The following is a 230,686-nucleotide window of genomic DNA, read 5'->3' as shown; positions in this document are numbered from 1 at the left end:
CTTTACTGGCCGCGTAATTTACATGGCCCGCCCAGGGAATCACCTCATGCACACTGCTCATACAGATGATCTTACCTGCTGCGCGGCTCCGGTCCTCAACCACTCCTCTGCGTATAAACTCCTTTGCCGCTTCGCGCGAGCACAAAAACTGACCGGTAAGGTTAATGCTGATCACCGTATTCCAATCCTCCAGTGTCATATCAACAAAGCTGGAATCCTTTTGCAAACCAGCGTTATTTACCAAAATATCAATGGTGCCATAACGCTCAAACATTTGCGCAAACATGGCTTTTACCTGCTCTTCCTGACTTACATCTGCCTGAACTGCAAATGCTTCGCCACCCGAAGATTTTATTTCGTTCACAGTAGCTTCGGCAGCATCGTGGTTATGGGCATAATTGATAACAAGCCTGGCTCCGGCACCAGCCAGTGCCATGGCTACACCTTTGCCAATACCGCTATCGGCACCTGTAACCAAAGCCGCTTGTCCTTTTAATGATGGGGATGAGTTCATTTTTAACAGATTTAAATGTTTTAATATAACCAATGTATTTTATACAATATGGTTTTAAAATATTAAAATATGTCTGAACCTAAATGTAATTGTCTGAACCAGGATTAAGCAGATTTATAAGATTTTGGGATTTTATATGCATTTTTAAAAATCTGAGTAATCCTTTAATCTGTTTAATCCCGATTCAGACAAAATAAACATCAAAAAAAAGACGCATGTAATGCGTCTCTATTAAATCATGATAATCCCTTAATCCGCTTAATCCCGGTTCAGACAAAATTTACAGCGCTCTTATATAATCCAAAAACATATAAAGCGCTTTTTTCTTATCATCAGTCAACTCAAAATCGATCTTGTGCATCAGGTAATCTTTAATATCAAAATCATTGCGCATCGGTAGTTCTTCAAAAAGTTGGGCACGATGGTTTAAGCCATATTTCAATGCAGCGTTAAACTCATCCATAAAATCCTGCGGAATAGGCTTGTTGGCTATCCAACCGGCGAACATAAATGGAAGACCGGTAAATTTTTGCCATTCTTCGGCCAGATCATACGCAAACTCGTATTTATTTTTTTTACCGAAGGTACGGTCACCAATTTGTACAAAAGCGGTGTTGGCATCGGTTGATTGAGCATAGTCTGCTGCATCCTTCATCAGCTCGGGCTTTACCTCCCAGTAGTTTTTCAGTAAAACGCGGGCCAGGTTATTTGATGAACGCGATTGCGGGTCAAGCTGCAGGTATTTTACATCTTTGATATCGCAATTACTGAATACAAAAACTGAATTTACCGCGCCAACTGCACCAATACAGTATTCAGAAACAATTTCCCATTGCGGCAGGCTCAGAGTAGCGGCTACGGGGATCAGCCCGATATCAACCACATTGTCAATTAGTTTTTGAGCACAGTCTGACGGCATATCAAGGCTCAATTCAATTTTATCTAATATTCCACTATGCTGGATGCCGTATATAAAGGGTTTGGTGTTGGTATAGCTTACAGCTGATATTCTTATCTTATTCACAGAAATACTCTCTTTCAGGATTGTTTTAAATGTTCGGCATTATTAAAATCGGCGATCTCGAATTTTTCGCCGTCATATAGTACTTTGTACAGAACCAGGTTTTGGTGCGGAAAGGCTTCCATTTCAGTAAGGGACCTATTGGTTAATATACAAAGCAATAAGCGCATGGCGCGGCCATGCATACATATTAATACAGTTTTTTCGTCGGGATGGCTCATGATCACATCAAGCGCTTCGCGCTCACGGACCTCTACCTCGTTAGGACTCTCACCTCCTTCAAATTTACTGTCTAAACGGCCATCAAGCCAATCGCGCATAATTTGTAAAAAGGCTGCTTTATTTTGTGTAGTACTTGGTTGCCCTTCATGTATACCCCATGCCAGCTCATCAAGACCGGGCAATTTTTGGTATGGGATCCCCAGGTCAATAAATGATTGAACACTTTGCTGTGTGCGTTTTAGGGCTGATATGTATATTTTATCAAAAGATACAGTTTTGTAGAATTCAAAAAACTGGCGGGCCTGTTTACGACCTTCATCATTTAAATCAGTATCCATTCCACGCCCCTGCACAATGCCTTGTCTGTTAAGCTCAGTTTGGCCGTGACGTACTATATATAAGGTTTTTTGTATCATTCTTTTTTTAAGCCTAAAGCTAAAAGCCGAGGGCTTAAAGTTTTATTTGCTTTATTTATTACTTGCCACTCCCACTCTTAAGCTTTCAGCTAATTGATTACAGGCAATTTATAATATTGCGGTTTACTTTCTTCTGGAAATTCAAAATCAGTAAAATCGGTAACCACGTTATATAAAGTATCGCGCTCAATAGGTTGCCTGCCTACATGTTTTATCAGCTCAACTAACTGTTTGGTGCTCATACCGGGGTGCTGCTCTTCTGCGCCGGCCATAGAATATATTTTGGTAGTATCATCAAGTGTACCATCAATATCATCCACACCAAAGTTTAAAGATAGTTGTGCTGTGGTACGACTGATCATGGCCCAATAGGCTTTAATATGATCAAAATTATCAAGGTAGATACGCGCAATGGCATAATTCCGAAGATCCTCAACCACCGTAGATTCGGGCACATGCGACATTTGGTTATCCTGATTACGGAATTTTAGCGGGATAAAGGTTTGGAAACCACCTGTTTTATCCTGCAACTGGCGTAAACGCTCCATATGATCAACCCGGTGCCAGTATTTTTCAATATGGCCGTATAGCATGGTAGCATTTGAACGACCGCCCAGTTTGTGCCACTCTTCATGTATGGCCAGCCATTGATCGCCGGTACATTTATCTTTTGAAATAAGATCGCGTACTTCGGGGTGAAATATCTCGGCGCCACCACCTGGGATTGATTGCAAGCCCGCTTCCATCATGAGTCGCATGCCGGTAGCGTAATCAATTTTAGCCTTTTTAAATATGTAATGATATTCAACAGGTGTTAGAGCCTTGATATGTAATTCGGGACGATGGGCACGGATGCGACTAAAAAGTTCCTGGTAAAAAGGCACGTCGTATTGTGGTAAAACACCACCTACAATATGTACTTCGGTAACAGGTTCGCCATCGTATTTAGTAACCATGTTGAACATTTCGTCCATGGTATATTCCCAACCTTCTGATTTTTGTTTAAGCAAACGTGAATACGAACAAAATTTGCAATCGTAAACACAAAGATTGGTAGGCTCTATATGGAAATTACGATTGAAATATGTTTTATGACCATGCCGTTTTTCGCGGATGTAATTTGCTAAAACTCCCAGATAGCCCAGGTCGCCCTGCTCGTACAGCACCACGCCCTCATCAAAGGTAATGCGCTGGTTGTTCAGTACTTTTTCGGCAATGTGCTTTAAATCAGCGGATAGATCCGGATTTTGTAATAATAACTGTAAATTACCTTCAGCTTCCATGAAAAAAACTTTGGGCAAATGTACTAAAAAGCATAAAACTATGCTTAGTAAGATGATTCATTGCTTAAATGAAGGGAAGTAATGACATTGAGTTTACAGTGCGGTAATGGCGGTTATACTTATGCCGTTAAAACAATCATCCTGGCATCCTTTAGGTACAAAACCGCAATTTGATATCATGCCATTGTTTCTTGCCTCAAAATATATATCGTTGGCTTTTTTATCAGCTTTGAGCCAAACGGTTTTGGCTTTTTGGTAAACGTCATCTAAGGTCAGCAGTTCAGCTCCCTGATTAGTATGTGTATTTAAGCTAGCTAAGTCCTCATGCCAGCGTGCTGTAGTATCTTTATTATTGGTACCGTCTCTGCGTATTTGGATTGCAATAAAATCGCGGGAAATAATTTTTCCATTGCTTACCCCAATTTTAGTTTCAGAAGCATAACCGAAAACAGAGCCCTGATTTTGTGTATAGCTATATGAATTATGTACACTGGCCTTGTAATCAGTCCACGCTTTATAGCTTTTGTTATAATCGCTTTTGTTGGCGATATCTTCTTTTTTGCAGCTTGTTGCCGAAAACAAAATGATAATAGTAAACAGATACAGTTTTTTCATAAGGTTGGTTTTTATATCTATTCGTAAAAAATTGCATAAACGCTACAGCAAAAACTAAATAATCTTATTTAATTTGGCCGGATATCTAATACAGAATGAAAACTGAAACTATAGCTATACACGCCGGAAATAAAAAAGATGAATCATCAAGAGCTGTAATACAGCCCATTATACTATCAACTACTTTTGAACGAGGTATTGAAGGTGATTTTCCGGGTGGGCATATCTATAGCCGGTCATCGAACCCAAATCGCGAATCGCTCGAAAATGTGCTGGCTAAATTAGAGGGTGGTGCTGATGCGGCCTCTTTTTCATCGGGCAATGCGGCAGGTATGTCAGTATTTCAGTCGCTGCCGCCGGGTACGCATATTATTGCCCCCGATGATATGTACCATGGTTTGCGTAACCAGCTCAAAAACCTGTTTGCAGGTATTTTAACTTTTGATTTTATTGATGTTAATGATACCGAAGTATTAGAACAGCATATTAAACCCGAAACCGGGTTAATATGGATAGAAACCCCATCAAACCCCCTGCTTAAAGTAACCGATATTAAAAAGATAGTAGCCATTGCCAAAGCTAAAGGCATTAAAGTAGCTTGTGATAATACCTTTGCCACACCAATTTGCCAGCAACCACTTGCTTTGGGTGCCGACCTGGTGATGCATTCAGCAACCAAATACTTTGGCGGGCATAGTGACCTGATGGGCGGCGCATTAATTACTTCCGAAAAAAGCGATTGGTGGGCAAAAATTCGCCAGGTGCAGGAAATGGGCGGTGCTATCCCCTCTCCAATGGATTGCTACATGTTGGTACGCAGCATCAAAACCCTGCCTTATCGTGTTAAGGGCCATGTACATAATGCACAGCTATTAGCTGAGTTTTTAGAGCAACACGCTGGTGTTGAGCGGGTGATGTATCCCGGTCTACCCTCGCATCCGCAACATGAAGTTGCCAAGGCACAAATGTTGGCTTTTGGTGGCATGTTATCATTTATTGTTAAAGGCGATGAAGAATATACCCGTATGGTAATAAATAAACTGCGGCTCTTTACCAGGGCTACCAGCCTTGGCGGTGTAGAGAGCCTGATAGAGCATCGTGCTACTGTTGAAGGCCCGGATACTAAAACGCCACGCAACTTGTTACGGGTATCTGTTGGGTTGGAGCATATTGATGATCTGATAGCTGATTTGGATCAGGCACTTCTATAAGCCGAAAGCAAAAAGCTGAGGGCTTAAAGCGAGTTCATCCACTTCAAAAAAAAGCTTTGTGCTTTTGGCTTTAAGCTTTCAGCCCTATCCTTTTATCTAAAAGAAAAATTTAATTTGGTATTTAAATAAATATCCTCTTATCTTTGAAACAATATTTGGTAGCAATACCATTGATCAATTCTCCGCATTAGTTCGGGTTTTGGTTTATAAAGAAGCGGCGAGAGATCAGGCTCAATGACCCGCTGGCAACCCTCCAAAATTGGAGAAGGTGCCAATTCCTGTCCCGGAAAATAACCCCGGGGAATATAAATTTATAACCATGAAAAGTTTAATTAAGATTACTACGAGCAACATTTTTAACACCTCAAACGGTGCTGTACAATATATTAGCTTAAATATTGGCTGTATTTGTATGTGTTGCTGCTGCTGACTGACCTAACACGATCCTTTTTCAATTCCTGAAAAACGCTCGTGTTTAACAACTGGTAAAGATCATTTACCGGCTTGCCAAAAATCTATAGGATCATTAAAAATTTAATTAAACACATTTAAAAACCGTACTACCATGTCTGCCAACAACTTAAAATTCGAAACCCTACAATTACATGCTGGTCAGGAAGTTGACCCTACTACGGGTGCAAGGGCTGTTCCTATTTATCAAACCACATCGTATGTATTTAATAATGCCGAGCATGGTGCAAACCTTTTCGCGCTGAAAGAATTTGGGAATATATACACCCGTATCATGAACCCTACTACGGATGTGTTTGAAAAACGCATAGCGGCTTTAGAGGGTGGTGTTGCAGCGTTAGCCACAGCATCGGGCCAGGCTTCGCAATTTCTTGCATTAAATAACATATTACAAGTTGGCGATAACTTTGTGACCTCTCCTTTTTTATATGGGGGTACTTATAACCAGTTTAAGGTTTCCTTTAAACGCCTGGGTATTGAAGCCCGCTTTGCTAAAGATGATACCGCCGAAAGTTTAGAGGTATTAATTGATGATAAAACCAAAGCTATTTTCCTGGAAACTGTTGGTAACCCAGGCTTTACCATTGCCGATTTTGACAAAGTTGGCGCTCTGGCCAAAAAATATGATCTGCCTTTAATAGTTGATAATACATTTGGCGCAGCCGGATATTTATTCCGCCCGTTAGATCATGGAGCACATATCGTAGTGCAATCATCTACCAAATGGATAGGCGGTCATGGTACTACCATAGGCGGTGTAATAGTTGATGGTGGTAATTATAACTGGGCCAACGGGAAATTTCCGCAATTTACCGCACCATCAGAAGGTTATCACGGTTTGGTATTTGCAGATGTATTTGGTATTGGCGGACCGTTTGGCAATATTCAGTTTATTATACGTGCACGTGTAGAGGGTTTGCGCGATTTTGGCCCTTCACAGGCACCGTTTAATTCATGGCTGAATATACAGGGTTTAGAAACCCTTTCCCTGCGTGTGCAGCGTCATGTTGATAATGCATTGGAGCTGGCCAAATGGCTTGAGAAGCATCCGCAGGTGGCTTCGGTTAATTATCCGGGTCTGCCATCATCCAAATACCATACATTGGCTAAAAAGTATTTAAAAAATGGTTTTGGTGGGGTATTATCATTCGAGATCAAAGGAGATAAACAACAGGCCAGTAACTTTATTGACAGCCTGCAACTGGTAAGTCACCTGGCCAATTTGGGAGATGCTAAAACGTTGATCATTCAGCCATCAGCCACTACACATCAACAGCTTTCAGATGAGGAACAATTGGCGGCTGGGGTTACACCAACATCATTACGTGTGTCTGTTGGTATTGAGCATATTGATGATATTAAGGCCGATTTTGTACAGGCATTTGCCAAAATAAAGCAGCTTGCTGCCCAATTAGTATAGTTTTTTTAAGTGATATAGTAAAGTTGTAACGGATGGTTTTAAGTACTAAGCCTAAAGTCTCAAGTCTAATAACTTCAGACTCAAGACTTAAACCACCCGGAATAACAAAACAAAAGAATGAACACAGAAATATTTAAGTACACACAAACATTTGAGTTCGAGTCAGGTCAGCAGATACAGGAACTGGAAATTGGTTTTCATACCTATGGCAGGTTAAATAAACAGAAAGATAATGTAGTGTGGATTTGCCATGCCCTTACAGCTAATGCCGATGTATTTGACTGGTGGAAAGGATTGGTAGGCACCGGCGGTCTGTTTAACCCTGAGGAACATTTTATAGTATGTGCCAACATATTGGGGTCGCCTTATGGTACAACCAATCCGTTAAGTATTAACCCGGTAACCGGGCAGCCATATTTTCAGGCGTTTCCAAAATTTACCATTCGGGATATTATTAAAGCACATCAATTGCTGGCAGATCATCTGCAGATAGATCATATTCACATCCTGATAGGTGGTTCACTTGGCGGGCAGCAGGCCATTGAATGGGGTATCATAGAACCGGAGCGTATTAAAAACCTGATTCTGATAGCTACCAACGCGCGTCACTCTCCCTGGGGAATTGCCTTTAACGAGTCGCAGCGCCTGGCTATCAGTACCGACCGTACTTTTTATGCCAATACACCTGATGGCGGTCAAAAAGGTCTTAAAGCGGCAAGGAGCATAGCCCTGCTCTCCTATCGTGGCTATAAAACTTATTCAATAACCCAACAGGAAGAAACTGATGGTAAAACAGATGATTACCGTGCTGCTACCTACCAAAATTACCAGGGCGAAAAATTAGTGAACAGGTTTAATGCACATAGTTATTGGTATTTAACCAAAACAATGGATTCGCACAACGTAGGTCGCAATCGTAATGGGGTTGAAAAAGCATTAAGTCTCATCAAGGCCCGTACATTGGTGATCGGTATTAAATCAGACGTATTATTTCCAATTGAGGAGCAGGAATACTTGTTCAGGCACATTCCTAAATCAGCTTTTGCCGAACTGGATTCGTTTTATGGGCATGATGGTTTTTTAATTGAGACAGAAGCATTAACAAATATCATCACATCGTTTTTTAAAACTGATGTAAAAGGAAAAATTATAGAATTGCAACGTACAGCGTAATGAGTAAAAAGTTAAATATCGGATTATTTGGATTTGGCGTAGTTGGACAGGGACTATATGATATCATCAAAACAAAACACTTAAATCTTGAAATAGTTAAAATCGCGATCAAGGACGATCATAAACAACGCTCCTTACCCGCGCATTTATTTACAACTGACAGGGACGAACTACTTAACAATCCGGAGATCAACACCATTGTTGAGCTGATAAATGATACCGAAGCTGCCTTTGAAATTGTATCAAGAGCACTTAGCACGGGTAAAAACGTGGTTTCAGCCAGTAAAAAAATGATAGCCCTGCATTTGGACGAGTTGATCGATCTGCAGCATAAATATGGCACCTCCTTATTGTATGAAGGTGCTGTTTGCGGGAGTATCCCCATTATCCGTAACCTGGAAGAATATTATGATAACGAGCTGCTGCACTCTATAAGCGGCATTTTTAACGGATCATCAAATTATATACTGTCAAAAGGATTTATTGATGGGCTTGATTACGAAAGCGCCCTGAAACAAGCCCAGGACCTGGGTTTTGCCGAAACTGACCCAACCAGTGATGTAGGTGGTTTTGATGCCAAGTACAAGCTGGTAATAGCTGCCGCGCACGCTTATGGTGTAATTGTACAGCCCGATGAGGTATTTAATTTAGGCATACAAAACCTGGGCGCCCAGGACCTGCAATACGCCCGCGAAAAGAATCTCAAAATTAAACTGGTACCCGTAGCCAAGGAGCTTGACGAACGTAATGTTGCTTTATTTGTACTACCTAAATTTGTAAACGAAACAGAGTTTTTATACAACGTAGAGTATGAATATAATGGCGTAACCGTGCAGGCCGCTTTTGCCGATCAGCAATTCTTTTTTGGTAAAGGAGCGGGTGGCCACCCAACAGGCTCGGCTGTATTATCCGATATTGCTGCTCTGCGGTATAACTATCAATACGAATATAAAAAAGCTAAGGAAAAAACAGATCTTAACTTTACCAATAATATTGAATTAAACATTTACCTGAGGTATGATGATGAAAGTTTAGTAGAGGCCTTGAATTTTGAACACATACAAGAGCGCTACTATTCAGGTAGTTATAAATTTGTTATAGGAAAAATCAATTTGCAAAATCTAATCGATAACCAAACCCGTATATCTGAAAGCAAAGCATTTATCGCTTTTGCCGATCAACTTACGGGGGTCAGTTTAGCATCGGCATCAAAACAAACAGCGGAAGTTTTGTAATAGGTTGTTTGTAATTAAAAAAGGCTCTCAAAAGGAGCCTTTTTTAATTTTAACTCACCAATGTTATTTAGCAAAATAAGCAGCTATCCGTTTACCATAAGCCACCGTGATAATACCAATAAATATTCTTGCGCATGATGACACAACATCACGCTGATCACCCACGGTTGATAAATTATACATACGATACAGAAGGTCGGGCAAAGTATTAACAATAAGTAAACCTCCAATGATGACTAATGCAATCTCGTATATTACCTTTCTATCGGCAAACAATTTTACATTCTCCTGCTGATCAGAAGCATTGGTTACCAGGCGGGTAATAAATTTTGTTTTAGCGATTAAAAATATTGCCAGGATTAGCAACAAGCCAAAGCTCAATCCATTTATCCATAATAAATTAACCTGTTCAATTCCCTGATCGGCGTTCATTCCAGAACCATGCCCTCTTATAAACGTTAGCAAACCCGGTAATTTTGAAATATCGGCCACTAAAAGGTAAATACCCAGAATTTTTATGGTTATTTCATAAATATCAAACTTCTTCATTTTTGCTTGGGGATAAGGTTTACAGCGCGACGAATATAAACAAATGTGGCACATATTGAATAGATGGAAAGCTGATTGTAGAAAAAGGGAGCCACCAATTAAGATAAACCTTAATCCAAATAGTAATGCCGTATTTGATTTAACCCATGATCAAGTTCGTAAACCCATGGTGTAGCTGTTGGTATCTCCAGTTGGGTTACCTCTTCGTCGCTAAGGCAATCAATATATTTTATTAATGAGCGCAAGCTGTTTCCGTGTGCCACCACAATTACCTTTTGGTTACGGCGCATGGCATTCACGATGGTCTCGTTCCAAAAAGGTAGCACCCTATCCATAGTTTCGCTCAGGTTTTCAGTTAAAGGTAGTTCACGCTCCGTAAGATCTTTATACCGCAGGTCATGGCCCGGGTAGCGTGGATCATCCTTAGTTACAGCCGGTGGATGCTCATTAGGGTCGCGCCGCCATTTTTGTACCTGCTCTATACCATACTTTGCTACGGCATCATCCTTGTTCATTCCCTGCAGGGCACCATAAAAACGCTCATTCAGGCGCCATGACTTTTCTACAGGGATCCATAAATGATCAAGCTCTTCCAATATAAAATGCATGGTTTTGATTGATCTTTTTAAATATGATGTAAAACCGGCATCAAAATTATATCCGTTCTTTTTAAGTATCTGGCCCGCTTTTTTTGCTTGCATATAACCATTTTCAGACAGATCAACGTCTTCCCAGCCGGTAAAGCGATTCTCCTGATTCCAGGTACTCTCGCCGTGGCGTATCAATACTATTTTTTGCATAGGTATTTATTTAACGTAAATGTAGTTGTTGAGTTATAAAAAAAATTGTTTAATATATATAAATCACTTAGATTGCCCCTAACAAACCAATTAAAACCTCAATCTGTCTATTATGATTCCTACAACACCTGTACCTGTAAAGGATGGTATTGCCAACCCCGCCCCTCTTGGTCTTTGTGCCTTTGGTATGACCACCGTATTATTAAACATCCACAATGCCGGCTTTTTTGAAATGAACAGCATGATATTGGCCATGGGTATATTTTATGGCGGACTTGCACAAGTTATTGCAGGTGTTATTGAAGCAAAAAAGAACAACATTTTCGGTTTAACAGCTTTTACATCGTATGGATTTTTCTGGCTGTCATTAGTAGGTTTATTAGTAATGCCTAAGCTGGGTTGGGGAGCTGCCCCATCAGAAGGTGCCATGTGTGCATATTTAGGCATTTGGGGGATATTTACCTTTCTAATGTTTTTTGGCACATTAAAACTTAACCGTGCGCTTCAGTTTGTTTTTGGATCATTAACCGTATTATTCTTTTTGCTGGTAGCCGGCGACGCTACCGGGAATGCCTCCATAAAACATTTGGCCGGGTACGAAGGAATAATCTGCGGTGCATCAGCTATATATACAGGTATGGCCAACGTATTGAACGAGGTTTACGGCAGGGTTGTATTACCTATTGGGCCAGTTAATGTTTAATTTAAAAGCTAAAATTAATTCTGCTAAATTGCGCAGGTGAAAGATTTTAAAAAATATTACAGCATACCTGCTACGCCTGACGAGATTTATATGGCCCTGACCAACCCCATTACCATGGAATTATGGACAGGTGAAGTTGCCGAAATGTCGACCGAGCCTGGGTCAGAATTTTCTATGTGGGAAGGCAGTATCGCTGGAAAAAACCTGGAATTTGAACAGGGTAAAAAAATAGTGCAGCAATGGTATTTTGATGGCCAGTCTGATAATTCTATAGTAACCATTAAGCTTCATGCTGATAAAAATGGAACATCTGCCGAATTACGCCATACCAATATTCCCGATGCTGATTTTGATGATATGGTTGATGGATGGAACAACAGTTATTTTGGAGCACTGATTGAATTTTTTGAGGGAGAATAATCTCCCCCCTTGTCATCCTGAGGAACGAAGAATCTATTAATGAGCTATGCATATTGTAGAATGGATGCTTCACTGCGTTCAGCATGAGAGAAAGAAAAAAGTATCATGGCAAGCATATAGTAAAACAACAAAGCCACTCAATTGAGTGGCTTTGTTGTTTTATATAGATTTTCTTTTGGGGAAAAATACTATTAATATAAAGTGAACTCAACCCTGCGGTTTGCCTGACGGCCTGCTGCAGTTTTGTTTGTTGCAATTGGCTGATTTTGACCGTAACCGGTAGCTTCAATACGTGATGCATTAGCACCTTTACTTACCAAGTAAGCTTTTATTGATTCTGCGCGGTCTTTTGATAACCTCATGTTCAGATCTTTAGAGCCTGTATTATCAGTATGTCCTGCTAATTTAAGGCTAAAGTTTTTGTCAACAAGTAGTTGAGCTACCCTATCTAAACTTGGTAAAGAGTGTGCACGGATGGTTGATTTACCTAAATCAAATTCAAGGTTCTTGATGGCATCCTTAACAACTTTCTTATCCTCTTCAGTTACATAAACAACTGGTTTAGCAAGCGGGCAACCTGATCCATCCACCTTTGTTCCTGCCGGTGTGTTCGGACATTTATCATTAACGTCAACCACGCCATCGCCGTCGCTATCTGTTGTTAATTTGGCAAGGTTTGCATTAGTAGTGTTCAAATCATTTCTTAACTGGTCGTTTTTAGCTTTTTCTGCATCAATTTGTTGTTGTAGTAAAGTTTTGGTTTGTTGATTTTCCCATAAGTATTCTTTACGCATGGATGATACCGGGTTATGCGTTGCCATTTGAGGCTTTTTACGGCCGCCCAAAGCAAACTCTAATCCTACGTGTGCATAAGAGAACCTGTCGTTGGTTGATCCATGGTTAAAACCATCAAAGTTATCAGATTGTACAAAATTAACCGCATAACCTAAATCAAGGTTTACACCCGGAGCAATGTCAAATTTCAAACCAAGCCCCAGAGGAATAAATATTTCGTTTATTGAAGCTTTACCATCAGTTTTAAAATTGGTTTCCTGGCCGCCCGGTGTGGTAATTTTAGGCGTATAGTTCATGGTACCTGCACCTACTGTTAAATAAGGCTGAATAAATGGTTTGTCATGACGCCAGTTGATGTTGGCCAATGTAATGTTGGCACTTAGCGCCGCCGACCAGTTAATATTAGTAGTATACTGGCTATAAACCATATTACCGGCTGCATCAGGCTGACTATTATTGCCTTTTACTTTACCTCTCAGGAAATCGGCCTGGATACCTAATGATGGCAATATTTGGTTTTTAATATAAACACCATAGCCTACTTGTTCGGTTGGGTTTTTAAAATCCTGCCTGCCATTGGTACCAAAAATGGTGTAAGGCGTTAACATACCGCCATGAACACCTATTGACCAGGTGCGAAAGTTACTGCCACCAGAAAATGGTTTTACATAATCATTAGCTGTAGTGTCGGGAGTTTGAGCAAATAATTTACCACCTACCATAAGTCCTGTTAGGAGCAGGGTGGTTTTTTTTAAATTTGATTTCATATTGTTGTGTTTAATTATAGGTTTATTGTTCAGTAAACCGTAACCACAACAGGCAACATTAATGCCATCCAAATTTAATTTTAACAACCACGCATGTTAAAATTTCATCAATTTTATAGATATTAAGGTTAAAAAATTAACATAAATGATTGATAGAGCATCGTTTAAGCGCTGAGGTATGATGTGGTAAAAACCCGTGTTTTAACGGGTAGCATGTACTACTTATTAACTTTTTGCACCAAATAGTAAATGAGTTGAAAATAGTACAGTTGTGTATTAAAAAGTTATTTTGGACTTATATTACTCAATACAATAATTAACTATAAGTACATTATTTTCAAAGCCTAAGAAACAATAAAGATGAAATTTAGATGAAATTTGAACTTTTTGTTGATTTTTTCATTGATTAACTTTACGCTAATCAATAAATATTTAATATCATTTTGTGTAATATTAAAACACATATACATTAAATAATATATCTAACTATCAGGCCATAACAGCCACTGCCTCGAATATTTTCTCGCCCAATTTAATATTGCCTTTCAGCGTTGAATTTTGTAAAGCAAGGTTGGGGGTTATACCTTTTGTGAAAAGTTTCCAGGCGGTATCTGTGCTTATACTTACCACACAATCTGCAGGTTTATCATTATTTGTTGTTAGCACCCAATTCTCCATGCTTTTTTGCAGATACCAGTTGCCAGTAGTTTCACCCAAAACAATTATTTCAATCAGGGTACCCACATCGGCATTTACATTACGGTAAGTATGGGGTAAGGCATACATGAAGGTAGCTATACAGGGATAAAATAGTTCCTGATGCATGATACCCGGTTTGTTTACGGCCTCGCGTATTTGCTGTTGGTGATGCCACCTTTCAGTGTACTCCCTGGCAATGTGAAACCAGTTGACTGATTGCTCCTCTCCTGCCCATGCCACTGAAAATATTGCCCTGGCAAATGGATCTAACGATGCCATGTGCTCAGCATATTGCTTTCCGGTTATCTCCAATAACTGTACAAGCAAGGCAGGGCTTACCCTTTTCATGGCCTTTACCCAGGTTGCATTTAGCTCATTAAGATAATTAACAAGATCCTGATAGTTACTGATGCTTGATGGGGTTTCGCCGGTAAACTGCTGTTTTGATGATATGGTACGCATATTCCCATCCAAAAGATGGGCTGCAATATCTTTAACAGTCCATAATTTGGCTAATGTCGGTTTGTCCCAATCTTCGGGTGATAAGGATTTAAGCAGCTCAATAAGCAATTGATCCAAAACCGGGAAAAGGTGTATCGTTTTTATAGGTACATCCCTGCTTGTCATAAAAATAGGCTAATACTGCTATTGGGTTACAGCAGCATGTACAAAAACCTTCGATTTAATATCTGCACCAGCTTTACCTAATGTGGCGGCTACTGAGCAATATTTATTTAATGAAAGTTCAACAGCACGGGCGGCTTTATCTTCATCAATATCACCGTATAAATGAAATTCAATTTCAATATTTTGCCACAAAGAAGGCTCCTTACCAGCTTCGCGTTCGCCGTTAACTACCATTTTATAATCTTTTACTTCCTGACGTTGTTTTTTCAGGATGCTGATCACATCAATGGCAGAGCATCCGGCAAGGCCCATTAAAAGCATTTGCATAGGGCGTACACCAAAATCCTGGCCACCGCTTTCGGGGCTGCTATCCATTTTTACGGTATGGCCTTGGGCATCAACTGCTTCAAACCCAAAATCACCATGTACACGTTTAAGTTCTATCTTATTAGGCATATTAAATATATTATTAATGCTAAGTTATGTATTTGTATGCGGTTAGTAAAATAAGCAAGCCTGGTTTGTGCAGTTTTTAATAAAAATGATCTTAAACTGATGCTTTTCTGTCCTTTACAGGTATTACCAATTTTAGGCCCGACCATGTTTCATCAATAGCGCAAACCTTAATATCAACCAAACCTATTCTTAGGGCATGGTTTCTTATTATATCCTCTGTTATATCAGTAATTACTTTAGATGCTTTCTTGGGCCACGATACCCATATCATCCCATCGGGTTTAATCTGGGCTTTAAGTATAGTGAGCCTGGTTAATAATTCATCTTTTTGCCTGGTAAAAAAGTGTATAAGATCTTTTTTTGATACCTCATCGTCTTCAAAGTACAATTCAGCAGGTATATCTGTAAACAGTTCCATATAGTTATCGGGTGCGTTAATCAGCTTAACCCTGAAAGCAGATTTAATGCCCAACTTTTTTGCAAGAGGTGTGCCCGAATACCCAGCCATTATTTTATCTGTTTTAAGTGATGTTTTAAATGTTCTACATAATCATTTGCCAACCATTCAACCGTTTGCAGATTTGGCTCCTGCTTGCTGATATTGCAACGGGTGTTAAGCCTATCCGCCGGATAATTTTCAAGTACCCTGATGATCTGCCTGTTAAGCAAAGTCCACAGATCAAGCAGGTCATTAATATCGGTATCCTGGTAACGTTGTACCACTACCCATGCATCCTGTTCGTAAGTTAGTTTAAAACCCTCTTCATAAGTACAGCGTATAAACCGTTGCAGGTTTATCTGGGCGCTATCTATCAAATGGCCAATGATTTCTTTATTTGACCATTTGCCGGGCAATGGCCTGGTATCCCAGTTAACTGGTTGCGATCTTATCGCCAGGAAATCATTAACAGTATTAGTAAGGAGTATTATAGTATCATTCATTTTATAGCCACTTAAATAGTATTTAAAGATTGTTATTTCATATTAAATAACAAAACCATTAACTTCAACGCCTTAAACATACCTAATGGCCCTTAATTATATCTGGATAGCATTTTTTCTGATCGCCTTTGTAGTTGCATTGATAAAACTAATTTTTTTCGGCGATACAGAGGCTTTTAAGCTATTGGTTGATGGCATTTTCAGCTCTTCCAAATCGTCTGTAATGGATATAGCTCTGCCGCTGGTTGGAGCTATGGCTTTTTGGCTGGGTATACTTAATATTGGTGAAAAGGCCGGCGCTATTCGTTTTCTGTCGCGTATTGTAGGGCCTTTTTTTAGCAGGTTATTTCCTGAAGTGCCCAGAGACCACCCGGCTACAGGACAAATGCTGATGAATTTTTCGGCCAATTTACTGGGACTTGATAATGCAGCCACGCCATTAGGGTTAAAAGCTATGGGGAGCTTACAGGAATTAAACCCTGATAAAGAGTCGGCTTCAAATGCTCAGATCATGTTTTTGGTACTGCATACATCGGGCTTGCAATTATTACCAGTAACTATAATAGCACAACGAGCCATATTAAACGCAGCCAACCCTACCGATGTATTTATACCCTGCATTATAGCAACTTATGTAGCCACCGTAGTTGGTTTGCTTGTTGTAGCTATCAAACAAAAAATAAACCTGTTTGATAGGGTGATCATTACCTGGCTGGGCAGCTTAACTGCCTTTATAACTTTGTTGGTTTGGTGCTTTACCCATTACCTTACCAAAGGGCAAATCAGCACGGTTTCAACAATAGCCAGTAACCTTTTGCTATTTACCATACCTGTTCTGTTTATTTTAGGCGGACTGATTAAAAAGATAAATGTATTTGACGTTTTTATTGAAGGTGCCAAAAGCGGATTCGAAACCTCAATAAAGATCATTCCCTACTTAGTGGCCATGCTGGTAGGCATCAGTGTTTTTCGCAGTTGTGGCGCTTTGGATTATATGAACGATGGACTGCGATGGGTATGCGTTCAGTTTAATATGGATACACGTTTTGTTGATGCCATGCCTGTAGCTTATATGAAACCTCTGAGCGGATCAGGATCAAAGGGCATGATGATAAGCACGATGCAAACCTTTGGTGTTGATAGTTTTGCCGGTCGTTTGGGCTGTATATTTAATGGTTCGGCAGATACAACCTTTTATATAGTAGCGCTTTACTTTGGGTCTGTAGGCATTAAAAGATCACGTTATGCCATACCTGCTGGCTTAATAGCCGATCTGGCGGGTGTAATAGCCGCCATATTTGTGGCTTATTTATTTTTCGGTTAACAATTTCCATATCCACTTACTTCCTTTGAATTTCCATTGGGTTAATTAATGGCTCTATTTCCTCTTTTTTTGTAACCACGCGATAAATGTTGCGTATAAGTGTGTGCGGGAAAGGCAATCAAGCCCTCTGGTTGCTGATTGTGATTAACACTTGTTTTACCCCCAAGTTTATAACAAATGAATTAAGAAACAAGTGATGATAGCGAAATTGATGCTTAATGGACATAAACCTTTCTAAAAAATTATTTTTTTTAATAATTTTTAACTTATTGACTTTGGTTGTTACGGCACAAACCATTACCATTGGAAGTGTTGATGCCGGCCCTTATGGTCAGGGTTCAACTATTGGTATACCTATAAAAGTTGATGTTACTTCAGGTTGTTTGTCTACAACTAATGCATATAGGCTTTATCTGTCTGACGCCAACGGCAATTTTGGTGCACAAAAAGAGATAGGCAGTATAAGCGGTTTTTATGCTACGTTTATAAACGGCACCATTCCCGCAGGAACACCTGCCGGCAGCGGTTATAAAGTAAGGGTTATTTCAACAGCTCCTGTAGTTACGAGCACAACCTCAACGGCCTTTGCCATCAATAGCGCAACAGGTGTTGTAGCCGGTTTAAGCTCACAGATCATTAATCCGCAATATCCGGAAGTGTTTGGTACGTGTAATGGTAAAGCAAACGGAACAACCGCATATACTTTTTTGAATGAGTCCTCGTCAGGGGCGTCAGCAACAGTTACATTTTTTAATGATCTGGCGCAAACGGCAGAAGGCGGTACAGCCACGCTTTCGCCCAGTACCCTATTTAATGCAAAAGCTGCAAACTACACAGTTACTGTTAAGGCAGTCAGTAATGGTATTATAGGCACAAAATCATTCCTGCTTTTGAATAATGTTGTAAATACCAGTTTTGGTGTTACTGGTAGTACTACAATTTGTTTAGCTAATGGGGGTGCTTTAACTTTTAATGTTGATATAACATCGGCAACCGGTATACAAAATAATTATCCTGGTATTATTTATAATATAAAATGGGGCGACGGTGCTTCCAGTAAGCTGGCGCTTTGTGATATTATAGCACAAGGTGGTAAAGTAACTCATACCTATGCCGAGTCATCCTGCGGAAATAATATCAACGGAAAAAAGAATGTTTTTGAGGTGGATCTGCAGCCAGCGAGTACTTATTGCGGCAGTGTAGGTACACCGGTAACTACTTATGCAAAGGTTATAGCCCCTCCTGTAAATAAATTTGTAAGTGTAGATGCCGCCTGCGTTAATACTCCGGTCACGTTTAATAATGCATCTTACCCCGGTGAAGACCCCAGCACAAACTCAAGCAGTTGTATTAACCCTAATGCTTTATACGCCTGGTATGTAGACGGTGACCCAAACCCCAAAGCGCAAAACTACGGCGCAACTCAACCATTTGTTTATACATTCAGTACAGCTGGGAAACATACTGTTAGGCTTGTAATGCAAAACCCGGCCGGATCATGCGTGCCGACCAGTGTTTCAACAGATATATGTATTCAAAACCCGCCTAAGCCTATATTTAATTTCCCTGTAAAAACTGGTTGTGGCCCCTTGACCTTAATACCTGCCAATACTTCAGTAATTGATGCCAATTGCGATGTGTCGAATACTTTTTCATGGTTGGTTTCTGGTCCGGCTCCGGTTAATTTTGCTGATAATACAGATGCTACCAGTGCCGAACCACATTTTGTTTTTACCAAAGCAGGCGTTTACAAGCTTAAGCTGGTAATAAATACAAAAAGCTGCGGCCCGGTTACGGGTGCGGAACAAATTATAACTGTAGATGATGTTCCGGTAGCTCAATTATCTGGTGATGCTTCAATATGCGGCATTAATCAAACATTTAAATTTAATAACTCCCCAGGCATTACCCGCACTACTTTAACGGGCATTGGCGAGCTGAAACCAGATTCCTATGTATGGACGGTAACAGGTGGAGCTTTTGAGTTTACCGGCGGGACAACAGCTAACTCGCAATACCCTCAAATATTATTTAAAGACGCGGCTAACTATGCAATTACGGTTGTAGCAAAGAATGGCTGTGGTGCCCCGGCTACGGCAACCCAGCATTTAAATTTCCAGGTGTCGCCAACGCTTACCGCTACTGCCGATCAAGCTAATATATGCGCAGGAGCAGACGTGATAGTTAGAGGAGAGGTTAAAAACGGTACTATAATCTCACAACATTGGTCTGGGGCAGGTACGTTTGGCGCTCCCGATGCACTATCTACAAGCTACTCCCCTTCGGCGGCCGAAATTGCTGCCGGAACAGCAACTATTGTTTTAACGGGCACCACATCGTTGCCCGCACCTTGTGATAAAGTAATAAGTACTGTTACTGTAACTATTGAACCACAAAATTCAATCACAAGCCCTTCGGTTGCTGCTACAGTATGCTCTGGCACCGCCGTTAATTACCATATAGATGCGTTAAAACCTAACAGTAACTTTTCATGGACGGTTGACCCCGCCAAAACATCAGCATTTATAACGGGCTACGCATCAAGCGGCAGCGGCACTGTCATAAATGACATTCTTACCAATACCGACGCTAAAAATGCAGGTGTAGTTACTTATGTAATTCAAGCTATTGGGGGCAATTGTAATGGTAATAGTTTCGTACTAACGGTTCCTGTTGCGCCAAATCAAATAACAGCAAGCTTTACCGCTAATATAACAGAGGGTTGCGGACCTGTAACCGTACAATTCAACAATACATCGTCGCCAATAGCAAACAGTAGCTTTACCTGGGATTTTGGCGATAATACCACATCAGCCGAAATTAACCCGCTACATACTTTTGAACCCGATCCTGATGGTAAGGATAAAATTTATACGGTAAACCTCCTGTTAACAAATGCATGCGGCGTAGTTTCGGCATCACCTGTAACCATAACTGTAAGACCTCAATTACCAGTAGCACTCATTAAACCAGGGCAGCTAACCGCTTGTGCCCCATATGTACTAACGGTTGATAATAAATCGCCGGGGACTAATAAAAGTTATACTTATTATTTATATGACGGGACCGATCTGGTTCAATCTATTATTTTAACGGATAAAAGTGCGGCTGTTTTTAATGCTTTAAACCCAACCACTACCAAACAGTACAAGTTATATATGGTAGCCGAGGGATTTTGTAATAACACTCAGAAAAGTATTGAATGGCCCATAACAGTATCACCACCAACTTTTGAGGCCATTACGTTTATAAAAGATAATCAGAATAAGGGCTGCTATCCTTTTTCCACCAGTTTTGTAAATGCTTCTACCGGCGGCGAAAAGTTTATCTATAACATATATGATAAAGATGGGAATGCAATTGACCACAAGGATGCCGGTCCGTTGGGTACCATCCTACCTTATACATTTACCCAACCGGGTACTTTTTATGTATCCATAAGCGCGGCCAACAATTGCTCGCAAGTAGAATCAGATAAAACACTGAATGTAGTTGAAGTATATCCACTACCCATACCTAACTTTTCGGCCGATGCCACTACGGGATGTAAAAACTTATTAGTCACCTTTAATAATGAAACCCAGGCACCTGACGGAAATACACAGGCCAGTTCCTACAGTTATGACTGGGATTTTGGAGATGGAAGCCTGCACGCATTAGTACAAAACCCTCCGGCTCACTTATATACGTATAGTAATTCATCTTATACGGTTACACTTGTAGTTACCAATTTGGCTACATCATGTACAGCTACATTGCGTAAAAATGCGCTGATCACGGTTAATCCGCCGCCTTTTACTGCATTTTCGGCCAAACCAGATTCAGTGATCAACATACCTAATTACCGTTTCTCATTTGTAGATCAAACCACGGGCGGGGCCAACGGATGGAAATGGGACTTTGGAGACGGACAAACATCAAACAATCAAAACCCGGAACATACTTACAGGGATACAGGTATTTATAAAGTTACACTTACAACCACCAAAGGAGGTTGCGACAGTACCATTATACACAAAGTACGGATTACTGGCATACCAGGTCAGCTTTATCTACCTAATGCTTTTATGCCAACCAGTGGCACTACTGAGCTTCAAAAATTTACAGCTAAAGGCTCGGGGATTAAAAGCTGGCATTTGCAGATATATAATAACTACGGACAACTGATGTGGGAAACCTCAAAATTAGCAGACCCAAAAGGAACCCCGGTTGATGGCGACGGATGGGATGGCACATTTAAAGGCACACCTGTACAACAGGGGGTTTACATTTGGCAGGCTTCTGCAACATTTATAAATGGTACCGAGTGGAAAGGCATGACCTATAATAACTCATTGCCTAAAAGAACGGGAACAATAAATTTAATAAGGTAGCAAATGCATAATTTGACAAAGAGGTATATTTTATTTTTTGTATTGCTGCTCATGGGCCCGCAAATATTTGCCCAGGACCACATGTATTCACAGTTTTTTAATTCGCCGGTATATCTTAATCCGGCTTTGAACGGGCAGTTTCAGGGCGATCTGCGTATGAACCTGATCTACCGTAATCAGTTTACATCGGTACCTGGTGGATTTAATTACGTTACCGCATCTATTGATTATAATATACCGCAATTTGGCGGAGGTATTGGGTTGATATTTACCCGTGGAAGCGAAGGTGCTGCAGGGCTTGTAAAAAACAATATTGCAGGAGTGTATTCTTACAGTGTTGGTTCTGATGATTTTGTATTATCGTTTGGTTTACAAGCGGGTATCACCAACCGCTCGGTTAATTATAGCAGGCTGGTGTTTAGCGATCAGATAGATCCGCAGTTTGGTTATATACCGGGTACACCAACATCTGCAGAACCACCGCTTTTTGATAACAGGTTTTATTTTGATGCCGGATTAGGAATTAACCTTGCCGTGAGCAGTTTTAATATTGGCGGTGCATTACAGCACGTTAACCGGCCAAATGAATCATTTACAGGTACACCAGCCAAATTACCGATGCGTGGCACAGCCCATATGAGCTATCGCCTGGACCTTAACCCTGACGCGAATCTTGATGAGGATGAAAAATCATTCCTGATCCCCTCAGTTATTTTATATAAACAGGCAAGCGCACAATCAGTAAATGCAGGACTGCAATTTAAACGTAAAAGCATCAACGCAGGTTTGTGGTATCGTACAAGTGGGTCAGGCGGGCCGGGTGCGGTTGTGGTTTCACTTATATTTGATCTGTTTATTAATAGAGATGGAGGCGAAAAATTACGTTTAGGCGTAAGTCATGATGCACCTGCCGGGGGCTTAAATTACAGTAACACAAGCGGCTCATCCGAAGGAAGCATCGGGTACGAAACCACCCTTCCATCCCGCTCAGATACCTATCGTAAATTTGCCGGATCACGCCGCTGCTATGATTTTTATTAATAACATCACCGTAATAAATTCATGGTTAACACTTATATTTGCCGTTTTTAATCCATCTACTAATAGTTATCTTTCTTGATTGATTTTTAGCTTTTATTAAAAAAAAATAAAAAATCCGGGCAACCTTTTAATATTAGCTAACGTGATGACTATAAATAAAATAAATAGCGATAAACTTTAACCCATTAGCCCCTTTATATGGGAGAAGCGGAACTTCAACAATTAATTGCCGGCTGTTTGCAGCATAGCAGAAAAGATCAAAAAATGCTTTATAAAGCGTTTTATGGGTTTGCTATGAGTATTTGTCTGCGTTATGCGGGTAACCGTTATGAGGCTTCGGAAATTATGAACCAGGGTTTTTTAAAAGTGTTCACTAATTTGCATAAATATGATACCGACCGGCCTTTTATTGCATGGGTTGGCCGTATAATGATGAATACCTCGGTAGACTATTACAGAAGTAACTTGAAGCTATCGCTTACTGATGACCTGGAAGTTGCAGAAGAAATTGGTCATAATGATCTGCCCGATCAAAAACTTAACTATGACGATCTGTTAGGTATGATACAGCAACTGCCCAATGCTTACCGCACGGTATTTAATTTATTTGCTATTGAGGGGTTCTCGCACGATGAGATTGCATCCAAACTGAATATCAGTACCGGAACATCAAAATCAAACCTGTTTAAAGCGAGGGAAAAATTAAAAATTATGGTAATAAATTCCGGACGACTCCCGGATAACAATTCTGAAAACTCTATGCATAAAATTGTTGCCATAAGTGCTATCAGTATTGGAATGTCATATTTGATTGAATTAATAATGAGATGAAGGCGAAAAACGAAAATAAATTAGATCAGCTATTCAAAGACGGGTTATCCGGCTCTGAAGATCATATTGCTTTTCGTGAGGAGGATTGGACTTCTATGGAACGGCTGCTGGATAATAAACCCAGCAAAAGAGTAGTCATGATGAGGCGTATCTATTATGCATCAGCTATAGCGGCTATCTTACTGCTTGCTATTGGACTATTTTTCTTTAATAAAGACGACAAAACAGATTCGGCACAAAAAAAATTATATTCTAAAAGCAAAGCTAAACCTCAAGATAATAACGACCAAACCAATAAGCCATTTAAAGATTCAATTTCGCATCTTCCGGCTGGGAATGAAAGTTTGGGTAGTAATAGTGTGCACAGTCAGGAAAACAGATCGGGATCATCCTTACCTGCTAACCGGAATGGCCGTTATTTTCCTGGTAATGTAAAACAACAGGCAACAGAAACACCATCGGCAATAGCTAAAACGTCAAAGGATAATTTAACTAATAATGATAGCGCTATTAATAAAAGTAATAATATAGTTGATCCTTCAAAAATAGCATCAACCGAGAACCAAACACAAAATAACCTGGCAGTAACCACGCAACCAGATACAGCTGCTACTAACGTAACAGCACCTGTTCAGCAAGTAAAAAAAGAGAAAGCAGAAAAAGCTTCAATTAAGCCGATATTAAGGACCGGGCCGCGTTTTACGCTAAGTATATTGGCAGCACCTGATATTAATGCTGTTAATTCGTTTAACAGAAACCAGGTAGGTACAAATTTTGGCTTACAGGTTGCAGTACACCTGTCAAAAAAATTCAGTGTATCTACGGGTGCAGCCTATGCAATTAAGCCTTATGAGGCAAGTGGCGGTCAATACAATTCAGCACTTTGGCAAGGTAAGGCAGTAGCCGACTTGCCAACAAACGTAGCGGCTAATTGCAAGGTTTTGGATATACCGATAAATGTTAATTACCGGTTTTACTCAAAAGGTAAAAATGCCTTTGCACTTGGTACGGGATTGTCATCGTACATTATGCTAAGGGAGAATTATCGTTTTGATTATGCGTATGAAAGTGGGTTACCTTCATATGATATCCAGATAGATAACCGTAACAAACATTGGCTTGGTGTGCTTAATATTAATGCCACTTATGAGCGTAAAATCAACTCTAAATTTAGTACAGTAATACAACCTTATGTTAAGCTTCCGCTTACAGGAATTGGGAACGGTCGTGTAGATCTTAAATCCACAGGTGTTGCGCTTGGTATTAGCTGGAACATTAACTCATCTTCTTTGAAGCCAAAATAATCATGTTATCACAGTAATAACAAAGCCCCTTGCACTCAGTACAAGGGGCTTTCTTTATTATTACTAAAGAGATAATTACTTAACAGATGAAAAACTTTACTGGGCTTTAGCGAGTAAAATAATATCCTTTCCATCCACAACCTTTTTACTATAACCCCGATTAGTCACATTGATCATAGCCAGCGCTAATTCTTGCAGCGTACAAAATCCGGTGGGATATAAAGCACGGCCAATAGGGAACATCCAGTTAATGTATTTATAATAACTGTGTGTATGTGATAATCCCTTTATGGGTTTAATAAAACCAGGGCGAAATGCAAACACTTGTTTGAAGGAAAGCTTCATCAGATCGTTCTCTGTTTTCCCTTTTACACTGGCCCAGCCATTGCCTTTTTCATTGCTATCGGTCCCCGCTCCCGAAATGTAACAAAATGTCATTTCGGGATTTAATTTACTCAGGGTTTCGGCTACATGCATGGTTAGCGTGTAGGTTAGCCTAAAATACTCATCTGCCTTCATGCCAACAGACGAAACCCCTAAGCAGAAATAGCAAGCGTTATAACCCGATAGCTCGCTTTCGATATCAGAAAGGTTAAAAAAGTCACGATGAACAACTTCTTTGAGTTTTGGATGAACAACACCGCAGGGTTTTCGATTGATCACCAAAACAGCTTCCACATCGGGGTGCTGTAAACATTCGTACATTACCCTCTCACCTACCATTCCGGTAGCTCCTGTTATGATGGCTCTTATTTTCGTTTTCATTTTTATTTCGGGAATTAACCAGATCAGTTCAAATGATTTCTGGCCTCACCGGCAATTCTGCCGATTGATGTACCTATTGCACAAACCATGTAAGTGACTGATAATATAGATGTTGACCTTTCCATATATAAATTGACTGATCCTTCTATAAAAATAGATAAAATAACAATCCTCTAAACCGCTTTCGTAATTATTCAGATTATAGTTCAAAATATTAAAATAAAAAGACAAATAGTTTTTAGTTACGGGCAACCCTTTGCTATAAATCAACGATATAATAATAGATGTTCAATTTTTTGTGCCGTTGTGATCGGCCTTAACCTTGCGAATAACTGATAAATTAATTTAATTATACATGGTTCCAGTTTCTGTTGTTATCATTACTAAAAACGAGGCCGAAATGATTAGCCGAAGTATTTTTATGCTCAAGCAGATCACTGATGATATCATTATAGTTGATAATGACAGTACCGACCAAACATTAAACATAGCTATTGAAAATGGCTGCCGCGTGTACCAGAAAAACTGGGATGGTTATGGTGCCAATAAAAATAAGGGTATTGCACTTGCACGGTATAATTGGATATTAAGTATTGATGCCGACGAAATACCAGATACCGCCCTGCTAACATCAATAACTGAATTGAAGCTTGATGACAGCAATACGGTATATGATATACCATTTAAAGCATATTACGGTGATAAACCAATAAACTTTGGCAATTGGGGCCGCGATCACCATATTCGTTTATTTAACCGTACCTGTGTTAAATGGTCTGAGCCCCCTGTACATGAAATATTAATACTTCCGCAAAATGTACGTGTAAAAAAACTGAATGGCCACCTGCACCATTATTCAGTTAAAAACGCGCAGGAACATGAGGCTAAAATCATTCATTATGCGCAGCTAAGCGCCTTAAAATATTTACAAAGCGGTAAAAAGGCAGGCTTTGTAAAACTATACATAGCCCCTGTATTCCATTTTGTAAAAACCTATGTGTTTTTATTGGGTTTTTTAGATGGTAAAGAGGGATGGAACATTGCTAAAATGGCGCTAAAAAACACCTGGTTAAAATATTATTACCTTAGTAAGGCACAACAAGCATCCAATCAAAAAAGCTATTCAAACGAAGTACCGGCTATGACTTACAAACTTAAAGCCGATGCTCAGACCGAATAAAGTTGGCCCCTGTTCATGAAAAAAAAGCTGGTACAAAATCTTTCGGCTAATACGCTTCAGTTGGTGATTAACCAATTATTTGGTGTCCTGATGTTTTATGTACTGTCGGTAAGTCTTGATAAAAACAATTTCGGGCTCGTTAACCTGGCTTTAACCGTAGTATTCACTGCATTCAATATCCTCTCTTTTGGCATTGACCAGGTAGTGGTTAAAAAGATAGCCCATGGCGATGATACCCGCTCGGTATTGTCTCTTTATGTATTTCACGTAATTTTTGCAGGCCTTTTATTTTATGGTGTTTTGTTGCTGGGTAAAGTATTTTTTGCAAATCATACACTGCTTTACAGGCTTATACTATTTATAGGTGCAGGTAAGCTGATGATCTTTTTTTCGACCCCGCTAAAACAAATATCAAGCGGGATGGAAAAATTCAGGCTGTTGGCATACATGCTCATTGTATCCAATGTGATTAGGGGTACTGCTTTAGTAATATTGGCAGCTTTACATTTAATAAGCCTTGATAGTATCATGTGGGTTTTTATAGCTGGTGATACCTTAGAGCTTGCCTTTTCCATGTATCTATTCAACAGGCATATACGCATCCCTATAGTACCCCGTTGGAATAAAGCAGAATATATACAACTGCTGCACCAGTCATTACCGCAGGTGGGTGTTGTGCTCGTCACATCGGCATTGGCCCGGTTCGATTGGTTGTTTATCGGTTTTATGGTTTCGGCGGTAAAACTTGCCGAATACAGTTTTGCCTATAAGGTGTTTGAGATATCTACTTTGCCGCTATTGGCCGTTGCTCCATTATTGATACCCCGGTTTACTAAGCTATTTAAAATGGAAAATTACAGCGAAGGCAACCTGAAACTGATCATAAGGATAGAAATGATCATAGCCACTTTTACAGGCCTGCTATTAAACATGTGTTGGAACCCGGTTATTGATCTGCTTACTGCTGGTAAATACGGGGCGGTAAATACCAAAACTATATTTATACTATCGTTATGCCTGCCACTTTTGTATTTCATGAATTTTTTGTGGACAATTTATTTTGTGCAAAATCGCATGAAAATGATCCTCCATATATTCCTGGTTACTTTTGGTGTAAACATAATTGGCGATCTGCTGCTTATCCCTTTCTTTAAAAATGAAGGGGCTGCCATTGCGTTTTTAGTATCATGCCTGGTACAGGCTGTTTTATTTGCAGTAAAAAACAAGATCGGGGAGCTTAACGGGGCACTTTTTACTTTAGCAGCATGTGTTTCTTGCGCCTTAATAAGTGGATTTTTAGCAAAAACATTATTTCAAAACTCGTGGTTGGCCTTATTTATTTCGATTGTGTTTTACCTTTCAACTTTATTGCTTACCAGGCAAATAAAATCAGATGACCGTAAAAATCTCTCCAAAATATTGAATTGGTGAAATAATAAACATTCCCCGTTTATACAGGCAACCAATCCCTTTTTCAGGTCGTAATGACTGTAAAGAACCCCCGGATAATGTTGACCAGAGCAGTGGCTTTTTATATAGATAAAGTGAAAGATAAGGTGGATTGGAAATTGCTCACTTTTCTGCTGCTATTTTTAAATGTAAAACTGGTTGTAAAAATTCCGGTTATCATTTTTTTTACTTTATGGCAGTTCAATTTCAAATTTGGGTTCAGTTTTAAAAACTCACGCCTGCCACTTTTTTATTTATTAATTATAGCCATTGCCTTAATTAATTGGTTTATAAGTAAAAGCTATACCAATGTTAGTTATACTATACTGTTATTAACCGGTATTGCTTTTTGGCTCATGTGCATATTAGCCATACACCAGGTTAAACTGGCTGTTGACAACAATGATATAGCTATCATCCATCAAACAATACTCACTTTTTTTATTATCAACGCGCTGTTGTCTGTGTGTACCCTTGCCATTATTGTTTTAAAAACACATACAATTAACCCATACACCTATCAGGGTGAGTATCAGAAATATTTTATTAGCACTGGCGATTATATAAAAGGTGTCACATTTGATACTTCCATAACCAATGCCGTACTTAATGCTTTTGGCGTAATTTATTTCCTGACCCGTAAAAACGTGGTCATGCTTTTTGTATGCATGTGCACTTTGCTACTCACCGGCAGCAACTTTATTAACCTTATTTTACTGCCTATACTTTTATTCTTGTTTGCTTTTAAAACTAACCGCTACCAAAAAAGCCTTATTGTAATATGCCTGGTTTTTCTTGGGGTTTTCATGGCAAAAATATCACCGCAAAACAACAAATATGCAACCCTAACAATAGCGCATATACTTGAAAAGTATAAAGATGTGGACGCTGATTCAATTTCATTCCCACTGGTTGTAAACGCAAACATACCGATCACCTTAAGGCCGGATAGTACTTTAAACCCGGAAGAGCGCAAGCAAAAAATAGCCAGGTTATACCTTGACAGTGTGAGTAAGGTATTAAGCATAAGATTTAAAAAAAGGGGCCTGAAACTGGGTAAGGACGTGTATGTAATTGATGGTGGCCGAATTACTATTAAAGAGCCTGATATCAATGGCGATTATTATCAAAGCAGTAAAGAAACACCTCCTGAGCAAATGCAGCTGGTCAATTTTATACGCACTCATAATGACTCCCTACCTATATCAGGCAATAGTAATTATACAACCACTGTACCCGGAAAAGTTACAGGCTTTTTGCAAACTGTAAACTTTTTTCACAGTCACCCGGATAAAACAGCCGCAGGCATTGGGATGGGTAATTTCTCGTCAAAACTTGCTTACCGGGCAGCAGGGCTTGGTTTTGCAGGCGGTTATTTGAGCAAATATATTTATATCAATCATGATTTCCTGGTTAATCACCTCGACCTTTATCTTAATTTCTATAGTAAAAGGTCGGGTTTTCATTCTTTAACCAATAGTCCTTTTTCGGTATATGATCAGTTAATTGCCGAGTATGGCCTGATCGGCCTTGTTGCTTTTCTGATATGGTACCTCGGCTTTTTTGTAAAACATTATAAAAATTTAACCTATGGCATACCCATTTTAATTTTAATGATGGCTGTTTTATTTACTGATTACTGGTTTGAGCAATTATCAGTAATGGTGTTTTTTGAACTGCTTTTATTGCTCAATATTAAAGAAACCCAAACTCTTAAACCCCTCAATAATGAATTTTGATGTCCCTAAGATAACGGTTTTAATGCCTGCTTATAACGCCGGTAAATATATTGGAGAAGCCATTGAATCGGTTCTGCAGCAAACTTTTACTGATTTTGAACTGCTGATTGTAAATGATGGTTCAACTGATGATACTGCTGATGTGATCCGGTCATTTACCGATCCCAGGATAGTAATGATACATCAGGACAACAAAGGTGTAGCTCAGGCACTCAATAATGGGTTAAAATACGCACGTGCCCCATACATAGCCCGGTTTGATGCAGACGATGTGTGCCACATAGAAAGGCTGCAATTACAGTATGATTTTATGATAAGCAATCCCGATTACAGCATTATAGGTTCAGCGGCCGATTATATGGATATGGAAGGTACTTATCTTTTTACCTCCACTCCTCCCGCGCTTAATAATGAGCATATACAACAATTAGAACATTCCGTTTGCCCGTTCATACACTCCACCGTATTTTATAAAAAAGAGGTGATATTAAAAGCCGGTGGTTATAATGAGCATGCTTATACCTATGAGGATCATTTTTTATGGGTAAATATCCTGAAAGATCAAAAAGCCTGTAACTTTTCGCAGCCGCTTATCAAATTAAGATTAAATCCTGAATCAATCACCATTGACGAAAAATGGCGTCCGCGCAGGTTTCTGGAAATCAAATACTCCACACTTAAAAGCCGCAATATCACCTCGCACGAAGGTAACCTGCTCGCAGAGATCGGCGAAAAACAATATTCCCCTAAAATTAAACAGGGTTCCTATTATGCGTTGTGTGCAAAAAAGTTATTGATTAATAACTATCATCCGCAAAAGGCTCGTTTGCATATGGCACGGGCAATATGCGTATCTCCGCTCAGGCTGGATAACTATCTGTTGTACACAATAAGTTATCTGCCCGAAAAATTGATTGCCTGGTTACATAAAATTAGTTCGGGAGGGCATTACAATGATTAAAGTAGCATTTATTACCCGGTCAACCATTTATACCGTACCTGGCGGCGATACCATTCAGGTTGTACAAACCGCACGTCATCTAACCGAAATGGGCATAACCGCCGATATAAAATTGGCTAACGAAAATATCGATTATCATAATTATGACCTGTTGCACTTTTTTAACCTTACCCGCCCTGCTGATATCCTGTACCATAGTCAAAAAGCAGGGATACCTTACGTGGTATCAACCATTTTATGCAATTACAGTGAGTATGATAAATACCACCGAAAAGGCGCCGGACGGCTTTTACGCTATTTATCGACCGATACCATTGAATACCTTAAATCAATAGCCAGATATTTGATGGGGCGCGATAGCCTGGCAAGCCCCTCCTATACCTGGCTGGGCCAGCGTAAAAGTATAAAGAACATATTGAGCCGGGCAGCCATGATACTGCCTAATTCCGAATCAGAATACCTGCGCGTAATCCAGTCCTACCAGCCTGATGTAAACCACCTGATAGTTCCCAATGGCGCCGATCAAAATATGTTTCAATACGATGCCTCGATCAAGAAAGATGAAAAGCTGGTAATATGTGCCGCCCGGATAGAAGGAATAAAAAACCAGTTAAACTTAATACGCGCCCTAAATAATACGCCTTACCGTTTGCTGCTTATAGGAACACATGCACCCAATCAGTTAGGCTACTATCAGGAGTGCCGCAGTATAGCTGCCGATAATATCACTTTCATTGATTATATACCACAGCATGAACTGGTAAAATATTACCGGCAGGCTAAAGTACACATACTGCCCAGCTGGTTCGAAACTACCGGTCTAAGCTCCATTGAAGCGGCGTTGATGGGTTGCAACATTGTGACCAGCGATAAGGGAGATGTACGTGAATACTTTGCTAACGACGCCTTTTACTGTGACCCATCATCGCCCGAAAGTATTTTGGCAGCAGTTGAAAGAGCAAGTTCGGCAGCCTACAGCGAAAATTTAAGGCATCGCATATTAAAAAAATACACCTGGAAACAGGCCGCTTCACAAACTTTAAAAGCATATCAATTAGTATTATAGACATGAAATTACGTATAGCCATATTAGGAACCAGGGGCATACCGAACTATTACGGTGGCTTTGAACATATATCAGAATATGTTTCGGCTGGTTTGGTAAAACGGGGCCACTCGGTAACCGTTTATAACTCGCACAATCATCCTTATAAGGAAGATCACTGGAACGGTGTGGAGATAAGACATTGTTATGATCCCGAATACCTGGTAGGTACTGCCGGACAATTTATTTATGATATGAATTGTCTGCTTGATGCCCGGAAAAGCAAATTTGATGTGGTATTACTAATGGGCTATACCAGCAGTTCGGTTTGGGGCAAATTGTACCCTAAAAACAGTACCATTATTACCAATATGGATGGCATGGAGTGGAAAAGGTCAAAGTACTCCAGGCCGGTACAGCAATTTTTAAAATATGCCGAAAAACTGGCTGTGCAATACAGCCAATACTATATTGCTGATTCACTGGTAATAAAATCATACCTGAACGATAAATATAATATCAACAGCGCATATATTCCTTACGGGGCCGATGTGTACACAGATATAGAGCGCGAACAGTATGATTTTAAAGCAGCTTTAAAAGAAGACTATTTTTTACTGATGGCACGGATGGAACCCGAAAACAATATTGAAACAATTTTAGAAGGGTTTAACAAAAGTAACTCGAGCAGAAAATTCAAGGTTTTAGGCGATACAGGCAACCGTTTTGGCAGATATATCACCGATAAATTTAATAACGATGAACGTATAGAATTTAAAGGGGCCATTTTTGATAACCCCAGGATACGGGCCTTACAAAATAACTCTTACCTGTATTTTCACGGGCATAGTGTTGGCGGTACAAATCCGTCGTTGCTGGAGGCTATGGCCAGCGAGGCCTTAATAGCCGCACATAATAACCCTTTTAATAAATCGGTGCTGAATACGGATGCCTTTTACTTTTCAAACGCAGCCGAAGTTAGGGATCTGGTTGAAAATGTACAAAGAAAAGACCAGGAGAAAAACATGGTGAAGAACAATCTGCATAAAATACAATACCAGTTTAACTGGGAGGGGGTGATTGATCAGTACGAGGAATTTATTGTAGAAAGCTATAAGCATTCAAATTATGAAAGAATTATTGCTCATTAACGATAGTAAGGTTAATAAGATCAGTTATTACCATTTAGTATTGCTAATGGCAAGCTTGCCGTTTGATTTTTTTTATAGTCATATTATACTTATCAGCTTTGCTCTTCACACGTTCATCCATCTAAAAAAAGAAAGGTTAAGGTCACTGTTATCCTTAAAAATGCTGGTATTGCCATCAGTTTTATTTATTACGATAATAGCGACCATTTATACCATAAACACTCCCGCGGCATTTACAGAATGGACGCTTCGGATACCGGTTTTGCTTTTTCCAATACTTTTTTCCCTAAATGGGCTCGATTTTAATAAATATAAGTCAAAGCTTTTGTTATCGTTTTCGCTGGTTTGTACCGCTACAGTCTTTTACCTGTATGCCGATGCTCTTTTTACCATCAGATATTATCACCTGCCGTTAAGCTCAATTTTTGCGGAGGGCTTTACCAATCACAACTTTGCTCAACCCATTAAAATACACGCTACCTTTTTTTCTTTCCAGCTGTTAATAGCGCTGGTTAACCTTTTCTATATTTTAGTGAAAGGAGTACCGGTCAGGTCATTAAAAATATTTTATGCCATTTGTTGCCTTATCCTGATAGGTGGCCTTATACAATTAAGCTCAAAATCAATATTGCTTATTTTGTTTGTGATCGTCAACATGGTGCTCCCCTATTACCTGCTTAATGGTAAAAGAAGGCAGCGGTTTATATTAACAGGAGGTGCTATTACGGCAATAGTTGTTGTTGGGATTTTAAGTATATCCACCTTCCGCGAGCGTTACGTAACACTTTTAAAATCAGACCTGTCAGCAGATAAAACGGTGCTTAGAAACTCTGATTCGCGGATAGAGCGGTGGCGTGTAGCTGCCGAACGGATAAAAGTGAGACCGCTTACAGGTTATGGATCAGGTTCAGAAATTGGTTTATTAAAGGATGATTTTTATAATGCAAAACTGTATAGCTCTTACCTGTATGGTTTAAACTCGCACAACCAGTATATCAGTTTAGTTTTAAAATCGGGGGTATGGGGACTGCTCATTTATTTGCTAACGCTTATTTATGGCTTTAAGGCTTCCCTCAAAAATAAGGATGTCGTATTTATCAGCTTTATGCTGGTGATAACCATTGTTTCCTTTTCAGAAAATATACTCGATGTTGATAAAGGAGTAATGTTCTATAGCTTTTTCTTCTCCTTTTTTATCTTCTCGGATATTGAAAATGAGGAAGTTATTCCCATAAAGCAAAAGCCTGACGATTATTTAGGCACATTGGCAACCAACATCTTACCCGTTACGTCATATTAGTATAATCCCTTAAATCATCATACATTGGCAGAACTTAAAAAAAATATATTAGCAACCCTGGCCTATTTTGATGTGTTCAACTATCCGCTTACAAGGGAAGAAATTTGTTTGTTTCTTCCTGCTAAGTATGAACCCATGTTGTTTGATGTGGCTATGGCTTGCCTGGTGAGCTGCAGGCTTATTTATCGCTTTGATAAGTTTTACACCCTAAAAAATGATCCCTATCTGATACAGCGCCGGAACGATGGAAATCAAAAAGCTTTTGAAATGATAAAAGTTGCCCGAAAGGTTGGTGATATTTTGATCAGGTTCCCTTATGTACGTGGCATTGCCATTTCAGGCTCACTGTCGAAGAATTATGCTGATGAGGGATCGGATATTGACCTGTTTATTATTACTGCCGCCAACCGTCTCTGGATAGCCCGTACATTGATGCATTGCTTTAAAAAGCTTACCTTTTTGGTTAACCGCGAGCATTATTTTTGTATGAATTATTACATAGATGAACAACAGCTTGAAATTGCCGAAAAGAATATTTATACGGCTACAGAAGTTGTTACACTAATACCCATACAGGGCGATACTACATTTGCAGATTTTTTTACCGCCAACGCCTGGACCCGTAATTATTTGCCTAACCATATTATGCGGGTTTCAACAGCAAAATCACTAAATAAAATAGTTTTAAAGGGTATGACGGAGTGGTTATTTAACAATCGTTTTGGGGATGTGCTGGATGATCGTTTAATGAAAATTACTGCCGGCAGGTGGAATCAGAAAACACAGCAAAAAAGGCTTAACAACCATGGCATTCTATTGGCTATGGCTGTCGATAAGCATTACGCCAAACCCGACCCTGAAAATTTTCAATATAAACTTATAAGCCGCTACGAAACAAAGGTAGCGCAGCTACTTGTTGAGAACCATCATAGCGTAGCCAATTAAGTTAAAAGCCGGATCGATATACTCATCTCTGTCTGTCTTATTTTTATCTCATGGCCAGGGCGTCAGCTTTTCCTTCAACATGAATATTTATAAGACTTGTATGAGGCATATTTAACGTTTTTCCTGGAATTACCTGCAAATAATATTTAAGATAACTATTCATAACGGCCTGTGACTCATGAATATAATTTTCCCTGAATGATTCACCCGTAAAAGCAATTAAGGGTTCTCCATAATGCATTTGTCCTTTATCATCAACATATACACTAAATGAGTAGTAAAAATTTGTGTGTGCTTTATTAATAGTGATATTATATGTTGGATCGAAATAATCATCAGAAGTGTCGAAATTATTCAAGAGACCTCCCTCTGCTTTCCATTTTTCTACTTTTATTGATGGGCTCTTACTTATAAACGCAACGGGTTGTCTTGCCGCAAAAGCCTTTTTAATGTCGGTGTTAGCTTTGATTACTAATGATTTTATAAACAAACTGTCTTTTCGACTGACACGTCTAAGTATAGTTGTATCACTTCGAAGTACATTTTTCACATAATTATCAGCGTAAAAAGTCATATAAACCCCAGCGCCTGTGATGTCGACAGTATCATTTTGGGCTTTAAGCATTTCCAATACGAGGCTGTCTTTACTCATCTTTTTTACTTTAAGCCAGGTTCGGATTGTGTTAAAAACAGAGTCGTAACCCCGTGAGAGCGGAAAATTAAAAAAGCGTTTTTTATTGAGGCTATATATGCTTACTGAATCATCTGAAACGAAATTCAATTTCCATTGAGGTTCTAACTGGTAACCATACTCGTTAAATGAAAGGCCATTTTTTTGACGACGATTTACCTCAGTGTAGCTAATTCCTTCTATTGATTTAAAAGAGATCAGGTCTTTTTCGCCGTTATGCTTAACAATATGGGGATTATTATTACAGCCAACAATGATAGTGGCATTGATCAATAATAGCGTTAACCCAAAGGTTATTATATTTAGCTTCATGGCCAGTGTTTTTACTAAGATAATAATATTATCTTTTGCTATACACTTATTTTTTTTATGAAATACTTATTTCTTTTATAGGAAAGTATTTTATAAGGGGTGCCACAAGTTATTTATTAATTTGGTTTGTCTGTTTATTTCTTCTCCAATGAAATAATAAAATAATCGCCCATGTATTTCCATGGCCATTTATCCTTCCATTTGTCCTCTTTATTTTTCAGGAAATTATAGGCCCTGGGGTGCTTCTCGGCAAAGTCTTCTATGTATGATGGTGGTACCAGCGTACATAGCCCTTCTAAGCCCAATACCCTATATGATTGCTGTAAGGTATTGGTAATGAATGACGGGTTGTAATAATAACATTTAAAATAAGTCCCTTCAATATGGGCTGTTCTTCCCTTGCTGCTAAAAAACCTGCGGAATGCGGTCTTGAATTTACCCTTGAAAACAAGCAGTGTTTCCCACAAACAAAAGCCGGGAATAATAACCAAAGTTACTTTACCGCCCGGTTTAAGCAATGCATCAAATGATAGCAAAACTTTCTCCAGTTCGCCGGTACAATTGAGGCCGCCAAAGTTTGAAAATATATGATCAAACGGCCCCTGGTTTTGTAATTGATCAAGCTGAGTAAAAGAGCAGGTCTCAAAGCTGATCCTGTCGCGGTAAGGGGCAGACTTTTGCTGTAGCACTTGTTGCATTCCTGTTGATATATCGGTAGCATGAACCCTATGCCCTGCTTTGGCGAAAAATATGGCGTCTTCGCCGGTGCCGCTGTTTAGTTCCAGTATGCTGCTATCTGGTGCCAGGTGTTGTAAAACATGCTGCCTTACCCTCGTCCGTTTATAATTGATAATGGTATTACCTGAGTAGATCTCATCAAACACCACCGACTGCCGGGTAAAAGCCGTGGACGCGTCGGTTTCATTGTTATGTATTATACTGATGTTTGTCATGACACTTTTTCCAGTTGACTTAACTTATACCTTTCTATCATCATTGCCGGTGCATGGTATAAAACCGATACCGCTTTCCTGATGCGCTTTGTGTTTAATTTAAAGGGGTTGTTAAGCAGTTTTACAAGATTGTATGTAGCCAAATGGGCATGATAGTTTTGATGCACGTACTTATGCAACTGTTTATAATAAGCGGGACTAAAAGTATTGCTAAACATCAGTGCCATTTCGTCGGAGTCTGTCCAGTTGGTCTTTTTTTGAAGATCGGCTTTTACCTTTTCATAAAACAAGGTACCCGGCAGCGGATAAGAAACCGAAATACCTATTTCATGCGGTAAAAGATTGTTGATCATCCGGATAGTTTGCACTATGTCTTCCTTAGTTTCGCCAGGATAACCAAACTGGATAAAAAACGATGGTTTTATGCCATGCTTTTTCATGAGTTGCGTAGCTGTAAATATCTGCTGTGTGGTAATGCCTTTATCCATGGCATCCAGTATTTTTTGCGAACCGCTTTCGGCACCTATCCAAACGTTATCACAACCCGAAGCCGCCAGCGCCTGTACGGTTTCTTCTTCTAAAAGCAGGTCGGCCCGGGATTGGATCTTATAGCTGAACTTAAGATTTTCCTGTTCAACAAGTTGTGCAAACTTTACTACCCAACCTGGTTTTAAACCAAAAATATCATCACAAAACCAAATATGATCCATATGAAAATTATCCTTTAGCAATTTGATCTCGGTGATCACGTCCTCGGGACTGCGTGAATTGTAGCGGTTGCCGTATATAGGCTTGGCACACCAGTTACATTTAAAGGGGCAGCCGCGTGTAGTACCTACATTTAATGAAAAATATCCCCGGTGTTTTAACCAACATTCGCGATATGGGGTCATATCAACCAGGTCCCAGGCAGGTAAAGGTAAACTATCAAGGTCTTTGAGTACAGGGCGGGCAAAAGTTTTAAACGGTACACCTTGTTTAGTATAGGCCAGCCCTTGAATATCAGAGAAATCATCTATTCCGCTTTTAATAGCGTTAGCCAGTTCAAGCAGCGTGTGTTCCGCTTCGCCTATGATCACAAAATCAGCACCTTCCTGTAAGTATTCTTTAAAACGGTCGGTTGAATCAGAGCTGGATACAATAACCGTACAACCCCTGGCTTTTGCCAGTTTACACATTTTAAATGCAGCCTCGCGCATGTTGGTAAGGCACATTTTGGTGAGGTAGTTAAACCCATCATCGTATATCACAAAAAAACCGGGCTGGGTTTTATCAATAGCAGCAATAACTTCATCAGGGGTATGCGTAAACATGGTATCAAAAAGTGATACCTTATATGCGTTCTGCCGCATTAAGGAAGCAGCGTACAGCGTGCCCAGTGGCGGATACGGTTGTCCCTGTGCCCATTGTTTAGGGTCAAAACGCAAAAAATAAGAATGCGTAAAAAGTATATTATTTAACTGTTCCATTGATTAAGCAATATTGGTTAATGGTGACAGGTTAAGTGAGCAAACGCATTTTACGCAGGTTGGGTGTGTTAAAGTATCCAACGATCTGCGAAACGCAATGGCCTCGGCGCTGTTTAAAATATTGTGAAGCGATGTATCCCTGATGTTACCCATTGATTCCATGAAAAAGCAGGGTCTAACGGCCCCATCAGCTTCAACAACGGTTGATACCCAGGGTGCATTGCACTTTTTAAAAGGAAAAGCATTATGCCCGTAAAACGCGGCGTAATAATGATATATATTCTTGATCTTTTCGCGGCTTTCAGCAATAAAGCCATTATCAAATTCCTCCTCGTACTCCGTAAATAAATAACTGATCACCTCGCTTAGTTCAGGTAGTTCATGTTCTGGTATCAGTATCTCATCTTGTTTAGGCTCGGTCCAGGCTTGTTGCCTGTTAAAAGCATGGCTGCTTACATCAGCTGGTAAAAAACTTACCTGATCAAGCCCCATCTTTTTTGACTCTGCTATAATTGCCGGCCAATTGCGGTAATTAAGCCGGTGTATCACCGTGCGCCCGGTGATACGGTAAGCAGGATTTAATTTTTTAATATGCTCCACCCCTTCTCTGAGCTTGCGGAACGCATTGGGTATGTTTCTGATAGCATCATGCAGTGCTTCATCCCCATCCAGCGAAACAATAAGGTCATCAACCCAGGTAAGCAGTTGTTCTGCATGGTTTTTTATGGATAAACCGGTTGTAAGCAGCGTTACTTTTATACCTGCATTTTTAAGTATGTGGCATAGTACAAAAAAATTGGTATTTAGCAAAGCCTCCCCGCCAGACATGAGCACCTGTTTGGTATCAAGCTGTTTGAGGGACGTTAGCAGCCCACTGATGTCCGCCTCGGTTAATTGCTTCAGGTTTTTGTTATCCTTCCAGATGTCACACATCACACAACGGCAATTACAGGCGCTATGCGGCATCAGTATCACAATAGGCAATGCTGATATCATGTGCGTTTGCAGTGTGCGGTAACGCTTAAAAGTATGGTATAATGACTGGCCTGCCATAGTTAAGGTTTTAACATTATCCAATAAAAAACATCCTTTTTAACCAACCTGTTCCAAAAGCCACCGGGATTAAACAATATCTTATGCTTAAAAGCATTAAATTTTTGTAGTGCATGGTGAAAATAATGATCGGCCATAACTTCAAAGCCCATATCCTTATAATATTGACGGCATCGCGTCACCGATTTTCTAACATCCTCTTTATGATAAAACGGTGTATCCAGAACATGTACCTTACCATCCTGATTTAGTAATGAAAACGCGTCGCCCATTATTACCCTTACCGACGGAAAGTACTGCAGTGAAGCGGCAAAAATGATCACATCAAATTTTGCCCCGTTGTTAAAAGTACCAGGGTTAAGCCCCTTCTGAATAAATTGCAAATTAGATTTTTTAAACACCCGACGCGCTTGCTCAATTTCAATACGGTTGGTATCAAGCCCGGTTACCTTTGCATAAGGTATGTTAGCAAGTTTGGCCGAAAGCCATCCATTGCCGCAACCAATTTCCAGGATACTGAGCGGCTTTTGCATTTGTTTCAGGTGGGTTATCAGTCGCTGGGATGAGCGTTGCCGCACCCTCCATTCTTTATAGTACCGGTGTCCGGCATCAATATGAGGTAACTGGGCAACCTGCTTATCAGTATAAGTCCTTCCCTCCTTTTCGCGTATAGCAATATACATTTCCTCCAATGCTTCATCAGTTATTGGGGCAGCGTTTGGGGTCATATCAATTTTGGTTTCTTTCAAAGTTTTAAGGCTAATTTAAAAACCCTGTATCTCCGGCTGACGGTATTGCCAAAACCTTTGCAGCAACTTTATTTCATATGGATACTTGTATATGTTTGTTTTGTAGCGTAGTGTTGACAGCAGCTTTATCGATCTTCTTTTCAGATCATTAAGCTTTATATCGGTAACCGTAGGATAAACGCCATTCAGCACTGTTTCAAAATTCCTGATCTTATCAATCATTTCAGGTTTGATCCACGGAGTTAAAGGATTCTTGCGCAAGTCAAAATTTTCCCAGGCGGGGCTTATCCAATCCTCTAAAGTTTGTGGATATGCAAAACCCTGTTCCAAAACCTGTTTGTATAACTCAGATCCTTCTGTAGGTACAGGTGTATACGTGTATATAACAATCTCCGTTTTAGGGTTAACCTCTTTTACGCGCTTGATAAAATTGATCTCAAAATCAATTTGCTTTTGCACTTTTTCGGGAGTTGCAGCCGGTGTGCCTAATACAAAAGAGTATTCGGGAATAATATCAAACTGTTTTAACCGCTCGGCAAAACGGATAATCTGTTCGCCGGTTTGGGTACCGCCTTTATCCATTTGCTCCAGAATTTCGTTGTTGCCGCTTTCGGCACCAAAAAAGATACATTTACAGCCGGCTTCACGCATTTGCTCCAAAGATGAGTCTTTAAACTTATCCATCGTATCAATACGTGCCATTCCCCACCAGGTCATGCCTTCGGGTTTAATAAGTTTTGAAAAGTCTACCGAACGCTTTTCAGACACAAAGAAGTTATTGTCATGAAATTCAATGGCATCTGCTCCCCAGTTATCTTTAATATATTTAATATCCTTATAAACGGTTTGGGCCGACTTAGCCTTCCATCTTGCCTCGTAAATAGGTACTACCGCGCAAAAAGAACAGGTAAAAGGGCAGCCAATACTGGAATGGTAAGCCATAGTATGTTCGCCCAGGTAAGTTTTGCCTAAAAATTTACCTAAAGGATAAAAGTTATTCAGTTTATCATAAGGCAATGGCGGTAATGAATCCTGATCAAGCAGATCTTCTTTTATGGTTTTGGTTATCTTACCATCTGCTTTATAGATCAGGTTTTTGATAAACTCGTAAGGTTTATGATTTTCAAGAGAATCAATCAACAGCGGAAAGGCATTATCGCCGGGGCCGTTGATGATAAAATCAACATAACCTGAATTTAAAACTACATTAGGCTGGGTTGAGGGAAAATATCCGCCCCATATCATGGTAGTATAGGGATAGCGGTCTTTAATAACTCTCGATAATTCGATAGCTTGCTTTAGCTGCGGGCCAGGCATTACGGTAAAGCCTATATATCCGTATTCGCCTGTTTTTAAATAGCTTTCCATCTTTTGCAATGGATCTGCCTCACAGTTTCCATCAACAATTGCCCAATCATATTTGCCTTCAATAGAAGCTGCAATATTTAAAATGGAATTGGGGATCCGGTATTTGGCTATAGCACTTTTAGGATTAAAAAGTATTACTTTATTGATCTTCTTTGTTACCATATTGATAATTAATAATCACTGATTATTTACACTAAACCCGACATTTTTTAAGGCTTTCAAATAATAAGCGATGGCATTTTACATCCATCGCTCACACAACCCCAAATTGTAAAAAATGTAAATCGTTTACTATATAATACGCTCTACAATTAGCAGTGGTTGCCTGTGATAATAATAAAAAAGCTACGGGCAACCTTAAGCCACGAAAACCCGTAATTGTTATAAAGACTGATACTATGTTAGCCACCATAAAAAATTACATAAAAAGCAAAGTATCTGCCCCGGCAGTAACCGAAAAAAGTGTTGTAGAAGCCTATGACCTGTGGTCGGCTGAATATGACATGCAACCTGATAACCTGATGTTACACCTTGATGGCCAGTTATTTTCATACCTCATTAGCCAGGTGGATATTAAAGGAAAACAGGTAGCTGATATTGGTTGCGGTACAGGCAGGCACTGGCCAGCCATGTTTAACAAACAGCCTGCGGGTTTAACCGGCTTTGATGTATCTGGCGGAATGCTCGGGAAATTAAAGGAAAAGTACCCGGCAGCACATACCAGTCTCATTATCGATAACCTGTTCATGAATACTCCTGATGCTGCTTTCGATGTAATAGTATCTACCCTTACTGTAGCCCACATTGAAGATATTGAGGAGGCTATGCTGGCATGGTGCCGCTTACTAAAAAATGGCGGCGAAATGATCATCACCGATTTTCATCCACATACACTGGCATTTGGCGGCAAAAGAACTTTTAAGCATAACAATGCGGTATTGGCAGTGCAAAATCATGTTCATCCTATTTATACCATTAAGGAAGTACTGCTAAAAAACGGTTTTCATTTATTGAGCCAGGAGGAGATTAAAATAGACGAAAGCATGAAACCTTTTTACGCCAGGCAAGATGCTTTGCATGTGTATGAAAAGTATAAAGGCTTTCCGGTAATATATGGCATCCACTTAAAGAAAGAATAAATGATACTCCGTGGTGCGAAGTTGGCTAATAGTGGGCAAGCAGTGAATATTAGGATAAGTCACGGCAAAATTGATAAAATAACTCCTGAAACAATAACTGATGCTACTGCTGTACAGTTTCATTTTGATGATGCTATAGTTTTCCCTGGGCTTATTAACTCTCATGATCATCTTGATTTTAACTTGTTCCCGCAGTTAGGTAATCGTATTTATAAAAATTATACCGAATGGGGAACCTATATCCATCAGCAATTTAAGCAGGAAATAAGGGATGTATTGAAGGTTCCCCCTCATCTGCGTATACTTTGGGGCGTATATAAAAACCTGCTCTGTGGGGTAACAACTGTTGTTAACCATGGCAAACGTTTAACCATTAACAATGCGCCCCTTACTGTTTACGAAGATACTCACGACTTGCATTCGGCGGCATTTGAAAAAGCCTGGAAACTTAAATTGAACAATCCGCTAAAAAAAAACTTACCTGTAGTGATCCATACCGGCGAAGGAACAGATGAGGCTGCCTCTGATGAAATTGACCGCCTGATATACTGGAATAAGCTGCATAGAAATTTAGTAGGCATCCATGCTGTTGCCATGACAGCGCAACAAGCTGTTAATTTTAAAGGCATCGTATGGTGCCCGCAATCAAACTATTTTCTGCTGAATAAAACCGCGGCTATACAGCTATTAAAACAGCATACCAGCATTATATTCGGTACCGACTCTACCCTTACCAGTAACTGGAACATTTGGGATCATATAGCCATGGCCCGCAAAACTGGGTTGCTAACCGACGAAGAATTATATGATTCACTAAATATTAATCCTGCAAAAATATGGGAGGTAAACACCGGTGAATTGCAGAGTGGCAAAGATGCCGATATAGTTATAGCCCGGAGAAAAGAAGGCGCCGTTGATCTCGATGCTTTTTATAAAGTTGTACCGGCAGATCTGCTGCTGGTTATGCACCGGGGTAATATCAGGTTGTTTGATCAGGAATTATTAGCACAATTGACGCATCACCTTAAGGGCAGGCATTTTAGTTTAATTAAAATGAATGACGCTTATAAATATATAGATGAAAATATGGATGACCTGGTTAAACAGATCAAATTATATTTACCGGGGTTTGTTTTTCCCATTGAAGTTATTGGCCATCAAATACTATAAAAATTGATAAAGCTGGTTGATCTTACTTACTACGCGCATCGTAATTATAACCGGTCTGGGCAGGTTGTTGAAAACCATGCCCCTGCTTTAGCTTTTGCACTCCATCTTAAAAATAAGCTTGATTTTACTTTTGTAAAACATGCCGCCTTTGAGGAGCATACTGTTATTGATGGCATCCCCTATCATTTTTTTAAAGGGCATAACAGATTTTGGTCAATATCTTTTAAAGCTCATCGGTTCATCCGTGAGCTAAAGCCGGATATAGTTTTGGTACAGGGGCTTGTTTTCCCATTGCAGGTAATGTTTTTGCGATTGTTTTGCGGCAAAAACTTTAAAATGGTTATTCAGCATCATGGTGAATTACCTTTCGGCGGAATAAAGGGATGGCTGCAAAAGCTGTCATGCAATATGGTGAACGCGTTTATTTTCACAGCTGCGGGCAACGCCGAGATATGGAAAAAAAATGGCATCATTAAGTCAGACGCTAATATATTTGAATTGTTAGAGGCATCAACCAACTTTACCCAAAAAGACAAGCAAGAAAGTAAAGATCGCACCGAAATAATGGGCGAAACCAATTTTCTGTGGGTTGGCCGGTTAAATGCCAATAAGGATCCGCTTACTGTTTTAACCGGGTTTGGGCAATATCTGCAAATAAACCCGGATGCGAAACTTTACATGATCTATCAAACAGAAGATATGGTGAATGACGTGATGCAATTGTTTGCATCGAACAGGGTATTATCAAATGCGGTGGTATTGGTAGGTAAAGTTCCTAACACTGAATTACCTTATTGGTACAGCGCTGCTGATTTTTATATATCAGGCAGCCATAAAGAAGGCAGCGGGTATGCTTTGCTTGAGGCTATGGCTTGCGGTTGTATTCCTGTTGTTACAACTATCCCATCCTATCAAAAAATAGTGGGCAGTAGTAAATGTGGTTTTTTATACCCGCCTGGTAATGCTACCGCCCTTGGCAGATTATTAGGTATCATCGATAATTTAGACAGGGGGAAATTTTCTGCCCAAAATTTAAATTATTTTAACCAAAATCTCACCTTCAAAAGCATTGCTGATGATCTGGTAGATATTTGCAAATATTTAATGGCCGAATAATGCTGCTACTTTGGCCACAATGGTTTGGATCGGGTAAACCAATACCTGTTCATGAACCAGGTTTTTATTTTTAAGCAGTTCTTTAATTATATCCGGTAAATGTTCCGCGTTATCGGGTACATGGTGTTGCACAGGTCGGGCATTCATAGCATTAACCAGGCTCACCACATGGCACCCAGCATATAAGGCCTCACTTAAAACAGTGCTATAGCCCTCATATGACGATGTATGTAAAAATACTTTTGAACGCTGCATCAGCGCAAGTACTTCAGGATGTGATAGTTCTCCTTTTAATTGAATATTGTTTTCAAGTTTTAGCCTGCTTATCTGTTTTTTAAGATTCTCCATTTCGGGACCTTTACCGCAGATAACTGTTTTTATTTTCGGAAATTCGGCGGTTAAATTTTTAACTACATTAACAAACAAATGGTATTGCTTAAGCGGAATAAGTGAACCTGCCCCCATAATATCAATATCCCTGCCTGCCGGTACTGTTTTAAAAAGCGTAGTGTCTATACCTGTTGGAATGGTATGTTCAGGCAATAAGCCATAATTTATCCTGAACTCTTTTGCTAAAGAATCAGATATGGCTATTAGTGATCCCCGATCAGGTTTTATCCGGTTTACATATTCATTGCCGGCTTTTGCATCCTGACCCAGTAACCATGTGTAATGTAGCAAACTGTACTTTTTTGCAAATTTGTTGCCAACAAAGGCACATTCACCTATCCAAAAACTCAACAGCCCTGTCAACTCATACTCGTAATGAAGTTTTTTTAGGGTTTTCCATACACGTCTCCAGGTAAGTAGTCTGTATAACTGGCCCCTGCCTTTACCTGCCAAAGCAATCACATCAACCCCATACCACCAATATCGCGAAGCGGTAAAAGGATATTGAAAGCTTATCACAATAACATGCAGCGGCGGGTTATGCTGTTTTAAAGCTTTTACAAAAATTTGCATGGGTGGTATGCAAGTAGTATCGCCTTCATCAGCCGGAAACCCGGGACTAAGAATTACCAATGCTTTTTGTTTGTTCATTCAATGGTTATCAGTTTGTTGCAGTAAGTAAGACTTGCAGAATTATGAGTAATAAACATAATGATCTTACCTGATGCGGCCAATTGCTTTAGTTGTAAAAGAATAGCTTCTTCAGCTTCCTGATCTACTTCGCCAAATGGCTCATCAAGTATCAGCACATCAAAATCATGATAAAGCGCCCGGGCCAGCATGATCCTTTGCCGTTGCCCGCCGCTTAGGTTTTTACCGTTTTCCCTTATCACTTTATTTAATCCTTCGGTGTTACCTGTAAGTAAGGTGTTAAGTCCGCAAAACGTAATTACTTCGGCCAATTTTTCATCATTACTTTCATCATCGCTAAGCGTAATGTTTTTCAGGATGCTATCGTGAATAAAATAGTTTTGCTGTTTTACATAAGCTATCCTTTTCCAGTATTGTTTTCGTACACCTGTATCTGCCACCTTTTCGTTGAACAAAATATTTCCGCTTTCGGTTGTTAAAAAACCTAACAGTAAATTGATCAGCGTTGTTTTACCACGTCCGGATACGGCCGATATACCCACAAGGTCCCCCTCATTAATATGGAAGCTGGTACCTTTTAGTATCTCCTGATTTTTATAGTTAAAGCTGATATTATCAAACCGGATAGATATGATAGGTAAAACAATATCGGGTGTATTACTGGTTGGTACTACTGGCTCTTTTACCGTTAGCAGATCATTCAAAGTAAACTCATAAGTTTTTATCTGCCCGGTGCTGTTCAATATTTTAATAATGCCGGGAATGATCTTATATGCGGCAGCCATAAAAACGCCTATGGTTAGCAAATCAACTACCGGCCCGTGTGCCGACCATTTGTTAATAACCACCAGTATAAAAAAACCAAATATGGCAAAAACCTCCACAAGGCGCGAGGGTAGCCCCTGCAAAGTTTGCTGTGTGGCCAGGTTATTATTTAGTTGCTGCTGGTAGTTATGATAGCGGTTGGTTAAAAAATCACTTTTATCATAAATATTGCTTTCTACAAAACCAGATAAGGATTCCTGCAAATGCTGAATAGTTTTTTCGCTGGCCAGTTTGGTATGTACCCTAACTTGTTTTGATCGCCGCCTTATGAAATAAGCCAGTACGATGATGGGCGGTAATAGCAATAGCAGCAATAATAAAAATAACACAGGCTGATAGATCAATATAGCGCATACTGTAAATAAAATAAGGATACTCTGGGAAATTACCTGCTGAACATTGGTCAGGATATAATGACTGAACTCAATGGGTTGCTGACTGATTTGCCGGATATGAATGGATGAGTCAACATGTACAAAGCGCATATAATCATCCTTCAGGTAATGGATGATATTTTTTTTTGATAGCCTTGAGGCTACTCCATAAAAAAAATGATGCTGAAAACGCAATATCAAATACCCAAACCAGTTTTTAATGCTGAAAAGAATTAAAAAAAGACTTATCAGCAGTATGGAATTTTTATTAAACCAACCTACAGGCAGCACAATGGAACCTGAGTTTAGTACTTTATTTGAAGTATAAAAGCTTATTACCAATAACAACAAGCCCAAAAAAGCAATATCAAGCACGCTAATAACAAGGTCGAACAGGATAAGCCTGCACAGCCTTGCTTTCTCTTTGGTGTTCAACAGGGTTAAGATCCCCTTAATTATATGCTTCAAGGTACCCGATAAGTATTATTGCCATTAATTATCATTACGGGACAGCAGGCATAATGGTTGCCAATTATAAAAGTAAAGCCCTGATAAATGATTTACCAGGGCTTTACTTTTAGCAGGAGTTTTATAGATTATTTATTAACCTTAATCTCAACCCTGCGATTTTGTATTCTTCCTTCTTCAGTGGTATTGTCTGCAATAGGGTTACTTTCACCATAACCTTTCACAGTTAAGTTATCTCCATTGATACCACTATTCACCAGGTATAATTTTACGGAATTAGCTCTTTCAACAGATAGTTCCATATTATGATCTGGTGTACCTTCGGCCGAAGCATTACCATTCAATACAAATTTTACAGTGTTATCTTTCTTCATTTCGGCAGCAGCCTGGTCCAAACTTTGATAAGAAGTTGTTCTTAAAACAGCAGAGTTAAACTCAAACTGGATATTGCTGAAATTATAGTTAGGCTTAGGGGCTGGCGGCGGTGGCGTAGGAGCTGGTGTAGGTGCCGGCGCAGGAGCTGGTTGCGGGGCCGGAGCATACTGTTGTTCAGTTTCAACCGGTACAGGTTTTTGAGCCAGTTTTTTTGATTTACATGATAATACCGTGATGGCTAATAACGCGAAGATTAGGGTAAATAAAGGTGTTTTTAAAGCTTTCATAGCTAAGTTTTGTTTTTTTGTAAACATAAAAAATATTAGTCATTTCAACCTAAGTTGAATATAACACATTGATAAATAAAGCATTTACCAGCCATTTTGTTTGAAATAGCCTGGTAACAGCATTATCTTGTGCCGGTAACTAAACGGCAAATTTACGCTGCAAGTATTCAGCAAAAGTTTAAATGGCTATTAAACCAGTCGATTAATTTAAATAAAAAATCGAGATAATTAATTGATCATCAATTGATTGATTTAATGAACTTAAATAAACAATGTTAAAACAATTAACTTGTATTAACATTTCTTTATCAGGTACTTATATTAGCAAAGCATGAAACACTTATTGATCCTATTATTTCTTATCAACATTTCCCATTTAGGTTTTTCGCAGGATATTAAAGGTAATTATGCCATTAAGAATGTGCAAACAGGAATGCTTTTACGAGTAAAAGATGCCGACTCAAAAAACGGGACTCCTTTGGTAGCTTATTATCCTGAAAATTGGAAGTGCATGACCTGGAATTTTAAGAGTACCGGAGAAAATACCTATCAGTTACAAAATCTTTTAACCAATAAAACATTTCAACCATCGGCTGCAGCAAGTACAGATGTTCCTTTTGAGGAACAACCACTGATAGCGGGTGCGCCTAATCAACAATATGAATTTATACCGGTAAAAAAAGATACCTACCTGATTAAACTAAAGGGAACAGATTGGTACATTACCCCTGCCGATCCTAAAGGCAGTGTAAATTCGGCAATAGTTCTGGCTAAAAAACGAAACTCGGCTGATCAGTATTGGAATATTTATCAGCAGGCGCCAGCTATGTAAACATGGTTTTACCATTTTGATCTGGCTTACATAAACAAAAACCCTGAAACTATACGATTTCGGGTTTTGTTTATGTAGGTATTTATTAATAATAACTTTAATTAACAAACATAAATATTTGAAAATTAGCTTATTAAATGAATTAATTTACAACCTTTACTGTTCCTCCAACTAAATTATCACTGCCTGGTTGAGTACTTTCTTTAAGTTTTTTGTGATAATAAATGTAGGAGCCGGCTGCCACAAACAGTATTATAAACATAGGCGCCCAGTTACCAATAGATTTACCGGAGTTGATAATGGAATAGGTAGCACCAATCAGATCAAATGTTAACCCGGCATAAGCCCACTCTTTAATACGGGGATAACCAGGGATTAAAATGGCTATCACTCCCAATATTTTAGCGACACCTAAAAATGGAATGAGGTAAACAGGATACCCCATTTCCTTGAAACCGCCCACGGCTACAGGCATAACAAGTGCATCTGGTATTGCTGAACCCAGCATAAAGAATGCAAATAGTCCCGTAAAAATCCAGTAAATAATTTTTGTCTTTTTCATGATGATTGATTTATTTTAGGTTAATAATTATTACTCCTGTAAAATTAAGGTTACATTGGCATATTGAATACGGTGTTAATGCGGCTATTTTAGGGGCTGATTACGACTAAGTTACAAAACCTATTTATCTATATGAGACATATATCAATATTGGTTCCTAAGAGAGCCATCCTTGGAAGTTTGGAAGGTTCGCGCCAATTGTTTACCCAGGTAAACCAGTTTTTTATGGCTGCCGGCAAAGAACCCATTTTTAAGGTTGAGCTGGTAGGGCTTACCAAAGAAACACCCGTTAGCGGTGGTTTATTCACTGTTAATGCTAATAAAACAATTGGTGAGGTCCAAAAAACCGACCTGATCATTATTCCTGCAATTGATGGTGATATCAGTGTAGAAGTTGAAAATAATAAAGAATTTTTACCCTGGATAACCGAACAATATAATAACGGCGCCGAAGTGGCCAGTTTATGTATGGGTGCATTTTTACTGGCATCAACCGGTTTATTAAATGGCAAAAAATGCGCTACGCACTGGATGGCAGCTAATGAATTCAGAAGAATGTTTCCCGAAGTTAATCTGGTTACAGAAAAAATCATTACCGATGAGCAGGGCCTTTATTCAAGCGGCGGAGCCTTCTCCTACTTGAACCTTATTTTATACCTGATAGAAAAATTTGCCGGTCGTGATATAGCCATTTTAAGCGCAAAGGTATTTGCTATTGAAATGGAACGTAATAACCAATCGTCATTTATAATTTTCCAGGGTCAAAAAGACCATGCCGATGATCCTATAAAAAAGGCACAGGAGTTTATTGAGAAGAATTATCAGGACAGGATCACTGTAGAGCAGTTAGCATCTATGTTTGCACTGGGCCGAAGAAACCTGGAACGCAGGTTTAAAAAAGCGACAGCCAATACCGTAGCAGAATATATACAGCGTGTAAAGATTGAGGCTGCCAAAGTAAGCCTGGAAACCTCGCGCGAAAACGTGAACGAGGTAATGTATAACGTGGGCTATACCGATACCAAGGCATTCCGTACTACATTTAAGCGCATAACCGGCTTATCACCTATTGATTACCGGAATAAGTATCAGCGGGAATATGCTACTTAACCGATAATATTATTACCAGTTAAGTAGCCAGCTTAAAAATGGGGTTGCTTTAAAAAATTCCACCATGATTTCTGTGTTTTTAAGTTAAAACTGTTCTATGATAAATAAGAGCTAAACACCCAATTTTCAGTTGAATCACTTATTTTACTCCATTCATCAGTAATGGCAAAAACTGTTACCTGTGTACCCTTAGTAAGTGTATGAACAACCGGGAATGATTTGTCCGGCCCCGAACGCACATTCAATACATCTGCATTTACTTTTAAAGATACTGTTTCAGGTGTGCCATTCATCTGTTTGATCTTACTATCAATTAAAGGGAAAAAGTTAGCTTCGGCCGAAGTGATAGTATTAGTTCCGAAAAAGGCAGTACCCGGACAGGTTTTCTGCTCGCCGCCAACCTGATTATTGTTTACTTTACTCTCAGGAAACCTTTTACCTGTTCTGTCAAACCAGTGGTGGTAAACCACCTGTTCTTTTATCGGTTCAAGGTTGAACTTTATACAAAGCGCCGCATTTAGAAACACAATGGCATCTTTATGCTCCTGGGTCATTTTGTCGTGGCCTGCGTCAAAATTTCCCAAATTTTCTATACATATGGCGCCCGTGTTAGCCCCAAAGATGCCGGCAGGTGTAATATCTATAGGTCGGCATAAACCAATATTCCCTGATGGGAACGTAGTAATGTTTTGACCAAGATCGCTCCATCCGTTATCTTTGATATGATAATTTCGCATCGACTCCAGCCAGTACATTTCTCCATGACTTGGGCTTAATGATTTGTAATTAGGTTCCCAGGTATGATGGTTCTGTATAACCTTGATCTCCCTTGAAAAATCAGTGTTCATCAGGTATTTTTGAAAGTCCTGTGGTGTATAAATACGAAATTGAGCTAAAGCCATGATTTGTCCTCCTGATTAATGGTTTAAGTATTTAATGATATGTAATGATTATTGATTAGGCCATTGTACGTTCTTCTTTACGGTATTCTTTCCTTATTGCTTCCACTAAATCATCATTACGTATGTATTTGTCGTTTCTTGAGATGGATTGCAGAGCAGCATAATGAATAATATTCAATATGGCCGCGCCGTTCAGTTCATATTTGTCGGCCAGTTCACGTAAATTAATATCAGGTTCGGGCTTGTATGAAGCAGGGAATGCCTTTTCCCATAATTTTAGCCGTTCAAAGGCATTAGGTATGGCAAAGTGGATGATAGTGTGAAAACGTCTCAAAAACGCGTCGTCCATATTGCTTTTTAAATTTGATGCCAGGATCAGTAAACCTGGAAAATCCTCAATGCGCTGGAGCAAATAACTCACTTCCTGGTTGGCATATCTGTCATGCGAGTTTTGCACATTGGTGCGCTTGCCAAACAGGGCATCGGCTTCATCAAAAAACAATATCCAATTCTTATTTTCGGCTTTAACAAATACCTTTTCAAGGTTCTTTTCTGTTTCGCCGATATACTTGCTCACCACCTGCGACAGATCAATACGGTATACTTCTTTATTTAAATGCCTGCCAAGCAAGGTTGCTGTTAATGTTTTACCAGTTCCTGAGGGGCCATGAAAAAGCGCGCGATAACCTGGTTTTATCTTTCGCTTTAATATCTCGTCCTGCATCAGGGTATCATTGTGCTGCACCCATACCATGATCTCATTAAGTTGATTTTGGGTATAATTATTCAACACAAGATCATCCCAGGTCATGGCGGTAGTTATATTTTTTGCAGGGAAATCCGGGCTGAATTTTGGTGTAGCCTCCGTACCCGTTATTAAACGGGTTACCAATTCCTGATCAAGTATAATACGACCGCTCATTAATGGTTCGCCATCTTTTACCGGTTCCAGGGATAGCATCCCATGTTTAGCCAGTATTCCGCTGGTAAGCAAATACTGAACAGAAATGCGTTTTTCTATATCATTGCCGGCTATTATAAATTGCGCGGTTTCGCCGGTTGGCAATAATCCACGGTGGTTGTTACCCTTTACGCCTCCAAACTCAGAAAAATCGCCCCCTTGCGGTAAAAACTCCTGTATAATATTTTCAAAAAAGGTGGCTTTTAAATGTGGCACCAAAGCGGTTAACAGTATAATGTACTCTTCGAGCGGTAACTGATGCTTAATGATAAACCCGTTCAGGGGGCTGCCATCATCCTCTACTTTAACTGCAGGAAAAATGGCATCTGCATTATTAAAATGAGATTGCAGTCGGTTGTGAATCACCTGATTCAGGACTTCAAAAGAATCAGTTATAGATTGAGTTTGCATTATACGTTATTAGTTATTTATTTTTTTATATCACAATCCTTTATGATCTCTGCGGATGGATGTTGTCCTATATCGGGTAAATTACCCGCGCTTAAAGGCGTAATCGCTTTTTGACAATGTTCATCAACCCTGGTTCTTACTGATTTTGGAGAATGCCATTTTTGGCTATCTCTTTCTTTTGTTTTACTGGCCAAGCACCAGAAATAATTGTTCCACTGATCGGGATGAACACCGGTTTGTTTTTCCAGGGAGGCTTTGGCCAGTGCATCTGATGCAAATTTTTGACCGGCGGCAGCATTTACAGCATCTCTGAATTTGGCTAAGCTTAAATTAAACGCCAGCGTAAAATCATTGCAGTGCTCTTGTTCTCCTTCTTTAATTTTATCTGAACCTGATTGGGTGATCTGCCAATATTTATCATAAGTGCCTTTAGGGCAAAAATGATGCTCTTCTCCCGCGCCGCCATCCTGAATAATCACACTACCTTTGTCTTTAAACGTCTGTGGCAATAAATAAAATGAACTCACCGGCATACCTGCGGTTGTTTTTTGTAAGACTCCGTTTGTTAAAACAACTTCAGGGTTGGTTACATCGCCCCTGTTCAAGGTGGTTTTTCCAAATGAGTCATCTGTATTACCTGCTTGTTTTAAAAACTCATCAATTGTTACTCCCTGCGGATTGCAGCTTGGGCCTGTACTGGCCTTGATTACAGTTGGGTTAACTTCATCGGTACCACCATCTTTCTTTACACCGCCATTGTCAAGCGTTTCGGCATTAGTAACTTCAATGGGATTACTTTCTTCCCCCTCTTTTGAAACATAGGCATTGATCGTATTTTGGTCATTATCAGTAGCTTTTCGCTGTATATCTGACTTCTTTGGTTCATCGTGTTTAAAAAGTTCGGGTAAACGCAAAACATCCACAGTTAAAAAAACGCCACTTCCTTTGGGTAATTGATCATCAAACTGCCCGGGAAGTGTTCTCATTATCCACATCGGCGATTCTCCGGGATTGCTAACCAGCATAGGTGTGGCAGGCAATGTCTGGTTAACAAATCCTTGCAAATCAATAATGCCACCGCCAAATTTTAGTTTGATAGACCCGCCGGTAAGTCCAAAACCGCTTTGGGCAGAATAACCACTGCTTAAACCCAATGTAAGATCTGTTTTAGGTATAAAGCTCCATTTTTCATGCATCATGTCCAGGTATGGTTTAAACTCAAACTCTGTGTCAAAAGTAACAGGTGCTCCCGTAGCCTGAGGTAATTTGTACTTGAACGATGATAACGGGAAATACTCATGATGCGGGATAAGGGAAAGAGGTAAGGTAATATTTTTATCGTCCAGTAACTTTATAGTATCCGCCCTGAATCCTGGATCAGATGCAATTACGGAGCCTAATATGCCCAGTGAGCTTAAACCAAAGCCAATTATACCAGCTTTAAACCCTGTAGGTTGTGTATCCCATACTGCTTTTTTCAGGGCATCTGTTTGCTGATCCTTCCATTCGTCAAAACCTGGTTTATTACTTAATTCATCCTTAACAACTGAGGCACCTTCGGTAAGGGTTTTAGTTGGATCATCCTCCCTTTGAACCAAATTGGGATCAGCCTTAAAAAAAGTATTTTTCTCCGAATCGCCGATGGGTGTGCGCATTACTTTATCAGCCCCTTGCCCATCGTATGCCTGATTTACAGATGGCTTGGGTTGAAAGAAAGGAATGGCTTGTTTATCCTGCCGGATAGTACTAAGGAGGCCCTGATCAACTTTTCCTTTAACTAAATTCATTTCAAAATATCATCCATTGTTTCATATACATATTCCTTATTCCGTCAATTACGGTTGTTTTTTGTCTTTAATCTTGTCGGCATTCATCCGAATTAGCCCTCCTGGTTGGCGACCACCCTCAATACGGGCAAATGCCTCGTCATCTGGCCCGATCCAACTTATAAATTTCCCTCCATCTGCTTCAACTTTTACATGACACAACCTGAGTTTGCCCCACGCATCTATCTCCACAATCCTATCTCCTTCTGAAATAGGGTTATCGATATGTCCCTGTATAGGCAGCCCAAAAGAACTGTCATAAGGATCATCGGCTTTAACTTCCTGAAGGCCAATCTGTTTTTTGAAATTACTTCCCTCCTCCTGGGTTTTACCTGCAGCTATAGCAGTGCCTTCAACTTCAGGTGAAACCCATTTTATAAATTTCCAGTAATCCTTTTTTGACGCGGCGATACTTATCGGGGAATATTCAATCAGGGCCGGTTTTTTTACATTATAAGCTTCAAGCATTATAATTCGGTGATAATCAAATGCATTACTAAATGCTCCAGCCGTTTCATTTGCCGCATATTTAACTATTTCTTCATGCTTGCTTACAAGGTCGCGTATTTGAGCAACATATACCCCCTCAGTTGCAACTGCCGGATCAAATGCAGCATACACACCCATTAGTGCAGCACGCTCTTCAGATTGACCTATTTTGGCATTTATCTGATCCAGTTCCTGTGAATATGCTTCAGAAAATTGTATTAGTAACTGTTTTGCCGGCAATGATTTTCCGGTACCTGGCGCCAGTGTTGTGGCATGCTTCCTGGCATTATCAAGAAGAGCAAGATATCCATCTTTTGCTGTTTTACCATCCAGATCAATATATTTATCTGCCAATGCTTCAGCTTTTATATATGCATTTATTGCTGCTTCATCTTTCCCTTTAAGTACTGCACCTATTACCGTACTGGCTACGCCTTTTAACCCGTCTCTTATCCGGGGTAAAAAAGCACCTGCAATTCCAGGGGCTAAAGATCCAATTGCGAGGGATATAAGCTGTTCAAGTAAAGTTGGTTGGGCTTGCTTTTTATCCATTTCCTCTTGTATCGTTGATATAGCCGCCCGATACTTTGTATATGACAACGACATACGGAAAGCCGATTGACGGCGAATTTCTAATATCCATGCCGTATCAGCAGCTGCATCAACACCGTCTGGAACTGATCTCATTAATAATGATGTTGAACTCTTGCTTAAAGAAGGATTATCAGCCTTATTAAGTAAGTCATTTGATCCCTTTTGCTGTACTACATGTGTCAGCTCATGGGCCATTAATTTCTTTCCGCTTTCGCTCTCAGGCGAATACTGGCCGCTGTTAAAAACAATATTATTCCCTGTTGTGTAAGCCAGTGCATTAATGGATTGCGCAGATTTTGCAGCCACCGAGTCGGTATGGATACGTACCTTTGAAAAATCCTGACCAAAACGAGGTTCATAAAACTGGCGGCTACTTTCAGGCAAAGCCTGCCCTGATGAGCCTAAAGATCCTACATAGCTATCCAGTTCGTTACTTCCCTGTACTTCAGCGCCAGAGCTTTCTTTGCGGTGCAGTTTTTCTTCTTCCCCACAATGCTGGCATTTACGCTGAACAGTTGTTAATGATGGCTTAAAAAAAGCATTACCATTCATTGTAGGATCAGTCATGCGCATAACCCGGTCGGCCATAGTATCAGCCTCCTGCTCGTAAATATCATTGGGCTGGTTAATGGTGAGTTTTGTCTGAAAAAATGGCTTATGCCCGCTGCTCTGCACTGCAGTATACTTATTAATTTTTGAATTGAAAAAACTCATTATATACTTAATTTGGCCTGGGGATAATCCCCCATATGTTATTTAGTTTAATTTAATGCTGCCTTGCACAGGCTGTTGGAGGGTTTGTTGGCGCATTACCTCTTGTACCATTAACAGTTTGTCGCTTTGTTAATAGTTCCTGTTGCTTTGTTTGGTGTGTTTGTTGTAATGTTTGATCAAGGCAATAATAATAACCTAATGCCTGATCAATAATAGTTTTACGCATACTGTCGGCCATGCGCCTGGTTCCTGCAAATTCATCTGCTATGGCATTGTGGTAAAAAGCAAGGAACTCCCTTTCATCTTGATGTGGCCTGCCTGCAAGCCCTGTTCTATATTGACCTATATGATCAAGCTCATGCCCTGTTTGGAGCACTCTCCTCGCAATTGATGTTTGACTGATATTATTTACAAAATAATCACCCACATCAATATCACCCTGAGTTGCGGCTCCTGAACCTACAGATTGGGTATGAAGCCCCGCTTCAGCACTAACATAGGTTATATTTCTAACCTTGCCTGAATCCTGCGGATAGTAAGCACAAACGATATCACTTACTGCACGGGTAGCTCTGGTTGCTATGGGCACGGTGGCATCAGCGGCCCTGTCTATTATGTTTTGAGCTCTTGTATCAATATCATTTCTTACTCCCGGTGCAACCGTAGCAGGTGCTGTCGCGCCTTCGGGACAAGTTATTCTTTGAACATTAGATAAATTTGTTGCAGATTGCTGTACCACATGAGTTAGCTCATGTGCCATCAATTTTTTACCGCTTTCACTATCGGGCGAATACTGGCCGCTGTTAAATACTATATTACTACCGGTAGTATAAGCCAGGGCATTGATGGATTGTGCAGATTTCGCAGCTACAGAATCAGTATGAATACGTACACTTGAAAAATCCTGACCAAAACGCGGCTCAAAAAAGCTTCGGCTACTTTGGGGCAGGGCCTGCCCTGATGAGCTTAATGATCCAACGTAACTATCGAGCTCTTTACCTCCCTGTACTTCTCCAGCCGAACTTTCCTTACGATGCAATTTTTCTTCTTCCTCACAATGCTGACATTTGCGCTGAACAGTTGTTAAGGATGGCTTAAAAAAAGTGTTGTCATTCAGCGTAGGTTCACTCAGGCGCATAACCCGGTCGGCCATGTGATCAGCCTCCTGTTCATAAATATCGTTGGGTTGATTTATGGACAGTTTGGGTTGGAAAAAAAAATCATTCGCCTTATTTATTAAAGGGTTTGTTTCAGGAGGATGATATGCAGGGAGTGAATTTTTCATCTAAAAAAAGTAAATTGATGATTAAGGGTTTACAATATCTGTCATTGCTTTACTAACACGTCTGCTGGGCCTTGGTGTTAAACAAGGGGACATGATAAACCCACTGCCATGCCCAAGTCCCAGAAAATGCCCTGCTTCATGTGGAAGTCCCAGCCCATCCGCGCAAGGAGCATCAGCAATCAATGTATTACCTCCATTGGTTATTCCTCCGCTGCAACGATGATCCCCACCGCAAACCGGGGATGTCAGATCTCCAACACGAAATACGTTATAATTTACACCCGAGCCTAAAGCAGTAACAGTAGCCATTTCACCACCACCACTGCCATTGCTATCTACCTGGGCACCAAGATCGCCGGGAGCTACAACATCATTACTTGCACCACCGGTAAACATTACGTTTGATTGAAGTTGCCAAACATTGTTGAGCAAAGCCTGCATAACATTGGCAGCAGGGGTATGGTCAGAACAATGAGGGCCGCCGGCTGCCGCAGCGGCAGAATCACAAACATAATGGAATGCAACACTTCTATTAAGCTGGCTTTTAACTGATATACGCAATGTAGCAAGTACAGTAGCTCCTGCCATTGCTGTAATATTGGCTACACCTGCACTAATTCCATTAACCGATATTCCTGTGGCAGTGGCAGTTACCGTTGCCACACCAGGTGTATCACTTACAAAAGTTGGAACAGAACCGGCAGGAGTTACGGTAACTCTTGCTATGCGGCGTTCGGTAACAGGAACAACTAACCAATTGGGCGCGACAGAATCATCATATCCGGCAAATTGTTGAGCAGGATCTTCAGAAAACACAGCAGCTGTGGCAGGCGCTGGAGCTGGTGCAGGCGCTGGAGCCGGAGCAGGTGCTGGAACCGGAGCAGGTGCTGGTGCTGGAACCGGAGCAGGTGCTGGAACCGGAGCAGGTGCTGGTGCTGGAACCGGAGCAGGTGCTGGTGCAGGAACTGGTGTTCCCGACATACTGATATTAGCTACCTGGTTATTTAATTGCGAACCAAATTCATTGGTTTCGCCATGTGCAAATATGGTAATTAAGCTATCAGGAACACCGTTATTACGAAGCTCGTTTGCTACTGATAACGCCCTTGAACATGATAGTTGCCAATTCAATTCGTCGGTACCAGGCGTACTTGAATAACCATCTACACGTAAGACATCAGTACCTCCGCTGGCACTCCAGCTTGCAATAAAATTAGCTATATCAGTTCTCTGCGCTGGTGTTAATGTTGATGAAGATGTTTGAAATGAAGAACTTAACACACTTGGCGATGGGCTTGTATTGGCAACATCACATGCCATTGGGGGTATTGCAGCGGGGTTTCCGGCACGCTGGATCCTTTTGGTAGCCACACCACTCCCCTGTTGTACCACATGGGTAAGCTCATGAGCCATTAACCTTTTGCCGCTGTCACTTTCGGGCGAGTATTGCCCGCTGTTAAAAACAATACTATTGCCTGTGGTATAAGCCAGGGCATTTATGGATTGTGCCGATTTAGCGGCCACAGAATCGGTATGGACGCGTACATTTGAAAAATCCTGATTAAAACGTGGTTCAAAAAACTGACGGCTGCTTTCGGGCAGGGCCTGCCCCGATGAACCGAATGATCCAACATAGCTATCGAGTTCATTACTTCCCTGAACTTCATTAGCTGAGTTTTCCTTGCGATGCAATTTTTCTTCTTCTTCACAATGCTGGCATTTACGCTGAACAGTTAAAGGGTTTGGTTGAAAAAATGCCGCCCCGGCCATTGATGGCATAATCATACGCATAACGCGGTCGGCCATGGAATCGGCCTCCTGCTCATAACGGTCACCAGGTTCATTAACCGTAAGTTTAGGCTGTATAAGGGGTTTAAAAAAAGATGTCCTGTTGTTAGGTTGACAAAGCGCTCCTCTTTTTTCGTTCTGATGATTACCGGGTATAAGCGAAGTCATTTCCATAAGCTTTACTTTTAAGAACATAAAATAACAAACCGGGCCGAATCACGATATATTACATCCACCCCGGAGTCTGCATCATGCAAGGTTGCTGTAACATTTAATTGTCCATCAGTATCAATATTAACAGGAAAAACTTTACCAAATGATGGTTCAAGTATCAGATTAGGCCCATTATATACAGGCTTAGTATCGGTTGAATGGTATAATACATTTGCGGGCTTACCAGTTGGTGTAAACGTAATATCAATACTTACAGGCCCTGGCTGAAAAGGTTGTGCATGAGGCGAGCTAATCCTGTCAACAAAAAACTCAACCCTTAAGGGGATATTAAAGCTCCGGCACGATGGCCATTTCATACAAGTACTTAACCCTGAACTTTCACCGGGTGTAGCGCTGCCAAAGCAATTACCTTTATAATCATCATCATAAACAATAATAGTAAGCAATTCTTTTGACCAGGGTTTATTTAACTGTTGCGGCGTTGCCTCCTCCTGCCGCTGAATAGCAGGTTTAAAAAAAGGGGCCTGTTTGCCGTCATCAACGACATGTACGGCACTTGTGCCGTTTTTTATGAATTCATTTGTAAACATTCCCATCTTTTTTAATACCAGTCTACGTTTAATATTTGTTCCATCCACGGCAGGCGAATGGTTGAAAAGCCCCATGGAAGTTTGCCTAACAGCACATCAACCGTTCTTTGTTCAACCATTAGTAACCAGCCATTTTCCTTTGTTGTTAATTTGCCATCACGTTCAAAAAATGTATTGCGCAAACCATCAACTGAGGTGTTTTTCAAGGGTGTCCAATGATCTATGATAGCCTCCAATAACTTCTTCGATTCCATTTTTTCTTTCTTGCTTAATACTATGGAGGCCGGTAAGGTTTCATCTAGTGGGTAGCCGCATAAAATTTTCTGAAGTATCAGGTCAAATTCAGCAACTTCAACATTGCCTGTTGCTAAATAATGAAGTAGTAATACAGCCCGTTGGTGTGCTGTGTCATCAATAAATTTGCCATCAGCCAATAATTTTAGGCCTGTAAAAAAGGGAGCCAGGAAATAATGCAGTATTACTATTCCACAGCTTTTTATATATAATTCATGGTCGGTACTGGTATGCTTATTATTTTTTAATGAGGAATGAGGGGCTTTATCACCTTTTTCATTAATATAGTTTTGGTTAGCCTGGTTCGGTTTATTTCCATTTTGATTAAACTTATGAGCCTGATCGGCTTCTTCTTGCTTTGACAATCCATTCCCGTCTCTATCGAGCTTGTTTATCTCCGTGTTTTTCTGATCCTCTACAGTGTAATTACCCTTAACCTTATCTTTAACCTTACCTTCAACCCTATCCTGCCCTGGCCTTTCCTGTGCTGTCATGAAAAGTTTAAGCTCCTTAAAAGCACTTTTAACTATGTTTGTTTTAAGCTGCTTATTTATCTCAGTTTCTTTGGATGCTGTAATATCATTCTCGGATATATTGAAATGATCAGCCAGTAATTTTAGTGCCCTAAAAACCAATTCCATATCTTCGGAGCCTGATAAAGCAGTATTGTTCCATAAAATAGGATCGTTTAATAAAGCATAGAAAATGTACTTCCATACTTCATCACGAACGGAGGGATGTTTCTTTAGGCAATTGCTAATTACAACACTAAGATCATCGTAAATAAGCCCCCATCCTTCATCTGTTTCGGGAGCAATGGCTAATAATAACTTTTCTACAAAATCATCTGTAAACTGCAAAATAAGTCTTTGTAACACAACTGGTTTAGCTTTATAATTATCGCGTAACCAGTTAAAGAGATATTGATTTTTATTTCCGGCAAAACCTTCCAAAATTTCATTTTCCCAATCGGTTATTCTTTTTACAGAACTATACCAGGGCAGATGACCATGTTCGAGAAAGTAAATAAAGGATTTTACCAACGACTGTACACCGCTCAATACCTCTTCACTATTGGCATCATTTAACTTATCCTTTTTTGATGATAGATTTTTGCGCAACTCTTCAATAAAATGGTCTTTAAATTCCTGTTCAAAATTTTGCGGATTTATGTACCCCAAATCGAGCTTCAAAGTATCAATACGTATAACATCGTCAGACGGGAACAGCTCATCAAAAACAGCCTCCATATTGCCGGGTAATTCATTTTGCATCAACGCACTCACGCGATTTTGAAAAGCAAACGCCTCCTCCTTTTTGGGAAGGTTCAACGTGACCTTTTGCTTATGAATAATATGCCTCGACATCTGAAATTATTTATAGACTATTAAACAGTTTATTTTTTCTTCTTTCTACTAACAAGCTTTTCGACTCTTCCTGCGCTTTTAACCGGATCTATATTGGGTTCAAATAAACCATTAGCAGAAATATGCAGAATTTTAACATTCTCCTCTGATTGGTGGCAATTTCCATTTGATACCATTAGTGTTACCTTAACTTCCTTTTCACCGGCTCTTGGGTCAAATTTTATGGTTACGGCAGCAATGCCCACTGGTGATATATCCTGTACTATCCAGTCCGGATCAAAATTCCATTTATAAGTAAAGCTGGCATCCTGATCTTTTGGAATAAATTTTGCCATTATAACATTATCAGTAATGCCCGAATCAAATGTAAACTCGTTACCAGGAGTAGGAAGTACGGTAACTTCAAACGGATCAGAACTAACGCCATTTACAGTATAAATTATGGAGTATTTGCCCTTCCCCGCGGTTGCCGGAGTAAAGGTTAGGTTTTTACCATCAAGCCCTGGTACCGTATTAAAAGTGCCGTTGGGTTCAGATACTTTAATTGGTCCGGGATTAGCATCATTATCACAAAAAGTTGATTCCATGGTAATGGTAGGCTTTTTCTGCACTGGCGGAGGTGGCTCTTTCTCAGACATAATATAGGCTACCGGCGGACAATCCGAACAGCACAGATATGGAATATAAAAATCTGCAATAACAGCGCCATTGGCTACCTGATATTTGGAGGTTGTCGCGGCCCGTCCTACTAAAGCGTTTATAAGGCTCTGTTTTTCTGATTCAGACACATCCTTACTATCAGTGAGGATCTTTTTAAATCTGTTAATGGTATTTTCATCCAGATCTGCTGCTGTAGCAACGCGGGCCTTTTCTGCAGGGGCGGCAGCCATCATTCTTCTTTTTTCACTCGCTACATCTGCAGCCCTGGCAATTGGTGTATCTGTTATAACTGCACCAGCATCATTAAATGTACGCCCCGGGACGGTTGCAGGTATATTTTTATAAACCAGTACCAGTGTACCTCCCTTGGGTACGCCTGCTTTATGTTCAAGACCAGGATGGTTTTTGTAATAATTTAAAAAGGTAAGTTGCTGCAGATATTGAGTAAGCCTGTTGGTGTATTCATTCTTTAATACCTGTAAACGTTCATCAATACAGATGTTGGTTAATACTCCAAACTCTTCAACTAAAAGATCCAGTTGATAATCTTCAATGAATGTTATCGCTGTACTATTTGCATTACCTGTGTTTTTTACCGTGAGGGCTATTAATGAATTAATGGCCAAAGTGGTGTACCGTATATAATTTTGATATAGCACTTCAAACTTATCCATATCAATACCAGAAATAGTATTAGTATTTAAAGTATACATCAATTCCTCAACTGTATCAATAAACTGGAAAAAGTAATAATAAATAGCAGTAAGCGGATCATTTGAATTTATAGTTACCGGGTTGGTAAATACACCTGTATTACTTAATGAACTTAAATATCCGCTACCGATAGTATTGGGCTGGGCCGGGCAATATTTGCGTAAAAAATCACCTTTTTTATAAGCTTTGCTCAGTAACATTAACGGTTCTACGCCAAAGGCGGCCTGTAATTTAAAATCCGAGAATTTTATAGCATCTGCCGCAGGCGCCGTTGATATAACTCCGGGTGGCGGTGGGGTTGTAGGTGTTCTGGCTGGCGTATAAGGCATTTTTGAAATAAAGCAAAAGGTAACATGTATCTTACACATTGCTTCGCTAACTATAAGGTCATAATCTGTTTCCAGATCCCGAATGTTACAGTTAGGCAGCGTTGCCGTGCCGCTTAACTGTTCAGCAGAAATAGCTACCACATCAAAAGGCAGGTTATAATTTAAACGCTGGTTAAGAATGTTGGATAAAACGGTTTGATAGTTTTGCCCGATATGCCCTTCAACCCTGAAGAAATTATAGGGTTCAATATCATACAAAAGCGGCTTTACCATAGCGGTATTAGTGTTATACAGATTGGCATTATAACTTAAATTAAAATCGGCATAGCCATGGCTGGTTTTATAATGGCTCCATGATTTATATAATTCATTGCCTGCTTTGTTTACAGTATAATAATATGGGATAGCCCTTTCAGAAAGTGGTGGAAACTCGTACTGGCTCGGGGTAATCCTTATGGCTGTTTGGCTTAATATCCCTTTACTTTGAGCTATAAAATTACTCACCAATAGCATCATACGTTTAAACAACAAGATCACCTCGGCCGATTCGGTACCCATTTTTGAAAACAAAGGAGAGTAAATAAAATAGTTGCGATAGCTATCCCTTACATAAGCATTGGTAGCCAGCGAAGCATCGCCCAGAATTAAATGGAGGGGGAACAGGTTTTCATCGGGGCAACAAGTTGAAATGATGTTTGATACTTTTATTAAAAACTCATAATAGGCTTTTATCAGGTCATCAATAAAATCATAAAAATACTCAATGAGTACCGGGCTCTGTTTCAGGATCAGCGCGCGGTATTTCTTCAGATCGTCTGTCAGTGTGATGAACGGGTTTGAGCTTACTTTTAAAACTGAACTGTACTTAGTATAGCAATTATTGTAAGCAGCTGACACCTGGGTTAAGGTAGCATCATCAACAAGTTTTACAAATGCATCCAATACATCATCTGTAGTTTTCAGATCAGTATAAGGTACATTAAAGCGTTTTAACTGTATCTGATATGGCAAATTCACATTTGCTTCTTTGAGTGCAATTCCGCTTAGTTTAACTTCCTTAAGCGCGGTTTTGGCTCTTGACACTGCTTTGATGGCGGGAGTAGTACTTGTATCCGGCAAATCTTTTTTGGCGACAAGTAAAGGCTTAACCTGAAAGGCCATCTTCTCCCCTTTGTTATTACAATCCTGTGTATCGCAGTTCTTAAGATCAGTTTCCCTGGCTTCCAGAAATAGCACAACCACATAATCACTTAAATTAATAGCCGCAGACGACAGGGTTTTTGCGTTTAACTTTTGCGCGCTTTCCAGATTGTTAAACTGATCATCTGATAACAATAACCAGATATCTTTACCAGTGCAAAATGGTTTATAAAAGGGCAGATCACCTTTGTCATAAACAAATGGCAGGTCATTGGGCATCTCAATGGCCGGATAAGGCACATAATAGGTATATTGGGTGGTATCCTGTGTAATTAAATACCCTTGTGAGGTAACTCCGCAGCCTTTGGTAATTTCAATAACTCCGGGATTAAGCACAATATCCAGTCCGCAAACAATGCCAATACCTATCAGCTTGTTGCGTGTCCAGCGGTTTTGCTGATCAAGGTAGTTAAAAGTTTCATTGAGGTGATCGTTGGTAAGCACCTGATCTGGTTCGAATACGATGTATTCCATTGGATTTGCCATATATCAATTTTTTAAAGATCCTAAAATGGTTTTGCCCAGCATTACCGGGTTGGTATCCTTACTTTCATCACAATCGTGCAAAGTAGCTACCGGGTATTCACTATGTAAATTAAACAGCAGTTGTACCAATGTGTCATTTGCCGTTTGCAGGTTATTTATGGTTGTATTATCAAATGAATAATTTGCCAGGGCTGTTATCCATGTTTTATAAGCATTCTCAAAATCAAAAAGCGACTGATCATTTATCCAGCAAACTTTTACCATGGTGTGAGCCGGTACTTCCTGCCTAACAATATCTTCAAAGTAATTTCTGAAAGCCATACTGCGGAAATGCACCGGCCAGTAAGGCAACACGACCGACATTTTGAATGAATAAGGATCCTGTTCGCCACAGAAATCGCAATTGGGATCCAAACATACGGGCGCAAACTTAAACTGGTTGTTGCGAGGCCTTAATAAAAGATGCTCAATCAGGTGAAGCCCATCTGCATCGCACTCCGTATTGAACTCTGTTATAAACAGAGTCAATGCAGTATTAGCATCCTGTTGCGATGAAAAATCATTACTTACAGCCAGGTTATTGCCGCCATCATCAGCAACATAAATATTCCAGTTGCTACCGGTTTGTTTAATAGTGTAATTTTGGCCGGCCAATACCAGATCCATAAATGCCGGCAATGCATTGTTCAAATCATTCTTTGTGGCATAAGCCGTTACGGAGGTAAGCGTTGCCCCATGTTGATTGCTGAATACAAACTGGAATTTAGCAGGTGTATCATTTGTGGTGGTGATGGTGGCGTTACCAATGCAATACAAAAATCGGCGATAATAATTATCGATACCTCCTAAATGGCATAGCTTTTTTTCTAAGCCTGATACATTGTCCGTATCCCATAATTTGGTGGTATCAACTGTAAAATCGGGCTTTGATGGAAAATAATTGAATGCCCTGCCTCTTTGATAGCTGATAACGGGATAGTCTTTTAAAAAGGATATCTTACTATCTATCAGATTGGCCGGGGTTATATGAGTTTCTTTTTGGGTAGCATAATCAAGCGAATAATTGAGCAAAACATATTCGTTAAATGACTCACCAAACCTGCTCATCAAGTGATCAAGGAAACGGTTGCGCCTGTCAGCAAAAACTTCCTTCGATTCATATAATTTTTGCCAGTTGTTCACCGTAGCTGCAGTTGAATCCTGGTTTTGCATAACCAGTTGCTCAATGGTTTTCGCTGATCCATCTATTTTATAGATAGGCTGGATATTCTTGATATCCCCTAAAAACTGTGCATAATAAGTTTGTACTATCTTATCGGTTGAGAAAAGCTCCTTTGCACCATTCAGTTGCGAAAAGAAATCGGCCAATAACTGGTCAAACAGTAATAAATACGCCTGGAGTTGTTTGGCCTGCGCTTTTCTTTCTTCACTTACAGTGAAGGGCAGCCCGGCATTCCCAATGCCATAAGTTTGGGGGAAAAGATATTCAATAGAGGTATAATTATCTAAAGAGGCATAACTACCTGTAGGAATGGCCAGGTCATCAGTATGCCCCGATAGCTTATTACGGGCCTTTACCGCGCGCAGCCATTTTAAGGTGTCGCGAACTTCGGCCAGTGATGGTAAATAAGGGAACTGATTTTTATAGAACAGGAGTTTTGACTTGGTTTCTGAAAACACTGGCTTGCAACCGGAGGTAACCGGCATGCACCAGTTTTTACCGCTTTGACCGGGAACCGGTTTATCGTCGGCTCCGTATTTGGTCATCATGAAGTTACGCGCGGCCTGTACACCATCAATATCCATGATCAGGCTGATGATATCAGATGCATATATTTCCTGGCGCAGCTGGGTTTGTTCCAGTTCGGCGGTATCAATAAAGCCATGTTGCAAAACAGGCCCTTCAAATATCGTGTCGGTAGTGTAACCTTTATCCTGCAGTTCGCTTAGCAGATAAAAGTTTACCGATGGGTTCATATATTCTTCAATAGCGTAAAATACCTTGGCCTGTATCTCTTCCATATCGGCTAATGGCGATACTTCTATGTCGCAGCAAATAGCTATCTCTTCATCTTTTATGGTAGTAACACTTACAAAATCCTCGCACAGGTTCCGGTTTTCATTCAGTGTATGTATAGCGGTTTGAACAATGCGTTTTGACTGCTGGATCTTTAACACGTACAGGTTAAGTACCTGTGTGGTAAAATCGGTGCTAAAAAAGCCCTGTACATCTGCTACCAGCACCTGCTGGCCCGATGGCTGCAGATCAATAGCAATGATACCGGTAAGCGTAGCTGAATGATTTGAGCCGCCCGATGTATACTTAAAATTAATGATTATAGTAATGTTGTTTCCTGCAGGGAAGCTGGTGTTCACACCGGTAATTGAGGCCGGATCAGCGGATAATAAGGCGGCTACGCCCGGGTCATCCCAAACCGGAAAAATAACGGATAGACTTACATCGCCCCCTTTAAACTTAGCGGATGTGGGATTTAAAACCTGCAATTCGCCATTATTCAGGTCGCCAAACTGCTGGTCGTAATCCAAATCCAATATTACTTTAAACAAACCCGATAAGTAAACCGGATGGGGTGTTAGGTCATATGATAAGGCATCCTGTTTACAATCGGCATAAAGCGCTATCTCACCTGCCGGAATATCTTTTTTGTTAACGGTATAAAAATCATCATATAAAAACCATGCATTGTGTACCCCTACTATATCTACCAGTAATTTGCGGTAATCATTTACATTGAGCGGTGATTGTGTCAGGATGTTTTTCGCGGTGAATAATGTTTGTGAAGAGGCTATTTTCCCATCTGCGTCAGTAAGCAGGTCCTCCATTGGCATACCTGTTCTGTAGCCTAATTCGGTAATGGCATAGCAAAGAGCCTCTAAAATGGTTATACCCGGGTCGTGCTCGTTATAATCGGTCCATATTTTACCGCTTAGTTTTTCAATATAGCCCAAACCAGCCTCTCTGAGAAAAGCATAATCCTGGTCGGCAATAAGGCCCGGATCTTTTTGAATTACTTTTGGCTTATCCATTACAATCACAGTTTGCTGGTGAATTAATCAGGTGTTTTATCTTTTTTTCTTCGTCGTAGTATGATACGAGGATAGATCGGGCTGTACTTGCCACGGCCTCTTCAATGTTATACAGCACATGTACTGTTTGATCTTCGAGCGGTATAAAGTGGTTCATTTTAAAGCAGGTAACAAAATCTACATAAGGTCTTTCCTCAATAAAATTGAGCACTACTGATTTTTCAATACTGTTGCCAAATTGAATTGCCTGGGGGTTACCAAAAGCCCACGGCGTTAAAAATTGCTCAATTTCATTATTCAGCTGATTGGTGAAATAAACCACGTCGATATTTTCATGGAACGTAACACTAAAATCAAATTGTACCTGCTCAAACAAAGGGTTACATAAGTGAAGTTTTACAAATGGCGATGTTAGCGTTTTGATATACTTTTCTATTTCGGTTAACAGGCCAATACTGGTATATGGCCTAAGCGGATTGGCATTGTTTAAATTGGTCAAATCAGGAATGGTGATCACCATAACATGCCCTGCCAGCGTCTCACTGTACTTTTGTTGATTGGTATTTTCGTCTATTACAAAGCCGGTATGATTAATGCATTTTACCTTGAAAATTTGCGGATAATATTGCAAAATCAAATGTTCATAATCCCAGGCGGTAATAGCACGGTGCTTATGGCGCAGGCGCTCGCTAACGCGCTGATAAAACTGGTCATCAGTTTCCTGCACGCGGCCATCAAATGAAGTATATGGTTGTTGTGTTTTCTTTAATGCCGCATCAGCAACTGCAGGTTTGCTGATGGTATTTGGCGGCAACGCTTTAGTAAATATTATACCCTGATCAATATCCTGTGCAAATTGTGCTTTGGCTGCATTGGTATCTATTGCAACTAAATTACAAATGGCATCGGTATCATGCTGCACTACTGCTTTAATCCATATCAGGCCACTATCGGCACGAGTATTACTAAGCGTAGCATCAGCGGGAACATTAACTATTACCAGACCTGAGCGGGTCAGGTTATTAGTTTGATCTGTTATGGATTGTTTTTTAAACTGGAGCCAGTTATTATTGTTCAGATAATACCAATCAACCTGGGTCATGTTTTTTAATGGGTTGGCGCTTCCGTCAGATACCTGAAACAGGATCGAGAAAGTTTCATCGGGCTTAGCGTTGGCTAAACCTATCCATAGCTCGCCACCATCATCTTTAGGTATCCCGTCTTCCAGGTTAAATACCGGGAGTAATGTTTGCGCATCAGCAGTGATAGCAGGATGCATTTCGCGGAAACCAAAAGGCTCCAGGTGATAAAAGAAATTGCTTCGATCATTAAAAGCGTCCTTATTAAAAGTAATATTATCCTGAGCCGAATAGGTTACGTTTATTGACTTAATAACCGGGTGGTTAGGCACCGGAGTAGTACCGGTATCCACTGTATAACTGGTAACTACACCGCCTGTACTATTTACTTTAACCGAGGGTTTGGGTATCTTAGTTAGAAATGTACTCAGACTATAATCATTGCCTATCATTTCCAGTTTGATATAACCATCAATCGATGTAATAGCATAATCTTCATTGGCCGTAAAATCCTCCGGCGATTGTACAATGTTTTCTAATCCGGTGATATCAATTTCTCCCGGGGGGGTGACCGTAACCGTATATATGGGATCCATCATCACCATTTCCATATCACCAATGTTTATTGATAAACTATCATCCAATATGCTTTCACTCTCCAATGACTGGCTTATCCCGGTCATATCATCCATAGCCATTAACAGACTGTTATCAGCCATAGCTATGTCGTCTGCTTCAAATATTAAACTATTATCAAATGTGACATCATTAAATGTAAATTCGCCAAACAACTGCGGTTCAGCTATTTTAAACTGGGTGTCGGTAATCACAATGCTTGATGCATAAATACTTACACCATTTAAAACAGGCGCCCAGTTACCTTTTACCAATGACGATATTTTTACCGTTGAATTATATAAAGGTGCCTGTTGCCAATCAAAATCAATGGTTAATTGAGTAAGCTGTTTTTGGAAGATCTCTTTATTGCCAATAATGAACGATGCGCCATTTTCAGGGAAATCACCAAAGGGTTTAAACGGTTTGGCAGGATTTATTTTACCGTCATCATTTTGCAGGATCAGATTTTTAATAGCATCAACCGTTACGGATACAACCACTCCATTTATCCTGAGTGTTTTTATTTTTTGATACGATGCATAACTGTTAAGCAATACCTGTACCATTGGTAGTATAACTTCAAAATTACCGCCATGCAACTTTGAAGAATACGGAACTATGGCTGGTGCATCACCCTCCAGGATCACTGTTAATGAAAATGAGGTATTGCTTATTACCGAAGCTGTATAATTAGGCGCCGTGTACCAATCCTTTTTACCGGTTAGTTGTATGCTGAAGATATCTGAAAGATCAGTAGCTGTAACGTTGGTTAAACTATCGCAGGTAAAGGTTAGTGTAACCGTCCGGTTGCCTTCATTTAAAAACAGCACATTTGATGCTATAGCAAGGCCTATGGCAGCCGGTTCAATATTTTTAGGGTTGCCAAATGGAAACCAGGAACTATCGGTGCTTAACAGTTTACCACCCTGTCCATCTTCTGAATTGGCCGTTGGTGAAGCAAATAAGGTTACAGGAGTAATGTTTTTATTAAGATAGATGGATTTTAGTGTTTGTACGCTGCCTGTTTGCACTACAAGGTCATCTGTAAGCGAATAAAACAGATCCTTTTTATTGGCATCTTTCCCGGCCTTAAATGAGCTACCTTTTGACAGCAGATGTTGGTCAATATTTTTTTGAAGTTCAAAAACCAGGTGCACAAAATCAGGCTCAGCTACATTATTGCTTAATTGTAAAACTTGTTTGTAATAAAAATCAAGGTGCTTTTTGGTGTATTGATTTAAGTGTTGCTGTGCAAAACCAAACAGCTTTAAAAAAGCAAGATATAGAGCGTAATGCGGTGCATGTGTTGGATAATTATCCAGGGTTTCGGCCAGGTAGGCCGGGGTGCGGCTCACGATATTCACTATGGCGGCAACAAATGATTGTAAAGCGCCGGTAAATAAATTGTGCGCAAGGATGTGGTTAATATCATCATGTACCGCACCGCTTAACGTTATTGGAAACGCCGTAACCGGCGGGTTAACGATGAACACGTCGCTCAAAGAATCGATCAGAAAGTTTTGTGATAGCGTAATGTTATCAACAGGGGTTAAAGTATCTGTAAGGGTTGAGGTTGCATCAATAAGTGACGCTGTTACAAAACTTTCATAATACTGATTTAAAACACTTAAAGGCGCGGCCAGTTTTGAGGTTATGGAAACTGATAAAAAGGTTTTATAAGTTAAATTATCAGTTAAATGTTTATAAGCATCGTTAAGTTCTGTAGTAACAGAAAAAACAAAATCAAACAAGACCTTAAAATTGTTCTTCGCGTCTGTATCGTTAGCTGCATTGATTATTTTATCATTCAAATATTTAATGAATGATGCATAGTCATTTGTTTTCCACTCGGCCACTGAAGAAATTACTACAGCCAGGTCTTTACCCATGAGCTGTTGCCAATCGCCGGCAATAGTATTGGTGTTGTCGTAATAATTTAACCAGGCACTATATTTCTTAGTGAGCAGGACAAGATCAGCAGCTGTTCGCTCATCTACCAGGGCGCATTTTGCCAATAAGGCATCCAATGCACGCTGCGCCTGGCTGGTGCCGTTATAAGATAAAAGCTTGGTATCGAAACAATTATTTGCCATCAGTGTATTTCTGTTCCTTCGTTTTTATAGTAAGGATATACAAAATTGAACCTTGAATTTGTTGTGCGAACAGTGTAATTAAGGATAATGAGGATCACACCTTCAGTTTCGCGGCTGTCATCAACCTGTATCGAACTCAGATCAATACGGGGCTCATAATAGAGTATGGCCGTTTTGATCATTTCGCGGATATAGGTTTTAAAGGTAGTGGTCATGGGCTCAAAAAGCATTTCGTCAAGGTTGCACCCATAGTCAGGTACCATAACCCGTTCACCTTTGCGCGTTGCCAGCAATATTTGAAGGCTGAGTTGTATATCAGCCTCATCGCTTGTCATGATCACCGTGTTTAAAACCGTATCAAATGATGGTGGAAAACCCCACCCCGTTCCTAAAAATGAATCTGACATATTAACCTCCTATAATTACTGTTGGACATCCTATTATTATTGAACCGCCATGCGCCGTTGGATCGCCCATACGCGCCGCTGGTTTACCGCCTATTAATACGGTTGATGAACCATTTGCAATAACATCCGGCGGACCTGCACAGGTGCACATATCGCCCACACAAGCTGCAGGCAATCCCCCAATCAACACGGTTGGGCTGCCCGGCGGTAATATGGGTCCGCCTACATGCGGAACCGGCCCTGTAAACATTGGGCAAACGTGCATATCCGAAATTCGTGCTGCAAATGGCATATTTTTAGTTTATTGGTTGATTGATCTCACCCAACTCTCCCCAAAGGAGAGGGCTTTAAATTCTTTCTTAAGTCTCCCTTCTCGGGGGAGATTTAAAGGGGGTATTTCAATCCTTTATTAATTAATCATCACTACACCGCCCTTTATCGTTGCAGTGCCTGAGCCCTCCACCTTTACAGATGGTGCTGATAACGAGGCGCTGCCGCTGTCTGCTTTTATAGATGCCCCGCCTGCACTTACCGAAAAACTGGATGATGGACTAAGCGAAATATTCACCGCTTCAATGGTAAGATCACCGGTTGCTTTTAATTTGATATCAGCACCGCTTTCCAAACTTATTGCCGATGAATCCATCGTTACTTTGTTATTATTTTCGTCTTCTATCTTTATATGCCCGTCTTTTTCGCTAATGGTTACTTTTTTACCTGCGGGCGTCTCAATTTTTAATGATTTTTCATCATCATTAAAGATCATTTTCATACCGCTGCGTGAGGTATAGCCTTTTTCGTCGTTTTTATTGGCAGCTTTAAGCGGTGCGGGTTTTGAGCTGCTGTTTAGCATTCCAAGCACAACCGGGTGCCTCGGGTCGTTATTTAAAAACCCTACAATTACCTCATCACCAATTTCGGGACGGAAAAAAGTCCCCCGGTTATTCCCTGCATCCAGGCAGGCAATACGTGTCCATATACCGTCTTCACCGGCATCAATGATGGGCAACCTTACCCTGATCCTGTCCTGGCTGTCGGGGTCATTTTCCAGATCAGTAACCACGCCTATTTGCAGGCCTTGTATAGCAGGCAACATATCAACCGCAGGCGCCGAAACAACATCAGGCTGGCGCATAAATAGTTCATTCGATAAACCAAACTGTACATCGGTTGTCCAGTTTCCGTTCACTATTTCATGGCGCACGCCTGAAACAAATACTTTACCATTAAAGCGGTCGCCTACGCCACCAATGTTAATCAGGTCGCCAGGGTTTAAAGCGCCTCCATATCCGCGGAAGCGAACCCGCCCGCGACAACGCGACATACGTGCTTTTTGCAAACGGCCATCAGCCAAACTCTGTAATTCATCTGCTGTAATATCCTCACCTGAGTACAAGTCATATTCCGCTATACCCAGTACATTCCCAAGGTCACTGCTCGAAATATTCCCGTTCTCTTCAAAACCTGGTTCCGCGGCACTTGCAGTAGCTACTGCCTGGGTAGTATAATCCCAGGTTTTGGCGGTAAGGCTCTGGTATTGGTTACGTGCATCAAGATCTGCATCAAACTCCAGTATGGTTGCGCCAAATAATGCATCAAGCACGGTTTCCGAACTAAAATCGGGCTTTTTAGCAGTGATTTTACCATTGTCAACCGTGCAGAGTTTTCCATTTGCTTCCATCCGCGATATGATAAAATCCCAATCGGTACTGTCATACTGCACTATAGATTCGAGCTTAACACGGGTATCCTCAATATCACTATCAAGCCCGTAAGTACCAATAATAGTACTGGCCGCATCACTATCTTTTGAATCATAGAAATATTTGTTCTTACGCGCAACGGTCATTTTTACAGCTTTGTCGCGGCAATCCAATATTAAAACCGGCGAGCCATTACCCCTTATTTTTAAACTATGCCTTAAAATGATGCCGTTAAACAGTGTGGTCTCATCTGAGTGGTAACCTACTGCTATTTCAATTTCGGCTCCGGGTACAAGGGTCGATTCGTTACTTATCGGAAAATCCTGTTTTGAAACATCTCCGTCATATATCATCAACTTAGCCATAGGGATGCGGTTTATTTCCTTATGAAAATTTACCGACACCATTTGGTAAGCTGCACCCAATACATTGCCGTTTACCTTAACTGTGAAGGTAACCAGATCTGTATTTTGTGTTCCGGGTAAGGTTTGACTTAGTGCCATGGTTTATTTTGCAATAGGAGGAAATATGAGTTTCATTCCCGGTGTTAATCGTTTAAAATCTGTTAGCCCGTTATACTGAGCAATCTGGTAATAGTATTTGCTGTTACCATATTCGCGGTAACACAGCAAAGGGAGCGTATCGCCCAGCTTTACGGTACGGATGTGTGTAAGATCAGGCGACTGTCGATTTTCAATGGTAGCCAGCTTTACTTCGTCAATCACACCATTAAAAGTGCAATCAGCCTCCGCACGTAAAGGCGAACCATCGGGGTTAAATAGTTTAAAGGTCAGCGTCATGCGGGTCATCTGGCAATTGTAGAGCAGCGGCCCCCATTGTAGTTGTACATAACGCGGCATGTGCGTTATACCATCGTAGTCATAAACCACGCTCTTAAACTTTTCAAAATCTTCAACCACATTGGGTTTATCCGCCGGCAAACCCGGTACAGCTAAACCTGACAATAATCCTCCTCCGCCCCTTTTTATTACACCAGTACCATCAAACAAAAACTTGAAAGTGAGCGATTGCGGTGATCTTTTACTAAACGAAGTAATACTCTCGCTTGAACCCTGGGTACTTTTTTGACTAACCTCGGTTCCGTAAGTAAGCGCGTACGATTCGGGATTGATCAATACATCGTATTCCAATCCGTTGACTTTGGTACCGAAGCTGACATCCGTATAGGCAACCAGCTTCATCTTTTTTAATTCGCCCAGGCTCATCGTTCAGTTTTTTCTTTTAAAATTTCCAATACCTGCTCAACACATTTGGCAATAATATCTTCATTGCCGGCAGCCGGGGCTGGTGACGACGATGATGTACCACCGCCTTCCTGCACCGTAGTTGTAATTTGCAATTCGCGTATCTCTACTGGCATTGATTTTATTTTTAAACTTGCTTATCAAAATATACAGGTTATCCTACCGAAATGCTCGCACTCGCACTGGCTCCGCCAAACAGATCGGCCGCGGCCCCAATAGCTCCCGCTACAGCGGCCGACAGATTTAGGGTTTTGTAATACTCATACCGCAAGGTTATTGACTCAATAACTATCTGGTTTTGTTCCGCATTAAATTCTGAAATAGCATATTTAATGGGGATTGCGTTGGCTATGTACCATGATGATACCGGTAAATGATCTTCGTTTAAAAGCGATATCAACATGTTGGTAGGCTGATAATTGAAGTTCTCGATAGAATCAAGGCACCATGCGGTTACACCTGATACCAATGTCATCCCGCGTTTTAAAACCAGGTCGGCATATTTGTTACGCCCGGGTAAACGGTGAACAAAACGGTTCTCACCACCCTCTTTGTAGGTATCCAGATCAACATCAACGCTTAAACCTGTAACATTCTGAAAACGAAAATCATTAGGTACCTGCGGAAATATTTCAAACACCACCAAAAAGTGGAACCCGGTAAAAGGATAATCAAACATAATTAGTCGTTTTGTATGGTAAAGCCTTCGTGGGCCAGTTCAAGTGTTTCAATAGCCACATCATTACCATCAGCTTTCAAATCGGTTGATGTAACTTTGGTTGGCCATGCGTTTTTAACTTTCCATACAACAACCGGGGCCAATAATTCATCGAGCAGGCTGATGGTAATATCACGTCGGTCAACCGTGTTCATATTGATAGTGTTGAACCAGCTGTAAAACTCGTTGTCTGATTTAAAAACGCCACGTTTTAAGGTAATGTTGCTGAATTTACGTTGTCCGGGCATCTTAATTTTATGATACTCAGGGCTTGCGCCATCACGATATTCAATTACATCGTTCGTTATATCAAGTCCGCTTACGTCAGTGAAACCGATGCGTGTGCCGCCCCAGTCAACACTAAAATGGAATTTCGGAAGTGGGTAATTAGCCATAATATTTAAGTTTTAGATTGATTGATAATTAATTTTTAATAAACAATAATGTTAAGCTTGTTGCTGGATCTGTGAAAAGCGCAGGATGATAAATTCAGCCGGGCGTACTGGTGCCATACCTATCTCAATGATCATTTTACCGTTAAGTATATCATCAAAGGTCATGGTTTGTCCCAGGCCTACTTTTACATAAAATGCCTGCTCTGGTTTGGGGCCTGCAAGAGCTCCTAATCTCCAAAGATTGGTCAGGTAGTTTTCGATCATGGCACGTATGCGTACCCAGGTATTGCCATCATTAGGCTCAAACACAAATTGCATGGCAGCCTTTTTTACCGACTCCTCAACCATGATATAGAAACGGCGAACAGATATGTACCGCCAATCGTTGCTGTTACCGTCAAGTGTACGTGCACCCCAAACCAAAATACCCTTACCGGTAAAGGCGCGAATGGCATTTATTGATTTTCCTGCATCAGTATCAATATTCAGGTCCTGCTGGATATTATCATCAATATTCACCAAAGGCTCAATTATGCCATTAACACTTACGTTTGCAGGCGCTTTCCAAACACCCCGTGTACCATCAACAGCTGCATAAATTCCCGCGATAGCACCACTTGGCGGTACTACAATACCCTGGTTTTTAATAGCAACAGTAATGTTGTTATAAGTAGCGTTTGAATCATTTAACTGAATTTCCAGGCTTTTTACGCGTAAGTTCACTTCGTTTACAAAGCCGGTTACGGTATTAATTACATCTGAATACAGGTTATTAACACGAGCCCTTATAAATCTTACCGCGCTGGATATATCAGCAGGTACAGGCGAACCATAAGCATTAGGATCAACAGGAATGTTAGCGTTCAGGAAAGGCGGATTAAATTCGGCTTGAAGCGCCGCGCCAACGGCACCGCCAGGGAAACTTTCATCCAGCAGAACCAATTCACGTATTAATTGATCCATTGATGAAATATCAGCCGCTGTAGCACCTGCCCGGATATAATCCGAGTGAATATCTTTAGTAGTACGCCCGCCAAAAACATGCGTTGGATCAACATCAACCAGGGTACTATTAAGGGCTACAAAACCCAATATTATATGTTTGATATATGAAAATCTGAGTGTCAATTCGGCTTTGTTATTGGTAAGAGGTATTAAACCATAAGCCGATTTTATACCCACCGTGTTGTATGGGGCTACATTAAAGGGAGCAATAAAGGCTGGTACATCAATAAATTTGTTAATACGGGTTTTTAAATCCAGAATTGCCCTGTCTAATTGTGTTATAAATGGATTATTGGGGATAATGGTTTTAAAAGCCACAGGAGCGCCACTTTTTTGTATCTGGATGTTCTGGTATGAAAAACCATAAGACAAACTTGAACGCAGCCATGGATAATAAGCGGCACCATAGTTAAGGTTGGCAGAGCCTATTCCGTTTCTGAAAACGGTTACTACATCTGTATTGTCAAAGCTTCTTTCTTTATCACCATTAAGTATGTCTAATATTGTAAACCTGTCTTGTAGCTCTGCACATAATTTAAGCGATGTTGTTGCCAGGTTATTAAAATCAGCAGAGCCGAAAGAAATAGCATCAGGAATAACGATGAGCGTTGGCTCATCCTCTTTACGCAGAACTTCAAAGCATTTTACCTTACCGGCCTCAATAAAGTCAGTAATAACTACCGAGCCATTGCTGTAATATTTCCCTACAGAAATAATATAACAGTTAACGCCTCCATTGTCATAAAACATCCTTACGGCATTGTACAACTGGTATTTGGGCGATATATTCACTGTATCAACGCTGTTATCTGCCTTGAGCGATACATTAGCGGTAAGATCAGGAAAATCGGCACCAAAATACTGTGCGTACTGTACCAGCGACGAAATGCGTACGGCCTGGTTCACTACGGTTTTACCATTTTTTGTTGCATCCTGCGTGTATCCGATGAATACCGGAACGGCTGTGGCCACCTGTGCAATAGATGGCGGAAAGGATGGAATTTCATTCACATAAACCCCTGGAGTTTTAATTGTGCTTTCGTTTATTTGTGACATATTTATCGGTTTTTGTTAAAAGTTTAAAAAGATCTCTGAACAAGGATATGTATCTGTCCCCTTCTTAATAGTGACCAGCCGTTGCGGGTCTGCACAAGCTATGGGAGAAAATTCCTGGTTGTTTAACGGAAATGTTAATTTTAAATTCAATGCCTTATTACTCAATGGTATAGGTGTAAGCGAGGTAATGACACTAGCCGGATTGGCAAATTGATATAAGTTTGCCGTATCACTTATATTCCCTGATTTATTGCTTGCCAGGATATACTTCCAGATAGTTGCACGACTTAAAAAATTAATAGAATATTTTGGCGATGGGATAACCAGATGTCCGCTTACATCCAATAGCTTGCATGAGGCGGGCGCAGCTTCATGAAATATATCAATCACCGCAAAAGCATTGTTACCATTCAACTCATCGTTTATATAAATCCATTGCTGCTTTCCATTAACTGTTAATGAATATTTGCCGGGTTGTAAAATGTTCAAATCAAGTTTAAAGGACTCAACTAGGTTGGCAAAGGTTATGGTATTTGATATTACAGATTTGTTGTAGGTAGCCGTAGCAGTATTATAGCCCATAACTGCAATAACGGCTGACGGCTGCAAAGACCCCAGCTGATATGTTGATAAGGATGGCAGCCATTGCAAAGCATCTTTTTCAGACAGGTATTGATTATTATCAACTTTCATCCAATGATTGGTATCGGTAAGACCGAACTTGTGTAAAGGATCGCTGCTTCCTATTGCCCGGTACACCATACCCGGTGTATTTGTTGCCAGATCGCCGGGAATGTAGGTATTGGTGTTTTTATAAGTATCTATTTTTGACGACAAGAAGCTTTTCCCGTTAGCTACATTATTATTCCTGTTAGTGAAATAGTAAATTTTACCTGGAACAGTTGATGGTAAATTGGTGAAATTAAAGAACAAAGGATTATTCAGTTTCATGAAAAAAGTAAACTGCGTACCTTCATCTATCGTTGTAAATGGTTTTAACGGGTTTACATTACCATCACAATGTACTCCTGCAAATAGTTGATTATCCTGTTGCTTAACGATCATATTGTGACCATTTATAGCTTTTACAGTTTCAGCTGATGCTGAAATATTAAAATCGGGACAAAGCTGATCTTTGTAGTAACTATGCAGCAGTTCGATAGCAAACAAGTTTCCGAAATTGATATCTATCATAACGTTTGCACAGTTTTATCGTTAACAATAATTTCATGCAGCAATGGTGCGTTGCCTTGTGAAAACTCTTCGCTGATACTGATCATCCTTATTTTATACATTACTGATGGTAAATATTTGGAACCGAGTATTCCCCATAAGTTATTCATATCCTGAAACGATAATGTATTCAGATCAAGGACCAGTTTTTCGACTCCGGCGGGTAAACCGGGTGAGCCCAATGGCGTAAATACATTTTGGTATTGAAAAAACTGGATTATAAATGAAAGCCGTTTCAACGATTCTGGATAGGACGACAGGTTTACCGCGAACAGGGCATACAGGTTAAGGTATATCTTCGGGTTCTTATATATAAGATTATTATCCTGACGTACATAATTTTCTGGTGATTTGCTGATCCGGTCCTCTTCTATATTTACCAATGTTATAAAAGCATTTGATGGGGTGTTACCATTACCCCCACCCGAGGTTTCGGTATCGTTCCAGGCAATGTTAGCTAACTGTATAAATGAACTGCCGTTGGATGGATCCAGTTTCTGCCGCAAATACGTATCCAGTTGCGAATTCAAGAATGTTAAAACCTGATCTATCATTTATATAAGTTTATTGGTTAAGGTTCTGGTTTATGTAAGGGACACATAAAACAGAGGTGTATAATAATTGCAAGGGATAATTATTATGAGGGTAAAAGTAGGGGCTTAATTATTAATTAATGTGCGTACTTCTACTAAAAAACTAAAGAATACTCACGTATTTTTACGTAATTTTAACTGACTGTATAACAGTTGTTTAAACACCAATTAATGTTTAAGGGAGTTAATTAACAAAGGTGTAAAACAATATGCTAACAGCCTGTTCTTTTGTATCTAAATGGGTTGTTTTAATCATCTTTTTAACTTATGATTAGATGATAAAAGATGTACTAATCATCAACTCCATTCATGTCCGTAAGTACCTTACCTTAATTGTCAGCTTTAGGTTATAATTCTATTTTATCTCCCCTGTATCCATTTTAAAAAAGATGAATTCATACATTTGCGTAATTAATTACGTAATTGTATTTTAAATATGGATTTTTTTAATCAGGTTGGAAAATTGGCAATAGGCAGCCGGCTAAGAATGCTTACCGAAAAGATTACAGAGGATGCTGCCCGCATATACAAACTGTATGATATTGATATGAACCCTAAATGGTTCCCGGTTTTTTATGTACTGTCACAGGGTGAGGCTAAAACCATAACAAACATAGCTAAAGAAATAGGCCACTCCCACCCTTCGGTTAGTAAGATAATCAGTGAAATGTCTGAACATGGCCTGGTGGCCGAAAAGAAGGATAAAGACGATGGACGCAGAAACATGGTCAGCCTGGCTGCCAAAGGGAAAGTCATAACCAAAAAAATAGCCGACCAGTATACCGATGTTAACCAGGCCATAGAGCAGCTATCGGCCCAAACCAGGAACGACCTTTGGAAGGCTATTGAAGAATGGGAGTTTTTACTGGAGCAAAAAACACTGTTGCAACGGGTAAGCGAACAACGAAAAGAAAGAGAGAGCCACAAAGTAAAGATCATTGATTATGAACCCAAACACCAGCAGGCCTTTAAGCAGCTGAATGAACAATGGATAACCACTTGGTTTAAAATGGAAGAAGCCGACCACAAATCGCTGGATGACCCGCAGGGTTATATCCTGAAAAAAGGCGGGCATATATTGGTTGCTTTATATAATGATGAACCCGTTGGCGTTTGTGCCTTAATTAAAATGGACGACCCTGAATATGATTTTGAACTGGCCAAGATGGCTGTATCGCCCACTATGCAGGGTAAAAATATAGGTTGGTTATTAGGAACCGCTATTTTAGAAAAAGCAAGGCTGCTTGGTGCAGATAAAATTTACCTGGAAAGCAATACTATTTTAAAACCAGCCATTAATTTATACCATAAGTTAGGCTTCCGCAAGGTGGCGGGGCATACCACGCCTTATGAACGTTGTAATATTCAAATGGAACTATCCTTAAACAATAATTAAATTTATGTACGATAATAAGATTGCTATCGTCATTAAAGACGATTTGCAAAGCTGGCAAAAGTTAAATGTCACTGCTTTTTTGGCAAGCTCCGTAGCCATCAAGTTCCCGGAAACGCATGGAAAATCATTGGTTAGTGCGTCAGGCTCAACCTACCTGCCGTTTTTTAAGCATCCTATACTGGTTTACAAAGCAGATACTGACGACCAAATTAAGCGCGCTTTTGCACGGGCCAAAGACAGGGAACTAAATATTGGTATTTATACCCATGCACAGTTTGGCACCAGGAATGAAGAGCAAAATGTCACAGAAATAGGTAGCCGCACGGATGATGAGCTTGACCTGGTTGGGTTAATTGTTTATGGGCCAAACAAAAAAGTAGATAAAGCCCTGGACGGCCTCAGGTTTCATTCATAAAGAATTAAACAAAAAAGGAGGACCTGTTGCGGGCCCTCCTTTTGTATTACATAGCTATTAATTAATAGCCTGGGTTCTGATACATTTTGGTAGGGTTTAACTTAGTTTCATTGAAAGGAATAGGGAAAAACCTGTCCTTGGTAGTGAAATTAGTTAATAATGCTGAACCAAAGTCTGCCTGGTTTTTAGCGTGGAAATATGCCACCAGTTCATCAGTGGTAAAAGTTCTCAGCAAATCAAACAACCTGTGGTGTTCAAAAGCCAATTCTACACGGCGCTCGTGCAATATCGCCAGTTTAAGCGTTGGATATTTAGAACTGTAAGCAGGATCCTGTGATGATACTGCGTAGGTTGGCATACCGGCCCTGTCGCGCACCATATCCAGATATTGAATAGCAGCAGCATTATTGCCTAAATACATATTTACTTCAGCAAGCATCAGGATCACATCGGCATAACGCATCAGTATCCAGTCGTTACCTCCGTAACCGTTTGTACCTGCTCCGGAACTTGCATCTCTGAACTTGGTTACAAACCAATCTTTAACAGTAGCATCATTAGCAAATTTGATGGAAAATGCACCACGGGGATCATTAGCTTCATAATCATTCACGAGGTCATGGGTTACATTATAACCTGCCCCACCTGATGTTTTTAGAGAGTTAATGGTTTCGCCTTTGGCCTGGCTGCTGGCAGCTATACCTGAAGAGTAAACAGGATCGCCCTGGATATTCACTATCTGCCAGATAAGTTCAGGACAGGCAGATTTTTTAGTTACATCAAATACATCGGTATAAGGAATATCCTTTAACTTGCCGAATGTTTTAGCATTGTAAGCAGCAGTAAGACTTGTTAACGCGCTATTCAGGTTTGTTGTTTTATTAGCTGCATCAAGCGTGGTAGCCATGGTTAAATACACTTGTCCTAATAAAGTATTTACAGCTGCCAATGATATACGACCAATAGTGCCTGTGGCTTGTGTAGCCGGTAACGGACTACTGGCTGCATCCTTCAGATCGGTAACTATCTGTGCGTACACTGCTGCCTGCGGGTCACGTTTTGTACTCGCTGCAACCTCGTCTGGATTTGAAAATTGCTGGGTAACTAATGGCACATCTCCCCATTCCCTAACCATGTGAAAATATATCAAGGCACGTATAAATTCAGCCTCGGCTTTGTATTTCTGTTTAGTTTCAGGTTTTGCAAAAGTTACCTTATCAATATTTGATAATACTATATTACAGTTGGCTATAACTGCATACATAGCGCTCCAATGTGTGTACAAATAGCTATTGGTAGGTATCAATGAAAAGTTATTGAACCCAAAAGGTTCGCCGGCGTTTGATTGATTATCGTTTGTACCGGTATCATCAGCACGTTGGTCTGTCCACAGGTCACTGCCCTCGCCTATGGTATTACCGCTCCTTAATAGCGAATAACAACCATTAACCGCTAACAATACATCATTTTCGGTTTTAAAAGATTTGCTTATAGCTACAGCATCAGGGTTGCTTTGTTCTAAAAAGTCCTTTTTGCATGAACCCAGCGCTAATAACGCTACCAGGCAAAATAACTTTATATTTATATTCTTCATTTGCTTCAGAATTAGTTTTTAATTAAAAAGTAGCTTTAACACCCAAATTATATGAACGTACCAGCGGGTAAACACCATAATCAATACCTGGGGTAAGGTTTGTATTTTGCGAACCGCTAAAGGTATAGTTATAATTAACCTCCGGGTTATAGCCTTTATATTTAGTAATGGTAAAACCATTGTTAACCGCACCGTATATTCTCAGTGACTCTAAACCCAGGTTGCGGCTTATAAAATCTGATTTAAGTGTATAGCCCAATGTCATATTGGTATTCCTTAAAAAAGACCCACTCTGTAAATAAAAGGTTGATAACCTGGTGCTGTTACTTTGGGTACTACCGCGTGATGCACGATAAACACTTCCCTGACCCGGATCGGCGGCATTGCGGTAACGACCGGCAACATCTGCATACTGGTTACCCGAGCCTTCCATGTTGTATAGGTAATAATCCTGTCCGTCAACTATCTGGTTGCCATAAGAACCTGCAAATGCTGAACTGAAATAGAAGCCTTTGTAAGTTGCGTTTATAGCAAAACCATAAGTAAACTTGGCATACGGCGTACCGATAATACCTGCATCCTTGGCATTAATTATACCATCGCCATTAACATCTTTAAAATAAAGATCACCGGCTTGTATCGGAGTGGTTGAAGCTGTAGAGATAGGCGGGCCTTTAATTTTATAACCTGCCGGGTAAGATTGTGTAGCCGCATTATAGTTGGCTTTGTCTGTAGCTATATTAGCAAGATCGGCCTGGGTAACCATACCGGCAGCTTTATAACCATAAAACATACCCACAGGTTGCCCTGCCTGAGTAATGCTGGTTAAGTATGACCGTTCAGCTCCCGCACTAATAATGGTATTGTTACTACCCAGGTTCAATACTTTATTGCGGTTTATAGATATGTTACCGCTTAAATTTAAAGTAAAGTCTTTATGGGCTATTATCTTACTGTCAACCTGAAAATCAAACCCTTTATTGCTTATTTTGGAGTCAGGTCCCAAATTGGTAGTGATAGTTTGACTCCCTGAAATAGCAGATATTGGCGCGTTAATTAACAGATTATAAGAATGACTAAGGTAATAATTGACAATAAGGAAAAGGCGACCTTTAAGTAAACCTAAGTCAGCACCAAAGTTATATTGCGAGGTTGATTCCCAGGTTAACCCTTCATCGGCGATATTACCAGCGGTAAGCGCAGGCGCTGTAGCCCCGGGGCCACCAAATACCACGTTTGATGGCGGGTTAAATACCCGCTGTGAAGTATAATTACCAATATTATTATTACCGCTTAAGCCCCAGCTGGCACGTAACTTAACGGTTGATTGATCGCCAAACCAGCCATGGTAAAAAGATTCGTCAGACAAGTTCCAGCCTGCGGATACTGATGGAAAATTCGCATACCTGGAATTAGCCCCGAAACGTGAGGATCCGTCTGTACGGAATGAAGCAGATAAAAAGTATTTACTGTCATAATTATAATTTACCCTGGCCAGGTATGACAATAATGTATAGGTATCATCTCCGGTTGGCTGTACACCTTCAATTTGGGCGCTCTTTGGTGTAATCTGCGTTATTTGAGCTGGATTGGCGCCGGTTAGATTAGGTATATTATCGTTCTGAAAACCTATACCCTGTAAAGTAAGTACGTTATTGGTGGTTTTTTGAGCGGTATAACCCACCAGGCCGTCAAAATGGTTTTTACCTAACTGTTTGGTATAGTTCAGGGTAAACTCACCTAACTGGTCGCGATAATCAATGGTTTGGCGTATGGCTTTTGCCGCCTGTATTGATTGAGGCGAACCCGGTGGGTTTACACCATTACTGATATTGGTAGGCAAATAATAGTTATAGTTTTCGGCATAGGTTTGCATACCCAGGTTGGCGTTGAATGAAAGGCCATCCCAAATAGAATAGTTGGCATGCACATTATAAGTACCCCTGTCGCCTACACGGTTTATCTTAATTAGTGTTGCAGTAGCTATCGGGTTTTCAATTGACTGATAAGCATAAGCATTTGATTGTGAAGCGGCTACGTTTGTAGCAATACTGCCATCAGGGTTATAAGCCGGAAAGAACGGCATATATATCAATGCGCCAAATGCAGGGCTGTGATCCCAACGGCCATCCTGCGATTCCTGATTAGTGGTTTGAGTAAATGCTATATTTGCACCTACTTTAAGCCTTTTACCAATCTGGCCATCAACATTGGCACGCAGGTTAATTTTTTTCTGTCCTGTACCCAGCATAATACCCGGCTGATCCTGGTAACCGGTACTGAAGTAATATCTTGTACCATTTGAATTACCTGAGAAAGAAAGATTATGGCTTTGCATTAAAGCATTCCGGTATAATTCATTCTGCCAGTCGGTATTAACAGTCTGGTGAATAAGCGACTGTGTTTGAAAGTTATATAAGTACGGTGGAACACTTACCGAACCAGCGTTACCTACGTTTTTAATACGTACATCATTAGGGTCAGAATACATCGCATCGTTCCAGGTATGGCCTGTAGTTATCCAAAGGTCATGGTATGAATTGTTACGGCCGTCTATCACCAGTTGTGCAAACTGATCAGAATTTAAAAGATCAACTTTTTTTGCTAATTGGTTAATGCCAACCTGGGCATCATATTCAAACTTGCCTTTGCTATTCTCTTTTGAACCATGCTTGGTTGTAATGAGCACAACACCACCTGCTGCCCTTGAACCATAAATAGCTGCCGATGCCGCATCTTTCAATACATCAATTGATTCAATATCATCGGGGTTGATAAACAAATCGTTACCAGCTGCGTAACCATCAATTACATAAAGCGGATCTGAGCTGGCAAGGAATGAGCCAACACCGCGTACGTTAATTTTAGTGGTAGAGTAAGGCGAACCGCTAATTTGCGCTACCTGAACGCCGGCTACTTTACCAACAAGCGCCTGGCCTACGGTTGGCGCAGTTAAATTCAGTTCTTCCGCCTTAACGCTGGCAATGGCGCCTGTAAAGTCGCTTTTGCGTACTGTTTGATAACCAATTGCAACTACTTCATTCAGGATGTTAGTTGAAGGCATCAATTTAATTGTTATTGTGGTTTGGCTACCAACAACAACTTCCTGATTGGTGTAACCAACAAATGCGAAAACAAGGGTTGATCCAGGTTCGGCAGTAATGGTAAATTTACCATTGATACCTGTTGCTGTTCCTTTATGTGATTTTTTTTCATAAACACTTACACCAGGCAAGGGTAAGCCTTTTTCGTCAACTACGGTACCTGAAATTTTTACAGGTGTTTCGGCAAGCTTGTTAAGTTCTGGTTTTATTTTGATGTGGCTTGCATGTACGGGTTGTAAAAATGCAAACAGTATAATCAAAACAGCGTTTATCTTTATAAGATTTTCTTTTAAAAGATTGGGTGTAATCTTTTTATACATATATTTAAATATTGATTGTTAATGGTAACTTCCTTAAAGCATTGCAACCGCTTTTCCAGTTATTTGACAATTAATTCCGGACCGGAAGAATATGAGCGTATTCTCCGGTTCATTTTCGCCGGTTTCGATTTTAGAATAGAACGATTTCTACATAGGCAAAAAGTTTATGATTAATAAATATCGTTTTAGCAATATATAATATTTGATATTTATAATAAATTAGTGCAGGTATTATAAATATCATAATGAAAAGCCAAACTTAGTTCAATAGTCTTAAGCTAATGATGCCTGTGTGTTAAGTTTATATTAACCACATAAAGGTTACAAATATTAACTATTAGTTATTGATCGCTAATTGCAGCGTACAGAAAGAGAATTTTACCAGGATGTATTGGTAAACGTTACGTTGTTTTTGCGTGAAGAAGATACAGCAATGCCTTTATTAAGATCTACCAAAAATGAAAAGCCTTCCAATTCGTCCTGCTTCCTGTCTATGTTTACTTCTTTAATCACCTGTTGAGTACCGGTTTCAATTGATTTTTTAAGATCGATATAAGTAAATCGCCACATCCTACCCTCTTTTTGGTTTTGAATAAGTACCAATACGCCCTTAGATGCTACCCAATGCAGGTTTTGCACCCAGGCTGTGCAGGTAAATTTTTTATATAGCACACCTTTTTCACTTGTTTTAGTTGCTTTTTTTAATGCGGCAGGATCATATAGTCTAACCTCGTTACCGTTATTTCCATAATCGGCAGTGGCCACATACCACTTATTATTATATTTTACATATTCGGGTCGTGTACCTTGTATACAGGCATCGTCATCAATGGTGTTGATCAGGTTACCGTCAAGCGTACCTGTTTTTTGCAGGCCCTTCCAGTCAATACAATAAATTACAGCCTTCCATTTTGTGCCTTCGTTATTTAAGCGGATAGAATTGCCCATAAAAGTTGGTCCGGTTCCATTATAGGCTAATCCTGTTGGATGATTGATCACGTCTTGCCCGTCTTTGGTAAGCTTATATTCTTTGTTAATATAGGTCAGGCTATCCCCAATCAACTTAAATTCGCGTATCATGCCTACTTCCCTGTCGCCATATAAAAATACCCGGCCGTTTTGATAGGATATACCCTGGCATGCTCCCAATGAATCGATAGTTACAGAACGCACTGTATTCATTTGAACTGTGTAATCTAAAAACGACATCAACCCCAACGATAAAACGGCAGTTAAAGCAAAAAATATTTTCTTCATTGTTTATATACTATGTAAAATAATATAATCCTGATAATTGATCAAATGATCTAACCCCTATGGATCAAGCGGCTCATCTGCATCAATCTGCAAAGATGTTATAACCGGGTAAAACTCCTGTTCGGTATCTGAAAGGCGTTTGCCTAAGGTATACGGTACATAGCCCAGCTCCTTCTCGCACCTGCCGGCCATGTGTTCTATAAAATAACTCTGCGATTTATCAGTTGAGGTGATACATGGTTTATTAAACGGCATACCGTAACGGAATATGATACGTACACAATTACGCATATTGGTAGTAGTATGCCTTGCATGGGGATCAACCAATATGGCACTCTCCGGAACATGCAGTTTTTCGACCATGAATTTTTTCATTTCATCTGCCTCACTGTATTTTGTTTTATAAGGATGTACTTTACCGCCCGATGTCATAATGAATGGCGCCAAACCTTCAAAATACCTTAACGCGGCTACCCTGCAACGCAACATACCTTCGGCACTTAATGCAACACCCGCTATATCAGGGCCAGCTCCGGGTATCAGGATCATGGTGTATTTATAATTAGCCCATTTAATGGTTTTTACCCTGTTGTAGGCATTTTTGTTGTCTTTCAGAATCATCGGCTCATCATTGGCTGCATCATCCCTTTCATTTATTTCCAGGCTATGCAAAGCGTAATTCATTGATGGGATAAAGAATAGCTTGGTCTGTTTGCTCTCATCCAGTATGGTTGCAGATTCATCGTAAACCAGGTTAAGGTATGATCGGCTCTTTACATTAAAACTTATAGAATCAATAGCCGGGTAATTGGGTTTCCTGCCTTCGGCATAAACTTCAATGGCATAGTTTACCGCTTTGGCATCCTGCTCCCATGCTTTAACCAGTAGCTGAACAGGCGACAGATCTTTATATTGTATATAAGTACCAGATGGAATTAAATGCTGCTTTACCAGGTTACCTAAAGCATTATTGGCTTTATACAAACTGGTAAGCCTGTCACTCACCGTTTTAATCTCGTCATCACTAAACTTAAGGTATTGTGTAAAACACAATGGGTCCTTACAGGTAGTAAGTGATGATTTAATGTTATCAAGTCTGGTTTGTGTTAGCTTTACAAGTTCGGCATCATTACTGACCAGTTGTTTTGCTGCCGCGTTGTTTTCTAATAATGTTAACAGGTAGTAATTTTTGGTTTGTACATAATTAGTACCGATCAGTTTGTAATTTGGATCTGCTGATTGACCATGGGTGTAAAAAGCAGTAAAACTTAATATGATGAATAAATATTTTTTAAAGTTCATTGAGCAAAGGAATTCTTTTGTTATTAAGTAATGATTAATAGCAGTTAATGAAATTGAGTAAGAATTAATTAAAACTGTTTAATCAGTCATCATCATCTTTCTTTTTCTTTTCCAATAATACAAAAGCGCTTCTTTTAGGGGCAGGCATTACCGAATGTTCACCTTTTACAGATTTCCATACCACTTCATTCAAATCCAAATCGGGTACAGCATCTTCTTTTGCAAAATTAAACAGCTCAGACCGGCGGCTGCTTTCATTATTTGCCACATTTACCCGTTCCAGATCAACCTGGGCTGGTTTTAATTTATAAGGGGTAACATCAGCTTTGCTGGTGAAGCACTCATACAACGGCATAGCACCGGCATCATACTGGCTCATAGGTGGCAAGCCAAGTATCAGTTCCATGGTTCGTAAAAAGCCCGATGTTGAATACATGGTATGTATAACAGCGTTACGCTTTACATAAGGACCTACTACAAATGCAGGCGAACGGTGTGCATCTACGTGGTCGGGGCCGTTTTGAGCATCATCTTCCAGGATAAATACAACCGATTCCTTCCAGATAGGACTTTCAGACAGGTGTTCAATAAACCGTCCAATAGCCAGGTCATTATCGGCAACTGCAGCTACAGGCGATATTTTTCCTTTTTTTTGACCGCTGGTATGATCATTTGATATCCGGATGGTATTAAACTGTGGTACAGCATTTATGGTAAGCAGCGAGTCAAAATCATGCTGCCAGGCATCTACACGCACCTGATCTTTAATATCGAGGTCAAAACCCGGTGAGTGCAGGCAAATGTGCCCCTGTAATGTTTTAATGTTGGCTTTACCATCATCACTAAATTCGCCATAACTGCGGTAGCTGATGCCTGCACGTTTACAGTAATCCCATATAAAGCCATCTCGTGGATAAGTAGCCGGCCGGCCGCCCTCAAAGCTTGTACTTCCACCGCGGTTACCATAACTTGTTGGCCATGTTTTTTCAATTACATCTGTTGCATAGGCTGCCATGCTCCAGTTATGCCCATCAGCGCTAACTTCTGCATCAACGTAAAAGTTATCAAGCAAAACAAAGTTTTTTGCCAGCGCGTGATGATTAGGTGTAACACGCTGACCAAACAAGCACAGTGTACTATCACCGTTCCCTTCGGGCATATCGCCTAAGACCTGGTCGTAAGTGCGGTTTTCTTTAATAATATAAAAGATATGTTTTATTGGAGATTTTTCACCAAGCTTGCGCGGCACCGGATTCCCGGCTTCGCCATCGGCAGTGATAGTCCGTTTGTCAGTAAATGGTGTATTGGCGTAAACCTGGCGGGTATATTGCTTTAACTGATCAGGTTTTGGGGCGTCAATAAATGATAGAGAACCCTTAAATAAACCGCCAATATATTGCAGCCTGTTGTTGACTGTGCTACCGGTTTGATAACCGCTGTTATCGGCCTTTGCAATAGGTTGTGGCCCCTGCGGATTAGCCATTGAGCTTAGGCCCTTTCCATTGGTTACCAGTATTTTACTGCCTAATGTTTTTACGTTGGTTGGATACCAGCCCACCGGGATAAAACCAAGGCTTTTACTATTCCCCGATATGGACACATCAAAAACAGCCAGGCAATTATTATCGGCATTGGCAATGTACAATGTTTTTTGGTTGGTGCTTAACGCTAAACCGTTGGTTGTTGAGCCGGTAAGCCTGGTAGGATATAATGTGGTAGCAACCGTTTCAATTACTTTATTAGTTTTCGTGTTGATAATGGAAACAGTATTATCGTTAGCATTAGCTACAAACAAATTAGTGCCCTGTTTATTTAAAAGCAGCTCGTTAGGGTGATCGCCGGTAGAGATGCGGTTATCAATAGTTTGTGATGCGGTATTAACCACCACAACCGACCTACCGCCCCAAAGAGAAACATATAATTTTGTTTCATCGGGCGATAACAGACAACTATAGGCAATTGCAGGTAACTGAACTTTATTAAGTATCCGTTTTGCCTGCGGATCAATGATATATAGCGTACTGTCTTCTTTTGTTACGGTATATAGTTTCGTATTGCTTTTATTAACGGCAATACCTGTTGGGCATATTTTATTTTGCGGCCACGGTGTTCCCAGTTTTATGGTGTCTGCTTTGTTTAATTTATTATCCTGCAGATGAAAATCCAATATCCAGTTATCATTACCACCAGATGCATACAAGTGCTTTTCATCATTGCTAAATGCCAATCCGTACCATGATTTACGCAACACCTGTTCATCCAGTAGTTTTTCGCTTTTAGGATCTATCAGCTGCAATGACTGGGTGCTTTGGCCATTGTTGGTTACTGCCAATAACTTGCCAGATGTACTTAACTGCATATTCAAAGGCAGATCGCCAAGCGGCAAAGAGCGTCCCGCGGGACTTAGCTTCCAACCATTTGGCAGTATTACCTGCCCTGTACTTTTTACTTTACCCGGTAATTGGGCTATAGCGTATGCACTGGCCAAAATGCACAGGGCAATGGTAAATACTAATTTTTTTACTGAATTATTCATAAGATCAAAGCAAGGTATTAATGTATATTAAAAGAGATCTGGGCCCTTACGGTATAACCGTTTTGACCTACTTCAGACAGGTCACGCACGGCCTCTGAAGGTATAACATTGCTATGGGTAGCATAAAATATAGGGCCGCCACAAACCGAAAATGCAAATCTTGAGCCGCGTGGAGCATAATTTACTGAAGGTCCTACCAATAATTTAGCCCCGCCTTCTGCTTCGTCAGCCTCCCAAAAACCTTCCAGATCTTCGCCCAGGGCTTCAACACCAGCAAAAAACTGACCGGCTACGCGATGATGAAAGCCAAAACTGGTAACCAGATCAATGCCATCCCGTGATTTATCAAATGCTTTTTCAAAACGCAGGTTTCCCGCAAACTTCCATGAAGCGGCATCGAACGATGCGGTTATACGGCTGAATACAGCTTTCACGTTTGTCCAGTCGCGGCTTCCACCTAAGCTTAAACCAATGCGTGGCCCAAATAGCTGCTTACCACCTATAAAATCATGCATCACCTCAGCCTGTTGAGCACTGGTAGTACCACCGTCACGCGCAAAACCAACTGCTGCATTGGCATATAGTGTAAGCTGGTTACCCAGATAGCCTTTAACTGCCAGTTGCTGATCAACACCATTATAACCAAATGGAGTTGCTGCCCGCTCGCCATAACTACCTGAATAATTTAAGCTCCAGTATGGTGTGCTACCGGTAAGTGTGTTAACTGAAAATAAAAATGGCTGCGGAGCAGTTGCAAATTCATTAAATGGTTTTACATCTGTAGGGGTTTGTGCCTTTCCTGCTAAACTCAATAACAGCAATGACAATACAAGGTAAAGCTCTCTTTTCATAATGTGAAATAACCCTCTTAATATTAAACTATAGTTAAGTAAAAGTAAACAGTAGGTTTATTAGCTAATGGTTATAATTTTGTTACAAACACTCATTAGCTTTTCTGGCCATAATTGATATGCTTAATTGCTTACTAATGGCAATACCAGCAACCAATCCACATGCAAAATATCCTGGTTTTATTTTATTAATTGGTTGTATAAAATTAAGCATCTCAAAATAATATAAGATACTTTTTTGCTGCTGACAAACACCTGTCATTTCCCGACTTTAATTTTAACTTTATAATTTACCAATTGACGTCATTATGAAAGATCATCACCTGGCCAGTTTAAGGATCTATAATCAACAAATTTATAAATCAGAATTTAAGCAACCCGAGGATGTTGTAAAGTACATGGTTGCCATGCAGGCACAGGATTATGCCGGCGCCAAATGGGCTATAGGTTTACGAATGCAAAATGCCAGCGAAAATGTAATAGAACAAGCTATTGCTGATGGTAAAATATTACGTACGCACCTGTTAAGGCCAACCTGGCATTTTGTTTCGCCCCAGGATATACGCTGGGTGCTATCCCTTACCGCCCCACGTATTCATGCCGCCAGTGCTGCCATGAATAAAAAATTTGAATTGAATAACGCGCTGTTTAATAAAAGTAATGATGTGCTGGCAAAGGCTTTGCAGGGAAACAAACAGCTTACCCGGCCAGAGCTTGTAGATGTATTTCAACGGGCACAAATTGCAACTGACGATATGAGATTTACCCTATTATTAATACGGGCGGAGCTTGACCAGGTGATTTGTAGCGGAGCCAGAGCCGGAAAACAGTTTACCTATGCCCTGCTTGATGACCGTGCACCGGCCACAGTGCCCTTGAAACATGAGGAGGCTTTAACCAAACTGGCACATGGTTATTTCGGGAGTCGTGGCCCTGCTACCGTACATGATTTTGCAACCTGGGCTGGACTTACTGTGGCCGATGCCACCACCGGACTTGAAAATGTTAAAGCAGAACTCATTAACGAGGTAATTGATGGCAAAACCTATTGGATGCCCAACAATGCCGATACCTTGCTCCCCAAAAATCCCAAAGCTTATTTATTGCCGATGTACGATGAGTTTGCCATTGCATATAAGCACCGGGACGCGCTGGTTAATCCTCTATATTTAAAACAGGCACGCCATGTAATTTTTGAACAGCCTATTGTAGTTGATGACCAGGTGGTTGGTACGTGGAAACGAACCATTAAGAAAGCCACCGCCGATATTACCATGAACCTGTTTGGCAAACTTAATAAAACGCAGATGAAAGCGGTTGAAATGGCTATGGAACGGTATAAGAAATTCCTGTTTTAAGTTTATAAATACATTACAGGGAAAATTGTCCATGTACTAACGAAATTCATCCATGTTACAGCGTGCCTGCAGTATGCAACTTTGTATTGTCAATAACGACAAACTAAAATTACTACAATGGCACGTTTAAAAGCTATAAATCCTGACGAAGCAACAGGCAAAACCAAAGAATTATTTAATGCAATAAAAGGCAAATTAGGTTCAGTACCCAATATGATGCGCACAATGGGTAACTCACCAGCGCTATTAGAAGGTTATCTTAATTTCAGCGGCGTATTATCGCATGGTACACTGGGCGCTAAAACAGGAGAATTACTGGCACTGGCCGTATCAGAAAATAACAATTGTGATTATTGTGTAGCTGCACACTCTTATATAGGCGAAAAATTGGTTCATATTGATGCCGATACTATACAAAATGCCCGTAATGCAAAAGCTGCTGATGCAAAAACAGATGCCGCTTTAAAATTTGCTACTATGCTGGTTGCCAAAAAAGGCTTGGTAAATGATAGTGATGTTGATGCTGTTAAGGCTGCTGGTTTTACAGAAGGTGAAGTAGGCGAAATTGTTGGCCATGTTGCTTTAAACATATTAACCAACTATTTTAATAATACAGCCGATACCGAACTTGATTTTCCTGCTGCTAAAGTGTTGCAACAGGTTGAAGCATAATACATGAACGATAAACAAATAAGGTAACAGTAAGAGCCAAAGCGTTTGCAATGGCTTTTGCTGTATTATTAAATTATTAAAAACTTTAATTATCATGAACTACTCAAAAATTGCTTTTACTGATGCTGTAAAGGGTTTTCAGGAACGTTATGGCAGCCGGGCAAGCTATGGCCGTATGGAAGAGCACAAGTACACCGAAGGGCTAACTGAAAGCGAAGTGGAATTTATAGCCCATCAGGATAATTTTTACATGGCCACTAACAGCGAAAGCGGCTTTCCTTATATCCAGTTTCGCGGAGGGCCAAAAGGCTTTTTGAAAGTACTGGATCATGAAACGCTGGGTTTTATTGACTTTGGTGGTAACAAACAATACATTTCTGTAGGTAATTTGGCCACCAACAATAAAGTATCGCTGTTTTTGCTTGATCAGGCGGCTAAAGCACGGTTAAAGATATTTGCCGAAGCCAGTGTTGTATCTATGGAGGATAATCCTGAATTATTTGACAAACTTGATCTGGATGATTATAAATTTAAGCCCGAAAGGATAATTTTGTTAAAAGTTAAAGCTTATGACTGGAATTGCCCGCAGCATATCACACCCAGATATACACTGGAAGAGATACAGGATGAGTTTATGGCTCAACATGAGTATATTGACAAACTAAGAAAAGAAAACGCTGCTTTAAAAGCACAGTTAGCACAATAAATGACAGACTCACAAAATACATTTACACTGGTTGACCCTATAAATGGTAACCTGGCCTTTAAACTGTTTTGGTTTGAGGATAACAGCTATTTTGATCATTTACAACGTAACAATTACTTTTCGGTGATTTGGATAAATGAAGGATCAGGCAAATTAAAGTCTGATTTTTCGGAGTATGATTTTGATGAGGATACTTTGCTGGCCTTTACGCCCTATCAACCCTTTATGCTGGCTTCAGAGAATAAGCTAAAGGGTGTGGCTTTACAATTCCATCCCGACTTTTTCTGCATCCACAAACATCATAAAGAAGTATCATGCAGTGGTATTTTGTTTGATAATATTTATCATCCTCCTTATATTAAAGTTGATGCCGCCAGTGCTGCCACATTTAATATGATGCTTAGCCAGATAAAAACAGAAATGCAAAACAAGGCAATGGCACAATACGATATATTGGTATCATACCTTAAAATATTCCTGATCACGGCCTCGCGGTTAAAATCAGAACAACAAGCCATTGAACGGCTACCCGATAATGAAAACAAAGAACCTTATATATTAAATGATTTAAAGGAAGCCATAGAAACTCACTATAAAACAAAACACAGTGCAAGTAACTACGCCGATATGCTCAATATATCGGCCAAGGCATTGGCCCGTATCACCAAAGCGCATTTTAATAAAACCATTAGTAACCTTATTGCTGAACGCATTATTATTGAAGCGAAACGCGAATTATATTTAACCAATAAGCCGATCAAGGAAATTGCTTATGAACTGGGTTATGATGATGAATATTATTTCAGCAGATTTTTTAAAACCAATGCCGATGTTTCGCCACAATTATACCGTGATACAGTTGGTTTTGGCCGGGCAAGCGCTTAAATTAAAACTTATCGTATTATATTTGGTTTTCCTTTTAAATACCTATAAACATGCCCGAATTACCCGATCTGCAAGCATTCAGCCAAAATCTTGATAAAAAATTAGCCGGTAAAACGGTTAAACAAATAGCTGTTATCAACGCTAAAAAACTAAACGTAGCACACAAACAACTCCAGGATACTCTTGAGGGTCAAAAGCTTGATAAAGTATATCGCGAAGGCAAAGAGCTTTATTTAAAATTTTCAAAGGGCGATATCCTTGCCTTACATTTAATGCTGCATGGCAAGCTCGTTTTGTTTACAGATAAAAACGAAAATAAGTACAGCATTATTGAGTTGCATTTTAGCGATGGTGCAGGTTTGGTATTGACAGATTTTCAGGGAATTGCCACCCCCACCCTAAATCCCGAAGAAAAAGATGCCCCCGATGCTTTATCAAAGGATGCAGGTGTCGACTACTTAACCACCCGGCTGCAAAAAACAAAAACCAATATTAAAACCGTACTACTCGATCAAAAAATCATTCGCGGCATTGGGAATGCCTATGCCGATGAGATATTATGGCACGCGGGTATTTCACCGTTTTCGGCCAGCAATAAAATACCGCAGGATAAGCTAAAGGAGCTGGTTAAATCAATCCACACCGTGTTAAAGGATGCTGAAAAAGAGATCATTAAAGCAAGCCCCGATATTATTAGTGGTGAGATACGGGATTTTATGAACATCCATAATTCGAAAAAGACCCACAGCCCAACTGGTGCAGAGATCCTCATTAAAGAAGGATCACGCAAAACATATTATACGGAAGAGCAGGAGTTGTATAGTTAAGTCCATCCCTAAAGTCATGCCGAACTCGTTTCGGCATCTCACAGGCAAGACTTTACCATATGCAAGTATTTATCCTGAGAGATCCTGAAACAAGTTCAGGATGACTACATGTTTATCCTATTTTAGTTTCTTCACCAATACATTAAAATCAGCACCTACTACGGGTATCTTTTTCCATTCTGTATCCGGACCCTTTTTATAATAAGTGCCCCCATTTAGCAAACCACACGAAAAACCAAGGTTTTTTCCGGGGATTGTACTTAAAAACTCAACAGAAACCAGTATCTCTCCTTTTACCCCAATTTTATAAGGTGAAAGGTCAACACTGATCAACTGATTACTGGTCAACGGAGAATCGGGATCTTTTTCCCTTGCTATTGATCCTTTTATTTCTTCCTTAACCAGGTTATCACCCTGCGGCAATTTATCACCCATGGTATACACATTAACTTTAAAGGGGATGGTATCCTTACCCAAATTGTCAACATGAAAAGTAAGCTTTAGTAATTCAACCGGTTTACGGCCCGCATTCATTTTTATACCCACCTGGCCACCCTGTACAATATTAAAACTATTATTGGTTGTTCCTGAGCGGGATTTATTACCAATTGTTTTGGTCTTGTCCTGTGCTAAGCTATTTAAGGAAATAAAACAAAACACACAGGAAAGCAGTAGCTTCAAACTTTTAACTAATTTTTCAGATAAAGAGTAATATTGGTTTATCATAAGGCTATTAATGAAATATGTTTAATTAATAGCAAGACGACGCTATACCCCAATTGGTTGCATGAAAAAAACAATTCCCGCTTTATTTCCTGATCATTTTATAATGCCTGATGCCGGCCTCTTCAAATTCGGCCCCCACTTTTTCGAAATTGAATTTTTCGTACAGCGATACGGCCTGTACTTGTGCGTGTAGGTAAACATAAGCAGCATCAGCAGGCAGATCATTTAAAACAGCCTGAACCAGGGCCTGCCCTATTCCAAATCCCCTGAATTTTTGCAGCACGGCAAAGCGCTCCAGCTTATAGCCTTTATCTGTTTTTCGCCAGCGGCAGGCCCCTGCGGTTTCGTCATTAACAGTTGCCAGGAAATGATTGGCTTCTTCTTCAAATTCCCACTCCAGTTCTGGCGGGCAATTTTGTTCCACTACAAAAACTTCGCGCCTCACGGCAAATACTTTATCCAGGTCGGCCTGTGCCGTTACTTTTTCTACTCTTAAGTTTAAGTTTATGGGCATTGTAGTGTGGTTTCGTTTTAAGTATATTTAATTTACTGGTATGATTCTCTTCGGCAGCATCAATGGAGTGCGTACAGGTAATATCATCTTCTTGTTGGGCCAAAATAGCCAATTGCTGATAAAACTTATGCAATTGATCAAGTTCTTTTTCGGTAATATCCTCAATATCAACCATGCGGTTACTTGCACCCTGGTGGGAGGCCAGCAATTCATTGAGCTTTAAATGTATGGCTTTTGAATCTTTATTCTGTGATTTCTGGATCAAAAAAACCATCAAAAAAGTAACGATAGTTGTACCTGTATTGATGATAAGCTGCCAGGTATCGGAGTAATGAAATATAGGTCCGGTTACTCCCCATATAATAATAACGCTTATAGCAGTTAAAAAAGCTGTAGAACTGCCGGTAGCAATGGTTGCCCAGTTGGCAAACCGTTCAAACAAATTCTTCTTTTTTGGAGTCATTATTTTGGCTTTATTACAAAGTGTATAAACAGCAAAGCGCCATTACAACAAATGTAATGACGCTTTGTTAATTTTTAATGAATATTATAATTTGCTGTTTACATCAACACAGTTAAGGTCTTCAAAAGCAGCCGCTAACCTTTTAACAAAGGTTTCTTCGCCTTTACGCAACCATACACGTGGGTCATAATATTTCTTGTTTGGAGAATCTTCGCCTTCAGGGTTACCAATCTGGTGCTGAAGATAAGCTTCTTTTGATTTGTAGTAATCTTTTATACCTTCCCAGTAAGCCCATTGCATATCGGTGTCGATATTCATTTTAATAGCACCATATGAAATAGCTTCGCGGATCTCTTCCTGGCTTGAACCAGAACCACCGTGGAATACAAAATTGATTGGCTTTTCGACAGTTAAACCAAATTGTTTTTTCACATACTCCTGTGAGTTATGCAATATAACAGGTTGTAATTTAACATTACCTGGTTTGTAAACACCATGTACGTTACCAAAAGCAGCTGCCACGGTAAAACGCGGGCTTACTTTTAAAAGATGCTCATATGAATAAGCCACATCCTCAGGTTGAGTATATAAACGTGAGCTATCAACATCAGAGTTGTCAACGCCATCTTCTTCACCACCAGTTACACCTAATTCAATTTCCAGTGTCATACCTATTTTAGCCATCCGGGCCAGGTATTTTGCAGAAATTTCGATATTTTCTTCGATAGGCTCTTCTGAAAGATCAAGCATGTGCGATGAAAAAAGTGGTTTACCTGTTTCGGCAAAGAATTTTTCGCCATGATCCAGCAAACCATCTATCCATGGTAAAAACTTCATTGCAGCATGGTCAGTATGTAAAATTACCGCTATACCATAATGCTCCGCCAGTAAATGAACGTGCCTGGCTGCAGATACCGCACCTAAAATGCAGGCCTGAAGTTTTGAATTATCCAATGATTTACCGGCATAAAACTGTGCGCCGCCATTTGATAGCTGGATAATTACCGGAGAGTTTACCTGCTTAGCGGTTTCCATAACTGCATTAATGGTATTTGTACCAATAACGTTTACTGCCGGTAAAGCAAACTGGTGCTTTTTAGCTACTTCAAATAGTTCCTGCACCTGATCGCCGTGCAGAACACCTTTATAATTTTTTAAATCCATGAGCTTTTATTTGGGCCTCGAAGTTATAAAATTTCTTGGTTTCGGGCATAAGTATCTGATTATTTGTTACGATTTAACTTCTGCATAACGTTAATTATACACATTACTGAAAAAAAATAGTTTTATATATAAAACTCATAACTTATAACAGCTTACATGTTTAATATTTTTTGTTTCTTTGTAGTCAATTGAAAGAGCTAGACATAGATATGGCGTGGTTTAAACGAGAGTTGAAAGGGATAATTACGACTACTGAGGAAAAGAAAGAAACCCCTGATGGTATCTGGAATAAATGCCCGAATTGTAAGAAACCCCTGCATTATTCTGAGCAGGTTGAGAATCAATATGTTTGCCATTACTGTGGCTATCACCTGCGTATCGGTTCAAAAGAATATTTTGCGGTACTATTTGATAATAACGAATTTACGGAGTTGTTTGCCAATCTTACATCTGGCGACCCACTGCATTTTGAGGATACAAAAAAATATACTGACAGGCTAATTGAAACCCAATTTAAAACCGGGTTAAAAGATGCTATACGTGCTGGTGCTGGTAAAATAGATGGACAGGACCTGGTAATTGCCTGTATGGATTTTAATTTCATAGGTGGTTCGATGGGATCAGTAGTAGGCGAAAAAATTGCACGGTCAATTGATTACTGTATTGCCCATAAAGTTCCGTTCCTGATGATATCAAAATCTGGCGGAGCAAGGATGATGGAAGCCGCGTTCTCTTTAATGCAGATGGCTAAAACATCTGCAAAGCTGGCTTTGCTATCACAAGCTAAAATACCGTACATATCTTTATTAACCGACCCTACCACCGGTGGTGTTACTGCATCATATGCTATGCTGGGCGATATTAATATTGCCGAACCTGGTGCATTGATAGGTTTTGCCGGCCCAAGGGTAATTAAGGAGACTATTAAAAAAGATTTGCCTAAGGGGTTCCAAACTGCTGAGTTTGTTCAGGAACACGGCTTTCTTGATTTTATAGTTGACCGTAGAGAAATGAAAGAAAAACTGGCTTCGTTTATAAAGATGATGGCCAGTTAATCCATATACTATAAATAAAAAAAGCGCAGGATTTATCCCTGCGCTTTTTTTATTTATAACGAACGTTAAGTTCCAAGTCCTACTGTTCCTTCCAGTGCGCCACCACCCTCCACATTCTGATCTGGAAGATCGGCAAGGCTACCATCCGAATGCAGGACTTTCAGATTTTCTCTATTAGGTCCGTTCCTTTCAAGACAATGTGTACTTTGATTCATACTTGTACCAACATTTCTGTTACTTTCCCATATTCGCTTGCTACCACCCTGTTTTCGGGTAGGTTGCCAATAATCGTTCATCACGCTATCCTCCTATATTTTGGTTTAATAGATATCTAATTTACTCAAATTTTAACAGACATCCAATTAAATAAAATTATCATATGCCCTCTGTACCCGGTTCATGACCAATCATGCGGCCGGTGGTACGCCCATGCGGACGGCTTTCAAAATCGGCTTTAGAAGGTCCCTCTGATGGAAATTCCTTTTTATTGGGTGGTGTTACATCATTTTGCTCACTGTACGAGGTATTGGCCCCTTCTTCAGGCTGATTCACTTCTGTCTGTCTGGGATAACCTGAGCCTTCAGATTCGCCCTCTTCAGGTATTTCATTATCATCTCCTTCATCGGGTAGCTCAATTGGCCCGTTATCTTCGTCTTCATCATCCAGGTCGTCCTGGCTATAAGTTGGTTTCAGGTCATTATCATAATCCCCATCGTCATCTTTTAATTCATCATCATCAAGATCACTGTTTGCAAAGGCGTCTTCATTTTGCCCCGCGAATGAGTTGGCTGTATTGTCGAAATCGTTACGATTATTATCCCGGGGATCCCAGGCTTCTTCATTATTAGTCATCATAGGTTTTAGTTTTATCTGTTAACCAATAAACCTATGGGATTGCTGTATTGTTTTTATTTTATCGAAATAAGAAAATTAATTTCTAACTTAATAAATAATAAGCATAAAAGCAAGAGTTTGTCATTTAAAATCCTGGGAACCCTGAAGAAATGAAATGACGTCGCTAAAGTTCAAAAAAAAGACTTACGAAATTTTAAAAATTCCGTAAGTCTTTAACAAGTTGTAAGGGAGAGATTAAAATATCAGCAATGCTTATGCGTTCACCGGGCAAAGTTCACGTACTTTGGCTACGGTATAATCAACCTCTTCTTTAGTGTTGTATTTTGAAAAGGAGAACCTGACTGATGGTCTTGAAGCACTTGCACCAATTGCGGTAAGCACGTGAGATCCAATATCGGTACCTGAGCTGCATGCACTGCCGCCAGAGGCCGAAATACCGGCAATATCCAGGTTAAATAGTAACATATCACCCATTTCCATTTCGGGGAAGGCAACGTTCAGTACGGTATAAAGGCTTTTATCGGCATCTGTTTCACCGTTAAAGTTAATACCGGGTATCTGATCGGTTAACTTGCCCATCATATATGATTTTAACCCCTGAATGTGCTTTTGGTGCTGCTCCATTTCAGCATAGGCCATTTCAAGCGCTTTTGCAAGGCCCACAATACCATAAATATTTTCGGTACCACCACGCATGTTACGTTCCTGGGCACCACCGTAAATAAACGGTTTTATTTTAATGCGATGATTAACATGCAAAAAGCCAACCCCTTTTGGTCCGTGGAGCTTATGCCCGGCACAAACCAAAAAATGAGTTTTAAGTTTACTCAAATCGTGTTGATAGTGCCCCATGGTTTGCACTGTATCACAATGATAAATGGCATTATATGCTTCGCAAATATCACCAATGCGCTGCATGTCTGAAAGGGTGCCAATTTCGTTATTGGCATGCATGATAGATACAAAACTGCGCTCATTATCTTTTAACAATGTTTCCAGGTGGTCATAATCAATATTACCCTTGCCGTCAACGTTAACAAAGCTCAGTTTAATGATACCCGACTTTTCCATTGCTTCCAGCGTGTGGATCACCGCATGGTGTTCTATCCGGCTGGTTATGGCGTGTGTAATTTGATGATCAACAATGCCACAACGGATGGCTGTATTATCAGCTTCGGTACCGCTTGAAGTAAAAAATATCTCGGCCGGTGATGTATGTAGTAAATTCGCTACCGTTTTGCGTGCCCTTTCAATCAGTGTTCTTGCCTCGCGGCCATGCGAATGGATAGATGAAGGGTTACCAAAATGGTTTTCCATAACCTTATACATTTCTTTTAAAACCTCCGGATCAATCGGTGTAGTGGCAGCATTATCAAAGTAAACACGCATCTTTTTTATCATTATTGAATTAGTGAATGATTGAATTATTGTTTTTTTTAAGGATTAAAGAACTATTAAATCGATAATTCGATAACCCAATAATTCAATAATTAATTCACTTTTAAAATTTCTTTTATATCGGCAATTATTTTATTTGCCAGGCCATTTGCAACCGTTTCTGAATTACCCTCAGAGTATATCCTGATGATAGGCTCGGTATTTGACTTGCGCAAATGTACCCATTCTTTGTCAAATTCTATTTTAAGCCCGTCAATAGTACTATGCGGTTGTTTACTGTATTTATCCTCTACCTTGCTTAAAAGCGCATCTATATCCATTTCTGGCGTTAACGTTATTTTATTTTTCGATATAAAATAACCTGGATATGACATACGCAAACTTGAAACGGATTTGCCATACTTAGCCAGCTGGGTTAAAAACAAAGCGATACCCACCAATGCATCGCGCCCGTAATGCAATTCGGGATATATCACCCCGCCATTACCTTCGCCGCCTATCACAGCGTTAACTTCTCTCATCTTATTCACCACATTCACCTCTCCTACTGCGGCTGCATGATATTCGCCACCGGCTTTCTCCGTAACATCGCGCAAAGCCCGGGTTGATGAAAGGTTTGATACGGTATTACCTTTATTGTTTTGCAAAACATAATCGGCCACGGTCACTAAGGTATACTCTTCGCCAAACATATTTCCGTCTTCGCAAACAAAGCAAAGCCGGTCAACATCAGGATCAACCGCTATACCTAAATGAGCTCTTTTAGCAAGCACTTCTTTTGATAGTGCAGTAAGGTTTTCTGGTAAAGGCTCGGGATTATGCGGAAAGTTACCATCAGGCTCACAGTACAGTTCATGAACTGTTTCAACGCCCAATGCTTTGAGCAAAGCGGGTACAAAAATACCACCTGTTGAGTTAACACAATCAATTACAACACTAAAATCAGCCTTTTTTATAGCTACCACATCAACCAATGGCAATGCCAGTATCAGGTCAATATGTTTTTGCAACCAGCTGTTATCAAGCGTAACCTTACCCAAGTCGTTTACATCGGCGTACTTAAAATCACTGTTTTCGGCCATTTCAAGCACTTCTTTACCATCCGCGTCACTTATAAATTCACCGGCGGCGTTTAATAGTTTAAGCGCGTTCCATTGCTTGGGGTTATGGCTTGCAGTAAGTATAATACCTCCCGCGGCTTTTTCGCCGGTAACGGCAACTTCAACAGTTGGTGTTGTCGATAAACCAAGATCTATCACATCAATACCCAGCCCCTGTAATGTACCCACAACCAGGTTGTTCACCATAACACCCGAAATACGTGCGTCGCGACCTACAACAATTTTTTTAATACCTGATTTTTGTACGGCCCAGGCTCCGTAAGCCGATGTGAATTTTACAATATCCAATGGTGTTAAGCCATCGCCAACAGCACCGCCTATGGTACCGCGTATCCCCGAGATAGATTTTATGAGTGTCAAAGTTATTTTGTTTGGTGAGGCAAAAGTAAAAATATTTAACTGATAAGCTATGTATAAATGTGTACAATTTGTAGCTTACAGCCACTTTTATATGGAATTTTATTACGCAAACGTTTGTTTATGAATGCTTTCATTATCATATTTACAGACACAAACCTAAATGCAACAAAGCTACAATATGTATTCTAATTGTAAATTATTGAAGTATTTATAACCATTAACCTTGCTATATAAATGTTGTTTTAAAGTAATTGATACCTTTGACAATTAAAGTTGAATATCAAATTGCCAATCCTCAATATTTACTTAAAAAACACCAATGCCTGACCAACTTTTACAACTCGACCGGCATTTATTCTATTTCATTAACCATGATCTGTCAAACTCGTTTTTTGATTGGATCATGCCACTTTTACGTAACCCCAAGTTTTGGATCCCTTTATATATCTTCATTATTGGTTTTTGCATATACCGTTACAAAAAACAGGGCGCCATTATTATTGTATTACTGGCTTTAACAGCAGGCTTTGCCGATTTTACCAGCGCCAGCATTATTAAATACAATGTAAAAAGGTTAAGGCCCTGTCGTGACCTCGTTGTTTCTCAAACCGATATCAGCCGTGTGCCCTGTGGCCTGGGCTATAGTTTTCCTTCAACCCATGCTACTGATCATTTTGCTATGGCTATATTTTTAAGCCTTGTTTTCTTTAAAAAATGGCGCTGGATATGGTTTTGGGCTATACTGTGGGCCGGTGCTATTAGTTTTGCCCAGGTATATGTTGGTGTGCACTTCCCTGTTGATGTGGTTTGCGGCGCGCTTTATGGTGCACTTACAGGCACACTGTTTGCCTATATATTTAAAAAATTACAACCTACTTTTTAATGGCTTCCTGGAAAATTATTTTATTGTTTTTTAGTGCCTTTTGCGGCGGCACATCTGTGTTTTTCTTCAGGGGTGATAATCATAAAACCCTGAAATTGGTACTTTCATTCAGTGGGGCATACCTGTTTGCTATAACCGTATTGCATTTAATACCTGATGCTTATCATGGTAATGACAATTGGGTGGGTGTTTTTATACTCGGCGGTTTTTTGTTCCAGATAGTACTTGAACAGTTTTCAGATGGCATTGAGCACGGGCACATGCATAAACCTAAACATGATCTGGTGGTGTTTCCGCTGGGTATTATGGTTAGCTTATGCCTGCACGCTTTTTTAGAAGGGATGCCGCTTGCACAAGGCAACCAGGATCAACTGGTTTATGGTATAGCCCTTCACCACATACCGGCAGCCTTTGCACTGGCTACGGTACTTTTAACCAACAGACAAAGTAAAAGGAACACAATCATCTTTGTTACCCTGTTTGCGGTGATGGCCCCTGCCGGATATTTTTTCAGCACTGCGCTTAGTAATGGTGACATAGGTAATTTACAGCATTACTTTAACCGTATTATGGGCGTGGTTATCGGTATATTTTTACATATCTCTACCACCATCCTGTTTGAATCAAGTGCCGATCACCGGTTTAACCTGCGTAAAATGATCGCTGTGTTGTTGGGTGTGGCTATAGCGCTGGCTGGGTTTGTTGGAGAACTGTAGAAGGTTTTAAGAAATTGTCATCACCTCTGTCATTTCGAACGAGGTACGAGGAGAAATCTTGTACGCTGGTATGCCCAATGTATAAGATTTCTCCCGATGGTCGAAATGACATTTATCTTTTATATCAATTTATACTTTCCAGCATTTTAATATACAGATCAATCCCTTCCCGTATCTCATCAACATAAACAAACTCATCAGCAGTATGTGACCGTGCGGAATCACCGGGGCCAACTTTAATAGATGGAATATCCAGCAACGATTGGTCGGAGGTGGTTGGCGAACCATAGGTTGTCCTTCCTAAAGCAATACCGGCCTGTACTATAGGGTGTTCTTTGGGTATGGATGATGGTTTTAACCGGATAGAACGCGGATTAACATCGCAGCTTACATGTTCGCGGATGATTTCCAGCACTTCTTCATTACGATAGGCATCAGTAACCCTTACATCAACAGTAAAGGTGCAGCTTGCTGGTACCACGTTATGCTGCGAACCGGCATTGATAATGGTAACCGACATTTTTATCGGCCCAAAAACTTCGGATTCCTTTGGGAATTTAAAATTACGGAACCAGTCAATATCAGTTAATGCTTTATAAATGGCATTATCACCTTCTTCGCGGGCGGCATGACCAGCGCGACCGTGAGCCACACAATCCAGTACCATTAAGCCACGCTCGGCGATGGCCAGTTGCATCAAGGTGGGCTCTCCTACTATGCCAAATTCCAGTTTCCCTAATTCAGGAATGATCAGCTCCAGGCCGTTCACACCTGATATTTCTTCTTCGGCGGTGGTGGCCAGGCAAAAGTTGTACTTTAAATTTTCCTTGTCATGAAAATAAAGAAATACAGCGATCAGCGATACCAGGCAACCGCCTGCGTCATTACTGCCTAAGCCATAAAGCTTACCGCCTTCAATTTTGGCATCATACGGATCACGTGTATAGCCTGAGTTAGGTTTTACGGTATCGTGATGAGAGTTAAGCAAAATAGTTGGTTTGCTGGCATCATAATGCTTGTTCCAGGCCCATATATTGTTCATCTTGCGATGAGTTTCGACGCCATGCTGTTGCAAAAGCTCATTGATCAGGTCGGCGGTACGGTCTTCCTCTTTACTAAAAGATGGTATGGATATTAATTGTTGCAGTAAAGTAACTGCCAGTTGAAATAAATTATTGCTATCGGCCATATATGTAGGCATATCCCATGATGGTGAGGGGGCAAAATTAATACTTTTTTCTTCAAACCTGTATCAGGTTTTGGTATCAAGTAGTTAGTATCAAGTATCAAGACCGCTGCATTTGTTTTTACGGGGATTTAAAAATCTTTATACTTGATACTAACTACTTGATACTAAATAAAATACCTGATACTTTGTATTATTCATCCTCCATTTTAGAGTGTTTTCGGGTATCGTTCATCGTAATATACAACACAAGCGATAACGCAATACAAATGGTAATATACCAGTAAAACCATTGTTGGTGATGCTCATTCTTAAACAACAAGGCAATATATTCGGCTGTACCGCCAAATATTGATACCGCAATAGCATAAGGAAAGCCCACACCTAAGGCACGCACATTGGCCGGAAAGAGTTCGGCTTTTACTACAGCGTTAATAGATGTATATCCACTTACGATGATTAGCGCACATAGTATCAATCCAAAAGCCACCCAAACATCCTTAGTTTCGCTTAAAAGGGTCATAATGGGTATGGTAGTGAGGGTGCCCAACACGCCAAAGCTTATGAGTAAGGGCTTGCGACCAATTTTATCAGACAGTAAACCAAATGCCGGTTGTATCAGCATAAATACCACCAACGTAAGGGTTGATATCAGGGTAGCACTGCTTTTGCTAAATCCTGAAGTGTTCACCAAAAACTTTTGCATATAAGTGGTGAACGTGTAAAAAGCAAGCGTTCCCCCTACCGTTAGTCCTATTACCGTAAATACAGCTTTAGGATGTTTGGCCAACGCGCTTAATGTACCTTGCATGGAACGGGCTTTTTGATCTTCATTTTTGAAGGATGCCGATTCCTGCAAGCTGCGCCGTAAATACATGGTTACAATAGCCAAAAAGGCACCTATGCCAAACGGAATGCGCCAACCCCAGTCGTGCAGTTGTTGTTCGGTTAAAAAAACACGCTGCAATAATACCAGAACACCAAGGGCCATCAGTTGCCCCATAATAAGCGTTACGTATTGAAAGCTGGAATAAAAACCACGGTGTTTCCTGCCTGCCATTTCGCTCAGATAAGTAGCGCTGGTGCCATATTCGCCACCAACACTTAAACCTTGTATAATTCGTGCAAACACCAACAATGCGGGGGCAGCCACACCAATTGATTTGTAGCCAGGTGTTACAGCAATAATAAGCGAACCAACACTCATTAATAATACTGATGTGGTAAGCGCGGTTTTACGACCTCGCTTATCGGCAAAGGTACCCATGAGCCAGCCGCCCAAGGGGCGCATTAAAAAACCGATGGCAAAAATACCAGCAGAATTTAAAAGCTGCACAGTTTGATTGTCAGAAGGAAAAAACGCGCTCGAAAAATACAGGGAAAAAGCCGTATAAACATACCAATCATACCACTCTACCAAATTACCTAATGAGCCGCCGATTATGGATTTGATCCGTCCGCCGGTTGTTTTTGGTATTGCTGTGATCTGTTCTATCATATATGATTTTGATATTGAATATTTGATGATAAAAGTAAGAGATAATTTTAATTTATTAAGACCGAGGTTGATTGTATAGGTCAAATCAACCAAACGGCAAAGCCTTCTTAAGCACCATTGAAAATTAACGATAGCTAAAAATCAAAAAATCATTTAAATCAACAGTCAAAATACCTACCTTGTTTCATGCTTTTCACCGAAGACTTTTTGCATTACGTTTGGAAATTCAGGTTGTTTGACCGTATTGGCTTGCAAACCGATGATGGGGAAGAGTTGGAGATATTATCGGTAGGAATGCACAATACCGATTCCGGGCCCGACTTTCATAATGCCCGCATCAGGATAGGCGAAACCGTTTGGGCGGGTAATGTGGAAGTTCATCTTTCTGCTTCTGACTGGCAAAAGCACGGACATACTACCGACAATGCTTATGAAAATATAATACTGCATGTGGTTTATCGTAATGATGCCCCGCTTGTATTGCCCAATGGCCGCAAAGTGCCTACTTTACAACTAAAAGATCGTGTACCTGCCGAGCTGTATAACCGTTATCACCAAATGGTTTTTGGCAACCAGAGTATAATTCCCTGCGAAAGCAGCATAGCTGGTATTGATGGCCTGATCATGCAGAACTGGCTTACCCGTGTTTTAGTGGAGCGCCTGGAAAAGCGTTCGGCAGCAGTTATTGATACGCTTACCATTAACCGGGGCGATTGGGAAGAAACATTTTACCAATTCCTGGCAGCAAATTTTGGTTTTAAAACCAACGCTCTACCTTTTGAACTGATGGCCAAATCATTGCCACAGCTTACCCTGGCCAAACACAAGAATAACTCTATGCAAATTGAGGCCATGATATTTGGACAGGCGGGTTTTCTGGAAGCTGAGCTTAAGGACGAGTATCCGCTTAAATTAAAAAAGGAATACAATTTTTTGCGGAAAAAGTACAGCCTTAAACCCATTGAAAACCATTTGTGGAAGTTTATGCGACTGCGGCCCCAAAACTTCCCTACTATAAGACTGGCCCAATTCGCGGCGCTTATTGTACAATCAAACCATTTGTTCTCCAAAATATTAGAGATAAAGGACATCAATGCCTTGCGTGCCTTATTTACCTCCATAAAAGTAAATGATTATTGGGATGATCATTATCGTTTTGATGTACCTTCAAAGCCTTCATCCAAAACTTTGGGAGCTTCGTCTATCGATATATTATTGATAAACACACTGGCATTATTCCTGTTTAGCTATGGCAAACAGCACCAACAGCAGTATTATATAAGCCGCAGTTTAAAATTATTGGAAAATTTACCACCCGAACAGAACAATATTACCGAAGATTTTGTTACCTTAGGGCTGAAAATTAACAATGCATTTGAGTCGCAGGCGCTGCTGGAGTTGAAAAATAATTATTGTAATTATAAGAAATGCCTTCAGTGCGGCGTTGGTAATAAGATACTAAAACTGGCCTGACATGCTACAAAGAATAATTACTTTTTTTGAACGGTACTCCTTCGGTGTATGCACCTATCTTGGCGAAAGATTCAATATTTCTATCGCGAAGATCAGGTTATTCTTTATCTACTCTTCGTTTCTTGCAGTGGGTTTCCCACTTATATTCTATTTCTTTGCCGGCATCGTATTAGATATTCGCAATTATGTTAAGCGTAACCATACCAGGGTTACAGATCTTTGACCGCTGATTTTTTTTGATGAAATGATTGCGTTGATTTGCTTGAATCTTGATTTTAGGGTTAAGGGGATTATCGTAATTTTTGACTGAATTAACTGTCATTTCCCTGAGACTTTCAAACCCGAACCTCGCTCCCCGAAACCGACAACAGAACTTACAACAATCTTCCCGTCATTACAGCATCCTGCAGGTTACGTACTTTGAATTTTGGTTTATAACAATATTGGGCCAGTTGTTTTACCCAGGTACTGTTATAGCCGAACATTATTTTTATCATGCGTACCCGGGTTGATCCTTTAGGGTAACCATACTTATACCAGGTAAATTTAGATTGATCAATCTTAAACTGGTCGGCAAAATCAGCCAGAAAAAGATCTATCTCAATATCAAATATATCCAGATCAAGATCAATGCTGGTATCCAGACTTAAACTACCAGGATCAACATGATGCAGTTTATAGCGGTTGCAATAATCAACTATAAATTCCTTTAAGGGTGGCAGTATCTCTTCCATTTTAAACGAATGAAGTTTTGATCATTTAATGTATATGACGCAGTTTTAAAAATTAGGTTGCATCTGTAGATACATTATTTTAAAAAAAAGGTTACACCAATAATCAATAAATAAACAACTAAAGTTCAACCAGGCTGTTAACCTTTATTCCGCATAATTAAAGCCGTATGATTATTATTGTACTCTGTTAATAAAAGCATATGGAATTAAAAGTTATAGCGTTTGATGCCGATGATACCTTATGGGTGAACGAACCGTATTTTTTAAATACCGAAAAAAAGTTTTGCAGCTTGCTCGAAGATTTTTTACCCCAGCATACGATATCCAACGAACTCTTTAAGATCGAGATAGAGAATTTATCACTCTATGGATATGGCATAAAGGGATATATCCTGAGCATGATTGAAGCCGCATTAAAAATATCTGATAAAAAGATAGGCATGGCAGCTATTGAACTAATCCTGGAATATGGCAAGGAGATGCTTAATGAACCCATTGAGCTATTGGATGGCGTGGATAATGTGCTCGAAACCTTAAAACAACATTACAGGCTGGTGGTAGCTACCAAAGGCGACTTGCTTGATCAGGAACGCAAACTAAAAAAATCAGGGTTGTCGCACTATTTTCACCATATCGAGATCATGTCTGATAAACGGGAAGATGATTATATAAAGTTGATAAAACATCTGGATATTAACCCCGGGGAGTTTTTGATGGTAGGCAACTCCTTAAAATCAGATGTGATGCCGGTTTTAAATATAGGTGGTCATGCTATTCATATCCCGTTTCATACCACCTGGGCTCATGAACATATAGAAACCAATTTAACCCACGATAATTTTAAACAGGCAGAGTCCCTTAATGAAATTTTGCCTTATATACTTGCATGAAACAAAAATTAAACATTGATACCTGGATCCGTAAAGAGCATTTTAATTTTTTCAAAAACTTTGAGGAGCCTTTTTATGGTGTTGTTGTAAATATTGATTGTACTGCGGCTTATAGTTTGGCCAAACAGAACGGCGTATCATTTTTCCTGTATTACCTGCACAAATCATTAACCGTCGTTAATGATCTTGAACCATTCAAATACCGTATTGATGGTGATGATGTAATTATTTACGATCAGATAAACGCCGGACCCACCATCGGCCGCAGCAATGGCACGTTTGGATTCTCTTATATTGACTATCATCCATTGTTCCATGAATTTATGATTGGTGCGAAAAAAGAAATTGAACGTGTACAAAATACCACGACCCTCTTCGCACCAAAGCTTGATAATGATATCGTTCATTTTTCATCTTTGCCATGGATCAATTTCACGAGTATATCGCATGCGCGGGGTTTTTCTTTTCCGGATAGCTGTCCTAAGATATCATTTGGTAAAATGACCGAAAACAGTGGCAAAAGAACCATGCCGGTTTCTATTCACGTACACCACGCATTGGTTGATGGCTTGCACATAGGGCAATATATTGATCGTTTTCAGGAACTAATGAATGATGGTAGCTAAACCGCCTTTTCCAACACCATCAGTTCTATTACTTGTTTAGGTTCTCCAAAACGGCCATGATGATGAAACGGCTGGATCTCGCCGGTAAAAGCATAACCCCGGCGCTCGTACCAACTGATTAGCTCTGTACGGCTGCTGATCACAGTCATGGTAATGGTATGACAATTCAACTGCTTTGCAATTGCTTCAGCTTCCTCAAGCAGGGCCCGTCCCACTCCTTTCCCCTGTAATACCGGCGATACACTGAACATACCCAGGTACAACTTAGGCCCTTTAATTTCCAGGTAAACAGATCCTGTTATTAGCCCATGATCGTCAACATATTTCAGGATGGTGATCGCTTCATTACTAAAGTATTCGATCAGCGCGGCTTCGTCTATTCTGGTCCCGTCAATCAGATCGGCCTCTGTTGTCCAGCCTTTTTTTGACTCTTCGCCACGATAAGCGTTGTTAATTAAAACGTTCAGTTCGGGCACATCCGCAAGGGTAGCTTTGGTGATTGGCATATATTTTATCATTGGGCCGGCAAACTTACTATTTTGGCTGTATCAAAAAAAGTTACAGCAGCTTAAAGTCTTCACGTACCGGATCAAATATGTCAATCAGTTTGCAATCAGTAATAGCTCTGCCACCGTGAATAACATTGGGTGGTATAACCGCGTATGTGCCTGTATCCAATATCTTCAATACACCATCAACAGTGAGCTCAAATTTACCTTCGATAACAAACGCACATTGATGATTTATATGCTGGTGCAAGGCTGATACACAGCCTGCTTTTACCTCGATAAAATTAATGGTATTATTTTCGGTATGTATTATTTTAGAGAAAAAGCCGGGGGCTATCTCTTTGGTTTCGATATCTGCAAATTGATTAAAAACCTGGTTATCCATAGTAATATTATAAAGCTTTTAAAGCTGGCTTCAGCGTAAAAGTAAAAAAATTACGTCTAACCGTGTGGTTACTATTTTTAGTTTGTAATATTTATTTGGTTTGCCTTAGTTAAATAACGAAAACCTACAACAATAAACGGAATGGCCAGCAACAAATCGGCAGTATGGGCTATTGATTCAATTCTTGATATCCTGCTTAATGGAAAAGCTATAGCCCCTAAACAAAGTAAAATACCCAGCCAATTTTCCACTGCCTTTTTTACGATCAAATTTATACCCAATACAAGTAAGCTTAATGGAAACAACGGCCCTGCCCAAAAAAGCAGCACACCAGAACTAATAGGGTATTGAGCTAAAATTTTAAGATATGTTTGATGCGATATGTTAAATACGGTAGAGAAATAGCCAAGCAAACCAAAACCAATGCCTCCCATGCAACAACCATAAATAGCTATAAATAAACCTATTAAATAATAATAAGGCATTTCATTTTTTAATAAGCCAAAAAGTGTGGTTAACGCGGGCACCCAAAACACCATTGATAAAGCCAATATGGTGGCAGCTGTAACGCCATACTCTCCGTCTTGCCAAAAAAATGTAGATGCACCAAATAATATCGGGGCTATAATTGAGGATAATCCAAGTAGCTTTGCTTGTAGTAAGTCTGCAGTTGCTTTCATAATCAGGGTTTTGCAAATTATGACTATCCTGTTTTGGTTAAGGTTACACTGATGTACAACTATTAAAAATCTCTACTACACAAAACTAAGCTGTATATTTAAGGGTTAACAATATACACTATTATATAGTTATGGCTTTTATCGATTATTATAAAACACTGGGCTTAACTAAAACCGCTTCGGATAAAGATATAAAAAATGCCTACCGTAAGCTGGCCCGTAAATACCATCCCGACCTTAACCCTAATAATGCAGAGGCTCATAAAAAGTTTCAGGAACTGAACGAAGCTAATGAAGTATTGAGCGATCCGGAAAAGCGCAAAAAGTACGATAAGTATGGCGAAAACTGGCAGCATGGCGAAGCTTACGAACAGCAAGCCCGGCAGCAACAGCAAAACAATTATGGCGATGCCGGAAGTTTCGGTGGCTTTAGTGACGCTGAACGTTTTGGGGGTGGCGATTTCTCTGATTTCTTTAAATCGATGTTTGGCGGAGGTGGCAGCAGGCAAACTAAATACCGTGGTCAGGATTATAATGCGGAGTTACATTTAAACCTGCAGGATATCGCCGAAACCCAAAAGCAAACAATAACGGTTAATGGTAAAAATCTTCGTATTACCGTTCCGGCTGGGATTGAGAACGGGCAAACTATAAAAATATCTGGCCATGGCGGGCCGGGTGTAAATAACGGCCCGGCGGGTGATCTTTATATTAAATTCCACATCTCTGATGATGCACGTTTTAAACGGGATGGCCGCAATTTGTATGCTCATGTAAAACTTGACCTTTATACTGCCGTACTTGGCGGAGAAATAACAGCCGAAACCCTAACAGGAAAAGTTAAAGTTAAGGTAAACCCCGAAACACAGAATGGCGCCAAAGTAAAGCTAAAGGGCAAAGGCTTACCCGCTTACAAAAAAGATAATGAGTTTGGTGACCTATATCTTACCTATGATATACAAATGCCGGTAAATCTTACAGAAAAACAAAAACAGCTATTTGAAGAACTAAAAAAACTACCACAGTCCTGATATAAATTTAAAGAACATGAAAACAGTAAATTTAATAACAGCCAGTGAATTTTGTTCGTACCATAATATAGAGTATACCTTTATAAAGTCGTTGCAAGAAGCTGGGTTAGTTGAGATTACGGTGATTAATGAAACTACATTTATTCCCCAAACGGAACTGCAAAAGCTCGAAAAACTCATCAACCTGTACCAGTTGGATATTAACGTAGCTGGCATTGAAGCTATAACTTATTTGTTAGACAGGGTTGAGAGTATGCAGGAAGATATGCGCAATTTAAAAAACAAACTGCGATTATATGAAGATGAAGAATAGTAACAGTCTATTCCATAATTCAAGGCATCCCATTTCTGCTTTTTGCAGACCTTCCTTTAGCTTATAATCAAACACCAGGCTCTTGCCTAATTAGCAAAATCCTTACCCAATAATTCGGCCAACTCAAGATCATGGGTTGATATGAAAACAAAATTCTGATTAGTATTGATGTATGATATATTAAACCCAAAACGGGATTTACAGTCATACAAGTATAAATGAACTACAGTACTAACTTAAATTTCGATTTATGAAACTGATCAAATTTTCAATTATAGCTTGTGCACTGTTATTTTCAGTTCAATTTGCGAAAGCCCAAAGCATATCTATCGGTGCCTCATTTGGTTATGGTTACCACTATCCGCATCACAGGGTAATTGTGGTAAATGATTATCCAGCTTATACTTACTACAGTCGTCCGGTTTATTATGGTCGGCCGTATTATCCAGCCCGTTATTACTACCGTCCTGCTTACTATCGTGTTCACCGCCATTACAGGCATTGGTAATAATTAAAATATAAAAAGCTCGCCCAATGTATACCGGACGAGCTTTTTATATTTTAACTGCATCTAAGCTATCAGTTCCTGATATAAACTTATCTGTTGCCGCTCAAGAAGCCCTGCAAAGCCTGCTGGGTAAAAGCCGATAGTACAAGTTCGCCGCTAATTGCGGCCCGCTGGGTTAATAACTCGTCCCAATCTTCGGTGCCTTCCCATAATATTTGCTTTAAGCCAGTAAGCGCATCGGGGTGATAAGAAGCCAGTTTTTGAGTAAGCTCATCAAGCGCTGCGTCAAGCTCAGTAATATCCTCATATACTTCGTTGTATAAACCTTTATCGCAGGCCCATTCTGCTGTTTGAAAATCTGAAGCCCTGATGGTAAGCTGTGAAAAGGCTGGCAGACCGATTTTGCGTGTTACTGCCGGCGATATAACAAACGGCCCTATACCTATAGCCAGTTCGCTTAATTTGATAGAGGCAAATTGAGTTGCCAGGCAATAATCTGCCGCGGCTGCAAGACCAACCCCACCACCTACCGCTTTACCCTGAACACGGACTATCACTATTTTAGGCGATTTACGACAAGCATTGATCACTTTGGCAAAGCCTGAGAAGAATAATGCCCCCGCCTCTTTATCTTTGATCTGAACAAGCTCATCAAAGCTGGCACCAGCACAAAAAGTACGCTCGCCTCCGCTTTTAAGCACAATTACCCTCACTTCCTTATCTTCACCGGTCTGTATAATATTTTGAGTAAGCTCATTTAAAAGACTGGCAGGCAGTGAGTTTTGGGCGGGGTGATAGAAACTAATAGTTGCTACACCATTTGTGCTTTTTTCAAAAGATATATTTCCGTTATCGATAGCAGGCATAATTAAGGGTTTATTTGAATGGGTTTGATCACTAAAAAACCAACATCGATCAATATCAGAAGTATTTAGCTTACCTGCAATTTTCGTTTAAAATGGCTTAAAAACCAAAGCTTTTTTAAGGTATTAATGGCAAATCAAAATAAAAGGTGGCACCCTTACCCAATTCACTTTGAACCATTATTTTACTTTGATGGTTATTGATGATCTCTGTGCTGATATAAAGTCCCATTCCAAGACCGCTGGTCATAAATTTTTTATCCTCAACCCTGTAAAACCGTTCAAATATCCTGTCTATTTGTTCTTCGGATAAACCTATCCCAAAATCGGTCACTGATACACGCACTATATTATCCTGCACAGCTGTTTTAAGGATGATCTGTTTATTATCCTGCGAGTATTTTACAGCATTATTAATAAAATTCATTAATACCTGTTCCAGCCGTTCGGCATTCCCCTGAACACGAAGCTCGGGTTGCGATTGGTTATCAAACTCATAAAGGGGGTAAATATGCCGGGCATTTTCTATAACAAGCCCCATCAAATCAGATATATTCACTTCGTCTAAAGCATATTCTAATCGTCCGGCTTGTATTTTACTTACATCGAGCAAGTCATTCACAAGACGTTGCAATTTATTAATAGCCACAATGGCTTTTTCAATATATTGTTTAACAACAGGTGGAACCTCTTCTTTTTTATAGGATGTTATAAGTTGCAAATACCCTTTTAAACTGGTTAATGGCGTTTTAAGCTCGTGGCTTGCTATCCCGATAAATTCATCCTTGCGATCCATTTCCCTTTTCTGATCCTCAATATCAGTAGCAGTACCAACCCAAAAAATTATATTTCCTTTATCGTCCCTTAACGGTATAGCTCTGTTTAAATGCCAGCGATAAGCACCATCCCACCTTTTGTAACGGTTTTCAACCTCAAAAACATTGCCCGTTTTTAATGATGTAACATACCTGTCTATTGTATTTTGTATATCATCAGGATGTATCACTTGTTGCCAACCCCAACCAATTGTTTCGCCATAATGACTGCCAGTATAATTGTACCATTGCTGGTTATAAAAGTTAACTTCACCACCCGGCAAGTTTGTCCAGGTCATTTGCGGGATGTTATTAGCTAATAGTTTAAAGTGCTCCCTGCTTATCAGCAAATCGCTGGTGCGCTCTCTAACGGTATATTCCAATTCATTATTCAGTATTTCAGCAGCATTTTGGGCTGCTAATAACTGTTCATTTTTTACTTTTAACTCCCATTCAGCCTCCTTTTGACTTGTCAGATCGGTTAGAATAAGACTTAAGGCCGTGCCTTCGTCCAGATCAAGAGTGGTGCATGATAGCAAACAAGGAGTTAATTGAAGTTTTTTATCGACAAGCAGTATTTCTCCATTGCAATCTTCGCTCCAGCCTTTATGTATCAATTCGTTAAACGTTACCAATGATATTTCAGGGATAAATGTTTCAAAATTTAAACCAATCACTTTTTCGAGTGATAAATTCATCATGGCAGCAAAACGCGAATTACTGTAAAGAATAATACCATTGCGGTTTAGGGTCACTGCACCCTGATTCATTTTTTCAATAAAAACACGGTAAGTTTGGTCGGCGGTTTTAAGGGTATACAACTGGTGGCCATCATTACCCTTAACAATAATCGCGTCAACCTGGCCATTGCGTATGGCTTCAATAGTATCATTAGCCTCCTCCAACTGCACCTGGAGTTCGTTATTTTGATTCAATAACTCTTCATATGTATATTTAGCCAGTTCCATTTAGTTTTCTATTGTAACCCAAGTCCTCTTAATACCTTGTTAACGTCTGACATATCACCTATCAATCTTCGTTCCATTCCTGGCGCCCTTTTGATCAGCATGGGTAATGCAATGATCTGTTCGCGCTCGGCAATTAAAGGCTGCTGATAAACATCAATAATTTCCAAATTATAATTACCCTTTAAATGTATCTCACAAATAGCCTTTAAGTTAGATATGGCGCGTGACGAGTTTGGTGAGGCCCCGGTAACAAATAAGCGTAACTGATAAACATGTTGTTCATGTTCATTCATAACATTATTTTCGGATAAAGGCAACTGATCTTGTTCAGACATTGTTTATAATTTAACGCGGGAGAATATTTAAACCCACCAATACTTTTTCTTCGTTAGACAGATCTCCAATTATTTTCCGGATAGGTTCAGGCACTTTTCGTACCAATGTTGGTATAGCAAATATCTGATCACCTTCGGCCAATTGTGGTTTAACTAATAAGTCAATCACTTCAATGGTATATTGTCCTTTTAAATGTTCCTCGCAATACTTCTTAAGATTAGTCAGCGCGCTAACTGATTTTGCAGTTTTGCCGGCAATGTATAATCTTAGTTCATAGCTTATTATTTCTTCTTCCATTACTTTTTATTCTTGATATTATTTTCAGTAAACATGAGTCCCTTCCTCATATTCGTGATATCCTCCCGATTTTTTTCGAGTATCCCCTGTTTCAGTTCCTCTTCAATATAAATTTTATTCAATTCCTCTTCTGCCGACTCAAACTCAGCCTGCAGATTTGATATTTTTGATTCCAACATTTTACGTTTGCGTATAATTTCCTTGTCTTTGCGTGATACTGCAAAATCACGCAGGGCAACTCCGGCTTTCTCTTTTAATTTTTGAGCTTCCCTTGCCGATCCGGTAAGTACACCTTCCGGGCCCAAATAAACGTCAACCAGATCAAGCCCTTTATCCGTTATAATAAATTCACGCACCTGGTTGGAGTGTTTCATTCCCCGCGACTTCATGATATACATTCCCCGGTTTCGTTCCCCGTTATACTCAATATCTCTTACCAAAAGCCATGCATCTACCAATGATGATACTCCCTCATCAGTTTGTTCACTCACTATAGTGTTCAAAGAAAGCGCTGTAAACATCACCGTAATTTGTTCTTCCTGTAAAAAATCAATCAATCGTACCAGCATTGATTTTACTTCACTCACCGAGCCCACGGTTATGAGGTTGGTTATAGGATCAAGAATTATAGCTTCGGGTTTAAATTTTTTTATGATTTTATACATGGACACCAGATGCATCTCCAATCCGTACAATGTTGGGCGCGAGGCATAAAATTGCAGCAAACCATTATCAATATATTGCTTCAGGTCTACATTAATAGACTTCATGTTGCGGATGATTTGTTTCGGTGACTCTTCAAAGGCAAAATACAGGCATCTTTTATTCTGCTTGCAGGTTTCATTTGCAAAATAAGCCGCTAAGCTTGTTTTACCTGTGCCGGCCGTACCCGAAACTAAAACACTGCTCCCTTTAAAAAAGCCTTTGCCTCCCAGCATATTATCTAACGCCGGAATACCTGATGATACCCGTTTTGATGATACCTCTTTTTCTAATTTCAAGGAGGTAACCGGTAATACTGAAATGCCATCCTCATCAATTAAAAATGGGTATTCATTGGTGCCATGTTGCGACCCCCGGTATTTAACTACGCGTAACCTGCGTGTTGATATTTGATTAATAACACGATGGTCAAGTAATATCACGCAATCAGATACATATTCTTCTAATCCCTGGCGGGTTAATGAATTACCATCTCCTTTTTCGCCAGTTATTATGGCGGTAACACCTTTGGTTTTTAAAAAACTAAATAGCCTGCGCAGCTCCGCACGTAATATGATTTGGTTCGATAAACCCGAAAAGAGATTTTCAAGCGTATCCAATACCACTCTTTTTGCGCCGATACTATCAATCGCATAACCCAGTCTTATAAACAAACCTTCCAGATCATACTCGCCGGTTTCTTCAATTTCACTGCGGTCAATACGCACATGATCCAGTTTTACTTTATTTTCGGCCTGTAATTTATGCAGGTCGAAACCAAGTGAAGCAACATTCATGGCTAATTCTTCGGCCTTTTCTTCAAAAGCCATAAAAACCCCAGGTTCATTAAACATAATGGCCCCTCGTATTATAAATTCAAGCGACATTAACGTTTTACCACAGCCTGCTTCACCACAAATAAGTGTAGGCCTGCCTTTGGGTAAACCACCACTGGTTATTTCATCCAACCCGGTGATTCCAGTGGGTGTTTTTGGTAGCATTATGCTATTATCGTGTTGTTGTTTTTTATGAGATTTGGTCATTGTAAACAAATGTTTTATCAATATTGAATAACCGGGTAATCAAATAGCAGGTTATTTTTCATACTAAATGGTTAATAAATACTCATCTGGCCCAAATTGTTTTACATATATAAATTTATCATAGCAGTATTAACGCAACAGTTAATATTGATTTTGTGTTCAATAATAAATTCATATTCAAAATTTAGATACCATAATTTTGGGCATACCACAATAATAAATTCTTATTCCAACTGCTCATTTATCATTGGTTAAATAAAAGAGCATACAATCAAAACAAATTATACCTCTCTATAATTTAACAATCATCAATTCCCTTAATCAATGTTGTATTTTCTATCCCGTTACTATAACTATAAAGGTTTATATTTATACATTTACCAGTAGGAGTAGGATGAGCAACCAGGCAGACCTGAATTTCCAGCAAAATGAGAATATTTTCCGCACCCTGATCGAAGAAACTTCGACCCCGGTTGGTCTTTATGTTGGCGCTGAAATGAAAATTAAAGTAGCTAACAAGGCTATTATAAAAGCATTTGGAAAAGGCGACGATGTTATAGATAAATTATATTTTGATTTGCTGCCAGAGTTAAAAAACCAGGCTATTTTCGGCATTTTAAATAACGTTTACCAAACTGGTGAGGCTTATGAACAAAATGAAGCACTGATAAATATTGTTGTAAATAATGAGCTACAATTATTTTATTACAATTACAGCTTTAAACCCTTAAAAGATAGCAACGGCCATGTTTGGGGTATTTTGAACACAGCAGCTGATGTTACCGAATTGGTGCTTACCCGCCTAAAATTAAAGGAAAGTGAAGAAAGGAAACAATTTACCCTGCAAGCGGCCGAACTGGGCACCTGGGATCTTTACCCTCCAAAACAAATTGTAATATGGGACGAGCGTTGTAAAGAACTTTGCGGTTATGCAAAAGATGAAGAAGTACATTATGATGGACTTTTGAAATATTTGCACCCCGATGATGAAGACCGGCTGAAACAGGCGGTGCAAAACGCCTTCAATTGGGAAACTGGTGGTAACTACGATATTACTTTCAGGGTTATTGATCATACTGGTAATATAAAATACTGGACAAGGTGCAAAGGAAAGGCCTACTTTGATCATAATAATGAATTATGGCGCTTTGCAGGCACTGTTCAGGATGTTACCCGTGAGCTGCAGGACAAGCTGGAGCAGCAAAAACTCATAGCCCTTATTGAAAATACCGGTGATGTAATTGCCGTAGGCGGTATGGATGCAGCTGTAACTTATATTAATAAAGCTGGCTATACCATGCTCGGCATTGATAGCGAAAAAGAAGCTTTGAGGCCCGGCATTGAATATTTTTACGCCAATGATATACAGCAGGTAATGGATGAGCTTATCCCGGCAGTACAGCAAAAAGGTGCATGGAACGGCGAATTGCATTATCGCCATTTTAAAACCGGGGAACCCATACCGGTTTATCTAAATGCCTTTCGTATTGATGACCCATTAACCGGTGAGCCTATTGGAATGGCCTCCATAGCCCGGGATCTGCGGCCCGAAAAAGCGGCCCATAATGAACAATATAAATTATTAACGCTTATCGATCATAGTTCGGATTTTGTTAGCCTTTCAGATCTTGAGGGTAATGTAAGTTATGTTAATGCTGCCGGACGCATTATGCTTGGCATAAAAAGCCATGAAGAATTGCAAACGCATAACAGTCAATATATTATACCCTCCGAAATCTCAAAATTAACCGGTAAAATAAGCAAAGCTTTACAAAAAGATGGAAAGTGGTCGGGCGAAATTAATTACCGGCACTTTGAAACAGGCGAACCAATACCGGTTTTTGACACTACTATGCTGGTTTATGATACAACGACAGGTAAGCCCCAGGGGCGTGCTACCATAGCCCGCGACCTGAGGCGTGAGGTCGCGGATAAAAAAGCACTTACAGATAGTGAACACTTGTTAAAGAGCATCACTAACGCATCGCCAACGGCCCTGTGGATGTCTGACGCGACAGGTGAAATGATTTACGTTAACCAAACCTGGATTGAATGGACTGGCATGAGTTACGAAGAACACATGGGCAACGGATGGACAAAGGCTATTTTACCTGAAGACAGGCCAAAGGCTGGCGAGAAACTCATTAGTGATATTGCCAGCAGGAGTCCTTACGAAGTTGATTTCAGGTTGATGCGTAAGGATGGCGAAATACGCTGGTGCGTTGCCACAGGCAATCCACAGTTTAATCAGGATGGGGTTTTTACAGGTTATGTTGGCTCCTGTATCGATATTACTGATAAAACCAATGCAGAAATGCAATTGATACTAAAAAACCGCGAATTAAATGATCAGATAAAGCAGTTTGAATTTGTTACGAATTTTGTGCCGGTACAATTATGGACCGCCCAAACTGATGGACAGCTTGATTATGTAAATAAAACAGCAGTCGATTTTTTTGGTATGCCCCCAAGAGAGGTTGTAGGTCCCGAATGGTTTACCAGAGTCCATCCTGATGACCAGGCGGGTTGTATAGCCGCATGGACAAACTCATTAAAAACAGGTGAAGTTTATCAGTATGAATTTAGACTGATGGATAAAAATGGGGTTTATAAATGGCATCTTGCCAGGGCATTACCTTTTATACTTGACGATAAAATAATAAAATGGTTTGGTACCAATACTGATATTGATGAACAAAAGCAATTGCAACGCCAAAAAGACGACTTTTTAGGTATAGCCAGCCATGAATTAAAAACACCGGTTACCAGCATTAAGGCTTATGCCCAGGTACTTGGCGCTATGCTTACCAAAGAAGGTGAGCATAAAAAAGCCGAAATGGTAATAAGGATGGATGCGCAGGTTAACAGGCTTACTAATTTGATAGGCGATCTGCTGGATGTTACCAAAATCAATTCGGGCAGGCTCCAGTTTAACAAAACCTGGTTTAATTTTAATCTTGCAATTAAAGAAACCATTGATGATCTGCAACATACCACACAAAAGCATACCCTGATAGAAAATTTTACCGAAACAGGTAACATATACTCTGATAAAGATCGTATAAGTCAGGTAATAACCAACCTGATCACGAATGCTATAAAATATTCGCCGCATACCGATAAAATCATTATAAGCACCCGATTGGAGGAAAATGAGGCAATTGTTTGCGTACAGGATTTTGGCATTGGCATACCTGATGATAAAAAGGATAGAGTGTTTGAACAATTTTATCGCGTAAGCGGCAACAAACAACATACCTTCCCGGGTTTGGGGTTAGGATTATACATATCATCAGAGATCATAAAACGTGAGGGCGGCAGAATGTGGGTAAACAGCGTTGAAGGTAAAGGGTCAACTTTTTGCTTTGCATTGCCTGTTGATATCAGTAAAATTTAACACTGTGATCAACAAAAAGGGTTATTATACTTGCTGCTATACCTATTTATGAACCAGAAATATAAAAAAATCATGATAGCCGATGATGATCCGGGTATTATTGATGCTGTTGAAATGATACTTGAATTTGAAGGATATGAAGTAACGTCAACAATTGACGGAACTACGCTGCTTGACTTGAAGAAGGATCTTCCTGATCTTCTTTTACTTGACATTTGGATGAGTGGTGAGGATGGCAGGGATATCTGTAAAAAATTAAAACAAGGAACTATAACCAAAAACATCCCGGTGATCATGATATCAGCCAGCCGTGATATCAGGGATTCGGCAATGGCAGCCGGGGCGGATGATTTTTTGGCCAAGCCATTTGAAATGGACGAACTCCTGAGAAAAATAGCTCATTTTACCAGTTAGTTTATTCTAAATAAAAAACATTAACTTATGTGCTATGTTTATCATTTATAAAAACAACAGTCATGGGAGTTTTACAGCATATACAGCATCAGATATCGGCACTTAACGATCTGATCAAGATAAATAACGACCGTATAGCCGGTTATCAAAAAGCCATTGAAAGTATTGATGAAACAGGATTAAACCTGCTTTTCAATGAATATACTGATCAAAGTAAAAACTATGTTTCGGAATTAAGGGAGTATATTCATGTATTGGGCGGTCACCCTGCCGATGGTACTACCCTATCTGGTAAGTTTTACCACGCCTGGATGGATGTTAAAGCTACTTTTATAAATAAAGACAAGCATATCATTTTAGCTGATTGTGAGCGCGGCGAGGATATAGCAAAGAAAGCATATCGCAAAGCTTTAGATGATAAAGAACTGATTTGGGAAGATGAGCGGGTTGTATCCATACTTAATACGCACCTGGATGGTTTAAGAATAGCTCACGATACCATTAAAGCCCTGCGTGATGCGGAAGTTAATGTATAACATATCATATATTTAATTTACAATTATGAATACACCGGATCAGGATTTTTTAAATGAGTATAAGCCGTTACATGTACCTCATGAATACGACCAAAGCGCCTGTACACAAGATAATGTTATATACGCTTTAGCACAATTAAAAGAAGGTACAGCAGACGAGGTCGCTGCGAAACTAAGTTCGTTTGATCCTGATACTGATATGCTCATCCATCAAAAAAATGCAGAGGATGTGCTTAACTACTTATTTAATAAAGGCCTGATAAAAGCCATTAATAAAAAGGGTGAATTAAGTTATAACCTGAGCAAGATAGAGATACCAAACTCAGGCAAAGCCGACGAACTTTTTTAATGAGGATGATTATTGGTTAACGGGCTTTGCCGATATAACACTATCCACAACAAATACGCTTACCCCTCTCCACGGTAAAGTATGCAAATATTCTTTATAATGCAGTTCAAGATATGAGCCTGCACTACTGCTAAGCTGCTTTGCCACTTTTTCATCAGTAACTGAAAACATGAACTCGTTTGATGCTATACTACCACCCTGTGCCGGCGTACGAATACCAGTTTGTATTAAACGGCCCTCATAGGTTTTAAACATATAGCCTTTTTTTACAAAATAATTCATGGTACCAGCCTTTGCCCCTTCGCCAAATACAAAATAATAACGTTGATAAACAAAGCCTGTGATCAACAGTAGTATAACCAGTATAATAATTGTCTTGGTTCGGGTTTTCATAAGAGATATATTTTTATCTAAACTACAAAAACTTAATAAGTAAACAATAGATAAGTAAAACTTGTAAAACGGAGTGCTTACATCAATCTATTTAGCAACCGGGGTCAACTTTACTTTTTTATAGGATGATATCATGAAGTTCACCAAGTCAATAATATTTAATGAGGGTTCATTAGTGGTGATGCTCAGCTTCTTTTTAGTATTTTCAAAATCAATAGCAAAGTAGTAGTTAGGCGCATCTGTTACCTGATTACCCTGCTCCCAGCTGTTCATTTTTTTGAGTTCGCTGTGTTTTAATAAGTAGTTTAGGCTATCCAGTTGAACCGGTGATAATTTACCGGTATAATCACCCTTATACGGATCGGCATGTTCTCCCGCCTTTAAGTGATAATCGCCATTGGGCCAAATTTCAATACCCAGCTGTGGGCAATCGCCAAAACAGGTTGATGATAAAAAATAGAGTTTGGAAAATTTAATGTTTTTATCGTAGCTGTTCTTAAAATTGGTGAATTCATAAGTACTGGGTCCGGCCAGCTTTATAGCGTTTGGTTCAATGGCTTTTAAATACAACCGGTTTTGATCTATGTACCTTATCTGAAATTTAAAGTCCTCTCTGCGTTCCTTTTTGAAGTTATCAGTACTGCTATGGTAAATATCGGTCATAATCAGGGTATCATTTACTACGGTATAATTAGCTTTAATACCGGCATAGCCAACAAAATTATAATACACCTTTTTATCAGAAAAATATAGGTGCCCCAATGATTTTGTAATCCACCGCTCCGCGTCAATTTTTACTTTCTGAGCAAATGATGTACTGATCATCAGCATAAATAACAATAAAAAAAGACCGTGCTTTACCATTTGCAATATGATTTTTAAGGCAGATGAAACCCTGATAACGCTTTACAAACTCACAAATTCATATAATATTTTGTTAACGACTCAAAATCATCAAACTTCAATTCATAATCATCTGTTTTACCAAAGCCATAGGTTACAAATATAAAAGGTATACCGGCCATGCGTGTCTGCTCAGCGTCACCATTGGTATCACCAATATAAACCGGCTCTTTAAGCTGGTGTTTATCAATCAGCAGTTGCATATTGTGATGTTTGGGCATGTTATTTTGGCCATAAGCCATGGAATCAGTTATGTCATCCTCAATACCGGCCCAGCTTATAAACAGCGGAATAATACCTATGGCGCAGTTACTTAGTATAAACAGTTTATATTTAGTTGCCAGTTGTTTAATACCTTCGGTAACTCCGCCGTACATTACGCCACCGCTTGTTGGTAATATTTGCCTGCGTGTTTCATTAACATCCATATAAATACCCTGTGCCTTATCATCATCAAAATCAGGCATTAAAACTTTGGTGAGTTTTTTACCCTCCATACCCATTAACTGCATGAGGTCATTACGGCCAATGATCCTTTTTATATCCAATTTTTCAAATACAAGGTTCCAGGAGTTGGCATAGGTGTCAACGGCGTCCCAAAGGGTTCCGTCCATGTCAAAAATCAGGCTATCGGGTTTCTGCATAAAAACAATTCAACTTTTTTGCTAAAGATGTAAAATTTACCTTATTCGTAAAACATAAGTTCATCTTTTCTTCATTATTAATTTTCACCTTAGCAGTGTGATAAGGTTAATGTGGGCCAGCTTAGCAGGAGGTTGGTTCCATAGGGCCTCCACCGTAAAAGGTGGGGGCTTTTTTTATTTTATAGCTGTGCGATCAAATAGCTTTACGATAATAAAAACTGGTCTTGGCATCTTGCCTTACAAAGCCAACAGCTTCATATAGACTTTGGGCAGTATAATTATCAGAGGCAGTTTCTAATTGTACAAATGTAGCACCGTGGCTTTTTGCAAAATCTGCTGCGGCTTTTAGCAACGCTTCGCCTATCCCCTGTTTACGATGATCGGTATCAACAAACAGATCGTTTATCAACCAGTTTTTTGTTGCCCTTACCGATGATAGTAACGGATACAGTTGAGTAAACCCCACAGGTTTATCACCCACAAGCGCCACAAATATTACTGATTCATTATTTTCGAGCCTGTTTTTGATATAGGTTTCGGCCAAAGCAATGTCTGATGTTTGCTTGTAAAACACCCGGTATTGGTCAAATAATTTGGTTACCAGCAGGTAATCGGCCGTGTTAATCTGTTTTATTTCCATGAATTATTGCTAAATAAGGGTTATATGATCAGATGGTTACACTATCGCCAACTTTATATACTTCATGAAATTTTATACCCACCCTGTCAAAATGTTTTACGTAAGCCGCATAGCGTTTCTCCATAAAAAATTGCTTGGCATAACCATCATGAACGGGCAGTATTTGCCGGGGCTGTAATTTATCGGCAAATGCAGCTATCATTACTTCGCTGGCAAATGGAGCCATGGTTACCATGATCAATAGTTCGATGTTTTTAAATTCTAATAATTTGTCCTCCATGGAATCAACCGGATGCAGCACTTTATCATTGATCAAAAAACCGGTCATTTGCGGCAAGGGATTATCCATAATAAGTGCATGTTTTACCGGGAATGCCTGCAGTTTAAAGGGGCCCAAATTTACGGTCGCATCCTCCAAAATAGTATATTTAATACCAGCCTTATCTAATTGTTGCCCTACCTGACTATTGGTTATTACCTGTGCCCCGCTTGCATCAATAATGCTTTTTAAAATATCTATAACAAAATGGTCGGGATGGATATGGGTGATCACAATAACATTTACATCGGTAAACATTTGTGGTGTTACCAACCCCTCTATAAAAGAATAATCTCCCGGATCAAACAATATTTTATAGCTATCAAGCTCAAACACAAGGCAGGAGTGCAGGTACTTTGATATTTTCATATTCGATTAGCAATTTATTGAATTAACCTGTAAAATGCAGGGTTGTTTTTTGTCTGAACCGGGATTTATATGATTAAAGGATTACCACGATTAATTATAATTGAAATTAATAAAACATGTCATTTCAAGGGTCAATTATAACAACTCATTCGCCAAATTGGCCAACTCGCTCCGCTCGCCTTTTTGCAGGGTTATGTGCGCATATAGCGGGTGCCCTTTAGCCTTATCTATCAGGTATGACAATCCATTACTTTCGGCATCAAGGTATGGCGTATCAATCTGGTAAATATCACCGGTAAAAACAAATTTACTGTTTTCGCCGGCGCGTGATATAATGGTTTTTACCTCGTGCGGTGTAAGATTTTGGGCCTCGTCAACAATGAAGAATATTTTGGCAAGGGTGCGACCGCGGATAAAAGCCAGCGGCGCAATGGATATTTTATCATTGGCTACCAGTTCATCAATTTTAGCCTGCATTTTTTCGTCATCGGCAAACTGATCCTTTATAAATTTAAGGTTATCCCATATAGGCGCCATATACGGATCAATTTTTGATTTGATATCGCCAGGCAAAAAACCAATATCCTTATTGCTTAATGGTACTATAGGGCGGGTAACAAAAATTTGGCGGTAATATTTGCGTTGCTCCAGCGCACTGGCCAGTGCCAGCAGTGTTTTACCAGTACCTGCGTTCCCTTGTATGGTTACCAGTTTAATATCAGGATGTAATAAAGCGTGAATAGCAAAAGCTTGCTCTGTATTTTTGGGTGAAATGTTAAACACCGGCTGTTCAGTAACCTTTTCAAGCTGGCGGGTTTGTGCATTATAAAATCCCGGAACATCGTTCTTTTTACCTTTTAGAGTATAAAAATGATTGTTTGTGTACGATTGGATATGTAAACTTTCGGCCGGCAGATTTTCCTGCTTGTTGAACAATGTTATCAGCTTTTCGCTTATCTTATTTACATCAGTTACACCGGTATACAGCTGATCAAGGTTTTTAATCTTACCTGTTTCGTAATCCTCAGCGTGCAGGTTCAGGGCTTTGGCTTTCAAACGCAGGCAAATATCTTTGGATACCAATACTACTTTCTTATCGGGGTACTCTTCCTGCAGCCCCAAAGCCGCATTTAATATCCGATGATCTGTTTTATCTGACCCAAAAACCTGCTCGGCATCAATAGCTGTGGTTTTAACGTCCATAGCTACCTTAAAGCTGCCTTTGCCCTTGCCGTTAAGCGGTATCCATTCGTTTACTAAATTATTGCGGGAAAGATCATCCATGAGGCGGATAAAGCTGCGGGCCTCAAAGTTACGGGTATCATTACCGTTCTTTTTATTGTCAAGCTCTTCCAGTACCTGTATAGGTATGGCTACATCGTGTTCTTCAAAATTTTGGAATGCATTATGATCGTAGAGGATCACTGAGGTATCTAAAACAAATATTTTGTTGCTCCCGTACTGGTTACGCTGGCCATCCTTATTCATATCCTACTAAATTAGCTATTTTAAGGATTGAACAAAATGAAAACGATGTTACAAACCAAAAAACCTTATAAAAGCGAAAACGGGAGTCTCTTCTTTCGAATCGAACTCCCGTTTCCTAACTATTGTTCCACCGTAGTTTTCCAATAGTATCAAGTTTTGTGTATCCATGACCGACAAGATCCCGTCTGTCGTTCTTGCGAACTGTCGACTGTTTCTACGTCATTGGTTCTGTTGCGGTTCTCCGTAAAGTTCCAGCATCTTCCCAATACCTCCTTTAATCACAATCCTTTTTCAAAGACTTTCGTAATTTCATTTTTCATGTGACTCAGGGACTTCTTTTGCTCTTTAGTTCCCCCGAAGGTTCCCCCGATTCAATTTCTGTAATCCTGAAAGGTTGTCAAAGTACGTCGTTCTTGATGATTTCAATATCGGGACATATTGGCGATTTGACAAGTATTTTTTTTATTTTTTATTAACAAGTTATTAACATTCTGTTTTCACTTATACACATTGATTAATTGCTGATTTATAGACAATTATTTCTTCTTAGTTAATAAATTACTTTAGTTATAAACAATAAGCTTATTCACAAAAAGTTGTAAAATCGGAAAATTTAAAAGGTTCAAAAATGCGTGAAATTGAATTTTCATTAAATTTTTTCAAATTAAATACCCCTGGTAATGCCTTGTAATATAAGACCCAGCATCCCTTTTCGACTGGGGTTGCAGGGTAAAACAGTTTAAAACATAAGCCGGTATTCCCGATTGATTTTAGAAAGGGAATTATCATGGAAAAAATATATACGGCTGTGGTTATAGAAGTCGCTTACCGCTTATTGACAACAACACTCCATTCGCTGCCACTGCTTATTTTGTATACATCAGCAAAACTTCCCTGGTTAAGCGCGAAGGATAGCTGCATTAAACTGTTTAGATAAGCCAGTGGTTTGCCCAAAGGCACTTCACCAAAGGTTTCGGTGTATGGGGTGTCGCCTTCGTAAACTTTTTTATCGTTTTTAAATATAATGAAGTGGAGATAATCGCCAAATTTGAGGTTAAGCTTTTTTAGCAGATTGTTACTTATGTTTGTCCATAAATTACCATACTGCACATCGAGCACATCAATAGTACCCTTGAGCTTGCCCGCTTCAAATACAGCTTTTTGATAAGGGATCTTTACCACTTGCTTGGGCAACACCGGGCCTACTTGTTCAAATGTAATAACACCTGCAGCTAAACGTGCAGCAGTATACGAATATACATCGCGGCCATGAAAAGTATATGATCCCTCAGAGCCTTGCCTTCGGTTAACAGCTTCATCAATTTCTCTTATCTCCGCTATCCCTAAAGCTTCGGCTACCAAAGTTAATGTGCCATTGTCGGGCGTTACAATAAATTGCCCGGTATTGGTTTTCAACACTACCGATTTTCGTGCAGTGCCTACTCCGGGGTCAACAACCGAAACAAACACTGTGCCTGCGGGCCAATAAGCAACGGTTTGGTATAAACGATAGGAAGCTTCCCATATATTATAGGCCGGTATTTCATGGGTCAGGTCGAACAATTTCAAATCAGGCGAAACACCCATGGCCACGCCCTTCATAGCCGAAACAGCGCCATCTTTTAATCCAAAATCTGATTGAAAAACCACGATCTTGTTTTGAGCATGGGTGTAAAGTGCGGTTACTAATAGTAATAATATGATAAGTAATTTTTTATTCATGGGTACATTATGATTATGTCATTGCTGTAAGCCTCACCCAACCCTCTCCTTTGGAGAGGGCTTTAAAATACTTTTTAAAATCTCCCCCCCCCTTTGGGGGAGATTTAGAAGGGGCTTCTTGCTTCGTTCCTCGCAATGACATGGTTTTTAGTTCTCTTTCTACTTCACTGCCTTTACCATTAGCACCTTATCATCCAATCCTGCAGGTACGGCTATCTCATTGCTTGTAACCATTAAGGTTTGTATCACTTTGCCTGTAACAACATCCGTCCACGTGACTTTAAATTTTCCTTTTGGCAAATTAAGCAATAATGTATATGGTTTCATAGCAATATGCTCCATGTAGATAATCCATTGCTTACCATTATCACTCAGCGCTTCTGTAGTCGCGCCAGGCGAGGCTTTCACTATATGTTGATCGGGATGTAGCTTTACAAGGTCCAGCGCGTCAAAATAACGTTTCAGTGCACCAAACTGCTTCCGTAACTCCGGACTACCGCCACCAGGTGCTTTATAGGAAGTGTCCTGCCCGGTTTCCATACCAGCCGAAAAGGAATAATCCAACATATTAAATAAAGCCCCACCTGCCATCAAAAATCGCCAGGCCTGCCTTCGGTATGTCGTGTTTAAATTACCCGCGAAACCGGTTTCATTAAAGCCTATCACCTTATTCAGGTAATAATTTTCGTCGACAGCCTTTGGCAGCGCATAGTGAAAATTAAAAATGGAAATATCAGGATCAGGGTTGGTAATTGGATATTGAAAATTGGATATGTTTTGTGAAATAAGATGCTGCTTCGGTAATTTATTTTCTTCGTCTTTGATCCATCCCGCTACCTTACGTTGCCAGTCGTTTGAACGTTGCGATACAATCTCCAGGAAATTCCTAAAATCCTTTACATCGCCATATTCGTTGCGTAAAATCACCGTATCCTTCTGAATGGCATAGGGCTCATTCTGTACCTCAAAATAAATATTATCAAAGCCATTAAGCTCCCTTACAATTTTGCGCACATACTTTTCCTGATAAGTCAAAATATTGCCGTTTAATAAAGTATTGGCCAAAGCAGCGCTAATATCATCGGTTTTATTGATGTTGTTTTTAGTGTTGAGCGGGCTATATTCCCAACCGTGCTGGTAGTATGACGAAAACAGGTTCACTTCCACAATTACCCCATTATGGTTGGCCTCGGTCATAAACTGTTTTAAGCGGATGAAAAAATTTTCGTCCCATTTATCAAGGTCGAATTTATTGCCGCCAAGTTCAAATCCGTTTTGATCACTACGTTTCCAGGGCAATAGTAAATTTTGCTCAGATGGTGCAAGGGTATTGTTTTTAATGCCAAAATCGCCCGGCTTTTCTACATAAGCACCGGTGAATAAGCGGGTGGTGTTCAAGCCATCTTTGGCCATAGTTTGCAGATAGGTTTTATAATTAAACCCCAAATTGAGCACCGCTCCATAATGCTCACCCGAACCTACCAGCAAAGTAGGCTTACCCTTATATAAAAAGTAGTGTGGGTTTTGCGGATGAAGTTTTATTGGTTGATTGGTTTGTGCTAATAGCGCAGCAGATAATAACAGCAGGGTTGCTGAAAAAAGGATGTTTCTTTTCATGAAAAAGGTATATAAAGATTGTTAAATATACAATAATTATACACCCCAAATGCCAGTTAGGAGTATGCTTATTTCAAGCAGATTTTATTATGAAAGCTTCCGGTCAATATCAATAGTAGTTTATAAACATACAGGCACAAAAAAAAGACCGCCCCAAATGGAGCGGCCTCTCTCTTAAAAACCAAACTAACTACTCTATGAAAACAGTCTTTAATTATTTTACAGCTATTTCTCTTGACTGAAATTTAGCTTCTTCTTTTTTGGCTACAGTAAGCTTCAATATACCATCGGTATAATCAGCTTCAATTTTTGAATGATCGGCACTTTCTGGCAAAGTAAAGGATCTGGTAAAAGAGTTGTAGCTGTATTCGCGTTTGCTGAATTTTTTGCCTTCTTCTACGTTCTCACTTTTCCTTTCGGCCGATACAGTTAATACGTTCTTATCTAAGTTGATCTTAAAATCTTCTTTCTTTAACCCAGGTGAAGCCAGTTCAATATGAAACTCGTTTTCGTTTTCTGCAATGTTCACTGCAGGTACGCGGGCTACTAATTTATCGCCAATAAATGAATCGTTCAATATTGAATCGAATACATCGTTAAAGAATGGGCCTACCGCGTTATTTTTTAATCCGTTGTTGAATTTTACTAATGTCATTTTAATATCTCCTTAAAAGTTTTTGTTTTTGTTAACTTCGTAACCTATTAATCAACTGTTATACCAAGAGATAAAACCGATAACACACCAGACAATTTGTCGCAACAAACGGTTTTATACAGACAAATTGACACCAATGGCTGAAAAACTTACTGATTACAAGTACAAAACGGGCATCCCCATCCGTTTTTCTGATATAGATGCCTTCGGGCACGTTAACAATGCGGTGTACTTAACCTATTTTGAAATAGCAAGAACCAACTATTGGAAAGAAATAATTAACTGGGACTGGAACCATGCGGGTATTATACTGGGCCGGTCAGAGATCAATTATCTGAAACCCATCACCATTAATGATCAAATTGCCTGTTATGTGCGCACTATACGCATAGGCAACAGCAGTTTTGATGTCATGCATGTATTGGTAAAAGTAACCCCACAGGGCGAAGAAATTGTAACTACAGGTAAAACTGTTTGCATTAGCTACGATTATGCAGCCAACAAATCAGTGTCCATCCCTGCCAACGAGCGCCGCAGTATGATTGAGTATGATGAACCGAGATTGATCTTGAATACAAATTAATTTTAGATGTGCACATTTGCACATCTGTTAAAATATCTTCCCGGGGTTCAATACACCCTTAGGATCAAATACTTTTTTGATTCCCCGCCAAAGGGCAAAATGCACATCTGAATATTTTATCGGCATAAAATCCTTTTGTACCAGGCCTATCCCATGCTCGCCAGAAAGAGTACCGCCAAGTGATACGGTTAATTCAAATATTTCCTGAATGCCAAACTTTAATTTGTTGTTCCAGTCAGCATCGCTCATGTTGGCTTTAATGATATTTACATGCAGGTTCCCATCACCCGCGTGGCCGTAACATACTGATTCAAAACCATATTTACCACCTATCTCTTTGATCCCTTTTATTAATTGGGGCAATGCTGCGCGGGGCACAACAGTATCCTCTTCCTTATAAACCGAGTTTGATTTTACTGATACCGCCATGGTGCGGCGCAAACGCCAGAGTTCTTCTTTTTGTGCCGATGAATCAGCAAATAATACGTCGTGGCAATCATAAGCTTCTAAAACCGCATTGATCTTTTCGCAATCGGTAAATATAACATCCTGGTTATTGCCGTCTACCTCTATCAGTAAAAAGGCCTCTATGCCATCCTGCAGATCAAAGGCAATATCATCATGTTCTTTTACCCATTCCACTCCCCTCCGTTCCATAAATTCCAGTGCCGAAGGCACAATGCCTGCCCTGAATATGGCCGATACCGCCGCGCAAGCCGCTTCATTGGTTGGGAACGAGGCAAGCAGCAATGCATCAAGTGTAGGTAAAGGTATTAGCTTAACCACTATTTTAGTAATGATACCCAATGTACCTTCTGAGCCTATCATGAGCTGGGTTAAATTATAGCCAGAGGCATATTTAAGCGTATTGGCACCCGTCCATATAATTTCGCCAGATGGTAAAACCACTTGTAAGTTCAGGATATACTCGCGTATTGTACCATACTTCACTACCCTCGGTCCGCCCGAACCATGTGACACATTGCCTCCTATAAAACAACTGCCTTTACTGGCCGGATCAACCGGATAAAGTAAACCTTTGGCCGCTGCCTGGTTCATAAACTCCTCGGTAATTACTCCTGGTTCAACCGTAGCCTGCAAGTTCTGCTCATCTATTTCAAGCACTTTATCAAAGCGCTCCATGGCTATGAGTAAACCTCCTTTAACAGGCAAAGCGCCGCCGCTTAAACCAGTACCAGCCCCACGTGGTGTAACCGGGATAAGGTGCTTATTGCACAACTTCATCAATGCAGCTACCTCCTCCGGGTTTTTAGGCTTTGCAACTACTTCGGGGTAGTAAACCAGATCCTCGGTTTCGTCGTGGCTGTATTTTTCAAGCTCAGCATGGTGTACCACAATCGCATCGGCACCAACAATGGCCGTAATGGCATCTAATACAGGAGTTGTTATTATATTGTAGTTCATTTTGCTAATGGATAATTAATAATAACGCTGGAATACGCTACTTTACCTGCTAAAGGTGGATTTATTTTTTTAATGGTCACCTGTATGGTTTTTACAAACGGATATTTGTCCCTGATCTCGTCGGTAATGGACTGTCCCACGGTTTCAATCAGTTTACGGGGATGTTTCATCTCTTCGCAGGCTATTATATATATCTTTTCGTAATCAACCGTATTATCCAGGTTGTCATCATTCAAATCGGTCTGCGGTATAAAACCAACCTCAATATCCACTACAAAACGGCATCCTAATTTTTGTTCTTCGGGATAAAATCCGTGGTATGCAAAAAACTCAGCACCCTGCAAAGCAATATTAATCATGCTCCAAAAGTAATTATTTAGTTGATTTAGTTTCCTGGTTTGCAATTAAGATTAGAAAAAATTAACACAGACGATGAGGAGATGCAACTTTTTTTTAAAAAATAAAAAAGCTAAAAAGCAGGTTTAAATTGTTTAAACCTGCTTTTTGTAAATAAGTGGTCTGTAGTATTAAAAAACAGCGATTTGGTCTTGTTTAACTCCCCGCTAAATCATCTATATTTGCCCACCAACTATAACATTATGGCTAAAACAGATCTTTACGAATCGCCTGATTATTATCAATTAGATGAGCTGCTTACCGAAGAGCATAAATTAATACGCTCAACAGTACGTAGCTGGGTAAAAAAAGAATTGAGCCCCATAATTGAAGATTATGCCCAAAAAGCCGAATTCCCAATGCAGTTGATAAAAGGCCTGGCCGGGATAGGCGCGTTTGGCCCCACCATACCTGTTGAGTACGGCGGTGCCGGGCTGGATTATATGGCTTACGGCATTATTATGCAGGAAATTGAACGCGGCGACTCTGGCATCCGTTCGGCTTCATCTGTTCAGGGTTCATTGGTGATGTACCCTATTTATGCTTACGGATCTGAAGAACAACGCAAAAAATATCTCCCCAAATTAGCATCCGGCGAAATCATGGGTTGCTTTGGTCTTACCGAGCCTGATCATGGTTCAAATCCAGGCGGGATGACAACTAATATTAAGGATGCAGGCGATCACTATATTTTAAATGGTGCAAAAATGTGGATCTCCAACGCACCGTTTGCCGACATTGCCGTTGTTTGGGCTAAAGACGAAACCGGTAAAATTCGCGGACTTATTGTTGAGCGTGGCATGAAAGGTTTTACAACACCCACAACACATAATAAATGGTCATTAAGAGCATCAGCTACCGGCGAACTTGTTTTTGATCATGTTAAAGTACCAAAGGAAAACCTGCTACCAAATGTTGCTGGTTTAAAAGGACCTTTAGGCTGCCTTAACCAGGCGCGCTACGGCATAGCATGGGGTGCATTGGGTGCAGCTATGGATTGTTATGATACGGCTTTGCGCTACTCCAAAGAACGGGTACAGTTTGGTAAGCCCATTGCTGGTTTCCAGCTGCAGCAAAAAAAACTGGCCGAAATGATAACAGAGATCACCAAGGCACAGCTATTGGTTTGGCGTTTAGCAGTACTTAAAAACGAAAACCGAGCAACCGCGGCACAAATATCAATGGCCAAGCGCAACAGCGTGGAAACCGCCATTAACATAGCCCGCGAAGCTCGCCAAATACTGGGGGGCATGGGCATAACCGGCGAATACCCTATTATGCGACACATGATGAACCTGGAATCGGTAATTACTTATGAGGGCACGCATGATATTCATTTGCTTATAACCGGCATGGACATAACAGGCGAGGACGCATTTAAATAAACAGTTTAATCACATAACAATTAACTCATTATTACGTAAAAGTTAAACATATAAGTATTGTTCATTTTGGTTATGAATATTATATTTGTTATTACGTAACTTAAATGTCATACCCTTACTTTTCTTCCATTTTAAAACGTATTGTTCACAAACATGCGCTATGGTTGTTTTTGGCATTTTCTACCCTTTTACATTCCTGCTCATCCAACAATAATGATAATGGCGACTATTCGCCTAAGTTTAAAGCTATTTATGATACTGTAACGCAATATCAGGAAATTAAAAAGGAGCCTTTAATAGGTACCAGATATCTCGACTCCAGCTTTAAACAGCTTAGGCACCCTTTTGTAAACGACTGGTTTCGATTCTATAGCTTTCATTTTGTATATGAAAGAAAAGCCAGCCACAATGCCAGAAAAACATTATTATATGCTGATAGCATGATGTTGATGGCAAAAAAAAGCATCACCAAAAAGCAATACCTCGTCAATTTTGCCGAAGCCAATTTTGCTACAGGCGACGCTTACTTTGATCTGCTGCAATATAGCGACGCGTATAATTACTATTATAAGGGTTACTTTATTGGCAAAAACCTGATCAATAACGAGATATTAGCCGAATATACCTATCGCATGGGAATGATATTGTTTAAGCAGATGCATTACCTTAAGGCGGCCAATTACTTTAAAACAAGTTATGGGCAAAGCATGGCTTATAAAAACGATTTCAGGGCATTTTACCAGCGGCAGGAACTACTTGGCAATATTGGCGAAAGTTATAAGAACGCTAACATGATTGATAGTGCATCATTCTACTATACAATGACACTTAATTATATCAATTCTCACGCCTCCCGGTTTAGTAATGTACCCAATATGCTTGAGGTAGCCCGTGGTGTTATTTATGGCAACCAGGGTGAAATTGCTTTTATAACCCATAATTACGACGCCGCTGAACAATTATTTAAAAAAGGTATTGCTATTAACCTGCAGAAAGGCCATGATAACCACGACGCCCAGCTGGCCGAAATAAAACTTGCGCAATTATATCTGGAGCAAAATAAAACTGATCAACTTTTTGATTTGCTCAAAAATTTAAGGGTACAGCTGGATAGTTTAAGTAACGGGGATGCTGAACCTAACTGGAATGATTTAATGAGTAAATATTACACTCAGAAAAAAGATTATGCCAGGGCTTTATATTATTTACGAACCTACTCGTCTCTTAAAGATTCAGTAATTAAAAGGACAAACACACTTAAAAATGTTGACATCAACCAGCAACAAGCCAATTTTGATAAACAAAATCAAATAGATAGCCTTAAAGATCACAATAAACTACAGCTTATTTATATTTATTTGACCATACTATTTTCGGCTATGGCAGTAATCATCATTTTACTTGTTTTCAGGAATTTGAAAAGATCAAAACAGGATATCATAGCCATTAAGGCTTTAAATGATCAGATAAAAGAACAGAATAGTCATCTTGAATATGCACTAACTAAACTTGAACTAAACAATCAGGAAAAAGACAGAATATTACGAACTGTAGCGCATGACCTTAGAAACCCTATTGGTGGCATAGCCTCATTAACCAGCGTAATGACCGAGGATGATTATACAGATGAGCAAAAAGAAATGCTCTCCCTGATAAAAGAAACATCATTTAATTCGCTCGAACTGATCAATGAAATACTGGAAGCTACCAACATAGCTACTGCAAAACTTAATAAAGAACTGATTGATATAAATACTTTATTATATAATAGTGTTGAATTACTACGCTTTAAAGCAGCCGAAAAAAATCAGGTCATAAATTTTGAACCGTTAGATAACCCGCAGGAATTATTGATCAGCCGGGAAAAAATATGGCGGGTTATTAGTAATCTGATCAGTAACGCCATAAAATTCAGCCCGGTAAATGCCAGCATCCTGGTTAAAGCAGTAAACTTTGAAAACAAGGTACATTTATCAGTAAAAGATCATGGCATAGGGATACCTGATAAATTAAAGAGCCAGGTGTTTAATATGTTTACCGAAGCCAAACGCCCCGGCACTGAAGGCGAAAAATCGTTTGGCCTGGGCCTTTCCATTTGCCAGCAGATTATTGAAAAGCACAACGGTCAAATATGGTTTGAAAGCGATACGGAAAATGGCACCACTTTTTATTTTTCATTGCCTAAATAAATCAATTACCTACTTCAAAAAGCCAGCATACCAGCTTCCCGAAGCTTTAACAATGCGCTCTTGCGTATCATGGTTAACATAAATTAATCCAAAGCGGGGATGATAACCTTCGGCCCATTCAAAATTATCGGTGAGCGTCCAAACAAAATAACCGTTGACTTTGCAGCCTTCGTTTTTAGCCTTTAAAACCTGTGCTATGTAATTTTGTAAGTATTGCCGGCGTTTGGAATCATCCACAATACCATCTTTTACTATATCAGGAAAAGCGGCACCATTTTCGGTAATGATTATATTTTTTACCTGCGGATAGGCATCAAACTTTTTGATCATGTGATAAATGGATGGTGGATATACCTCCCAGCGCATAGCCGTTAGTTCAACATTCCTATTTTCGGCTTTTACCATTCGGGCACCTATATATGGCGTAAAAAACGAATATTTTACAATTTCGCGGGTGTAATTCTGTATCCCTATAAAATCAAAGTCGAAATGCATGTTATCCTCATCACCAGGCTGAAAATACTTTTGCAAGCCTTTTAATACCGGCAAATCTTTTACTGGGTAACCTAACCCTAAAATAGGTTCAATAAATAAGCGGTTTATCAATGCATCGGCTCTTTTGGCGGCGGCAATATCACGGGGCTTATCAGTAAGCGGTTCAATTTGTGAGCACGAAAATGTGGTACCTATTTGAGCCTGAGGTAACAGGCTACGCAGTATTCTGCCGCCTGCGGTTATACTTAAAACAACATGATGAATAGCGGGTATAAAATTTTTCATCCCGCTGCGGCCGGGGGCATGGATACCGAAAAAATAACCTGCGCCTGTAAATACAACAGGCTCATTCATTACCATCCAGTGTTTAACACGGTCGCCAAAGTTTTTGGCACACAGGGTTACAAATTCACTAAACCAATCAATAATTTCGCGGTTAGTCCATCCGCCTTTTTGTTCAAGCACCTGTGGCAGGTCCCAATGGTAAACGGTAACCCAGGGTTCAATTCCCTTTTGTATGCAGTAATTTATAATGCGGTTATAATAATCAATACCAGCCTGATTAATTTGACCGGTTCCTGTAGGCAGTAAGCGCGCCCATGATATGGAAAACCTAAAATTCGGAATATTAAGCTGTTTGATCAGGTCAATATCTTCTTCATACCTGTTATAAAAATCGCATGAAGTGCGTGCATGGTCGGCGTTTAATATTTTACCTTTTTTAGCAGTGAACGCATCCCACACTGATTCACCTTTACCATCGGCATCATGGGCACCCTCTATCTGAAATGCAGCGGTAGAAACCCCCCAAATAAAATCGGCGCCAAAAAGTTGTTTGTTGAGTTGTTTATCCTGATCAGTTAATTCCATTAAATTGAGCTACGCAAAGCCCAAAAGTGCGATTATATTTACGAAAGAAAAACTTTAACGGCGAACTTAATGTATGAAAGATGATTTCATACTTTTCAAGATCATCCATTCGCGGAAACCATTGATAAGCCTTGAAAAAACTGAGATGAGTTTCATAACTATGTCTTTTTTATATAGTTAAAGGTAAGACGCTGGTGTAACTTAATTGTAACAGTTATATTATCATATTATTAAACCCAATATTTTGAATATAACGATTTAAGCCTGATACTTGTTTCATTAATACTTTTACCGGATGAAAACACATTTCATTAAATTATTTAATTATAACCGCTTTGCTAATGATCTGATATTACAAGCTATTATAGAGGCCAATGAACCTCAAAAACCATTGCAGCTCCTGTCGCATTCATTAACAACCGAGCGGGTATGGCTGGGACGCTGTAAAAATCTGCCGCACCATCCGTATAATGCATGGCCCGATTTTACAGCTGCGCATTGCGCAGAACTTATCAGCGAATGTCATGAAACATGGATATCTTATTTAAAGGAGCTGCCCGATGCCGATTTTAGCAAGATAATTAACTATCAAAACTCAAAAGGCGACCATTTACAGGATCAGCTAAGTGATATTTTTACCCAGGTAATTAACCACGGTACCCATACCAGGGCACAGGCCGGGCAGCAGCTTAAATTCGCTGGTGTACAAAGTTTACCGCTTACTGACTATATTTATTATTTAAGGATATTAAAAAGCAACATTTAACCTGTTTATTTGTAATATTTGCCATTGTTTATTCCATCCTTAAAAATCATGAAAAAATACATTTTTGCCATTTTATCAGCCGTTGCATTATTAGGATGCGCTGATGCAAAAAAGCAGGAAAAACTGCTTTTAGATAGCGTTATTGCCGTTCATGATAAAGTAATGGGCAGTACCGAGCATTTAATGAAAAACAAAATGATCCTGGACAGCCTGATTAAACATGATTCAACTATAGTAAATAAGGATTCGGCAAAGGTTTATTTAAAACTGGTTGATGATGCTGACAATGCCATGAGCGATTGGATGCATAAATTTGACGCTGAAAATAAAGGCAAATCACACCAGGAGGTAATGGATTATTTAGCCGATCAGAAAAAGAAGATCATTGTTATTGATTCACAAATAAATATTGCTGTTAACAGCTCAAATAAATATCTGACCACAACTACAAAAAAATGAAGAATTTAATAGGTTTACTTGTTATTGTACTGCTTTATAGTGCCTGTAAATCAAACAACCAGACTACGCTCCCCATTTTAGGCAATCGCCAGCCAGTTACTAAAACAGTAGATGGCAAAACGGTGACCGATACAGTATACTCAACCATACCCGAATTTAAATTTGTTAACCAGTATGCTGATACTATAACCGGTAAAAGCCTTGACGGTAAAATATACGTTGCCGACTTTTTCTTTACCACCTGCCCTTCCATTTGCCCGGTAATGCACCGCAATATGCTTAATGTATACCAGGAATTTAAGGCCGATGATAATTTCAGGATCATATCGCACACCATCGATCCCAAATATGATACCGTTCCCGTATTAAAAAAATATGCCGATAAATTGGGAATCAGCGGCAATACCTGGTGGCTTTTACAAGGCACTAAAGACGAAACCTATCAAATAGCTAAAAACTACCTGGTATCGGTACAGGAAAAAAATCCGCAGGGCGAGTTTATACATGACGGTTATTTTATTTTGGTAGATAAGCAAAAACGCCTGCGCGGTACTTATGATGGTACCGACCCTGCCCAGGTGACCAAATTGATTGCTGACATAAAAATATTAAGAGCCGAACCCGATGAGGCAGCAGCTAAATGAGATCAAGGTTCATTATAAGTATAGGTTTATTGCTGGTTGTACTGGCTGTTGCGTGTCAGAGCGATGAGCAGGTAGAATTTAACCGTTATTATTCGGGTGGTAGTTTAATATACCAGGCACATTGCGAAAACTGCCATGGCGAAAAAGGCGAAGGTTTACAGGCATTGATCCCACCACTTACCGATTCTGTTTACCTTAAAAATAACAAAACTTCATTAGCTTGTTTCCTAAAAAATGGTATTAAGGGAAAAATCACCATAAATGGGCACCCCTTTGAAGGCGAAATGCCGGCCGCTGACCTAACACCTCTTGAGATTGCCAAAGTGCTTACTTATGTAACCAACTCTTTCGGCAATAAAGCTGGTGTAGTTAACGTGCAGTTGGTTGAGGCTGATCTGGGAAAATGCCGTTGATTTAGATACGTATTATGGGATTCGAGGAGGGGTATTAGTATTTCTTTTACACCCCATTTCATTTTTGCTTTGATGCTTCATCACCTCCCAAAACACGAACCCCGAACCTAAAACCACGCAACTGAACTAAAAATTCCCTACCTTTACACTTGCAAAGCGTTCTATCGCTGCTATCTTGTATAGCGGAGGAAAGTCCGGGCAACACAGAGCATCCTGCTTCCTAACGGGAAGGCGCCGGCAGCCGGCGACAGCAAAGTGCCACAGAAAATATACCGCCCCGATTTATCGGGGTAAGGGTGAAAACGTGAGGTAAGAGCTCACGGCATTTCCGGGCGACCGGAGATGACGGTAAACCTCAGGAGTTGAAAAACCAAATAGGTCCCGGAAGCGGAGTTGCTCGCTCCCGCAATCTGCCATCCGGCAGATCACTCCGGGATGGGTAGGTTGTTTAAACCTGTCAGCAATGGCAGGGCCAGATTAATGATAGAAATTGCCTTTCCGGCAATACAGAACCCGGCTTACAGATTTGCTGCTGACAATATACCCCTTCCCTTAAACAGGAAGGGGTTATTTTTTACAATTAAAAAGTGTTTATTTTTCTATACAAATCTTATATATTAGCACGTTCAACTTTACTACCTAATTTGAAGGAAATAAAACATGGCTAAAATTTTAATAATTGATGATGAGCGTTCAATCCGTAATACCTTACGCGAAATACTTGAATATGAGGACTATGAGGTTGAGGATGTAGATAACGGTGTTGACGGCTTACAACTGATAGAAAAAAAGGATTACGACCTGGTATTGTGCGATATAAAAATGAACCGCATGGATGGCATGGAAGTACTGACCGAGGGGCTTGCTATAAAACCCGATCTGCCTTTTATCATGATATCGGGCCATGGAACTGTTGAAACAGCTATAGAGGCCAGTAAAAAAGGTGCATTTGATTTTATATCAAAACCGCCCGACCTAAACCGCCTGCTCATTACTGTTCGTAATGCCCTTGACAGGGGAAGCCTGGTTGTAGAAGCCAAAGTATTAAAACGCAAAGTTTCAAAAGTGCGCCCTATTTTGGGTAATTCACAGGCCATTATTAAAATAAAGGAAACTATTGACCGCGTGGCCCCTACTGATGCCCGGGTATTGGTAACCGGTGCAAACGGCAGCGGTAAAGAGCTGGTAGCACGCTGGCTGCATGAAAAATCAAACCGTTCCAGCGCTCCTCTTATCGAGGTTAACTGTGCAGCTATCCCTTCAGAGTTGATTGAGAGCGAATTATTCGGGCATGAAAAGGGATCTTTCACCTCGGCCATTAAACAGCGTATAGGCAAGTTTGAATCGGCCAGTGGTGGTACACTTTTCCTTGACGAAATTGGTGACATGAGCCAATCGGCACAGGCCAAAGTTTTACGCGCATTACAAGAAAATAAAATCACCCGTGTAGGTGGCGAAAAAGAGATTGATGTTGATGTACGTGTGGTTGCGGCCACCAATAAGGATCTGCTTAAAGAGATTGAAGCCGGAAACTTCCGGATGGACCTTTACCACCGCCTTAGCGTTATTTTAATACACGTACCACCCCTGGTTGAACGCAAGGATGATATATCACTGCTTACCCAAAATTTTTTAGATGAGATATGCAATGAGTATGGCATGCCCGTTAAAAAAATATCTGATGCGGCCCTGGAAGCTCTTAAGGCATTACCATGGACGGGTAACATCCGTGAACTAAGAAACATGGTGGAGCGTTTAATCATACTAAGTGATAAAACCATAACCGATAATGATGTCAGGGCATTTGCCAATCCATCGGCACCTGTAGCAGCCGGCGGGGATACTAATGGAGCCGCTCAAACAGATTTTGATCAGTTTAATAACTTCCAGGAATATAAGGATTTTGCAGAGCGCGAATATATTAAGTTCAAGCTCGAAAAAAACAACTGGAACGTATCGAAAACCGCCGATGATATTGATATACAACGTAGTCACCTATACAGCAAGATCGAAAAATTTGGCCTTAAAAGAGGCGAATAGCACCAATTAAGGTATTTATTAAAAGCGATTTGCAGCAATGCAGATCGCTTTTTTTATTTGGTTAAATTACTTACCATTGTACAAACCCAAACACATTATGAAACTAATATTTTCCTTGCTGATCTGCATTGCAGCAATCACATCCTGCCAACAAAAAGAAATCAAAACTGAACAAAAACCAGATCAGCCGCTGATAGGCACCTGGCATTTGATATCAAGTAAAAGCATTGAAAAAGGCGATACAACGGTAACAACCCCGCCTAAAGACCAGGAAATGGTAAAAATATTCAACGGTACAGATTTCGCCTTTTTTACACACGATAAAAAAATGGGCAAGGTTACCAAACCCGTATTTGACTCGGGCAGCGGAACTTATACATTAGTTGGCAATAACTATGCAGAACACCTGGCCTACTGCAATTATCGTGATTGGGAAAACCGTGACTTTAAATTCACTGTTCAGTTTAAAAATGACACCCTGATCCAGAGCGGGATTGAAAAGATAGACAGCCTGAACATCAATCATGAGATCATTGAAACTTATGTAAAGCTGCGCTAACAATATCTTGATTAATCGTTGTCATAACACAAAGGGGAACTATCCTTATAACCAAATCAATAATGGCAGCTGAGATTATGACCTGATATCGTTTATACACTTAAACCGGGTACCGATGTTATGGACAAAAAAACAGTAAATTGGATATTGCAGTGAGCGAAACACCGACATTTGTTGAGGCAAGCTCAAATTAATTTACCCGCAACTTATCTGGTTACATCATAGCTTATAAAAATGATTTTAAAGGTCTGTAACCTAATTATAAACTACATATCAAATTCTCGTCCTAAAAAGCTATTTTTGCGGTTCAATGGAGCATATTCGTAATTTTTGTATCATAGCACATATTGACCACGGTAAAAGCACACTTGCCGATAGGTTATTAGAATACACCAACACTATAACTCAACGTGAATCGCAAGCGCAATTGCTTGATGATATGGACCTGGAACGTGAGCGGGGAATCACCATAAAAAGCCATGCCATACAAATGGACTATGAGCTTGACGGGCAGAAATATATCCTGAACCTGATAGACACGCCCGGACACGTAGATTTTTCATACGAGGTTTCACGTTCTATAGCTGCTTGCGAAGGTGCGTTACTTATTGTTGATGCGGCGCAGGGCATACAGGCACAAACCATCTCAAACCTTTATCTGGCTTTGGAGAATGATCTGGAGATCATCCCGGTATTGAATAAAATGGACCTTCCCGGCGCTATGCCCGAGGAGGTTAAAGATCAGATAGTGGAGCTTATTGGTTGTAAGCGCGAGGAGATCCTGGCGGCATCGGGCAAAACTGGCATGGGTGTACATGATATTTTGCGCGCTATTGTTGAACGCGTTCCCCACCCTGTTGGCGATCCTGAAGCACCTTTACAGGCTTTAATATTCGACTCGGTTTATAATTCATTTCGTGGTATTGTAGCCTATTTTAAAGTAGTTAACGGCGAGATCCGTAAAAACGATAAAGTGAAATTTTTTGCTACCGAAAAGCAATATATTGCTGATGAAGTGGGTACCTTAAAATTAAAACAATCGCCTCGTGACGTAATAAAAACGGGCGATGTGGGATATATCATTTCAGGTATAAAAGAAGCGCGTGAGGTTAAAGTAGGTGATACTATTACCCGTGTTGACCGACCTTGCGAAGCCGGTATACAAGGTTTTGAGGAAGTTAAACCTATGGTATTTGCCGGTATTTACCCGGTTGATACTGATGAATACGAAGAACTGCGCGAATCAATGGCCAAACTGCAGCTTAACGATGCATCACTGGTTTTTGAACCGGAATCATCAGCAGCGTTAGGTTTTGGTTTCCGTTGCGGATTTTTGGGCATGCTGCACATGGAGATCATCCAGGAGCGGTTGGAGCGCGAGTTTGATATGACAGTGATCACCACTGTGCCCAACGTATCATACATTGCTTACACCACCAAAGGCGAGCCAATAGTAGTGAATAATCCATCAGATCTGCCTGATCCAAGCAAGATAGATTTTGTAGAGGAGCCATACATTAAAGCTACCATCATCACCAAATCTGATTATGTAGGGCCGGTAATGTCACTTTGTATTCAAAAACGCGGTAGTATTGTTAACCAGTCGTACTTAACATCTGACAGGGTTGAGCTGATATTCGAGCTGCCTATGGGCGAGATAGTTTTTGATTTTTATGATAAACTAAAAACCATATCCAAAGGCTACGCTTCTTTTGATTATCATCAGATAGGTTACCGCCAATCGGATCTTGTACGTTTGGACATCCGTTTAAATGCTGAGCCGGTTGATGCTTTATCATCATTGATATTCAGGGGTAACTCTTATGATTTCGGTAAAAAGATCTGCGAAAAGCTGAAAGAACTTATTCCGCGCCAGCAATTTGAGATCATCATCCAGGCTTCTATCGGTGCCAAGATCATCGCGCGAGAAACGGTGAAGGCCCTACGTAAGGATGTTACAGCCAAATGTTATGGTGGTGATATATCCCGTAAGCGTAAACTATTAGAAAAACAGAAAAAAGGTAAAAAACGCATGCGCCAGGTAGGTAACGTAGAGATACCGCAATCGGCATTTATGGCGGTTTTGAAACTTGATTAAGCCCCCCAGCCCCCTAAAGGGGGAGTTTTTATTAGCATGGTTGGGCAAAAAAATTAAATTATTATACACTATCGTTCCCCCTTTAGGGGGTTAGGAGGCAATATGCAATTACTCGACGGAAAATACGTATCAGAAAAACTTAAGATTGAAATAGCCGAAGCAGCGGCTAAAATATTAGCAGAAACTGGTCGCCAGCCGCATTTGGTAGCGGTTTTGGTAGGCCATGATGGTGGCAGCGAAACTTATGTAGCCAGTAAGATCAAAAACTGCGAAAAGGTTGGTTTTAAATCAACCCTGGTACGTTTTGAGGATAATGTAACGGAAGATGAACTGCTGAAAAAAGTAGAGGAACTGAATGCTGATGCTGATATTGATGGCATCATTGTTCAGCTCCCCCTGCCTAAACACATCGACCCCGAAAAAGTAACCGAACGCATTGATCACCGCAAAGATGTGGATGGCTTTCACCCGGTTAATTTGGGCCGTATGCAACGCAACCTGCCTTCCTTTATCCCTGCAACCCCTTACGGTATCACCCTGATGCTTAAAGAATACGGCATTGATACTGTAGGCAAGCATTGTGTGGTTGTTGGTCGCAGTAATATTGTGGGCTCACCAATGAGTATTTTAATGGCACGCAATACCACTCCGGGTAACTGTACGGTTACCATATGCCACAGCCGCACACCGGATATTAAAAGCATTACTTTACAGGCTGATATTTTGATCGTGGCCATTGGCAAAAAGAATTTTATCACAGCAGATATGGTGAAGGATGGTGTTGTTGTAATTGACGTTGGCATGAACCGTGAAACCTCAGCCCTAACCAAATCGGGTTTTAAACTATATGGCGATGTGGACTTTGAAAATGTGGCCCCAAAAGCTTCGTGGATAACCCCTGTACCCGGCGGAGTTGGTTTAATGACCATTATAGGACTGTTGAAGAATACTTTGGCTTCGGCTAATAAAGAGGTTTATAAGTAACTTACGATTGAAGCGGGATATTTGAGTTGACTTTCGAAATTCTCACCATTTCATGCATCAAATAAGTGTAAACCAACAACTGGCAGAAATATTAATTAATCATGAGGTGTCAATAACCCAGGATGAAGAGTTTATTTACGCCAACTTATCAGAAAAGTTAAAATTTAAGGCAAGATCGACTTACACTGTAATTGAGAATCATATAAGCTCTCAGTTAGACGTTATGATTGTTATCAATAATGGCGAGCAAATAATTGAAAGTTTTGGCGACTTTGGTTTAGATATTGAAAGTACAGTAAATAAAAATTTTAAAAATTTTTGCTCGAGTAGTTTACACCCCTTATTGGCGGCATTTGGACATACTAATCAAAGGTTTCATGACCAGGTAACCATTGAAGGGTGGGAAATAGGTCGTAAAAGCGTTACAGCATATATAGGCAACTTAACACCGAAAACAAACAGTGAAAAATTATTAGCCCCAGATTATGCTTTAAACTTTTTTAAGATAGTAGAGAAAGCAATGCATTCGCAAATCCTAAATAAAGATTTACATTGGTTTAGGGGATATTACTCACAGCATAAAGGTGAAATAACAAACACTGAATTTTTAATAAATAATCAGCCAACGCGCGAAGCTAAACAACTATTTTCTTCAATTCAGATTATTCCTGATATAGAATTTTATAGCTGTAGAATTTTCATTGTTTTAAAGATAAATGATAAGTGAAGCGGATTTAAAAAAAAACTTTCTCTAAACTACTTTTAAAAGTACTCCGCGGATAAACTTTAAAAAGAACCGTAACACTCTTTTACCTAAACGGTTCCCTCAATTTATCCCAGATGGAGTTCACCCCAATAAAAACGTCCCCTTCCCTTATATCCACCGGATAGGTTGCTACAAAGTCATTCTGGCCTTCCCCTCCTTTTCCGGTAGCCAAATTATAGGTGTACCGGTGGTATGGGCAAACAATTTTTCCTTTAACACATAAACCTTCGCTCAAATCGGCCCCGGCATGTGGGCAAACGGACGAAATTGCATAGATCTGCCCCTCAAAACCAACCACACAAATATTTTTACCACCAGCTTTAACTTTTGTAATAAATGGTTTATCGGTATTTTGAATGCCTGATATTTTATACCACTTCATTAGGAATGTAAGAAATTGTAGAGCTCAAAAGATAAAGATTAATTTCAAAAATCGATCTTTAAATTCATTACAGATGGATTTTTGATCACCTCATCCATGCTGGTAACCAGTGTTACACTTCTCCTGTCGGCAGATAATACTGCTTTTGAATTATTCAATTTTTTAACAGGCTTTGCAAATTTGAGGATTACCTTGTAAGGCATATCGATCAGCATAGCCTTGGCCATCATAAAGGTTGATTGGGTTTTCTTTAAAAAGGCATTGAATTTGGCTTTATCAATTATCCTGTAAAATTTATGAGGGGTAATTTGATATGAGTAATAATCCTGTCCGGCTACCATTTGCCGGGCATCAAAGGTTTTGCTTGCTTTATCACTGCTCGAAAAAGCATTGATCTGGCTGTTAAGGGCAATTTTTGAAAGGTTTTGAAGATAGTATTGCAAATCGGCCGCATTTTTGGCCACATGCTTGATATTTACCTTCATGATACTTTTTTTAAGGTTCATGTTGATAGAGAGGTCGCTGCTTTTAGCCATATTACTTTCCTCTATGCTCATTTTTTGCTGTGTGCTATCGGGCATGGCACTATAAAAATTGAGGATTGTGTCCTTAACCAGGCTAAACTGAGGGGTTTCTTTCACCGAGTCAGACATGAGGTTTACCAAAACTGATACCGCCTTACTCATATCAAAACCATAAACTACATTACAGCTGCCATCGCTTTTAAAATCGTACTGCTCCTCAATATCTACGCAGGAGCTACAACAAAGTATTGCCAAAAAAATTAAAGGGAAGTAAAGTTTTTTCATGGCTTAAGGGTTTTAAGTATTGATCAGACTTTCATGATGACAAATTTACACAGGCAATTATAATTGATGAAATAAGGTTATAGTTTGATAATTGGAGTAATAATAGCCATTATTAATTAAAATAAAAAGTACAAATGGAAAAGGTTTTACCTTACGTTTACCATTCGCCTTTATGCTTTCGGCTTAAATAGGTAGCTTTGCAAAATATTATGGCACACCAGATTCCAGACGACGGCTCGCTGCTTCCATTAATGGAAGAATTTTATACGATACAGGGCGAAGGATACAATACCGGCAAAGCGGCATATTTTATACGGCTTGGAGGATGCGATGTGGGTTGCCATTGGTGCGATGTTAAAGAAAGCTGGGATGCCGAGCTGCACCCGCTTACCGCGGCCGATCAGATAGTGGCTAATGCCTCTGTACATCCATCAAAAGCCGTTGTGGTTACAGGCGGCGAACCTTTGATATATAATCTTGATTATTTAACAACCCAGCTGCATGAAAAAGGTATTAAAACCTTTATTGAAACATCAGGGGCCTATCCCCTTTCGGGCGATTGGGACTGGATTTGTTTGTCGCCAAAAAAATTTAAAGCGCCTATACCCCACGTGGCCGAACATGCTCACGAATTAAAAGTGATCGTGTTTAATAAATCAGATTTTGAATGGGCCGAATATCATGCTAAAATGGTTTCGCCTGATTGTAAGTTATATTTACAGCCCGAATGGTCAAAATCAAAGGAAATGACCCCGCTTATAGTTGATTATGTGATGAATAACCCGCAATGGGAAATATCGTTACAAACGCATAAATATTTGAATATCCCTTAATATTTGTAACTTACGATAATTATAATCGTATCAAAACAGATGAAAATTGTAATCATCTCGGTTTTATCAATTTTTATTTCTATTTCTGCATGGTCACAGCAAACTACCACTAACAAGGCAGCTTTAAAATATTTTGCCGCAGCCCACCAAAATCTGGACGACCACACCTATGATGAGGCTATCGACAATCTTCAGAAAGCCATCAATGCGGATTCGAAATTTATTGAAGCACGCGCCCAGTTAGCTGATGTATTTCGTTTAAGGCATTTATATAAACAGGCAATAGACCAATATTTAAAGGTAATTGCGCTTAATCCTGATTTTAACCGTTCGGTTTACCTTAAAATTGGTGAATGTGAAATAACCGAAGCCAAATACCCCCAGGCGCAGCAGCACCTCGAAAAGTATTTAACCTTTTCTGATATTACCCCACAAAATAATCTATACGCCCAAAAACTGATCAATGACAGCAAATTCAGCATTCAGGCGGTACAACACCCCGTTACATTTAAGCCTGTTAACATGGGCCCCGAGATTAATACTGCCGCTGATGAATACCTGCCTGTTGCTACAGCAGATGAAAGTACGCTCATATTTACCCGTAAAATTGGCAATAATGAGGACTTTTATAAAAGCATGAATAATAAGGGTAAATGGCAAACAGCCAGCTACCTTAGCGACCAGATCAATACGGCACAATATAATGAGGGTGCACAATCTGTATCACAGGATGGTAAGTACCTATTTTTTACCGGCTGTAACCGTCCCGACGGAATGGGCCGTTGCGATATTTACATTGCTCAAAAGAAAGGTGACGACTGGGGTAAGCCTTTTGACCTAAGCGCCCCTGTAAACACATCAGGATGGGAATCACAGCCATCTATCAGCGCAGACGGGCGTACACTTTATTTTGTAAGTAACCGGAGCGGAGGCTATGGCGGTTATGATATATGGAAATCAACCTTAACTGATAAAGGCTGGGGACAGCCTGAAAATCTGGGGCCAAATATCAACACCTCTTATAATGAGCAATCGCCGTTTATTCATCCCGATGATAGTACACTTTATTTTAGCTCGAACGGATGGCCGGGCTTAGGTAACAAAGACCTTTTTGTAAGCCGTTTGGGTAAGGACGGCAAATGGCAAAAACCAGAAAATTTAGGGTACCCTATAAATTCAAATGGCGATGAAAATGGACTCACTTTAACAGCCAGCGGTAATTATGCTTTTTTTGCATCGGATAATTTGAACGGTTTTGGCGGATATGATATATACACTTTTGAATTACCCGTAAATGTACGCCCACACGTGGTAACCTATGTTAAAGGCAACGTAAGCGATGCCCAAAGCAAGGCGCCATTGGAGGCCGCTGTAGAGATCATTGACCTGCAAAGCAACCTGCCGGTTTACCAGGATTATAGCAGCGAAGACCAGGGTAGCTTTCTGGCAACTATTACCTCAGGGAAAAACTACGGCTTAAACATATCAAAAAGCGGGTACCTGTTTTATTCAGAAAATTTCTCGCTGATAGGTTATAAGGCTAAAAATCCATTTAACATTTCGGTTTCACTATCGCCTATTGAGGTAGGTAATAAAGTGATCCTTAAAAACATATTTTTTGACACCAATAAATTCGACCTCGAATCAGAATCAAAGTCGGAGTTGCTGAAACTGATAGAGTTTTTAACGGCAAACCCAACCGTACATATAGAAATATCCGGACATACTGACAATGTAGGCCCCGATCAGATCAATCAAACCCTATCCGAAAATCGGGCCAAATCAGTTTATCAATATCTGATAACTAATGGCATTGTAGCCAGTCGCCTGGTTTATAAAGGTTATGGCAAAACCCAGCCTATTGCCTCCAATGATACGGATGAAGACCGCGCCAAAAACCGGAGAACCGAATTTAAGATCATTTCAAAATGAAAAAAATATTATTCGGCTTAATCCCTATCGCGTTGTTTTCTTGTGCCGTTACCCACACCACTACAAATTCGGGCAAACCCTGGCAAAATAAAGTACAGCAGATACCTGGCAAAGTGGAATGCGAATATTACAATACAGGTGGTGAGGGAGTTGCTTATCATGATTCGGACAGTTTAAATAATGGCAGCGGTAAGCTTAATCCAGCAAACGGGGCATATTTAAACGAGTTCAGGATGCATGAAGGCGTTGATATTTCTTACACAAAAGCCCATGACAGCATTGATAACAACCCACACAATGTTGTACAACCAAAAATGGATCAGCTATATGTTGGCTGGACAGTACCGGGCGAGTGGATCAAATACACAGTAAATGTTAAAGAATCAAGAAACTACCGGGTTGATGTGATGTATACCTCCAATGGCGATGGTTCTATATCACTTGATCTTGACGGTAACGAGATAGCGAAAAACCTGAAAATTAATTCAACCCACGATGACCGTGATACGGTTAAATGGCGCCAATGGCATCATTGGAACAGATCTGATTCATTAACCACTATAAGCCTTAAAAAAGGTATTCATGTGCTTACTTTACACATCCTCACTAACGGGAACATGAATTTGGATTATCTGGAATTTAAATAGCTTGAACATATTAATATAATGAGATTATTATAACCTTATATGCTGAAACTTTATAAACAAGTTGATAACGAAATTAGTTATTGGGAAACATGGAACAAAGACGAAAAAACAGGAATTGTTCATTGGGGTATAGTTGGGCAACGTGGACAAGACAAAGAAGTAAAGTCGACCCTTTTTTCGAGCTTTAAAAAGGAGATCCAAAAAGAAATTGATAAGTTAATTGACGATGGTTACGAACAAGTTGATCTTGAAGAACATTGCACTTTATTAATTGAATTTGCTGTTGAGGGAATGGGAACACCCGAGGATGTAGAAAAAAGAACACGATTACAGAACAGAATGGATGAAACTTTGGGTTGGACAGGAGTTGGGCATTGCGACGGAGGAAGTATTGGAAGCGGAACAATGGAAGTTTGCTGTTTTGTAATTGACTTTGATAAAGCCAAAAATGTAATTATGCAGGATTTAAAAAATACTGAGTTTGCTAACTATACGCGGATATATGACGAAAATGCAGAATAAGCATAGATTTTTCATGGAACAACAAAAAAGCCTTCAGAACTCAATCCAAAGGCTTCTTTAATTTTATTCAGGATATTTTAGTTACCCATTTCTGATATGAATTTGATACGCATCAGCTGTACTTCTTCGCGGGTGTAATCATCATTACCCAACTCGGCCAGTGCGTCATCAATAGAGTCAGCTTCAGCAGTACGGAAATAATCAAACACTTCTTCCTGTTTATCTTCGTCAATCACCTCGTCAATATAATAGTTCAGGTTAAGTTTAGTACCTGAATTGACTATGGTTTCCACCTCCTTCAATATCTCCTCGTAAGTAAGCCCTTTTGAGGCCGCAATATCATCCAGGTTTAAATGACGGTCAATGTTCTGAATGATAAAAACCTTAAGAGCCGACTTATTGGCAGCGCTTTTGATCACCATATCAACCGGGCGGTCAATATCATTATCCTCTACGTATTTTTGTATCAGATCGGTAAATGGTTTACCAAACTTTAGTGCCTTGCCGGCACCCACACCCGAAATTTGTTTCAATTCTTCGGTAGTAACCGGGTAATGGGTACACATCTCTTCCAGCGATGGATCCTGGAATATAACAAATGGCGGTAATCCCTTTTGTTTAGCCAGCTTTTTACGCAGGTCCTTGAGCATTTGCAGCAATTGAGTATCTAATGCCCCACCGCCTTGTTTAGGGCCATCAGCGTCATCATCGTCATCGGTATTTTCAATTACCTGGTTCAATACAAAACGTATGCTGTGCGGGTTGTCAATAAAGGTATTGCCTGCTTTTGTTAACCTTAACAAACCATACTGATCAATATCCTTTGAAAGATAATTATTGAGCAGGGCCTGCCTTAATAATGAATTCCAAAGATTTTTACCCAGTTCCTTGCCTGAGCCATAATAATCAAGCAGATCATGCTCATAATTCTTTATCTGGGCATTTTCCTCTCCCATTAGTATGCTGATGATATGATGATCATCAAATTTTTCGCCAATGTGCCTGATGAGGCTTAATGCTCTGTGCAAGTGTTCTTCGCCATCAAAGTGCTCTTTTGAACCACAGCAGTTATCGCACATATTATTGCAGCCTGCCTCATTAAAGTTTTCGCCAAAGTAATGCAGCAATTGCTTGCGCCTGCATACCGACGATTCGCAGTAATCAATAACCTCTTTTAATATTTGTGTACCAATTTCACGTTCAGAAACTGGCTTATCCTTCATGAATTTTTGAAGCTTGTCAATATCTTTTTCCGAATAGAACGCTACGCAAACACCTTCGCCCCCATCACGGCCGGCGCGCCCGGTTTCCTGATAGTAACCTTCCATGCTTTTAGGTACATCATGGTGTATCACATACCTCACATCGGGTTTGTCAATACCCATACCAAAAGCAATGGTAGCCACAATTACATCAACATCTTCCATCAGGAATTTATCTTGCGTATCCGCGCGTACCTTAGGGTCTAACCCGGCGTGATATGGCAGTGCCTTAACGCCGTTTAAATTAAGCGCTTCGGCAACCTCTTCAACCTTTTTACGGCTAAGGCAATATATGATACCTGATTTTCCCTGGTTTTGCTTTACAAACTTCACGATCTCCTTGATCACATTACGTTTGGCACGTACTTCGTAAAAAAGGTTTGAGCGGTTAAATGATGATTTGTATATGGTAGCATTGTTCATCTGCAGGTTTTTCTGTATATCCTGCTGAACCTTTGGCGTAGCTGTAGCTGTTAAGGCTATAATTGGAATATTGTCGCCGATATTACTGATCACCTGGCGTATTTTACGGTACTCCGGTCTAAAGTCATGCCCCCATTCAGAGATACAGTGCGCTTCGTCAACCGCTACAAATGATACCTGGTTAAGACGTAAAAAATCAATATTCTCCTGTTTGGTCAATGATTCCGGCGCAACATACAATAACTTGGTTTTCCCGGCTAAAACGTCTTCCTTAACCCGGCCTATATCTGATTTGGTAAGTGATGAATTTAAGAAATGGGCTATACTATCTGACCCTCCAAAGGCCCTTAACTGATCTACCTGATTTTTCATCAAAGCTATCAGTGGTGAAATTACTATTGCGGTGCCTTCGCTCATTAATGCCGGCAACTGGTAGCACATGGATTTACCACCACCGGTAGGCATGATCACAAAAGTATCATTACCGGCCAGGATGTTAGTTATAATCGCTTCCTGCTCTCCTTTAAAGTTGTCGAATCCGAAAAAATTCTGGAGATTATCAAATAGCGACTTCTTAGTTTCTATCATTGTTTAACGTGATCTTGAGATGTATTTAAAAGTTTAAAGTAACAAATTTTTATGAATAAACGGTGGATTTACTTTTTAATTTTATACTAATATGATTATTGAATGAAAAACAATTTGTTTCTTTAATGTATTTAAGTTGTGAACAAAATGGCTATCCAACTATTTAGTTTTATTTAATACATAATTAACAGATTATTGTACACTTTTGCGCTGTCTAAACCAAATAAAAACTCTTTTACATACACATGAACAAAAATAACTATGCGATCATCATGGCAGGTGGTATTGGCAGCCGATTCTGGCCTATAAGCCGCTCATCGCATCCCAAACAGTTTATAGATATACTTGGAACCGGCAAAACCCTGATTCAAAACACCTATGAACGCTTCCTGAAGGTTTGCCCAAAAGAAAATATTTACGTAGTAACCAATGATAATTATACCAAACTGGTAAAAAATCAACTGCCCGACATGGCCGAAGGTCAGATATTAACCGAGCCGGTGATGCGTAATACCGCGCCCTGTGTGGCTTATGGCTGTTTTAAAATAGAAAGCCTGAACCCTGATGCTGTCATCGTGGTGGCTCCCTCAGACCAGCAGATCCTGGATGAGGATGCTTTTGTAAGCGCAATTGAAAAATCCCTGCAAACCGCTGCAGTCTGCAATTGCCTGATCACCCTGGGTATTAAACCCTCCAGGCCCGATACCGGTTATGGTTATATCCAGTATACCGATCATGTGATCAATCATGATTTTCATAAGGTTAAAACCTTTACCGAGAAACCCACGCTGGAGATCGCCAAAACCTTTATCCAGAGTGGCGACTTTTTATGGAACGCGGGGATCTTTGTATGGTCGGCCGGGGCCATAGTGAAGGCATTTGGCCAGCATTTACCCGAGATGCATGAGATTTTTGCCGATGCCCGTCCGGTTTACAATACGGGTGATGAGAAAACCTATATCCATAAAGCCTACCAGCAATGTACCAATATCTCGATAGATTACGGGATCATGGAAAAGGCGGATAATGTGTATGTGCTGCCCTCGGAGTTTGGCTGGAGCGACCTGGGCACCTGGGCCTCTATTTATGAACTGGCCGACAAGGATTATGTGGGCAACGCGGTGATCCCGTCAGAAAAAGTGATCATGTATGATTCCTCGAACTGTATGGTTAATGTGCCGGGCGAAAAGCTGGTGATATTACAGGGTTTGCATGATTTTATCGTGGTGGAATCAAACAATACCCTGCTTATTTGCCCGCGCGACCAGGAACAGAATGTAAAACAGGTAGTGGCCGACGTGAAAAGTAAGTTCGGACCTAAGTATATTTAGCCCCCCGGCCCCCTAAAAGGGGAGCTTTTGAAAACTTTATTCATTAAAAAGCCCGGCTTCAAAAGAGCCGGGCTTTTTAATTCTTTTATGAGTGACGGAAAAGCTCAAGCAAATCAAAAAACTCCCCCTTTAGGGGGTTGGGGGGCTCGTCCGCTGCCTTATCGCTTCATACAATATAACTCCCGTAGATACCGATACATTGAGTGATTCAATCTCGCCAAACATGGGTATTTTGGCTAAATGATCAGCAATGCGGATCACCTCGTTACGGATACCATCCTCTTCCGATCCCATAATGATGGCGGTTGGAGCGGTATAGTCGGGCGAATAAATATCATCCTTCGTTTTTTCGGTACAGCAAACCAGTTGCAAACCTGATTCCTGTAAAAACCTAATGGTTTGCATAAAATTATCATGCCTGCAAACCGGTATCTTATACAAAGCCCCGGCCGATGTTTTAATAGCATCAGGATTTATTTGTGCCGAACCTTTAGCCGGGATAACAATAGCGTGCACACCGGCACACTCTGCCGTACGGGCAATAGCGCCCATATTACGCACATCGGTAATAGCATCCAAAACCAAAATTAAAGGCACCTCCCCTTTTTCAAAAACTTCGGGAATGATGTTCTCTATCTTCTGATAAATTATAGGCGAAATAAAAGCTACAGCGCCCTGATGATTTTTAGTCGTCAACCGGTTAAGCTTTTCAACCGGCACTTGCTGTGCGGTAATGTTATATTCAGTTAACAGGGCTTTTAGCTCATGCGATAAACCACCGCTCACTCCTCTTTGAATATATAATGCCTCAATTTCTTTTCCCGAAGTAATGGCCTCCATAATAGCCCGGATACCGAAAACCATCTGATTACTTTCACGCTGAGGTCTTGAATTAAATGCCATTTTTACTGATCTAATATTTTGGCAAAAGTAGCTATATTAATTGATTAAGCACTTATTGAACTAATGTGGCATTTTGGTTTTTTGTAAATAGTTAACAATTTGAATGTTTATTAACATTGTTCTATTTATTTGATTACCAATACCTAACTTAGGAAACTAACACATTATTAACATAGGGTGTTGGTAACCAGTTTATAGTTAACACAAACTGTTAATTATAAATACTCAAATTTATGTAGCTGTTAATGTTTAACTTAAAGGGCAAAATGGCATGTTAGCGCTTTAGTGAGCAAATCGAAATTAATTTTGTATATTTTTGTTGCCTTATGAATTTTGAGAACGATAACCTGCAGAATAAACCCAATACAAACGATCGCCGAAGCCGAATAACTACTCCGACTCCATACAGTGGGCTGGGCAAACTTCCGCCCCAGGCTACCGATTTGGAAGAGGCTGTTTTGGGCGCTCTCATGCTTGAAAAAGATGCCTTATCGTCTGTTATTGATGTTTTAAAACCTGAAGTTTTTTATCGCGATAACCACCAGAAAATATTTACAGCCATAAAACAGCTGTTTGAAAAGTCATCGCCCGTTGATATCCTTACCGTTACGGCCGAACTGCGCAAGCAGGGCGAACTGGAAATGATTGGCGGCGCATATTATATCACAGAACTTACCAGTCGCGTTGCATCAGCAGCCAATATTGAATTTCACTCCCGTATCATTATACAAAAGTTCATCCAACGCGAACTGATCCGGATATCAACTGATGTAATTCAAAGTGCTTATGAAGATACTTCTGACGTTTTAGACCTGCTGGACAGGGCTGAAAAAAATCTTTTTGAAATTGCACAAAGCAACCTGCGCCGTGATGCCCGAAAAATGGACGACCTGGTGCATGAAGCGTTAAAGGATATTGAGGCTCTTAAAGATAAAAAAGATGGATTAACAGGTGTACCTTCAGGATTCACCAGTCTCGACAGGATGACCTCAGGCTGGCAAAAATCCGATCTGGTGATTATAGCCGCCCGCCCCGCGATGGGTAAAACAGCCTTTGTATTGAGCTGCGCCCGTAACGCGGCAGTTGATTTTGATAAACCAGTGGTGGTTTTCTCGCTCGAAATGTCCTCTGTTCAGTTGGTTAACCGTTTAATATCCGGCGAAACAGAAATTGAACAGGAAAAGATCCGTAAAGGAACACTGGAAGAGTGGGAATGGCAGCAGATCCACTCTAAAATTGGTCGCCTTGAACAAGCTACTTTAATTATTGATGATACACCGGCCCTTAATATTTTTGAATTCAGGGCTAAATGCCGCCGCTTAAAATCACAGCACGATATTCAGCTCATCATTATTGACTACTTGCAACTGATGCATGGCAAAGGCGAAGGAAAGAATGGTGGCGGTAACCGTGAGCAGGAAATTGGTAGTATATCAAGGGCATTAAAATCTGTAGCTAAAGAACTTAATGTACCGGTGATAGCACTATCTCAATTAAGCCGGGCGGTTGAAACGAGGCCCGGTAACTCCAAAAGGCCAATGCTTTCGGATTTACGTGAATCTGGCTCAATTGAGCAGGATGCGGATATGGTACTGTTCCTTTACCGTCCGGAATATTATGGTTTAACAGAAGATGAAGATGGTAACCCTACAAATAACGTGGGCGAGGTAATTATAGCCAAACACCGTAACGGTGAAACCGGTACAGTGCGATTGAAATTTGTGGGCAAATACGTAAAGTTTGCTAACCTTGAAGAGGGTGTGGAGGGTTTCCCGCCGGCATCAGGCAGCGCGTTCTCTGGCCTTGCACCATCACAGGATTTCGAGAAACAGAGCAATTTCATCATCCGTCCGTCACGTATGGATGATATTGATGATGAGCCACCGTTTTAGCCCCCCTGGCCCCCTAAAGGGTGAGCTTTTGAATATGCAGATGTTCGCAAATCATAAAATAACAAAGCCCTGATTCTTTTGGAATCAGGGCTTTGTTATAAGGTATTTATTCAATTACTTTAAGGCGTTTTTAAACGAAGCCGCTAATCAAAAAACTCCCCCTTTAGGGGCCGGGGGGCTCAAAAAAATATACCCAGCAAAACCCCGATGATGATAACTACCGGGGTTTTTATTTTGGTAAAATGCAGCAGGGCAAAGGTGCCGGTCATTAAGCCATAAGCTACCCAATCACCACCAAATGGCTTTACCAGTAAAATAAAGGCAGTGGCCATAAACCCTACTGCAACCGCATTAATACCGCTTAATGAGTTTTTGATACGGCTTATTCTTTTCAAATCCTCCCAAAAAGGTACGATGAACAATATCAGTATCAGGCCCGGTGTATTTACACCTATCACCGCCACCAGGCTGCCTACAATCTGGCCGCCAATGCCAAAACCCTTGTTCCCTAATGTAATGCCACCTAAAAATGAAGTAAAAGAAAATGTTGGACCTGGTAAAGCCTGTTGCAAAGCATAGCCAGAAAGAAACTCCGAATTGCTCAGGTAATGTTTAACCTCCACAAATTCGGTATACATTAACGGTACCATAACCTGTCCGCCGCCAAATATCAATATACCGTTACGGTAAAAGTTTTCAAACAAACGTATGGGTAAACTAAATGGCGATGTTTGGTTAATAATGGCGCCCAAAGCAGCAAAAAACAACAGTATTCCTATAAAATAAGCCACTTTATTAGGGTTTACATTTGAATATAGCCTAACCCGCAGCTCATTTTCCTGCGGCTGTGTTTCCATGGCCGATGATATGATGCCCCCCAATAAAACCAATATTGGGAAAGCGTAGGCATTCTGTAAAATAAGCGTTGCTATAAGCGATCCGATGGCCAGCATAGTGCTCACCCGTGTTTTTAAAAACCTGTTAGCAAAGGTGTAAGTAGCGTAAGCCACAATCCCCACAGCCATAGGTTGTATATAGGTAATTACATGGGCAAACTTTGCATGATTGGCAAACATTTTATAGCTGATGGCTGCTACCCCCATTATTGCTGCCGAAGGCAGGATCCATATCAGGAAAGTGATCAGCGCTAACCGCAGCCCCCCTACCTTCCAGGCTATGCCAACCAGTGTTTGGGTTGATGATGGACCGGGCAATACCTGCGACAGCGCATTTAGTTCCATCAGTTCATCCTCGGTTATATAATGTCTTTTTTCAACAAATTCGCGTAGCAAAACAGCTATGTGCGCCTGCGGCCCCCCAAAAGCGGTAAATGTGTAAATAAGAACGTCGCGGAGAAATAGAAGATGCCGTTTAGTAATGTTCATCGATTCATTAGTTCATTTAGTTTATTGGTGCCGGGTTTAAATTTAGCCATTGTTTACTAATGAACTAATAAACCAGTGAACCAATGAACTAATAATCATCATCGTCTTCTTCAATACCCATGGCCAGTCTGTAAACAGCCTGTAATTCTGAAAACGCATGGTTGTCACGTTTCAGTTTGGCGGTTTTCATGCCGGTTTCGTAGGTGTTAATGGCATCCTGTTTACGGTTAAGGGCTTCGTATAGCTTGCCTAAATGATAATAAGTGCCTACATAGTTAGGATGGTTTGTAATTAAATCCTCATAATAAGTCAAGGCCTTATCTGCCTGATTAAGACGCAGATATTCTGTAGCGAGGGCATATTTTAAGAACTCGTCCTCTGGTTCATTCTTTATAAATTCTAATAGCTTATCCAATCTGCTCAACTCCATTTTAAACTCTATCTTTTTTAACTAAATTTGCAAAAACCTATTAATATGAAGATCTTGGTATGTGTAAGTAATGTTCCTGATACCACCACAAAAATAACCTTTACTGATAACAACACCCAATTTAATACAAATGGTGTTCAATTTATATTAAATCCTTATGACGAGATAGCTCTTTCGCGCGCTATTGAGCTAACCGATGGCGGTAAGGGTTCAGTAACGGTTATTAATGTTGGTGAAGTAAATACAGAGGCCACCATCCGCAAGGCACTCGCTATTGGTGCAACTGATGCGGTGCGTATAAACGCTAAACCGCATGATGCCTGGTATGTGGCTTATCAAATAGCCCAATATGTAAAAGCCAATCCATTCGACCTTATTTTAACCGGCCGAGAGTCCATTGACTATAACGGTTCAAAAGTGGCCGGTATGCTGGGCGAACTGCTGGATATGCCATCGGTATCCATCATTAAAAAGTTAGATGCTACTGACAGCAATGCAACTGTTGAGCGCGAAATTGAAGGCGGCAAAGAAGTTTTGACTATTCCATTCCCTTTTGTAGCAGGTACCGCCGAAGGTGTTGCAGAACCTAAAATACCTAACATGCGTGGTATCATGTCGGCCCGCACCAAACCCTTAACTGTTGTTGAACCAGTTGATGTAAAAACATTTTCAGAGATTCTCAGTTATGAAACACCTGCCCCACGCGGACAGGTTAAACTGGTACCTGCTGATGATACGGCTAAACTGGTTGAGCTTTTACACACCGAAGCACGTGTTATATAATTAAAATTTAAACCGATTTTTACGAAAACATTTAATATGTCAGTTTTAATATATGCGGAAAATGCCGGCGGTAAATTCAAGAAGTCGATTTTTGAAGCCGTAACTTATGCCCGGGCTATTGCCGATCAAAATAACACCAGCCTTGTGGCTATTTCTATTGGCGATGTAAGCGCCGGCGAACTGGCTGCCTTAGGCAAATACGGAGCCGAAAAGGTGCTTCACGTATCTGGAGAAAAATTGAAGAATTTTGTAAACCAGGCCTATGCCTCAGTAATTGCCGAAGCTGCTAAAAAACAAGGCGCAGATATTGTAGTATTATCCAATACCTTCTCGGGCCGTGGCCTGGCTCCCAGACTGGGTGTAAAACTGGAGGCTGGCGTTGCAGATGGCGCAGTAGCATTACCTGAACAAAATGGAGGTAAATTCACCGTTAAAAAAACCGCGTTTTCGGGCAAAGCTTTTGCTGTTGTTGAATTAACATCGGCCAATAAGGTTATTGCCCTGGTACCTAACTCTTATAAAGTTGTGGAAACCGGAGGAACAGCCCAGGTAGAAGATTTTACAGTAGAAACTAAAGAGTCGGATTTTAAAGCCATGATCAAAGAGATCGTACGCTCAACCGATAAAGTATCATTACCCGATGCCGAAATTGTAGTTTCGGCAGGGCGCGGCCTTAAAGGCCCTGAAAACTGGGGAATGGTAGAAGAGCTGGCCGAACTGCTTGGAGCAGCTACAGCATGCTCAAAACCGGTATCAGATGCCGGATGGCGCCCCCATAGTGAACACGTTGGACAAACTGGTATAGCTGTCAGTCCAAATTTGTATATTGCAATAGGAATTTCAGGTGCCATACAACACCTGGCAGGCATCAGTTCTTCAAAGGTTATTGTGGTTATTAACAAAGATCCCGAGGCTCCGTTTTTTAAGGTAGCCGACTATGGTATTGTTGGCGACGCATTTGAAGTGGTGCCTAAATTAATAGCGGCCGTTAAAGAATATAAAGCTTCAGCATAAATTATTAGGTGCGATGGGTAATAACATGAAAAAAATTAAGCTGGATATTGTAGGCTTGTCATACAGTCAAACACAATCAGGTGCCTACGCTTTGGTTTTAGGCGAAGTGAGCGGACGCCGCAGGCTCCCCATAATTATTGGCAGCTTTGAAGCGCAGGCCATAGCTATCGAAATAGAGAAAATGACCCCAAGCCGACCGCTTACGCATGATCTGTTCAAGAGCTTTGCGCAGGCCTACCAGATAGAGGTGCAGGAGATCATCATTTATAATTTGGTTGATGGTATATTTTACTCCAAACTAATTTGCAGTGATGGTAAAAAGTCTGTTGAAATTGATGCCCGTACATCTGATGCCATTGCCGTGGCTGTTAGATTTGACTGCCCTATTTTCACATACGAATTTATACTTTCAACCGCAGGCATTGTAATTGAAGGCAATGATTTTGTTTATCTTGAAAATATTAACGAAACCCAGGAAGAAAAATCTGTTGGTACCGCGGTAGGCAGCGGATTTGCATCCTTAAGTATCGATGAGCTAAAAACAAAACTGCAGGAAGCGCTTGCCGAAGAATCATACGAAAAAGCAGCCAAAATACGTGATGAGTTAAACAAGCGCAAAGCGTCATAATTTAAAGTAGTGATTTCGGAAGCTTAATTGGTAAAACAATCACCCATGTCATTTCGAACGAGGAACGAGGAGAAATCTTATATGGCTTTTCATAGGAACTTTGAATAGTGTATAAGATTTTTCGCTATAGCTCGAAATGACAGACACTTTAGCGAGTATTAAAAATTCCAATAGTCAAATACATCCCATTTTACTAAATTCCCTGCTTGGCGGTTTCTTGATTTACATTTATTTCATTACTTTCCATTTTTAATTTAACACTGATCATATTTATTAAACCAGGTACTGTATGAATATTAAGTTTCGCTTAATTCTGATGAATTTTATGCAATATTTTATATGGGGGGCCTGGCTTTTAACTATAGGTGCTTATTGGTTTCAAAATAAACATTGGTCGGGAGCCCAATTTGGGGCCATTTTCTCCACCATGGGTATCTCAGCGATCTTTATGCCGGCCCTTACCGGCATTATTTCAGACAGGCTTGTAAATGCCGAAAAGCTATACGGCATTATGCATATTTTAGGGGCATTGGTATTATTTACGTTACCCCTTGTAAAAGATCCTTCCACGTTTTTCTGGGTAATGTTATTAAATATGATCTTCTATATGCCAACCTTATCCCTGTCAATAACAGTTGCATTTTCAGCTTTAAAAAACAGCAATATAGATGTAGTGAAGGATTATCCCCCAATACGGATCTGGGGAACTATTGGTTTTATTGTGGCACTATGGGTAGTAAGCCTCACTCATAATGAAACCTCGCCAAACCAGTTTTATATCGCCTCTGCAATAGCTTTAACATTGGGTATTTATTCATTCAGCCTTCCAAAATGCCCGCCTCTTTTAACTAAAACCAATAATAAGTCGTTTATAGACTTATTAGGATTAAATGCCTTTGCTTTATTTAAGACCCCGAAATTTGCTATTTTTTTCGCTTTCTCCCTACTTTTAGGAGCAGCGTTACAGCTCACCAATGCCTATGGTGATACCTACATCCATGATTTTAAAAATGTAGCTGCGTATAAGGACTCAATTGCAGTAAAATATCCTGCTATCATTATGTCCATATCCCAGATATCCGAAACGCTCTTCATTTTAGCTATCCCATTCTTCCTGCGTAAATTTGGAATTAAGTATGTGATGCTGTTCAGCATGTTAGCCTGGGTGTTACGATTTGGGCTTTTTGCTTTTGGAAACCCTGCCGAAGGGTTGTGGATGATAATCTTATCCTGTATTGTATACGGTATGGCGTTTGATTTCTTTAATATTTCAGGCTCATTATTTGTTGAAACACAAACAACTCCCGAAATAAGAGGCAGTGCACAGGGCTTATTTATGATGATGGTAAATGGATTTGGAGCATTGTTTGGCAGTTTTGCAAGCGGTGAAATTATTGATAAATTTTTCACCATGCCCGATCAAAGCAAAAACTGGCACGGCATCTGGCTTACTTTTGCGGTGTATGCCTTGGTGATTGCTATTGTTTTCCCGTTTGTGTTTAGGTATAAACATAACGCGGCACTCAAACATGCTATTGCACACGCGTAAAACAATATCATCTGAATCAGAATTTACAGGATTTGAAAATTAACAGAATGTAACTTGATTATTCTGAAAATCCTTAAATCCTGTAAATTCTGATTCAGACAATTACTTCTTCCCTATCGCATATTGTATCCCACCCAAAAGGTGCTTCAAATACAAAGGATCAGCGTATGATTCATCGGTATGGCCCAGTTCGGTATAAAATGCCCTGCCGCCATCAAACTCATGGTACCAGCTCATAGGGTGATTATCACCGTTCTCGCCACCTGTATAGCTTTTCTCATCAATCTTGATCAGCACATGCAGATCATCGCCAATCCATTTGTAATTATACCATTCATCCCATCTTTTCCATTCTTCGGGCAAGTGTTTGGTAGCTATAAAATTACGGTCAACCACATGCAGGGTAGCGTTCTGCTGTTTCGGGTGACTTTTAAAATAAGCCCCAACCAGTTTACCATACCAAGGCCAGTCATATTCCGTATCGGTTGCCGCGTGTACACCTACAAACCCGCCACCTGCTTTTATATATTGTTCAAAAGCGGTTTGCTGGGTATCATTCAAAACATCCCCGGTAGTACTTAAAAATATTACCGCCGCGTATTGCTTAAGATTAGCAGCTGTAAATTTTTCGGCATTGGTAGTGGTATCCACATCAAAATTATTTTCCTGGCCAAGTTTTATAATGGCAGGAACGCCTACAGCTATGGAGTTATGATGAAAACCAGCTGTTTTACTAAAAACCAATACTTTGGTTTTGGCAAAAGCCTGTGTAAATACCGAGCTGATCAATAGGGCAACGATGATTAGTTTCTTCATGTTATATTGGGTTAAATTATTTTATGTCAAGCTGAACTTTTTCCAACATCTCATGAGCAGGTCAATTCCAATGATTGGCCCTGCTCATGAGATCCCGAAATAAATTCGGGATGACTTATAATGTTTGATTTATCTTTTGTTCTTTCCTTCTATCTTTAATCCTTTGTTTATTATCTCCTTAAATATTCCCTTTCTTTAATTCATCCGCGGCGAAATTGGCTGCGCGTGCGGTTAGGGCCATATAGGTTAATGACGGATTTTGACATGCTGATGAGGTCATGGCTGCGCCATCGGTAACAAAAACGTTCTTGGCATCCCATACCTGGTTGTGTTGGTTTAATACAGATGTTTTAGGATCGCGGCCCATTCTTGCTGTACCCATTTCATGAATGCCATCGCCTACATGGTGCCCCCTGTCGTGTGTTTTTACATTTTTAACACCGGCACTTTCCAGCATGGCTTTTGCCTCCTTAATAATATCAATGCGCATCTTTTTCTCGTTATCTTTAATTTCGGCATCCATAGCTAAAATTGGCAGTCCCCATTTATCTTTCCGGGTTTTGTCAAGGGTGATCTTGTTTTCATGATAAGGGAGCAGTTCACCAAAACCTCCAATCCCAATTTGCCATTCTCCGGGTTCGGTTATGGCATCTTTATATTGCGCACCAATGTTCAATTCAGCTATTTCCCGGCTCCAGCCTGTACGGCTTGCGGCGCCCTGGTAACCAAAACCCCGCAAATAATCCCGCTTATCACCAAATAAATTGGCAAACCGCACCACATAAATACCGTTTGCACGGCGGCCATAATAATATTTGTCCTCAAAACCCTCTACTTTACCAGATGCACCCAGGTTATAGTGGTGATCCATAATATTATGCCCAAGTTCACCACTGCTGCTGCCCAGCCCATCGGGCCAAACGTCAGTAGCCGAATTCATCAATACCCATGCACTGTTTAATGCCGAAGCGTTAACAAACACAATTTTTGCATAGTACTCATAGGTCTGGTTGGTTTCGGCATCCAGTACCTCTACCCCTGTTGCCTTTTGGGTATCCTTATCATATAATATTTTAGTAACTATAGAGAATGGTCTTACAGTCAGGTTCCCGGTTGCAAGGGCCGCAGGCAAAGTTGACGACTGTGTACTGAAATATCCGCCGAAAGGACAACCTTCCCAGCACCTGTTCCTGAACTGGCATTTTGTACGGCCTGGTATAGCAGCTGTAAGATTAGCCGTACGGCCAATGATCATGTGCCTTGTACCGTTATAGTTCTTTTTAATACGTTCAGCCACATCCTTTTCAACCCAATTCATATCCATAGGCGGCAGGAAATGCCCATCAGGCAATTGCGATAAACCTTCCAATGAACCACTTACTCCGGCAAATTTTTCTACATGATCATACCAGGGTGCAAGATCTTTATAGCGTATTGGCCAGTCAATTGCCCAGCCATCTTTTGCATTAGCTTCAAAATCATGGTCGCTCCAGCGGTAGCTTTGTCTTCCCCATAAAATAGAGCGCCCGCCTAACTGGTAAGAACGCCACCAGTTAAAGGGCTTAACTTCGGTGTACGGAGCTTCCTGTTCATTTACCCAATAATCCATAATGGGCTCAGTAGCGCCCCATCCACGTGAAATAACCGGGCGCACCTTGCGCTGTGCCTGTGTTACATTGCCACGGTGCTCAAAATCCCAGGGATCTTTACTGGCTGTTTTGTAATCTTTGATATGCTCAAAATTTCGCCCGCGTTCAAGCATAATGGTTTTCAAGCCTCTTCCGGTTAATTCTTTAGCCGCCCAGCCTCCGCTTATACCCGAGCCGATAACTATCGCATCATAGGTATTATCGGCCTTAGCTTTGCCGCTTACATTGTTTAATGGCATAATTTAACTAATTATTAAAGGTTAATTAAGAATTGGTTCTGGTAATTGGATAAACAATATTATTAATTAAAATCAACTAAAGCAATCAAGTAGCGCATAAAAATACAATCGATTGTAATTATGCGGTTACAAAAGACTTATTGGGGAATTGACTCACCCGGTCTGCTCTTTGATGACCCCTAACCCTAACATTCTTAATTTCAATCATGTAAAACAGCATCAAATTTTATATTTTTACCCCTCACCTGCACAATGCCATGCTTACTATAAGTGAACTATATATTTACCCTATAAAATCATTGGGCGGCATAGCCGTAACCCATTCGGAGGTTACTGATCGTGGCTTAAAATATGACAGGCGCTGGATGCTGGTGGATGAGCAGAACCGCTTCCTTACACAAAGGGAGTTTCCACAAATGGCATTATTGAAAGTGCAGATTGAAAGTGGTGGTTTATTGGTTACCCACCATTTAAATGGATCTGTTAGTATACCTTTTAAGCAACACAACCCAACCAAACAGCAGGTGGTTATTTGGGATGATACATGCCCTGGTGTATTTGTGAGTGATGAACATGACACCTGGTTCAGTGATGCGCTTGGTATAAAATGCCGGCTGGTTTATATGCCCGATGATACCCGGCGTGAAGTTGATCAAAGATATGCTCCCGAAGGCTCAGTTACCTCTTTTTCTGATGCCTATCCCTTTTTAATTATCGGTCAGGCATCGCTTGATGATTTGAATAGCCGCCTTACCGAACCGTTGCCCATGAACAGGTTTAGGCCGAATATTGTTTTTATCGGCGGCGGGCCTTTTGAGGAAGACCTGATGAAGCATATAAACATTGCAGACATTAGTTTTTATGGCGCAAAACTTTGTGCCCGCTGTATAATGACCACTATAAACCAGCAAACCGCGGTAAAGGCTAAAGAACCTTTAAAAACTTTAGCGTCCTATCGTTTTAAGAATAATAAAATACTGTTTGGCCAAAACCTGATCCATGAGGGTACTGGTATTATTACTGTAGGCGATACAATCGAGGTATTGAGTATTCATAATGAAGAAAGGTTCATTGTACCTCAAAAATGAAAAGGTATATCGCACATATAGCGCTATTGGTTAAAGATTATGATGAGGCCATTGAGTTTTACACTCAAAAACTTGACTTCATCCTTATTGAAGACAGGGCTTTAAGTGACACCAAAAGATGGGTATTAATTGCACCTGATAAACAGGCACAATGTTATATTTTACTGGCAAAAGCGGCTAATGACGAACAAAATCAAGCCATTGGTAATCAATCAGGTAAACGGGTGTTCCTGTTTTTATATACTGATGACTTTTGGCGCGATTACCATAAAATGCTTAAACTGGATATTAATTTTGTAAGACCGCCAATAGCAGAAGAATATGGTACGGTAGCCGTGTTTGAGGACTTGTATGGTAATTTATGGGATTTGATACAGCCGAATTAAGATATCTCTGCTTTATATTAATAGATTAGAAAAATGAAACCAACCATCACCATTGAATATTGCCCCAAATGTAACTGGATGATGCGGGCCGCCTACATGGCCCAGGAATTGCTTACCACTTTTGCTGATGATGTTTATGGTGTAACGCTGCATCCGAGTGAAATAAGCGGCAAATATACCATCAGCGTTGACAGCATTGTGCTGTTTGACCGCAAAGAACAGGGCCGTTTCCCCGAAATTAAAGAATTAAAGCAATTGGTACGCGATCGTGTTAACCCCGATAAAAGCCTGGGGCACTCCGATAACAGATAAATATTATAGAGTATTTTAATTCTATAGTATTACTCGATATTTTTATTTATAATTAACAAAATTCTTATTTACCTTTGTTAGTTTTATTTTAGAAAATGCTATCCAAAAAAACTAAGTACGCTATTAAGGCATTGGTGATCCTGGGCAAAAACATGGATCAACCGCCAATGCAAATTTCAAGAATCGCCGAGGCCGAACGTATCCCCAAAAAGTTCCTGGAGCAAATATTGTTAGACCTGCGCAATGCGGGCTTTTTGTATAGCAAAAAAGGAGCCGGCGGCGGTTACAGTCTTAACCGCGACCCAAAGGAAATATTTTTGGTGAGTATTATGCGCATAACCGATGGCCCTATTGCCATGGTGCCCTGTGCCAGCTTAAACTTTTACCATAAATGTGATGAATGTCATCAGGAAACTACCTGCGGTATAAGGGATGTATTTGTTGATGTAAGGGATGCCACATTAAAAATACTAAGCGAAACCAGCATAGCTGATATCATCGCCAGAGAACAATCACTCATCCACCCGTAATCTCATAAAACTGTAAAAAGCTAACTTTTTTTAATTTAATTCTACCATTTCCCTATACTATGTATATATTTGGTAAATGATTACCACTCATAGCAAAAACATTTTATACAAAAACCCCATGTATTACTGTTTAAAACACAATAAGGCAAGGCTATAATTTTTGTATTAACCATATACGCCTCTTTAGCCTAAAGCAAAAGAGGCTTTTTTTATAATTGATTAAACTATAACATATGCAAAGCTTCAGAACGGAACTGGAGAACCCGATAGTTGAGAAAGATATCATTGATCTTGAAAAAAAGATCGTGGCTTTTCGCGAAGGCAAGATACATGACGAAAAATTCAGGAGCCTGCGTTTAGCAAGGGGAATTTACGGACAAAGACAGCCTGGCGTACAAATGGTGCGTATTAAATTGCCTTTTGGTAAGGTTACATTTAAACAATTGTTGCGCATAGCCGATATTTCTGACGAATATGGAAGCCGTAACCTGCACCTTACTACCCGCCAGGATATCCAGATACATTATGTAAGTCTTGACCGCACGCCCGAACTTTGGGCCAAATTGGAGCAGGATGATATTACCCTGCGCGAGGCCTGCGGAAACACGGTAAGGAACGTTACCGCCTCCCCTGCCGCGGGTATTGATCCGCAGGAACCATTTGATGTATCGCCTTATGCGCATGCCACTTTTGAATACTTTTTGCGTAACCCGGTATGTCAGGAAATGGGGCGTAAATTCAAGATCTCTTTTTCATCAAGCGATGCTGATACCGCCTTTTCTTATGTGCACGATATTGGTGCTATCCCTAAAATAAACCCTAATGGCGAACGTGGCTTTAAGGTGCTATTGGGTGGTGGTTTAGGTGCCCAGCCGATACTGGCCAGTATAGTTGAAGAATTTTTACCTGAGGATAAGCTGATCCCCTATATTGAAGCTATCATCAGGGTGTTTGACCGTTATGGCGAACGCAACAACCGTAACAAGGCCCGCTTAAAATACCTGATCCAAAAAATTGGATTGGAAGAAGTTTTGCGCCTGGCCGAAATTGAAAGAACAGCCCTTAAGGTAAAAAGCTATCCAATTAACCGCGATACCATTGCCCTGCCCGCTATTCCTGAACAAACTTCTTTTGCCGAAGTAAGCATCAGCAACCCATTCAGGTATGAACAATGGCTGGCTACCAACATATTTGAGCAAAAGCAAAAAGGATATTTTGGCGTATATATTAAAGTTCCGGTTGGTGATATTTCATCAGATACCGCTCGCGAGCTGGTAAAAGTTTTACAGCCTTTAGTGGCCGATGAGATCCGCATTACCCAAAACCAGGGCTTATTGTTAAAGTTTGTCCGTAAAGAAGCGTTACCTGCTTTATATGAGGGTTTGGCTAAGTTGGAACTGGCCGCTCCGGGTTTTGACAGCGTTGCCGATGTTACCACCTGCCCCGGTACTGATACCTGTAATCTGGGTATATCAAACAGTATGACCATGGCGCGTGTACTTGAGGACTTGATTTACAACGAATACGAGGATTTTATTTATAACCGCGATATTAAGATAAAAATAAGCGGCTGTATGAACTCATGCGGACAACATGGTTTGGCGCATATTGGTTTTCATGGCAGCTCGCTTAAGGCTGGCACAAGAGTGTTGCCTTCTGTACAGGTAATGTTAGGTGGTGGTACTGTTGGCGATGGCGTTGGCCGTGCTGCTGATAGAGTAATAAAAGTACCGTCAAAAAGGGCTACAGATGTTTTAAGGGCATTACTTGATGATTATAAAGAGCTTTCTACAGAAAATGAAACTTACCACGCCTATTATGACAGACAGGGTAAAGATTATTTTTACAGGCTATTAAAACCCCTTGCCGATTTAACAACACTTACCGATGAAGAATTTGTTGACTGGGGTCACCAGGAAACCTATGTAAGTGCTATCGGGGTTGGCGAGTGTGCCGGTGTGATCATTGACCTGGTGGCTACTTTATTATATGAGTCTGAAGAAAAACTGGGTTGGGCAAATCAATCGTTCCAGGCAGGTGCCTGGTCTGACGCCATTTACCATTCCTATAATGTACTTTTAAGCTCGGCCAAGGCATTACTGTTAGATAAAAGTGTTAGCACCAGCACCCAGGCAGCGGTTATCCGTGAGTTTGATGCCAATTATGTAGATAAGGGCGAATTTGATATCCAGGGCAGCTTCAACGATCTGGTATTGCAGATCAATCAGCATGAACCATCGGCAGAATTTGCTGCAGCATATTTAGCACAGGCTACTGAATTTTTAGATAAGAGTAAAGCAAAGAGAGAGGCGCTGGTATAATAATGAGCCATTTAACTAACGATAAAGCAGTTAAGGAATTGCTCCGATTTCAGCTTAGTAAAGAATTTTATGACATTATTGCCAAAGGATAGTAGCTTAACAAAAGCGCAGAATAATGAAACCGGCGGCAATCAATTGTTTCCTGTTTTTTTAAAGCTGAATGATTTGCATACCGTGCTGGTAGGTGGCGGCAATGTTGGTTTAGAAAAACTGACAGCCATCCTCAATAACAGCAATCTTGCAAAGGTAACTGTTATATCCCGCGATTTTTTACCGGAGATTCATACGCTGGCATCTCAGCATGAAGGGGTAACTATAGTTCAAAAATCATTTACTGATGATGACCTGAACAATGCCGAAGTGGTAATAGCTGCTACTAATGACAGCGATCTGAATAATTATATCCGCCAGTCGGCACATGATCGCAAGCTGCTCATCAATGTGGCGGATAAGCCTGAGCTTTGCGATTTTTACCTGGCTTCGATAGTAAAAAAAGGCGACCTGAAGCTGGCTATTTCAACAAACGGAAAATCGCCAACGATAGCCAAACGTTTAAAAGAAGTTTTAAACGAAAGCCTGCCCGATGAACTGGATGATACCCTGCAGCAAATGAGCGAGCTCAGGAATACGCTAACCGGTGATTTTGCCTACAAGGTTAAAAAATTGAATGGCATAACTTCGGTATTGGTTGAACCCAAACCACGTATAAACAAGAATTTTATATGGTTGATATGGTCTACGATCATTATTGCCATTGCTGTAGTAGTAACCGCCTTATATATCAGAGAACCTGGTTTTAAAACCTTCTTAGAAGGTGTAAGCCCGCAGTTCTATTATTTTTTAGGGGCAGGTTTTTTATTCGCTATGATAGATGGTGCCATAGGCATGTCATACGGGGTTACCTCTACTACCTTTTCCCTGTCCATGGGGATCCCGCCGGCATCGGCCAGTATGGGTGTTCACCTTTCTGAGATATTGAGTTGCGGCATTGCCGGATGGATGCATTACCGCATGGGCAATATTAACTGGAAGCTGTTTAAATTATTAGTAATACCTGGTATTATTGGTGCGGTTACAGGTGCTTACCTGTTATCGTCATTGGAGCATTATAGTCAGTATACCAAGCCTGTTGTATCACTATATACTTTAATATTGGGCTGTGTAATATTATCAAAAGCATTCAATGCTAAGCGCAAAAAATCGGTTGATAAGGTAAAACGCATTTCGCTGCTTGGCTTAGGTGGTGGTTTTATTGATGCTGTTGGCGGCGGCGGCTGGGGATCTATCGTGTTATCTACCCTGATAGCAGGTGGCCGTAGTCCGCGTTTTTCTTTAGGCACTGTAAAGCTGTCAAGGTTTTTCATTGCCATGATGGGTTCTTTAACCTTTATCTCCATGGTAAGCAGCGACCACTGGCAGGCAGTTTCAGGTCTTATTTTAGGCAGCGCGTTGGCAGCGCCAATAGCGGCCCGTATCTCAAATAAAATATCAACAAAAACAATAATGGTTTCGGTAGCGGTGATCGTAATATTGGTAAGCCTGAAATCAATAGTCACCTTTGTAACAAAGGTTTTATAACATGAGCGAAGTAGTTAAACATATAAAAGATATAACTGCCGGCTTAGAACCTGTTGAGGCACTGAGCAAGCTGGCAGAGCTGTTTCCTGGCGAAATTGTATTTTCGACCAGCTTTGGCTGGGAAGACCAGGTAATTAGCCACATGATATTTGCTAATAAAATACCTATAAAAGTTTTCACCCTTGAAACGGGCAGGCTTTTCCGTGAAACCTATTCGGTATGGGCCAGTACTATGGACAGGTATAAACAACCTATACATGCATATTTCCCCAACCAGGACCTGGTAGCCGAAATGGTAAACAAAAAAGGTCCTAATAGTTTTTACGAATCGGTTGAGAACCGTAAGGAATGTTGTGGTATCCGTAAAATTGAGCCGCTAAAAAGGGCGCTCAAAGGCAATAAGCTATGGATCACCGGTATCCGGGCTGATCAATCGGCAAATCGCCAGGATATGGAAAATGTAGAATGGGACGAACAAAACCAACTGGTTAAGTTCCATCCTATTTATAACTGGACGTTAGACGAGGTTAAAGCCTACATCAAGCAATATAATATCCCTTACAACTCACTGCATGATAAGGGCTTTCCGAGCATTGGCTGTGCGCCTTGTACCCGGGCTGTGGCCGAAGGTGAAGATTTCCGTGCCGGCCGCTGGTGGTGGGAAGATCAATCAAAAAAAGAATGCGGATTGCACGAGGTAAAACAGCATTAGAAGAGTTTATCATTTAATTTTAAAAGCTAATGGATTGATCCGTTAGCTTTTTTGTTTTTGTGGCTTACTGACGCCCATCGCCTTACTTGCGCTCGCTTGCATCCCTTCTCCGCGCGTCATTGCGAGGCACGAAGCAATCTCTACACAAGCAGATCAATTATGCAGGTTATACTTTTCTGTTTCCTCTGTACAGCATAGAGATTGCTTCGTTCCTCGCAATGACGTGTTCGGTTTTTTGATTGGGTATGTGGTATGTGGGTTATTTATCTCAAGGGATTACCTCTTTCCAATCACGCAATCATGAAAATCCAGAAATCCTATAAACCAAGATTCAAACACAACAAAAAAGCGGATGATAATCAGTCATCCGCCTTAAAAAACTATATAAAACGTATTAAAAAAAGCGCTTTTATTGTTGCTTGCTTAACAAGCCATCTAATGTAACCGATACATAGTATAAGCCGCCAATAGTTGGGCCACCGGCATATTGAATATATCTTTTGTTGAATATATTGCTTGCACCCAGTTTAAATGTGGCATAATATTGCGGTACCCGGTAAGTAACCTGAGCATCCAATGTACCTATGGCAGGCACAGTACCGGTTACCAGCGGGCTTTCCCACAAGAAAGATTCCTGCCATTTGTATACTACGTTGAAGCCGAAATTTTTAACCACCTCACGGTTTCCGAATGATACGTTGCCTGACCACTCTGGTGTATTAAAGCCAGTCACAAAAATATCAGAGGTTGATTGTGCTTTTAGTTTGTTAAAGCTTACGTTACCAGATACGGTATATCTTTTATAAAAATTATAGGTAACACCTGCTGATGAGCCATAGTTGTTATAAATATTCTTGGCGTTGGTATATACACGGTATCTGCTTTGACCCTGACTCGCAGCGTTAGTGGTGCTTCCGGTAGTTGGATCACGGTTAATGTCGAGCATAGACAGTACAGCAGCATCAGATCCAACTGTGGCGCCGTTAGGTACAAACACCTGCACCTGGCCCAAAAAGCCGTCGTAGCGGTTGGTATAGGCATCTATATCAACAAATACCTTGTTATCAAGTATGATACCCTTATAACCCACCTCGTATGAGGTGATCTGCTCTGGTCTTGCAGGTGGCAGGTCGGCCACTTTTAGCAGGTTCCTGTTGGCAAGGGCGGTAGCATCGGTACCACTTGCACTGCCCGGAGCAGCGTTTACAGCCGCGTTAAAGGCAACTACTGATGATTGTGTATAGCTGTTACCTAAATAACCCAGACCATCGTTAATAAAAGGTAAACTACCCACACGTTTTACACGACCATTGTTCACATATGATAAAGCTTCAAACAATGATGGGAAACGGTAACCGTTTTGGAAAGTGAACCTGAAATTATGATTCTCATTAATAGAGTAAACAGCGGCTAAACGCGGCGTGAACTTAGGATCGAAATACGGGTTATAATCCCATCTTATGGAACCAAACAATTTCAGCTTGTTATCAAAAAATGTTTTGGTAACCTGGGTAAAGGCACCATATTTTTTATAAGTAACATTACTGCCAAAACTGCCATCGGCTAATGGGGTGTTCCTATCGGCAATTGGGCGACTAAAATCAACAAAGTTATTACCATCGGGGGTGATCGAGTACACGCGTACATCACCACCTACTAACAGGTCAACAACTTTTACCTTATTTGTAAGATCCCATTGAGCCTCTGCATTATACATATGGCTTTTTTGCACCAGGGCAGCCCCACCTGTAACCGGCGCGTTAGGGATCAGACTCGACTTGATATCCCAGTTATTAATACCTATTATGGTTTTTCTCAGAGAGTTAAACTCAGGAGTACCTGGCTCTACCCTTCCCTTATCCGCCGCCGCTCTTGCAAACTGCTCTGCAGCTGCTAAATTCGAGCTTTTTAAACCGCCGTTTGCCGCGGCAAAATTATCAAGTCCGTTTTTAAACAACGTTCCCCATGCAGAGTTACTGGCGTGATTAAGGTCAAGGTTATCGGCTAAGGGCTTCACATTAAATGAATTTCCGGTATTCTCAATCGACTCATACGCACGAACCAAAAAGTCCTTTCCTTTTAACTCCACTTTGTGATTTTGTACAGTAGCACCGTCGAGTGATATTTTGTTACCACGTTGAAAAACTCCATCCATCCTGCCATAGCGGTAAGTATATGACAATATGGTATTAGGGGTAATCTTATAGGATAAAGTACCATCTAACTTTAAGTTGGTTACTTTAGGGTTAACCAGGTCAATCTCATTATAACCTGTCCGGGCCACGGTAAGGTTTGGCCTGGCCACACCATCAACGGTAATACCTTTTACAACTACGGTATTACTTCCGGCAAGGGCATCATCACCATATTTGTTCCAGCCATCATAAGCGGCATTACTTATTCCGGTTAGCTCCGGATAAGCCGGGTTCGCAGTTTTAAGGTTACCTGGATTTTGATCTTTTTGAGTGTTTGACTGCCAATCGGTACCCTGCAAATAGCTAAAGTTAACTTTAAAGGCAAATTTGTCATTAAAAGCTTTGGCAAACCTCAAGGCATCTTCAGTAAGAGAACTTGCACCTAAGGCATCGTTCCCTACATGGTTTACCGCCTGACGATGGTAAAAGCTTAACCCCTGGTATTTAAAGGGATCTTTGGTGAATAAATTTGATAAACCATTTATAGCATTTGTACCATATAGAGCGGCAGCGGCACCAGGGGTAATTTCAATGCTGGCAATATCAAGCTCAGTTGGCCCAATGGCATTACCAAGTGGTACGCCTAACGTAGCCGACTGCATATCCACACCATCAACCAATTGCATGAACCTGAAGTTGTTGGGGCTATTAAAGCCGCGGGTGTTAGGTACTTTAAGCGTAATGCTGGTAGTGGTCATCTGTACGCCTTTTACGTTTTCGAGGGCGTCATAAAAACTTGGGCCAGGCGATTGCTTAAGTGCATTAATGCTCAGTTTTTCGATAGCGACAGGCGACCGTAAAAGCTTTTCTTCCTTACGGGATGCGGTAACAACCACCTCATTGATTAATAATGACTGGGTGGTAAGCTGTATATTTAAAGCACTGTTGGCGTTTCTGATAAAAAACTCCTGTGGCTGGAAACCTACAGCGGTAAAAACCAACGTATAAGGTAATTTGGCACTGGTTGTTAAAGAGAATTTACCGGTACTATCAGTCGCGGCTCTATTGGTGGTGCCTTTTATGGTAACAGTGGTGCCAACTAATGGCTGTCCATGCTCATCATTCACTTTTCCGCTTAAAATGTACGAACCATTAAGCTGCGCATAGCTTAGGGTTGGCATAAGGGCAAGAAAAAGTACAAGGACCTTTAATGAATTTGTAAAAATTTTCATGAAGTAAGTAAGGTGGTGGTGGTTCTTAAATTATGTTGATTAAAATGTTTTTGATAGATGTAGGGACAAAAAACATCAACAACAACATGCAGCAGATAGCTGCATTAGTATATAAGGGGTAACAATTGAGTATTTATGATACATAGTCTATGGAATTAGTCGACAAAAATATAAAAAAAATCATTTATATCAATTTTTTTATTCTTTTTTAAATTATGTGGATTGTTTTATGTGCACCGGATATGGAAAAACACCCCTCTTTATATGCTATTTCTCCCATTCGTCCATCAAAATACATCTGATAAAATAACATTAATTTATCCTAATTTCATGTTAAAATAATTAATTTAATGCATTTTATAATCAAAATTGATCAACAATCTCAATATTTACACCAAATAACACATAAAAACATTATAAATGTCATGAAAATTAAATTTTATAATTAAAAAATCTAAATTATACCTGTTTTATTCAAAATACCCGTCATTTTTATATGAAAAATGTTTAATATTGCTACTTTTAAGCTTAACTACAATGTCCTTTAATTATCAGCGCATCATCATTAAAATCGGGTCAAACGTTTTTACCCAGGAAAACGGCCTCCCCGATCTGCAACGGATTGAGCATTTAGTTGAGCAAATAGCCGCGATAAAAAAACAGGGTAAGGAGGTGATCCTTGTATCATCAGGAGCAGTAGCTTCGGGCAGAAGCCTGATAACCATTTCAGAAAAATATGATGCCATTGCCGCAAGACAATTGCTGGCCTCCATTGGTCAGGTTAAGCTGATCAATACCTACTCTAATCTTTTTGAACGTTTTAATATCCTTTGTTCGCAGGTGCTGGTTACCAAAGAGGATTTCAGGGACAGGATGCATTACCTGAACATGAAAAACTGTTTAGAGCTATTGCTGCAACACCAGGTGATTCCAGTTGTTAATGAAAATGACGTGGTATCGGTAACAGAACTGATGTTTACGGATAATGATGAACTGGCGGGTCTTATAGCCTCTATGCTGAACGCACAGGCACTTATTGTTTTAACCAATGTTGATGGCATTTATAATGGCGACCCCAAAGCCCCTGGTTCAGCAGTAATTGAAGAAGTTAGCGGATCAGTTGTCGATTTTGCAACATTCGTTTCGTCGGGCCGCTCGCAGTTTGGCCGTGGCGGCATGATCACTAAATCAACCATGTCGCAAAAAACCGCCCAGTTAGGCATTGCCGTACATATTGCCAATGGAACAAGGGATAATATTTTAACTGATGTACTGGAGAATAAAGTTATCCATACCCGTTTTGTTCCAAATAAAACAGCCTCGGGCAAAAAGAAATGGATAGCTCACTCTGAAAAATCGGCCACAGGCACCGTAAAAGTTAATGATGGCGCTAAAGCCGCCCTTATATCAAGCAAAGCCACCAGTTTATTGCCTGTAGGTATTATTAAGGTAATAACCGACTTTAAGAAAGGTGACATTATTAAATTGGTTGATGAAAAAGATAAACTGGTGGGTTTAGGTATTGCCGAGTATGGGGCTGATAAGGCAAAGGAAAGAATAGGGCAAAAAAATCAAAAGCCCTTAGTGCATTATGATTATCTTTATTTACAGGGTTAACATTATATGAATTACGATATCTATTTCCAAAACGCGCTCGTAGCCGGCAGAAAACCACCCCTCGCTCCTGCTTTAATAAATCAGGTATTACAGGATGTGGCTGCCGAAGCTATAACCCAAACTGATCACCTATTGGCCGAGAACCAAAAGGACCTTGACCGTATGGACCCGGCCGATCCCAAATATGACAGGCTAAAACTCACCGCGGCAAGAATCGAAGCTATTGCCGGCGATATGGTAAATGTTGCACATTTGGATAGCCCTTTGGGCAAACAACTTTCAGAAACCAATATGCCAAATGGCCTGTCTATTACAAAAGTCCGGGTACCGTTGGGTGTTGTGGGCGTTATTTATGAAGCACGGCCCAATGTTACTTTTGATGTGTTTGCCCTTTGTTTTAAAACCGGTAATATCAGCATTTTAAAGGGCGGTAGCGATGCCGACTTCTCAAACAGGGCCATCATATCGGTTATCCATAAAGTATTGCTTAAACACGGGCTGGATGTCAATATTGCAACCCTCCTGCCCGCCGATCGTGAAGCCACCGCCGCATTATTAAACGCCATTGGATATGTAGATGTATTAATTCCCCGCGGAAGCCAATCGTTGATAAACTTTGTACGGGATAATAGCAAAGTGCCGGTTATTGAAACCGGTGCAGGCATTGTACATACTTACTTTGATGAATCGGGCGACCTGGAAAAGGGTGCAGAAATTATTGCTAATGCCAAAACACGCCGGGTTAGCGTATGTAATGCGCTTGATTGTTTAATTATTCATTCCAGCCGTATTAATGACCTGCCCCGGCTTACCCATATTTTAAAGAAAAAACAGGTAGAATTATTTGCTGACGAAGCAGCTTATACAGCCCTGAAAAGCAACTACCCTGCAGATCTGCTGCATAAAGCCCAGCCAGAACATTTTGGTACAGAATTTCTGTCGATGAAAATGGCGGTTAAAACGGTTGATAATTTTAAACAGGCGCTTGAGCATATAGCTGTAAATGGCTCAAAGCATAGTGAGGCTATTATTTCTGAAGATGCCGGTAACATAGCTACGTTTTTGAATGATGTGGATGCAGCCGCGGTTTATGCCAATGTATCAACTGCATTTACCGATGGCGCTCAATTTGGCTTAGGTGCCGAGATCGGAATCAGTACCCAAAAACTACATGCCCGCGGCCCTATGGGCCTTGATGAACTAACCAGTTATAAATGGATAGTTAAAGGCGACGGGCAAACACGCAATCCTTAACATTAAATTTACACTTTATTGCAAAAAAAAGGTGCTTAAAAAAGCACCTTAAATTTTTCTTCACTGTTCGGCCCGGCTCTTACTTAATCAAGTAGTTGGCTACGGCAACAAAGCAAATAATCACTAAAATTACTCCTTGCAGTTTTTGCTCTAATGTTAACTGGCTTATCATTTTAAATTAATTAGGGTATAACAAATTTAAATTGTAAACCTGATGTTGCAATAGTGTTAAGCACTTTTGCATTTTTTTTAACAAAAAACTTACATGTTTTTTACAATGGTCAATTGCACATTTATTATTTAAAATAATCGCAAAAAAAAGCTTTTAATATTGAAATCCGTGTGGGAGTTACACCTAATAAAAAGCTCAAATTTCAATGCTTTTATAGTATTTAAATGCATTTTCTTGTACTTTTTTCCAAATTCGATTTTTTTTACCTCAAAACCTGAAGGAATGTTTTTTTGTTTATTTGAAGTACCTTGTTCTTATATCGCATGAAAAAATTCACGTTCAAGCAATAACGGTTTAAACCAATAAACCTTAGCGGTTTGATTCTGAATTATATTTGATTGATTCTGAATTATATTTGAAATAAAGAACTAAAACTTTATATAACAATCATAAAATATTGATTATTAATACTAATTAATCTATAGTTAACGCAACAATTTATCAAAACACATTCATTTTACGCTCGCCTGACCCAATAAGACACCAACATAAAAATCAAAAAGGTATCTTTGCAGCATTATGAGTAAGCATGGCAGGATCTTAGTGGCAATGAGCGGTGGCGTTGATAGTTCGGTAGCAGCAGTAATGTTGCATGAGCAGGGCTATGAGGTTATTGGTCTTACCATGAAAACCTGGGACTATGCCTCAGCAGGTGGTAGCTCAAAAGAAACAGGATGCTGCAGCCTGGATAGTATTAACGATGCCCGTGCGTTGGCCGTTGGTTATGGCTTCCCCCACTATATATTGGATATCAGGAGCGAATTTGGCGATTTTGTGATCGACAATTTTGTGGATGAGTACCTGGCCGGTCGTACCCCTAACCCATGCGTTTTATGTAATACTCATATTAAATGGGATGCACTTTTAAAACGTGCAGATAAACTGGACTGCGAATTTATAGCTACCGGTCACTATGCCAACATCCGCTTGCAGGATAATGGCCGTTATGTAATATCAAAAGGTAAGGACGAAAATAAAGACCAGTCTTATGTGCTTTGGGGCGTATCGCAACAAAACCTGGCACGTACCAAATTCCCTTTAGGCAGTTTCTCTAAACCCGAGATCAGGCAAATGGCCATGGACATGGGCCAGGTTGAACTTGCCGGCAAAAGCGAAAGCTACGAAATATGCTTTGTACCCGACAACGACTACAGAGCCTTTTTAAGACATAAAGTAGGCGATTTGGAAGAACGTGTTGCCGGCGGTAACTTCGTGCTCACAAACGGCACTATAGTGGGCAAGCATCAGGGATATCCCTTTTATACCATAGGCCAGCGTAAAGGTTTGGGTATAGCGTTGGGCCAGCCTATGTTTGTTACCAGTATTGACCCGCAAACCAATACCGTAGTTTTGGGTACTGCCGATGAATTGGAACGCAAGCAGGCCTGGGTTAAAAATCTTAACCTGGTTAAATATGCCAATATCAATGAGCCCATTGAGGCCATTACCAAGATACGTTATAAGGATGCAGGCACGCAAAGCACCATTGTACAAATGGGCGAACACATGAAGGTTGATTTTCATCATACCGTATCAGGCATTGCACCGGGGCAATCGGCTGTTTTTTATGAAGGCAACGACCTGTTAGGCGGTGGTTTCCTGATGTAAAAACAAGCGGATTTAGTCCTGCAATAATTTCCCTTTACTTCAAAAATTAAAAAATTAAACGCCAAGTGAATTTGCGTTTCACTTTCTTTATGTTTTATTTGCAAAAAATAACTGCTAAATGGCCAAAAATTTACTCATTGTAGAATCTCCGGCGAAAGCCAAAACTATTGAAGGATACCTTGGTAAAGACTTTACTGTTAAATCGAGCTATGGCCACATCCGTGATTTGATAAAATCTGAAGATGCGATTGACACAGCCAATAACTTCACACAAAAATACGAAGTACCTGCCGATAAAAAGCAAGTAGTGAGCGAGTTGAAGAAATTAGCTAAAGAAGCAGAGATGGTTTGGCTGGCATCGGACGAGGACCGTGAGGGTGAGGCTATATCCTGGCATTTATTTGAAACACTGGGTTTAAAAGATGCTACTACCAAGCGCATTGTTTTTCATGAGATAACCAAACCTGCTATTTTACGTGCCATTGATACACCGCGTAAAATTGATTACAACCTGGTAAACGCACAGCAAGCGCGCCGTGTGCTTGATAGGCTGGTTGGTTTTGAGCTCTCCCCTGTTCTATGGAAAAAAGTTAAGCCATCACTTTCGGCTGGTCGTGTGCAATCAGTGGCCGTACGATTAATTGTTGATCGCGAAAGGGATATCAATAAATTTAAATCAGAAGCCGCTTTTAAAATAGTGGCCATATTTGGCAAGGGTAAAGAAGCTTTTAAGGCCGAACTACCCGAGCGTTTTAGTCAGCAGGAAGATGCAGAAAAGTTTTTAAACGACTGCATAGGCGCCGATTTTGAAATACGTTCATTAGAAACCAAACCTGCCAAACGGTCGCCGGCTGCTCCCTTTACTACATCAACCCTGCAACAGGAAGCCAGCAGGAAACTTGGATATTCCGTTGCGCGCACCATGCAAGTGGCACAAAGATTATACGAATCGGGTTATATCTCTTATATGCGTACCGATTCGGTAAATTTATCCGAAACCGCGTTGGATGCCGCTCAAAAAGAGATCGTATCAGCTTACGGCGATAAATACCATCAGCTAAGGAAATATAAAACCAAGAACGCAAGCGCGCAAGAGGCTCACGAAGCAATCAGGCCTACTTATTTTAATAACCATACTATTGATGGTGAGTCGGCCGAAAAACGTTTATATGAGCTGATCTGGAAACGTGCCATAGCTTCGCAAATGAGTGAAGCACAGTTTGAAAAAACCACCGCGAAGATCAGTATATCAAGCCGCAGGGAAGAACTGACCGCCAACGGCGAAGTAATGAAGTTTGATGGTTTCCTGAAAGTTTACCTTGAATCTGACGATGAGGAAGAAGATACTCAACAGGATGGCGAAAACACCATGCTGCCGCCTTTAACCAGGGGACAGCGCCTGGCATTGCAGGAAATGTCGGCAACGGAGCGTTTCTCTCGTCCACCGGCACGATATACTGAGGCAAGTTTGGTTAAAAAGCTGGAAGAACTGGGCATAGGTCGTCCGTCAACCTACGCTCCTACCATATCAACCATACAAAACCGTGGTTATGTAGTTAAAGAAGAGCGCGAAGGTAAAATTCGCCACTTCAGGGTATTAACCTTAAAAGGCGATAGTGTTGTAAAGGAAGATAAAACCGAGAATACCGGTGCTGAACGCGGTAAATTATTTCCAACAGATATTGGTTCGGTTGTGAACGACTTTTTGGTGCTGCACTTTAATGATATTGTAGATTTTAACTTTACCGCCAGCGTTGAAAAACAATTTGACGAAATAGCACAGGGTTTAAAGGAGTGGACAGCTATGCTGCACGATTTTTATAACCCTTTCCATAAAGAAGTACAAAGCACTATTGAAACTGCCGATAAAGCCACCGGCGAGCGTGAATTAGGCGTTCACCCGGAAAGCGGCAAAAAAATATCTGTGCGTATTGGCCGTTACGGCCCGTTTGTGCAGGTTGGCGAAAGTGCTACTGAGGAGAACAAAGAAGAAAAACCATTATACGCCAGCCTAAGGGCCGGTCAAAGTATAGAAACCATCAGCCTTGAAGAAGCACTTGAGCTATTTAAGTTACCTAAAGTTGTTGGCGAGTATGAAGGTAAAGTAATGAAGGTTGCTATTGGCCGTTTTGGGCCGTACATAAGCCACAATAGCGCTTTTATATCCTTGCCAAAAGAAATCGACCCTTTGGATGTTACCGAAGAGGAAGCAATTGTACTGATAGAGGCAAAGCGTAAAAAAGATGCAGAAAAGCTGATCAAAGCATTTGATGAGGATCCGGCTGTTAAAGTATTAAATGGCCGCTGGGGTCCATATATAGAATTTGGCAAACTTAACGTTAAGATACCTAAGGATAAAGATCCTTTAACCCTTACCTATGAGGAATGCAAAGCTTTAGCTGATGCTATGCCTAAAGACGCCAAAAAAGGGCGATTTGGTAAAGCTGCAGCTGTAAAGCCGGCAGCTAAGAAAGCTCCGGCAAAGAAAAAGGCCGCAACGAAGAAGAAGTAGAATCACGTGTCATTTCGAACGAGGTACGAGGAGAAATCTTATACTCATAACTAACCAGCATAAGATTTCTCTCTGCGTTCGAAATGACAGATTGTTTAAATTAATATGCGATGATCAAAGACCTCCCCGAAAATAACGTACAGGATATTGCAGTTGCAGTTGCATTAGAAAGTGAGAACGTTGAGAGCAAAACCTGGTACGTATATCTTATTAACCTTAAAAAAGAGCCTATTGAAAATGTGATGGTTACCTCTAAAGGTTATGGCGAAAAAGATGGTGTACAGGTAAAAACGTCAACCTTAAGGCACATGTTTCCGGTGGTTCCTGATCAATCATTCAAACTTATTGAACCCATTGATGAGCAAACATTCGGGCTTAGTAATGAATACTGGCTCAGTTATTATATTGGCACCAACATTTACGATAAAAAATTTATCTTTCTGCCCGAAAGTATCGTTGAAATGAATTTCATCAAGCTACCCGTTTTAAACAAACCCGGGGTAATGATATTATAAAGTGCTGTAAAATAAGTTTTCCGTTTAATTTATTATCATAAATTTTTATAATTTACATGGTAATAAATAAACCTATTTCATGGAGAACGGATATACCAGATTCCGCAAGCGTAAAACCTTAATAACTATCATTACATCTCTTGTACTGATTTTGTTAGTCGTTTACATTGTTGCCAATGACCATAAAAAAATGAGGGTCGACCCGGCCTTTAGTAAATATATTGAGTCATATACTACCGGTGTTATATCCAAAGAAAGCCCCATCAGGATCCGCCTGGCAAGCCAGGTGCAGGTTACCCATCAACAAAACGAACAGGTTAGCGATGATCTATTTGACTTTTCCCCATCGATAAAAGGAAAGGCATACTGGATAGATGCCCGTACAATTGAATTCAGGCCTGCAAACAAACTTGATCCCGAAAAAAACTATACCGCCGATTTTGATCTCGGGAAATTAATAGAGGTTCCCAATAAATTTGAACATTTTAAGTTTGGTTTCCAGGTTGTAAAGCCCGATTTTAATGTAAGCTTTAACGGCTTGCAAACTGCAACCAGTACATCTACCGATGAAATGAAGCTGGATGGCCTGGTACAAACTGCGGATACAGAAGACCCAACCCTCATTGAAAAACTCATTACGGTAAATTATGAATTCCCGGTTAAAGTAAATTGGGAGCATAATACAGGTACTAAAACGCATCATTTTAAGATAACAGGTTTAAAAAGGCAGTCGGGTAAGGTTACCCCGGTTACGGTGAGCTGGAATGGTGGTAGTTTAAATGTAGATAAAAAAGGCGATCAGCGTTTTGATGTACCCGTCATCGGCGATTTTAAGGTACTGGACATACGCGCCGTGCAAGACAATGACCAATACGTTTTGGTTCAATTCTCTGATGCCATTATGGTTGGACAAGAACTTAACGGCTTAATAGGCATCAGTAATATTGCCGATGCTGCTTATACCATTGATGGCAGTACCGTAAAAGTTTATGCGCCCGAACGCCTGCAGGGGAATTATAGCGTGTTTGTAAACGAGGGGGTCGAAAACATATCGCACAAAAAGATCACCAAAACCTATACAGCTAATGTGTTTTTTGAGAACAGGCTACCTAATGTAACCATCCCTGGCAAAGGGGTGATCCTCCCCGATTCGGGCAAACTGATGATGCCTTTTGAGGCAGTGAATTTAAACGCGGTTGATGTGAGCATCATTAAAATATATGAAAGTAACGTACCGCAATATTTTCAGAATAATGGTTTTGATGGAGGAGCCGAACTGCGCCAGGTGGGTAAGCCAATTATTCAAAAAACCATCAGGCTTGATACCGACAAAGGGTTAAATCTGAACAAAAAGAACCGCTTCATGCTGGATATCGACCAGATGATCCGTACAGAACCGGGCGCTATTTACCGGGTTGTGATTGGTTTCAGGAAAGAATATTCGTTGTATAACTGCAATATCCCGGGTGCGGGTGTAAAAAAAGGCGAGGACGATGGTGATGAGTATGGTGGTGATTACAGCAATAATAGCGGTAAAGTAAATGACGAGGATGACGATTTTTGGGCGAGATACGATAATTTTTATCCCGAAGGCTATAACTGGCAGGAAAGGGACAATGCCTGTACCCCCTCCTATTTCACTAAACAACGCTGGGCCACACGTAATATCATAGCGTCAAACATAGGTCTTATTGCCAAACGGGGTACCAATAACAGTATGCTTGTAGCTGTAACTGATATTTTAAGCGCCCAACCGATGGGTAATGTGGATCTTGAGCTGCTTGATTATCAGAAACAAGTGATCTATAAAACCACATCGGGTGGAGACGGAATAGTTAAGTTCGACCTTAAACGCAAACCTTACCTGTTGGTAGCTAAAAAAGGCGCACAACGGGGCTATTTAAAACTCGATGATGGCAGCTCCCTGCCGCTAACCCGTTTTAACGTGGGTGGCGAGGAGGTACAAAGTGGCTTAAAAGGTTTTATTTATGGCGAACGTGGTGTTTGGCGCCCTGGCGATTCGATCTACGTTTCCTTTATCCTCGAAGATAAATTAAAAACCCTTCCTCCCGATCACCCGGTAGAGTTTGAATTGTATGATCCTAATGGTAAACTTTACAGGCGCATCAATAAAACAACAGCTTTGGATGGTTTTTACAGCTTTCATACAGCTACCGAAACCTCATCACCTACCGGAAACTGGACTGCCAAAGTAAAAGTTGGCGGTGCTTTGTTTGAGAAGAAGATCAAGGTGGAGACTATTATGCCTAACCGCATGAAACTGAGCCTGTCGTTCGGTAACGCTGCCGAGCTTACTAAAGGTAATAATGCTGATGGTAAGTTAAGCGCGCAGTGGCTGTTTGGCGGCGCGGCACAAAACCTGAAAGCTAAGGTCGATGCCTTTTTATCGCCGCAGGCAACAAACTTTAAAAAATATGAGGGTTACGTTTTTGACGACCCAACCCTTGCATTTAATACACAAACTCAAACCGTTTTTGATGGTAAGCTTAGCGCCGAAGGTACGGCCACAGTTAATGCCAATATCAATGTAGAAAAACAAGCGCCGGGACAGTTGAGGGCAAATTTCCTGGTAAAGGTTTTTGAACCGGGCGGCAATTTCAGTATACAGCAAACCACTATGCCTTATAATGTTTACCCTGGTTATGTTGGGATTAAAACACCAGCAGGCAGCGAGCTATCAGGTATGTTGGTTACGGATAAAGATCACCAGATTGACATTGCAGATGTTGATGTGAATGGCAACGCCTTTACCGGCGCCCGCAATGTACAACTGGAGCTATACAAAGTACAATGGCGCTGGTGGTGGGATCAGACAGGTGACGAAACAAGCAATTTTACGCAAGACAAGTTTAACAAACTTATAAAAACCGAAAGCGTACAGCTTAACAACGGACGCGGGAAATGGACCTTACGCATCCCAAAGGCAGATTGGGGCCGTTACCTGATCAAAGTAAAGGACGAGCAAACAGGCCACTCCACCGGGAAGTTCATTTATGTAGATTGGCCAAACTGGTCAGAAAGGTTACAGCAAAGTAATCCTACCGAGGCAGCTATGTTATCTTTCACGTCCGACAAGACAAGTTATAAAGTTGGCGAACAGGCCACGCTCACCATCCCTACTGCTGCTGATGGACATGCACTGATCAGTTTTGAAAACGGCAGCAAGGTTTTAAAAACCACCTGGATAGATACTAAAAAAGGCCAAACCCAATACCGCTTTACGGTTGACGAAACCATGGCCCCTAACGTTTTTGTAAACGTTACCCTGTTGCAAAGGCATTCCCAAACAGTAAATGACCTGCCCATACGAATGTACGGTGCTATCCCGCTGCAGGTTGACAATCCCGAAACAATACTGAAACCGGTGATCAGCATGTCTGATAAGATCCGGCCCGAAACACAATCGGCTATTACTGTATCAGAAGCATCGGGCAAGGAAATGACCTATACCATAGCCATTGTAGATGAGGGGCTGCTTGACATTACCAATTATAAAACCCCTGATCCGCACGATGCCTTTTATGCCCGGGAGGCCCTTGGCGTAAAAACCTGGGACTTGTTTGATTATGTGATAGGTGCTTTTGGCGGGGGACTGGAACGTATTTTAAGTATAGGTGGTGACGGTAATTTGGGCAACAACAGAAACGTGTCTGTAAATCGTTTTAAGCCCGTTGTAAAATTCATGGGGCCATTCCACCTCGACAAGGGCGAAAAGCAAACCACGCCCTTTAAACTTCCCCAATACGTAGGCTCAGTAAAGGCAATGGTAATTGCCGGGCACGATGGCAGCTACGGTATGACTGAAAAAGCCGTAGCCGTTAAAAAGCCGTTGATGATACTGGCTACCCTGCCGCGTGTACTTGGCCCGGCAGAAAAGGTACAATTGCCGGTTACTGTATTTGCCATGGAACCAAATATTAAAACTGTTACGGTATCGGTACAATCAAACGCGTTCAGTAACCTGGCCGGCAATAACCAGAAAACGCTCACCTTTACCAAAACCGGCGATCAGCTGGTTACTTTTGATTTGAACGTTAAGGATTTTGTGGGTGTAGGCAAAGTTAAGATCATAGCCAAAAGCGGTTCGGAAACAGCTGCTTATGATGTGGAGCTTAATGTACGTAACCCCAATCCGCCGGTTACCCGGGTTTTAGAAAAGGAACTTAAACCTGGCGAGGTTTGGAGCACCGCCTATCAGCCGGTTGGCATCAGCGGTACTAATAAAAACACCCTGGAGATAGCCAGCATCCCGCCATTGAACCTGAGTAAACGATTGGATTACCTGATAGCTTATCCTCATGGCTGTGTGGAGCAAACCACCTCTTCGGCATTCCCGCAATTATATTTAGGTCAGCTGCTTGATCTTTCGCCTATTCAAAAGGCCGAAGCAGAGCGGAATATCAAAGCCACTATCAGCAGGCTAAATGGCTTCCAGGTACAAGGCGGTGGTTTGAGCTATTGGCCAGATGGCGGCAATGCAGACGAATGGGGAACCAATTATGCCGGCCACTTTATGCTGGCTGCACAGGCTAAAGGCTACAGTATGCCATTAGGATTTATGGAGCAATGGAAAAAATATCAGAAACAAAAAGCTTTAACCTGGGCACCTGATTCCCGAAGTTTTTATGGTGCCGACCTGAACCAGGCTTACCGTTTATACCTGCTGGCTTTAGCGCGCTCACCAGAATTAGGCGCTATGAACCGCCTGCGAGAGTTTAAGTATTTGAGTATAGAAGGTAAATGGCGTTTGGCCGCGGCCTATAAACTTGCCGGGCAACCAGAAATGGGCTTAAGAATGGTAGCGGGTTTACCCCTTACTATTAAACCATACTACACCATGTACGGTACTTATGGATCTGATCTGCGCGATGAGGCCATGATCCTGGAAACCCTCACCCTGCTTGGGCAGCAGCAAAAAGCTGCCGGATTATTGCGCACGGTAGCAGCAAGATTATCTCAGGATGACTGGTACAGCACCCAAACCACTGCTTATTCACTTATTGCTATTGCGCAATATTGCGGGCAAAACAAGGCTGCTGGTAAGCTTACCTTTAACTATCAATCGGGAACTACTAAAACGGATGTCAACTCAGCATCTTATATCTGGCAGGCCGGTTTGGCAGCAAACGGAGGTAAAGTAACGCTTAAAAACAACGGCACCAATAAACTGTATGTAAGGTTAATACAAAAAGGACAGCCCTCATCTGGCCTAGATGTTAAAACTTTTATTGATCCGCAGATCATGCAAATGAGGGTTGGCTATTTTACCATGAGCGGCAAACCGGTTGACCCAACATCCTTAAAACAAGGTACTGATTTTGTGGCCCAGGTGAATATCAAAAACCCGGGCAAACGTGGCCGGTATGACAATCTGGCCCTTACCCAGATCTTCCCATCGGGATGGGAAATACTGAACAGCCGAATGTTGAATAATGATGAGGTATTTAAGTCATCCCCATCTGATTATCGCGACATACGCGATGATAGGGTGAACACCTATTTTAGCTTAACTGAAGGTAAAGAAGTTACCTATTATGTGATGCTGAACGCTGCTTATGCGGGTCATTATTACTTACCAGCGGTTTACTGCGAAGCCATGTATAACAATTCCATTAACAGCCTTATCAAAGGGCAGTGGGTTGATGTAGTGAAATAAGCTTTAAGCAAAAAGCCTAAAGCTAAAGGCTTTTTGCTTAAGTAATTTTTATTGTTTTGAACTGCTTAGCTCCTGTTGCAAGGCTTCACTAGCATTAGCAAGGTAAGCCAGCGGCGCGTTCCAGTTGATGGCAATTTCATTGGCTGCATAGGCCCTATCGTCATCAATATAGGCTTCATCGGGTACAGTTGAGGGAACATGAATACCATCCTGCATACCAGGATTGGCTCCTCCAACCAATAAACCGGGTATCGGATTAGTTACCCCATCGGCTACCGACGGGCGGTGATGAGGGTGCATAGGCGTTTTACTGCCATAGCCGGTAACATAAGAATAACCTGTAGCGTTACGGCCCAATAAGTAATCAAGATTAGCCAAAGCATAATCCAGATATTTTTTATTATGCGATAGTTTATAAACTTGTATCAATAAAACACCTTCGTTTGCAGCTTCGGAGGTACTACCCCATCCAAAATGCTTTATAGATTGTGTCATTACTGTTTGGTAGGCATTATCATCAACACCATTTATCAGGTCATCGGCTGCAGCTATTAGTCGCTTTTTAATTTCGGGCAGGTCTTTTACATTTTTGACATCCGCAGATACCGTATTTTTCGCCAGCGTATAATACCCCAGCAGCTTAACCTGCGACCATGTTGGCACGTGCATCGGATCATCAGGAAGCAGGTTGATATTTTTCAGGAAACCGCTATCATGTGTGGTAACAAACAGTTCAGATGCCGCCCAGATAAACTCGTCGGCAAAATTATTATCGCCATAAGTTCCGGTAGTTATTTTAGGGCTGAACTTTTCATTCATTTCATCCTGCCTATAGGCTACATCAGGATTTTTAATCGCCCATGCCCAGGCGCTTTGGGCGGAGTTAAGACATGAATCGGCCAGGTCAGGCACTTGTTGCGGATATTGCTTAAATATACGGGCCGATTGTGCCATTACAGCGGCAAAATCTAAGGTGGCGGCTGTGCCTTTTTGCACCACATAGCGGGGTTCCGTCCCCTTATCGGGCATCTCAAACTTATCAAATGCGGCGTTGGTTAATTTATGATAAACACCACCATCATTAGGGTCCTGCATGGTGAGCATCCAGCGCAGGTTCCATAATACCTCATTCAATATATCAGGTATACCATTACCACTTTCGGGGATGTTCAACTTAACTGTTTTCATGTACGCCGGAAAATCCTCATATAATGAAAGCAATGTGCCGGTAGTTATACCGCTGTTTACAATGTATTTGTTATAATCGCCGGCATCATACCAACCACGGGGTGACTTGATCATGGAACCGGCTTTACGTTTTTCGCTTGCAGCTGATGGATGAATCAATACATTGGTATCGGGGTGACCTTCGGCCCGCTGCCATTTACCAGCGTATTTTGCAGGCAAAGGGGTTGAGGCCCGCATAAAATAATAGGCCTTTATAGCCGCGTTGGCTAACGGCTTATGTACCGAAGGCTTTATTTGAAACGGATACGAATTACTTCCACCAGGTATATATAAACGGTAGCTACCCGGTTTATTAAATACGCTAAAGTCGGCTATGTAAGTTATTTTGCCTCCAAAGCTGGGTTTAACAGATGGTTTTAAAATACCTGTAAATACTATAGTTTTACTAAGGGTTTGAATGGTGAAAGCGCCGCCCCGCCCATTTAAAACAATAGCTTTCTTTACCGCATTTGGATAAAAACCTATTTGGTTCAACCTTACAGGTGATGCTGATGTATCAATTTGTTGTGATAAAGCTGCCTGGGCAGTAAACAGCATGATAAATGTCCATACGCTTACACGCAAAGCAGTACTATGGTAAATAGATATTTTTTTCATTCAAGTTATATGAATACCGTTTATTACCCGGTAATCTGGTCAATAAATTTAAGTGTAACCTGTACAATGAGTATAATACTATTATTGCGAATTGTTTAAAAAATATAATACAAAAAAGACCTGCCCAAAATGGCAGGTCTTTTTTGTATTACTCAAGTAGTTTAATCTTACAATGAAAACAACTTATACGCTAAGGCAAGGCTAAATACATTAACGCGCGTGTGCGAATTACCATCTCCATACGCGATTTTGTTTAAGCCACCCTCGTACCGTAAATCAATTGACAGGCTGCTGATGTCAACACCGGCACCTACCTGGAACCCGTAATTGGCGCTTTTATAATCTAATTTTGTCGCATCGCTGGCAGCGCTACTTAAACTCTGATCTTTATTAACTGCAAATGAAAATACCGGCCCTCCATAAAAACGGCCACCTAAACCCAAAGCACCAATTTTACCACCTAATAATAAAGGTACATCTATGCTTGTAAATTTGGCTTTATTTTCGGGTTCATTAGGTGCGCTAACATTTATATTTTTACTGGTCAGATAAAGTTCCGGCTGAAAATTAAAGCCCAAACCACCTACTCTTGCCCAAACACCGGCTAAATAACCTGCACGGTTACTATTATTAAATATACCGTTTGAAGGGAAAGCAGCATAATTTAAACCTCCCTTTACACCAAATGCAAAGCTTGGTATTATTTGTGCCGACGCCATGCCGATAGTAAATAAGCAGATACTTAATGTTAAAATAATTGTTTTTTTCATAGTTTTTCTAATTGTTTTTAAGGTAAAAGATGTTTTGGATTTTTATTGATACTTGCCATAAGCAAACAAATGTCTACTAATTAGCAATATCCGGCTCATAATGTTTTACAAATTTGAAATAAAACATTATAAGCCGGATATCAAGAACTAAATCTGAAATAAAAGTATAAATTTTTTACAGAACCAGCATTATTCTTGTTTTTTTATAACGCTAACCGTCCCTGGTAATAATCAAGGATCTTGTTATAAATAAAACAGTCATAACGGGCGTTAATCAGGTTTATATTAGCCTTATCCAGGTTGTTTTTAGCAACCACAAAGTCAACTGATGTTAATACACCTGCGTTAAACCTTATTTCGGCCGTCCTGAACGATTCAGCATAGGCTTTAACCTGATCAACCAGTACATTATACCTGTTATAGGCTGATGTCATGTTCAAATAGGCCTGTTCAACATTTTGCCGTAAAACTATCTTCGTGTTTTCTTCTATGTATTTAGATTCTAAAAGATCAATTTTAGCCAGTTTTACCCTGTTATGGTTTTGAAAGTAGTTTAATATTGGAATATTTAAACGAATGCCAAATTGAGTGCCGTAGTTATTTTTAAATTGATCGTAATAGCCTATATTATGATTGTCAAAGTTAGCCTGTTTCGTAAAAACAGATTGTGGACCGGTGGGTGTGTTTATAAATCCACCGGTGTTCACAATAGAAGAATCTCTTACTACAGAATTTTGTGCCGCACTTGAATAATTAGTAGATATCCCCCCAAATAATGAGATAGTAGGTGTTAGTGCACCTTTAGCCACTTTAACCCCCTTTTCGGCACCACGGCGTCTTAACTCTGCTGCTTTTACATAAGCTAATTGTTGTAAAGCAGTATTAAATATCTGGTCAGAGTTTTCATCTGTCTGTTTAGCCACATCCTGAACGCTTACCGGTTCCAGCTTTAGGTCTTTTTTATAGGGTAAATTTAAGATCTGCATCAGGTTTAGTTTTGATGCCTCAAGCGTGTTTTTAGTAGTCACTAAATTAAGTTGGTTATCGCCATAAGTACCTTTAAGGTCATACAGATCTGAAGGTAATTTATTGGCGCCTTCTTTTTCCAGGATCTCCAATCTTTCAACTTGTTTTTTTGATACATCAATCTGGTTATAAGCCTGGGCCAATAACTCGGTATTATCCAAAACCAAAAGATAAGCGGTTATCACATTAATGGTCACCTGGTCTTTTGCCTGTTGGAAATCCATTTTACCTGCCTGGTAATTTAATGATGTTTGTTTAATTGCATTTAAATTTTGCAAGCCGCTAAATAGCGTTAAATCGGCATTTAAACCGTAGTCGCCAGAAGTATATGACTGGGTTACATAACTATTGGTAAATGGATTGATACTACGCCCACTATTAATACTATGATTTACCTGGCCGTTAATAGATGGTAACAGGTTTTCTTTTGCCTGGATGTAGCCTACACGCAAGCGCTGCATATCCAATTCACTTTGCCTTACCACCAGGTTATTTTTTATAGCAATTTCAACACATTGCTTTACGGACAGCACTGAATCTGTTAGTACCTGAGTTTGAGTTTGGACCTGAGCCTGAGCTTTAATGGCAGAAAGTGTAATCAAACTAAAAAATATAAATTTAAAGTATCGCATTATTATATAATCAGAGTTGTTTTGAAGATTCGATTTTACCATCCAAAAGATTAATGATACGCGAACCGTATTCTGCATTTTTTTCGGAATGTGTTACCTGTATAATAGTTACCCCATCTTCTTTGTTCAGCTTACGGAACAGTTCCATGATCTCCTCTCCTTGTTTAGAATTAAGGTTACCTGTAGGTTCATCGGCCAGTAAAAGTTTAGGCTTGGCAATCAGGGCACGGGCAATGCCTACCAGCTGCTGCTGCCCGCCTGATAATTGTGCCGGAAAAAGGTCTTTCTTGCCCACAATGCTAAAGCGATCAAGCATATCGGCCACCATGGCCTTGCGTTCGGTGCCCTTAAAATCCTGGTAAATAAGTGGTGTTTCAATGTTTTCATAAACGGTGAGCTCATCAATCAGGTGATAAGCCTGGAAAACAAAACCTACATATTGCTTATACAGTGCCGAGCGTTGTTTTTCTTTAAGCTGATGTACCGCATGACCGGCAAAATAATGATAACCATCTGATGGTTCATCAAGCATGCCTATGATATTAAGCAATGATGATTTACCTGAACCCGATGGCCCCATGACAGAAACAAATTCGCCTTCATCAATTTCAAGGCTCAGATCGTTTAGTACAAAATTTTTAAGTCCGCTTACCTGGTAGTATTTCGAAATATGTTGGAGTGATAACATTTTTTAAATATTTGGTTTTGATTAGTATGTGTTTTTGTTTAAAAATATCAAATCATTTTGGGCAATCAAGTATCAATAATATACCAAACTTTTAATATTCTAATAATCAATACATTACATCAAACATGCAGTATAAATACTGTTCGCTTATGTAACAGGAAGCGTACGGTTATGATACAATGGAGTTTTTGAGTTATGAGTATTAAGTATTGAGTTCTAAGTAAAAAATCTTAAATCAAAAGTAAAAGTCAAAACCCTTATGCACCTGTTGGTGATAACGATTTTGACTTAGAACTTAATGCTTAAGACTATTCGCTCCGCAAGCTTTTAACAGGGTTACTCATAGCTGCTTTTATGGCCTGAAAACTGATAGTCGCAATGGCTACCATGATAGCCAGGATACCGGCCAAAACAAATACCCACCAACTAATATCAATGCGATAAGCAAAGTCTTGCAGCCACTTATGCATAAAGTACCATGCTAATGGCATGGCTATAAAAAAGGATGCTATAACCAGTTTCAGAAAATCAACAGAAAGCAGATTTACAATACCTGGTACAGAAGCGCCCAGTACTTTGCGGATACCTATTTCACGGGTACGCTGTAGCGTGCTGTATGATGCAAGACCAAGCAAACCTAAGCATGATATGAATATGGCGAGTACGGCAAAATTAAAGAACAGTTTACCAAAGCGCTGCTCGCTGCGATATTGTCTGTCAAAAAATTCATCTAAAAAGTAATAATTATATGGCCTGTTTGGGACCAGTACTTTCCATTTGCTTTCAATTTGTGCCAGTGTTGATGATAAGTTTTTAGGTGATACTTTTACGGTGATCAGATCAAGGTTGCGCAATTCGATACGCATTGTTAATGGCTTTATCACCTCCTGTAATGAGCGGAAATGAAAATCTTTCATTACACCCACTATTTTACCTTCGCGCCCCCATTGTTTAAAGCGCCTGCCTATGGCTTGCTGCGGCGAGCTATAACCAAATAGTTTAACAGCTGCCTCATTGATCAGCATGGCCTGAGCTGTATCGGTACCAAAGCTACGCGAGAAGGAACGGCCGGCAACCATCTTAATTTTAAACTGGTCCACATAGTCATAATCAACAAAATACAGATCGAGGTTAGCTATTTGCAGGTCACCTTTCTTGTTTTCAATTTCAGAGTAAGCGCCAGAATTGCCCCCACCCGGGATACTGGAAGCCGATGCGGTTGACTTTACACCGGGCAGCAATGAAATGGCTTGTTTTAAAGCATCTTTAGCCGGATCGCCGTTAGTATTGAGTACCAGCATCTGGTCTTTACTAAAACCCAGATCGCGGTTACGCATAAAATCCATCTGGGTATAAACCACAATAGTGCCTATAATTAGTGCTATGGATATACTGAACTGGGCAACAACCAGCGTTTTACGTAAAACGTTCCCTTTGTTACTGCCAGAGAACCGTCCCTTTAAAACCATAACGGGTTTAAACGACGACAATACCAGTGCCGGGTAAATACCTGCAAGCAAACCTATACCAACCGAGGTAACAAACAAAATAGTAAGGTAGTACCAGTTTGAAAAAATACCCGCACTTATGGTTTTACCTGCCAGTTGGTTAAACATAGGCAGCAGCATTGCCGAAAATATAAGCGTGAGTATAAAGGCAATTAAACAAAGCACTACCGATTCGCCTATGAACTGACCGGCCAACTGACCTCTTTCGGCACCAACTACTTTACGGATGCCGACCTCTTTAGCCCGCTCAACCGAACGCGCAGTAGTAAGATTTATAAAATTGATACAGGCAATCAGCAAAATAAATATGGCTACTATACCAAATATGTAAACATTGCTGATGCTGCCTGTTTCCTGCCCGCCCCTTTTAGAGTATAGATAAACAGTTTTTAAAGGTTCAAGAAAAAGCGTATAAAGCATTTGGCTTTTTTTCATCCCTTCCCCATCGCGGTTTTGAAGAAAAGCTGGCAGTTTGGCTTCAAGCGCCTTTTGAGTGGTGCCAGGCTTTAGTAAAAGGTAAGTTGTTGCGCCAAAATTACCCCATTGGTCATCTATCCCCTTATTAAACTTTTGGGTAAGGGATGTCATAGATATCACCATATCAGCCTTGATCTGCGAGTTCTCAGGGAAGTCCTTCATTATGCCAGTAACTTTTGCTGGTATTGCATCGCCTGTAATCAGTACTGTTTGGCCCATAGGGTTCGCATTGCCGAAATATTTTTTAGCGGTCGATTCTGTAAATACAATGCTGGCAGGTGTGGTTAACGCGGTTTTAGGATCGCCTTTTAATAATTTAAAATCAAAAACTTTAAAAAATGCCGAATCGGCAAACATTGACCGCTCTTCCTGGAATTTGATATTTCCTCTCCTCACCAAAAAACTTCCGCCGCTTATTCTTACAAAAGATTCAACTTCGGGCAGGTCGGCTTTAATGTTTGGTGCAAAAGCCCAGGAAGTTATACCCGTGTTAAGAGTTTCAGATGGTGTTTTTATATCCGTAACCAAACGATAAATACGATCTGCTTTGGAATGAAGCTTATCATAGCTTAACTCAAAAGCAACATACATAAAAATGAAAAAGCCAGCTGTAATACCAATTGATAAGCCGGCAATGTTTATAAATGAAAAGCCACGGTGCCTCCAAAGGTTCCGTAGGGCTATTTTAAAGTAATTTTTTATCATGATAATGGTTAAACTCTAATTTCTAAAAAAAAGCTTTTTGCTTTGAGCTTTCTGACTTTAGCTTAAATCCTATTCACTTCTTAAGCTTTTTACAGGATTTGCTGTGGCGGCTTTAATTGATTGAAAACTTACTGTTGCAAAAGCTATGATCACCGAAACTCCACCGGCTATGGCAAATACCCACCAGTCTATCTCTATGCGGTACGCAAAACCCTGCAACCACTTATTCATAGCGTATAGCGCTATAGGCCAGGCTATAATATTTGCAATAAGGACAAGCTTTATAAAGTGACTTGATAATAACAATACAATGTTTTGTACTGTGGCTCCCAGTACCTTACGAACGCCAATTTCCTTTATCCTTTTTTCGGCCGAATAGGAAGCAAGTCCGAATAAGCCAAGACAGGAAATAATGATGATGAGTCCGGCTAAAATGCTAACTACAGCACTTACCTGGCTGTCTACACGATAAACCTCGCTAAAATGATCGTCCAGAAATTGATATTCAAAAGGCAGATCAGGAAGCTGCTTCATCCAGGTTGACCTGATATAGTCCATAGCCTCCGTTGCCCGAGCCCCGTTTATTTTAACTGATAGCTGGCTAAATCCAAAATCCTTATTGTTAACCATAAAAAGGGTTTCTATCTTATAATGCAGCGAATTAAAATTAAAGTCTTTGGCAATACCGGTAATAACACCTGTGGAATCAAAACCAAAATGCTGCCCAATCAAAGCAGACATGGGCGTATTTTTATGATCTTTAAGGAGTTCTTTAGCCAAAGCCTCATTAATAATATATTCTTTACCCCGGGCCGATTTTTCCGAAGAAAAGTTTTTGCCCATTGCCAGTTTTATTTTATAAAGATCAAGATAGTCATGATCAACCACCAATAAGGTTGAGGTTAAGGTGCGCAATGGTGAGTCACCTATTCTAAACTCAACACCGGTTTGATCAAGATGGCTGCCCAATATATCTTGCGCACCAGTAACGCCTTGTACCAGTGAGCTGGTTAGTAGTTGTTGTTTTAAAACGTCATATTGAGCCGGTGATACCATATTTAACGGTATTGTAACTACCTGATCGCGATTGAAACCAGGGTCGCGCTTTTGCATGAAGCGCAATTGCTTAATAACAAAAATGGTAGCGATCATTAATATAATAGCACTTGTAAATTGGCCTACAACAAGAATGTTCCGCAACGACCCTTTGTTTTTTCCGGTCTCAACAGACCCTTTTAATACCTTAACGGGTTGAAAGGAGGACAGAAATACTGCCGGGTAAATGCCTGAAAGTATCCCGATAAATACAGCAGCTAAAAATATAAGCATGATTAGCCCAGCGTTATTCATTAATGGCAAACTTATATCGCGCTGACTAAGGTTATTTATATAAGGCAATGCAAATGCAACCAATATGGACGCAAAAATTAAGGCGATCAGGGAAAGCAATACTGTTTCGCCTAAAAATTGCAAAGCAAGCTGAAAGCGCTGGGCGCCTATGGATTTACGTACCCCTACTTCCTTAGCCCTTTCTGCTGATCGTGCTGTAGACAGATTAATAAAATTAATGCAAGCGATTACCAATACAATCAATGCAATTACACCAAAAAGATTGGTAAGTTTTTGATCGAATTTTTGAAAATTGATATAATCCAGCCCTATATCGGCAGCGTTTGCATGAACATCTTTAAGTGATAACAGGAATAATTCGTAAAATTTCCAATTATCTGCACGCATATACTTTTTTTGATAAGCCGGAAATTTCTTTTCAAGGGCCTTTATATCAGTACCCGGAACAAGTTCCAGATAAGTATTTAACCAGTTGCCGCCCCAGTTTGTGAACATTCGCGGGTTAAAAATGGTATTGAACGAAAACAAGGCATCAAATTGCAGTTGTGAATTTTTAGGAACATCAGCTAAAATTCCGGTTACAGCGTAACTTGTTGTGTCGTTGCCATAGTGGGTGATGGTTTTACCCATAGGGTCTGCATTACCAAATATTTTTTTTGCAGTTTGTTCAGTAAGTAAAACGCTGTGAGGTTTTAACAAAGCAGTTTCTCTGTCGCCACGCAGCAGTTTAAAATCAAACATTTTTAAGAATGTCGAATCGACAAAAAATACCTGTGGCGAAAATATTTTTTTTAGCTGATATGTTATTTGAAACTTTTGCTGCCAGCGCACCCGTGTAAAGTTTTTAATTTCGGGGAATTCACTTTTTAAAGTTGGCCCCATCGGGAACATAGATAAAGCCACCTTTTGCGATGCTCCCATGCCCTCAAACTTTTGCACCTCATTTAACCTGTAAATGTTTTTTGAGTGCATGCTATCAAAGCTTTTTTCATAAAAAACAAACAACATAATAACAATGCAGGCAGCCATACCAACGGATAGGCCTACGATATTAATAGCCGAAAAAACCTTGTTTTTCCAGATATTTCTCCAAGCAATTTTTATGTAGTTCTTTATCATGATATTTTAAATACTAAATGCTAATTTCTAAATACTAAAAAAGCTTTCGGCTTTGAGCTTTAAGCTTTGGGCTTTTATTTATTCGCTTCGTAAACTCTTAACAGGATTGGCAATTGCCGCCTTAATAGCCTGGAAACTTATGGTTATTAAAGTAATAACGATGGCCGCAATTGCCGAAATGATGAAAACGCCCGGGCCAATATTTATGCGGTAATCATACTTCTGCAGCCAGTTTTGCAAAAAGTAAAGCGAAACCGGCGACGCTATTACACAACTGATGATTACCAGCAACACAAAATCTTTAGATAATAAAAACCATAACTGGCTCACTGTGGCGCCTAATACCTTACGTACGCCTATTTCTTTGGTGCGCTGCTCGGCAATATAAGCTGCAAGCCCAAACAGACCAAGACATGATATTAAAATGGCCAGTCCTGCAAAAATACCCGATAGCTTACCTACTAATACTTCCTGGCTAAATTTGCTGTTATAATCATCATCAACAAACCTGTAGATAAAAGGATAAGCCGGATTGTATTTAGAAAATATCTGGCTGATCTTTTCAACAGCGCTATGCGGATTTACATTTGGAGCGAGCCGATAAATAATATTATACTGTGGGTAGGTACTATACAGGAACATGCTTGGCTCAGCCTTAGCAAAGGGCGAACCCATCAATGCATCTTTCACAACCCCAATTATTTTTACCCGTTTTCCATTGTAAGTAATAACCTGGCTGATGGGTTCTTTTAATCGCAAACGTTTAACAGCAGCCTCGTTAAATATTGCATTGGCGGTATCTGATGCCTTGTTATTAAAATCCCGGCCGGTTAGCATCTGCATTCCAGATGTTTTAAAATAGCCATCGGCTATGGATACAATGCCCATTTCAACTGTTTCGCCGGCCAGTTTACCTGGCCATTGCTCAATGTTATTGTGCATATTAACAGCAGTGGCCGGGCTTGACGCATTACTAATACTTTCAATTATACCGCTTTGTAACAGCTCATTTTTAAGGGCAGGGTAATTTTTACTGAGATCGTTGTTTAAATTCGTAGCCATCAAACGGTCAATACTAAAACCTGTTGGCCTGTTTTTGGCATACTGTATTTGTCGGTAAATTACAACTGTGCTTATAATAAGAGCTATAGAACAGCTAAACTGCATCACCACTAATACCTTTCTTGATAAGGATGCCGACCGGCCAACTTGTATAGTTCCTTTTAAAACTTTAACAGGATTAAATGACGATAGGTAAAAAGCCGGCCTGCTGCCTGCGATGAGCGCTGTAACTAACACACAACTAATTGTCACCAGCCAAAAAGTAAAGCTATCAAATGGAATACGGATCACGGTACCCGTAAGTCTGTTAAAAGGATCTAAAGCCAGTTGTACAAAAAGCACAGCGCATACAAAGGACATAAAAGTGATCAGTGTAGATTCTATTAAAAACTGGAAGATAAGATGTATACGCTGTGAACCGACGGCTTTACGGATACCTACTTCACGTGCCCGTTTTTCAGATCGTGCTGTGGTTAGGTTTATAAAGTTAACGCAGGCTATCAATAAAACTAAAATACCTATAATGCTAAAAATGCGCACATATTCAATAAAGCCACCGCTGGCTATGCCGTTCTTATAATCAGAATATAAATGCCAGTCTGGCATAGGCTGCATGATCACATCAGAGTTTTTGGCGTTGATGTTATCCTCACCTTTTTCTATATTTTTAATTTTAGGGGCTACCTGGGCATAAGTAATACCGGGTTTAAGTTTTACGTATATTGAAAATGCATTAAAACCAAAACTACCGTGTGATACTTTCATCCAAACCTCAGTTTGCTCTAAAAAGCTAAATGGAATAACATATTTAACAAATTGCATTGCCGAATTTGAAGGTACATCTCTTATAACCCCTGTCACCTTTAAATTATAAGCATTATCAATCTTAACTACCTTGTTAATCACATTATCGGTACCAAATAATGCTATAGCTGTGGCTTGTGTGAGCACAATAGAGAAAGGATCTTTCAATGCAGTACCGGCACTACCCCGTAGCATGGGATATTTAAACATGTTAAAAAAATCGTTTCCTGATTCTATACCGTCAAGGTAAAGCTTTTTATCACCCACCATTAAGCCATGTGAACTGCCACCATCAGATTCTGCCACATATTCAATTTCTGGAATATTACTCCGTAACGCATCAGCCAGTTTAAGTGATGTGGTACTAAACGTGAGGGTTTCTCCATTACTGTTAAAATTACGCCTTACCTGGTATAACCTGTCCGAATCTGGTAAAAACCGATCATACGAAAACTCATTATTAACCCATAGCGCAATTAGTAACGCAACAGCCATTCCGGCCGCCAATCCAAGTATGTTAATAGCGCTATAAACTTTATTATTGATAATGTTGCGCCAGGCAATTTTTAAATAATTCTTGATCATACATTTAAAACTCTAAAACCTAATTTCTAAATACTAAAAAAGCTTTCGGCTTTGAGCCTTAAGCCTTGCGCTTTTAATCTTATTCGCTTCTTAAACTTTTAACCGGATTGGCCAACGCTGCAATAATGGAGCGATAACCCACCGTTATAGAAGCAATAATAAATGTTAATAATATGGACACCAGAAAAATGCCTGGGCCAATGGTTATACGATATTTAAAATCTTGCAGGTAATTGTTCATAGCCCACCAGGCCAGCGGGGCGGCAATTACAAACGCTATCAATAATAGCTTTGTAAATTCCTTACCAAACAACCATAAAACGTGCTGTATATTGGCACCCAGCACTTTGCGCACACCAATTTCTTTTGTTTTACGCACGGCCATAAATGATACTAAGCCATACAGGCCTAAACAGCCTATTACTATGGCAATACCTGCAAATGCCTCGATAAGGGTAAGCAAAATATTATCCATCTCATAAAACTTGTTAATGCTATCATCCAGGAACTGGTATGAATAAAGTTCTTCAGGGAAAGTTTCATTCCAGATCTTTTCGAATGCAGCCAGCGACGCTTTGGCATTGCGCATATTGATCTTAACAGCACAGGTTGAATATCCTCCATAATTAGGCATAATGCACACCGGTGAAATTTCACCATGGAATGAATAATTATAAAAGTCTTTAACTACACCCACTATTGGTGCCGTTGTTGATTTTCCGTTTATACTCAACATTTTGCCAATAACATCCTGCGGTTTCAGGTTAAGTTTTTTCACAAAGGTTTCATTCACTACAAACTCCCTTGTTGAATCGGCAGGAAAAAAATTCCTGCCGGCCACCAGCTTTAATCCAAAAGTGGCAATATAGTTTTCATCGGCTGTTTTAGTATTAATACCCCAATGCTCTTCCTCGGCTCTGTGGTTAAAATTAACACCTGTAGTATTATTTGATTGTGATGCAGGTGGCCTGTAACAATAGGAAACTTTTTCAACCCCTTGTACTTCATTTATCCGGTTACGCATGGTGTTCAGTTTTACCTTATCGTTTTGCGGTACAGGCAGCAACACTATGGCATCTTTATTAAATCCAAGATCGGCAGTTTGTGAGTAATGCAATTGTGATACAATAATAATGGTACCTATAATTAAGATCTGCGAAATAGAGAACTGGGTTACAACCAGGATCCTGCGTAATGAGAACCCACCTATATGCTTTTGCGAAAGTTTACTTTTAAGTGCCAGTATGGGTTGAAATCTTGCAAGCACCAGGCCCGGATATGAACCCGACAGAAAGATCACTACAATACTTATAAAAATTATAAAAACAAATAGCTGCCCTTTGTTAAACACCATTTCTGATTGGAACAAATGATTTATGGCGGGTAGGGCGATGTATGATAAACCAATGGCTACAATAACCGCCACAATTGTAATTAAAGCAGTTTCCGCAATAAACTGCCAAAAAAGCTGGTAAGGCAAACTGCCCAGTACTTTACGGATTCCAACCTCTTTTGACCGGTTAAGAGCTTGTGCAGTAGCCAGGTTTACGAAGTTTACGCAGGCGGTTATGATGAGGAATATGCCTATAAAAAATAATGCCCATAGATACTTTTTGTCAGCATAGCCATCTAATTCTGCATTGAAGTGCATATCGTTAAGCGGTTGTAATTTAAAGAACCAAACTTTCAGATCGCGGCCTGTATAATGCTTTTTTACGATCTCGGCCATGGCTTTATTACCCTGTGCCATAGTCACAGTTGGCTTTAAACGTGTAAATGCCTCACTGCCACTATATACTCCGCCCCAGTTATCTTCACGGCGTTTATCAGTATATTCGTCCATATTACCATAAGAAACATAGATCTCCTGTTTACGATCAGTATTTGCAGGCAGATCTTTTAAAATGCCGGTAATCGTAAAATTCACCTTATTATCCAGGCGAAAAACCTTTCCGATGGCATTTTCGCCGCCAAAGTATTTGTGGGCTATTTTTTCAGTTATAATAGCTTCGCCGGGCTGTACCAATACCGTTTTTTTGTCGCCTTTAAGCAATGGGAAATTTAAGATATCAAAATACTGTGGTTCGGTAAAAGCCACTCCATTCTCTTCTCTGAATTTTTTAACCTCATTGCCTTTTGTTATGGTAATTAAATTATCATGAAAATTGATAACCCTTGCAGTTTTTTCGGCAAGGGTAAAATCATTTCTGAAAGTTTTACCTAAAGGTTGCGGCACCCCATTTGATTTGCCAATACCATCATCATGCCACTCGGTATACAACCGGAAGATCCTGTCAGAATTGTTATGAAAGGTATCAAAACTGAGGTGGTAGGTGATCAGCGTAAAGATCAGTATGCCACAGGCAATACCTAATGCCAAACCAATAACGCTGATAGCCGCGTAAGCCTTATTGCGCTTGAGGTTACGCCAGGCAATTTTAATGTAATTCTTTATCATGATATTTTTAAATTCTAATTTCTAAACTCTAATCTCTAAATTCTAAAACCTAAACTCTAAATACTAAAAAAGCTTTAGGCTTTGAGCTTTAGGCTTTTGGCTTTTCTTTATTCACTTCTTAAGCTTTTAACCGGATTGGTAAGTGCCGCTTTAATGGCCTGGAAACTAATAGTAACTAAGGTTATAACAATAGCTACAATTGCCGATAGTACAAATACTCCTGGCCCTATGGTTATACGGTAATCATATTTCTGCAGCCAGTTTTGTAAAAAGTAAAAAGCCACTGGCGATGTTACTACGCAACTAATAATGACCAATAAAATAAAATCTTTGGATAACAATAGCCATACCTGTGCTACTGAAGCCCCTAATACTTTACGTATCCCTATTTCCTTTGTACGCTGTTCGGCTACATAAGCTGCCAAACCAAATAGGCCGAGGCATGAAATTAAAATGGCCAACCCGGCAAAAACACCTGCCAGTTTGCCTACCAGCATTTCCATGTTAAATTTGTGATTGTATTCATCGTCAACAAACTGGTAGATATATGGATAGGCCGGATTATAGGAATCAAATATTTTGGTAAGCTTAGCAATAGCATCTTGTGTATTGATATTAGGCGCCAGGCGGTACATGATCGTATTAGCTACATGTCCGTGACTAAAAATAGCCGGCGCAACGGGTGTAAACGGCGATTCCATCAGGGCATCTTTTACCACCCCAATAATTCGCACAGGTGTAGTATTACCGTTCCAGGTTATTAACTGATTTATTGGATTTTTAAGACCGATCCTTTTTACAGCAGTTTCGTTGAGTATAACACTTGTTGAGTCGGCGGTCCAGCTGTTTGTAAAGTCCCGACCCTCTTTAAATGTCATACCAAGGGTTTTAAAATAGTTGTCAGATACGAATATCGCCCCAATATTTACCGCTTCATCGCCGGCGTTTTTACCCGGCCATTTATCAAGCGACATGTGACTATAAATATTGGTAACCGGGCTTGAGGCAGCAGCAACACTTTCTACCATCCCGGTTGCCATCAGGTCGTTTTTAAGCGCATCATATTTGTTATTTAAATCCCCGCTCATGTCGGTCATCATTAACCTGTCGGCACTGTAGCCGGTAGGCCGGCTTTTGGCATGTTGTATTTGCTGATAAACAATAACAGTACTGATGATCAAAGCAATAGACCAGCTAAACTGTATCACAACCAACACCTTACGCGGCAATGATGCCGTTTTACCCACCTGAATTGCTCCCTTTAAAACTTTTACCGGGTTAAATGACGACAGGTAGAATGCTGGCCTGCTGCCGGCCAGCAAGCCAGTTAGCAGCACATAAAATATCATGATGCTCCAAAACACAGGGTTGCTATAAGGTATGCTGATAGAACTGTTTACCAATGTGTTAAAAGAAGGCAGCGATAGCTGTACAAAAAGTATGGAAAACAAAAATGCAATAAAAGTGATCAAAATGGATTCGGCCAAAAACTGGATAATCAGGTCGCTGCGTTGCGAGCCGATGGCTTTCCTTACCCCAACCTCACGGGCTCGTTTTTCGGAGCGGGCTGTTGACAGGTTCATAAAGTTGATGCAGGCGATAAGCAATACCAATATACCGATGATACTGAACATACGTACATATTCAATAAAACCACCAACCGCTTTACCATTTTTAAAGTCGGAATAAAGATGCCAGTCCTTTAATGGGTGCAGGATCACCTCAGGCTTTGCAATACGCATTTGCGGACTATGGTCATATACAATATTCTTGATTTTAGGTGCTACTTGCTGTAAAGTAACGCCGGGTTGTAACTCAACAAATGCATTAAATGAATTATTTGTCCAGGTAGTACGGGCATTTTTCATCCAGTCTTCTGTTTGCTCTTTAAAGCTAAATGGAGTAAGGTAGCTAAACTGTAATGTGGCATTTTTAGGTATTTCCTTTATAACACCGGTAACTTTCAAATTATGCTGATTATCTATACGGACAAGTTTATTTATAGGGTCGGCATTGCCAAATAAAGCCTTGGCTGTTGACTCGGTTAATACAATAGAATATGGATCTGTTAAAGCATCTTTGGCACTACCTTTCACAAATGGATATTGAAATATTTTTAAAAAATCAGGAGCAGTAGCCCCGCCGCCGAGATAAAGCTTTTTGTCGCCTACCAATAATGAGTGCCATTGCCACCCTACCCAATCTGTTTCGGCAGCATGTTTAATTTCGGGGATTTCCTTCCTTAACACGTCAACCAATGGGATTGCCATTGCAGTTTGCGTATGTTCGCCGTCATGTTGCGAGGTGAAATTCAACTCAACACGATATAATTGCTTATAATTCGGCAAAAACTTATCGTATGAATACTCATTAACCACCCATAAGCCAATGAGTAAAGCAACGGCCATACCGGCTGCCAAACCCAATATATTAATAGCGCTGTAAACCTTGTTGTTCACCATGTTGCGCCAGGCAATTTTAAAATAGTTCTTTACCATGATATTTAAAATGCTAATTCTGAAACTCTAAATGTTAATTTCCAAACCCTAAACTTCAGCTACTAAATATTAAAAGAAGCTTTCGGCTTTGAGCCTTTAGCCTTCGGCTTATAAACTATTCACTCCGTAAACTTTTAACCGGGTTTACCAGTGCAGCTTTTAACGCTTTGTAACCCACAGTGATCCAGGCTATGAGAATAGATGATACGATGGCCAGTATAAACACCCATACGCTTAAAGAAATACGGTAGGCAAAATTTTGCAGCCATCCCGTCATAAGGTACCAGGCCGCGGGCATGGCTATTACAAATGATATACCTATAAGTACCATAAATTCCTTAGAGAACAGGTAAATGATGCTGCTTACCGATGCTCCCAAAACCTTGCGTATACCCACTTCTTTGGTACGTTGAACGGCCATGAATGATACCAGGCCATATAAGCCAAGGCATGAAATAAATATGGCTATCCCCGCAAATACTTTGTATACCAACGCCATCTGGTTTTCCTGCTGATAAAACTTGGCTATGTTATCGTCAAGGAAGTATCCGTTATAGGCATATTCAGGATAGGTATTTTCCCATAGTTTTTGCAATTCGGCTACTGTTTTAGTGAGGTGATTTGTTTGGATCTTTATGGCTAATACACCTTCGGATTGCTTACGCGGACCAATAACAATCGGTCTTACATTTTCGCGCAGCGAGTTGGTTTTAAAATCCTTTACCACTCCGATAATGGGCATCCAGATCCCGCCACCTAAACGCACTGTTTTACCAAGGGCGTTTTCGGCATTTTGAATACCTAATTTATGTATGAAGGTTTCATTGACTACCACTTGTCGCGAAGTATCACTCGCGTCATAACCTTTACCTGCCACAAAGCGTAATCCAAATGTTTTAAAATAGTCAACATCGCCATATTTTAGATAAGTATGAAAACCAATATCCGTTTTTGAATGGTTAAAATAGAAGTTGGTACCCCAGTTATTTTCTGACGAAGGTGCATCTGATGTAAAACTTACCGCTTTAACCGCAGGGTTTTGCAATAATTGCTCCTTAAAAGGATCTATTTTGCGCAGGCTGAGGCTATCTGTATAGCCAGGTATAATAAGTACGGCGTTCTTGTTAAAACCAAGGTCGGCTTTGTTAACATAATCCATTTGGTTAACCGCTACTATTGTACCTATAATAAGTAACTGCGAAATAGCAAACTGCGCTATTACTAATGCCCTGCGTAAGGGGATACCACCAATGGAGGCGGCTGTGATCTTATTTTTAAGAGCCAAAACAGGTTTAAAACCCGATACCACCATAGCCGGGTAAATGCCCGACAGCAAGATTATAGTTACAGTACTAATTATCAAAAACAAAATACTACCGGTAGTAAACAGACCAATGCTACCCGGCACGCTGGCTATATTTTTTAATTGCGGCAGGGCTAATTTTGCAACAGCAGCAGCAAGCAGGGCCGAGCCAGCAACAATGATAGTGGTTTCGCCAATAACCTGAAATATAAGTTGTTTGCGGGTACTTCCCAATACTTTACGGATCCCAACTTCTTTTGACCGCCCTACAGATTGTGCTGTTGAAAGGTTAATAAAATTGATGGATGCCATGATGATAATAAGCAACGCTATAAATGACAAGGTGCGTAAAGTAGCCATGCTCATAACGTGATCGCCAAGGGTATTGCCAAAGCGGGTATCAAAATGCATAGCCGACAATGGCTGTGAAAGTAACCGGGTTTCTGTAGTTTTATTTTTAAAATGCTTGGTTGAAAATATTTTTAACTGCGCATCAATGTTGGCCTGGGTTATGCTTTGCGGAAACAACATGTAAACCTGATGGTTACTGCTGGTTGACCCCCATTCCTCGCTGTAGTCATAATTCTTAGCGTGTTGCTTCCAGGTAACGAATGATACCATTACTTTGAATGGAAAATCGCTGTTCACCTGAACATCCTCAATTATACCAGCCACTTTGAGCGATATTAAATTATCCATTTTAAGAGATTTCCCGATGGCATTTTTCCAATCGCCAAAATATTTAATGGCAGAGCTTTTATCGATAACCACCATATCCGGATCGGCCAGTACCGAAGCATTACCAGCCAGCCACTTTGAGCTGAAAATATCAAAAAACTGAGGCTCAATGAACAGAACGCCAAGATTTTCGGTAAACTTTTTATCACCATTATGACCTGCTCCTTCAGGTACAGTAATCTGACTTCCATAGCTGCTATTTACCGAGGCTACTTTTGCCTGGGGGAAATCTAAACGCAACGCTTGAGTTGCGGGTACTGCTATGCCAGGGTTATAGGTGACTTCTGCTTCATGCTTTTCCTGCGTTACAATGTGGTATATATTTTTGTAATTGGGATGAAAGGTATCAAAACTTAGTTCATACTGAATGATCACGAAGATGAGCAAACAAGCCGCGATACCCACAGTTAAACCGGCAATGTTAATGATCGAGTATCCTTTGTGGCGTATTATATTTCTCCAGGCTATTTTAAAATAGTTTTTCAGCATATCTCGTAGTTTAATCGGCGTTATAGTTTAAAACGCATACCAAAAACATAAATAACTGAAAATCAATTAATTAATATACAGCAAGAGTATAAACGTGTTCGTAAGCGTAACACCACGTGTACGATTATGATACAGTGAATATAAAACGGGTTAACTATGCGCCTGGGATTGCTGTAGCCAAATGCTATTACAGTAATTTTTCTAAAACCATGTATCCATTTTTTGTGCCTGCACTTGTAAAGCCTAACTTTTTACACACTGTTAATGCTTTTATATTATCTTCTTTTACCTCCGTGCAACATTTTTTAAATCCTTTCAGTGTTAACTCTGTAAAGACAAATTCAACCAGTCTTCTTCCATAGCCCATTCTTCGTGCAGATGGCGAAATTATAAGCATTGATAGAAACGCGACTTTATTTTCATAGTCATTAGCATAGTATGCTAAAAGTCCCTTTAAAACGTCTTGCTCTATTATAGTGAGTAAACATGCTTTTTCAATAAGCTTATCAACGTAAGCATTCAAATCGTCAAGTTCAAACAGGCCGCTGCCATCATTAATTAACTGACTCATTAAATCAATAATTTTTAGTTTCATAAGGGGTTCCTGTTTAGGTTATAGTTTTACCATTCTGTAATTCAGACGAATAGTACAATCTATATGAATATTTTTTTATAAACAAGAAAAACAGAACTATGTAAGCATATTGTATAGCTATTATTTTGATTTTACATCAACTTGCACACATTATTCGTTTCGTAAACTATTTATTGGGTTGGCCATTGCTGCTTTTATTGATTGAAAGCTTACAGTTACAAAAACTATTAATATGGCTATAATTGCAGCCAGGGCAAATACCCACCATTGTATATCAATGCGATAGGCAAAATCCTGTAAATACTTGCTCATAATAAGCCAGGCAACCGGCGAAGCTATAATTACGGCGATAATTATCAGTTTCAGAAAATCAACGGACAGTAATGCGGTAATGTGGACAACGGATGCCCCCAGCACCTTCCGTATACCTATCTCTTTTGTGCGTTGAAGCGTTAACAATGATATAAGCCCCAATAAACCCAGGCAGCTTATAAAAATAGCTATGATAGTGCTTGATTTGATAAGTTTATTTAATAGATCTTCCTTTTGGTAAAAGTCAGCAATTTGTTCATCTAAAAAGTGATACTCAAAAACATTGTCAGGATAAACGGATTGCCATTCTTTTTTTATTTGATCAATAACAGCTGATGATTCATTTGAGTTGATTTTAACTCCCATATATTGATAACCGCTTCTTAATGAGCTAATGTATTGTGGATCAATTGCTGTATAAAGGGATTTTGAATGAAAATCCTTTACCACTCCTACTATAATGCCTTGTTGATCACTAATATCACCAGCAGCAAACCGATGACCAATAATTTGTTGCGCGTCTTTTAAGCCTAATTTTTGAACAAGTTTTTCATTAACCAGGTATTCTTTGGCTGTATCACTTTCTATAATATTTCGCCCGGCAATAAGTTGTATGCCAAATGTTTTAACATAGCCAGCATCACCAATAATTGTTTTCCCAATAAACTTCTCCCATGACCGGCTCTCGTATTTAATGGACCCTCCCTTATCAGCGGTGGATGCTGGAGGTCTGTAGCAAAAGGATATGTCTTTAATACCCGGATATGCCAATAATCTGTTGCGCAGAAAATTAGTTTTAGTTTTGGCGTTATCCGGAACGGGTAATACCAAAACCGCATTCTTGCTAAAGCCAAGATCGGCTGTTTTTAAAAATTTCACCTGCATGGCTATCAGTATAGTGCTGATAATAAGAACCTGTGCAATAATATTTTGAACCACAATTAGGCTTTTTCGACCAAAGCCGGCTGATTGAGTGCTCTGATTAAGCTGATTCTTCAAAGCATTTACCGGTTTAAATCTGCTTAATATCAATGCCGGATAAAAGCCTGCCGCCAAAATAATAAACATTAATAAAATAAGTACAAACAGGATCAGTTTAGGACTACTTATAAAGTTAAGCGTAAGGTTAGTTTGCAACCAGGTATTAACTATTGGTAAAGTAATCAGGACCCAAAGAATGGCTAATAAGGCCGCAAAGAAGGTAATACTGGCCATTTCGGCAATAAACTGGAAAAATATAGCCGATGGTGTACTACCCAAAACTTTGCGTGTGCCAATCTCTTTAGCTCTCTTAAAACTTTGAGCCGTTGCCATATTAATAAAATTAACACAGGCAATAACAATGAGCAGCAAACCTATAATACCCAAAGTAACCAACAATGACTTCTGTATAACGCCACTGTAACGGCCATCAAAATGCACCTCATGTAAAGGTTGTAACTTAAATTCAAAAACAGAAGCCCTGTCGCCGGTATAACGTTTAACTATTGTGGTAAGCTCAGCATTAACCTTGCCTGCAGATAAACCCTCGGGTAACAAAACAAATGTAGCAGTGGTAGAGTTGATGAATCCCCAGTCCGTTTGCATTTGCTGCTCCCACTCAGGATTCATCAGTTTAAGTGACGATAATGATAAAAAGATATCCGTTTTAAAGTCTGTATTAGCAGGGTGATCTTTTACAATACCCACTATTTTAAAAGTGTTCTTACTATCAACCTTAATCGTTTTACCGATCGCATCCTGACTACCAAAATATTTTTGCACCAAATTATGACTTAAAACGACAGTATTGGGCTCGGTAAGGACATTGTTTTTGTCTCCTTGCTCCCATTCATAATCAAACATGCTAAAAAAGTGCTTATCAGTAAGGGCTATGTTTTCATGCTCCGCAAATAATTGAGCGTTTGTTTTTCCTGTTTGGGGGATGGTTATAGTAGCGTCATGCATTCTCAGCAATGCCGCCTGATCTTTAATTTGAGAGATATCATTTTTCAGAACCTTCCCCAATACAAGTGGCGAACCTTGTTCGTTCTCAATGCCTCCATCCGGGAGATGCAGGTTAGTAACAATTTTATAAACCTGTTTGGCATCATGATGATAAGTATCAAAACTAAAATGATAAGTAATAAACTGAAATAAAATAATACCGCAACCTATTCCTAATGATAAACCAAACACATTGATTAATGTATAAAACTTATGCTTCCGTAAATTGCGCCAGGCTATTTTAAAGTAGTTACGTATCATATTATTTTCTTTACACGATGATACCTAAAATGCTTTAAATGAGTAGTTAAATAGTGTTAAATTGATAAATTTCAATCACTATTTGAAACTCACTATTCGCTCCTTAAACTCTTCACTGGGTTGGCAATGGCTGCTTTAACGGTTTGAAAGCTTAATGTACATAATGCAGCCAGCAACATACCGGCGCCACTTAAAACAAATATCCACCAGCTAATGGTGGTACGATCGGCAAAGCCTTGCATCCATTTGTTCATGGCATACCAGGCTACCGGTGTAACCAGCACAAAAGCCAGTACAATAAGCCATACCAATTCTTTTGATAACAGCGTAACAATCTGCGCAATAGAAGCCCCAAGAACCTTGCGCACACCTATTTCCTTTGTTCGTAAACTAGTAGTATACATAGCCAAGCCAAGCAAACCAAGGCAGCTAATAAATATGGATAACCCAGTAGCCCAGGTTAACAAGGTTGAGGTATGTTGTTCAGCATCATAAAGTTTGGCGAGGGTTTCATCAAAGAAATGATATTCAAAATCATCCTCAGGATATATTTCCTTCCAGGCTTGCTGCATAGCAGAAATAGCATTTTTCCAATCTTTGTTACCAGCTGATTGTGGTTTTAATGCGATGTGAAATGTACCATTATTATAAAAACCGTTACTTGTTAAAATAGCCAAAGGTTTAATTGGCGAACGTAATGATTCGTGATGAAAATCAGCAACCACACCAATGATCTCCATTTTTGTATCGCCATTAAAATTATCTATCTTCTTACCAACGGCATCGCCCGGGTTTTTAAACCCAAATATTCTGGCACAGGTACTATTGATCAGAAATCCTTTTGTGGTGTCGGCAGGCTGTAAATTGCGGCCCGCAAGTAATTTGATCTTAAATACTCTAATGTAATTTTCATCCCCATACTTTTCCTCCAAATTTATCTTGATCTCTTTTTTACCATCTTTGTACGTAGCCTCTGTTGAATTACTTGAAGTTGAGGATGGTGCAGCTTTACCTGCACTTATCATTTCTATCTGAGGTATAGCGCGCAGCTTATTCATAAATACCTGGTTACGGCTGGCGGTCCGGTTTTTCCATGGAGAGTTTATAATGATGATGGCATCTTTTTTAAACCCCAGATCCTTATGTAGAACATAGTAAATCTGTTTACTAACCAATATGGTGGCCATTATGAAAAACTGGGCTATAATGAACTGGGCTACCGTTAACGATTTTCTTAAAAAGGCTGTTCTTGTTTTACTGCTGTTATTAACCGCTTGATTTTTAAGCACTAAAACCGGCTTAAAACCTGATAATACCATAGCCGGATAGAACCCAGAAAGCAGGGTTACCACAAGAGTCAGTATTACTAAAAACAATACCAGGCCGGGTTGTTGAACAATATTTACACTTATCCCTTTCGGGATAAAATCCGCAAAGAGCTTTAATATCACCGGGGCAAGCAAAACCGCTATTAATACAGCAATGGCAGTGATCAGGAAGGTTTCGCTTAAAAATTGTACGATTAACTGGGTGCGGGTACTCCCCATTGTTTTACGGATACCTATTTCCCTGGCCCGTTGTGACGATTGGGCCGTTGTTAAGTTTATAAAGTTAATACATCCTAATATTAACAGAAACAGTCCAATGGCCAGTAAACCATATAAAGTTGATTTATTGGCAGTATTGCCCGAATTAAATGTACCATATATATTATTAAAGTGCACATCGTTCAATGGTTGTAAACTAAAGTTACGGGTATTACCTTTATTTGATGGCTTTGGCGGATCGTTCTTTTTCAGCAGTTCATTTAGTTGTTTTTCAATATGAGCCACCGTAGTATTTGGTGTTAGCTTAATAAAAAGTTGAGAGGCAGAAGTTGTGCCACCCCAGTTATCAAATCGTACCTCGTCTGAAAGGGCCTTATTGTTCTTTGCAGTTGTATATGATATAAAATCGTGAAAGGCAAAGTCGGTATTGCCCTTTAATGGTTCTACAATGCCGGTGACGGTAGTGTTCACGGTATCATAAATTACCACACGGCCAAGCATTTGGTTATATGGCATTTTAGGGAAATATTTATTAGCCTGGTCTGTGGTCAGCACCACCTGATTAGGTGCGTTTAATGCCGTTTTAACATTACCGGCAAGCCAGGTGTAGTTTAATAAATTAAAATAACGACTATCGGTTAATATCACATTGTCCTGTATTTTGAACTTAACAGGCACGCCAGATTTTGTTGGAATTAAAACATTGGGCTGGGACAACTCAAAAAATGGTGCGGATATTTCAACACCGCTTACCCCTGTCCTTACCGCTTCAGGTACAGGGCCAGAAACCCCTCGGTTATGTGCCTCTTCTCCGGAAAAAGTATAGTTAGAAACTACCCGGTATATGCGATTGCCATCGGGAAAAGACTGGTTAAAAGTAAAGTCGAAATGAACGATGAGGTAGATAACCAGGGCAGAGCTGATACCAATAGATAAACCAATGATATTAATAAGCGTAAAAAGCTTATGCCGCCAAAAATTACGAAAAGCGATTTTGAAATAATTTTTTATCATATGTTTTAAATTCTAAAATCTAAATTCTAAGCCCTAAAAAGCTTTTTGCTTTCAGCCTTTGGCTTAAATCCTATTCGCTTCTCAAACTCTTCACCGGGTTAGCCATCGCTGCCTTGATAGATTGAAAGCTAATAGTTACAAAGGCTATTACCACAGCTATAATACCAGCCATTACAAACACCCACCATTGTATACTAATGCGGAAAGCAAAATCAAGCAGCCACTTACTCATGGAGTACCAGGCTATTGGTAAGGCTATTACTGAAGCTATTAATACTAACTTTAAAAAGTCTTTTGACAGCTCGGTAACAATTTGCGGAATACTGGCACCCAACACTTTACGCACCCCTATTTCTTTTACCCTTTGGGTTATAGTAAATGCGGATAAACCAAACAGGCCCAAACAAGCTATAAATATGGCTATAAAAGAGAATATGGTAAACAAGTTTCCTTGTTGCTGTTCGCTATTATATAATTTCTGAAATCGCTCATCAAGAAAAGTATATTCAAAGGGAGTTTCAGGTTGTAATTTACGCCAGGCCTCCCGTATTGTATTTATGGCCGAATTAACATTATTACCACTTATTTTAATAGATAACCTGGCATAAGTATTATTTTGAAACGATGGCATCCGCATCAACAAGGGTATAATATTTTGATGGAGCGATTCAAAATGAAAATCATTCACCACTCCAATAACTTTCCCTTTTACGCCACCGTAACTTAAATTTTTACCTATGGCATTTTCAGGAGTTTTCCAGCCAAGTACTTTTACTGTTGCCGCGTTTATTACATAGTTATTGCTATCGGTAGCAAAGTCACGTGAAAAATTACGACCCGCGGCCATTTTCATACCATAAGTTGGAATAAAGCCATAATCGGCATTTACATATTTCACATCAGCATTAATTGTTTGTGATGATGATCCTTCAAAAGCAGATACTCCCTGATTGTCAAGCAAACGCCCGGATGGAATACGCGACGAACGCCCAAGCTCTTTTATGTTGGCATTTTTTGTAACCTCATTTTTAAATGTCTCAAACTGGGTGTTTGGAAATGGGTTGTCCATGGTAATTATATGCTCCTTATCAAAGCCAAGTGATTTTTGTTGTATATACCTCAATTGCTGAAATACAATAGTGGTTGCTACGATTAAAATAATTGAAATGGAAAATTGTAATACCACCAGCACCTTGCGAAAAGAAACATTACCTAAGCCTACTTTTAATATACCCTTTAAAACCTTAACCGGTTTAAACGACGACATAAATATGGCCGGGTAAATACCACTAATAAGCCCAATTACAAATGGGAGCAACACTATGGATACTAACACCTGAGGTTGATATAAACTACTGAATGACAAATCCAAATCCGAGAACTTATTGACCAACGGAACAAGGAGCCAGGTAAATACCAGAGCCAGTAGTAAAGAGAAACAGGTGATCAGTACAGATTCGCTTAAAAACTGAACAATGATCTCTTTTTGTTGTGCGCCTATTACCTTCCTGATGCCTATTTCTTTTGCCCTTAATGTTGAGCGGGCTGTTGAAAGGTTCATATAGTTGATACAGGCAATCAGTAAAATAAACAGCGCAATGGCTGAAAATATATAAACCCGTTTTATGTCACCATTAGTTTCTATTTCTGCATCCAAATGTGAGTGCAGGTGTATATCCAGTAGTTTTTGAATATGTAACTTACTGTTTTTTGATTCGCGAAAATTGCCGGGCTGCCCTGGAAAATGAACATACTTATCTAAAAAGGCTGGAAACAACGATTCCAAACGATCTGTATTATAATTTGGCGGTAAAAGCAGGTAAGTATAAAAATCATTATTACCCCAATTGGTATGTAACTGCTTATCTCCGTATAGGGTACTATCCTTTAAAGTGATAAATGACAACAGCATTTCAGGGTGCAGCTGTGAATTTGCCGGAAATGGTTTATAAATACCTGTCACTTTAAAATTAAACTGATTATCCAGCCTGATCTCTTTATTCATAGGATCTTCGTTACCAAAGTATTTACGGGCCATTTCTTCGGTCATCATTACAGTAAACGGATCAGAAAGAGCAGTAGCAGGATCACCCTTAATAGTTTTTACTGAGAAAATATTAAAGAAATTCTCATCAGCAAAGTACGATCCTTTTTCGGTAAGCAGTTTGTCTTTATAACGCATTGCTACATTTCCGTTTCCCCGTATTTGGGTTACCTTTTTAATATCAGGAAATTCATTTTTTAATAAAGGACCAAATGGCGGTGCTATAGATCCCAGGAAAAGTGATTGAACACCATCGGGAGTATTAAAACTTCGTGTTACACGATAAATATCTTTGGCATTAGCATTAAACTTATCATAGCTTAATTCTTTAACAATATATATCAGAATAAGCATACCGCAGGTCAACCCAATAGTTAAACCAAAAATATTAATGAACGAAATAAATTTGTGCCTGGTAATATTGCGTATGGCACTCCGTAAATAATTCTTTATCATGATCTGTAAATTCTAAAAACTAAACTCTAAAAATCTCAATTTCAAGCTCCGCGCTACCCTACCCGCCTTGCAACTGATAAGCATGTAATTACTGCTGATATTGTTTAAAACACATACCAAATAATTAAATTACTGATAATCAATTATTTATTTAAAAAAATGATTTATAACTGTTCGCAGGCGTAACAGTGGGTGTACGTTTATGATACAATAATAAAAAGCAGAAAACTGAAGTTGATTAGGAATCAATATGCAATGGGCCGCTGGCAGTGCTTAAACACAAAGAGCCCGTCGTTTTAAACGACAGGCTCTTTCTTGTAATTAATTACTTTATAATTTCTTAATTAAGATTGAGATTGATACGATTGCCTCTGATTACTACCAACGAGCCGCCACCGTTTAGCTTGCCTTCAATTTTTTCTTTTTCTTTAGTTCCGCTAAAGTTACCCAACAGGTTCGATTCTACCCTGTCGGCACGCAGATCAAGATTTAAACCTTGTTTTGATGGAAGTGATAAGTCGACATGGCCGCTAACATCAACTTTAACATATTTACCAACGCTGTTAAATTGCGCATGAAAACTGCCACCGCTGCTTGATGCGTCAAGCGCACATGCCAGTTGAGTAAGATTGATACTCCCACCAGAAGTTCCGGTTTTAAATTCACCTGCTATGTTATTTGCGTTGATACTGCCACCGCTGGTATTTGCATCTATGATACCTTTTAAATCGGTAAGGCGTAACGAACCACCAGAAGTTTCCAGGTGAATTTTACCATTACAATTGCTGGCCTCAATGCTGCCACCGCTTGTTTCCAGGTCAATATTTTGCCCGGAATTGCTTACATGAATGCTCCCCCCTGATGTCCGGCCATGTATAGCACCAGTTAAGCGCTCAACATGCAGGCTACCGCCACTGGTTTCAAAATCTTGTTTGCCGGTTAAATTGTCCAAGCTGATACTACCACCACTGGTATTCAAGCTTGTGGCAACCTGTTTTGATACAAATACTTTGAATGATATGTTCAATGAATTTCTCCAGTTAAACAAGCCGCTGCCTTTACTTTTCGCGGTAGCATGCAATTCGCCGCCATTTACAGCTACATCCAATATATAATTTTCAAGACGTTTCTTTATTTCGTCTTTTGACAGATCGCCTCTACCATTATTGCCGCTGATATAAACTTCAACCCGGGAATTCTCGCCGCTTGCACCACTAACAGCAATACTACCGCCTGATGTGTTAACAAAAACTGCCTTTATACCCGAATTGGATAATGATTTCGTCATATAAGGTGTTCGGTTATCTTGTGCTAATGCAGTATAACTTTGGCAGGCCACAAATAGCAACAGTAAGTAATTTTTCATAATATTTTTGTTAGGTTTATATATAAGACCCATGTTCGTGGGATTAAGTTGCACCCTGATTGAAAAAATTCTAAAACCTAAATTCTAAACTCTAAATTGTCGGGCATTTTTCACTACTCATTATTCATTCTTTAAACTGTTAACCGGATTAGCCAGGGCTGCTTTTATTGCCTGTGCGCTCACGGTTAAACCAGCTACCAGTAGAGATACCCCACCTGTTAAGATAAATACCCACCATTGTATGTTGATACGATAAGCAAAATCCTGTAACCATTTACTGGACACATACCATGCAATAGGCGATGCAATGATGGTAGCCATAACAACCAGCTTTAAAAAATCTTTAGATATCAGCAAAATAATATTGGCAATATTTGCTCCCAATACTTTACGTATCCCTATTTCTTTGGTACGCCGTACTACCGCGAAGGCCGTAATAGCAAACAGACCCAGGCAAGCCAGTACAATAGCCAATATCGAAAATGTTGTAAAAACCCCGGCTGTACGTTGTTCTGTGCGATATAATGCATCATAATCATCATCCAAAAAACGGTAGTCAAAGGGCCGGTGTATTATACGGCTTTTCCATATTTTGCCAATTTCATTAATAGTACCGGGGGTGTTGTTGCCGTTTATTCTTACAAAAAGCGCATGAGGCATATCCTTATCTAAAAACAGTACCAGCGGCGTTATAGGATCGTGAAACGATTTGAAATTAAAGTCTTTTACCACTCCTTTGATAATGCCTGGATCGCCTTTTGAAATTTGCTTGCCTACTGCTTGTTCTGGTGTCCACCCCAACGCTTTTACAGCCGATTCATTGAGGATAAATGAATAACGGTGATTTTTACCCTGGTTAGTGGTATCTATTTGCAATACATCAGCACGTGTATAATCATTACCGGCCACTACTTTTAATTGCATGGTTTTTATAAAATCCTCATCAACCGGAATGGCATTCACCGAAATGTTTTTGTTATCATTGGTATTTATCCCATCGCTCCAACCCACATTAATGGGTTCATCATAAGCAGCTGCTGCGCTCTGTACATTGGGTATTGAACTGATTTCTTTTTTGAGCGCATCTAATTGGGGTTGCATGGTATTGTCAACAGGCAAAACCATTATATTACTTTTGTTATAACCGAGATCCTTATTCCTGATGTATGACAGCTGCTGTAGAATTACAATAGTTGATATGATGAGGAAAATAGAGATCACAAACTGGAAAACAATTAACGATTTCCTTACGCTTTGGCCTGATGTAAATGAAAACCCCGATTTCAGTACCTTCACTAATTTGGCATTTGATAAAAGTAATGCCGGGTACGCTCCTGCTGCAAAGCCTATCACTATACTTAAAACTATAAGGCAAATGATTATTACAGGGTCAAACAAAACATTAACCTGCAGTTGTTTCCCTGAAATTTGGTTGAACAGCGGAAGTACCAACATGGCCACACCTATAGCTAAAATAGCAGCTATGCCGGCTGTAAATACCGATTCGCCAATAAATTGTGTAAATAGTTCGCCTTTAGCCGCACCAAGCACTTTCCTGACACCTATTTCGGCCCCGCGGCCAGACGATTGAGCAATGGCCAAATTAACGTAATTAACGCAGGCGATAGTGAGTATTAATAAAGCCACCACCAGCATAATGTAAATGTAGGTAATGCTACCCGTAGGTTCAATCTCATTTGGTAAATCGGAATGTAAATGAACACTTGTTAAAGGTTGCAGGTTATAGGTAAGATACTGGCCATTTCCCATTTTTAACTCGCCCTGGCTAACGGTTTTCATATAATCGGCCACTCTTTTTTGTAATGGGGCTACCTCATCTTTATTATTTAACAGCAGATAGGTGATGTTATTAGCTGTCCACCATTGTTCTGGGCCATTCATATCCATGTACAAGCTAAATGGTACTATAAAATCAAACTGGATCTGTGAGTTTGAAGGCACAATATCCACCACTCCTGATATCGTAAAATTCTTTTCACCTACCTTTAACACTTTCCCTATAGCTTCCTGGCCCCCAAAATATTTTTTAGCAGTATTTTGAGTGATCACCATTTTATCAGGCGCATTTAAAGCTGTACCGGCGTCTCCTTTAATCAGATTAAAGGAAAATACCTTAAAAAAAGATGGATCGGCATACAAAAAGTTTTTTTCCTCAAATAATTGATTATTGTATCCAACTACTCTGGGATATTTAAATGTTCTAACAAAATCCTTCACCTCCGGGAAATTTCGTTTAAACTGCGGACCTGGTTTGGTACCAGTAACAGCAGCTCTCCGCACCACATCATGTTTATACTCCATGGTGGCCCTCACTATTCTGTCGGCATTAACATGAAACTGGTCATAACTCAATTCGTGTTGTATGTAAATACCTATCAATAAACAGCTTGCAATGCCAACTGTTAAACCCAATATATTTATAAATGCGTAAAGTTTGTTTTTCTTTAAACTACGCCATGCTAATTTGATATTGATCATATGTTGAAATTCTAAATACTTGAACTCTAAAAAAGCTTTATGCTTTCAGCCTTTAGCTTTAAGCCCTACCTACTCGCTCTTCAGACTTTTTACCGGATTTGCCAATGCCGATTTAATTGATTGAAAGCTGATGGTTAAAAACGCGATTAATAGTGCTCCTGCCCCGGCTAATGCTACTATCCACCATTGAAAATTTACACGATAAGCAAAACCCTGCAACCATTTTTGCATAAAAAACCAGGCCAGCGGCGATGAAATTAATATGGCTATAAAAACAAGTTTGATAAAGTCTTTTGTAAGCATGGCAACAATAACAGAGACATCGGCGCCCAGCACTTTACGTATACCAATTTCTTTTGTACGTTGCTCGGCGGCGTAAGCAGCCAAACCAAATAAGCCTAAACACGCGATAGCTATTGCCAGAGAGGTAAATACTACAAATATTTTGCCTACACGCTGTTCTGACCGGTAAGTGGCATCAAAATCCTGATCCATAAATGAATAGGCAAAATGTTGATTGGGTGCCAGCGCTTTCCATTTACTCTCGATCTGTGTTAGTAAGGCAGGCAGGTTTTTGGTATGTACCTTAATACTTAAGGCTCCATGCTCTTCTTCTAAAAATAAAGTAACCGGCGAAATATTATCACGTAATGAACTGAAATTAAAATCTTTAATAACCCCAATAATAGTAAATCGCTTAATGCTCTTACCAGAATTATCCATAGGGCGATAAATGGGGTTATTTAGTGGAGATTTCAAGCCCATCAGTCGTGCTGCTGTTTCGTTAATGATCACTGCTGATGAATCAGTTTGGAGTTCGGTCGAAAAATTACGGCCGCTGATCATTTTAATACTCAGCGTACTTAAATAGTCTTCATCAACTGACCATACCTGCGGTAAAATCCCCCGCTTTTGATCAAGTGTAGGATCCTGGAACACGGCACTGGTATTCCTGTAGTCGGCTGTAGGTAAATAGCCGGTCATGGTAGCATTATCCACACCCGGCAGCTGCTTGATCTCCTGTTTAAAAACCTTTGCCTGGCGACCAAGTGCGCCGGTATTTTTCACAATAAGTACCTGGCTGCGATCATAACCCAGGTTTTTATGTTGGATATAATTGAGCTGATTATAAATAACCAATGTACCGATGATCAGGATAATTGATATAGAGAACTGGAAAACCACCAGGAAACTCCGGAGCCTGCCACCTTTAAAACCGGTTGACAACTTCCCTTTCAACACATCAACAGGTTGAAATGCCGAAAGGAAAAATGCAGGATAGAAACCGGCCAGGCCTCCAATAACCAACGCTATAGCGATCATTACTGGCAATAACCAAATAAATGATTGCGCTGTTATAGCCAGTTCCTTATCGGCCATTTGATTAAACAAAGGCAACAATACCCAGGCCAACACGACAGCAATAAGCGTGGATATAAAAGTCACTAATATTGATTCTATTAAAAATTGAGCTATTAATGAGCTGCGTGGCGAACCCAGCACTTTACGCACCCCTACTTCACGGGCCCGGTTTGAGGAACGGGCTGTTGAAAGATTCATAAAGTTAACACAAGCAATCAGCAGGATAAACAGGGCGATGGCCGATAGTATATAAACATACTGAATGCTGCCATTACGCCCCAATTCGCCCACCCGGTTCGAATACAGGTGAATATCTGTAAGCGGGGTTAAGTTCATCCGGAAGTAGTTACCTGCTTTTTCAAACTCATCCATAGTTAAATGGATCACACTTTGTAATTCTACATTGATGTGCTTGCGCATTAATGCGGGTAGTTGTGCATTTAGTTTCTTAAAATCGGCGCCCGGTTTTAGCAAAACATAAGTATTAAAGTTGTTGTTTAACCAGGTAGTTTCCTTACTATCTCCATTTGAAGACATAGACAGAAAAAAGCCGTAATTGAAATGCGATTGTTTAGGAATATCCTTAATAACCCCGGTAACTTTATAATTTTGAGTGTCATTCAATACCAGTGTTTTACCAACCACATCTACACTGTTAAAGTATTTTTTTGCTATGCTTTCAGTGATCACTACACTATTAGGTTCAACCAGAGCAGTAGCTGGATTTCCATTGATCATTGGCAGGGTAAAAACATCAAACAAGCCTGGGTCACTATAAACCATCATGTCTTCCTGAATGTTCTCGTTGTCCTTTTTTACGTGTACGCCACCTCTTCCCTGTAGCCGTACAGCAGCTTCAACAGCGGGAAACTCACTTTTTAAAACCTGCGCTAAAGGAGCCATGCTTTGCGCATATTTAGAATTATTGCCTCCAAATTTTATCTCAAAATTCACCCGTGCTATACGGTCG

The 230,686-nt window shown here is 40.1% G+C and carries 186 protein-coding genes, 1 other RNA gene and 1 riboswitch (2 of these 188 only partly in view); of the genes, 81 read left to right on the top strand and 106 right to left on the bottom strand.

The genetic code is table 11. The annotated features are described in order from the left end of the window. From M2273_RS02715 to M2273_RS02695, 5 genes are all read right to left on the bottom strand, one after another. On the bottom strand, positions 1-514 hold the 5' portion of the coding sequence (locus tag M2273_RS02715) for an SDR family oxidoreductase (RefSeq protein ID WP_429392680.1). 296 nt of this gene lie to the left of the window's left edge; the window shows 514 of its 810 coding nt (coding positions 1-514); its start codon is at positions 512-514; the stop codon falls past the left edge of the window. A gap of 280 nt (positions 515-794) precedes the next feature. Beyond that, positions 795-1,538 carry a menaquinone biosynthetic enzyme MqnA/MqnD family protein gene (locus M2273_RS02710; RefSeq protein WP_429392678.1) on the bottom strand — a complete coding sequence of 248 codons (744 nt, stop codon included), beginning with the start codon at positions 1,536-1,538 and terminating at the stop codon, positions 795-797. Positions 1,539-1,552: 14 nt separating this feature from the next. Continuing rightward, positions 1,553-2,173, bottom strand: a complete 621-nt coding sequence (locus tag M2273_RS02705; protein WP_429392676.1) for a histidine phosphatase family protein — start codon at positions 2,171-2,173, stop codon at positions 1,553-1,555. An 89-nt stretch (positions 2,174-2,262) separates the two neighbouring features. After that, positions 2,263-3,456: an aminofutalosine synthase MqnE gene (gene mqnE, locus M2273_RS02700; RefSeq protein WP_429392673.1), complete on the bottom strand. Its 1,194-nt coding sequence runs from the start codon at positions 3,454-3,456 to the stop codon at positions 2,263-2,265. Between the two features lie 93 nt (positions 3,457-3,549). Next, on the bottom strand, positions 3,550-4,071 hold the full coding sequence (locus M2273_RS02695) for a hypothetical protein (protein ID WP_429392671.1): 522 nt from the start codon (positions 4,069-4,071) through the stop codon (positions 3,550-3,552). A 95-nt stretch (positions 4,072-4,166) separates the two neighbouring features. Between M2273_RS02695 and M2273_RS02690 the strand changes: the two genes are divergently transcribed. The 4 genes from M2273_RS02690 to M2273_RS02675 all read left to right on the top strand — a co-directional run bounded on the left by M2273_RS02690 (position 4,167) and on the right by M2273_RS02675 (position 9,581). Then, the gene (locus tag M2273_RS02690) at positions 4,167-5,282 is read left to right on the top strand and encodes a trans-sulfuration enzyme family protein (RefSeq protein WP_429392669.1); all 1,116 of its coding nucleotides are present in this window, start codon (positions 4,167-4,169) and stop codon (positions 5,280-5,282) included. A 201-nt stretch (positions 5,283-5,483) separates the two neighbouring features. Beyond that, a riboswitch (SAM riboswitch) is annotated at positions 5,484-5,594 on the top strand. 253 nt (positions 5,595-5,847) lie between these two features. Beyond that, positions 5,848-7,173 carry an O-acetylhomoserine aminocarboxypropyltransferase/cysteine synthase family protein gene (locus M2273_RS02685; RefSeq protein ID WP_429392666.1) on the top strand — a complete coding sequence of 442 codons (1,326 nt, stop codon included), beginning with the start codon at positions 5,848-5,850 and terminating at the stop codon, positions 7,171-7,173. Between the two features lie 117 nt (positions 7,174-7,290). Next, positions 7,291-8,346: a homoserine O-acetyltransferase family protein gene (locus M2273_RS02680; protein ID WP_429392663.1), complete on the top strand. Its 1,056-nt coding sequence runs from the start codon at positions 7,291-7,293 to the stop codon at positions 8,344-8,346. Continuing rightward, positions 8,346-9,581, top strand: coding sequence for a homoserine dehydrogenase (locus tag M2273_RS02675; protein ID WP_429392661.1), 1,236 nt, complete (start codon positions 8,346-8,348; stop codon positions 9,579-9,581). Before M2273_RS02680 ends, M2273_RS02675 begins: the two co-directional genes overlap by 1 nt. A gap of 63 nt (positions 9,582-9,644) precedes the next feature. On the opposite strand, the gene M2273_RS02670 is transcribed toward M2273_RS02675, so the two are convergent. Both M2273_RS02670 and gpmA read right to left on the bottom strand, forming a co-directional pair. Further along, the gene (locus M2273_RS02670) at positions 9,645-10,130 is read right to left on the bottom strand and encodes a hypothetical protein (protein WP_429392658.1); all 486 of its coding nucleotides are present in this window, start codon (positions 10,128-10,130) and stop codon (positions 9,645-9,647) included. Positions 10,131-10,240: 110 nt separating this feature from the next. Next, positions 10,241-10,930 (bottom strand): 2,3-diphosphoglycerate-dependent phosphoglycerate mutase, encoded by a 690-nt coding sequence (gene gpmA / locus M2273_RS02665; protein WP_429392655.1) that lies wholly within the window; start codon positions 10,928-10,930, stop codon positions 10,241-10,243. 112 nt (positions 10,931-11,042) lie between these two features. Here gpmA and M2273_RS02660 point away from each other — a divergent pair, with 112 nt between their 5' ends. Together M2273_RS02660 and M2273_RS02655 are read left to right on the top strand one after the other, a co-directional pair. After that, positions 11,043-11,633, top strand: coding sequence for an acetate uptake transporter (locus M2273_RS02660; protein ID WP_429392652.1), 591 nt, complete (start codon positions 11,043-11,045; stop codon positions 11,631-11,633). Positions 11,634-11,669: 36 nt separating this feature from the next. Continuing rightward, positions 11,670-12,053 (top strand): SRPBCC domain-containing protein, encoded by a 384-nt coding sequence (locus tag M2273_RS02655; RefSeq protein WP_429392649.1) that lies wholly within the window; start codon positions 11,670-11,672, stop codon positions 12,051-12,053. 191 nt (positions 12,054-12,244) lie between these two features. Here M2273_RS02655 and M2273_RS02650 read toward each other — a convergent pair whose 3' ends face one another. The 5 genes from M2273_RS02650 to M2273_RS02630 all read right to left on the bottom strand — a co-directional run bounded on the left by M2273_RS02650 (position 12,245) and on the right by M2273_RS02630 (position 16,339). Next, positions 12,245-13,615: an OmpA family protein gene (locus tag M2273_RS02650; protein WP_429392648.1), complete on the bottom strand. Its 1,371-nt coding sequence runs from the start codon at positions 13,613-13,615 to the stop codon at positions 12,245-12,247. 489 nt (positions 13,616-14,104) lie between these two features. Then, positions 14,105-14,941, bottom strand: a complete 837-nt coding sequence (locus M2273_RS02645) for a maleylpyruvate isomerase N-terminal domain-containing protein (protein ID WP_429392645.1) — start codon at positions 14,939-14,941, stop codon at positions 14,105-14,107. Between the two features lie 18 nt (positions 14,942-14,959). Further along, positions 14,960-15,397, bottom strand: coding sequence for an OsmC family protein (locus tag M2273_RS02640; protein WP_429392643.1), 438 nt, complete (start codon positions 15,395-15,397; stop codon positions 14,960-14,962). A gap of 91 nt (positions 15,398-15,488) precedes the next feature. Further along, positions 15,489-15,905, bottom strand: coding sequence for a DUF3052 family protein (locus M2273_RS02635; RefSeq protein ID WP_429392640.1), 417 nt, complete (start codon positions 15,903-15,905; stop codon positions 15,489-15,491). Then, positions 15,905-16,339, bottom strand: a complete 435-nt coding sequence (locus tag M2273_RS02630) for a DinB family protein (RefSeq protein WP_429392638.1) — start codon at positions 16,337-16,339, stop codon at positions 15,905-15,907. The genes M2273_RS02635 and M2273_RS02630 overlap by 1 nt, the downstream gene beginning before the upstream one ends. A gap of 85 nt (positions 16,340-16,424) precedes the next feature. On the opposite strand from M2273_RS02630, the gene M2273_RS02625 reads away from it, so the two are divergent. The 5 genes from M2273_RS02625 (at position 16,425) to M2273_RS02605 (ending at position 25,212) form a co-directional block, all read left to right on the top strand. Further along, positions 16,425-17,663 (top strand): nucleoside recognition domain-containing protein, encoded by a 1,239-nt coding sequence (locus M2273_RS02625; RefSeq protein WP_429392636.1) that lies wholly within the window; start codon positions 16,425-16,427, stop codon positions 17,661-17,663. Between the two features lie 269 nt (positions 17,664-17,932). Next, positions 17,933-22,036 (top strand): PKD domain-containing protein, encoded by a 4,104-nt coding sequence (locus M2273_RS02620; protein ID WP_429392633.1) that lies wholly within the window; start codon positions 17,933-17,935, stop codon positions 22,034-22,036. A 3-nt stretch (positions 22,037-22,039) separates the two neighbouring features. After that, positions 22,040-23,077, top strand: coding sequence for a PorP/SprF family type IX secretion system membrane protein (locus tag M2273_RS02615; RefSeq protein WP_429392630.1), 1,038 nt, complete (start codon positions 22,040-22,042; stop codon positions 23,075-23,077). Between the two features lie 198 nt (positions 23,078-23,275). Next, positions 23,276-23,908: an RNA polymerase sigma factor gene (locus M2273_RS02610; RefSeq protein WP_429392628.1), complete on the top strand. Its 633-nt coding sequence runs from the start codon at positions 23,276-23,278 to the stop codon at positions 23,906-23,908. Next, entirely contained in the window at positions 23,905-25,212 is a 1,308-nt protein-coding gene (locus M2273_RS02605) for a hypothetical protein (protein WP_429392627.1), read from the top strand. Before M2273_RS02610 ends, M2273_RS02605 begins: the two co-directional genes overlap by 4 nt. 96 nt (positions 25,213-25,308) lie before the next feature. Here M2273_RS02605 and M2273_RS02600 read toward each other — a convergent pair whose 3' ends face one another. Beyond that, on the bottom strand, positions 25,309-25,977 hold the full coding sequence (locus tag M2273_RS02600; RefSeq protein WP_429392625.1) for an NAD-dependent epimerase/dehydratase family protein: 669 nt from the start codon (positions 25,975-25,977) through the stop codon (positions 25,309-25,311). A gap of 355 nt (positions 25,978-26,332) precedes the next feature. Between M2273_RS02600 and M2273_RS02595 the strand changes: the two genes are divergently transcribed. The 8 genes from M2273_RS02595 to M2273_RS02560 all read left to right on the top strand — a co-directional run bounded on the left by M2273_RS02595 (position 26,333) and on the right by M2273_RS02560 (position 35,747). Continuing rightward, a complete protein-coding gene (locus tag M2273_RS02595; RefSeq protein WP_429392622.1) occupies positions 26,333-27,157 on the top strand; it encodes a glycosyltransferase family 2 protein in 825 nt (274 codons plus the stop codon). A 15-nt stretch (positions 27,158-27,172) separates the two neighbouring features. Then, positions 27,173-28,588, top strand: coding sequence for an oligosaccharide flippase family protein (locus M2273_RS02590; protein ID WP_429392619.1), 1,416 nt, complete (start codon positions 27,173-27,175; stop codon positions 28,586-28,588). Between the two features lie 77 nt (positions 28,589-28,665). Further along, complete coding sequence (locus tag M2273_RS02585) at positions 28,666-30,345, top strand: hypothetical protein (RefSeq protein WP_429392617.1); 1,680 nt, start codon at positions 28,666-28,668, stop codon at positions 30,343-30,345. Beyond that, positions 30,335-31,306, top strand: coding sequence for a glycosyltransferase family 2 protein (locus tag M2273_RS02580; protein ID WP_429392614.1), 972 nt, complete (start codon positions 30,335-30,337; stop codon positions 31,304-31,306). Before M2273_RS02585 ends, M2273_RS02580 begins: the two co-directional genes overlap by 11 nt. Then, the gene (locus M2273_RS02575) at positions 31,299-32,372 is read left to right on the top strand and encodes a glycosyltransferase family 4 protein (RefSeq protein ID WP_429392611.1); all 1,074 of its coding nucleotides are present in this window, start codon (positions 31,299-31,301) and stop codon (positions 32,370-32,372) included. Before M2273_RS02580 ends, M2273_RS02575 begins: the two co-directional genes overlap by 8 nt. Before the next feature lie 2 nt (positions 32,373-32,374). After that, entirely contained in the window at positions 32,375-33,502 is a 1,128-nt protein-coding gene (locus tag M2273_RS02570) for a DUF1972 domain-containing protein (RefSeq protein WP_429392608.1), read from the top strand. Then, positions 33,480-34,802 (top strand): O-antigen ligase family protein, encoded by a 1,323-nt coding sequence (locus M2273_RS02565; protein ID WP_429392605.1) that lies wholly within the window; start codon positions 33,480-33,482, stop codon positions 34,800-34,802. Before M2273_RS02570 ends, M2273_RS02565 begins: the two co-directional genes overlap by 23 nt. Positions 34,803-34,826: 24 nt before the next feature. Continuing rightward, positions 34,827-35,747, top strand: coding sequence for a nucleotidyltransferase domain-containing protein (locus M2273_RS02560; RefSeq protein ID WP_429392603.1), 921 nt, complete (start codon positions 34,827-34,829; stop codon positions 35,745-35,747). A 43-nt stretch (positions 35,748-35,790) separates the two neighbouring features. Here M2273_RS02560 and M2273_RS02555 read toward each other — a convergent pair whose 3' ends face one another. The 6 genes from M2273_RS02555 to M2273_RS02530 all read right to left on the bottom strand — a co-directional run bounded on the left by M2273_RS02555 (position 35,791) and on the right by M2273_RS02530 (position 42,504). Then, positions 35,791-36,750, bottom strand: coding sequence for a hypothetical protein (locus M2273_RS02555; protein ID WP_429392601.1), 960 nt, complete (start codon positions 36,748-36,750; stop codon positions 35,791-35,793). A 134-nt stretch (positions 36,751-36,884) separates the two neighbouring features. Beyond that, positions 36,885-37,703, bottom strand: a complete 819-nt coding sequence (locus M2273_RS02550) for a class I SAM-dependent methyltransferase (protein WP_429392598.1) — start codon at positions 37,701-37,703, stop codon at positions 36,885-36,887. After that, positions 37,700-39,172 (bottom strand): B12-binding domain-containing radical SAM protein, encoded by a 1,473-nt coding sequence (locus M2273_RS02545; protein WP_429392596.1) that lies wholly within the window; start codon positions 39,170-39,172, stop codon positions 37,700-37,702. The genes M2273_RS02550 and M2273_RS02545 overlap by 4 nt, the downstream gene beginning before the upstream one ends. A 3-nt stretch (positions 39,173-39,175) precedes the next feature. Further along, a complete protein-coding gene (locus M2273_RS02540) occupies positions 39,176-40,225 on the bottom strand; it encodes a radical SAM protein (protein WP_429392594.1) in 1,050 nt (349 codons plus the stop codon). A gap of 2 nt (positions 40,226-40,227) precedes the next feature. Beyond that, on the bottom strand, positions 40,228-40,974 hold the full coding sequence (locus M2273_RS02535; protein WP_429392592.1) for a class I SAM-dependent methyltransferase: 747 nt from the start codon (positions 40,972-40,974) through the stop codon (positions 40,228-40,230). A 15-nt stretch (positions 40,975-40,989) separates the two neighbouring features. After that, positions 40,990-42,504, bottom strand: coding sequence for a B12-binding domain-containing radical SAM protein (locus M2273_RS02530; RefSeq protein WP_429392590.1), 1,515 nt, complete (start codon positions 42,502-42,504; stop codon positions 40,990-40,992). A 236-nt stretch (positions 42,505-42,740) separates the two neighbouring features. Between M2273_RS02530 and M2273_RS02525 the strand changes: the two genes are divergently transcribed. The 3 genes from M2273_RS02525 to M2273_RS02515 are packed head-to-tail and all read left to right on the top strand — an operon-like array spanning position 42,741 to position 45,767. Beyond that, a complete protein-coding gene (locus M2273_RS02525) occupies positions 42,741-43,481 on the top strand; it encodes a class I SAM-dependent methyltransferase (RefSeq protein ID WP_429392587.1) in 741 nt (246 codons plus the stop codon). Next, a complete protein-coding gene (locus tag M2273_RS02520) occupies positions 43,482-44,651 on the top strand; it encodes an amidohydrolase family protein (protein ID WP_429392584.1) in 1,170 nt (389 codons plus the stop codon). 3 nt (positions 44,652-44,654) lie between these two features. After that, entirely contained in the window at positions 44,655-45,767 is a 1,113-nt protein-coding gene (locus tag M2273_RS02515; protein WP_429392582.1) for a glycosyltransferase family 4 protein, read from the top strand. Here the strand turns inward: M2273_RS02515 and M2273_RS02510 are convergent. The 3 genes from M2273_RS02510 to M2273_RS02500 form a co-directional block, all read right to left on the bottom strand. Continuing rightward, positions 45,753-46,808: a glycosyltransferase gene (locus M2273_RS02510; protein ID WP_429392580.1), complete on the bottom strand. Its 1,056-nt coding sequence runs from the start codon at positions 46,806-46,808 to the stop codon at positions 45,753-45,755. The genes M2273_RS02515 and M2273_RS02510 overlap by 15 nt on opposite strands. Continuing rightward, positions 46,805-48,475, bottom strand: coding sequence for an ATP-binding cassette domain-containing protein (locus M2273_RS02505; RefSeq protein ID WP_429392577.1), 1,671 nt, complete (start codon positions 48,473-48,475; stop codon positions 46,805-46,807). Before M2273_RS02505 ends, M2273_RS02510 begins: the two co-directional genes overlap by 4 nt. A gap of 128 nt (positions 48,476-48,603) precedes the next feature. After that, the gene (locus tag M2273_RS02500; protein WP_429392575.1) at positions 48,604-49,137 is read right to left on the bottom strand and encodes an OmpA family protein; all 534 of its coding nucleotides are present in this window, start codon (positions 49,135-49,137) and stop codon (positions 48,604-48,606) included. Positions 49,138-49,468: 331 nt separating this feature from the next. Between M2273_RS02500 and M2273_RS02495 the strand changes: the two genes are divergently transcribed. After that, positions 49,469-49,969: an RICIN domain-containing protein gene (locus tag M2273_RS02495; protein WP_429392572.1), complete on the top strand. Its 501-nt coding sequence runs from the start codon at positions 49,469-49,471 to the stop codon at positions 49,967-49,969. A 142-nt stretch (positions 49,970-50,111) separates the two neighbouring features. On the opposite strand, the gene M2273_RS02490 is transcribed toward M2273_RS02495, so the two are convergent. Continuing rightward, positions 50,112-50,531, bottom strand: a complete 420-nt coding sequence (locus tag M2273_RS02490) for a DoxX family protein (protein ID WP_429392570.1) — start codon at positions 50,529-50,531, stop codon at positions 50,112-50,114. 132 nt (positions 50,532-50,663) lie between these two features. Here M2273_RS02490 and M2273_RS02485 point away from each other — a divergent pair, with 132 nt between their 5' ends. Continuing rightward, the gene (locus tag M2273_RS02485; protein WP_429392567.1) at positions 50,664-51,641 is read left to right on the top strand and encodes a GlxA family transcriptional regulator; all 978 of its coding nucleotides are present in this window, start codon (positions 50,664-50,666) and stop codon (positions 51,639-51,641) included. Between the two features lie 95 nt (positions 51,642-51,736). Here M2273_RS02485 and M2273_RS02480 read toward each other — a convergent pair whose 3' ends face one another. From M2273_RS02480 to M2273_RS02380, 21 genes are all read right to left on the bottom strand, one after another. Beyond that, positions 51,737-52,543, bottom strand: coding sequence for an SH3 domain-containing protein (locus tag M2273_RS02480; protein WP_429392565.1), 807 nt, complete (start codon positions 52,541-52,543; stop codon positions 51,737-51,739). 55 nt (positions 52,544-52,598) lie between these two features. After that, a complete protein-coding gene (locus M2273_RS02475) occupies positions 52,599-53,915 on the bottom strand; it encodes an ATP-binding protein (protein ID WP_429392563.1) in 1,317 nt (438 codons plus the stop codon). A gap of 17 nt (positions 53,916-53,932) precedes the next feature. After that, on the bottom strand, positions 53,933-55,702 hold the full coding sequence (locus M2273_RS02470; protein WP_429392560.1) for a hypothetical protein: 1,770 nt from the start codon (positions 55,700-55,702) through the stop codon (positions 53,933-53,935). A 48-nt stretch (positions 55,703-55,750) separates the two neighbouring features. Further along, on the bottom strand, positions 55,751-57,538 hold the full coding sequence (locus M2273_RS02465) for a DUF4157 domain-containing protein (protein ID WP_429392558.1): 1,788 nt from the start codon (positions 57,536-57,538) through the stop codon (positions 55,751-55,753). A gap of 52 nt (positions 57,539-57,590) precedes the next feature. Next, the gene (locus M2273_RS02460; protein WP_429392555.1) at positions 57,591-58,823 is read right to left on the bottom strand and encodes a DUF4157 domain-containing protein; all 1,233 of its coding nucleotides are present in this window, start codon (positions 58,821-58,823) and stop codon (positions 57,591-57,593) included. Between the two features lie 21 nt (positions 58,824-58,844). Next, complete coding sequence (locus M2273_RS02455; protein ID WP_429392553.1) at positions 58,845-60,785, bottom strand: eCIS core domain-containing protein; 1,941 nt, start codon at positions 60,783-60,785, stop codon at positions 58,845-58,847. Positions 60,786-60,796: 11 nt separating this feature from the next. Then, on the bottom strand, positions 60,797-61,375 hold the full coding sequence (locus M2273_RS02450; RefSeq protein WP_429392551.1) for a hypothetical protein: 579 nt from the start codon (positions 61,373-61,375) through the stop codon (positions 60,797-60,799). Positions 61,376-61,386: 11 nt separating this feature from the next. Beyond that, a complete protein-coding gene (locus M2273_RS02445; RefSeq protein ID WP_429392549.1) occupies positions 61,387-63,036 on the bottom strand; it encodes a contractile injection system tape measure protein in 1,650 nt (549 codons plus the stop codon). Between the two features lie 29 nt (positions 63,037-63,065). Next, complete coding sequence (locus M2273_RS02440; RefSeq protein WP_429392548.1) at positions 63,066-66,425, bottom strand: hypothetical protein; 3,360 nt, start codon at positions 66,423-66,425, stop codon at positions 63,066-63,068. 3 nt (positions 66,426-66,428) lie between these two features. After that, positions 66,429-69,473, bottom strand: coding sequence for a hypothetical protein (locus M2273_RS02435; RefSeq protein ID WP_429392546.1), 3,045 nt, complete (start codon positions 69,471-69,473; stop codon positions 66,429-66,431). Further along, complete coding sequence (locus M2273_RS02430) at positions 69,466-73,263, bottom strand: hypothetical protein (RefSeq protein ID WP_429392544.1); 3,798 nt, start codon at positions 73,261-73,263, stop codon at positions 69,466-69,468. The genes M2273_RS02435 and M2273_RS02430 overlap by 8 nt, the downstream gene beginning before the upstream one ends. After that, complete coding sequence (locus tag M2273_RS02425) at positions 73,263-73,670, bottom strand: GPW/gp25 family protein (RefSeq protein WP_429392541.1); 408 nt, start codon at positions 73,668-73,670, stop codon at positions 73,263-73,265. The genes M2273_RS02430 and M2273_RS02425 overlap by 1 nt, the downstream gene beginning before the upstream one ends. A 1-nt stretch (position 73,671) precedes the next feature. Then, positions 73,672-73,962: a PAAR domain-containing protein gene (locus M2273_RS02420; RefSeq protein WP_429392538.1), complete on the bottom strand. Its 291-nt coding sequence runs from the start codon at positions 73,960-73,962 to the stop codon at positions 73,672-73,674. 117 nt (positions 73,963-74,079) lie between these two features. Then, entirely contained in the window at positions 74,080-75,876 is a 1,797-nt protein-coding gene (gene vgrG, locus M2273_RS02415) for a type VI secretion system tip protein VgrG (protein WP_429392535.1), read from the bottom strand. Positions 75,877-75,879: 3 nt separating this feature from the next. Then, a complete protein-coding gene (locus tag M2273_RS02410; RefSeq protein ID WP_429392533.1) occupies positions 75,880-76,599 on the bottom strand; it encodes a CIS tube protein in 720 nt (239 codons plus the stop codon). Next, on the bottom strand, positions 76,596-76,754 hold the full coding sequence (locus M2273_RS02405) for a DUF5908 family protein (RefSeq protein ID WP_429392531.1): 159 nt from the start codon (positions 76,752-76,754) through the stop codon (positions 76,596-76,598). The genes M2273_RS02410 and M2273_RS02405 overlap by 4 nt, the downstream gene beginning before the upstream one ends. Before the next feature lie 38 nt (positions 76,755-76,792). Continuing rightward, a complete protein-coding gene (locus M2273_RS02400) occupies positions 76,793-77,317 on the bottom strand; it encodes a phage tail protein (protein ID WP_429392529.1) in 525 nt (174 codons plus the stop codon). 2 nt (positions 77,318-77,319) lie between these two features. After that, entirely contained in the window at positions 77,320-77,751 is a 432-nt protein-coding gene (locus M2273_RS02395) for a phage tail protein (RefSeq protein ID WP_429392526.1), read from the bottom strand. Between the two features lie 51 nt (positions 77,752-77,802). Then, on the bottom strand, positions 77,803-79,812 hold the full coding sequence (locus M2273_RS02390; protein ID WP_429392524.1) for a phage tail sheath C-terminal domain-containing protein: 2,010 nt from the start codon (positions 79,810-79,812) through the stop codon (positions 77,803-77,805). A gap of 15 nt (positions 79,813-79,827) precedes the next feature. Continuing rightward, a complete protein-coding gene (locus tag M2273_RS02385) occupies positions 79,828-81,006 on the bottom strand; it encodes a hypothetical protein (RefSeq protein ID WP_429392522.1) in 1,179 nt (392 codons plus the stop codon). After that, positions 81,003-81,599: a DUF4255 domain-containing protein gene (locus M2273_RS02380; RefSeq protein ID WP_429392520.1), complete on the bottom strand. Its 597-nt coding sequence runs from the start codon at positions 81,597-81,599 to the stop codon at positions 81,003-81,005. The genes M2273_RS02385 and M2273_RS02380 overlap by 4 nt, the downstream gene beginning before the upstream one ends. 475 nt (positions 81,600-82,074) lie before the next feature. Between M2273_RS02380 and M2273_RS02375 the strand changes: the two genes are divergently transcribed. Together M2273_RS02375 and M2273_RS02370 are read left to right on the top strand one after the other, a co-directional pair. Further along, complete coding sequence (locus tag M2273_RS02375; protein ID WP_429392517.1) at positions 82,075-83,034, top strand: bifunctional helix-turn-helix transcriptional regulator/GNAT family N-acetyltransferase; 960 nt, start codon at positions 82,075-82,077, stop codon at positions 83,032-83,034. Between the two features lie 4 nt (positions 83,035-83,038). Continuing rightward, positions 83,039-83,449 (top strand): DUF2000 family protein, encoded by a 411-nt coding sequence (locus M2273_RS02370; protein ID WP_429392515.1) that lies wholly within the window; start codon positions 83,039-83,041, stop codon positions 83,447-83,449. Between the two features lie 61 nt (positions 83,450-83,510). Here the strand turns inward: M2273_RS02370 and M2273_RS02365 are convergent, their stop codons facing one another. From M2273_RS02365 to M2273_RS02340, 6 genes are all read right to left on the bottom strand, one after another. After that, a complete protein-coding gene (locus tag M2273_RS02365; protein ID WP_429392512.1) occupies positions 83,511-85,043 on the bottom strand; it encodes a RagB/SusD family nutrient uptake outer membrane protein in 1,533 nt (510 codons plus the stop codon). A gap of 22 nt (positions 85,044-85,065) precedes the next feature. Beyond that, a complete protein-coding gene (locus M2273_RS02360) occupies positions 85,066-88,467 on the bottom strand; it encodes a SusC/RagA family TonB-linked outer membrane protein (RefSeq protein WP_429392509.1) in 3,402 nt (1,133 codons plus the stop codon). Positions 88,468-88,845: 378 nt separating this feature from the next. Further along, positions 88,846-89,724 (bottom strand): hypothetical protein, encoded by an 879-nt coding sequence (locus tag M2273_RS02355; RefSeq protein ID WP_429392506.1) that lies wholly within the window; start codon positions 89,722-89,724, stop codon positions 88,846-88,848. A gap of 57 nt (positions 89,725-89,781) precedes the next feature. After that, positions 89,782-91,026 (bottom strand): ElyC/SanA/YdcF family protein, encoded by a 1,245-nt coding sequence (locus M2273_RS02350; RefSeq protein WP_429392503.1) that lies wholly within the window; start codon positions 91,024-91,026, stop codon positions 89,782-89,784. An 82-nt stretch (positions 91,027-91,108) separates the two neighbouring features. Continuing rightward, positions 91,109-93,562 carry an alkaline phosphatase family protein gene (locus M2273_RS02345; RefSeq protein WP_429392501.1) on the bottom strand — a complete coding sequence of 818 codons (2,454 nt, stop codon included), beginning with the start codon at positions 93,560-93,562 and terminating at the stop codon, positions 91,109-91,111. Between the two features lie 17 nt (positions 93,563-93,579). Then, the gene (locus M2273_RS02340; RefSeq protein ID WP_429392498.1) at positions 93,580-94,413 is read right to left on the bottom strand and encodes a hypothetical protein; all 834 of its coding nucleotides are present in this window, start codon (positions 94,411-94,413) and stop codon (positions 93,580-93,582) included. Positions 94,414-94,721: 308 nt separating this feature from the next. Here M2273_RS02340 and M2273_RS02335 point away from each other — a divergent pair, with 308 nt between their 5' ends. The 5 genes from M2273_RS02335 (at position 94,722) to M2273_RS02315 (ending at position 98,861) form a co-directional block, all read left to right on the top strand. Continuing rightward, positions 94,722-95,771: a winged helix DNA-binding domain-containing protein gene (locus tag M2273_RS02335; protein WP_429392496.1), complete on the top strand. Its 1,050-nt coding sequence runs from the start codon at positions 94,722-94,724 to the stop codon at positions 95,769-95,771. 117 nt (positions 95,772-95,888) lie between these two features. Then, on the top strand, positions 95,889-96,443 hold the full coding sequence (locus M2273_RS02330; protein WP_429392494.1) for a carboxymuconolactone decarboxylase family protein: 555 nt from the start codon (positions 95,889-95,891) through the stop codon (positions 96,441-96,443). 94 nt (positions 96,444-96,537) lie between these two features. Then, positions 96,538-97,149 (top strand): pyridoxamine 5'-phosphate oxidase family protein, encoded by a 612-nt coding sequence (locus M2273_RS02325; protein WP_429392491.1) that lies wholly within the window; start codon positions 96,538-96,540, stop codon positions 97,147-97,149. Further along, positions 97,150-98,034 (top strand): helix-turn-helix domain-containing protein, encoded by an 885-nt coding sequence (locus M2273_RS02320; protein WP_429392488.1) that lies wholly within the window; start codon positions 97,150-97,152, stop codon positions 98,032-98,034. Between the two features lie 50 nt (positions 98,035-98,084). Further along, positions 98,085-98,861 carry a DNA-formamidopyrimidine glycosylase family protein gene (locus tag M2273_RS02315; RefSeq protein WP_429392486.1) on the top strand — a complete coding sequence of 259 codons (777 nt, stop codon included), beginning with the start codon at positions 98,085-98,087 and terminating at the stop codon, positions 98,859-98,861. A gap of 117 nt (positions 98,862-98,978) precedes the next feature. On the opposite strand, the gene M2273_RS02310 is transcribed toward M2273_RS02315, so the two are convergent. The 4 genes from M2273_RS02310 to fbaA all read right to left on the bottom strand — a co-directional run bounded on the left by M2273_RS02310 (position 98,979) and on the right by fbaA (position 101,728). Further along, positions 98,979-99,542 carry a hypothetical protein gene (locus M2273_RS02310; RefSeq protein WP_429392483.1) on the bottom strand — a complete coding sequence of 188 codons (564 nt, stop codon included), beginning with the start codon at positions 99,540-99,542 and terminating at the stop codon, positions 98,979-98,981. A 127-nt stretch (positions 99,543-99,669) separates the two neighbouring features. Beyond that, positions 99,670-100,101 carry a GNAT family N-acetyltransferase gene (locus M2273_RS02305; protein ID WP_429392481.1) on the bottom strand — a complete coding sequence of 144 codons (432 nt, stop codon included), beginning with the start codon at positions 100,099-100,101 and terminating at the stop codon, positions 99,670-99,672. Then, complete coding sequence (locus M2273_RS02300; RefSeq protein WP_429392479.1) at positions 100,043-100,564, bottom strand: low affinity iron permease family protein; 522 nt, start codon at positions 100,562-100,564, stop codon at positions 100,043-100,045. The genes M2273_RS02305 and M2273_RS02300 overlap by 59 nt, the downstream gene beginning before the upstream one ends. 84 nt (positions 100,565-100,648) lie before the next feature. Beyond that, positions 100,649-101,728 (bottom strand): class II fructose-bisphosphate aldolase, encoded by a 1,080-nt coding sequence (gene fbaA, locus M2273_RS02295; RefSeq protein WP_429392476.1) that lies wholly within the window; start codon positions 101,726-101,728, stop codon positions 100,649-100,651. A 209-nt stretch (positions 101,729-101,937) separates the two neighbouring features. Between fbaA and accD the strand changes: the two genes are divergently transcribed. Further along, on the top strand, positions 101,938-102,783 hold the full coding sequence (gene accD, locus M2273_RS02290; protein WP_429393989.1) for an acetyl-CoA carboxylase, carboxyltransferase subunit beta: 846 nt from the start codon (positions 101,938-101,940) through the stop codon (positions 102,781-102,783). A gap of 375 nt (positions 102,784-103,158) precedes the next feature. Here accD and M2273_RS02285 read toward each other — a convergent pair whose 3' ends face one another. From M2273_RS02285 to glmM, 3 genes are all read right to left on the bottom strand, one after another. Then, positions 103,159-103,638 (bottom strand): hypothetical protein, encoded by a 480-nt coding sequence (locus M2273_RS02285; protein ID WP_429392474.1) that lies wholly within the window; start codon positions 103,636-103,638, stop codon positions 103,159-103,161. 252 nt (positions 103,639-103,890) lie between these two features. Beyond that, on the bottom strand, positions 103,891-105,027 hold the full coding sequence (locus M2273_RS02280) for a cysteine desulfurase family protein (RefSeq protein WP_429392472.1): 1,137 nt from the start codon (positions 105,025-105,027) through the stop codon (positions 103,891-103,893). 101 nt (positions 105,028-105,128) lie between these two features. Beyond that, the gene (gene glmM / locus M2273_RS02275) at positions 105,129-106,517 is read right to left on the bottom strand and encodes a phosphoglucosamine mutase (RefSeq protein ID WP_429392469.1); all 1,389 of its coding nucleotides are present in this window, start codon (positions 106,515-106,517) and stop codon (positions 105,129-105,131) included. Positions 106,518-106,836: 319 nt separating this feature from the next. Between glmM and M2273_RS02270 the strand changes: the two genes are divergently transcribed. Next, complete coding sequence (locus M2273_RS02270; RefSeq protein WP_429392467.1) at positions 106,837-107,400, top strand: phosphatase PAP2 family protein; 564 nt, start codon at positions 106,837-106,839, stop codon at positions 107,398-107,400. Beyond that, positions 107,400-108,116 (top strand): ZIP family metal transporter, encoded by a 717-nt coding sequence (locus M2273_RS02265; protein WP_429392464.1) that lies wholly within the window; start codon positions 107,400-107,402, stop codon positions 108,114-108,116. Before M2273_RS02270 ends, M2273_RS02265 begins: the two co-directional genes overlap by 1 nt. A gap of 124 nt (positions 108,117-108,240) precedes the next feature. On the opposite strand, the gene M2273_RS02260 is transcribed toward M2273_RS02265, so the two are convergent. Together M2273_RS02260 and M2273_RS02255 are read right to left on the bottom strand one after the other, a co-directional pair. Next, a complete protein-coding gene (locus M2273_RS02260) occupies positions 108,241-109,317 on the bottom strand; it encodes a M20 family metallo-hydrolase (RefSeq protein WP_429392462.1) in 1,077 nt (358 codons plus the stop codon). Between the two features lie 178 nt (positions 109,318-109,495). After that, positions 109,496-110,800 (bottom strand): MFS transporter, encoded by a 1,305-nt coding sequence (locus M2273_RS02255; RefSeq protein WP_429392459.1) that lies wholly within the window; start codon positions 110,798-110,800, stop codon positions 109,496-109,498. Positions 110,801-110,986: 186 nt separating this feature from the next. On the opposite strand from M2273_RS02255, the gene M2273_RS02250 reads away from it, so the two are divergent. Then, positions 110,987-112,273, top strand: a complete 1,287-nt coding sequence (locus tag M2273_RS02250) for a DUF2851 family protein (RefSeq protein ID WP_429392456.1) — start codon at positions 110,987-110,989, stop codon at positions 112,271-112,273. 1 nt (position 112,274) lies between these two features. Continuing rightward, on the top strand, positions 112,275-112,496 hold the full coding sequence (locus M2273_RS02245) for a PspC domain-containing protein (RefSeq protein WP_429392454.1): 222 nt from the start codon (positions 112,275-112,277) through the stop codon (positions 112,494-112,496). Positions 112,497-112,647: 151 nt separating this feature from the next. Here M2273_RS02245 and M2273_RS02240 read toward each other — a convergent pair whose 3' ends face one another. Then, complete coding sequence (locus M2273_RS02240; protein WP_429392452.1) at positions 112,648-113,007, bottom strand: DUF1493 family protein; 360 nt, start codon at positions 113,005-113,007, stop codon at positions 112,648-112,650. A gap of 200 nt (positions 113,008-113,207) precedes the next feature. Between M2273_RS02240 and M2273_RS02235 the strand changes: the two genes are divergently transcribed. Both M2273_RS02235 and M2273_RS02230 read left to right on the top strand, forming a co-directional pair. After that, entirely contained in the window at positions 113,208-113,897 is a 690-nt protein-coding gene (locus tag M2273_RS02235; protein ID WP_429392450.1) for an HAD family hydrolase, read from the top strand. After that, the gene (locus M2273_RS02230) at positions 113,894-114,523 is read left to right on the top strand and encodes a CatA-like O-acetyltransferase (RefSeq protein WP_429392448.1); all 630 of its coding nucleotides are present in this window, start codon (positions 113,894-113,896) and stop codon (positions 114,521-114,523) included. Before M2273_RS02235 ends, M2273_RS02230 begins: the two co-directional genes overlap by 4 nt. On the opposite strand, the gene M2273_RS02225 is transcribed toward M2273_RS02230, so the two are convergent. The 3 genes from M2273_RS02225 to M2273_RS02215 form a co-directional block, all read right to left on the bottom strand. Beyond that, positions 114,520-115,029 (bottom strand): GNAT family N-acetyltransferase, encoded by a 510-nt coding sequence (locus tag M2273_RS02225; protein ID WP_429392445.1) that lies wholly within the window; start codon positions 115,027-115,029, stop codon positions 114,520-114,522. The genes M2273_RS02230 and M2273_RS02225 overlap by 4 nt on opposite strands. Before the next feature lie 52 nt (positions 115,030-115,081). Then, complete coding sequence (locus M2273_RS02220; RefSeq protein WP_429392443.1) at positions 115,082-115,417, bottom strand: cupin domain-containing protein; 336 nt, start codon at positions 115,415-115,417, stop codon at positions 115,082-115,084. A gap of 77 nt (positions 115,418-115,494) precedes the next feature. Continuing rightward, positions 115,495-116,097: a hypothetical protein gene (locus tag M2273_RS02215; RefSeq protein WP_429392440.1), complete on the bottom strand. Its 603-nt coding sequence runs from the start codon at positions 116,095-116,097 to the stop codon at positions 115,495-115,497. A gap of 131 nt (positions 116,098-116,228) precedes the next feature. Between M2273_RS02215 and M2273_RS02210 the strand changes: the two genes are divergently transcribed. The 3 genes from M2273_RS02210 to M2273_RS02200 all read left to right on the top strand — a co-directional run bounded on the left by M2273_RS02210 (position 116,229) and on the right by M2273_RS02200 (position 117,949). Beyond that, a complete protein-coding gene (locus M2273_RS02210) occupies positions 116,229-117,128 on the top strand; it encodes a DnaJ C-terminal domain-containing protein (protein ID WP_429392438.1) in 900 nt (299 codons plus the stop codon). A 16-nt stretch (positions 117,129-117,144) separates the two neighbouring features. Beyond that, positions 117,145-117,441: a chaperone modulator CbpM gene (locus M2273_RS02205; protein WP_429392436.1), complete on the top strand. Its 297-nt coding sequence runs from the start codon at positions 117,145-117,147 to the stop codon at positions 117,439-117,441. A 250-nt stretch (positions 117,442-117,691) separates the two neighbouring features. After that, positions 117,692-117,949, top strand: coding sequence for a hypothetical protein (locus tag M2273_RS02200; RefSeq protein WP_429392434.1), 258 nt, complete (start codon positions 117,692-117,694; stop codon positions 117,947-117,949). 89 nt (positions 117,950-118,038) lie between these two features. Here M2273_RS02200 and M2273_RS02195 read toward each other — a convergent pair whose 3' ends face one another. The 5 genes from M2273_RS02195 to kaiC all read right to left on the bottom strand — a co-directional run bounded on the left by M2273_RS02195 (position 118,039) and on the right by kaiC (position 122,973). Next, complete coding sequence (locus M2273_RS02195; protein ID WP_429392431.1) at positions 118,039-118,815, bottom strand: enoyl-CoA hydratase/isomerase family protein; 777 nt, start codon at positions 118,813-118,815, stop codon at positions 118,039-118,041. 115 nt (positions 118,816-118,930) lie between these two features. Then, a complete protein-coding gene (locus M2273_RS02190) occupies positions 118,931-120,595 on the bottom strand; it encodes a PAS domain-containing sensor histidine kinase (RefSeq protein ID WP_429392429.1) in 1,665 nt (554 codons plus the stop codon). Positions 120,596-120,603: 8 nt separating this feature from the next. Further along, positions 120,604-120,930, bottom strand: coding sequence for a circadian clock KaiB family protein (locus tag M2273_RS02185; RefSeq protein ID WP_429392427.1), 327 nt, complete (start codon positions 120,928-120,930; stop codon positions 120,604-120,606). Positions 120,931-120,940: 10 nt separating this feature from the next. Beyond that, a complete protein-coding gene (locus tag M2273_RS02180) occupies positions 120,941-121,228 on the bottom strand; it encodes a circadian clock KaiB family protein (RefSeq protein WP_429392424.1) in 288 nt (95 codons plus the stop codon). Continuing rightward, positions 121,228-122,973: a circadian clock protein KaiC gene (gene kaiC / locus M2273_RS02175; RefSeq protein WP_429392420.1), complete on the bottom strand. Its 1,746-nt coding sequence runs from the start codon at positions 122,971-122,973 to the stop codon at positions 121,228-121,230. Before kaiC ends, M2273_RS02180 begins: the two co-directional genes overlap by 1 nt. Positions 122,974-123,367: 394 nt before the next feature. Between kaiC and M2273_RS02170 the strand changes: the two genes are divergently transcribed. From M2273_RS02170 to M2273_RS02155, 4 genes are all read left to right on the top strand, one after another. Further along, positions 123,368-126,370, top strand: a complete 3,003-nt coding sequence (locus tag M2273_RS02170) for a PAS domain-containing sensor histidine kinase (protein ID WP_429392417.1) — start codon at positions 123,368-123,370, stop codon at positions 126,368-126,370. A 48-nt stretch (positions 126,371-126,418) separates the two neighbouring features. Continuing rightward, complete coding sequence (locus M2273_RS02165) at positions 126,419-126,784, top strand: response regulator transcription factor (RefSeq protein ID WP_429392415.1); 366 nt, start codon at positions 126,419-126,421, stop codon at positions 126,782-126,784. A gap of 62 nt (positions 126,785-126,846) precedes the next feature. After that, on the top strand, positions 126,847-127,320 hold the full coding sequence (locus M2273_RS02160) for a ferritin-like domain-containing protein (RefSeq protein WP_429392412.1): 474 nt from the start codon (positions 126,847-126,849) through the stop codon (positions 127,318-127,320). Positions 127,321-127,345: 25 nt separating this feature from the next. Further along, positions 127,346-127,669: a hypothetical protein gene (locus M2273_RS02155; protein ID WP_429392410.1), complete on the top strand. Its 324-nt coding sequence runs from the start codon at positions 127,346-127,348 to the stop codon at positions 127,667-127,669. A 9-nt stretch (positions 127,670-127,678) separates the two neighbouring features. Here M2273_RS02155 and M2273_RS02150 read toward each other — a convergent pair whose 3' ends face one another. The 9 genes from M2273_RS02150 to M2273_RS02110 form a co-directional block, all read right to left on the bottom strand. After that, a complete protein-coding gene (locus M2273_RS02150; protein ID WP_429392407.1) occupies positions 127,679-128,062 on the bottom strand; it encodes a hypothetical protein in 384 nt (127 codons plus the stop codon). 87 nt (positions 128,063-128,149) lie between these two features. Then, entirely contained in the window at positions 128,150-128,926 is a 777-nt protein-coding gene (locus tag M2273_RS02145) for a DUF6438 domain-containing protein (RefSeq protein WP_429392405.1), read from the bottom strand. 50 nt (positions 128,927-128,976) lie between these two features. Then, the gene (locus tag M2273_RS02140; protein WP_429392403.1) at positions 128,977-129,609 is read right to left on the bottom strand and encodes an HAD family hydrolase; all 633 of its coding nucleotides are present in this window, start codon (positions 129,607-129,609) and stop codon (positions 128,977-128,979) included. A 193-nt stretch (positions 129,610-129,802) separates the two neighbouring features. Then, complete coding sequence (locus M2273_RS02135) at positions 129,803-130,249, bottom strand: GNAT family N-acetyltransferase (RefSeq protein WP_429392401.1); 447 nt, start codon at positions 130,247-130,249, stop codon at positions 129,803-129,805. Between the two features lie 28 nt (positions 130,250-130,277). Then, a complete protein-coding gene (locus M2273_RS02130) occupies positions 130,278-130,937 on the bottom strand; it encodes an MBL fold metallo-hydrolase (protein ID WP_429392398.1) in 660 nt (219 codons plus the stop codon). Between the two features lie 135 nt (positions 130,938-131,072). Continuing rightward, entirely contained in the window at positions 131,073-132,425 is a 1,353-nt protein-coding gene (locus M2273_RS02125) for a PhoH family protein (RefSeq protein ID WP_429392395.1), read from the bottom strand. Positions 132,426-133,250: 825 nt separating this feature from the next. Next, positions 133,251-134,147, bottom strand: coding sequence for an SAM hydrolase/SAM-dependent halogenase family protein (locus tag M2273_RS02120; protein WP_429392392.1), 897 nt, complete (start codon positions 134,145-134,147; stop codon positions 133,251-133,253). Between the two features lie 159 nt (positions 134,148-134,306). Next, entirely contained in the window at positions 134,307-135,764 is a 1,458-nt protein-coding gene (locus M2273_RS02115) for a hypothetical protein (protein ID WP_429392390.1), read from the bottom strand. Positions 135,765-135,978: 214 nt separating this feature from the next. After that, on the bottom strand, positions 135,979-136,419 hold the full coding sequence (locus M2273_RS02110; RefSeq protein WP_429392387.1) for an Hsp20/alpha crystallin family protein: 441 nt from the start codon (positions 136,417-136,419) through the stop codon (positions 135,979-135,981). 136 nt (positions 136,420-136,555) lie between these two features. On the opposite strand from M2273_RS02110, the gene M2273_RS02105 reads away from it, so the two are divergent. After that, a complete protein-coding gene (locus M2273_RS02105; RefSeq protein ID WP_429392385.1) occupies positions 136,556-137,002 on the top strand; it encodes an acyl-CoA thioesterase in 447 nt (148 codons plus the stop codon). A gap of 27 nt (positions 137,003-137,029) precedes the next feature. Here M2273_RS02105 and M2273_RS02100 read toward each other — a convergent pair whose 3' ends face one another. Together M2273_RS02100 and folB are read right to left on the bottom strand one after the other, a co-directional pair. Beyond that, on the bottom strand, positions 137,030-138,427 hold the full coding sequence (locus tag M2273_RS02100) for an FAD-binding oxidoreductase (protein WP_429392382.1): 1,398 nt from the start codon (positions 138,425-138,427) through the stop codon (positions 137,030-137,032). Next, positions 138,424-138,786 carry a dihydroneopterin aldolase gene (gene folB / locus M2273_RS02095; RefSeq protein ID WP_429392379.1) on the bottom strand — a complete coding sequence of 121 codons (363 nt, stop codon included), beginning with the start codon at positions 138,784-138,786 and terminating at the stop codon, positions 138,424-138,426. Before folB ends, M2273_RS02100 begins: the two co-directional genes overlap by 4 nt. A gap of 240 nt (positions 138,787-139,026) precedes the next feature. Here folB and M2273_RS02090 point away from each other — a divergent pair, with 240 nt between their 5' ends. Both M2273_RS02090 and M2273_RS02085 read left to right on the top strand, forming a co-directional pair. Then, a complete protein-coding gene (locus M2273_RS02090; RefSeq protein ID WP_429392376.1) occupies positions 139,027-140,208 on the top strand; it encodes an acyl-CoA dehydrogenase family protein in 1,182 nt (393 codons plus the stop codon). A 104-nt stretch (positions 140,209-140,312) separates the two neighbouring features. After that, on the top strand, positions 140,313-142,397 hold the full coding sequence (locus M2273_RS02085; protein ID WP_429392373.1) for a tetratricopeptide repeat-containing sensor histidine kinase: 2,085 nt from the start codon (positions 140,313-140,315) through the stop codon (positions 142,395-142,397). A gap of 9 nt (positions 142,398-142,406) precedes the next feature. Here the strand turns inward: M2273_RS02085 and M2273_RS02080 are convergent, their stop codons facing one another. After that, positions 142,407-143,762, bottom strand: a complete 1,356-nt coding sequence (locus M2273_RS02080; RefSeq protein WP_429392371.1) for a GH1 family beta-glucosidase — start codon at positions 143,760-143,762, stop codon at positions 142,407-142,409. Between the two features lie 295 nt (positions 143,763-144,057). Between M2273_RS02080 and M2273_RS02075 the strand changes: the two genes are divergently transcribed. The 10 genes from M2273_RS02075 to M2273_RS02030 all read left to right on the top strand — a co-directional run bounded on the left by M2273_RS02075 (position 144,058) and on the right by M2273_RS02030 (position 152,452). Then, positions 144,058-144,528 (top strand): DinB family protein, encoded by a 471-nt coding sequence (locus M2273_RS02075; RefSeq protein ID WP_429392369.1) that lies wholly within the window; start codon positions 144,058-144,060, stop codon positions 144,526-144,528. Between the two features lie 48 nt (positions 144,529-144,576). Beyond that, a complete protein-coding gene (locus M2273_RS02070) occupies positions 144,577-144,987 on the top strand; it encodes a hypothetical protein (RefSeq protein WP_429392367.1) in 411 nt (136 codons plus the stop codon). Continuing rightward, positions 144,984-145,631, top strand: coding sequence for an SCO family protein (locus M2273_RS02065; RefSeq protein ID WP_429392364.1), 648 nt, complete (start codon positions 144,984-144,986; stop codon positions 145,629-145,631). Before M2273_RS02070 ends, M2273_RS02065 begins: the two co-directional genes overlap by 4 nt. Further along, complete coding sequence (locus tag M2273_RS02060; protein WP_429392361.1) at positions 145,628-146,044, top strand: c-type cytochrome; 417 nt, start codon at positions 145,628-145,630, stop codon at positions 146,042-146,044. The genes M2273_RS02065 and M2273_RS02060 overlap by 4 nt, the downstream gene beginning before the upstream one ends. A 148-nt stretch (positions 146,045-146,192) precedes the next feature. Further along, positions 146,193-146,581, top strand: an RNA gene (rnpB, locus tag M2273_RS02055) — RNase P RNA component class A. A gap of 123 nt (positions 146,582-146,704) precedes the next feature. Next, entirely contained in the window at positions 146,705-148,084 is a 1,380-nt protein-coding gene (locus tag M2273_RS02050) for a sigma-54-dependent transcriptional regulator (protein WP_429392359.1), read from the top strand. A 97-nt stretch (positions 148,085-148,181) separates the two neighbouring features. Continuing rightward, positions 148,182-148,643 (top strand): hypothetical protein, encoded by a 462-nt coding sequence (locus M2273_RS02045; protein ID WP_429392357.1) that lies wholly within the window; start codon positions 148,182-148,184, stop codon positions 148,641-148,643. 310 nt (positions 148,644-148,953) lie between these two features. Continuing rightward, positions 148,954-150,741: a translation elongation factor 4 gene (gene lepA / locus M2273_RS02040; protein ID WP_429392355.1), complete on the top strand. Its 1,788-nt coding sequence runs from the start codon at positions 148,954-148,956 to the stop codon at positions 150,739-150,741. A 102-nt stretch (positions 150,742-150,843) separates the two neighbouring features. Beyond that, on the top strand, positions 150,844-151,725 hold the full coding sequence (locus tag M2273_RS02035; protein ID WP_429392354.1) for a bifunctional 5,10-methylenetetrahydrofolate dehydrogenase/5,10-methenyltetrahydrofolate cyclohydrolase: 882 nt from the start codon (positions 150,844-150,846) through the stop codon (positions 151,723-151,725). Positions 151,726-151,777: 52 nt separating this feature from the next. Beyond that, positions 151,778-152,452: a DUF6348 family protein gene (locus M2273_RS02030; RefSeq protein ID WP_429392351.1), complete on the top strand. Its 675-nt coding sequence runs from the start codon at positions 151,778-151,780 to the stop codon at positions 152,450-152,452. Positions 152,453-152,534: 82 nt separating this feature from the next. Here M2273_RS02030 and M2273_RS02025 read toward each other — a convergent pair whose 3' ends face one another. Next, entirely contained in the window at positions 152,535-152,873 is a 339-nt protein-coding gene (locus M2273_RS02025; protein WP_429392349.1) for a Rieske (2Fe-2S) protein, read from the bottom strand. Positions 152,874-152,917: 44 nt separating this feature from the next. Further along, positions 152,918-153,682: a hypothetical protein gene (locus M2273_RS02020; protein WP_429392346.1), complete on the bottom strand. Its 765-nt coding sequence runs from the start codon at positions 153,680-153,682 to the stop codon at positions 152,918-152,920. A 209-nt stretch (positions 153,683-153,891) separates the two neighbouring features. On the opposite strand from M2273_RS02020, the gene M2273_RS02015 reads away from it, so the two are divergent. From M2273_RS02015 to M2273_RS02000, 4 genes are read left to right on the top strand one after another with little or no spacing between them, the layout of a single operon-like run. Further along, positions 153,892-154,515, top strand: coding sequence for a 7-carboxy-7-deazaguanine synthase QueE (locus M2273_RS02015; protein WP_429392343.1), 624 nt, complete (start codon positions 153,892-153,894; stop codon positions 154,513-154,515). A gap of 39 nt (positions 154,516-154,554) precedes the next feature. Next, complete coding sequence (locus M2273_RS02010) at positions 154,555-156,447, top strand: OmpA family protein (RefSeq protein WP_429392341.1); 1,893 nt, start codon at positions 154,555-154,557, stop codon at positions 156,445-156,447. Continuing rightward, on the top strand, positions 156,444-157,094 hold the full coding sequence (locus M2273_RS02005; RefSeq protein ID WP_429392338.1) for a carbohydrate-binding protein: 651 nt from the start codon (positions 156,444-156,446) through the stop codon (positions 157,092-157,094). Before M2273_RS02010 ends, M2273_RS02005 begins: the two co-directional genes overlap by 4 nt. A 39-nt stretch (positions 157,095-157,133) precedes the next feature. Continuing rightward, on the top strand, positions 157,134-157,616 hold the full coding sequence (locus M2273_RS02000; RefSeq protein ID WP_429392335.1) for a hypothetical protein: 483 nt from the start codon (positions 157,134-157,136) through the stop codon (positions 157,614-157,616). A 77-nt stretch (positions 157,617-157,693) separates the two neighbouring features. On the opposite strand, the gene recQ is transcribed toward M2273_RS02000, so the two are convergent. Next, on the bottom strand, positions 157,694-159,886 hold the full coding sequence (recQ, locus tag M2273_RS01995; protein ID WP_429393987.1) for a DNA helicase RecQ: 2,193 nt from the start codon (positions 159,884-159,886) through the stop codon (positions 157,694-157,696). A gap of 248 nt (positions 159,887-160,134) precedes the next feature. On the opposite strand from recQ, the gene M2273_RS01990 reads away from it, so the two are divergent. Then, positions 160,135-161,220, top strand: coding sequence for a mannose-1-phosphate guanylyltransferase (locus tag M2273_RS01990; RefSeq protein ID WP_429392332.1), 1,086 nt, complete (start codon positions 160,135-160,137; stop codon positions 161,218-161,220). 129 nt (positions 161,221-161,349) lie between these two features. On the opposite strand, the gene rlmB is transcribed toward M2273_RS01990, so the two are convergent. Then, the gene (gene rlmB / locus M2273_RS01985) at positions 161,350-162,123 is read right to left on the bottom strand and encodes a 23S rRNA (guanosine(2251)-2'-O)-methyltransferase RlmB (protein ID WP_429392329.1); all 774 of its coding nucleotides are present in this window, start codon (positions 162,121-162,123) and stop codon (positions 161,350-161,352) included. Positions 162,124-162,449: 326 nt separating this feature from the next. On the opposite strand from rlmB, the gene dnaB reads away from it, so the two are divergent. Continuing rightward, a complete protein-coding gene (gene dnaB / locus M2273_RS01980) occupies positions 162,450-164,015 on the top strand; it encodes a replicative DNA helicase (RefSeq protein ID WP_429392326.1) in 1,566 nt (521 codons plus the stop codon). A gap of 179 nt (positions 164,016-164,194) precedes the next feature. Here dnaB and chrA read toward each other — a convergent pair whose 3' ends face one another. Both chrA and M2273_RS01970 read right to left on the bottom strand, forming a co-directional pair. Next, positions 164,195-165,400, bottom strand: a complete 1,206-nt coding sequence (chrA, locus tag M2273_RS01975) for a chromate efflux transporter (protein WP_429392323.1) — start codon at positions 165,398-165,400, stop codon at positions 164,195-164,197. 88 nt (positions 165,401-165,488) lie between these two features. Continuing rightward, positions 165,489-165,815 (bottom strand): tetratricopeptide repeat protein, encoded by a 327-nt coding sequence (locus M2273_RS01970; RefSeq protein WP_429392320.1) that lies wholly within the window; start codon positions 165,813-165,815, stop codon positions 165,489-165,491. Positions 165,816-165,875: 60 nt separating this feature from the next. On the opposite strand from M2273_RS01970, the gene M2273_RS01965 reads away from it, so the two are divergent. The 4 genes from M2273_RS01965 (at position 165,876) to M2273_RS01950 (ending at position 169,804) form a co-directional block, all read left to right on the top strand. Continuing rightward, positions 165,876-166,613, top strand: a complete 738-nt coding sequence (locus M2273_RS01965; RefSeq protein ID WP_429392317.1) for an electron transfer flavoprotein subunit beta/FixA family protein — start codon at positions 165,876-165,878, stop codon at positions 166,611-166,613. Between the two features lie 36 nt (positions 166,614-166,649). Then, complete coding sequence (locus tag M2273_RS01960; RefSeq protein WP_429392315.1) at positions 166,650-167,627, top strand: electron transfer flavoprotein subunit alpha/FixB family protein; 978 nt, start codon at positions 166,650-166,652, stop codon at positions 167,625-167,627. 25 nt (positions 167,628-167,652) lie between these two features. Further along, positions 167,653-168,255, top strand: coding sequence for a bifunctional nuclease domain-containing protein (locus M2273_RS01955; RefSeq protein ID WP_429392312.1), 603 nt, complete (start codon positions 167,653-167,655; stop codon positions 168,253-168,255). Between the two features lie 289 nt (positions 168,256-168,544). Continuing rightward, positions 168,545-169,804 carry a nucleoside permease gene (locus M2273_RS01950; protein ID WP_429392309.1) on the top strand — a complete coding sequence of 420 codons (1,260 nt, stop codon included), beginning with the start codon at positions 168,545-168,547 and terminating at the stop codon, positions 169,802-169,804. A 102-nt stretch (positions 169,805-169,906) separates the two neighbouring features. Here the strand turns inward: M2273_RS01950 and M2273_RS01945 are convergent, their stop codons facing one another. Then, the gene (locus M2273_RS01945; RefSeq protein ID WP_429392306.1) at positions 169,907-170,620 is read right to left on the bottom strand and encodes a ThuA domain-containing protein; all 714 of its coding nucleotides are present in this window, start codon (positions 170,618-170,620) and stop codon (positions 169,907-169,909) included. 178 nt (positions 170,621-170,798) lie between these two features. Beyond that, positions 170,799-172,508 (bottom strand): GMC oxidoreductase, encoded by a 1,710-nt coding sequence (locus tag M2273_RS01940; RefSeq protein WP_429392303.1) that lies wholly within the window; start codon positions 172,506-172,508, stop codon positions 170,799-170,801. A 257-nt stretch (positions 172,509-172,765) separates the two neighbouring features. Between M2273_RS01940 and M2273_RS01935 the strand changes: the two genes are divergently transcribed. From M2273_RS01935 to M2273_RS01905, 7 genes are all read left to right on the top strand, one after another. Then, the gene (locus M2273_RS01935; protein ID WP_429392301.1) at positions 172,766-173,596 is read left to right on the top strand and encodes an MOSC domain-containing protein; all 831 of its coding nucleotides are present in this window, start codon (positions 172,766-172,768) and stop codon (positions 173,594-173,596) included. After that, complete coding sequence (locus M2273_RS01930; protein WP_429392299.1) at positions 173,593-173,982, top strand: VOC family protein; 390 nt, start codon at positions 173,593-173,595, stop codon at positions 173,980-173,982. The genes M2273_RS01935 and M2273_RS01930 overlap by 4 nt, the downstream gene beginning before the upstream one ends. Before the next feature lie 33 nt (positions 173,983-174,015). After that, on the top strand, positions 174,016-174,294 hold the full coding sequence (locus M2273_RS01925; protein ID WP_429392296.1) for a SelT/SelW/SelH family protein: 279 nt from the start codon (positions 174,016-174,018) through the stop codon (positions 174,292-174,294). Between the two features lie 95 nt (positions 174,295-174,389). Further along, positions 174,390-174,824: an RrF2 family transcriptional regulator gene (locus M2273_RS01920; protein WP_429392293.1), complete on the top strand. Its 435-nt coding sequence runs from the start codon at positions 174,390-174,392 to the stop codon at positions 174,822-174,824. Positions 174,825-175,057: 233 nt separating this feature from the next. Next, entirely contained in the window at positions 175,058-177,145 is a 2,088-nt protein-coding gene (locus M2273_RS01915; protein WP_429392291.1) for a nitrite reductase, read from the top strand. 69 nt (positions 177,146-177,214) lie between these two features. Further along, on the top strand, positions 177,215-178,723 hold the full coding sequence (locus M2273_RS01910; RefSeq protein ID WP_429392288.1) for a TSUP family transporter: 1,509 nt from the start codon (positions 177,215-177,217) through the stop codon (positions 178,721-178,723). A gap of 1 nt (position 178,724) precedes the next feature. Then, a complete protein-coding gene (locus tag M2273_RS01905; RefSeq protein ID WP_429392285.1) occupies positions 178,725-179,435 on the top strand; it encodes a phosphoadenylyl-sulfate reductase in 711 nt (236 codons plus the stop codon). A 409-nt stretch (positions 179,436-179,844) separates the two neighbouring features. On the opposite strand, the gene M2273_RS01900 is transcribed toward M2273_RS01905, so the two are convergent. Next, a complete protein-coding gene (locus M2273_RS01900) occupies positions 179,845-182,751 on the bottom strand; it encodes a TonB-dependent receptor (RefSeq protein WP_429392283.1) in 2,907 nt (968 codons plus the stop codon). A gap of 588 nt (positions 182,752-183,339) precedes the next feature. Between M2273_RS01900 and proB the strand changes: the two genes are divergently transcribed. From proB to M2273_RS01870, 6 genes are all read left to right on the top strand, one after another. After that, entirely contained in the window at positions 183,340-184,419 is a 1,080-nt protein-coding gene (gene proB / locus M2273_RS01895) for a glutamate 5-kinase (RefSeq protein WP_429392280.1), read from the top strand. Positions 184,420-184,425: 6 nt separating this feature from the next. Beyond that, entirely contained in the window at positions 184,426-185,673 is a 1,248-nt protein-coding gene (locus M2273_RS01890) for a glutamate-5-semialdehyde dehydrogenase (RefSeq protein WP_429392277.1), read from the top strand. A gap of 751 nt (positions 185,674-186,424) precedes the next feature. Beyond that, on the top strand, positions 186,425-187,513 hold the full coding sequence (gene mnmA, locus M2273_RS01885) for a tRNA 2-thiouridine(34) synthase MnmA (protein WP_429392274.1): 1,089 nt from the start codon (positions 186,425-186,427) through the stop codon (positions 187,511-187,513). Between the two features lie 118 nt (positions 187,514-187,631). After that, positions 187,632-190,025: a type I DNA topoisomerase gene (gene topA, locus M2273_RS01880; protein WP_429392271.1), complete on the top strand. Its 2,394-nt coding sequence runs from the start codon at positions 187,632-187,634 to the stop codon at positions 190,023-190,025. Positions 190,026-190,135: 110 nt separating this feature from the next. Then, positions 190,136-190,540: a hypothetical protein gene (locus M2273_RS01875; RefSeq protein ID WP_429392268.1), complete on the top strand. Its 405-nt coding sequence runs from the start codon at positions 190,136-190,138 to the stop codon at positions 190,538-190,540. Between the two features lie 79 nt (positions 190,541-190,619). Next, complete coding sequence (locus tag M2273_RS01870; protein ID WP_429392265.1) at positions 190,620-196,217, top strand: alpha-2-macroglobulin family protein; 5,598 nt, start codon at positions 190,620-190,622, stop codon at positions 196,215-196,217. A gap of 48 nt (positions 196,218-196,265) precedes the next feature. On the opposite strand, the gene M2273_RS01865 is transcribed toward M2273_RS01870, so the two are convergent. The 17 genes from M2273_RS01865 to M2273_RS01785 all read right to left on the bottom strand — a co-directional run. Continuing rightward, the gene (locus M2273_RS01865) at positions 196,266-198,062 is read right to left on the bottom strand and encodes a glycoside hydrolase family 9 protein (RefSeq protein WP_429392262.1); all 1,797 of its coding nucleotides are present in this window, start codon (positions 198,060-198,062) and stop codon (positions 196,266-196,268) included. A gap of 167 nt (positions 198,063-198,229) precedes the next feature. Then, complete coding sequence (locus tag M2273_RS01860) at positions 198,230-198,832, bottom strand: porin family protein (protein WP_429392260.1); 603 nt, start codon at positions 198,830-198,832, stop codon at positions 198,230-198,232. Positions 198,833-199,035: 203 nt separating this feature from the next. Next, positions 199,036-200,460 (bottom strand): TolC family protein, encoded by a 1,425-nt coding sequence (locus tag M2273_RS01855; RefSeq protein ID WP_429392258.1) that lies wholly within the window; start codon positions 200,458-200,460, stop codon positions 199,036-199,038. A 40-nt stretch (positions 200,461-200,500) separates the two neighbouring features. Next, positions 200,501-201,178 (bottom strand): ABC transporter ATP-binding protein, encoded by a 678-nt coding sequence (locus M2273_RS01850; RefSeq protein WP_429392255.1) that lies wholly within the window; start codon positions 201,176-201,178, stop codon positions 200,501-200,503. 308 nt (positions 201,179-201,486) lie between these two features. Further along, positions 201,487-203,868 carry an ABC transporter permease gene (locus tag M2273_RS01845; RefSeq protein ID WP_429392252.1) on the bottom strand — a complete coding sequence of 794 codons (2,382 nt, stop codon included), beginning with the start codon at positions 203,866-203,868 and terminating at the stop codon, positions 201,487-201,489. A gap of 69 nt (positions 203,869-203,937) precedes the next feature. Beyond that, a complete protein-coding gene (locus tag M2273_RS01840; protein WP_429392249.1) occupies positions 203,938-206,337 on the bottom strand; it encodes an ABC transporter permease in 2,400 nt (799 codons plus the stop codon). Positions 206,338-206,415: 78 nt separating this feature from the next. Next, positions 206,416-208,788 (bottom strand): ABC transporter permease, encoded by a 2,373-nt coding sequence (locus M2273_RS01835; RefSeq protein WP_429392246.1) that lies wholly within the window; start codon positions 208,786-208,788, stop codon positions 206,416-206,418. Between the two features lie 79 nt (positions 208,789-208,867). Beyond that, complete coding sequence (locus M2273_RS01830; RefSeq protein ID WP_429392244.1) at positions 208,868-211,246, bottom strand: ABC transporter permease; 2,379 nt, start codon at positions 211,244-211,246, stop codon at positions 208,868-208,870. A gap of 107 nt (positions 211,247-211,353) precedes the next feature. Next, a complete protein-coding gene (locus M2273_RS01825; protein ID WP_429392241.1) occupies positions 211,354-213,744 on the bottom strand; it encodes an ABC transporter permease in 2,391 nt (796 codons plus the stop codon). Positions 213,745-213,859: 115 nt separating this feature from the next. Next, a complete protein-coding gene (locus M2273_RS01820; RefSeq protein WP_429392240.1) occupies positions 213,860-216,274 on the bottom strand; it encodes an ABC transporter permease in 2,415 nt (804 codons plus the stop codon). Positions 216,275-216,461: 187 nt separating this feature from the next. After that, the gene (locus M2273_RS01815; RefSeq protein ID WP_429392237.1) at positions 216,462-216,869 is read right to left on the bottom strand and encodes a GNAT family N-acetyltransferase; all 408 of its coding nucleotides are present in this window, start codon (positions 216,867-216,869) and stop codon (positions 216,462-216,464) included. A 150-nt stretch (positions 216,870-217,019) separates the two neighbouring features. After that, on the bottom strand, positions 217,020-219,428 hold the full coding sequence (locus M2273_RS01810) for an ABC transporter permease (RefSeq protein ID WP_429392235.1): 2,409 nt from the start codon (positions 219,426-219,428) through the stop codon (positions 217,020-217,022). A 92-nt stretch (positions 219,429-219,520) separates the two neighbouring features. Next, the gene (locus M2273_RS01805) at positions 219,521-221,989 is read right to left on the bottom strand and encodes an ABC transporter permease (RefSeq protein ID WP_429392232.1); all 2,469 of its coding nucleotides are present in this window, start codon (positions 221,987-221,989) and stop codon (positions 219,521-219,523) included. 70 nt (positions 221,990-222,059) lie between these two features. Next, positions 222,060-224,489 (bottom strand): FtsX-like permease family protein, encoded by a 2,430-nt coding sequence (locus M2273_RS01800; RefSeq protein WP_429392229.1) that lies wholly within the window; start codon positions 224,487-224,489, stop codon positions 222,060-222,062. A gap of 340 nt (positions 224,490-224,829) precedes the next feature. After that, positions 224,830-225,855: a hypothetical protein gene (locus M2273_RS01795; protein ID WP_429392226.1), complete on the bottom strand. Its 1,026-nt coding sequence runs from the start codon at positions 225,853-225,855 to the stop codon at positions 224,830-224,832. A 120-nt stretch (positions 225,856-225,975) separates the two neighbouring features. Next, complete coding sequence (locus M2273_RS01790) at positions 225,976-228,354, bottom strand: ABC transporter permease (protein WP_429392223.1); 2,379 nt, start codon at positions 228,352-228,354, stop codon at positions 225,976-225,978. Positions 228,355-228,423: 69 nt separating this feature from the next. Beyond that, on the bottom strand, positions 228,424-230,686 hold the 3' portion of the coding sequence (locus M2273_RS01785; RefSeq protein WP_429392221.1) for an ABC transporter permease. The gene runs 161 nt beyond the window's last position; the window shows 2,263 of its 2,424 coding nt (coding positions 162-2,424); its start codon lies beyond the right edge, outside the window; its stop codon occupies positions 228,424-228,426.

The sequence above is a fragment of the Mucilaginibacter lappiensis genome, assembly GCF_050433765.1.
GTDB lineage: Bacteria > Bacteroidota > Bacteroidia > Sphingobacteriales > Sphingobacteriaceae > Mucilaginibacter > Mucilaginibacter lappiensis_A.
Note: the sequence above shows the minus strand (reverse complement) of the source record. Positions and strands in the feature narration are given on the sequence as shown.

Excerpts from the sequence above, each read along its gene's own strand:
- M2273_RS02705 (WP_429392676.1), bottom strand. The coding sequence starts at position 2,173 with ATGATACAAAAAACCTTATATATAGTACGTCACGGCCAAACTGAGCTT.
- mqnE (WP_429392673.1), bottom strand. The coding sequence starts at position 3,456 with ATGGAAGCTGAAGGTAATTTACAGTTATTATTACAAAATCCGGATCTA.
- M2273_RS02695 (WP_429392671.1), bottom strand. The coding sequence starts at position 4,071 with ATGAAAAAACTGTATCTGTTTACTATTATCATTTTGTTTTCGGCAACA.
- M2273_RS02690 (WP_429392669.1), top strand. The coding sequence starts at position 4,167 with ATGAAAACTGAAACTATAGCTATACACGCCGGAAATAAAAAAGATGAA.
- M2273_RS02685 (WP_429392666.1), top strand. The coding sequence starts at position 5,848 with ATGTCTGCCAACAACTTAAAATTCGAAACCCTACAATTACATGCTGGT.
- M2273_RS02680 (WP_429392663.1), top strand. The coding sequence starts at position 7,291 with ATGAACACAGAAATATTTAAGTACACACAAACATTTGAGTTCGAGTCA.
- M2273_RS02675 (WP_429392661.1), top strand. The coding sequence starts at position 8,346 with ATGAGTAAAAAGTTAAATATCGGATTATTTGGATTTGGCGTAGTTGGA.
- M2273_RS02670 (WP_429392658.1), bottom strand. The coding sequence starts at position 10,130 with ATGAAGAAGTTTGATATTTATGAAATAACCATAAAAATTCTGGGTATT.
- gpmA (WP_429392655.1), bottom strand. The coding sequence starts at position 10,930 with ATGCAAAAAATAGTATTGATACGCCACGGCGAGAGTACCTGGAATCAG.
- M2273_RS02660 (WP_429392652.1), top strand. The coding sequence starts at position 11,043 with ATGATTCCTACAACACCTGTACCTGTAAAGGATGGTATTGCCAACCCC.
- M2273_RS02650 (WP_429392648.1), bottom strand. The coding sequence starts at position 13,615 with ATGAAATCAAATTTAAAAAAAACCACCCTGCTCCTAACAGGACTTATG.
- M2273_RS02645 (WP_429392645.1), bottom strand. The coding sequence starts at position 14,941 with ATGACAAGCAGGGATGTACCTATAAAAACGATACACCTTTTCCCGGTT.
- M2273_RS02640 (WP_429392643.1), bottom strand. The coding sequence starts at position 15,397 with ATGCCTAATAAGATAGAACTTAAACGTGTACATGGTGATTTTGGGTTT.
- M2273_RS02635 (WP_429392640.1), bottom strand. The coding sequence starts at position 15,905 with ATGGCTGGGTATTCGGGCACACCTCTTGCAAAAAAGTTGGGCATTAAA.
- M2273_RS02630 (WP_429392638.1), bottom strand. The coding sequence starts at position 16,339 with ATGAATGATACTATAATACTCCTTACTAATACTGTTAATGATTTCCTG.
- M2273_RS02625 (WP_429392636.1), top strand. The coding sequence starts at position 16,425 with ATGGCCCTTAATTATATCTGGATAGCATTTTTTCTGATCGCCTTTGTA.
- M2273_RS02615 (WP_429392630.1), top strand. The coding sequence starts at position 22,040 with ATGCATAATTTGACAAAGAGGTATATTTTATTTTTTGTATTGCTGCTC.
- M2273_RS02610 (WP_429392628.1), top strand. The coding sequence starts at position 23,276 with ATGGGAGAAGCGGAACTTCAACAATTAATTGCCGGCTGTTTGCAGCAT.
- M2273_RS02605 (WP_429392627.1), top strand. The coding sequence starts at position 23,905 with ATGAAGGCGAAAAACGAAAATAAATTAGATCAGCTATTCAAAGACGGG.
- M2273_RS02600 (WP_429392625.1), bottom strand. The coding sequence starts at position 25,977 with ATGAAAACGAAAATAAGAGCCATCATAACAGGAGCTACCGGAATGGTA.
- M2273_RS02595 (WP_429392622.1), top strand. The coding sequence starts at position 26,333 with ATGGTTCCAGTTTCTGTTGTTATCATTACTAAAAACGAGGCCGAAATG.
- M2273_RS02590 (WP_429392619.1), top strand. The coding sequence starts at position 27,173 with ATGAAAAAAAAGCTGGTACAAAATCTTTCGGCTAATACGCTTCAGTTG.
- M2273_RS02585 (WP_429392617.1), top strand. The coding sequence starts at position 28,666 with ATGTTGACCAGAGCAGTGGCTTTTTATATAGATAAAGTGAAAGATAAG.
- M2273_RS02580 (WP_429392614.1), top strand. The coding sequence starts at position 30,335 with ATGAATTTTGATGTCCCTAAGATAACGGTTTTAATGCCTGCTTATAAC.
- M2273_RS02575 (WP_429392611.1), top strand. The coding sequence starts at position 31,299 with ATGATTAAAGTAGCATTTATTACCCGGTCAACCATTTATACCGTACCT.
- M2273_RS02570 (WP_429392608.1), top strand. The coding sequence starts at position 32,375 with ATGAAATTACGTATAGCCATATTAGGAACCAGGGGCATACCGAACTAT.
- M2273_RS02565 (WP_429392605.1), top strand. The coding sequence starts at position 33,480 with ATGAAAGAATTATTGCTCATTAACGATAGTAAGGTTAATAAGATCAGT.
- M2273_RS02555 (WP_429392601.1), bottom strand. The coding sequence starts at position 36,750 with ATGAAGCTAAATATAATAACCTTTGGGTTAACGCTATTATTGATCAAT.
- M2273_RS02550 (WP_429392598.1), bottom strand. The coding sequence starts at position 37,703 with ATGACAAACATCAGTATAATACATAACAATGAAACCGACGCGTCCACG.
- M2273_RS02545 (WP_429392596.1), bottom strand. The coding sequence starts at position 39,172 with ATGGAACAGTTAAATAATATACTTTTTACGCATTCTTATTTTTTGCGT.
- M2273_RS02540 (WP_429392594.1), bottom strand. The coding sequence starts at position 40,225 with ATGGCAGGCCAGTCATTATACCATACTTTTAAGCGTTACCGCACACTG.
- M2273_RS02530 (WP_429392590.1), bottom strand. The coding sequence starts at position 42,504 with ATGGTAACAAAGAAGATCAATAAAGTAATACTTTTTAATCCTAAAAGT.
- M2273_RS02525 (WP_429392587.1), top strand. The coding sequence starts at position 42,741 with ATGTTAGCCACCATAAAAAATTACATAAAAAGCAAAGTATCTGCCCCG.
- M2273_RS02520 (WP_429392584.1), top strand. The coding sequence starts at position 43,482 with ATGATACTCCGTGGTGCGAAGTTGGCTAATAGTGGGCAAGCAGTGAAT.
- M2273_RS02510 (WP_429392580.1), bottom strand. The coding sequence starts at position 46,808 with ATGAACAAACAAAAAGCATTGGTAATTCTTAGTCCCGGGTTTCCGGCT.
- M2273_RS02500 (WP_429392575.1), bottom strand. The coding sequence starts at position 49,137 with ATGAAAGCTTTAAAAACACCTTTATTTACCCTAATCTTCGCGTTATTA.
- M2273_RS02495 (WP_429392572.1), top strand. The coding sequence starts at position 49,469 with ATGAAACACTTATTGATCCTATTATTTCTTATCAACATTTCCCATTTA.
- M2273_RS02490 (WP_429392570.1), bottom strand. The coding sequence starts at position 50,531 with ATGAAAAAGACAAAAATTATTTACTGGATTTTTACGGGACTATTTGCA.
- M2273_RS02485 (WP_429392567.1), top strand. The coding sequence starts at position 50,664 with ATGAGACATATATCAATATTGGTTCCTAAGAGAGCCATCCTTGGAAGT.
- M2273_RS02480 (WP_429392565.1), bottom strand. The coding sequence starts at position 52,543 with ATGGCTTTAGCTCAATTTCGTATTTATACACCACAGGACTTTCAAAAA.
- M2273_RS02475 (WP_429392563.1), bottom strand. The coding sequence starts at position 53,915 with ATGCAAACTCAATCTATAACTGATTCTTTTGAAGTCCTGAATCAGGTG.
- M2273_RS02470 (WP_429392560.1), bottom strand. The coding sequence starts at position 55,702 with ATGAATTTAGTTAAAGGAAAAGTTGATCAGGGCCTCCTTAGTACTATC.
- M2273_RS02465 (WP_429392558.1), bottom strand. The coding sequence starts at position 57,538 with ATGAGTTTTTTCAATTCAAAAATTAATAAGTATACTGCAGTGCAGAGC.
- M2273_RS02460 (WP_429392555.1), bottom strand. The coding sequence starts at position 58,823 with ATGAAAAATTCACTCCCTGCATATCATCCTCCTGAAACAAACCCTTTA.
- M2273_RS02455 (WP_429392553.1), bottom strand. The coding sequence starts at position 60,785 with ATGGAAATGACTTCGCTTATACCCGGTAATCATCAGAACGAAAAAAGA.
- M2273_RS02450 (WP_429392551.1), bottom strand. The coding sequence starts at position 61,375 with ATGTTTACAAATGAATTCATAAAAAACGGCACAAGTGCCGTACATGTC.
- M2273_RS02445 (WP_429392549.1), bottom strand. The coding sequence starts at position 63,036 with ATGTCGAGGCATATTATTCATAAGCAAAAGGTCACGTTGAACCTTCCC.
- M2273_RS02440 (WP_429392548.1), bottom strand. The coding sequence starts at position 66,425 with ATGGCAAATCCAATGGAATACATCGTATTCGAACCAGATCAGGTGCTT.
- M2273_RS02435 (WP_429392546.1), bottom strand. The coding sequence starts at position 69,473 with ATGGATAAGCCAAAAGTAATTCAAAAAGATCCGGGCCTTATTGCCGAC.
- M2273_RS02430 (WP_429392544.1), bottom strand. The coding sequence starts at position 73,263 with ATGGCAAATAATTGTTTCGATACCAAGCTTTTATCTTATAACGGCACC.
- M2273_RS02425 (WP_429392541.1), bottom strand. The coding sequence starts at position 73,670 with ATGTCAGATTCATTTTTAGGAACGGGGTGGGGTTTTCCACCATCATTT.
- M2273_RS02420 (WP_429392538.1), bottom strand. The coding sequence starts at position 73,962 with ATGCCATTTGCAGCACGAATTTCGGATATGCACGTTTGCCCAATGTTT.
- vgrG (WP_429392535.1), bottom strand. The coding sequence starts at position 75,876 with ATGGCACTAAGTCAAACCTTACCCGGAACACAAAATACAGATCTGGTT.
- M2273_RS02410 (WP_429392533.1), bottom strand. The coding sequence starts at position 76,599 with ATGAGCCTGGGCGAATTAAAAAAGATGAAGCTGGTTGCCTATACGGAT.
- M2273_RS02405 (WP_429392531.1), bottom strand. The coding sequence starts at position 76,754 with ATGCCAGTAGAGATACGCGAATTGCAAATTACAACTACGGTGCAGGAA.
- M2273_RS02400 (WP_429392529.1), bottom strand. The coding sequence starts at position 77,317 with ATGTTTGATTATCCTTTTACCGGGTTCCACTTTTTGGTGGTGTTTGAA.
- M2273_RS02395 (WP_429392526.1), bottom strand. The coding sequence starts at position 77,751 with ATGGCTAATTACCCACTTCCGAAATTCCATTTTAGTGTTGACTGGGGC.
- M2273_RS02390 (WP_429392524.1), bottom strand. The coding sequence starts at position 79,812 with ATGTCACAAATAAACGAAAGCACAATTAAAACTCCAGGGGTTTATGTG.
- M2273_RS02385 (WP_429392522.1), bottom strand. The coding sequence starts at position 81,006 with ATGATAGATATCAATTTCGGAAACTTGTTTGCTATCGAACTGCTGCAT.
- M2273_RS02380 (WP_429392520.1), bottom strand. The coding sequence starts at position 81,599 with ATGATAGATCAGGTTTTAACATTCTTGAATTCGCAACTGGATACGTAT.
- M2273_RS02375 (WP_429392517.1), top strand. The coding sequence starts at position 82,075 with ATGGATTTTTTTAATCAGGTTGGAAAATTGGCAATAGGCAGCCGGCTA.
- M2273_RS02370 (WP_429392515.1), top strand. The coding sequence starts at position 83,039 with ATGTACGATAATAAGATTGCTATCGTCATTAAAGACGATTTGCAAAGC.
- M2273_RS02365 (WP_429392512.1), bottom strand. The coding sequence starts at position 85,043 with ATGAAGAATATAAATATAAAGTTATTTTGCCTGGTAGCGTTATTAGCG.
- M2273_RS02360 (WP_429392509.1), bottom strand. The coding sequence starts at position 88,467 with ATGTATAAAAAGATTACACCCAATCTTTTAAAAGAAAATCTTATAAAG.
- M2273_RS02355 (WP_429392506.1), bottom strand. The coding sequence starts at position 89,724 with ATGAAGAAAATATTTTTTGCTTTAACTGCCGTTTTATCGTTGGGGTTG.
- M2273_RS02350 (WP_429392503.1), bottom strand. The coding sequence starts at position 91,026 with ATGAACTTTAAAAAATATTTATTCATCATATTAAGTTTTACTGCTTTT.
- M2273_RS02345 (WP_429392501.1), bottom strand. The coding sequence starts at position 93,562 with ATGAATAATTCAGTAAAAAAATTAGTATTTACCATTGCCCTGTGCATT.
- M2273_RS02340 (WP_429392498.1), bottom strand. The coding sequence starts at position 94,413 with ATGAAAAGAGAGCTTTACCTTGTATTGTCATTGCTGTTATTGAGTTTA.
- M2273_RS02335 (WP_429392496.1), top strand. The coding sequence starts at position 94,722 with ATGAAAGATCATCACCTGGCCAGTTTAAGGATCTATAATCAACAAATT.
- M2273_RS02330 (WP_429392494.1), top strand. The coding sequence starts at position 95,889 with ATGGCACGTTTAAAAGCTATAAATCCTGACGAAGCAACAGGCAAAACC.
- M2273_RS02325 (WP_429392491.1), top strand. The coding sequence starts at position 96,538 with ATGAACTACTCAAAAATTGCTTTTACTGATGCTGTAAAGGGTTTTCAG.
- M2273_RS02320 (WP_429392488.1), top strand. The coding sequence starts at position 97,150 with ATGACAGACTCACAAAATACATTTACACTGGTTGACCCTATAAATGGT.
- M2273_RS02315 (WP_429392486.1), top strand. The coding sequence starts at position 98,085 with ATGCCCGAATTACCCGATCTGCAAGCATTCAGCCAAAATCTTGATAAA.
- M2273_RS02305 (WP_429392481.1), bottom strand. The coding sequence starts at position 100,101 with ATGCCCATAAACTTAAACTTAAGAGTAGAAAAAGTAACGGCACAGGCC.
- M2273_RS02300 (WP_429392479.1), bottom strand. The coding sequence starts at position 100,564 with ATGACTCCAAAAAAGAAGAATTTGTTTGAACGGTTTGCCAACTGGGCA.
- fbaA (WP_429392476.1), bottom strand. The coding sequence starts at position 101,728 with ATGGATTTAAAAAATTATAAAGGTGTTCTGCACGGCGATCAGGTGCAG.
- accD (WP_429393989.1), top strand. The coding sequence starts at position 101,938 with ATGGCGTGGTTTAAACGAGAGTTGAAAGGGATAATTACGACTACTGAG.
- M2273_RS02285 (WP_429392474.1), bottom strand. The coding sequence starts at position 103,638 with ATGATGACTAATAATGAAGAAGCCTGGGATCCCCGGGATAATAATCGT.
- M2273_RS02280 (WP_429392472.1), bottom strand. The coding sequence starts at position 105,027 with ATGCGTGTTTACTTTGATAATGCTGCCACTACACCGATTGATCCGGAG.
- M2273_RS02270 (WP_429392467.1), top strand. The coding sequence starts at position 106,837 with ATGCCTGACCAACTTTTACAACTCGACCGGCATTTATTCTATTTCATT.
- M2273_RS02265 (WP_429392464.1), top strand. The coding sequence starts at position 107,400 with ATGGCTTCCTGGAAAATTATTTTATTGTTTTTTAGTGCCTTTTGCGGC.
- M2273_RS02260 (WP_429392462.1), bottom strand. The coding sequence starts at position 109,317 with ATGCCTACATATATGGCCGATAGCAATAATTTATTTCAACTGGCAGTT.
- M2273_RS02255 (WP_429392459.1), bottom strand. The coding sequence starts at position 110,800 with ATGATAGAACAGATCACAGCAATACCAAAAACAACCGGCGGACGGATC.
- M2273_RS02250 (WP_429392456.1), top strand. The coding sequence starts at position 110,987 with ATGCTTTTCACCGAAGACTTTTTGCATTACGTTTGGAAATTCAGGTTG.
- M2273_RS02245 (WP_429392454.1), top strand. The coding sequence starts at position 112,275 with ATGCTACAAAGAATAATTACTTTTTTTGAACGGTACTCCTTCGGTGTA.
- M2273_RS02240 (WP_429392452.1), bottom strand. The coding sequence starts at position 113,007 with ATGGAAGAGATACTGCCACCCTTAAAGGAATTTATAGTTGATTATTGC.
- M2273_RS02235 (WP_429392450.1), top strand. The coding sequence starts at position 113,208 with ATGGAATTAAAAGTTATAGCGTTTGATGCCGATGATACCTTATGGGTG.
- M2273_RS02230 (WP_429392448.1), top strand. The coding sequence starts at position 113,894 with ATGAAACAAAAATTAAACATTGATACCTGGATCCGTAAAGAGCATTTT.
- M2273_RS02225 (WP_429392445.1), bottom strand. The coding sequence starts at position 115,029 with ATGCCAATCACCAAAGCTACCCTTGCGGATGTGCCCGAACTGAACGTT.
- M2273_RS02220 (WP_429392443.1), bottom strand. The coding sequence starts at position 115,417 with ATGGATAACCAGGTTTTTAATCAATTTGCAGATATCGAAACCAAAGAG.
- M2273_RS02215 (WP_429392440.1), bottom strand. The coding sequence starts at position 116,097 with ATGAAAGCAACTGCAGACTTACTACAAGCAAAGCTACTTGGATTATCC.
- M2273_RS02210 (WP_429392438.1), top strand. The coding sequence starts at position 116,229 with ATGGCTTTTATCGATTATTATAAAACACTGGGCTTAACTAAAACCGCT.
- M2273_RS02205 (WP_429392436.1), top strand. The coding sequence starts at position 117,145 with ATGAAAACAGTAAATTTAATAACAGCCAGTGAATTTTGTTCGTACCAT.
- M2273_RS02200 (WP_429392434.1), top strand. The coding sequence starts at position 117,692 with ATGAAACTGATCAAATTTTCAATTATAGCTTGTGCACTGTTATTTTCA.
- M2273_RS02195 (WP_429392431.1), bottom strand. The coding sequence starts at position 118,815 with ATGCCTGCTATCGATAACGGAAATATATCTTTTGAAAAAAGCACAAAT.
- M2273_RS02190 (WP_429392429.1), bottom strand. The coding sequence starts at position 120,595 with ATGGAACTGGCTAAATATACATATGAAGAGTTATTGAATCAAAATAAC.
- M2273_RS02185 (WP_429392427.1), bottom strand. The coding sequence starts at position 120,930 with ATGTCTGAACAAGATCAGTTGCCTTTATCCGAAAATAATGTTATGAAT.
- M2273_RS02180 (WP_429392424.1), bottom strand. The coding sequence starts at position 121,228 with ATGGAAGAAGAAATAATAAGCTATGAACTAAGATTATACATTGCCGGC.
- kaiC (WP_429392420.1), bottom strand. The coding sequence starts at position 122,973 with ATGACCAAATCTCATAAAAAACAACAACACGATAATAGCATAATGCTA.
- M2273_RS02170 (WP_429392417.1), top strand. The coding sequence starts at position 123,368 with ATGAGCAACCAGGCAGACCTGAATTTCCAGCAAAATGAGAATATTTTC.
- M2273_RS02165 (WP_429392415.1), top strand. The coding sequence starts at position 126,419 with ATGAACCAGAAATATAAAAAAATCATGATAGCCGATGATGATCCGGGT.
- M2273_RS02160 (WP_429392412.1), top strand. The coding sequence starts at position 126,847 with ATGGGAGTTTTACAGCATATACAGCATCAGATATCGGCACTTAACGAT.
- M2273_RS02155 (WP_429392410.1), top strand. The coding sequence starts at position 127,346 with ATGAATACACCGGATCAGGATTTTTTAAATGAGTATAAGCCGTTACAT.
- M2273_RS02150 (WP_429392407.1), bottom strand. The coding sequence starts at position 128,062 with ATGAAAACCCGAACCAAGACAATTATTATACTGGTTATACTACTGTTG.
- M2273_RS02145 (WP_429392405.1), bottom strand. The coding sequence starts at position 128,926 with ATGGTAAAGCACGGTCTTTTTTTATTGTTATTTATGCTGATGATCAGT.
- M2273_RS02140 (WP_429392403.1), bottom strand. The coding sequence starts at position 129,609 with ATGCAGAAACCCGATAGCCTGATTTTTGACATGGACGGAACCCTTTGG.
- M2273_RS02135 (WP_429392401.1), bottom strand. The coding sequence starts at position 130,249 with ATGGAAATAAAACAGATTAACACGGCCGATTACCTGCTGGTAACCAAA.
- M2273_RS02130 (WP_429392398.1), bottom strand. The coding sequence starts at position 130,937 with ATGAAAATATCAAAGTACCTGCACTCCTGCCTTGTGTTTGAGCTTGAT.
- M2273_RS02125 (WP_429392395.1), bottom strand. The coding sequence starts at position 132,425 with ATGAATAAGGATGGCCAGCGTAACCAGTACGGGAGCAACAAAATATTT.
- M2273_RS02120 (WP_429392392.1), bottom strand. The coding sequence starts at position 134,147 with ATGAATAAAAAATTACTTATCATATTATTACTATTAGTAACCGCACTT.
- M2273_RS02115 (WP_429392390.1), bottom strand. The coding sequence starts at position 135,764 with ATGAAAAGAAACATCCTTTTTTCAGCAACCCTGCTGTTATTATCTGCT.
- M2273_RS02110 (WP_429392387.1), bottom strand. The coding sequence starts at position 136,419 with ATGACATTAGTAAAATTCAACAACGGATTAAAAAATAACGCGGTAGGC.
- M2273_RS02105 (WP_429392385.1), top strand. The coding sequence starts at position 136,556 with ATGGCTGAAAAACTTACTGATTACAAGTACAAAACGGGCATCCCCATC.
- M2273_RS02100 (WP_429392382.1), bottom strand. The coding sequence starts at position 138,427 with ATGAACTACAATATAATAACAACTCCTGTATTAGATGCCATTACGGCC.
- folB (WP_429392379.1), bottom strand. The coding sequence starts at position 138,786 with ATGATTAATATTGCTTTGCAGGGTGCTGAGTTTTTTGCATACCACGGA.
- M2273_RS02090 (WP_429392376.1), top strand. The coding sequence starts at position 139,027 with ATGGCTAAAACAGATCTTTACGAATCGCCTGATTATTATCAATTAGAT.
- M2273_RS02085 (WP_429392373.1), top strand. The coding sequence starts at position 140,313 with ATGTCATACCCTTACTTTTCTTCCATTTTAAAACGTATTGTTCACAAA.
- M2273_RS02080 (WP_429392371.1), bottom strand. The coding sequence starts at position 143,762 with ATGGAATTAACTGATCAGGATAAACAACTCAACAAACAACTTTTTGGC.
- M2273_RS02075 (WP_429392369.1), top strand. The coding sequence starts at position 144,058 with ATGAAAACACATTTCATTAAATTATTTAATTATAACCGCTTTGCTAAT.
- M2273_RS02070 (WP_429392367.1), top strand. The coding sequence starts at position 144,577 with ATGAAAAAATACATTTTTGCCATTTTATCAGCCGTTGCATTATTAGGA.
- M2273_RS02065 (WP_429392364.1), top strand. The coding sequence starts at position 144,984 with ATGAAGAATTTAATAGGTTTACTTGTTATTGTACTGCTTTATAGTGCC.
- M2273_RS02060 (WP_429392361.1), top strand. The coding sequence starts at position 145,628 with ATGAGATCAAGGTTCATTATAAGTATAGGTTTATTGCTGGTTGTACTG.
- M2273_RS02050 (WP_429392359.1), top strand. The coding sequence starts at position 146,705 with ATGGCTAAAATTTTAATAATTGATGATGAGCGTTCAATCCGTAATACC.
- M2273_RS02045 (WP_429392357.1), top strand. The coding sequence starts at position 148,182 with ATGAAACTAATATTTTCCTTGCTGATCTGCATTGCAGCAATCACATCC.
- lepA (WP_429392355.1), top strand. The coding sequence starts at position 148,954 with ATGGAGCATATTCGTAATTTTTGTATCATAGCACATATTGACCACGGT.
- M2273_RS02035 (WP_429392354.1), top strand. The coding sequence starts at position 150,844 with ATGCAATTACTCGACGGAAAATACGTATCAGAAAAACTTAAGATTGAA.
- M2273_RS02030 (WP_429392351.1), top strand. The coding sequence starts at position 151,778 with ATGCATCAAATAAGTGTAAACCAACAACTGGCAGAAATATTAATTAAT.
- M2273_RS02025 (WP_429392349.1), bottom strand. The coding sequence starts at position 152,873 with ATGAAGTGGTATAAAATATCAGGCATTCAAAATACCGATAAACCATTT.
- M2273_RS02020 (WP_429392346.1), bottom strand. The coding sequence starts at position 153,682 with ATGAAAAAACTTTACTTCCCTTTAATTTTTTTGGCAATACTTTGTTGT.
- M2273_RS02015 (WP_429392343.1), top strand. The coding sequence starts at position 153,892 with ATGGCACACCAGATTCCAGACGACGGCTCGCTGCTTCCATTAATGGAA.
- M2273_RS02010 (WP_429392341.1), top strand. The coding sequence starts at position 154,555 with ATGAAAATTGTAATCATCTCGGTTTTATCAATTTTTATTTCTATTTCT.
- M2273_RS02005 (WP_429392338.1), top strand. The coding sequence starts at position 156,444 with ATGAAAAAAATATTATTCGGCTTAATCCCTATCGCGTTGTTTTCTTGT.
- M2273_RS02000 (WP_429392335.1), top strand. The coding sequence starts at position 157,134 with ATGCTGAAACTTTATAAACAAGTTGATAACGAAATTAGTTATTGGGAA.
- M2273_RS01990 (WP_429392332.1), top strand. The coding sequence starts at position 160,135 with ATGAACAAAAATAACTATGCGATCATCATGGCAGGTGGTATTGGCAGC.
- rlmB (WP_429392329.1), bottom strand. The coding sequence starts at position 162,123 with ATGGCATTTAATTCAAGACCTCAGCGTGAAAGTAATCAGATGGTTTTC.
- dnaB (WP_429392326.1), top strand. The coding sequence starts at position 162,450 with ATGAATTTTGAGAACGATAACCTGCAGAATAAACCCAATACAAACGAT.
- chrA (WP_429392323.1), bottom strand. The coding sequence starts at position 165,400 with ATGAACATTACTAAACGGCATCTTCTATTTCTCCGCGACGTTCTTATT.
- M2273_RS01965 (WP_429392317.1), top strand. The coding sequence starts at position 165,876 with ATGAAGATCTTGGTATGTGTAAGTAATGTTCCTGATACCACCACAAAA.
- M2273_RS01960 (WP_429392315.1), top strand. The coding sequence starts at position 166,650 with ATGTCAGTTTTAATATATGCGGAAAATGCCGGCGGTAAATTCAAGAAG.
- M2273_RS01955 (WP_429392312.1), top strand. The coding sequence starts at position 167,653 with ATGAAAAAAATTAAGCTGGATATTGTAGGCTTGTCATACAGTCAAACA.
- M2273_RS01950 (WP_429392309.1), top strand. The coding sequence starts at position 168,545 with ATGAATATTAAGTTTCGCTTAATTCTGATGAATTTTATGCAATATTTT.
- M2273_RS01945 (WP_429392306.1), bottom strand. The coding sequence starts at position 170,620 with ATGAAGAAACTAATCATCGTTGCCCTATTGATCAGCTCGGTATTTACA.
- M2273_RS01940 (WP_429392303.1), bottom strand. The coding sequence starts at position 172,508 with ATGCCATTAAACAATGTAAGCGGCAAAGCTAAGGCCGATAATACCTAT.
- M2273_RS01935 (WP_429392301.1), top strand. The coding sequence starts at position 172,766 with ATGCTTACTATAAGTGAACTATATATTTACCCTATAAAATCATTGGGC.
- M2273_RS01930 (WP_429392299.1), top strand. The coding sequence starts at position 173,593 with ATGAAAAGGTATATCGCACATATAGCGCTATTGGTTAAAGATTATGAT.
- M2273_RS01925 (WP_429392296.1), top strand. The coding sequence starts at position 174,016 with ATGAAACCAACCATCACCATTGAATATTGCCCCAAATGTAACTGGATG.
- M2273_RS01920 (WP_429392293.1), top strand. The coding sequence starts at position 174,390 with ATGCTATCCAAAAAAACTAAGTACGCTATTAAGGCATTGGTGATCCTG.
- M2273_RS01915 (WP_429392291.1), top strand. The coding sequence starts at position 175,058 with ATGCAAAGCTTCAGAACGGAACTGGAGAACCCGATAGTTGAGAAAGAT.
- M2273_RS01910 (WP_429392288.1), top strand. The coding sequence starts at position 177,215 with ATGACATTATTGCCAAAGGATAGTAGCTTAACAAAAGCGCAGAATAAT.
- M2273_RS01905 (WP_429392285.1), top strand. The coding sequence starts at position 178,725 with ATGAGCGAAGTAGTTAAACATATAAAAGATATAACTGCCGGCTTAGAA.
- M2273_RS01900 (WP_429392283.1), bottom strand. The coding sequence starts at position 182,751 with ATGCCAACCCTAAGCTATGCGCAGCTTAATGGTTCGTACATTTTAAGC.
- proB (WP_429392280.1), top strand. The coding sequence starts at position 183,340 with ATGTCCTTTAATTATCAGCGCATCATCATTAAAATCGGGTCAAACGTT.
- M2273_RS01890 (WP_429392277.1), top strand. The coding sequence starts at position 184,426 with ATGAATTACGATATCTATTTCCAAAACGCGCTCGTAGCCGGCAGAAAA.
- mnmA (WP_429392274.1), top strand. The coding sequence starts at position 186,425 with ATGAGTAAGCATGGCAGGATCTTAGTGGCAATGAGCGGTGGCGTTGAT.
- topA (WP_429392271.1), top strand. The coding sequence starts at position 187,632 with ATGGCCAAAAATTTACTCATTGTAGAATCTCCGGCGAAAGCCAAAACT.
- M2273_RS01875 (WP_429392268.1), top strand. The coding sequence starts at position 190,136 with ATGATCAAAGACCTCCCCGAAAATAACGTACAGGATATTGCAGTTGCA.
- M2273_RS01870 (WP_429392265.1), top strand. The coding sequence starts at position 190,620 with ATGGAGAACGGATATACCAGATTCCGCAAGCGTAAAACCTTAATAACT.
- M2273_RS01865 (WP_429392262.1), bottom strand. The coding sequence starts at position 198,062 with ATGAAAAAAATATCTATTTACCATAGTACTGCTTTGCGTGTAAGCGTA.
- M2273_RS01860 (WP_429392260.1), bottom strand. The coding sequence starts at position 198,832 with ATGAAAAAAACAATTATTTTAACATTAAGTATCTGCTTATTTACTATC.
- M2273_RS01850 (WP_429392255.1), bottom strand. The coding sequence starts at position 201,178 with ATGTTATCACTCCAACATATTTCGAAATACTACCAGGTAAGCGGACTT.
- M2273_RS01845 (WP_429392252.1), bottom strand. The coding sequence starts at position 203,868 with ATGATAAAAAATTACTTTAAAATAGCCCTACGGAACCTTTGGAGGCAC.
- M2273_RS01840 (WP_429392249.1), bottom strand. The coding sequence starts at position 206,337 with ATGATAAAGAACTACATAAAAATTGCTTGGAGAAATATCTGGAAAAAC.
- M2273_RS01835 (WP_429392246.1), bottom strand. The coding sequence starts at position 208,788 with ATGATCAAGAATTATTTAAAAATTGCCTGGCGCAACATTATCAATAAT.
- M2273_RS01830 (WP_429392244.1), bottom strand. The coding sequence starts at position 211,246 with ATGATAAAGAATTACATTAAAATTGCCTGGCGTAACCTCAAGCGCAAT.
- M2273_RS01825 (WP_429392241.1), bottom strand. The coding sequence starts at position 213,744 with ATGGTAAAGAACTATTTTAAAATTGCCTGGCGCAACATGGTGAACAAC.
- M2273_RS01820 (WP_429392240.1), bottom strand. The coding sequence starts at position 216,274 with ATGCTGAAAAACTATTTTAAAATAGCCTGGAGAAATATAATACGCCAC.
- M2273_RS01815 (WP_429392237.1), bottom strand. The coding sequence starts at position 216,869 with ATGAAACTAAAAATTATTGATTTAATGAGTCAGTTAATTAATGATGGC.
- M2273_RS01810 (WP_429392235.1), bottom strand. The coding sequence starts at position 219,428 with ATGATACGTAACTACTTTAAAATAGCCTGGCGCAATTTACGGAAGCAT.
- M2273_RS01805 (WP_429392232.1), bottom strand. The coding sequence starts at position 221,989 with ATGATAAAAAATTATTTCAAAATCGCTTTTCGTAATTTTTGGCGGCAT.
- M2273_RS01800 (WP_429392229.1), bottom strand. The coding sequence starts at position 224,489 with ATGATAAAGAATTATTTACGGAGTGCCATACGCAATATTACCAGGCAC.
- M2273_RS01795 (WP_429392226.1), bottom strand. The coding sequence starts at position 225,855 with ATGAAAAATTACTTACTGTTGCTATTTGTGGCCTGCCAAAGTTATACT.
- M2273_RS01790 (WP_429392223.1), bottom strand. The coding sequence starts at position 228,354 with ATGATCAATATCAAATTAGCATGGCGTAGTTTAAAGAAAAACAAACTT.